The organism is Fictibacillus sp. KU28468 (assembly GCF_026153615.1).
Lineage (GTDB): Bacteria > Bacillota > Bacilli > Bacillales > Fictibacillaceae > Fictibacillus_C > Fictibacillus_C marinisediminis.
Genome location: NZ_CP110666.1, coordinates 172,268 through 402,953, shown reverse-complemented (window position 1 = coordinate 402,953; position 230,686 = coordinate 172,268). Strand labels below are relative to the sequence as shown.

Genomic DNA, 230,686 nt, shown 5'->3' with positions numbered 1-230,686 from the left:
GGCATTTTTTAATTGAATGATCTTAATGAATCAAGAAGTCCAACAGCCAGTCCCCCAATGGCAGCAGAGCCTAAAATAATGAGAACAAGCGGCCATTTGACACTTATTCTACATCAGCCGTTGACTACCGCAAAAACGGCGATCAACACAGCGAACAGCAAACCAAAAAGCAAGTAACCTTGTGCTTTCATATTCTTTAGTCCTTTCTGTGTCCAGTGATGGGATAGACGATGGTATTCAATAAGGCGCCAATGATGATGATCATGGCGGACAAGTAAAACCAAAGCATCAGAACGACAATTCCGCCGAGTTGGCCATAGAGCGCCGAATAGTTGTTTCCCCTGACATAAGCGGCAAATCCCATGGAAACGAGCTGCCAGCCGATCATGGAAAAAAAGGCGCCCGGAATCACTTTCGTCACGTTCAGCTTCACGTTCGGTGCAAAATAATAGAGTCCGATGAAGAATAGAAATAAGAAGAGACTGCCTAATCCCCATTGCATGAAAATCCATAATTTATGATAGCCATCTAATGAAAAAACATCGTTTAAATAATGCTTCATCAGCTGTTCAATGATCGGAACGAAAACGGAGAACAAGATTGCGATCATAAAGCCAATCGTAAGTACAATTCCTTCTAGTATTAGTTTTATAAAACTTTCTTTCACCTCAATGGCATAGGCATCATTCAATACACGTTTGATACATTGAAAACCCATGGAAGAGAGCCATAAGGTGAAAATCAAACTGAATGACAGCAGATTTCCCTGCTGGTTCGTAACGGTGTACGTCAGGGTCTTCTCGATCAAGTGATACGTATTTTCAGGAGCGTATGGTTTTGCTAGTTCCAAGATGTTTTCTTCTTGTATGGGCATGTAGGACAATAAAGAATAAATCACCAATAAAAACGGAAACACAGACATCAAAAAGTAATAGGCCATCTGGGCAGACAAATCATATACTCTCAGCGTAAAAAAGCGGTTAGCGAGCTTCTTTAGAATATCAGCAGCTGTCATAATAGCCCCCTTTCTTTTCGGCCTTCAAGTCATTCAGCCATTATACATTTCATAGAAAAAAATGCAAATGGAAGGCAGCCCCACTTCTGCATTCCTCTGGTGGACATGGTACAAAGGATATGTGGCTTCTCACAGTTTTAGAAGCCTTTTTCATTAAAATGGTGCCAGGCACCGTGATTACACAACTGTGTAAACGCGGTGCCTGACACCATTATGTAAACCATCTTTATGTTAACTCCTGATGCACTTCATGAGCTGCATTCACAGCGGATTCAATTGAGCCCTGCATCCAGCCGTGAGTTTTGGTCGCATGTTCTCCCGCAAAATGAAGCCTGCCTTCTGGAGTGGAAATGGCATCTCCGAATTCCTGCTCCTGAAACGGCTTAAACATTGTGAAAGCCCCGCCTGCATATGGATTGTTCGTCCAGCAATAGGAAACGCCCGTCGTAAACTCCCTGTACACTTGAGATCCGTGTAAAAAGGAGAGACACTTCAGCGTTTCATAGATCCTCGTCTGGTTCGGCAGGCAGCTCCAAAGATTGGAATCATCTTCCCATGTATAGCTTCCGAGCACCACTCCTGACTGGATTCCATCCGGATAGTGGCTCGGATAATATGTAAACCGGGATGCCTGGTCAGATATCGCCTTTCCTCCCCGCAAACCTTCTTCTTCCCAGAATCGCCGTTTAAATTGCAGACCTACTTTTGTTGAAGGCACATAATGGAGCTCCCGAATCGCTCGTCTTTTATAGTAGGAAAGTGACTGCTCGGGCTCAATCTGTACAAAATTCAGAACGGAAAAAGGTAAGGTGATAATTGCCCGGTCAGCTTCAAAGACTTCTGTTTCTCTGCTTGTCGGATGTTCGGTGTACAGTTTTACTGTTTTTGGGCCCTGTACAATTCTCGTCAATCTTTTTTCCATCAGCAGCCGGTCACCGAGGCGCGGCACAAAAGCTTTCGGAAGCTGGTCATTTCCTCCAGTAATCTCAAACCACTTCATCTCCCGGTTAATAAATATAAGCAGGATGTCTCGCAACGTTTCCAGAAAAGAAAGCTCAGGAAATCCTTCCAGTGACAGAAGGACCTTGATTTTATCCACCGCACCTGAAGATAAAGACCTGCCGAAGGGGTTATGTTTCAGGAAACCATCTACCGAATAGTTTCCGAAGCGTTTGATGATGATGGGCCAATGCCGTTCAGGATCCTCGTTCACATAATCCACGAGCGGCTGAATGGCATATCTTAAAAGGGTTTCTGCCGTTCTTCCTTTCTCATGCGCTGCAACCGGGAAGCCAAGCAGATCGGGATTCTTATCATAAATACCAGAACGTACTTTTCTTCCATTAATATAAAATAAATCATCCGGCAGTGCGTTAACAAATCGGTTATACGGCAGTTTGAATTTATGGAGGTATTCAAACACCAACTTGTGATTTTCAGGTATCCTCATAGCCCCTGCCTCAAAATGGTGCCCTTCTGAAAATGGTGATCGGACGGAGTAAATTCGTCCTCCAACCCGCTGGGAGGCCTCCAGGATACGTACATCATGGCCAGCATCCAGGAGCAGCGTCCCTGCTACCAGCCCTGCTATTCCAGCCCCGGCCACTATTATTTTCTTTGGGGCTGCAGCAGGTTCCAGTCCCTTCCTGATCACGTTCAGCATTTCATCTTCTGATAGGATTCTTCTTACCATACGAAGCCCTCCAACCCTCGAACTTATTCCCAATATATTCCTCATGCGGAAAGAAAATTAATTTTAATATAACAATAAACTTAAAGCCCTCTACTAGAATCCCAGGGCATAGGGACTGTTCTTATTCTAGAGTAAAGCCCGATTACGGTTCATAGACCAATAGGCTGTTTCCTATATAAAAATAAAAATCCCGCATCTGCGATTGACTCGCAGTTGCGGGATTTAGTTATTCGGTGTTTTGATTATGGTGCCAGGCACCTCTTTTACACACATGTCAAAACGCGGTGCCTGGCACCATCAAGTAGAGTGGCACCATTATGTAAACTCCTATACAGGCAGTTCCAGCGACACCGTTGTTCCCTTTCCCACCTCTGAATGAACTTCCAGCGTCCCGCCTACAGCCCGTGCTCTTTCTTCCATGCTGAACAAACCGACACCGGGTTCATCATATTCAGCATCGAACCCTCGGCCATTATCGCTCACATTCACATGGACACTCCCATCCGTATCCGTGCCCTGAATGGATACCGCCGCTTCAGTTACACCTGCGTATTTCCGCACATTCGTTAGCGCCTCCTGAATAACCCGGTAAATGGTCGTTTCTTTTTCAATGCCCAGCCTTCCGAAAAGCGAGCAATCAAACTTCACGTCAATCCCATAGTTTTCACCGAAACGAGACAAAAATGAACGAATGGCAGGAACAAGTCCAAGATCGTCCAGAACGGACGGGCGCAATTCCCAGGAAATATCGCGCACTTCTTCAATCAGTTCTGATGCCTCCTGCTGCATTTGCTCCAGCAGTGGATGCTCCTTTTCCGAACGCATCCGGTTGATCGTAATCAAGTGACTGTACAAATTTTGCCCGATGCCGTCATGCAAATTCCGCGACAGACGCTTCCGTTCTTCCTCCTGTACGTCCAGCAAGCGGGTCATCATATGCTGAAGCTCCTTCTCCACCCGCTTTTTATCAGTAATCTCAGAACGGATGGCCAAGTACTGATAGGGTCTTCCGCTTTCTTCAAGAAAGGGGACGATAGTCGTGTCCACCCAGTAATAGGATCCATCCTTTGCCCGGTTTTTCACTTCACCACGCCATACCTTGCCGCTTGAAATGGTTGACCAAAGGTTCTGCATGAACGCCTTAGGATGATAGCCCGAGTTGATCAGACGGTGATCCCGGCCCACCAGTTCCTCCCTCGGATACTGGGACACGCTGCAAAACTTATCATTCACGTAGGTGATGATTCCCCTGCGGTTGGTAATCGCCACGATCGCTGACTCGTCCAGTGCAAATTTAAAGTCGGCCAATTCCTTTTCGCGGGCATAAGTGCCAGCAGTATCCTCTGCCTCAATCTTAATATCTTGAAGGAGCAGCAAAGAATACGTCGTACCATCCAGCTCAAATGAACTCTTTCTTATAAAAAGAGGAAATTCACGGCCGCTCTTTTCTTTCCCAAAGCAGGGGACCAATTTCTCCTCTTCCAGCTTCTCGATGTTCAAGACAGGAACCAGTTCTTCAATCTTAACCTCATTTAAACTCGGCCATCCAAATCTATCTCGAGCCGCTTCATTCATTGACTTAACTGCACCGGAGGAATCAATGATTATCTGTCCGTTCCTCCCTTTATCCTTTTGGTCCACTTTCATCCCCTCTTTTCAAAAGAGCTATTTATACCCTAGGAGTCCTTTTTTCAGAGCATATTCAACCAGTTCTGGCCTGGTTTTCAATTTAAGTTTCTCCATTAGATGGCCTTTATGGGTCTCCACCGTCTTCACACTGATAACCAGCTGTTCACCGATTTCTTTATTAGAATAGCCTTTGGCGATTAAGGTCAATACTTCCTTTTCACGGTCTGACAGCAACCTGTAGGTATCCGTTGTTCCCTGTTTCACATGATTTAAATATTCTTCCATAAGGCGTTTGGTAGCCGACGGATTCAAATAAGCATTTCCATAATAGACACTCTGGATGGCTGCCATGAGTTCTTCGTGCGGTGCACTTTTCAAAATACATCCTGAAGCACCTGCCTGAATCGCCTGAAATAAATATTCCTCATCGTTGTGCATCGTTAAAATCAGGATGGCACAGTCAGGAAGCTGCTTCTTTAACTCAGAGGTCGCCGACAGCCCATCTTTGCCATGGGGCATGCTCAAATCCATGATGACGACATCCGGCTTGAGTTCCAGTGCTTTTTGAATCCCTTCGTTACCTTCCGATGCCTCCCCGGCTACATCGAAATCCGGATGAGCGTTCAGCAGCATCATGAGCCCCTGCCGCACCACCGCATGATCATCCACAAGCAGAATCTTAATCAAGGTAGGTCCCTCCTTCCTCTTTTCATCACATTTCTTCTAGTTTACCATTTTCGGTTTTGGTTTGGTGCCAGGCACCGGCTTTTGACATATGTCAAAATGCGGTGCCTGGCACCAAACAATTCTCCACCAAACCCCTCCACCAAACAATCCAATTGTTAGCCGCATTAATATTTGGGTTGGGTAAAGAGGATTTTGTTTCTTAAGCAAAGAATTTAGTAGGATAGAAAAATAATTTCAGTATAAGAACCCAAACGAACACCACTACTTCCCTGATTTCAACTTAATCGATACAGTAGATGCTTACCCTTTTCATCACAGCCATTGTTGCGCTTACGATCGGAAACATGCCATTCTGCACGGAAATTTTTTTTAAAAAAAGGGGAGGTTCAATAAGTGGTGATCGAAAAACAGCTCTATGCGTTTATGCTAGACCATTCACATCACATGGCGGAAGATTGGCTTCAAAGCAGAGCCACAGAAGAATATTATATTTATTCGCTTAACGCTTCAAGAGAGATTGGAAGTACGCTTCGAAAACAGCATATTAAATTCACCACTATGCTCGCTGACTGCATGATGAGTGGGCACGATCCTTATCCGTGGGCCAAAGAACTCGCCCAACAAAGGAAGAGTGCTGGCGTTCCGCTTATTAAAATTCTTCAGAATTTCAACCGCTGCCGAGAGATTTCCTGGCGGTATATCCAGCAGTTTGCCGATTCTTATGCCGAAGACGTCCGCACCTCTCACATCGGTGCGTGGAGTTTACAGTTTAACCGTGCTTTTGACCGTGTGATTGAAGTTTTCACCAGCCATTATCACCAATTCGACGATGGCGTAACATTCGAGCATCGAAACATGATCCAGACGGGTGTCCCCGTTATCCCCATTACTGGGAACATTGGAATTTTGCCGCTAGTCGGTGAATTGGATACATTTCGGGCCACTTTCATTCAGGAGCAGACACTAAACAAGGCAAGCAGCCTGAAGCTTCAGTATTTGATCATTGATCTGTCCGGTGTCTATACTCTCGACACCACGGTAGCCGATGAGCTCTTTACGGTCATAAAGCAGCTGTCCTTGCTCGGCATCAAAGCAATCATATCTGGTATTCGACCGGAGATTGCACAAACCAGTATCAAGCTTGGTTTGAATTTCTCGGATATCTTAACGTTTGGAAGTCTTAAAGTCGCCTTGGCCCATTTACTTGAACCTAAGAAAAAAGTGAAGATTTAGGTTAACTGAATTTGAATTGCCACAGAGTCTTCTATTCATTTAATCTTAGTCATTCAAAGTTCACAGCCTGTCTTTTAAAATGCTTCTTCATGGACTATGGAAGATTACAATAAAGCAAAGTTTAGGGTAGTTAATAGACTTTTTTTACCTCTGAATAGTACGTTGCCTCAATCCCCTATCGCCGAGCTTTCCTGCACACACGATACCTATACTTTTAATTCCCAATGTTTCGAGATCACTAAGTTTTTTCTGCCAACACACAAAAAACCGAATCATGGCCTTTTTAAAAGCATCTTAGATTCGGGGTTACAAACACTTTTCTTATTTTAATATAATTCTTCCCTGAACATCTGTCTTTTTCTCAACTTATGCTTTGGCCACAAATAAAAGGGCCGTAATTGATGAAAAAGCTTTTTTCTAAATTAAACCAAACAACCTTCTCTATTTTATTTATGGGAAAAATAACAAATATTATTTTACATAAATAGCAATGAAGAAAAAAAGTAATTTAGAGGTCCCTGTTCTATACCCCTTATACCTTCCACCCCAATTCGTTAATGTAATAGTTTAATAGTTTTTTATAGTTTTCACCGTACTTCTCGTCCAATTCCTTGCTGAAGTCCTGTTCGATCTGCTGCATGATCAGGTCATGGTAGAAGCCATTTTTAAGCATCTCAATTACAGCTGGATGATCTGTCTCTGCCGAAGACGGTTTGAGTGTCCCGCCAAAGCTCCCTATAAAAGCTGTTTTTGAATCGCATAGAAGAGAGAATTTACGTTCATCTGTATGCCATTGATCATCTCTTTGGCGGACGATCACATTTTCCAGGGGTATGCTTGTTTCTCCAATCGATATGAGCACAACCGTTACTCCCCGTTTTTCTGCGTCGAGCAGTACGTCTTCCATCCATGAAAGGTCCTCTGCCCAGATTTCAGCTACAATCGATGTTTCCGCATTGGCGATCACTCTGCGGAGTGCAAGATCAAGTCCCCTGTTTCCCTGCCAATTATAAAAGGCGGGTGCAGGCTGCGGAGGAGTCTTCAATTCTTGGATAAGCACTTTGGACGTTTGCTCAAATTCTGTTTGAAAAAGACGCACCCAATCCTCGATTGGCACGGCATTGTATCGAACCGAATCTCCTTCCTTGCTTCGGCATGCCCCTTTTTCCGCGAGAGACCTTAGCGCGGAATAAACATTTGCCCGTGACACTGCTACCCTTTTCGCCACTTCATAGCCTGTCAGTTCAGGTTCTTCGTGCAATGTGATATAGCATTTAGCCTCGAGTTCCGTCATTCCTAGCTTTTTCAATAGATCAATCATTATTTTCCCTCCGATTATTTCGGTGCCAGGCACCGAAGTAGTGTTTCTTAAAACTACTAAAGAGGAGTATTTTATAATACTACTTAATTTTATTCTACTTTATGATAGCCGAATATTCCATTATTTTTCATCTTCCTGTTGAATTATTGCCACAAATTTTAACGTTCGGTGTGTGCCTGGAGGATTTGCAATCGGATCTTAGTGATGGCGAGCCTTATGAAGGCAAAGAGCAGATACACGAGCGCGTGATCAAGATGAGTAGCCTTGCAGAAAAGGCACCAGCACAGGTTACTTCCTATAAACTTAGTCCCCGTACGCTCATTGTTGTCCGAGAAGGAGTTTTAGTTGCCATCGAAAAGCAATTGATCAGATGAGACGCTGATGGTATCCAACCTACAGCTGGAAAAGGCCTCTTGCAGCAATTTGACGACTATGTTTCTATATTGAATGCAGATATCCTGGATATTTTTGTGGACTGGGACTTCGAACTGGATAACAGTGTGATTACATTCATTTTAAAAGAATAACGTGCGGCAGTAATGAATTGGACAATGTGTGTCAAACATGAGCCGAACGAAGAGTGAAGGGCAGTCCTTTTCTTTTCGGCTCTTTTTGCGTCCCGAAAGAGCTAATCGGACTAGCAAGCTATAACAAAGGGGTTTTGTCGATATTGCTGACAAACACGAGATTTTGTTGTTTATGAAAGAGCTCCGTCGAGTGCTTCAAGATTACAGCAGATGCAAGAAAGGGTTTTTCAGAAAAATATCGGAGAGGACATCCTGTTTTTAAGCACCATTGATTATGAGGAGCAGCATAGCCATCAGATGAAACTAGCGAGCCGGACCTGTTTTTTAGAACGGGATGGTTAGTGGCAGGAAATCGGGAGGAGACCACGAATACTATATTAGGAATAAAAGAGGCTTCCTGTTTGAAATGATCTGAAATGTCATCATAAGACTAAAATATTTAGGTGGAACTCGATGGATAAATCGAAAGCAGAAAAGGATTTAAGCAGTTATATCGGAAGAATTCTTAGAGATCATTTTGGAAGAGGACCTGGCTCTGTTTTTGTCACATTGTCCAAACCCTATGTGACGATGTACTTTACAGAATTTCTTTCGCCCACTGAACGGTCGCTGCTTAACACCAACCAGGCAGCTTTTATCCAAAAGATACGAGATATGCTGATGGAGCAGTTCATTGGGGAAATTACGGATTACCTTAAAATGCAGCTCGGAATGGATATTCAGGAGTTTTATTATGATTGGAACCTGGACACTCAGACAGGGATTTTTGTGGCTGTCAGTAAGGACTCACCGGACAACCTATTAGCCGGTGCTTATAAAAACCAGGAGCAGATTCATACGGAGATCGACCGGATGAGCTTTGAGGCGGAAAAGAGCCCCGAGGGAATTTCGTCCTACCTGCTGAATGCCAGAACGCTGATTATTTTCCGCGACAAAATTTTGGTGAATATTGAAAAAGAATTGATCGCTCTGGGGGCCGATGAAACACTCCGAATCGCAAAGCGGAGGCTGGAAAGAAGGCTGCTGGGTGAACATACGCCACAGCTGGAGAAGCTTCTAGGCACCACGATTGCTGACTATTTTATTGACTGGGATTTTGAGCTTGACCGGAGCGCTGCGATATTAATATTAGAACCAATTTCATAAGGGCAGCAACAAGCTAGGCATGGAACTAGATGTAAGCCAAAAGGAAGGGCGTCACAGCCCTCTTTTTGGCATTTTTTTATGATGTGCAGCAAAGGGGATGGTACGTATGCTACATGATCACCACATAGGAAATTTAACAGGAAAACAAAGGGTAATGCGCTATGCTTGATACCATCATTGTCAATATTCACTCAGAACAGGATATCGTGGATGCAAGACAGCATGGGAAACGACTCTCCAAAAAGCTGAAATTCTCAACGATCAACCAGATTCGGATTACTACGGCTGTCTCAGAACTTGCCAGAAATATTTATTTATACGCAGGAAAGGGCAAAATAACGTTTGAATTCCTTTTTAAACAGCAGAAATCCGGCATTAAAATCATTGCTTCTGATCAAGGGCCCGGGATTAAAGAGGTTCGAAGAGTGCTGGAAGACGGCTACTCTACTTCAGGGGGTCTTGGAATGGGGCTGCCTGGGGTAAAACGGCTGATGGATGAATTTATCATCGATTCACACGACGGTGCTGGCACGACCATCACTGCCGTAAAATGGGTGCAATGACGGTGAAAATCCAAGGTGTGTGATGGATCTGCGCCTTATTTTGACAAATGTTTGTCATTTGCTTCAACTCAGTTGACTACCGGCTCCGTATACCCCATGATGTCAAGTGTGAGTATATATTACTAAAGGAGCTTTTCTATGGATAAAGCCTTTAAAGGAATGGCCGTCTTTACAAGTGTCATCATGTTCTTATTAATGATCGCCGGAACTCTTGTGACTGACACAGACTCCGGCATGGGATGCGGAAGTGACTGGCCGCTGTGTAATGGTAAATTTATTCCCGAATATACCGTTGCAACGATGATCGAATATACGCATCGTCTGATCACCGGTTTTGCAGGGATTGTTGTTATTATTTTCTCGATTTGGGCATGGCGCCGTTACCGCGGCATCCGTGAAGTGAAAGGTCTTGCCATTCTCGGAATCAGCTTTATCATCGTTGAATCCATCATTGGTGCAGCAGCTGTTTTATGGCCGCAATCGGCTGAGGTTCTTGCGATGCATTTCGGATTTTCTCTGTTAGCCTTTACAGGTGTAGTTCTCTTGAGTGTGTTTGTCGTCCAAAAGGACAGGTCCCATTTGCTCGTTAAAAGCGCCGTATCGAAGCGTTTTAAGTGGTTTGCCTGGATTACGGTCGCTTATGCGTATCTTGATATCTATTCCGGTGCGTACTTGCGCCACGTAAAAGCAAGCCTGGCGTGTACTGATTTTCCTGGCTGCTATCCCGGCAATTTCTTGCCGCTGGCCGGCCTGCCGGGTATTCACTACCTTCACCGTATGGCAGCTGTCGTACTGTTCTGTCTTGTACTTGGATTGTTTATCTACTCCTGCAGGCATTTGCGCGGCAACCGGCCGGATCTTTATTACGCATCACTTACCGCGTTTATTTTAACACTCTTACAGGGTGTCAGCGGCGTGCTCGTCGTTCTGACCCGCTTGAACATTTTTGCTACATTGTCTCATTCAGCGTTAATCACTCTGCTGTTTGCGGTGCTGTTCTATGTTGCATTGCAGACGAGGAAGAAACCTGAATAATGAAGAAAAACGGTCCAGGACGAGAAGCCTGGGCCGTTTTTTTATGTTGCTTGTACTTAGCCAGATGAAAATGATTGCGTCGAAACGAGTCAATTCATGTCGAAAGGAATCCAATCGATAATAAAAATGCCCTTTTCGATAATAAATCCGTGCTTTCGATAATAACAATAGAATATCGATAATAAAAGCCTTGGACAGTGGATGGACAAGATAAATAAGCTGAAAATCCTCCTAAACATGCAGTAAAAAGGCTTCCTACACCTCACAAAAGCCGAAATGCCACGGTTTTAAGCGTATGTAGAACTATTTACTTATTTATTCATCAAAAACACTTCAAATCTTTCAAAAAAAGCTAAAAAACGCTGCATATGAGAAGAGCAAAATAAAAGGGGCTGTCCAAGAAGTCTGGTCCCGCAGGAGTCTCGCACCTTCCACTTCAATCAACTTTTCATTGAAGCCAAAAAGGAGCTGCTGAAGGTCAATTTTCGACTTTCAGGACAGTCCCACTTAACTTTATTTCACATGCAAAAACTTCACGCAGACCGGATAAGGAACGAACGCATCCGATTGCAGGAGCGCCAGTTTGCCTGTATTTTCGTCTCTTGAGAAAAGAACAAGGTTGCCGGATTCCTGATTGGAAGCCACGATAAATTTTCCGGAAGGATCGAGCATGAAATCACGCGGCCAGTCGCCTTCTGTCGGCGTGCGGTCGACAAATGATAATTCGCCTGACTCCTCTTTCACGCTGAAGATTGCGATGCTGTTGTGTCCGCGGTTACCTGCGTAAACAAAACGGCCGTCGGCAGAAACATGAATCGCACTGCCTTGATTGTTTTCCGTGAAATCTTCAGGGAGAGTGGAAATCGACTGAAGGATAGAAAAGCTGCCGTCTTCTTCGTTGTATGCCAATACAATGACTTCTGAACTGAACTCGGTCATAAGGTAAGCTATTTTGCCGTTCGGATGGAACTCGAGATGCCTCGGACCGCTCCCAGGCTTCACAGACAGGCTGCTCACCTCTTTTAGCTCTCCGTTATAGAGCTGATATGTGATGAGCTTGTCGATTCCAAGATCAACGACAGCTGCATATTTTTCATCCGGAGTAAAACCTGCATAGTGGGTGTGAGGCTTTTCCTGTCTTTCATCGGGGCCAGAACCTTCATGCTGGATAACGGAAGTTGCAGGGTGCACGCCTTTTCCTTGTTCGACCGCCAAACGCTCAACCGTTCCTCTGTGATAGTTCGCCGTCAGCACGTTGCGGTTTTCACGGTCCACACTGACATGGCAAGGAGAAGCTCCCTCTGTCAGCTGGCTGTTCAGCAGTGTCAGCCCTCTTGATTCATTGGTGATCGAGTAAGCAGCAACGCCTCCCATATCTCCGTCCTTTTTTACGGCATAAAGGTATTGATTGTCTTCACTGATCGTTAAGTATGTAGGATTCCCTAGTTGAGCTGCTGCTTTAATATCTGTAATTCTGCCTTCTTCTGTATCGAGCGTAAAAGAGTAGATACCTTTGCTTTCACCTTTAGTATAGGTTCCGATATAGCCTGAGTACTTTGTCATCGTAATGATCTCCTCTCTAAAATTCTGATTTCTTAAATTCTAACACAAGCAGTCACAAAGAAACCTGTTCGAACCCTTATTGTTCGCGCAAAAAAAGCATGATATTCATTCCGAATACCATGCTTGAAGGTTTTATTCGACTGCTTCCTCTGCTAACTTGGCGGTGCCAGGCACCGCGTTTTGACATATGTCAAAAGAGGGTGCCTGGCACCAAAACATTAGTTTTTCAGAAAGAAGCACAGCGCCCTTGGCAGATCGTCCTTCCAGAAGATCCAGCGGTGCTCTTCGTCTTCCACATGATAATCAAGGGAAAGCTCTTTCTCCCCAAACACCTTCATCATGCTTTTGTTGCCGTCATAAATATGGGCGATTTCCCCGGTAACCGGCGACTTAAAGTTATTCTCCCGCTCACCGACGACCTGATAGATCTTCCAGTCCGACTGCTGGATCTGACGCCGTGCATCCTCCGCCATCTCTTCATCAAATGCGGCAGACTGAAGCATGAGGTGCGACCAGATCTCCGGTTTTTTCATGGCGAGGTAAAGTGAGATGACTCCGGCAAGCGAATCCCCGAGTGATCCCATTTTGACCACGTTCATATTGATGGCCTTCAGCTTTTTCTGCACGTCCGGCAGCACTTCGTTATAAAAGAATTCGGTAAACGCCTCAAAGAGCTCGCCGTTCGGATGATACACCTCTCTGCGCTGTGAGGGAGATCCCGGGCTGACCGTTACCATGACTAGGTTCTTGGCGAGTTCAGGCTTTTCCTCCAGCAGTTTTTCAAACGTTTCCTGGAGTCCTCCAAGCTTCATGTAATAATATCCGTCCTGCACGAAGAGGAGCTGCACATCCCCCTCCTGAAGCTGATCAGAAAACAGCCACTTCACTTCAATTTCACGGTTCAACTGGCTGCTGTGCATCCGGTTTTCATTGATTAATAGACTAATGGGTAACCCTCCTGACTAACTGCTCTTTTATCCATGTTTTATCATAGCATGAAAGGGCCACGCAGTTAAATTGCCCTATGAAAAACAATTCAGGACAGGCAACAATGAGTTTTTTGAAAAAAGTGGTGAAAAATTCGCTGTTTCTTGTTTTACAGACAGGATGGAAAAACACCCTAATTCATCATAAAATTCGCGGCTGAGAGCGGAAATGGGTTCCGAGCCCATAAATTATCGAAAACGGCGCTTTTATTATCGATTCACTCCATTCCTTCTTCAAACATAGAAAAACAGCCGCACTTAACTGTAAACACGGCTGTCTTTCGAACTATTCTCCTGCTCCCTCAACGGCTTTTTCTTTTTTAATAAAAAAGGTAAGTACAATTCCAATGAGAGAAAGAACAGAAATGACCATAAAGGCAATGTTCGCGCCATACATATCCGGATGAGCAATGTCAGGGAGATGCTTGGCCGTTTCTTCGGTCGTCGTCATCACCGTAACAAGGATCGCTGTACCAACAGATGCAGCAATCATCCTCATCGTAATATCCATGGCCGCTCCATGAGGAATGAGCCGTTTGGGCAGCTGATTTAAACCTGCGGTAGCTGCTGGCATCATGACCATGGACAAGCCGAACATGCGGACTCCATACAATACTGTGATATACGTAAACGATGTCGCCGGCCCTAGAAAGGAGAAGGCAAATGATGACACCGTTATGATGGTTAAGCCGGTTAGCGCCAGCCATTTCGCTCCGATCCGATCAAAAATCCTGCCAGTAATCGGTGACATCAGACCGGTGATCAAGGCACCTGGCAGCAGGGCCAGACCTGCTTCGAACGCAGTGAAATCCCTCATGTTCTGCATAAACAGCGGAATGATTGTTTCCGCTCCGATCAATCCCATAAAGGTGATCATTCCAATGGAAACAGTGATCGGAAATATACCTTTAGTGAAGACACGGAACTCAAGCATCGGATGTTTCAAGCGCAGCTGCCTTGTAATAAACAGCACGAGTGCTGCTGCACCCGCCAAGAGGGAGATCACCGTACTCTTCGCCGTCCATCCGTAATTGCCCGCGCACGTAAATCCATACAGCAGACCTCCAAAACCAACCGAAGACAAAACGATGGAGAGGACATCCACTTTCGGTTTCGTCACTTCTGTCACGTTTTTCAAAGAAAAATAGGCGATCAAAATATCAATAAGTGCGATCGGCAAGATGATAAAAAACAGAACTCTCCATGAATAATGAGAGGTTACCCAGCCTGATAAAGCGGGACCGATCGCTGGTGCAAAGGATATGACGAGACCGATTAATCCCATGGCTGCGCCGCGCTTATGCACAGGGAAAATCATTAAAAATACAGTTTGCATCAGCGGAAGCATGACCCCTGCACCGCTCGACTGGATAACCCTCCCCAGCAGCAATGTCTCAAAATTAGGGGCAAATCCAGCCACTAATGTACCAAAAGCAAATATGCTCATGGCGGTGATAAAAAGCTGCCTCGTTGAAAAGCGTTCCAATAAAAAAGCACTGACAGGAATCATGATCCCGTTCACAAGCATGAACACGGTTGTGAGCCATTGGGCACTGTTTGCTGTAATGTGCATTTCTTTCATAACCGGCGGTATCGCTGTGATCATGAGCGTTTGGTTCAGTATAGCGATAAAAGATCCTGCGAGCAGGAGCGCTACGATGGTAGACTGTTTATAACTTGATGTTTCCATTCCTTTTTTGAGCCTCATTCCCTTTTATAGTTATTATTGTCTTCATCTTATCTTAAACGTTTACGTAAAGCTATTGAGCCGACTTTCTTTTTTGTGGTGCCAGGCACCGGCTTTTGACATATGTCAAAAAGCGGTGCCTGGCACCCTCAAACGTCCGAACAAAAAACCACCCTGCTTTGCCGCCAGGCGGAACAGGGTGGTTTTCACTTCGTCTGTCTTAATTCACTGTCACTTTCACGGCTTTGCTTTCGCGTTTAGCGGCATCCGTCACGGTTACGTAAAGGACAGTGCCTTTCTTTTGTTTCTTGATGCTGGCTTTAAAGGTTCCTTTTGCGCTTACTTTTGTTGAAGAGATGACCTTTTTGGCTTTGTCTTTCACTTTGATCGTTCCGTTGGCTACTGCTTGGCCCGTTACTGCGGTGGATTTCGTCGTTACTTTGTCCACTTTTGGCATATCAGGAGCCGGAGCTTTTCCTACCACTGCTTTCAGGGCTGTTTTTTCAGATCCTGAAGTGTTGGCAATCTCAACGTGGAGCACTTGGCCTGCTTTTTGAACCGGAATTTTAACGGCAAACGTTCCTAACGCGGGTACCGTTGTTTTTCCAAGCACTTTCTTGCCGTTCTTCACGGTAACTTTAGAGCCTTTCGCTGCGATGCCGGATAGGGTGTTCAGATTATCAAGAACCGGGTTCACCTTTGCGTTGAGTTTAACCGCACTAAGTGCACTGAACGCATCCAGTCTTCCCCATCCTGATGCTTCATCATAGCCTGGAACCGGTTTTGGTCCTTCTTCATATTGGTCATCCGGCTTATCGACTTCGCCAAAGGCAATGTCATCCGCACTCTGTGTTAGAACTCTTTCAATATCTTTTGCTTTTAAGCGCGGGTTCTCAGACAGCAAGAGCCCTGCAACCGCTGCAACGTGCGGTGTGGCCATGGACGTTCCTGACATATACGTGACGTTTCCGTTAGGCACAAGACTTGGAATGTTGGAGCCGGGTGCTACGAGATCAAGTCCTTTGCCATAGTTGGAATAGTCGGTCACAACATCCATATCATTTGTTGCGCCAACACCGATCGCGTATTTTGAAGAACCCGGATAGCCGACCATGGAATCGCCGTCGTTTCCAGTCGCTGCAACAATGGTCGCACCTTTGTCAGAAGCATATTTCATCGCATATTCAAGCACACGGCTGTATTCGCCGCCAAGGCTAAGGTTGATGACCTTTGCCCCTTTATCTGCCGCGTATTTAATTCCTTTTGCGATCTGTTCGGTATCCCCGGAGCCAGAAGCGTCAAGAACTTTGACCGGAAGAATTTGTGCGTTCGGGTTGATTCCTGCCATGGAGTAGCCATTGTCTGCGGCTGCAGCGATGATGCCGGACACGTGAGTACCGTGGCCCATGTCATCCAATGGAGCCTCACCAGATGTGACAAAATTTTTCCCGAGGTCAGCACGTACTTTGTCTTTCAAATCAGCGAGGGTATAATCTACCCCGGTATCAACAACCGCGATCAGTGTGCTGTTCAGGTTTGATTGATCTGCGAGCTTTTTCATCGGTTCAAAATTGATGTCTGCTCCTGCAGCACCTTCATTTTTTCCTGTATTCTTCAGTGACCATTGATCGTTGTACTGAACATCATTGGACATGGAGTGATAATGCTGAACAGGTTCAACAAATTCTACGCCCGGCAGCTTCGCAAGCTTTTCCGCTGCTGCTTTTACTGACGCTGCTCCACTTTTTGATGTGGCGCTGTATTTGCCTGAATCATCTGCTCCATCCACGTTCACCACATACATGCTGCCAAGAATTTTATCTTCGGATTTGAATGCCGATTTTGCAGCTGATTCGATGCCATAGGTTTGAAGCTTGTTGTTTATTGACTTGCTGGTATAGCCGTCTTTCATTTTAACAATAAGCTTGCTGGACATTTCTTTCGTGCTTTGCGGAACGAGTTCTGCTTTTCCTAAAAGATCAGAAAGTCTCTCGCCTGCAAGCGAAGAAACGCCTACCTGCTTGCCGATTTTTTCGATATCGTCCTTATAAGCATCAGGAGAGGCTTTCAGCACAATATCATAAAGTTCCTTGATCGAGTTCTGGTCTTTGCTGGAGAGGACATACGTGCTTTGTGCACCGTTCTCTGCCAATTCATTAAATAAAGGTTTTAGAGCTACTAGATTGTTGTACACATCTTGGCGAAGATCCTTGCTGAACACCATCTTTACTACGAGGAATGGTGCGGTATTGTAATAGAGGGAGGAAAGAGATCTGCCTTCCTCTGTCTTTGACAGCAAGCCGTCACGCAGCTGGCGAAGCTGTGTTAAAAGCGCTTTTCCAGATTTCTGCTGGCCGGTACTCATTTCTACCGGGCATTCTTCTTCCCCGGCTGACTCAACGGATGGCGGAAGTTTTTCGCCTTTATAGCCGAGCGTGTAATTTGCTTTTTTCGGCTCAGCAGAAGCCGGTGGATCCTCAGGTGTTTCGGTATCTTCACCGAGGTATTCCACCTTTATGTAATAAGGTCCCTGCCATGCATACGGCACGTCCAGTTTTACTGGTTTATCAGGTGTTTCGGTCGTTGTAAAGCCGCGATACATGCTAAATGTTTCATCATTTCCTGCTTTTTCTATGCTTGGATATACGGAAATGTTTAAATTTGCATCACTAGTTAATGAGATTCGCATATGAGAATCTTTTTGAATATCCTCTTGATTCGGTGTAATCTTGTACCATTGTGTTTGTTCAGGCTGGTCGAACGTTCCATCCACCGTTTGATCCTTTTCGAGCGGTGCCGCTTTTTCAAGGGACGAGCCGCCTTCTGCCTTCGCTACACGTGCTGCCGCTGGTGAAAACATGCCTGCGATCAGCGCAAATATGAGCAATAAGGCTGTCATACTCGATGTCTTTCTCATTCTCATTCCGATGCCTCCTTGGGTTATGGTCAAAAAAAGAAAAGGGCCTGTTTCGCCCATAACGCTATTTAAACACATTCAGCAGATTAATAGGTAAAATCTTCTAAAATTAGCAGAAAAACATTCTATCGGCCTACGTAAACGGATTCAGTTACCGTAAAATGGTAATTATTTCCTACTCTGTTACCAAAACTAGCAAACCATATTTTTTATAAAAATTTACAATTCTCGTCATTGGGGATCTGCTCAATCCCCTTTCATTGATTTTTATGGGAAAATTTGCTTTAGTTAAATAAAGAATCATAACAAGAATGACGGAAGATCCGCCAAAGAAAGGAAACGATCCTCTTGTTTATTACGTTAACCATGCTCGTCATCGGACTGATCTGCGGTTTTGTCGGCGTCGGCGGAGCAGGTTTTATCATCGCTATATTGGTGCTTTTTCATATTCCCATCCATACAGCGCTCGGCACATCGCTTGCCGCCATGGCCTTTACAACACTGTCAGGAGCCTACAGCCATTTGAGGGAAGGAAACATATCGCTCAAGGCCGGCGTTTGGACAGGCGGATTTGGAGCCATTGCTGCTTTCTTCGGTTCCAGGCTGTCCTCCCTCATCCCCAGTGAACATCTGCATTATTTGACAGCTGGCATGCTGTTCCTGTCAGCAATCTTGTTTATTTTGCGTTTCTTTATGATGAAGCGCAAAGTGGAGGAAGTCATCGATGAAACACTCGGCTACCCTACCTTGCTGGTAAAAGCGCTTCTGCTCGGTATGACAACCGGACTTTTATCCGGAGCGTTCGGCATCGGTTCTGCCCCGTTCATTCAGATTGGGCTCATGCTGCTGTTCGGCCTGTCCATCCGCCAATCGATCGGAACAACGATGCTCGTTATTCTGCCGATCGCGGCTGGCGGCGGGTTTGGGTACATTATGGAAGGCTATCTTGATTTAATGCTGCTGTTTCAGGTGCTGGCCGGTACGATGGCTGGTGCTTACCTTGGCGCCAAACTGACGAAGTTTGCTCCGAAACCCGTGCTGAAGACTGCAATGGTTGCCACGCCGGTGGTCGCTGCGCTGCTGATTTTGTTTGAGTAGCGTGGTTTATGGGGAAACGAAGTGCCGTAGAGGGCTTTTTTGAAGCGTTTTGCTTCAATTAAGCGCTCTTTTTTTGATTAGCATTCGTAAAAAGCATGCGAAACAGGGAGATAACGTAGTGGATCTAGAAAGCCTTCGTGAGTTTTTTTCAGGAATACACGCCGGTTGGGTTAAAATACGCGCGAATCTTCCCGTTTTACGATCCAATCTTCCCTAAATACACGCCAATCTAAAAAATAGAGTGCTGCTCGCACTCTATTTTTTATTTTAAAGGATTGCAATGCTTCATCGCTCCAACGCGAAGGGATATTTCTGAAATGCTGTTAACGCGATTGTGATTCCTAGAGGTTAGCGCCAGATTTCACCCCTGAAATAAAGCTCCATGACGATTTATTATCGAAAACCTCCATTTTATTATCGATCCGTTTATACGCGACACCATCCGACAAGTTTTGACACATTCATTTCCGCAGCAACCTATCACCCAACCCCACAAAAAAAGAGGCGGCCCTCAAGGAACCCCCTCTTTCTTCTTCTATATTAACTTGCTGACATCGAGATAGCCTTTTCCTTGCGTATTCCCCGGCAATCCCCAGTCTTCAGCGCTATTAAGCAGCTTTTCTTTTACTTCGTCAGGCGTCAGTTCCGGATTTTGCTGGAGAACGAGCGCTGCCACACCCGCACAGATCGGTGTTGCCATGGAAGTGCCGGAAAGTGAGAAGTAATTCTCGGCTACACGGCTGCTCTTAGAAACCTTGTCCAAGTAAGAACCCGGCGAACGCAGTGAAACAATATTGACGCCCGGGGTCAGAAGGTCTGGCTTTGTTATTCCGTCAATCGTAGGACCTCTGCTGGAAAAATCGGCAGGAATATCATCCGTGCGTTCAATCGTATTTTGATCGTCCATCGCGCCGACCGTAATGACTTTCGGGCTGATTCCTGGACTGGAAATCGTTTTTTCATCTGGTCCTTCGTTGCCGGCAGCGATACAGACAACGATCCCTTGTTTCCAGGCTTCTTCTACTATTTTTACAACAGGATCTTCAGCAGCCGGCTGAGTCGCCTGGCTTCCAAGCGACATGGAGATAATTCTAATCCCATACTTCTCTTTATTATCAATGCACCATTGCACACCCGCAATAACGGTGGACAAAGAACCAGAGCCCGTCTTATTCAGCACTTTTACACCGACAATGTTTGCTTCCGGCGCAGGTCCCTTGTATTTTCCATCTGACAAATAGCCGTTTCCTGCTGCATCCCCCGCACAGTGTGTACCATGCCCGTTATCATCATAGGTTTCTGTTTTCTGGTTGACTAAATCTTTGAACGCTACAATACGTTCTTTTAGGTCGGCATGAGGATAGACTCCCGTATCAACAACCGCAATCGCCACGCCTTTTCCGGTAACTCCGGATGAGTTCAGGACATCCGCCCGAATGGAGGGTGAAGCCTTGTCCAGCAAAGCTTTAACTTCGCGGTCATGGTGTATTTTCTTAATATGAGTGCAATTATTTAAAAGTTCCTCTATCACATTGGCAGTTAATGTCGCAGAGCAAAAAGGAATACTCGTGAACTGATGATGGACGGCACACTTACGATTGCCTGAAACCGTCTGATGAACTTGTTCCAGTCCTAAAGAACATGCGTCACCCTCTTCATAAAACTCAATAATCACCGGCAGTTTATTTCTCTTTTTCAATCGATTTTCCAGCATGGTATGAAGAAAACAGGGAATTTTTTGAAACGGCCGATATAAATTTACGAGCTGTAAACGCATTGACCGGTCCAGCTTATTGGCATGCTGGCGAACCATTTTTATCATAGAAAAACCAAACACCGTTTTTCCCCCTTTGTTTAGAAGTTGTACTATTCTATGAAAACTGCCAGAAAGGGAAACGGTGTTTGTCCATGCTTTTACAAGATTGTCGAAAATGATAGAATCGCCCTTATGTAAGTAGAGCGCCAGACGGGACTTTGTCCCATCCATAAGCTTAGCGGTGATGACAAGCCCTCAAGGGTTATCTCAGCAACAGTATGAATTTCAATAAAAAGGACAGCTCCTTGGAAGAGCTGCCTCAATTATGCTTGTTATCTACTTCTTAGAAGGTGCCTTATCCTTCGGTCCATGCCCGAGCCCGCGCAGAATCTGAAGAAGGATATAGATCCCGCGGTTGATCTCAGGGTCGCGCAGTGCTTTCAGCAATCCGAAGAACCCTACATTTTTGACAACCGGCACCTCTGTACCTTCTTCTTTCTCTTTTCTCGTGTACCGAGCCGTAAGATGGTCGATGCCTTCAAGGTCAAGCATGCCGAGCAATTCTATTAATCGGGTGGCATTATGCAGGATGGTAGAATTCGGTTTTTGATTGGCTTCATACGCAATGTTCCCCATGATGTGCTGCTGTTGGGAGATCATCGCGTTCAGCATGGACATGTTGCCGGTCTCATGCAGCAAAGAGGAGAATCGGATCGTCTCCAGCATCGCCTCCTTATTGTCAGACAAGGCATCCAGCAGTTCGTTCAGATTGTCTTCTCGTATTTTTTCCTTTGGTATCTCCATGCGTTTAATGTCCTTGATCCGCTCAGCCATCTTGTCTAACCTCCTTGCTTCCAGGGTAAATATAGTCTTTTCGATCCCACTTCTTCTGGACGTTCACGCCCGGCTGGGGATTGCGGTGCCCGCGTCTGTAATTGAACAGAGGCAGCGGCGAATCGCCCTTCTTCTCCAGTACTTCCACTTTTGCCGGAATCTCTTTGTAAGCCGGGGTGTTCGTATCTTTATCCGTATCGTTGTTCGTTAAATAGTTGATGGCGCTCTTGCCGTTGTCATTAAGCGGCAGGTACATCTCGTTTCCGAACACTTCAGGGGAAACATGCACACGGGCTACCGTTTCACCTGAAGGGTTTTCCATCCGAATGGTCGAGCCTTCTTCCATTCCATATTTTTCAGCGGCTTCTTCAGATACAGCGATCCATGAGTTCGGCACTTTCTTGCGGATGCCTTCTGTATGGTACGTCATGTTGCCTTCATGAAAATGCTCGAGGATCCGGCCGTTATTAATATGAAAGTTATGTTCTTCCGTCGTACGATAATGGTGGACGAATTCCAAAGGATGCAGTCTTGCCTTTCCGTCATCAAAATGAAAACCTTCCGTATAAAGAAGCGGTGTATCCGATCCATCCTCACTGACCGGCCATTGCAGGCTCTTGAATCCTTCGAGGCGTTCGTAGCTTACACCTGCAAACATAGGCACGAGGCTTGCTGCTTCCGCCATGATGTCGGCAGGAGAAGAATAGTTCCAGTCAAAGCCCATTTCTTTTGCTATCTCACAATAGATTTCCCAGTCCGGCTTGGATTCGCCAAGCGGGCTTAACGCCGGGTACAAGCGCTGAATCCTTCGTTCTGTATTCGTAAACGTCCCTTCTTTTTCAAGGCTTGGAGAGGCTGGCAGAACAACATCCGCGTACTGTGCGGTATTCGTTAAAAACATTTCCTGTACGACGAAAAAGTCCAGCTTCTCAAAAGCATTGGTCACATAGTTGATATTGGAATCAACGACACCCATATCCTCGCCGGTCACGTACAGGGCTTTGAGCTTGCCGTCATGTATGCCCTGCACCATCTCATGGTTGTCCATTCCTTTTTCTCTTGGCAGGTCGACGCCCCATGCTTTTTCAAACTTCGCCATCACTTCATCATCCGTTACCTTCTGATAACCCGGGAGTGTGTCAGGCATGCTTCCAAAATCACTCGCACCCTGCACATTGTTGTGGCCGCGCAGCGGATAGGCTCCGGTTCCCGGACGGCCATAGTTGCCTGTCACTAGCAAAAGATTGGAGATGGCGGTCGATGTATCAGAACCGATTTGGTGCTGGGTCACGCCCATCGCCCAGCAGATGCATGTTTTATCTGAATCGGCGATTGCTTCTGCCGTTTGGATCAGAACCTCCTTAGAGATCCCGGTGATTTCTTCCGCCATTCCAAGGGTAAAAGGCTGCAGGCTTTCTAAATATTCTGCATAACCGTTCACCTTTCCAGATAAAAATTCTTTATCATGCCATCCCTGGTCGATGATGTATTTCGTGACCGCGGAAAGCCATACGAGGTCTGTCCCAGGATTCGGATGAATGTAAAGATCGGCCCGCTCCGCCATCTCATGCTTGCGAAGATCGGCTACGATCAGCTTCTGGCCGAACAATTTATGTGAACGCTTGATTTTAGAAGCAAGTACGGGATGGGCTTCTGCTGTATTGGAGCCGATTATGATGACAAGCTCCGCGTTTTCAAGGTCCTTCATGGAACCGGCGTCACCGCCATAGCCGACGGTCCTTTGAAGACCCATCGTAGCTGGAGACTGGCAGTAGCGTGAGCAATTGTCAATGTTATTCGTGCCGATGACCTGTCGGGCCAGCTTTTGGATCAGGTAGGATTCCTCGTTCGTCGCTTTGGAAGAAGCAATGAAAGCCAGCGCATCCGGTCCGTGTTTTTCTTTGATCTCTTTAAACTTTTCCGTGATCAGACTGATCGCTTCGTCCCATTCGACTTCTTTAAAATATTCTCCGTCACGGACGAGCGGCCGGGTCAGGCGGGCCTCACTGTTGATATGGCCCCAGCCGAATTTCCCTTTGATGCAAGAGGAGATGCCGTTGGCCGGAGCTTCCTCTACCGGTTCGATTTTCAGGATCTCCCGGTCTTTTGTCCACACCTCAAAGCTGCAGCCTACTCCGCAGTAAGTACAAACGGTCTTCGTTTTTTCGATCCGGTCTTCCCTCATCTTCGCTTCAGAGTCTGAAACGGCGAACAGCGGGCCAAAACCAGTCTCCGCCTCCTTTGTCACTTCGATCATGGAACGCAGATAATCAGGACGGATATCCGTCAGAAAACCCGCTTGCCCCTGCATGCTGTTCTCCATTAAGGCGTTGCACGGACAGACCGTGACACATTGTCCGCAGCTGACACAGGAGGATTCCTCAATCGGTACATTGTCATCCCAAATAACCCTCGGCTGCATGAGATCCCAGTCAATCGAAAGGGTTTCATTGACCTCAACCGTCTGGCACACCTCCACACATCTACCGCACAGGATACACTGATCTGGGTCATACCGGTAAAACTGTCCGTGGTCTATGTCATATTCCTTCGGCTTAAATTCCTTAATCTGATGCTCGAGGCCCATATCTTTGACCGTGTTATGAAGGGTGCAATCTCCATTATTATTGTCACAGACCGTACAATACAGTTCATGGTTCTCCAGAATATTATCCATTGCATTGAACTGTGCTTCTTTCACCTCAGGAGTGCTCGTCCTGATGTCCATCCCTTCCTCCAAAAACGTCCCGCAGCCTCTTTTTACCTCGCCGTTTACAAGTACGGCACACGTATCGCACGTTTCGATGCTTCCCAGGCTTTCATGGTAGCAGACGTGAGGAATTTCAATGTTCTTATCAAGCAGGAGCTGAAGAACCGTCTGTCCTTGATCTGCCTCGTACTGCTCTCCGTTTACAATGGCTGAAACCTCTTTTTTCATGAAACTCCTCCTTTTTTGTATAGCTTTTGTGGCTTTTGAGAGCAGTGGATTTCCGTTTTGGGTGGCTCGCTTTTACCGGCATATACGCCTACTTTCGCGGGGGCGTGCGGTAAGCCCCACGGCGCAAGCGCCTTTGGGTCTTACCTGTCACGCTCGTCCCGCTGGAGTTTCGCACCCTTCACTACAATCCACTTGGCATTGAAGACTATCACGTAAGTACATTTTTGTTCCTGAAAACAGTGAATCACTGTTTCGGGATGCTCGCTTTTTACAGGGTTACAAAACTTTTATCATGAAATTATAAAATGTAAATAACTAACCTAGTGAATTAAATTGCAGTAAATGCAAAGGAAAATGATAAGCCAGATGGTTCACCTCACTCTTCCCGGATTGGTTAGTCTGCACCTATCCTTGTTTCAATTCCCTCATTAACGAACGCGATAAACTATTTAAACGTAAAAATTATGATAATTAACGTCAATGTAAGAGTTCAACGTTTTATTCTGGGCAAAGAGGGGATTAAACACATAAAAGAAAGTTTACATATGGGCAGCTGCCTGCCACTCTTTGCTGCATCTAAGATCCCGTCTCCATTCAGCGGAAAGGAGTTCCTATGAAAAAAATTTTGTGTTTGTTCAGCAGTTGCTGCCTTCTTTTTATATCAGGCTGTTCCTCGATCGATGTGCTGAATCCGAAAGGCAGCCAGGGAAACGAACAACTCTCCTTAATTAAGCTGAGCATTTATATTATGATGATCGTCATTTTTGTCGTTGTTGCTCTCTTCATCTGGTTTGTCTATAAGTACAGAGCAAGGCCAGGCCATCAACCCTTACCCCGCCAGGAAAACCGCAATAAAAAACTGGAGATCACGTGGACCGTGCTTCCATTCATCCTCCTCTTCATACTTGCCGTTCCAATGGTGAAGAGTGTATTTGGTGAAGCACAGAAAGACAATTCTGACGCCATGAAAATAAAGGTAACGGCCAGCGAATTCTGGTGGAAATTCGAATACCCGGGAGTGGGTGTCATCACCTCTCAGGAGCTCCACCTTCCAAAGGATCAAGGCGTGGTCCTCGAACTTCATTCCAAGGATGTCATCCATTCGTTCTGGGTGCCGCAGCTTGGCGGCAAGCAGGACCTCATTCCCGGACGGACAAACAAACTCGCCATCACACCAGAGAAAATCGGCACCTATCAAGGGAAGTGTGCAGAATTTTGCGGGACCGGCCATTCTTACATGCGGTTTACCGTTAAAGTGGACAGCAAACAAGATTATGAAAAATGGCTGGATCACATGAAAAAAGACCAAAGCAGCGGCCAAAAGCTCAGTGCTGACGAGACTGAAGGCAGAAAGCTCTTTGGTAAGAACTGTTTAAGCTGCCATGCAACAAGCGGATTAATCCGTGCTGACAAAAAAGGCCCCAACCTGGCCGACTTTGGTGACCGGGATCATGTGGCAGGAGTGTTAAAAAATACTCCGCCAAATCTCAAACAGTGGCTGAAGGATCCTGAAAAAGTAAAACCAGGCTCACATATGCCGAAACCTGAAGGGCTCAGCGAACACGACTACACAGCGCTTTCCCACTATCTGCAGACACTCAGAAAATGAGTCATCCAGTAACGAAGGGGGTCCAACATGTCGATACCGTTTTTCAACACACACATCAAACTCGCTTCTGATATTATTGCGGCAGACCTTTCAATCATCGTCATGATGATCGCAGCACTTGTTTTTCTTACCGTCGCGAAAAAATGGAAAGCCCTCTGGATGTTGATTCGGACAACCGATCATCGTAAAATCGGGATTCTGTATATCGCTTTTGGTTTTCTATTTTTCCTGCGCGCCGGCCTTGATGCCATGCTCATGCGAACCCAGCTCGCTTTTCCGGACTTCCATTTCTGGGTCTTTCATGGCGAAAAGTACAATCAAGTCATGACGACCCATGGTACGCTCATGATCTTTTTTGTCGCCATGCCTTTTCTGATCGGATTGATGAACATCGCTGTTCCACTGCAGATCGGGACACGGGATATGGCGTTCCCTTTCTTTAATTCCCTAAGCATGTGGCTGTTCGTAATAGGCGGTGTTCTCATTAATTTGAGCTTTGTTTTGGGAGGTGCCCCTTCCGCTGGCTGGACTTCGTACGTCCCCCTTGCCGTCGATAAGGATATTGCCGGAAATGGAACAGCCTTTTATGCAATGGGCTTGCAGGTCTCGGGAATTGGAACGATCATGACGGCCATCAATTTAATCGTCACGATCCTGAAGAACAGGGCACCCGGCATGGGTTTCATGAAGATTCCTCTGTTCACGTGGTCCGCTCTCATTACCTCGATTCTCATTCTTTTGGCTTTTCCCGCATTAAGCGCCGCCCTGATCATCCTTATTTTTGATAATCAGTTCGGAACTCAAGCTTATGACGGAGGAAGCGGAAGCCCTTTACTTTGGCAGCACTTGTTCTGGGCGTTCGGCCACCCGGAGGTCTATATTGTCATTCTGCCGGCATTCGGTATTTTTTCAGAGGTGATCGCCACCTTTTCTTCCAAACGAATCTTCGGCTATTCCTCCATGGTCTTATCCATGCTCGTCATCGGCTTTTTAAGCTTTATGGTCTGGATTCATCACATGTTTACGGTAGGGCTTGGACCGCTCGCCAATGTCGTGTTTGGGATCACCTCCATGCTGATCGCCGTTCCAACGGGGATTAAAATCTTTAACTGGCTGTTCACCCTAAGGGGAGGCTCGATCCGCTTTTCGACGGCCATGCTGTTTTCTCTCGCCTTCATTCCATCCTTTGTTATTGGGGGCGTAACTGGGGTCATGCAGGCTGTCGTTCCTGCCGACTATCAATATCATGATTCCTATTTTGTCGTTGCCCACCTTCATTACGTGATGATCGCAGGCACGATATTCGGGGCCTTTTCAGGATTCTATTACTGGTGGCCCAAAATGTTCGGTTACATTTTGGATGAAAAGATCGGCAAATGGCAGGCCTGGACCTTTATCATCGGCTTTCATGTCACCTTCTTTCCGATGCACATTTCAGGCTTGAAGGGCATGCCGCGAAGAACTTTTACCTACCTGCCCGAAGACGGCTTGTTTGAGCTCAATTTCATCAGTACGATGGGCGCCTACTTAATGGGCATCAGTGTGCTGCTTTTTGCCTGGAATCTTTTCTTCAGTTACCGAAAGAAAGAGAAAAAAGGGGTTGCTGATCCATGGAACGGCCGGACGCTGGAGTGGGCAGTTTCCTCGCCTTCCTCCCACATGCGCTGGCCGCGTGCCCCGCTCGTCCGGGATCTTGAAGCCTTCTGGCATGAAAAAGAACGGGGAGATGGAACGCTGATTCCTTCTGCGAAAGAAGAGAGTCAAATTTTTGTAGAGAAACCGACCATCTTGCCTGTCCTTCTCAGCGGCGGTTTTTTCACCCTTTCATTCGGGCTTATTTTTGAAGTTCTGTGGATTGCAGTCATTGGAGCGGTGGGAATTCTCTTGCTGATGGGCTGGCGGTCGATTTCTTTTGAGCGGAACATCAAGCTTTACACAAGCAAACAGCTGGAGAAAGCCATCAGAAAGGAGGAAGGTTAAATGGGTATGGAGACGACGGTGCAGGAGACGGCCGAAAGTGTTGTTGAACATCATTCCCAAAGAAAGACAGCGATGTTTCTTTTCATTTGTGCGGAAGCCGTTGTCTTCGGCTGTTTGTTTGCAGCCTATTTTGTCATGCTGCATCACCAGGGTAACGGGCCAGGTCCTAATGAGTTCTTTCATTTTAAAAAAATCATCCTTCCCACTGTCCTGCTCGTGTCCAGCAGCCTGACCTGGTACTTTGCCGATGAAACACTGCGGATGAAAGAAAAGGGAAAAGCGATGGTGTTTGCAGCCATTACTGCCGCGCTCGCTCTCGGGTTCCTTAGTTTAGAAGTGTTGGAGTTTCTGCAGAATGTGAGTGACGGAAACACGCTGTCTCGAAGTCCATTCGTGTCCTCCTATTACCTGCTGGTCGGACTGCACGGCTGCCACGTCCTGTTTGGAGTCTTGTGGATGGGTCTCCTGCTGATGCATGTGAAGACAAAAGGTGATACCGAAGCGAACCGAGGCCGCTTTGCTTCGTTTGGGATCTACTGGCATTTCGTCGATTCTGTTTGGGTGTTTATTTTCATTCTGCTTTATGGATTAGGGGAGATTTTGTAAAAAAAAGCCCGGCCCACTGCGAAAAAGCGGGTCGGGCTTTTGTTCATTTCGTTGTTTATTGAGGGTTGAGGAAGCAAGTGAGAGGTTTACTGGCGAGAATGAGAAAATTACTGGCCAAACCGGAATTATGGTAAACTAGCGGTCGGCCTTTGTCACTCTATCCCTCGCAATCACTCAAAACAGCACTTTACCTGGTTATCGCAGAATAATTTTTTTCAATCTCAGTAAGCTCGACTCTCCTGCCTTCTTTATGAGAGAGTGCAGCCGCCTCGTTCACTAGCGTCAAATTACGAATGTCCTCTTTGGTTATGGGAGGAGCCGTATTGTTCGTAATCGCGGCCACCCATTGCTCCATCGCTGAAGGCAATGCTTTTGGCAGCTGATCGGACATGATGACGCCTTCTTTTTCCACACGGTCGCTGATCAGCTCTCTCGGTTCGCGGTTCTCGATCAGCAGTGTGCCTTCGGTTCCGTAAAGCTCGAGCTGATCCGGGCATCCGTAGGAAAGGAATCCGGTCTCAATGGTTCCGAGCGCGCCTGATTCAAACTCAACGATGACAACTGCATTGTCATCTACGTCATGGCGGTTGGTCTGCTGCAGGCGTGCCGTCACCGCTTTTACTTTTCCGCCTAAGCGGTTGGAAAGATAGATCGGATGCGCCCCGAGATCGATGAGTGCCCCGCCGCCTGCCTCTTCTTTGTTGAAAAATTGCCCAGGCAGCCAGCCATGCTGGCTTTCTTCTGTCGGAACAGCACCATGGTGGGCCACTCTGCAGCGTACCGACGTCAGATTCCCGAGACAGCCCTCGTCCAATATTTTTTGCGCGTAAAGGTAGAAGCGTTCGGTAAGCCTCGGCAAGGAAACCATCAGCTGAACGCCTGCCTCCTCCACCGCTGAAAAGATTTCATCGCACTCTTTCACTGTCGGAGCCAGCACTTTTTCCGTAAAAATGTGCTTGCCATGCCTTGCAGCAGCAGTGATGATCTCGGTATGAGCGGTCGTTGGCGTCGTCACAATGACCCCCTGCAAGGAAGGATTGGAGAGCACTTTTTCCAGCTCGGTTTCAAAAGGCACACCAAGTTCTTGAGCCCACTGTTCGCCCCGTTCGCTGTTTTCATCCCAAACGACGCTGATGTTGATGTCCTTGTTCTCGCTTGCTTCCTTCGCGTAATCCTTCGCATGAACATGCCATTTGCTTAATAGTGCCACATTGATCATCTATTCCAGCTCCCTTTTATGTATGGATTAGTATAAGACCCTTATTTCCCGATAAAGCAGTCTTGAAAACTTGGCGGCCATTTTTACCGGTCGATTTCCTTCAGCCACTTCTCCACTTTTACGAAAAGGAGGATGATAAACAGGAGCATCACTCCCATTGTGGTAAACACCCCTGCCAGCTCGTTTTTGATCAGCAGGCTGAGTACTCCGCCGATGACAGCCATCGCTGCACCGTATTTCATCATAAGACCCGCACTGTATGTATTGGCCTCGTTCCAGAGCTTCTCATTTTTCATGGAACGGAACGTGCGATAGCCGTACAGTGGATTGATTTTGGCCGGCGGCTTCACTTTCATGATAATTCCAGCTAAAACAAAGATTACACCAATCAGAAGACTGAACAGCAGGTTGGCCATCATCATCTTCTCCCCTTTTCTTTTTCCCTAAAAATACCATATGTTCATCAATAATGCTTCTTTTTTTTTGCTTGTTGTTTGAGCGTAGGGGTGATGGGTCGCTAGTTTACGTAATCCAGTTTTGGCGGGTAAATCTGTCGTTTCAGCGGGTAAACACTGCAAAACGGCGGGTAAACCCATATTTCCCACCCGATAAGAAAGGATGACGCCCTTAATTTGTATATGCAAATGAAAGGGGATGGATGACCGTGACCGAAGAAGAACAAGTACTGATGCATTGTTTATATTTTACTGCCAGCCGTTTTGCACGGAACATTACAAAGCTGGCCGAAAAAACGCTGGACGGCGGAGATCTCGCTCCCTCTTATTTGTACATGATCATGATTGTGAAATTTAACCCGGAGATCACCCAGAAAGAGCTGTGCAGCAAGCTGTCGATCGCTCCATCCACAAGCACGAGGTTTATCGATAAGCTCGAAAAACAAATGCTCGTAAACAGAAAGGTTGACGGCAAAGAAACGCATATTTCGCTGACGGAAGAAGGGGAAAAGGTCTACGATCGTTTCCGCACTTCGTTAAAAGAGATGTTTGCCAGCTATTCTGAAGTGCTGGGCAAAGACTTCAGCCTGGATTTAAGCAAAAGGCTTCACGATGCGAGCAACAAACTCGAAGAATTGCATTAAAAATTTTTACCTGTTCATTTGTATATACAAATATTTTTCAAGGAGGTTGGATGGATGACTAAAAAGGTGGGCGGCGGGCTGGCGCTTGATCCATACGCGGATTATGCCTCTCTGGCCTTTGGAAAAGCGGGGATCCGAAACCTGGCGTACAGCCTAAGCCAAGAATTAAGTGATAAAGGCATCTATGTTGGAACCTTGACGGTTAAAGGGTTTGTTAAAAAAGGAACACCGTTTTCACCAGAACATATCGCAGCTACTTTTTACACGATGAACCAAGAGCGCTCTGAGACAGAAGTCGCTTTTGAAGGAAAATAAAAAAACCCCAGGGGGAAATCAAATGAAAACTTTAGTTATTGCCGCTCACCCAAATATGGAAGGATCACTTGTAAACAAAACATGGATGAATCGTCTTCGTGACGAAGAGGAGGTAACAGTTCATGAATTATATGCTGCCTATCCAGATGGAAAGATTGACATGGAGCGTGAACAAGAGCTTTTGCTGGCGCATGACCGCATCGTCTTCCAATTCCCGCTCTACTGGTACAGCAGCCCTGCTTTATTAAAAGAATGGCAGGATGTTGTGTTGACTTACGGATGGGCTTACGGCGCTGAAGGCACTAAATTGCACGGCAAGGAATTCATGCTTGCGATCTCAACCGGCGGACCGGAAGAAGCGTATCAAGCAGGAGGCTACAACAACTACAGCCTTAGTGAACTGCTGAAGCCGTTCCAGGCGACTGCCAACCTGACTGGCATGCGTTACCTGCCTGCTTTCAAAGTACAGGGCGTCCGCATGTTAAATGAAGCGAAAGTGAAAGAAAGCGCTGAAGCGTTGGCAGCTCAAATTAAAACCCAGTTTTAATAGTATAAAAAAATGGAGATTTCTTCTTGCAGAAAGAAATCTCCATTTTTTTATATTCATTTTTTGGTGCCAGGCACCGCTTTTTCGTTTTTTTAGTTTGCCTTTTGATTTTTACTTTTATTCTTATTTTTAAAATACGCCACTATGAAGACAATGATAGGGAAAATGTATTGAAAAGGAAGATGCAATAGGAGCGGAACGATCCCGATTCCTTCTTTAATATGCTCAGAATAGTTGCTTGCCATTGTCATGGAAATGAACAGGACAACAAGTCCGAGCGGATAACTCAGCCTGGAAGCCGGTTTTACGTTGAAGAGGTTCGCTGTCCCTATTACAGCCACGTACAAAAAGAGACTTATCTTAAAAAACCCTCCTACGACTAAAGCAATCATGAAATAGACGTCCAGGCGCTCCAAAAAATCAGCGACATGGATGGTTTGGATGGTGCTCAGCAAAGGGAATTGAGACAGTGCTGTAAGACTCACACCAAGGATGCTGATATTGAACATCATGACCAGAGCCAACGACAGCCCACTGACCACAGTGGCAAGCACAGTGGCGTTCCTCAGCTTTTTGGCATCCTCCACATAAGGAATAATCATCGTAAACACAAGGAGTTCTCCAAAGGGAAAATACAGGGACTCTTTTAGGGTGGTTTTAATAATCGGCTTCCAGCCGTTTTCTAGCACAGGCTGCAGGTTGTGGATATCAATTACTCCAGAGAATAATACGAGGATCACACCAGATCCTGCCAACAAATAAATGAAGACCAAAAAGAGTTCTCCTGTTCTCCCCAATACTTCAATTCCTTTTGAGACGGTATAGATAATGACCAGGATCATTAAGGTGTTGGTGATAAAAAGGGGTGTTTCAAAGTAAGCAAATGTCAGCAGCATGGTGCCAAAATCCCGCAAGACCCTTCCCGCGATATAAAGGTTATACAGCATGTACAAATAGGCAATCGGACGCCCGATTCCTTTGCCTACAACCTTTTGAAGGTATTCTGTCGGCAGCATGTCCGGGTAAAAACAATACAGCCGGTAACAGATGAAAAAAAGCCCTAATCCCCCAAGCATCCCAAGCAGGATAACGATCCACGCATCCTGCTTGGCTTCGATCCCCACCGCTACAAGCAGGGCACTGCCCAGCTCAAATAATAGAATGAGGGCAAACAGCTGATATGGTGTTATTCTTGCTTTTTCCATTGCTTTGCCCCCTTCTTTTTATTTCTCATCTGTGAGATAAGAATTGTTCCTCAGAGATGTTTGGCGAACGAAGGCATGGACCTTCACCTTAATGTTTGCTTTCGAAAAATAGTCCTCCTCCCATTTTCCCGAAATCCTTTTCCATGTGTCAGGCTGCGAACGATGGACCGTATCCCCGAAGCCGAATATATCGGTTTTTTTATGTTGTGCCTCTTTTATGGCGCTTCTAATCTCTGCAGCGATCTCCTTTTCAAAACCTTTCTGCAATTGTGCGATCACATGAGGGTCTTTAAGATTAACAGGCACATCCGTTTCCCCTATATTTCCTTCGGTTTGTACACTGACAGTAAGCTGTGTACTTCCTTTCTTAACAGAAGAAGAAATCTTCGTGTTCTGCCGGAGTACTTCAAAAGCAATCGCTTCCTTCCTCCCCTTTTTGTTGATATTAACTTCTGTTTTTTGAGTTTTGTTCATCACCCAGACGGCTCCTTTGGCTTTCCTCCCATAGAGCCAGCCCTTAAGCTTTCCGCCTTTAAATAAAGCTAGGCCATCAATTTGGGGAGCTGCCTGGGGTGTTGACTGCGTGATGTTCTCAACGCGTTTTCCGATCGCACTAGAACCCTTTAAATAAAACCCGCTGATGACGGGCTGTTTTCCATCATCCATTAAATCTTTTATCACATCCAATAAGGTTACATTGATCGCCTGCCCCCATACTCTTTCGGAGAACCTCAACAGTTTGATCACTTTGTTCGCTGGAACTTTATCGATGGCTGTCAGTGTTTTTACAATATCACTTGCCTTTGCCTTATGAGCGATCACGATGGTCGCTGTATTCCGGAACGTCGCATCCCTGTCAAAGGCATCCAGGATTGGATTCAACCCTTTTTTCTTCGCCAATTCGTCACTGACGACCAGCAGATTCGCATGGGCATAATAGAGGTTTCTCGAAACTTTGGTAGACATGCGGCGGCTGATCTCATCCATATTATTCCCTGTTGTCGAATACACGGAGACGGCATTGCCGCTGCCTCCACCCCCCCCTTGGAACCCTCCTGTCACATTGCCTGGATTAACAAATTGAAAGGTGCCTAAATATCTTCCTTTTTCATCAAGATCAATGCCAACCGCAGAGACGAGGGCCAGATCGTTCAGCTCTTTTTTGCTCCAGCAGCCTGAAAGCAATGAAAGCAGCAGTCCCACTGTGATAAAAACGATCATGCTACGTCTCATTTTGATCACCTTCATTTTCTGTAACCAGAATCCGTCTCTGTTCCGGCTCCGGTTTGCTCATATTGTCTCCATCACGCTGCTGGTTGGGTCCGCTGATGTAGGCCGGCCGTTTCGTTCCCGTCCACATGGGAGCCCGGATAAACGTGTCTCCCACTTCAGCAGGGATAAGCGGGGCAAGAGGTGACATGTAAGGAACGCCGAAAGATCTCAGACTGCATAAGTGAACGACCAGCATGATAAAAACTAAAAGCATGCCATAAAAACCAAAGGTAGCGGCACTGATCATAAAAATAAAGCGAAGCAGACGGGCCGATATCGCGATCGCAATGGACGGAGTGGCAAAACTGGCGATCGCGGTAATTGCTACGATAATGACCATGGCAGGCGATACGACTCCCGCCTGAACCGCTGCCTGTCCGATAACAAGGGCACCGACGATGGAGATGGCAGACCCGATCGCTTTAGGCATTCGGATTCCCGCTTCCCTCAGGATCTCAAACGTAACTTCCATGATGAGTGCTTCCACAAAACTCGGGAAAGGAACGGCTTCCCGCTGTGCGGCGATGGCAATCAAAAGCTGAGTCGGAATCATCTCCTGATGGAAGGTCGTTGCTGCAATATAGGTCGCTGGTCCGATGAGCGAGATAAAAAAGACCAGAACCCGCAATAATCTTATAGCGGTGGAGATGTAAAAACGTTCGGTGTAATCTTCAATCGACTGAAAAAACTGCACAAATACGGCAGGTCCGAGAAGAACGAACGGTGTTCCGTTAACGAAGACTGCAAAGCGCCCTTCCAATAGATTGCCCGCAACCGTATCCGGACGTTCGGAATAGTACAGGGTAGGAAATGCTGTAATGGATTGGTCTTCAATGAGCTGTTCGATATACCCGGACTCCAGAACTCCATCGATATCGATTTTATTAAGCCGTTTACGAAGCTCAACAATTACCTCATCCTTCGCTATTCCTTTGATATACATGATGGTGACGCTGGTTTTGGTCACTTTTCCAATTTTCATGGATTCGGTCCAGAGCAGGGGATTCTGAATCAGTCTTCGGACCATGGATATGTTCGTTTCGATATATTCTGTGAATCCTTCTCTCGAACCTCGGATCGCCCGCTGTGTACTCGGTTCTTCAATGGAACGTTTTTCTCCGCCTTCTGTAGATGCCCGTACAGCTGAAGAAAAGCCGTCGACAAAAATAATCGTGTCCCCCGCCATGAGAGATTCGAACAAAACAGTCCAATCATCGACTTGGGCTATGTTTCCAAGCGGCACGATTTCTTCCACCATGGCGGCCAGATTTTTTTGATCGGAATCATAAGCACCGGGTTTCAGTATCGATTCGATCAAAAGGTCCTGAATGATCTGCTGGTCCGTTATCCCTTTCACATAAACAATGGCCGTTCTGGCGCGGAACAGGGGAGAATGGTTAAACGTTCGAATGATAATCTCACTGCTGTTCCCTGTCTGTGTTTTAATGATTTCAATATTCTCTTCTAGAACTGGCGAAATGGGAGAAGATGTTTGCTTTTTTTGCTTCTCTTTCTCTTGAGAAGGTTTATTTTTTTGAAGTGGTTTCTTTTTGAAAAAAGAAGGCATAAGAAGCAAAACCTTTCTACGTGATTTTCTTTTAGGTTTTCCCTGGCTCCTCTTCCTTATTCTGTCCTCTCTTAATGGATAGCGTTCATTTTGGAGATACTAGGGGTGGAGTGTGATGGAACGATGAAAATCCTGGGTATTACCCTATCGATGTTTATACTGTTGACGTGTTTCTCTCTGACTTTGGATATCTACGAAGGATTTGATATGAGAACAGCGATCCTCAATGCCTTGTCTTCTTTCAAAGTAATGGAACTCATAGAAATCTGTGTTGTGATGTTATTGATTGCTATATTTTTTGCCCAATCGGTCTTCCAGCTGTTCACAAAGTTCAAAAGCCAAAGGAGATCATAGAGCAATAAAAAAACGGTGCCAGGCACTCGCTTTTGACACATGTCAAAAAGCGGTGCCTGGCACCGTTTCACCGTTCTAGGTTAACTGTATATTCTTCAGAGCTTCTTTTCTGCTTAGTGGCTGGAGTTCCGTAGAGTTCACAAAATCGATGACGAAATCGGGGTTGGTCTTGGCATATTCCCTCAATGCCCAGCCGATCGCTTTGCGGATAAAGAACTCTTTGTTCTCCTTATGCTGCTCAATGACGTATTTTAAGATGTCTTCATTCGTATCTTTTTTATAGCCTAGCTGATAAAGAATCGCAGTCCGGTTCAGCCACATGTTCGGTGAATGAATCCATTTCTCCACCAATTCCTGTTCCCGATGCTTGAACGTTTGTATGTAATGTCCCATATGGTGCTTGGCGATATGATCCACTGTATCCCACCACGACTTTTCGGTGATCGTGTTCTCTAATGCCTTAAGATCGTCTTCCTGCATGCCCTTCTTCAGCTTGTCCACAAAAAACATGCCCATGTACTGCATTTCCCGTTCTCTGTAGTTCCAGCATTTTTTCGTCACTTCCGGGATGCTCATCTCAGGCAGCCCGTACATTTTCACATGATTCTTCATAACCTCTTTCATGATCGGTGACTTCAAGCCGTAAAAGGTAAATTTATTCTTCATGTAAGACTGCATCTTTACCGCATCGGCCGGATTCTGCCTGCTTCGTATTTCTTCATGCAAGGTTTCAAGGTACGTCATCGTCATCTCCGTTAACCCCCTCAACAGTAGTTCCCTAAATTATAACAGAACGGTGCCAGAAAAGGTGCCAGGCACCAGCTTTTGACATATGTCAAAACGCGGTGCCTGTCACCCTCCATTAACTCAACCTCTTCCTTCTTCCCACAAATTTCTTTATAGGAGCAACTTTAAACGGGTTTCCTTAAGAACCTTAATTTTGAAAAATCTGGTTGCTTTCTTTCTCCTTCTTCTTTATAATCACTAAAAAACAACACATTTTCGATGAGGAAGAGAGTAATCCTGCATGCAGAGAAAAGCGAGTCAGGGACGGTGAAAGCCTGGCGGATGCTGTACGATGAACCGCACTTCTGAGGAGCCAGCCTGAACCAGTAATCCGTAGGGCGGCCGGGGAGAACCCCGTTATCAACGCCAAAGCAGGTTCTTTTTTGAACAATAAGAGTGGTACCGCGGGTCATAAATCCCGTCTCTAAAATTTTTTAGAGACGGGATTTTTTTATTTTTCCATAAAAATGATTACAAGAGGTGGTCGAACACTATGTCGGAGCTCAAAAAGGAATTTGCCCAACTTATCTCACATCAGCTTAAGGATGTGCCAGGTACAGAAGATATTGAAAAGCTGATCGAAATACCGAAGCACTCGGTGCAAGGAGATATCGCCTTCCCTTGTTTCACTCTTGCAAAAACGCTAAAAAAAGCGCCCCAGCTCATCGCGTCCGAACTCGCATCCAAAATCAGCTCCCCGCTTTTTGAAAAAGTGGAAGCACAAGGTCCCTACATGAACGGCTTTTATAAAAGAGAAATGGTCAGCAAGGAGATCGTCACAGACATTCTTGAACAAGGCAGCCATTACGGATCAGCCAAACAGGGCAGCGGAGAACACATTACGATCGACCTCTCCTCTCCGAACATCGCCAAGCCTTTTTCCATGGGGCACCTCCGCTCGGCCGTCATCGGAAACGCAATCGCCAACATTACCGAAAAATGCGGCTACAAGCCTGTCCGCATCAACCATATCGGTGACTGGGGAACACAATTCGGGAAGCTGATCGTGGCTTACAAGCGATGGGGCAGCGAGGATACGGTGAAGGAGAATCCGATCAAAGAGCTTCTCAGCCTTTATGTGAAATTTCATAAGGAAGCTGAAACACAGCCTGCCCTTGAGGATGAAGCGCGATACTGGTTTAAAAAGCTCGAGGAAAAAGACGAGGAAGCGACAGCCCTTTGGAAATGGTTCCGTGAAGAATCCCTCAAGGAATTTTCAAAAATCTACTCGCTGCTGGATATTGAGTTTGATTCGTACAATGGCGAAGCATTTTATAACGATAAGATGGAAAATACGGTGACTCTATTAAAAGAAAAAGGGCTGCTTACGGAATCTGACGGTGCGGAGGTTGTCCGCCTTGATGAGTTCAACCTCCCGCCCTGCCTCATTAAGAAGTCGGACGGCGCTACCATCTATGCGACCCGGGACCTGACGGCAGCCCTCTATCGCCAGGAAACCTATCATTTTGCAAAAAACTTGTATGTCGTCGGACACGAGCAAAGCCTGCATTTCCAGCAACTCATCCTTGTTCTTAAAAAGATGGGCTATCAGTGGGCCGAGGAGATGATCCATATCCCGTTCGGCTTCATTTTAAAAGGCGGGAAAAAAATGTCGACCCGAAAAGGCAAAGTCGTACTTTTAGAAGAAGTCATCCAAGAAGCGATTACGCTAGCCAGACAAAATATCGAGCTGAAGAACCCTGGCCTTTCCAACAAAGAGAAAGTGGCTGAACAGATCGGTGTTGGTTCTATTATCTTTCACGATCTGAAGAACGAAAGACTGAACAATATAGAGTTTTCACTTAAAGATATGCTGAAATTCGAAGGGGAAACAGGTCTGTATGTTCAGTATGCACACGCACGGGCCTGTTCGATCTTACGAAAGGCCGGAAATGTGAGCGAAATGAACACCGGACTGCAAGACGACTACAGCTGGGAGCTGGTAAAAACACTTATGGGGTTTCCCAATGTCATTCAAAAAAGTCTCAGACTCTATGAACCTTCCCAGATTGCCAAGTACTTGATCGACGTGGCTCAGGAGTTTAATGCATTTTACAGCCACATTAGAGTGCTTGAGGAGGATGAAACCCTCGCAAGCCGTGTCTCACTCGTCAATGCCGTAACCATCGTACTAAAAGAAGGTTTGCGCCTCCTCGGCATTAAAGCCCCTGAAGAAATGTAACGCTTAAAATCTCTCTTATTCTCCCAAGATAAGAGAGATTTTTTATTTTATATAAATATTCTGAAAAAAACCCTTGCATAAATGAACATAAAGTAACATAATTGAACAAAAGATAATGATAAGGATGAACAGAATGCTCCCGTTAGAACGAAAACTAGAAATCTTAAAACGAACCGATAAAGAAGGAAAAGTTCAAATTGAACAGCTGGTTGAAGAACTGAACGTTTCTGGTATGACGATCCGAAGGGATCTGGCCCAGTTAGAAAAGGAAGGGAAAGTCATCCGGACCCACGGAGGGGCTGTTGCAGTCAATCCGCTCATCCCGGAGACCCCCTATCAAAACAAATCGATGACCAGGGTGAACCAAAAACACCTGATCGCCAAGTATGCGGCTAGCCTGATTCCGGAGGGGGCACAGATTCTATTAGACTCCGGGACAACCACTCTGGAGATTGCCAAAGTGATCAAAAACAGAGACGACTTAACAATTGTGACCAACGATCTGAAGATTGCCGCTGAACTGATCGAAAGTCCATCGGAGATCATCTGTACGGGCGGCACCCTGCAAAGAGGAATTGGTTCGTTCGTGGGCCCTCATGCGCAGGACCTGCTTAATCAGATCCGAGTCGACCTTTTATTCATGGGCACGCACGCTATCAATCTTGAAAAAGGGCTGACCGCTCCAACAATGGAAAAAGCCTTGATTAAGAGATTGATGGCTGACGCAGCCACTACAACTTGGGTCGTAGCAGACTCTCAAAAGTTCAACAAAAGCTCTTTTTCACAAGTATGTTCTCTGGAAAAGATAGAAGGCATCATTACCGATGCAGAGTTAACCCCTGAAGATACGGTGCGATATGGAGAAATAACCTCCATATATACCGTAAAAGAAAACGAGGTGAGTCATGGATGAGAATTGCAGTGATCGCCGATGATCTGACAGGCGCCAACGCGACGGGAGTACTTCTGACCAAACAAGGTATATCAACAGCAACCATCCTGCATGGCTTCTCCCCTCAAACGGCCTATAACTATGACGCGATCTGCATTGACACTGACAGCCGCTACACCCCGAAGCACGTAGCGTACAAACGAGTTTCAGATATTATCGGCAGCCTGTCGGGACAGGGCGTAGAGCTCTTTTGCAAACGCATCGACAGTACAGGCCGAGGAAATATTGGCGGTGAAATCGATGCCTGCCTGGATGCTTTGGGAGAAGATTCCGTTGCCGTCGTTATGCCGTCCTACCCTGTGTCTGGACGAACGACCGTTGGAGGCTATCTGCTTGTGAACGGCACGCCAGTCCAGGAAACCGACGTGGCTAAGGATCCGCAAGCACCGCTGAACGAGTCGCACGTTCCTTCCATTATTAGCAGACAATGCACCAAGCCTGTGGCCACCCTGGAGATGAATGAAGTCCTGAAAGGATCGTTCCAGCTCACTTCCTGCCTTCAGGAAAAAATCAGCGATGGCAGCCGGGTCATCGTAGCAGATGCCGTGAATGAAGAACAGATAGAAGCTGTCGCCAAAGCGATGGCGGCTCTGGATGTGAAGTTCGTTCCTGTCGATCCGGGACCGCTGACTGCCGCTTATGTAAAGGAAAAATACAGCGGTTCCCCCTTCACACCGAAGATTTTGCTCACGATCGGCAGCTGTACGTCGGTAACCGGAAAGCAGATTCATCATCTGGCTGAAACCCTGCCGCTGCATACCGTCTATATCGATCCTTTAAAACTGGCAAGGGATGAGAATGGAGAAAGAGACGCAGAAATTGTAAGAGGAATGAACGAAGGGCTGCGGCTGCTGGAGGAACAAGCAGTTGTGCTGGTTACGACTTTCCAGGAGGATGCCCCGCTGCTTGATCTTCAGGCAATTGCCAAAGAGCAGCACACAACCGAAGCATCACTTGCCAGAAGGATTACAGACGGCCTTGCCATCATCAGCCAGAGAATCATCCAAAAAAGCAGAACGAGCATCAGCGGATGTTTTTCAAGCGGAGGAGATGTGACCGCTTCAATATGCGCCGCCGGTAAAACCCATGGCATTCAGCTGCTTGACGAGGTGTTTCCTCTAGCTGCCTACGGAAGGTTTATCGGCGGCTACCTCGACGGTCTGCCTGTCGTAACAAAAGGCGGCCTGGTAGGCAGTGAATCTGCGATTACAGAATCCGTTTTGTTTTTACAGCGGCAGCTCACAAAAAAGACAAATGAAAAGGAGATATTATCATGACACAACCTACTTCTAAACCAATCATTGCCATTCCTATGGGGGATCCTGCTGGAATCGGACCTGAAATCAGTGTTAAGGCACTCGCTAAAAAGGAAATCTATGACCTTTGCCGCCCTGTTCTGATCGGGACAGCCTCCGTTGTTGAACAGGCGATGACCTTTGCTGGTGTTTCTCTTGGGCTGAATCCCATCAATGACCCCGCAGAAGGAAAATATGAATTCGGAACAATCGATATCGTTAATCTTGAGAATGTGGATATCAGCCAGCTGAAGATCGGAAAGGTTCAGGCGATGTGCGGCCAAGCCGCTTTTGACTATATTGAAAAAAGCATTGCCTTTGCCAACAATGGGCAGGTTGACGCCATTGCCACCACACCGATCAATAAAGAATCCCTGAAAGCCGCAGAAGTGCCGTATATCGGACATACCGAAATGCTTGCCGGCCTAACGGGTGTAGACGATCCGCTAACCATGTTTGAAGTGCGTTCATTGCGGATTTTCTTCCTGACACGACACTTATCACTGAAGGATGCGATCGGCCAGATTACTGCTGACCGTGTGCATGATTATTTAGTCCGCTGTGACGAAGCACTAAAGCGTCTGGGAATTGAAAGCAGAAAAATGGCGGTAGCCGGCCTGAATCCTCACAGCGGTGAGCATGGACTGTTCGGCTCGGAAGAACTGGATGAGATCGGCCCGGGGATTGAGCGTGCGAAGCAGCAAGGCATCAATGCATTTGGCCCTGTCCCTGCAGATTCTGTTTTCCATCAGGCACTTCACGGAAAATATGATGCAGTGCTCTCCCTTTATCATGATCAGGGGCATATCGCCGCTAAGATGACCGATTTTGAACGTACGATCTCCATCACCAATGGCTTGCCGTTCCTACGTACATCAGTCGACCACGGCACAGCGTTTGACATTGCAGGCCAAGGGATCGCGGGCTCTGTCAGCATGGAGGAAGCAATCAAGCTGGCTGCTCAATATTCTGTCCATTTCCGTACACTGAAGGTCTGATTTTAGAAAAACGAGAGAGGAATCACCGCCTCTCTCTTCTTTCAAGAAGGCTGTTTTCTAAAAGATTGTTGCTTAGGGAACTTTTTTGTAAAGAATCTTCATTTGACAAGTTGATTAAAGTGTAAGGTGCGAGACTCCTACGGGAGAAGCGGGACAGGTGAGACCCGCAGGCGCTTGCGCCGAGGGGCTCACCGCCCGCCCCGTGGAAAGCGAGCAGCCTGAAACGGAGATCAACCACTTCAAGAGCAACAAAAGTTGCAAAACAGCCTTCAACAAAGAAAAATGTAAACGGTTTCTTTTTCAACAATTTTAAAAACAGGAGGGGTTACGATGGCTTCAGCAAAATGGGGTAAGATCATCCCGGTCGCATTTATCATGTACATGCTCGCATATATGGACAGAATCAATATTGGTGTCCTGATGCCTTATATTCAAAAAGATTTGGACATTTCCTCGTCAGCCGCCGGGGATATTGCCGGAATTTTCTTTGTCGGTTATTTGATCCTGCAGATTCCCGGAGGCATTTTGGCCACGAAATGGTCAGCGAAAAAGTTTATCTTCATTCTCATGATCCTGTGGGGCCTTGCCGCGATGGCAACAGGCTTTGTTCAGACAGAAGGCCAGCTGAAATTCGTCCGTTTTCTTTTAGGAGTTGCGGAAGGCGGAGTCTGGCCGGCTGTGCTTGTCCTGCTCGCCAACTGGTTTACCCTTAAAGAACGAGCAAGAGCCAATGCGTTCTGGATGGCTTGCCTGCCTGTATCCGCCATGCTGATGGCTCCCCTGTCAGGCCTTTTGCTTAAACATTTCGACTGGAAGACGGTTCTGATCTTGGAAGGTGTACCACCGCTGATCTGGGCGTTCGTCTGGTATGCCATGGTCAAAGATAAGCCTTCTGATGCCAAATGGATGAGTGACCAGGAACGGAACGAGCTGACGGCTGAACTACAAAACGAACAAAAAGGCGCCGTAAAATCATCCGGATACGGTGCAGCGTTTAAGAACATGACCGTATGGGGACTCGTCGTTATGTATTTCTTCTGGATGACCGGCTTCTACGGATACACCTTGTGGGTACCGAGCGTGGTAAGCACATTTACGAAAGACTCTGCAGTCATGGGCTGGCTGACGGCGATTCCGTTTACCTTTGCACTGGTAGGAATGGTCCTTAACTCTTATTGGTCCGACCGGCGCATGAACCGGGTGCAGCACGTGGTCATTCCTTTGCTGATTGGTGCTGCTGCGATGGTAGCAGGGCAATTTGTGGAATCACCCGCCCTTCAGATGATCTTGTTATCCATTACGGCGATTGGTGTCTATGCGCCGTACGGACCGCTTTGGGCGATTCCTACAGCGATCATACCTGCAGGCATTGTCGGTGCGGCTCTCGGCCTGCAAAACGCCATCGGCAACCTCGGCGGCTATAATGGCCCAAAATTTGTCGGGCTTTTTAAAGACTTAACAGGCAGCTTCCATGCCGGATTCTATTTCCTGGCTGCTTCACTCGTACTTGCTGCCATCATCACACTTATTCTGGGACGGTCCATCCAGGCCAGCCAGAAGGCTTCATCAAACAAGCCAAAAATCAATAAAATCTCGTAGCATTTCAAGGCTGGTTTCTTACGGGCGGTCCACCGCTCCCGAGGAACCGGCCATTTTTTCGTTCATTTATGTAAAAAGGCCTTCAAAAAAAGAAAAATTGAAATTTACTAAAATCTTTTGCATTTACCCTTGAAAAAAAATATTTAAGCATGTTATTATCGAATAATGAATTCGACACTAGATTCGACATCAATCGACATGAAGTAAATATTCATAATATTCTTATTCGGAGGTTTTTTTCGTGTCAACTAAAGCTCAGTCTTCACATACATTGGTTATCGGCCTCATGTTATTTGCTCTTTTTTTTGGAGCAGGCAACTTAATCTTTCCAGCAATGCTCGGACAAACTGCAGGAACCAACGTCTGGATTGCGACAGCCGGTTTCTTGATTACTGGAGTCGGTGTACCGCTGCTCGGTGTTTTTGCTTTCGGAATTTCCGGCAGCGACGACCTCCGGGCGATGGGAAATCGTGTACACCCTTGGTTCAGTGCTCTTTATAGTTTTGTTCTTTATTTAGCAATCGGTCCTCTTTTTGCTTTGCCAAGAGCAGGAAGTGTTTCTTTTGAGATTGGTGTTAAGCCCTTTTTGCCAGAGAACAGCGGTCATTTGCCGCTTCTCATCTTCACGGTCGTCTTTTTCAGTATCACATGTGCCCTTTCACTTAATCCTTCAAAGATCGTTGATATCGTAGGTAAGATTTTAACGCCGCTTAAGCTTTCGTTCATCGGAGTGTTAGTAGCCGCTGCCTTCATTCATCCGATCGGCCCGATTCAGGCGCCTGCGAAAGAGTTTGTTCAAAACTCCTTCTTTAAAGGATTTCAGGAAGGTTACCTGACGATGGACACATTGGCTGCCTTCGTTTTTGGTATTATCATCATCAATGCCATCAAAGAAAAAAGAGGCAGCGATAAAAAAGTCATCGCAAGAACTTGTGCAAAGGCAGCTACCATTGCAGCTGCTGTATTGGCGATCGTGTACACTTCCCTATCGTACATGGGAGCTTCCAGTGTTTCTGAACTTGGCCATTTAGGCAATGGCGGAGAAGTTTTATCAGCTGTAGCCAATTACTATTTCGGCTCTCTCGGGAATGTATTTCTAGGACTCATGATCACAGTAGCATGTCTGACAACCAGTGTTGGATTAGTTACAGCATGTTCCGCTTATTTTCACAGTGTTTTTCCGAAAATCTCATACAAAGCATTGGCTGTTATTCTTTCCTCTTTCAGTGCATTAACAGCAAATCTCGGATTGAACGAGCTGATCGCCATCTCAGTTCCTGTGCTGACAGCGATCTATCCGCTGGCCATCATGCTTATTTTCTTAAGCTTCGCCCACAACCTCTTTAAAGGGCGCTCAGAAGTGTATCAAGGAAGCTTGCTGTTTACCTTTATCGTTAGTCTATTTGATGGATTAAATGCAGCTAACCTATCGATAGATGGTGTGAATTCCTTTTTCTCAAACATCCTCCCTCTTTATGACACAGGGCTTGGATGGATTCTGCCGGCAATTGTTGGAGCTCTCCTGGGCTATGCTGTTAGTCTTGTGAGATCGAATGGTACGGTTCTTCATTCTCATAAAGAAGAAAAGTTTCATAATCAAATTAGATATAAAAAAGCTGAATGAGCAATCTCATTCAGCTTTTTTGTGTTCCTTTCACCGGTCGGGTGCATCTTCAACATAATCAGAGGTCGTAAAAGCCCCGGCTGGAGGTGTCTGATTCTGCTGGGATGATTGCCCGCTCCCGCCGTTTAAATAGGCATTCGTTGAAGCTACCCATGTTCCATATTCACCCGCAAGCATAGATGTCGGCTTCATGTAAAGACGCCCGTTGATCAGATAATGGCGTGTGGTAATCGAGGGGTCGTCATAAATGAACAGATTGCCTGAAAAGGTGGCATAAGGTGAATCAAAAGAGATCTGTCTTGTATTTTCGGTCCAATATCCCTGAATTGGAACCGGAACTCCCCGAAAATTGAGGGTGCCCATTATTTTATTGTTTTCTATGGAATTGAGGACGACTGTTCCCCAGATGAGCGGCCTGCCGCCGACATCCGCACTGATTCCCCATCTCGATGGAACTGGTAAGGTTATCATTGCTGCTTGCTCCCCCTTTATGTTTAAGAAATTCAGCTTTCTTGCCAGTATATGTGCGGCCTGGGGGAATGGCTCACCAACTGAATTGTGTATTACTTCTGACTGGTCAGCAGCTCTCCTGAACCCATGATGACGCTGCAGCCGCCAATTTTAACTTCCTCATACTCCTTTTCTTTGCGAACTGTAATATCAATGATGCTTGGTCTTCCCATTTCAAATCCCTGTTCACTTCGAATACGATAAACTCCTTGTTGATTCTGGGCAATGTTCGTATGCTCAACAATATAGGCACCCAATGGGCCGCTCGCTGCCCCTGTCGCAGGATCTTCAGGTATCCCCATCGCCGGTGCAAACATCCGGCTGTGTACAGTGGAATCCTTCATTTCGGTTTCCGCTGTAAACGCGAAAATGTGTTTCGTGGAAGGGTTTTGGCTAAAATACTTTTCCCAAATGTCTGTCCGGAAGCTGATTCTTTTCATCGCATCAAGGGAACGAACAGGGATAAATAAGAATGGCACTGCGGTTGATACCGTGCGGATTGGCAGCTCACCCGTCACATCTTCCGGGGAAAGAGAAAGCAATTTTGCTGCCAATGCTCTGTCTTCAAAATATTCCCCGAATAGTGGCATCGGCTGATTCATTTCAACGTTTAATACACGTCCATTCTCCATATAAACCGTAACAGGAATATCTCCAGCACCTTCTTCAAAAATCCACTCATTCTTACCTTCAGAAGCCTCAAGCAAGCCCTTATGAGCCATCACATAGCCTGCGCCAAGGGTCGGGTGTCCAGCCATCGGGAGCTCCACATCCGGTGTGAAAATGCGCAGCTTTTTATCGTTTGCAGGATTGCTTGGAGACTGAACAAATACCGTTTCCGATAGATTCAGTTCTCTCGCTATTTTTTGCATCATTTCTGTCGTTAAGTCGGTATCATCCTGAAATACAGCCAGTTGATTTCCGCTGAAAGGCTGGTCGGTAAATACGTCTACAAGCGTATACATTAAAGGTTTCATCTTTTTCCTCCTCAAGTGTTCTTGCTCTCATCATATGATGGCAGTTAACATTAATCAAATGAATGTTTATAATATAAATCATGAAAAATATTAATGCGTTGAGGTGTGAACGGTATGACATTGCTTCAGTATGAGGTTTTAAAAATGGTTGTAGAGACAGAAAGTTTTACAAGAGCAGGAGAAAAGCTGGGGCTTACCCAATCGGCGGTCAGCCATGCTATCCGGGGATTAGAAACAGAACTGGAATTAACGCTGATGAACAGAGGGCGCAGCGGCATAACGTTAACGAACGAAGGAAAAAGGATGATGGAATATATCCAGGAGATTCTGGATTTGTCAGAACGAATGAAACAAGAAGCAGGTCTGCTGAACGGTTTAAAAATCGGAACAATCCGCATCGGTACATTTCCAAGTGTATCGGCTAGTCTTTTGCCTTCTATCTTAAAGCAGTTTCATCAAGCCTTTCCGGGGATTCAAACAGAAATATACGAAGGGGGATACGAGGAAATCAAACAAATGATCACTTCAGGAAAGATTGATATCGGTTTTCTGACGTCTTCAACCTCAGAGAGCCTTGCTTTTATCCCGCTTATGGAGGATCACCTTTATATCCTCCTCCCTGACAGCCACAAACTGAAAAGGAGGAAAAGGATCAGTATCCATGAAATCAGCGATGAACCTTTTATCATGCCCAAAGCAGGCTGTGATGAGTTGATCAAGGGGCTTTTTAAAGAGAACAAAATCCTGCCCCAGATATTTTGCGAAATTGCAGATAACCAAACGATTATGGCTATGGTGGCAAAGGAGTTGGGAGTAAGCATTGTCCCTGAACTGGTTTTGCAGGGCGATACAAGAAAAAATGTTGCTGCAGTCACTATGAAAGAAAACTGTTACCGGACGATCGGCTTAGCCGTCAACTCTCTCGAACGGTGTTCTCCGGCTGCAGAAGCTTTTATTGAACTGGCAAAAAAATCATTCATAAAAAACTGAGTTTTTACTGTGATTCATGAAGCAATTTTTTAATGACCTGGACAGGATCATGCATCATTTATTGCAGCCGTAAGCTCTCCGGCGAAGGAGAGCTTATTTTGCTGCGATCAAGTTTTGCACGGCACTATCCAGAGATTGATCCGCCTGGAGCAAGCATTCTTTTTCGTTTTGAAGGGTCTTTTCCATATTGAAAAGATCTTCCTCACGCTCCGCAGTCATCCGCTTTACTTCGTCCGGATTAGGTCCGCCCTGAATCTTGCGGCGTTTGACGAATTCACGTGGACAGACGATTCCCTTCCATTCTTCTTCTGTCAAGGCTGCAGGATAGATGCCGCTGATCCATTCGTTCGCTGCTTCCACCTCAATTTCGTTCAATTCTTTTCCCGCTGATGTACACTGTTTCGCAACGGCGCTCGCGATCTGGTGCGCTTTTCGGAACGGGACACCTTTATCTCGAGCCAGCACATCTGAAAGTTCTGTTATCGTGATGCATGATTGGTGCGCACGCTTGCCGATCTTTTCTGTATCGACCTCCATCGTCCGGATGACGGCATGCATGAGCTGCAATACCCGTGATGCCTTCTCATAGCTTCGATACAGATGAGGCTGCAGGTCGTCTTCCGTGTCCACGATGTCTCCAAACGGTGTATTATGAATCATCTGGATGGCTGACATCGCTTCACCGGCTGCTGAACTGGCAAGGGATCTGGAATGTTCGATCGACACTGGATTCCGCTTTTGCGGCATGATGCTGCTGATCTGTACGTATGGATCGGCAACACGGATGACCCCGAATTCCCGGGTCGCCTGAAGAAGCAGGTCCTGGATCCAGCGGCCGGCGTTGATCATGAGCGTCATGACTGCTGTCGCCGTCTCAAGCAAATAGTCTCCGCCAGCAATGGCATCATAGGAGTTCTCTACAATACTACCGAACCCTAAAAGTTCTCGGACCCGGTCGCGGCTGATCGGAAAGCTTGTCGTGGAAAGGGCAGCGGCGCCCAGAGGTGAACGGTTGACTCCTTCATACGCGGACCATAGGCGATGGATGTCCCTTATGACGACATCATAGATGGCCAGCAGATAGTGGCCGAGCGTAGTCGGCTGAGCCGGCTGTGTATGGGTATAGGCGGTCATGACCGTCTCGGCGTGTTCCTTCGCCTGCTCCAGGAGGGCGTCGCCGAGCAAGAGTGTGTTTTGAATGAGGATAAGTATATGATTCCTCAGAACAAGGCGGTACATCGCCACTCCCATATCATTACGGCTCCTCGCGATATGGACCTTTCCGGCAAGGTCTCCACCGATTTCCTCTGCAAGCCGGCTTTCCATCATAAAAAATAAATCTTCATAAAGAGGATCATAATCCAGCTTGCGGAAATCGATCTGCCGCACCTTTTCCACACCGGCAAGAATGGTCCCCGCTTCATCCCTCGCCAAAATATTCTGCTCGGCCAGCATGACCACATGCGCCCTGTGAATCGCGAACATTTCCGCAAACAAATAATCCCGCTGATCATTAAAAACGTGCCTCAGGAGATATTCCTCATAGGTCTTGCCGGGGAACGAGCTGCCATCTTCGTGGATGAATTCATCCCTAGTTTTCACTTTTTTTCCTCCTTGTTTTAAAGAGAGAGCGTTCGATCAAAGTTGATACACTATCTTATGAAGCAGAAGAATGATGGGTTATGAAGACAAAAGCACCTCCCGCATGTAAACAAGCAGGAGGTGCTGAATTTCTATCTATGCTATGGCCTCTTCGGAGCCAATTCCACTGCCTGGCGGAGGGCTTCGGTCATGCTTTTTTCATCGGCAATACCTTTACCTGCAATGTCGAACGCGGTTCCGTGGTCCACGCTCGTCCTAATAATAGGCAATCCGACTGTGATATTTACGCCTGCATCCAGTCCCAGTACTTTGACCGGTCCATGGCCCTGATCGTGATACATGGCGACGACAATATCAAAATCACCGCGGACCGTGCGGAAAAATAGTGTATCAGCAGGAAGGGGACCAACGACATTAACGCCTTCTTTTTGTGCTCTTTGCACCCCCGGTATTACTTTCTCTTCTTCCTCACCGTATCCGAACAGACCGTTTTCCCCAGCATGCGGATTAATTCCGCAGACTGCGATCTTTGGCGACTCAATTCCTGATTTCTTCAACGTCTCATCTGCAAGTTTAATAACACGATAGACCCGCTCAGGATTAATCATTTTTACGGCATCAATGATACCGACATGAGTGGTAACATGAATGACTTTTAAGTTAGGAGCCGAAAGCATCATGGAAAACTCAACTGTTCCCGTCAGCTCGGCCAATATTTCAGTATGGCCCGGGTACTTATGTCCACCTTTATGCAATGCTTCTTTGTTTAAAGGCGCAGTACAAATCGCATCAATCTTTCCTTTATTCGCAAGGTCAATCGCCTTGCTTAAATATTCAAAAGCGGCATGACCAGCAATAGGCGAAACCTGCCCAACCGGCAGATCTTCAGGGACCAGGTTCAAATCCAGACAATACACCGTACCATGTGTAAAATTCAAGTTTTCAAGTTCGTCTTCCGTAATCGTTTGAACTGTAAGGTGGCTATTCACATAGCTCTTTGCCCGCTCAAGAATTCGGGTGTCGCCAATGACAAACGGACGAGATAATTCATAGATTTCTGTGCTTGCAAGGCTTTTCAGAATGATCTCCGGACCCACACCGGCAGCATCTCCCATTGTAATTCCGACCATACTTTTATTTTGATTCATGCTCTAACACCTCTCCTGTCATATGTTTCAACGCATGGACTAAAGAATTTTCATTGCCGAATCCGCCGGCCTTTGTAACCGTCCAGTACCGGCGTTTTTCATCACTTGCTATTCCTAACGGAAGCCCTGGCTCCACCTCAGACCACAGTTCCATTTGGGACAACCCAACCTCTGAACAGACCGCCTTGGCCGTATCTCCGCCTGTAAGCACCAATCCTTCAATAGAAGGCACCCCATTAAGCAAAGAACGCGCGATGATGCCAAGCTCTCTTGAAATCATTTCCCCGACCTGATTTTTATGCAAGCCCAAGTCCCTGCCAAGCTCCTGAGCTGCTGAACGGTTTTCATCTGAGCCATCTACATAAAGGACAATATGGCGTTTTTCTGGAACCTTTTTTATTTTTTCGATCAGGCTCTGCAGATCATAGGTCTTTCTGATAAGTTCTGACGGATCCATTTCCAACATCAGGGAGTCAGGCATTATACCAACCTTCCCTAGCTGTCCTTTTGTCGCTTGTGATAAGCTCGCCGACACAGTAAGAGTCTGGCTCACATTAACCTTTTCCTTTAAACCCTTTGGTCGGGCCGCTAGACCAAGAACAGCTGGAAGGTACTCGATCAGGCCAGCTGATCCTGCCCACACGGTTTTTTTATTTAATGCAGAAAAAACATAAGCCGCTTTCTCCAAATGCTTGTCCGTTTCAGCATCACAGACAAACCAGGATACCCCCTCATCCAGGGACTCTAAAATTTTGGCCAAAACCTCTTCTTTCGAACGTGATAACAGAACACTGTTCACGACGAAGATTTTATGATGAGCATACTTCTCGAGCAAAGCAGGGATATGGCTCTCCGTGACCGGTGTTTTCGGATCTTTGCCAAACTCGGTCGTTTCCACAGGCCGGCCGTCAACATATTGGGTGCCATTAATCGTCTGTCTGTTTAACTTTGGATACGCGGGAGAAATAACAAGCATTTCCGGCTTGAACACCTCATATACCGCTGCCAGTTCTGAACCGATATTGCCGCGAAGAGTAGAATCTATTTTTTTATAAACATGTACTTCATCCCGTTCCTTCACGTGGGAAGCCGCTTGTAAGATACGCTTGCAGGCTTCTTTTTCACCAAGAGCTCTGCTGTCAGTATCATATATTGCCACATCTGCTTCAGCATCCGGTGATTGGGAAAGATCCAGCCAAACGATTGAACGGAAGCCCTGTTTGGATAATTGGACACCCGAATCGTTGGCGCCTGTCAGGTCATCGGCAAGAATAAATAATTGCATTGATGAAAACTCCTTTATGAATGAATGACTTCCAGTACTTTTTTTAAAATTCTAAAAATTACTACCCCTAGTATAGCGTATTTTTCAAGCTAACTTAGCCGCGGCAAAATGAAAAGATCAGACAAAGGAAAAACTGGATTTTCCCATTCATCTCATTCAAACTTTATGAAATAGACGAAAGAGGAGTAGGGGGTTTGAAGGGGCAGGTAGTTTACATAATTAGAGTTTGGACAGTATTTGTGCGACTTTGGACAGTAAATCGGTTGGTTTGGACAGTATTTACCCTTTTTTGGACAGTAAAAGTGGATATCTGGACAGTAAATGAATTTGACAGGCATATTTCCCCGTCACTTTCCCCCTTCTCAGGCCAAAACCACAACAAAAAAGCGTTCAGAACATGGAAAGTAACGTTCTGAACGCAAAAACAAAGCATTTTTACTCCAATTCATCACCAAAAGGACCAGAAAAGACGGGGAAGAAAATGGTGCCAGGCACCGGGATTACACAAGTGTGTAATTCGGGTGCCTGGCACCATTATAGTTAACTAGCCTTCAACTAACACAAGGGATTTGTCGTCGTAGTTGCGTTCGATGTGCTTCTCGCCCCATGCACACAGAGAATCGAGGATCTCCTGAAGGGACCAGCCGTAATCGGTAAGATAGTACTCCACTTTCGGCGGGATCTGCTGGTAGATCTTGCGTTCGATCACACCGTCTGCTTCCAGTTCGCGAAGCTGCTGAGTCAGCATCTTTTGTGTGATTCCAGGCATGGAACGCTTCAGTTCACTCGTTCTTTTTGTTCCTTTTGTAAGGTGGCAAAGAATAACGACCTTCCACTTGCCCCCGATCACTTCCAATGCTGCTTCAACCGGAATGTTATATTTCTTCATCTGCCTTCCTCCTCTTACAGTTACTTTTTTATACTATAGTTCAAAACGAACCCTATGATCGATATTAAACCGTATAAGACTTCTCGTATCATACCATAGGATTGCTTCTGTTTCAATGCCTCCTGTATAGGCACCTTTAAGTACCTATAGCACCACCGGGTTCCTAGCGTACCCAGAAGTGGCTGTGGTACTTGAAAGTGCGTACTTCTCAATACTTCCGCTATGCTCCATAATAACCCTAGTCAGCCGCACAGAACATTGGGCCCCTGTGCGATGGATAGGATATGCTGGCCACACTCATTTCTATCATGTTGAAGGGGGATTTATTATGGTTTCAAATACTGTTTCACATAAAACCCAGCCATCAGAGAAAAAAGGAACGTTTGCGCTGCTCGCGCTTGCGATTAGTGCTTTCGGAATTGGTACAACAGAATTTGTCCCAGTTGGCCTGCTTTCTTCTTTGGCTGATGACTTAAATGTTTCAATTACACTTGCTGGATTGCTCATTTCCGGTTATGCACTCGGTGTTGCATTCGGTGCTCCCATTCTGACTGCAGTTACCAGCCGTTTAAACCGGAAAACACTTTTGCTTCTTCTTATGATTGTATTTATTGCTGGAAACACGGCGGCCTCGTTAAGCCACAGCTTTGCTTTATTGCTAGCAGCCCGTGTCATTACTGCTTTTTCACATGGCGTATTCTTTTCAATCGGATCGACCATTGCAGCTGATCTTGTCCCGGAAAATAAAAGGGCAAGTGCCATTGCTATCATGTTTACAGGTCTTACCGTAGCGACGGTAACCGGCGTGCCGCTCGGAACCTTTATCGGCCAGACATTCGGCTGGAGATCAACTTTTGCTGCCGTTGCCTTGCTTGGTGTCATCGCCTTTATCGCTAGTCTATTTTTGATTCCTAACAATTTAAAAAGTGCTTCAAAAGCTTCTTTCAGTGATCAATTCAAGCTGATCACCAACGGAAGACTGCTTCTTGCGTTTTCTATTACAGCGCTTGGCTACGGCGGAACATTTGTAGCCTTTACATTCTTGGCACCTATTTTAGAAAAAATTACAGGCTATCATCCTAAATCAGTAAGTATCATTCTGCTTGTATACGGGGTGGCAATCGCCATCGGAAATACGATTGGAGGAAAAGCAGCAAACAAGAATCCAATCCGTGCCTTGCTTTGGATGTTTGTTATCCAGGCCATCGTAATGTTTGTTCTTTTCTTTACCGCTCCTCTAAAAGTGGCCGGTACAGTAACGATCGTCATCATGGGACTGTTTGCGTTCATGAATGTGCCTGGCTTGCAGGTATATGTTGTGCAACTGGCTGAAAAATATGTTCCATCTGCTGTTGATGTAGCTTCTGCCATCAACATTGCAGCGTTTAATGTCGGGATCGCAATCGGTGCCTACGTCGGCGGACTTGTCGTCGATTCCATCGGCTTGATTCATACGCCATGGGTTGGCGGACTGATGGTCGTCGGTGCTGTCCTGCTCTCTGCATGGAGCGGAGCGTTGGAACGAAAAACAGTGAAGAGATAAGGAAAGGAGGGGTGCCTGGTGCACTCCTCCTTTTTGTATATATTGGTCAGTGCTGAGATGTCGATAGTTTACATAACATTCTTTTCGCGGGTATTTTGCTTATTTTGGCGGGTAAACTGTTCATTTTCGCTGGTAAATCTCATGCCGTTCTGCCCGGCTTCTAAGCTTCAATAGCGCTTGCTTTCTCCATGATTTTACGGCGTGTATGCTCACTCCCTCTTCCTCTGCAATTTCGGCTTCCTTCATCTGGAGGAAGATCTTTTTAACCACCCATTTCCGCTGGTTCAGGGTCAGATCTGACAGATACATCTCCAATACTTCATTTTCAAGGGGAAGAACACCCCCTTCAAAAGGTATGGTTTCTGTAAGCTCCAGGCTGAACCCGACATGAACGGCTTTATATTTGGCTTCCTTTTTTAGTTGCTCGAGCATTTTTCCTCTAACCGTTCGATAGGCAAATGGACCAAAGTCTCCTTTATTTTGGTCAAACCGTTTGAATGCTTCCCAAAGACCAATAAGTCCTACTTGGTAATACTCATCGTAACGCCCGGTAACACCAAGGGACTGGATTTGTGATTTAATCAAGGGATCGAACTGAAGAGAGAGATTTTCGAAACTGGTTTTCATCTTATTTCATCCTTTAAAAAAGACACGTGCCTTACGTTTTATTCCGCCGGTAATCTAAACATAAAGCTCCGTTTTCATGCTGTCATATGATCAAAAGGGCAAAACCGTACGGGTAAAAGGGATGAAAATGATGTTTTCGAGAGGGGTATTGGAGGTTTTCAAAAGGTCATGATTTGGGGTTTGGTTATTTTCATTTATTTTTTATAGAGATGCCTCTTTTTTCACGGAACTTACTATTTATAGGTGAAAGGAGGTGATGGACATGGCAACCACAGCAATCCAGGATACACAGCTTCGCATGGTGTTTGATGCAGGGATGGATGGCGATAAGCAGCTGTACAAAAACAAAAATTTTTCCAACGTAAAAACCTCTGCTTCGGCTGATCAGCTTTATGCGGTAGCAAACGCTCTTTCCCCTCTTCAGCAGCTGCCTTTAATCTCTGTTGAACGCAATGACTCACACAGCATTTATGCGTAAAAGACTATGAAAAACCAGGCATGATTCTATGGAAAGGAGGATACTAATATGGCTAAAACGTTGGAATTGCAGTTCCTTAACGAACAGGACAAAACGGTGACGATTTCCCTTGATGCTCCGAAAGAACCAGTGGATCCGGCCGCTGTCAAAGCCGCCATGGATACCATCATCGCCCAGAACATCTTCGTTTCGAACGGCGGAGATTATGTGAAGAAGAAGGGCGCCCGCGTCACGGACCGCACTTCAAGCGATATCGTTCTTCCATAACACCGCAGTATGAACAAACCCCAATCGGCCGTCTTGCTGGTTGGGGTAGCCTGCTTATAGGAGGTTAATAAAATGGAATCGTGGCTCTCTTTCGTAAGCGATGTTGGCTTTCCAGTGGCGGTGACGCTGTATCTTCTGCACCGGATCGAAGGCAAATTGGATACACTGAACCACTCCATCCTGTCCCTGGCCGAACGGGTGCAAAGATAGCACAAAAAAAGCCTTGTCCTCCTGATATGGGGAGCAAGGCTTTTAATTATTGCTGAAGAGTTTTGGCAAGGGCAATTGCACCGCACAATCCGGCATTGTCGCCCAGTCCCGGCGGTACGATAAAGTCTTGAATGTTTTCCTCGGTAAGCTGCGGATGCTGTACATAGCCTTTGAGCGTATCCAGCACTTTTTTGCGGATGAGAGGGAAAATCTGTTCCTGCTTCATCACGCCTCCGCCAAGAACCATCTTCTTCGGAGAAAGAATAAGAATGTAGTTTACAAGAGCCTGGGAGAGATAGTGGGCCTGATATTCCCAGACTTTTTCTTTGCCTGCAAGCTCGATGCCCTTCTGGCCCCATCTCTTTTCAAGAGCCGGCCCTGCCGCCATTCCTTCCAAACAGTCTTTGTGGTACGGACAGCTACCTTCAAAATGATCTTCGGGATGGCGTCTGACTAAGATGTGTCCCATCTCGGGGTGAGTCAAACCGTGAAGCAGCTTGCTCTCTGTGATGGCGCCGACTCCAATGCCCGTTCCGACGGTCATGTAAATGCAGGAGTCCAAGCCTTTCGCTGCTCCCCATTCCAGTTCACCGAGCGCCGCTGCGTTCACATCCGTATCAAAAGCCACCGGAACGTGAATGTGCTTCTGAATTTCTCCAACCAGGTCGTACTGTGCCCAATGCGGTTTTGGAGTACTTGTGATGTAGCCATATGTTTCGCTGTTCTTGTCCAGGTCAACAGGTCCGAACGATCCGATGCCCATCGCTCTGATCTCTTTATCGCGGAAAAAATCAACAACCTGGCCGACCGTTTCTTCCGGTGTGGTTGTCGGTATGCTGATTCGCTCAAAAACCTCTCCGTTTTCATCACCGATACCGCAAATAAACTTCGTGCCTCCCGCCTCTATCGCTCCGAGTCTCATGCCATTTCCTCCTATTATTAGTGCCATCTTATTGGTGCCAGGCACCGCTTTTTGACATTTATGTAAGAGAGGGTGCCAGGCACCGGCCGTTACACACTTGTGTAATGGCGGTGCCTGACACCCTGTTAATTCTTAGCTGCTGTGTGATGTTATGAAAGATGCGTTTCCTTTAAGAGAGAATTTCTTTACGGTAGATGGAACGATGAAATGGTCTCCCTTCTTGAACGAAGATGTCCCATTTTGCGTCTCGATCTCCCCTTCTCCGTCAAGAACGCTGACTAGAAGATACATAGGGTTCTCCAGGTCCAGTGCTGTGCCGTTCAATGCCCAGTGGTAAACAGTAAAATAGGATTCTTTGATCAGTTTTTTCACTGTCAGATCTCCCTGTTTGTTTTCAACGGGCTGGAAGTGGGCGTCCTCATGGGGAATCATCGCCACTTCAATTGATTGCTTAATATGAAGATCTCTTGTGTTGCCTTGAGCGTCTTTACGGTCATAATCGTAAACTCTGTATGTTACGTCAGAGCTCTGCTGGGTTTCAAGGATCATCGTCCCTGCCCCGATGGCATGGATGGTGCCATTCGGAACATACACGAAGTCACCCGGCTGTATTTTTATTTTACGGAGAAGCTTGTCCCACTGCCCGTTGTCTACCATCGCCTGAAACTCATCCTTGGATTTTGCATGATGGCCGTAAACGAGCTCGGATCCTTCCTCGCAATCTATGATATACCAGCATTCGGTTTTTCCAAACGCCTCATGCTCTACTCGCTGTGCATATTCATCATCTGGATGCACCTGAACAGAAAGATCTGTTTTTGCATCCAAAATTTTAACGAGCAGCGGAAAGTCGTCACCTTCCTGACCGGCAAAAAGCCCCCTGTGTTTTTGCCACGCCTCGTCCAGTGTCAAACCTTTAAGCGGACCATTCAATATAGTGCTTGGACCGTTCGTATGAGCAGAAATCCCCCAGCATTCACCCGTCGTCTCTGACGGAATCTGATAGCCGAAAGTGTCTCTTAGCTTTGTTCCTCCCCATATTCGGTCTTTAAATACCGGCTGCAAAAAAATCGGTTCCGCGTACATACCAACATCCCCTCATAGTTTCATCCAATACAATAGATACAGCTTCTATTTTACATTATTCCTGGGGGATAGTGAAACGTAGAGAGGAGGATTATCTATGGAAAATAAACACATTGCTGCTTAGTATTGATAGAGGGTCACCCGCGGCCATACAGCAGTCCAATCTTTCTTTCGCAAGCGTTGTTCGTAAATGGCGTAAAACTCCCTTGATTCTTTAAAAAGTTGGGTAGGCCTCACTTCCATGGCAAGCACATCTTCCATTCCGCAGGGAGCTGTTATAAGGAGCCGATCCTGTTCGTCCAGTTTCGCTCCCAGAGCCGTTGGCGTTTCAGGGAATTTAGAAATAGCGTCCTCTGAAGAAACGTACGGCTGCAGATTATTGATCACATGCATCCTCGCCTGGTTTTTCACGGACCAGGGAACTTCCGGCATATGCATTCTTAGCCTATCCTCGAGTATTTTTTCTTCACTTTCTTTCGGATGTTTCGGGTCAAAATAAATGACATCCACATCTTGAAGGGGTGTCTTTTTTTCAAATCCATGAAGTGCATCCCAAATCGCTGAACGGATCGCTCCCGCACATACCCACCAATCGGGCAGCTGCAGCAACTTGACCGCTTTTAATATCTCCATCAACCATGGATCATTTTCAAGGAAACGCTCGACATCTTTCTGATTTCTAAGGCTCATCATTTCTCTCCTTTTTAGACATGAATAAAGCAGCCGCAGTTTTGGCTCCGATGCTTTATTTCACTTGAGTTATCGTCAGTTTATAGCTTTGTGTACTCCAATGATTGTTTTCTTCGTAAATTTGCAGATAGGATGTTCCAGGCAACACGGTATACGTAAAGGACTCAGTGCCGTTCAATCCTCTGTCGTTTGTCCTTCTGGCATCAGAAGGCTCTCCCATAATGATATGATCCATCCAGACTGTGCCGTCCATTCCGGAAACTCCGCTCAGTTCCACCTTTACCGTCATTTTTTTGCTTGAGGAAAATTTAAACCAGTCACTGTCCATCGGCATATGATAGCGGTCGCTGTATGTCTTGCCCAGCTTGATAGATTTTGCCTTCCCCCTGCTGTTGCCTACGTCTGCTATGATTTTTGAAAGCTTATCAGAGAGCGCTCTGTCAGCTCTTGCCCTTCCATAGCCAGCAACGATGTTCCAATAATCTTTATAAGCAGGCAGCCTGGTTGCATTTTTTTCTAGCAAATATTCGATTTGACAGGGCGAATAATCGGGATGCTTGCTTAATAGAAGTGAAGCCACTCCACTTACTGCAGGGGCAGAGAATGACGTCCCGTTAACCGATTCAAACGAGCCAGTTCGATTAGTGGTCCAGATATTCTCTCCCGGCGCGGAAAGATCAAGCCGCGGTCCATAGTTCGAAAAATCGGAGACACGATCTTTTTCATTGGTAGATCCAACCGCTAGTACTTCTGGGTAGGCAGCGGGATAACTGACCTTCATATGCTCGTTTCCTGACGCCGCAACCACTAGGATCCCTTTGGAGTATGCGGTTAAAATCATTTCATATACAAACTGGCTGTAATTTGTGCTCCCCATGCTGATGTTGATGATATCCGGCTTTTGGCTGATGGCGTACTTCAGCCCATCTAAAAAGTCAAACAGTGTTGCTCCTGCTGTGTTGCCGATTCTAATTGGCAGTATCTTTGCGTAAGGGTTGATGCCTGCCACTCCGGTAAGATTGTTGCTTTTGGCAGCAATGACACCGGACACCTTGGTGCCGTGGCCGACCCTATCCATTGGGTCAGCATCTTTTTCGTATGTATCGTAGCCTTTCAATGTCTGTCCTTTCAGATCGGGATGCCTATAGTTTACGCCTGAATCCAAAACAGCGACGGTCACTTTTGAACGTTTTTTTGCTGCATTAAGGTTGTCCCAGGCCCGCGGCACCCCCATTCTTGGCAGTGACCATTGTCTGGAATAGAGCTTGTCATTCGGCTTAGAAAATGCTGTGAAAGTAAAGTTCGGTTCAGCGGCTTCTACCAATGGAGAATTGCGAATCCTGTCCAGTGCAGCCATATCGTTAGCTGTATGCGGCAGCTCGATCGTATATATATTTTCCTTCTGCAAGTTGGCAGATGTGTTCTTGATTCTGTAGCTTTTCGCAAGCGCAGCAGCAAACTGTCTATTTTTTAATTTAACGATAATCTGGCGGTCGTGAATGCCGGTTGTTTCATTGTCTGCAGCTGACAGAAAGGCGGAAGTCCTGTTTTCCTTTGAAAATGAACTGAGTTTGCGGTCCAGCATTTCCTGGTCATACGCTTCAGCAGAGAATGAAAAAAGCAGCAATAACAATACTGCCAGCAGGACCGTTGCCAGCGTCTTCTTTAACTTATTTTTCATTGCCCCTCCGTGCAAAAATATGTAAATTCATCTATAATTTTACCTTATTTTAGCAATGTAGCAAGAGGCAATGGCGGTGCCTGGCACCTCTCCCTCTTAGCTCTTATATGTTTTGCTTCCCCAATAAAAGATGCTGTGCCCGTTCCATCTGATTCTCTCAGCCTTCCCGTTGTATCGTTGTTCGTAATGAAGATGCGCTCCTGTAGAACCTCCCGTGCTTCCAACCGCTCCAATCTTTTGGCCCTGCGTAACCTTCTTTCCGACAGAAACATTTATGGCACTCAAATGCCCGTATAAAGTCTTCCATCCTCCGCCATGATCAATAACAATATATCTTCCATAACTGCGCTTTCCTAGATTTTTAACTTTAACTACTTTTCCCGCAGCTGAAGCGATCACCGTATCTCCCTCATCATACAAACGGTTTAGATCAACCGCATTTTGAGGGTTATGGTTCATTCTCGTTTGCCCGATCCAAACTTGTCCTGCTGGAAACGGTATCCGGAAAACCGGTGAAGCGTCTACCTTCTTAAATGGGGTTTCGAGCAAAACAGCAGCCGTAACAAGCGGAATGATAAAGAAAAACATTAGTTTTACTTTTGGCATCTGTTTGGATTCTCCTTTTCAAGTTAATGGGGTGTAATTCACTATGTAATTGGAATATCTTCTTTTAGGGTGCAGTAAAATCCAAAAATTACTGATGGGAAAAATGTGTAAAAAAAAATGGTGCCAGGCACCGTGCATTACACACTTGTGTAATGGAGGTGCCTGACACCAAAATATTCACCAAAATACTTAGATGATTCCTTGTTTTACCAAGGATGATTGAGGGTTGTTTTTTGAAACTAAACTCAAAAGAATGTACGCCGCAAGCGAAAGAACGACCGGCAGGACTACAGTATGCATTCCCCACAAATTAGGGGCAAAGGTATCCAGAAGGATGTAGGAAAGCACACCTGTAACGATGGACCCCACTGCACCTGCTGCATTTCCTCTCCTCCAATAAAGACCGAGGACGACAGGCCATATGAAAGCTGCTTCCAATCCTCCGAAAGAAAACAGGTTCAGCCAAATCAGCAAATCTGGAGGATTCAGAGCCATGATGAATACCAGAATTCCGATGATGGCAGTCACTGAAAAACTAAGCCGTTTAACCGATTGCTGGCTGGCTTCCGGTTTGATGTAATTAATATAGATATCCTTAACAATCGATGAGCTTACGATCAGCAGGATGGCGTTCACCGTCGACATGACAGCCGCAAGCGGTGCTGCGAGCACGATACCCGCAAGCCACCCTGGCAATACTTTCAGTGCGAGCATCGGCATCACCTTATCACCGATTTCCACCCCTGGTATGACAACTCTTGCAAACACTCCGGTCAAATGCATCCCAAGCATGATAAATCCGACGACAAACGTCCCGATGATCATGGCCTGATGCATCGCTTTTGAATTCCTATAGGACATGGCCCGGACAGAGATCTGCGGCAGGCCAACCACTCCAACCCCTACAAGCAGCCAGAATGAGGAAACATACAGCGGCGTCAAAGACTTGTCTGCTCCATACGGTGAGATCAAGTTCGGATTTTCGGCAGCAAGCGTTGAAATGATATGAGGAACTCCTCCGCCAGCTATAATGGTTCCCGCGAGTATAACGAGCGTGCCGATAAACATGACGATTCCCATTAAGGTATCCGTGATTACGACTGCACGAAAGCCGCCAGCTATGACATAAACAAGAACGGAAAACGAAAAAATCAGCAGTGCCACAGGGTAGGAAACACCAGTGAATGACTCGATGAGCCGGCCGCCGCCTACCCACTGCGCAGCCGTTGCAGAAAACAAGAAGATGCTGATGCTTGCCGCGGAAAAAATAACGACCCACTTGTTTTCATAGCGTGCTTTTAGAAAATCAATAAGCGTGACTGCGTCGATCTTCCTGGCGACAATCGCAAACTTTTTCCCCAGAACAGCAAGGGTAAAATATCCGGTCACAAGCTGCGCCATCGCCAGCAGCACCCAGCCAAGGCCGAGCTTATACGCGATGCCGGGCCCGCCAATAAAGCTGCTCGCACTTCCGTAAGTCGCTACCATCGTAAGGGCTAGAACGAAGCCCCCGAGGTGCCTGCCTCCCAGGAAATAGTCCTGTAAAAACCCCGAACCACTCTGTACCTGGCGGGAGGTATAGATTCCGACGACAAACATTCCGATCAAAAAGGCAAGTAAAGGAATGACCACTTCCCAGTTCATCGCTGCTCCTCCTTTAGGTTCTGCCGTTCAGGTTCACCTTCAAAAGGGACGTCTTTGAAGAAAAATTTGACCATGATGTATACCAAAATAGAAAACACAATAAAACCGGCGACACAACTGTAGAAGAACCATGCCGGCAAACCCCATATATAGTGATACTCCTTAACCGGTTTCCCGCCAAGCCCGTAGGCAAATGCGTACCACCAGATAAAGTTCAGAACCGCTAGCCCGATGCCCATCAGCGCTTCCCGATTGGATATTTTAAATCGCGGATCCATCTCAACAGCTCCTTTCAGAATCCGTCAGTTTTTGTAGATCAATGTGTCTATTATGCCATAAAATACTGTCATTATCTCGGTGGTGTCTTGTACGTGGTTTCTATGTGCACTTTGTGGTGCCCTCTTTGTGGTGCCAGGCACCACGTTTTGACACTTGTGTAAGAGCGGTGCCTGGCACCAAAAAGGCCCCAAAAATAAAACAGCCTAGCTATTCGGAGCTACGCCGTTCGTATTCCTTATTTGATCGGCTCGATTGGGCCGCGCAGTTCCCCGCCCGGACTAAACTCCGAATAAACATTCACATAAGCATTTCCTTCGATGATCTCTTCCACAAGCCTAGACAAGGGCATTCCTTGAAGTGGTCCAATTAAATCATTACTGGTTATGCTCCCTGTTACAATCCCTGTATTTAAGCTGATGCCAGGTTTTATAGAGCCAAGAAGATAAGCGGTAACGGGACCGTTTTTCCCTGGTTGTCCTAAATGAATGCGCGCTTGAGTTAACTTCCTTAAATTATTAACCTGAAGCCTATAGTGCAGCTTGGTTCCATTGGAGCTTAGGACAAATTCTGTGGTGCCTGATGCCCGGGTGCCAACAGGGGGAACTACATGGTCGCCTTTTAACCTGCATAAAAAATTTTTCAACAACAATCCAACCACTCCTTTCCGATAGCTATTGACAGTATATTCAGGAAAGGAAAATAAGCTTGTTTATTCATCTAGAATTTTCAAAAAATAATTTTTATCGAGGTCAAATCGGTTGGTGGATTCTTGCGCATTTCCCGGGACATTTTTTTACAAAAACAAACAAAGGAATGTGATTCTTCACTTTTCTCGTAAAAACTCTGTAAAAACTATCAAAATTGTCAAAAAATATACTATATATTGAGAAAATTAAATAGACACTGTCCTATATCTAGTATAAAATGGGAATATATAGTGATAGTGACCTGGACGTGAAGTTATAAAACATTTTTCTGTATAGGGGGAATGGATATGACTCATCAAAATATAATAAAATTAAAACTTGAGATCGATGCCATCCGCTTAACTATGTACGTAATGAGCACCCGCGTAAACAACCTTGCAGACCCGCTTCTTGTACAGTTAAGCCAGCTGCTAGACCAAAAACTAAACGAATTGAATCAATGTGCATAAAGCTGTCACCCTATTTGGGGACAGCTTTTTTAGTTGGGTGCCTTTAGTGGGTGCCAGGCACCGCGTTTTGACACTTGTGTAACTGCAGTGCCTGGCACCCACTACGAATGCTAGTCTATGAACCGTTTACGTATGTCCGGTGTGGGGATCATGCAGTGGTCCTTTTTGCCGAACCATCTGTAACGGTTCTTGGCAATCCAGGAATATAGCCCATCGCGTAGCGGCTTAGGGATAACAACAAGAATATAGGCCGCACTCCACAAGCCCCCGAGATCTCTCGCAATCTCAAGAGCTGCCGTTGATCTTTGATAGATAAGGCCCTTTTTTATATAAACGAGACTTTCAAAATCTTGTACAGGAAGAAGGAATTCACAGAGCAGCCCCTGGCCGGCATCCGATTGCAGGGAGCCAAATGAAATTCGCCCCTTCTTATCCTGTCTGATCAAAAAATGAACGATTCCGTTGCAAAAATTGCAGACGCCATCAAACAGCAAAATTGAGCCTTCCCTTTGTTTATCCCTCATGCTTGCCCCTCCCCTTCCTTACTTAAGATTCAAACCGTTACTTAAAACCAGCTCGTATGGACGTTCGCCTTTTGTATTTAGTAATTCACGCGCATGCCCTTCACCACAAGGGGAACAAAAATGAAGCTCGCAGCCCTCCAGTTCCAGTACAGCACATTCCGCCTGAAGGCCTTCATTGGTATATCCGGTGCCTGTGGACAATCCCAGCCAGTCCTGCCAGAGCGAGGATGTTTTCTGTGCATCCTCTACAATGATGGACAAATGATTCATTTTCAAATCCCCTGCCGGATGGCTGCCGATGATACCTTTCTGCCGAAGGTCCGTTTCCCGATCTTTGTCCGGCTGCAGCCAATCTATGAAAAACGGAGGCAGCAGTTTATCTTCGCTATCATGATTGGTTATGAAAAGCAGCTTCCAGCCTAGAATGCTTCCATCCTGTCGTTTGCGGCTTCCTGGAAGCAGCCTTGTCTCTAGCCCTTTCTTCTCCAGCTGCACCTTTACCTCTTCTATTCGATTGGTGCGAATCGCAAACTGGCCTGGTCCCTTTTTTTCAGGCAAATCGCGCAGAAGCTGGCCGATCAAAGGGTTTTCCTTCGCCTGCTGGGCAATCTGCCCATTTTCAACAGCTAAAAACTCTACATAACTCAAGCCAAAATAGCAGAGTGCATTGAAGGTTCCCCAATTTTTATGGCTCCCGCCCTGAGAAGCGTAGAGACCTTGTTTTTTTAAAGCATCAATATGATTATTCAGTTTTTTATCGGTAAAGTACACAAGATGGTCAAACGCGAATGCCATGTTAACTCCTCCCGAAACTTTTATCTACTCTAAAATTACCAAAGTTGAAGGCAAAAGGAAAAAAATTGGTGCCAGGCACCGCGATTACACACATGTGTAAAGACGGTGCCTGGCACCAATTAAGGCACCAATCGAACCAATTAAAGGAATTTACGCGGTCTGCTCATTACCTGCTTTTTTGCTGACAGCAAGCGGACGTGTAAGGGCACTGACGATGAGAAGGACGATGATGTTGACCAGCAAGGCGACGATGCCGATGTTCAAATCTTTGACTGCTTGGGGGAGCATAGGCAGCAAGATTGCGAGCGTTGTTCCTTTGATAGAAACATAGGCCACAACGGCTACACCGCAGGCAATGCCGGCAAACGCTCCCTGCTTGGTCACGAAGGGCTTTTTCGCCAGACTGAACAGCAGCGCCGGGAACAGCTGGGTAACGAGGCTGTATCCCATCAGCAGCAGCGTAACGATGGTATCTCCGCCTTTAAAGGTGAAGAAAACGGCGATGAGCGCCATGACCGGCACAAGGTATTTTGCCAGCTTGGCCACTTGCTTGTCCGTTGCAGAAGGTGACACGACTTTATAAACATTTTTCGCAAAAAGGGTAGAAGCCGCCATGAGTAGCAGCGAACCTGGAACCAAAGCGGTAAGCAGTCCGGCCGCTCCGATCAATCCAATAACCCACGGATCAAACGTCTGGACAGCAAGCTTGAACAGTGAAAGGTCGCCATCTGGCCCTTTCAATCCAGGAACTTTTAAGATGGCGGCAAACCCGACAAACATGACGAAAAGCAAGATGAGAGAATACAGCGGCATGAAGACTGCATTTTTGCGGAACACTTTTGCATTTTTCGCGGTAAAAGAGGAGGCAAACGTATGCGGCCACATATAAAACCCAAGTGCCGTCAATAGAACGGTAGAGATAAACCAGCTTACGCTCATACCTTCGCTCGGCAAAGCAAGAAAGCCCGGCCTTGCGGCTTCGATGGATTCAAACATGGGCTGAAAACCGCCGTAATGGTGGAGGGGAAGATATATTCCAAGAAACAGTACGATCGCTAAAATCATGAAATCTTTTAAAACGGCCGTCCAGGCTGAACCGTGGATGCCAGAGATCATAACGTACACCGTCACGGTAATTACACCGATCCACACCGCGGCAACCGGCGAGATTTTTCCATATGAGGCTTCTGATACGATGATTCCCAACCCTTTCAGCTGCAGCACCAGATACGGAATCATAGCGACGATGCCGACAAGGGACACAAATACACCGAGGTAGGGACTTTTGTATTTGCTGACGAAAAAATCAGACTGTGACACGAGTTTGTTTTCATTGGCGTATTTCCAGATTGCGGGAAGCAAAAAGTAGGAAATGACATAGGCAAGTGCGCCGTATGCCAGGATGTATAATGACGGGCCGCCTTTTCCATACGCCCAGCCGCTTCCGCCAAGAAACGTAAACGTTGTGTAGATTTCTCCTGCCATTAAAAGGAACACGAACATCGTACCAAAACCCCGTCCCCCGACGCTCCATTGCTCGAGGTCCATATCTTTTCCCCGTTTGGCACGGACTCCAAGGTACAAGGACAGAATTAAAAACAATGCGAGTATGATCAGTGATGTGTTCATTTAGTGCTCCTCCTTGTTCACCGGATCTATTTTGTAAATAAGAGCCATCAAGGCGGCTGTAATCAAGACCCAAAGCAGGATCCAAAACATGAGGAACGGCATACCCAGTACATAAGGTTCAACCTTGTTGGCAAAAACCAGCCCTCCAAACATCCCGATAAACGGCAATACTGCAATCCAATGAATCAGTTTCATGCGCCAGCCTCCTCTTCGTTTCTGTACAGCATTTTTTCGGCAGCCCGAACAAACATGGCGACCCCTTGCTCTAACGCATCTTCATCAATGGTAAAACGGGCGTGGTGATGCGGGTAGGTAATTCCTTTCGCCTTGTTGCCCGCGCCGGTAAAAAAGAAGCAGCCGTCCGCTTTTTGAAGGAAAGCAGAAAAATCTTCGGCGACCATATTCGGTTTCATCAATTCAACTTGCTCAGCTCCGTATAGTTCTTCAGCTGTCTCGTGAAGGAAGCGCGTTACTTCATCCTGGTTGATCACTGCCCGGTACCCATTCTCGTAGCGGAACTCATAAGCTGCTCCATGAGCGTTGGTTATTCCTTTGATGACCTGCTCCATCAGCTTGGGTGCCTGTTCCCTGACCGCAGGGTTAAAGCTTCTGACCGTCCCGCAAATCTCCACAGAGCCAGGGATGACATTATGTGTCGTCCCGCCTGTAAACTTTGTAACAGAAAGAACAAGCTGCTCCAGCGGATCGGTGTTTCGTGAAACAATGTGCTGAAGGTTGGTCACGACCTGTGAGGCGATTGCAATGCTGTCGATCGTTTGATGCGGAAGCGCTGCATGGCCCCCTTTTCCGTGAACGGTCAGAAAAAACGTATCCGGTGCTGCCATCATAGGCCCATAAACAATCCCGATTTTCCCTACTTCAAGCGGTGACCAAAGATGGGTCCCAATTACAGCGTCTACACCGTCCATCACGCCTGCCTGTACCATCTCCTCGGCGCCGCCAGGGTAAAGTTCCTCTGCATGCTGAAAAATAAAACGGATTTCGCCATGAAGCCCGTCCTTTTTCTGAGATAAAATTTTAGCCGCTCCAAGCAGCATGGCGGTATGCCCGTCGTGGCCGCACGCATGCATGACACCAGGCTTTCGGGATACAAAATCAAAATCGTTTTCTTCCATAATCGGAAGTGCGTCAATATCCGCACGAATGGCAAGCACACGGCCCGGTTCATTGCCTGTCAGTGTTGCCATTACACTGTTCTTCGTTGGACGGGAAAGTTCAAGATTTCCAAACGATTGAAGCATCTGGTAAATAAATTGGGACGTCTGTTCTTCGCTGAATGACAGTTCCGGATACATGTGAAGATGCCTGCGCCACTTCACAACCTGATCTTTTACCCGCTGACTCTCTTTTACTGCTGTTAACGTTCTCATGATTCTCCCCCACCTTCCAATCGATATGAAGGCCATTATATAAGAAGATTAATAGTTTGAAAAGAATAAATATACGGATTTTTCTGATATTTGAACCCGTTCTCATGGTAGGGATGTACTAAGGCGGTGCCAGGCACCTCGATTACACAAGCATGTAACGGCCGGTGCCTGGCACCCACCGCCCCGTTTAATAATTATGATGTTTAGGGAAGATGATAAGAAAAAGGAGGCTGAGGATAATGGATGCGAAACGAGAAAACAACGGCGGACAAAATGACCTGCAACAGCAGGATCTCAGCAGTAATGAGGATTTTTCCCAAGACGAAGTATATGGGGAATTAGAATTTTCCGATCAGGCAGTCATCAGCGGTATCGTACATCATCTAGTACATCCTGGAGAAGCAGAAGAAGACTGCGAAGAAGAAACCACATAAAAAATGGTGCCAGGCACGCAAATTACACACTTGTGTAACCGCGGTGCCTGGCACCATGCATTTGGTACGATGTATTTATTTTCTATGACCTCACATCACGCTTCTGGAAGACGGCGAACGTGATCACAAGGAAGACCGCCGTATAGGCTGCGAGCATGCCCAGGGAGAAGGAAAGTGACATACCTTTAACGAGCTGCATCCCTTCATCAAGATATTGGGTCAAATCCATGTTGGGAAACAGCGTGTATTTTGCCCATGACTTTCCGCTGAATATGGTTGTAAGAATGTTACCGGCAAACATAACGAACATGGAAACACCAATCGCCACAGAGCTGCTGTAAAACAGTGTGGAAATCATGAAGGCTAATGCAACAAGCACGGTGAACTCGATGAATTCCAGCCCCATGTTCGCCAATACATAATGGGAGATCGATTTTTCTTGGACTACCCCATCGACATTCGTCAAATACGGCTGGTCCATTCCGCCAAACCCATAGAATACACTGCCGATCAGCCATGTGGATACGATAAGAACGATCCACAATAAGAAGGCGAATCCAAGGGTAGCCAGAAGTTTGGAGAGCAGGATCTTCCAACGGCTGTATGGCCGGATCAGCAGCATTTTTACGGTACCCTTCGCAAATTCGGTTGCCACAATGTCACTCGCTACTACAATAACAAACAATCCCAATAACGAGGACAGCGGCGAAAAATCTTTCATAAACTTCCAGCTTGTTGTTTCATAAGGAGAGATATCATGCTTGATGGCGTATTGATTCTGTTTATACTCCGTTTCCAATGACTCCCTGAACATTTTGGGCGTTTTATCCTTTTTAGCCTGAGCAATTTCCTTTTTCAGTTCTTTATTCTGTTCCGTCAGCTCTTGCTTCCATTTTGCTTTTACCGACTCGTCTTCTGTAACCTTGCCGTAGATCGCCACGCCCAAAACGATAAGTATGGGAAGTGCAATAAACACCCAAGTTCTTACCCTGCTGAAAATTTTAACCCATTCATTAGTGACCAGTGACAGAAACTTCATTTAGATCTCCTCCTTTCCCCGTCATTTCAAGGAACCTTTCTTCAAGCGTTTTCTTCTTCAGCTGAATGCTGTATACCATAAATCCTGCCATGACGAGCCTTTTATTGATATCACCGATCGCATCCGGCTGCTGGATCTGTAAAACGAGTTCATTCTCTTCCACCACAACCTGGATATCCGGAAGCTGTTCATGAAGAATCTCTTTCGCTTTTAAAAGATCGCCATCCACTTTGAAATGTACGGTGGCGTCTGCCTGATCGGTAACGTTGGTTACGTTATCTATCCGAACGAGTTTTCCGTGCTGAATCACAGCGACACGGTCACATATCAGTTCCATCTCCGCTAAAATATGGCTGGAAACGATGACTGAAGTCCCTTGATCAGCAAGCGCTCGCAAATAATTTCGCAAATCATGCATCCCTTGAGGATCAAGCCCGTTCGTCGGTTCGTCCAGAATTAGAAGTGAGGGATTGTGCAAAAGAGCCTGGGCTACACCGAGCCGCTGCCTCATGCCGAGCGAGTAGGTTTTAACCTTTTTATGAATGGCATACTCCATTTCCACCAGCTTCACGACCTCATCGATTCGTTCTTTCGTCACTCCTGGCATGATGCGTGCATATTGCATCAGGTTTTTGTAGCCTGTCAAATAGTCATACATTTGCGGATTTTCTACAATGGCCCCGATCTGTTCCATCGCTTTTTCATAGTTCTTGCGGATATCCAGGCCGTTCACCAGGATTTCTCCTTCTGTCATCGAAATCAAACCGACGATCATACGGATCGTTGTCGTTTTCCCCGCTCCGTTCGGTCCGAGCAGTCCAAAGATTTCCCCCTTTTGAACACTGAACAAAAGATTGTCTACTATATTTTTGCCTTTGATCCGTTTCGTTACCTGTTTTAATTCCAGCGTATGTACCGTTTCCATAATTCCTCCTGTCCCCTGTTTCATCATTTCAGAATTTTTATTTCCGTTTCCAAATAATAACATATCGCACTCTATTTTACGGGTCAATCTCGTTAATAAAGGTGCCAGGCACGCAAATTACACAAGAGTGTAATTGCGGTGCCTGGCACCTTTTTACTGGATCAAAAGAAAAGAACCTAATGATTGCAGCCTGACGTCTCCTTTGAACGTTTCACCTGTCATGGCGTCCTTCCAGGTGCCCTTTGGCAAGGAGACCCGGTGGCTTGCTGTCGTTGAATGGTTCAACAAACATAAGAACTTGCTGCCGGCCTCTCCATCACGTATTACCATTTCAACATCGTCCGGCAGTTCGATCGTCTGTACGCCAGCCTGAGCAAAAATGTCTCTGTACAGCCGCACAAGAAAATAATCTTCTACCGCTGTACCGATATAATACACGTTGCCTTTTCCGTACTTGTTCTTCGTGATCGCAGGTGTACCTTCATAGAAAGCATCCCTGTAGACGGCGAGGACCTCGGCCGATTTCGGCTCGATCAAGTCACACCACACTGTGGCCGGCGACATGATGTCCATGATGTTCCCCGCTATTCCCGTTACACGTGTCTGCTGGCCGTTTTGAAGGGATTCGTACTCATGGACTTCGATGCCCGCAAGCTCTCCAAGTTCTCCGGGAAGCGTCATTTCCGTAACCGCATTGTTCGGCTCTTTCACGCCTGCCCGATAGGAAAGCACCACCGTTCCGCCATCTGCCGCATACTTCTTCAGTTTTTCCGTAAATACCGGATTGGTTAAAAAGTAAACGGGAACGATGACCGTTTTCAGCCCGTCAAGGCTGCTCTCCGGAGAGACCATATCAGTAGCCGCGTTCAAACGGTAAGCACCGGAATAGAAACGAAGCATCTCCTGCTTATGAGTAAACGCATCACTCTGCGGCTGGATTCGCCAAGCCCAGGCATTTTCCACATCGTAATACACGCCGACTTCTGCTTTATATTTAGTGGCGATCCACTCATCTCCGAATATTTTCAGAGCATTGAATACTTCTTTCACCTCTTCAAACTTTCGCCTCGGCTTACCGTCGTGATCCAAGATTCCATGGCAGAATTCTTCGGTTCCGAAACGGGCGGCGCGCCACCTGAAATAGACGATCGCCTCCGCTCCCCGTGCAATAGCCTGGTACGTCCAAAGCTTGATGTGCCCTGAACGAGGCAGGTAGCCGATATGGCTCCATCCCTGTGCCCCGGATAGCTCCTCAAGCACCCAATAGCCTTTTCCGTCCTTTGTTGAACGGCAAAGATCATGTTGCTGGGCAATCGCGGCAGGCGGAATCGGTTCAGGTAGACCGCCCCAGACCGGGTAGTTGTCAAAGGATATGAAGTCGAGGTCCTTCGCGATATCCCGCTGTTTTAGGGCAAGTTCGGTAAAGACAAAATTATGGGTGATAAACTGCTGATCTGAAATATGCTCTCTTAAAATATCAGCCTGCAGCTTGTTGTACGCTGTATAGCTGTCTGCGCAAAACCGGTCAAAATCAAGCAGCAGACCCGGATTATGTTCCTGAAATACTTTCCGGGGAACAGGGATCTGCTCCCACGCCGTATAGGTTTGGCTCCAGAAGACCGTACCCCATGCTTCATTTAATGCCTCCAGGCTGCCGTATTTTTTGCTGAGCCATTCCTGAAACGCCATGCGGTCTTCATCACCATAGCTGCGGTCCGATTTTTCATGGCCATACTCGTTATCCGTCTGCCAGCCGATGACATCAGGATGCTGGCCATATTTCTCGGCCAGTTTACGGACAATTTTTCGGGTGAATTTCTGATAGGTCTTGCTGTTCACCGTATAATGCCGGCGAGCACCGAAAGAAATCTTTACACCGTTCTCATCAACCGGCAAAATTTCAGGATACTGATGCGCCATCCATGCAGGAGGAGCCGCTGTCGGCGTACCGAGGATGATTTTTATCCCGTTTTCTGTAAGCAGATCAATCGCTTCATCAAAAAGGGAAAAATCGTACACTCCTTCTTCCGGCTCCATCAGCTGCCAGCCGAATTCGGCGATTCGCACCACATTAACTCCAAGCTCCTTCATCAGTCTTACATCTTCAGGCCATCTGGATTTTGGCCACTGTTCCGGATAATAATCTACTCCTATAAACATGCCGCTCACTCCTTTGTCTCTCTATTCTTTCACCGAACCGTGCAAAATACCAGAGATAAGCGGTTTTTAAAGCAGAAGTAAGAAAATCAAGATCGGTGAAGTAAGTATGGGACATTCGAACGCTTCTTCAGTATCTTTCTTATCTAATGAGGATATCCGGCCGTCGCAGTGTTTGTCCTCCGAATGTTACTTCAAGGTAGGGCCATCCCCTGGTTTCGGTCAAAATTTCAGCTTTATTTTGTTGAATGAGGACGGTGTCTTCTGATTTCACACCGGGCAGCGAAGGATTCCATGTGAATACCATGTTTTCCTTCACCTCAGTTTCTGATTCCATTGTTGCGATAAACTCTCTGGAGTCATATCCAGTTGGCCCTCCTTGATGGAGGAGTTTCCAGTCTTCCGGATGGCCCTCTTCCACGTACTGCTGTATCCCTTTTTTGAACACTTCACCAACCGTTGTACCAGGTTTAGTAGCGGTTATAAAAGCCGCATCAATACGAGCGAGTTTTTCTTTATGATCAGACAGTTCCTGAGACAGCGGCCCGAAATGTACAACCCTTGTCAGGTTGGCGACAAGCCCCTCACGCTCACCGCAAATCACCAGCAGCCCATGCTTTTTCAGTTTCTTAGAAGTAGGAACCGGGTGGCGGTAGGAATAGATGCGTTCATCTGTAGCAACAAGCAAAACTTGAAGCCTGATCCCCTTGGATATCGCCTGTTCTGCCACCATCCCGGCAATTTCATGTTCCGTCTGCCCAGGCTCCATCTTCCGGCAAACCGATTCAAGTGACCACGCCGTATCCTGGCACAGCTTGCGGTAACGCTCCACTTCTTGTTCATCCAATATGGATCGAACACGTTTCAGTTCCTCCGTCATGTCGGCATAGTCTTTAAACGGCGTATCCGTCCCCATCCTTTTCCCTTTTCCAAGTTCAGAGATCAAATGATCAGAGCCTTTAAACCACTCATCCGTCACCACTTTAACTTCATGAGAAAAATGGGAGAGTTCTTCTTCCTTTATGCGCCGTTCTTCCATCTTGGTCGTCACCACATAGATCTCATCTTCAAAAATCACAAGATCTGCAACACCTTCCGTGATTCCAAGCACGATCTGGTTCTGGCGGCCGCTTGTTACCCATGAAAAATGGTTCCGTTTTCTCAGCAGTATTCCGTCCAGATGGTTTTCTTTCATGATGTTTCTGATCTTACCTAGAGCCATTGTCCGGACCTCCATCGGCATAACCGTTTGGATGATGGAGATGCCAGTTCCAGGCGTGTTCTACCATTTCATGGACATCAGGATATTTTGGAACCCAGCCCAGTTCATCCTTTGCTTTTTGAGAAGAAGCGATAAGAATCGCAGGATCGCCTGCTCTTCGCGGAGAAGAAACAGCTTCGATGGTTCGGCCTGTAACCGTTCTGCATGTATCGATCACCTGCTTAACCGAGAACCCCTTACCGTTGCCAAGGTTGTATACGCCGCTCTCTCCAGTTCTCTTTAATTTTTCGAGAGCCAGGCAGTGAGCGTCAGCCAGATCCATCACATGGATGTAATCCCGGACACAAGTACCGTCTTCTGTCGCATAGTCCTCTCCGAATACAGAGATATGCGGCCGTTTTCCAAGGGCGGCTTCAAGAATGATCGGAATCAGGTGAGATTCTGGTGTATGATCTTCTCCAATTCCTCCTTTTGGATCGGCGCCTGCCGCATTAAAATACCGGAGAGCGACTGCTTTCAGCCCATAAGCCTGATCTGCCCAATGAAGAAGTCTTTCAATGGCCAGCTTCGTTTCTCCATAAGGATTAGTTGGAAGCGTCCGGTCGCTTTCCTGAATAGGGATGGTCTCAGGTTCCCCATAGACAGCGGCAGTAGAGGAGAAGACAATGTTTTTCACGCCATTTTTCACCATGCGGTCGACCAGATTCAATGAACCCGCCACGTTGTTCTGGTAATAAGAAATCGGATCTGCAACACTCTCACCTACAAGAGAGTTGGCCGCAAAATGTATAACTGCTTCAATGTCATTTTCTGAAAAAACATTATCCAGCAAGGCGCTGTCATGCAGATCTCCTTCATAGAACGGAACATCCTTCAGCACAGCCTCCCGATGCCCTTTTTGCAGGTTATCCAACACGATGACTTCTTCGCCTTTTTCACGCAGACACAATACGGTATGGCTGCCGATATAGCCTGCTCCTCCGGTTACCAATATGGCCATTATCTCTTCACCTCTTTGATTTCTTTTACACCGTCTCCAATTTCACAAACATAAAAGTCAGGCGATAAACCCGTTTGTTGTTTGTAGTTTGCTGCCACGTTCTGTTTGAATGCTTCTACCTGTCCGTCTTCCACGATGGAAATGGTGCAGCCGCCAAAACCAGCGCCGGTCATTCTCGTACCTATGCAGCCGGGCTGCTGCCCCTGAATGTCAAACAGTGCGTCAAGCTCCAGTCCGGTCACCTCATAATCGTCACGCAATGAAACATGGGACTCCTTCATATACAGGCCAAACGCAAGTAAATCTCTATTTTCGAGTGCTGCTACGGCTTTTTGAACACGATCATCTTCAGTAACTACATGTCGGACACGCTTTTTAATCGTTTCATCAGCCAGATGGGCTTCCATTTTCTTAAACTGAAGAGGGCGAAGGTCACCGAGTGCATTAACACTCTCTATATGCCTTTGGATGATTTCCAGCCCTTGTTCACACTGTGCTCTTCGTTCATTGTACTTGGAGTCTGCAAGCCCTCTTCTTTTATTTGTGTTTGTGATGATAAGCTTGTATCCTTCGATTTCAAGAGGAATCAATTCAAACTCATGACTCTGGCAATCTAGAAAAACAGCATGGTCTTTCTTTCCGAATCCGACCGCAAACTGATCCATAATTCCGCTGTTTACACCGATAAACTGATTTTCCATCCGCTGGCACAGCTTGGCGAGCTCCAGCATGGGCAGTTCCTCTTTTTCCAATACTGAAAAACCAAGCGCACTGGCCATGCCAATCGATGCAGAAGAAGAAAGGCCAGCACCATTCGGAATATTACCCGTGTATAAAACATCAGCCCCTGAGAGCTGGATACCCAGCTTCTGCAATTGCTGCAGGATACCTTTCGGATAATTTGCCCAATCGTCAGCCTTATTATAGACAATGGGCTGTTTTGTATCGATTGAAACCTCCAATGGGAAGTTCTCACTCTTCAAACGGTAGACACCATCGTTTCGCTGGCGAATGGCCATATAGGTTCCAATCGTTAATGCAGCTGGAAATACAAAACCGCCGTTGTAGTCGGTATGTTCCCCAATTAAATTTACGCGTCCGGGTGCAAAGAAAAGTCGTACGCTGTCGTTATTTCCCGGAAAATATTCTTGAAATCGTTTCACCCATTGGTTGTCCACGGCTTATTCCCCCTTACTTTCACTGTAACGCTTGATACATTTGCGCAGGATTTCTGCATTTTCTTCCACTTTGGTTGGATTAGCTGCTGCCCATCCTCCTGTTTCAGAGGAGGAATTAAATTTTAATTTGTCGTTAGCACGAAGCGGAGGATAGAACTCGATGTGAAACCGATAAAAATCCTTATACGGCTCATTAGAGTTCGATGGACGCTGATGCATGACCATCATGTAAGGAAACAGCTTGTCATAGATTTTATCCATACCTCCGACAAGATCTTGAAGCATATCCCCCAGTTCCGTTCTTTCTTCCTCCGTGAATTCGGTCAGTGCAATCTTCGCTTCTTTGCTGACAATGTAAGCTCCGTACGGATAGTCCGTAAAGAACGGAATGAACGCAATAAAATGCTCACTTTCCAATAGGACACGCTCCCCGAACCGCTTTTCCTCGGCTACCATATCATCAAACATGTTCCGTTGGTTTTCTTCAAAATACTCTTTGCATGCTTCCAGCTCCGTTTTTACTTTTAACGGAATAAAAGGGTAAGCATATACCTGTCCATGCGGGTGAGGCATTGTAACCCCAACTTCCTCTCCGCGGTTTTCAAAGATCATGACATACTCATGATTCGGATCCTGATCCAGTTTGACGAATGTATCCGTCCAAAGGTTCATCAGCTTTTTCATATGATCTTTGGACAAATCAGGAATCGTGTCATAGTGGCCCGGTGAATACAGCACCACTTCGCACTTTCCATACGCTTCTTTCGTCTGATACAACCCGCCTCCTACTCCATCTGGTTTTGGAGGGTTTGGTGAAAGAACAGGGAAATCGTTGTGATACAGATGCACCTCATAGTTATCGGGAACTTTCCCGGATCCCGGGCAGAACGGACAAAAGTCTTTCGGCATATGCGGTCTGTTTTGCCGGCTGGCAGCCACCATCGTCCAGTCTTTTAATAAAGGATTATATCTTAGCTCAGCCATACAAGCGCCTCCTGTCTTCTCTTTTTATTAATTTAATTAAATAAGTAGAGGGGTAAAAAAGGGAGAAGTGCCCCCCTTTACTTGTTGATCTTACGGTTTTCATTCTTATTGTTCTGAAAAGCTTCTTTTAAAGACATTTTTCCTTCATCCGTACACCGGCTTGTTTTTAAAGTATTCGTTGTTCTCCTTAAAATAAGGGACCTCTACAATCTAGCCAGCTTTCTGCACGGGTGTTCATCGCCTATACAGATTTTCCTGATTGAAGATCGCTGAATCAGAGCCCGCGATCCTGAACAGCCGGCAAGCATTCGGGTCAGCAATGCCATATATTGCTGCGGGCTTTCTTTTCAACAGGTTTTGTAAACGCCTTCCATGATCGTTAAAAGATACTTTGTTAAATTAAATTATTAAGTTTTAATTAGATTAACACACACTCTATTATTTGCATACTCCCATCTTAATGCTAGTCTTCTCTATCCGTATAATTGGAGATTTCAATTAAGTTTTCGTCCGGATCTCGAATATAGACAGAGTTAATCCTGCCCGCCGCCCCTGTTCGCGGTACAGGTCCCTCAATAACCGGCACTCCTTTTTGATCAAAGTGAGCGAGTAGGGAAGTTAAAGGAAATTCAGTGATAAAGCAGAGGTCTGCTGAACCTGGAGTTGGGGCGTGTGCTTTTGGTTCAAATTCTTTGCCTGCTTGGTGAAGGTTAATTTTCTGGCTGCCGAATTTGAGTGCTTTTCGGTTTTTTTGAAAAGTAATGATCTCCATTCCTAATACATCATTGTAAAAATCACACGTTCTATCAATATCTTTTACGGTTAGAACAAAGTGATCCAAGCTGTTAATCTTCAATTCACTTCCTCCTTTTTGTCCCGGAATCAGGCAGTTTAAAGATATATAAATTTTATCCTATTCTATCGGTTATCGACAGCTTGATGGCTTCTTTTCAGAGGACAAAAATAACGGTATACTATATATTAATTAATTAAATTAACTTGAGGTGTTTTCATGCAACGCGGCACGTTTCAATTGATGAAGTCGTTAAACCGGAACATAATACTGAATAAAATCCGTCTGGATGGACCCATTTCACGTGCACAGATCGCCAAAGATACGAAGTTGACGCCGCCTACAGTCAGTTCTATCGTAAAAGAGCTGATCGACTCGGGAATGATTAAAGAAAGTGAGCAAGGCGAGTCCAAGGGAGGGCGGAAGCCGACCATGCTGATCATTAATGCCGATAGCTTCTATGTTATCGGACTGGATGTAGGCCCTAAGGACATTAAGACCATCCTGACTGATTTGAACGGCAAGGTGCTTGAGTTTTATGAAAAGGTTCTTTTCAGTCCGCTTTCGAATCATGAGCTGCTCGATATCATGAAAGCAGAGATTCAGCAGATTATGGAGCAGTATGGTGAGGAAGAAGAGAAAGTGATCGGCATCGGCGTAGGGATGCATGGTGTAGTGGATGTGGAGCAGGGCATTTCCCTTTATGCACCAAACCTGAATCTGAGAAATATCCCGATAAAAGAGGAACTAGAGGTCAGATTCAGCCGTACGGTTAAGGTGGAAAATGATGCAAAGGCACTTGCTCTTGGCGAAGTTTGGTTTGGAAATGGAAACGGTGCGGACAGTGTGGTTGCGGTCAACGTAGGGACCGGCATAGGAGCCGGGATTGTGATAGATGGAAAACTGTTTCATGGCGAAAACTTTATTGCCGGAGAAATTGGACACATGACGATTGACATCGGCGGAAAGCAATGCAGCTGCGGCAACTACGGATGTCTTCAAACACTTGCAGCTGGCCCTGCAATAGCTGAAAAAGCGCAAAAAGAGGTAGCGATTGGAAGAGAAAGCATCTTACGGGAGATGGCCGATCATGATTTAGAGAAAATCGATGGGAAAATGGTTTACGAAGCAGCACTCCAGGGAGATGAGCTGAGTGTTCAAGTCTTGAAATCAACCGGGATCTATCTTGGGATCGGGCTGACAAACTTGATCCACCTCATGAATCCTAAGCGGATTATTATTGGCGGAGGAGTATCCAATGCAGGAGATTTACTGATGGACAGCTTGAAGGAAACGGTTCAAAAGAAGGCGCTGACCGAAGCCGCAAAACATACCGACATCAGACTGTCTAAGCTTGGAAACAAAGCGACGGCGATCGGTGCCGTTTCTCTATTGCTTGTTGAATTGTTTTCGGTGAAATAAGAAAAGCTCCAGGGCGCTGGAGCTAAACATTAAAAAAGGTGCCAGGCACCCTGAAGGAATCAGGGACCTGGCGCCTTTTTATGTTATTTCTTTGTGATGATTACATTCTTCTCAACCGTGTTTCCGCCAAGGTCTGTCAGTTCAAGATGAACGGTATTTTTACCTTTTTTCAGGGAAACCTTTTGGCTGATTTTCTTCGTTAATGCTCTCTTTGCAAACGGCTCTTTAAAGTAATGGCGGTATGCCGCATTGTCGTTTACGAAGAAGCGCATCTCATCATAGTTGTCCGCAAGCGTAATTTTAAGTGTTGCTGTTTTCGTTTTGCTTGACACTGTTTTCGGTGCATCTACTTTAATCGTTGGAAGAGTGGAGTCGACAATCACCTGGCGGCTGAAAGCTACTCGGTTTCCGGCTTTATCAATCGCTTCAACCTTGAACGATTGGATGTTATCAGAAGTATAGGTAATCTTCTTGCTGAAATCGTACTGCTGTTTTGGTGCATTCCATACAAGCTTTGCAGGTTTGCCGTCGATCATGAGTGATTTCAGTCCAGAATCATCCGTCACATGTCCGGTTACAGTCACTGTTTTGGAAGAAGTGACGCTTAACGCTTCAGGTGTATCCACAGTGACACTCGGTACGCTTGTATCTTTCCCGCTCATGTTTACATTCTTCTTAACTGAGTTTCCTGCATAGTCATAGGCCGCAAGAACGACTTTTGCACGACTAGGAAGGTCATTCAGCTTATATTCGCTGGCGGAAGCATCAAGCGGCTTGGAAAGAACGCTTTTTCCGTTAACGAGTACATCATAGTAGGCTACGCCTGTTCCTTGGTCACCAGCTGTCCAGGAAAGCGTGCTCTGATCCGCGTTCCATTTTGTAGTAACAGCAGGATCCTTCGTATCGACATACACAGGGAACAACACTTTTTGCCATTTTGCTTTTGGATAGTCAACCACTGAGCTTACTTGGTAGTAGTACAATCCGTCTTTCACTTTGGAACCATTGACCGTTCCGTCCCAGGCAGCTTCCGTAACTGGAGTATACCCAGGTTCAGAACCCTGGTCATAATAGTTCTTCACGACATCTTCTTGTGTATCCAATTTGCGAAGTGATGTTTTGTTTCGGTCAAGGATGGAGTATTCCACTTTTTTCGCGTTTCTTAGGAAAGAAAGCACCGGGAATGCTTCATCATAAAGCCCATCTCCATCCGGAGAGAAGGAAACTTTATCTTTTAACACATTATGCGATGCATCGCTTCCAAGGAACTCAAAATCATCGTTCACTTCTGCAGCCAGACCTGTTACTCCGTAGAACGTGTTCTCATCGTATACAGGAGCGTCAATGATTGGCGCTTTGTCCCATTTGCCATGGAAACCAACGTATGGAACGCTTAGCTCAGGATATTTGTTGCCTGCATCTATTAATCTTACAAAACCTTCTACAAAGAAGCCGTTTTTGAAGATTTTGTCGAGCGGCATGTCATTCGCCCAGTCTACGGTATCTTTTAAATCGACCGTAACATTTACAGTTGCTGTGCTTTTCGCTTTGATCGCAATACTGCTCGCTTTCTTAGAACCAGAAGTGAAAGAAATCGGGAACGTTCCTCTATTCGGATCCTCTGAATCTCTTGTTCCATTTTTAAAGATTCCATCTGCTTCAAGCAGGTTCATGCCTTGAAGTGCAAGGTCTGTTTGAACATTGCCCGCAAGCTTGTACGTTACGTCTTTGGAGCTGTAGTTTTTAAGATTTAAAGTAAAGGTGAATTTATCGCCTACTTCTTTTACGGCTGCTTTTCCTTCACCTGATTTTGCTTCTGTTACAACCACTGGAGTTTTCATTGCCGCATGAAGGTCCATTAATCCTGCACCCTCAAGGCGTGGAGAATAGTAGTTTCCAGTTTGGCTCTCTGTATTGAACAAGCCATGATCGGCTTGCGGTCTTGATGTGTTCATTAAGATGTTTTTGGCGAGTTTAACGCGGGTTGCCCCTTTAACTTTGAAATCTTTGTCCACTCTTTCCATCACGAGAGCAGCACCGCCGGCAACATGCGGAGCAGCCATGGACGTTCCGCTCATGACGCCGTATTGGTTATTGTTGAGCGTTGAATAGATTTTACCGCCTGGAGCCGTGATTTCCGGTTTAAAGTCAAGGTTCGGTGTTACGCCCCACGAACTGAAATCAGACATTTTCCCTGCATTTGGATTGGAGGCAGAAATCGCTTTACCGTCAAAGATGACTTCCAGCTTCTTGCCTTCTTTTGCCATGGCTTCGAGCTTGTTGCCGTCAGCAATGCTTAACGTCACAAGAGGAATCGTCGGCTTGTCGAGAGCCATATTGACGTAGTCGCCGTGGTCCACTCTGCCTCGGATAATGACGCCTGCTGCCCCTTGTTTTTCAGCTTCATGCTGAATCATTGAATAGTTGAAGCTTCCGTTTCGGACAACGAAGACCACTTTGTCCTTCACATCTTTGCCTGTATAGTTAGGCGAGCTGCCGTCACCGACATAAACGACTTCCATCTTATCTTTATCAAACGTGTCGATCGGATTTGGAGATTCCTGCTTTTGGTAAGCAATGTATCCCATATCTGCTCCGTCTACTTTTAAGTTCATGCCTTCAAGTGTAAGCTTTGTGTTTTCAAGTGAAGCGACTTGAAGAGCCTGTCCGATCAATCCAGGGGATCCAACAACTCCTGTATCCGGATTAGACGGGTAAGGGCTGCCTGCACCATATCCCGAGTAAGCAGAGTTACCGGCAGAAATGGCGCAAAGAATACCGTTGTTTGTTGCGTTCTCGATAGCTTTTTCCTCAGGATCATCATGCTGAACGAAACCAGCTGTCGATCCAAGGCTCATGTTGATCACATCAGCGCCGAGTGAAATCGCATCGTCGATCGCTTTAATATAAATATCACTGAACGTGGACGGCATTCCAGGATCGTTTCCGAATACTTTAAGCGCCAAAAGCTGTGCTTCAGGAGCTACACCTTTAATTCCGCCATTGTCTTCGTCCCCGTTAGCTCCGACAATCCCAGAAACGTGCATGCCATGCATGGAAGCACCAGGGCCAAGATCGCGGATTTCTTTGTCGTGGTCCGCATAGTTGTATCCATAAGGTACTTTTTCTGTAAAGTAGTTGCCTTTTAGCCCTTTGGAGTCCTTAAGGCTGTTCACTTTTCCGGGAGTCAGCTTCACCTTTGTATCAGGGCTGAGCACCATGTCTCTGTGGGAGGGATCGATGCCTGTGTCAATAACAGCCACGACGGTTCCTTCGCCTTTATATCCATAGTCCTGCCATGTTTCTTTAGCATGGACGATATCCTTGCTGTACAGCATGTTCGGCTTGTCCCCTTTGATTGATTCGGGACGCTTATATTCATGCGCAATATGTACATCTTTCACACCATCAAGTTTTTCAATATCTTTAATATCACCATATTTGACCTCACCGCTGAAGCCGTTTAGAACGGTTGTAAAGCTTTCCTTATACGATACCGGGATGTCTTCCTTCGCGATGTCTTCTTTCACTTCTTTTTGTTCACTGGCCAGTTTTTTGGTAAGCTCCGTTTTTTCGCTTGTGCTCAAAGCACTGTAGCGCTTGTTTTGAGCCTGTGCGTACTGAATCGCTGGTTTTTGATCAAGTTCGACGACCACGCGAACCTTATCGTTTTTGCCGTATTTCTCTTCCTGAGGCAGTTTTTTCAGATCAAGGCCTAGAGGCTTTGTTCCCGCTGCCTTGCTATGAGACGGCAGATTCCCCTGAGCATATGCCAGGTTGGAAAACGTCATGATAAATGCTGTCATCAACGCAATCCGTTTCTTCATCCAGTTTCCCCTTTTCCGTGGTTGTATTTTTTCTGGGTGAATGATCTTGTTGCTTTAAAAAACTAAAAATTTCCATAATTTTAGTTTAATTCCATTATTCAGAAATCGCAATTTATATTTATTTTTTTTGATTTCTTTTTTTGGGTGCCAGGCACCGTGCGTTACATACTTGTGTAATAGCGGTGCCTGGCACCTCATATGCTTGTATGAATGGAAACGGGGAGGGATGGACAGCATGGATTCGTTGACGATGGCCGTTGTGGGAGTGATTTGCTTTCTTGTTTTTACTGGTTTGGTGGGATACGCCCAGACAGGATACCGCCTGAAGATGTGGATCAGAGAACTTCAGGAGCTTGAATCACAGGGAACTGCACAGCCGCGGTCCCGCTGGATACAGCGTGTTTGTTCGGATTACAGGCAGTATCATCTATCAGGAGTCTCCTCATTGAATTCACAGGCGCTGATTGAAAAGCACCTTTTCCAGGAACGCATTCCTCTTCTTGGACTGATGCGCGTTCCTGTTGGAAATATCCAAAAGGTTCTGCAGCAGCTGCCGGCTTTTACGATTATTCTCGGTGTGCTCGGCACCTTTATCGGCCTTACTCTATCTCTTCTGTCCATGCAGGATACGCTGTTCAGGCTCGGAAGTTCTGCCTCTGGCCCGAATATGACCATGAACTCCATCATCTCATCCTTAACTGCTCCTTTTGAGGGAATGAGCGTTGCTTTTATAACAAGTATCGCAGGTATAGGAGGGGCCCTTATCCTCAATATTCTCCAGACAGGCTTTCTGACCAGGGGATCTTCTCTTACGTACCTGCAGGGCAAGGTGATGTCGGACTGTGAAGTTTACCTGGACCATGCCTTCAACTGTCTTCTTTTACAGGAAAAGCCGCAGGATTCCGCTGAACGGCTGCTTGATCGCCTTGCAGCCAAAGTTGAGGAGAGCTTCCAAAAAAGTGTGGGCCATTTCGGAGCCTCTATGACAGAATTTACAGCTGGATTAAAAACCGCCATGGAAGACGTAAAAGGAATCTATGAAGCACAGCGTCTTCACAGTGAATCGTTTGCGGCTTCTGCATCAACTCTTGAACAGTTCGGCCTGCAGTTCCATAAAACGATTGAAAAACAAGATTCCATGCATAAAGCAGTCGACCAAAGCATTTCGGTGCTGGCCGCCCAGATCAAATCATTTGAACAGCAGCTGCAAAAAAGCACGGAACGCCAGAATGCAGGGCAGCAAACATTTGAGCTCCTGATCCAGCGTTCCGATAAAGTGCTGGCTGAATCACAGCGCCGCTCAGAAGAATTCGCCGGAAACATGGCACGCGCCCTTCAGGAACAGCTTCAGCACTACGCTAATCAGCATGATGCACTGGAGAGCAGGCTGGGACAGAAACAGGAGGAATGGTACTACCGCTATTCCGAAAAACAAGGAGAATACGGCAGAGCTGCCGCTGACTTCGCGTCCTCTGTCCAGCAGCTTGAAAAGGGCTTCTTTAATGCCGTTGAACATATGAAGCGTGACTTTGTCGAGCAGATCCGGAATGTGCTGGAGCGAGAACGGCAGCTCAGCCAGCAATCCGGTCCGCAGCGAGGCGATGATATGAGAGAACTTGCCCGTACCCTTGAGAACCTTTTCCATGGGCTTTCCCGGGATTTTACGAGCAGCAACCGCACCCTTGGCGACATGTATCATCTTCTTCAGCGCATGTATCAGACGGCTATGGATAATCAGACCGTCTATGACTCCCGTGACCGGGACAATGAGTCAAGGCTTATCAGTTCGCATGAAATTAAAAGGCGGTGATGAACCGTGCGCGCCCGGAAAAACGTTTTTGCAGAACAGCACCAGGAAGAAATCTACTGGCCCAGCTTTACGGACATGATGGCCATGATGGTGCTCATCATGATTTTCATTGCCATACTCGCATACGTCCAAAGTATTTATAACGCCTATGATCAGTCACAGATCAAACAAGAACTGCATCAGGTAGCGGATGTAAAAAAACACATCTCGGACCTGATTGAAAAACAGCTTGAACAGAATGTAGGAAAAGATAAAGTTGTACGCGGCCCGAACAATACGATCTCTGTAGAAGGAAACATATTATTTGATACGGGGAGCGCCGAGGTCAGTGCACAGGGCAAGAAGGTACTGAACCCTTTGGCTGATGCACTCGCCGCCATCATCGACGAGAAGGATATGAGTAAATATCTATATATTATCCTGGTGGAGGGACATACCGATTCGGTACCGTATGACAACTGGTCCCTTTCCACAGAGCGGGCAGTTGCGGTTGTAAAATATCTCGCCAAAGCCAATCCGAAACTTGCACGCCTGCCATATGCCCAGTATCTGGCCGCCACAGGATACAGCGAATACAAGCCAATCGCCAAAGGAAGCTCAGCAGCAGCTCTGCAAAAAAATCGCCGGATCTCCTTTCAAATCATTTTAGATGATGATAAATGGCAGAATAAGCTGAAGGATATTGTTAATCAGCAGTAACTGAGTCAATCGGAAGTCTTTAAGGGAATTGCTATCGACTCGTGCTTGCCTGAACCCGTTTACTTGCGGTTCGACAAGACTTACTTGCAAAACACATCATTTTCATAAAAAACGCACTCGCCCAGCAAAAAAAATGAAGGGAACGCTTATCCCTTCGTTTTTTCTGTGTTCAGCATGAGCTGGTAAAAGTGAACATCCTGCCACTCATCAAATTTGTAGCCTACTTCTTTAAAGTTGCCGACAAATTCGAAGCCAAACTTTTTATGCAGTTTTACACTCGCTTCGTTTCCGCCCGTAATGCTGCTGATTACGGTATGGCAGCCAAGATCAGCCGCCCTTTTCAGAATATCCTCCATTAAGGCATTGCCGATCCCTTGGCCGCGGAATTCAGAAGATATGTATAATGATAATTCAGTTGTGCGGCAATAGGCCGCTTTATCTCTGAACGGGCTAAGACAGCAGTATCCCGCCACTTTGCCGTCCAGTTTCGCAACAATCAGCGGAAAGTCGCCGCCGTATTTTTCAAACCAAACCTTTCGTTCTTCAAGTGTCTGCTCTTCCAGATCAAATGTAGCCGTCAGCGTTTTTATCGCATCATTATAGATGTCCAAGATAGCTGGCAAATCGCGAAGAAGTGCCTCTCTTATATTCACCATGGTATTCCTCCTCATGACTGTTATCTTGATGGTCTATGTTTACTGTACCAGAGTTTTTCCGAGAACGACAAAACAAAGACGAAGGGAAATGATTCCTCCCTTCGCCGTATTTCCCTATTTTTTTGAACGTTCTGATGAGATCAGAAAAGCTTCCAATATATAACGCTTTGGAGCGGCACCAATATAATTGAACGGATAGCACGTACTGACCGTTAACACCGCGCGCGGTTTTGGAACGATCACGGTGCGGTCATCTTTGTCCACGATTCGAACCTTCCTTACTTTATACGTAAAGGTTCCGGCTGATGTCGTCACTTCAAGTTTGTCGCCTTTTCCTACTTTTCCGAGGCTGCGAAACACAGTGTCACGGTGGCCGGAAAGAACAGAGTTGTCCTTTTCACCAGGAAGAACGCTGTCTTTAAAATGGCCGACTCCTTTTTCCAGTTCATCTTCATTCGTTCCATGATAGATTGGCAGTTTCGCTTCCAATTTCGGAATGTAAAGGGTGCCCATCTTTTCTCCAATCGCTGGACGTTTGGCATACAGTGGCGCTTCACGTTTTTCCTCGTTTGTTTTTGCCGGCTTTTTCACAGGTTCGTGCAATGCTTTTGAATCCACTTTTTCACCGGCAAAATAACCACGTGTGTAACTAATGATATTCTTCGAAAACATTCCCAGGCCGAGAAGAATGATCACAATCGAAAAAGAAAGAAGAACAGCCTTTTGGGGCCGTCTTCCTCCTTCTTGGCGTCTGGTTGCCATTACGACATCCTTGCTCTTCTATATAGGAATAGCCCTGCTCCGGCAATTGCTAAGCCAGCAAGTGCGCCGTCAAGATTGTTGGAATCCGTCTTAGGCAATTTGCCGCCATTCACGGTTCTTGGCTTTTTAGCGACTGGTGCTGACAATTTTACTTCTTTTTTAATCGTTTGGGTAACGGTGTCTACTTTCGCTGGGACGGTTTTAACATCGTCTGACGTGATCTTCAAGTCCGCAAGCATTTTTCCGTTCAGATCAAACAGTTGGATCAAAAGATAATCTCCGTCCAATACTTTCATCTGCATCAGCTCTCCTGCAGATACCGGGGTTTTCTTTCCGCCGTCCACAATGAAAAAGTTCGCTTTCATTTGGAAAATGGACATGAGCTCTTCAAAAGCGTTCCCGACTTCCTGGATCTGTGCTTTCGTCGGCTTTTCCGGATCGATGCTCATCATGCGCTCAGCAATGGATTCCAGTCTTTTTTCTGTATCTGGGGAGTTTAGATCTTTCTCGATGGACATGAGGTGGTCCTGCAGGTTTTGAATCTCAGCCGGAGTCAAATCTACTTCTGCCAGAGCCCCTTGAATCTCTTTTTCAATCTCCTTCATATCAGGCATTTCTTCATCAGGTGCCTGCAGGTCTGAAACCGCAAAGTACAGGTCATCTACATAAATATAGTCCTCGATGGCTTCTCCGTTCTTTGCTAAAAGATCCTTAAGCTGCTGCTCGTTCAAATCTAAATCAGTATAGATCTCATCAAGATTGCTGTTGTCGCTCTTGATGACAGCCCCAAGCGTTTCTTTCAGTTCATTGATGTCCTCAAAATCTGACAGCTTCATCCCCGCATAATCGGACAGATAGTTTTGGTAATCCTCTTTGCTAATTTCATAGCCGCGTTCATTGCTGATTTGTGCGAGATAGGCTGTAAGATCAGCATCCTTTATCCCTGCTGCAAACGCGTTTGCAGGCACAAAATAAAAGGCTATGAGAACAGCCAGCAAGCTTAATAGAATCTTTTTCATTCTTTCCTCCTAAAATGTGTTAGTTTTCCTTATATCAGTATAAATTATTACAATATAATTACATGTGACTTTTTTACTATTTATGAGAATAAAAAATGGAAGATTTACTCACTTCTCGCGAAAAAAGGCAAAAAAAAAGGCCGCCTCTTTAGGAAGCGGGGGACAAAAAGATATATAAAAAAGGGGGTACTTCTATCATTCCCGAAATCTCTTTTTTTATCCCTCATTTTTATAAAAGTTTTATAGTTTTTTTTATGTCTCCAAAAACAAAAAATCGGGTATGACTAGTAAGAAGGCATAAATGAAAGGAGAATGCACATTGCGTTACTTTATTAACATGAAGAGAGAATTTAAGGATGAATTCGGCAAGGTGTATAGCAGGGAGGATGAAGATGAGATCGAGCTCATGAATCAGCTTGATACGATGGATATTGGAAAGCCTTATATTTTTCCGAAAAACGCTGTAGCTGAAATTACGAAAGAAGAATATGACCGGCTGACATCAGCAATCCATGAAGGAGTAGAAGGAGCTGACGCCCGGGAAGAGATTCTCTCAAAATACTCCAGAGACTGACCGCTTACGTGAAGCGGTTTTTTTATTGTTCTTTTTTAAAGGCCTTTCTAAAAGGCTTTGGGAAAAGAGCCTTCATTGATCAGTTGATTGGAGTGCCTGGTGCGAGACTCCTCGAAAATGAATTTCACATTTTCTTCGTGCGATATAACGCTGCCGAAGCCTTCCTTGTCCTGCGGGAGCATCGGGACAGGTGGAGACCCACAGGCGCCATGCGCCGAGGAGGTAGGCGCTTGCGCCGGTAAGGCTCACCGCACGCCCCGCGAAAGTAGGCGTTTATGCCGGTAAAAGCGAGCATCCTGAACCAGAAATCAACCCCTCCTAAGAGCAACAATGGTTACAAACAGCCTTTTTTTAAGAACCCTCATAACGGACTATTGTGCAGCGGATATCCTTGGTTCCATCAGGGTGAGTTCCTGAATGGCAGCACGTTCCCAGGCGCCAAAGCCGTGGAAACGTTGGCAATATCCTCTCGGGAGAAGCCAGCGCCTCCTTACGGCCTGATGAGTACGCGGACCGACGCTATCATGAAGCCTTGGCCGAAGTTCCGAAACTGGCCGGAGAAAGCGAAATTGGAGCCAAGCAGCGCCAGATGTCCTATCAGTTCATCACCCGCTTCCTTCCGTTCATGCTCGACCGCAAGGACCGCATGAGCATGGCTGTCGGATTTGAGGTCCGTGTTCCGTTCTGTGACTACCGCTTAGTGGAATATCTCTGGAATGTGCCATGGGAAGTGAAAAGCGTCGACAACATCGAAAAAGGAATCCTGCGCCGTGCGTTAAAAGGCTATCTTCCTGACGATGTGAGAAACCGACGCAAGTGCGCCTACCCGACAGCACAGGATCCGGTTTATTTCGGAGCTATCAAAAATGGGCTTATGGACATTGTGGAAGACGGCAACGCACCTCTTCGTCCACTGATTGATACGGGCAAAATAAGAGCGGTCGCTGAGGGAAAAACCGGCATCAGCGAAGACCAGGCGACCAACTGATGGAATATCTGATTCACGTCAGCACATGGCTCAAAGATTATCACATCAAGCTTGTCTAAAACCGGTTTAACGGTGCCTGGCACCAGAAAGGTCAAACCGGTGCCAGGCACCGTAATATGTAAAAGCACACCCCGGCGGGTGTGCTTTTCTCATGATTTATTGATCAGATGATTGAGAATCAGTGCTTGTTTCTTGATCCTGATCAGCCCCATCTGTACTTGTTTGATCCGCTTGTTTTTCATCATCTACTTTTTGTTCTGTGCCTGTGCCGCTTTCCTTTTTCTCGGTGTCGCTGTTGTTGCAAGCTGTCATTAACATAATCGCCATAAGAGAAGCCCCAATTTTCATTAAGAAACTTTTATTCATCCCATCGTTCTCCCTTCGATTAGTTCAGATTAAAACCGCTCCGCTTCACCATGTACCAGCGGCTCTATCCACACTATAGCAGGAAAACATCCCATTTAGTCGCGATTTACCAATACCTTACATAGCCTTTACAGTGCCTTAAAAAAAGAAAATGGTGCCAGGCACCGGCTTTTGACATATGTCAAAAAGCGGTGCCTGGCACCATCAATTACAGAAACTACCTTCCAACAGCAAATGTGATTTCAGCGTCCATTGCGAGCTCGCCGTCCACTTTTGCCGTTACTTTCCCTTTTCCGATTCCTCGGCGAATTTGAAGCAGCTCCACTTCCATCAACAATGTGTCTCCCGGTCTTACCTGGCGCTTCCATCTTACTTTGTCTGCACCGGCAAACATGGCGATCTTTCCTTTGTATTCATCCAAAGACAAGAGCGCCACCGCTCCGGTTTGGGCACAAGCTTCTAAGGTTAATACGCCTGGGAAAATATTATAATCAGGAAAATGCCCATTAAATACTTCCTCGTTGGCCGTAATATTTTTCTTTCCGACCGCACGTTTTCCCGGCTCGAGCTCTTCAATTGTATCAAGAAGCAAAAATGGATAACGGTGGGGGATGATTTCTTTGATCTGTTCAATGTTTAGTTTCATACCGAGATACTCCTTTTCTTTCTGGTTTACGGTTCTATTGTTTCTATGTATCTCTGCACATTATACATGATAGAAAAAGGTTAATCCAATAGGCCGAGAGGAAGAGAACGGTTACCGCTCTTCCAGTCAAAATAAAAAGAGAGCCTCAGCTCCCTTGTCTCTTCACATCATTCTATTCGCTATACTACTTATCTTTGTTCACCAAATCAGAGATATGCGTCCATGTCTCTTTCTTGAACACATCCCCTGCTTTGCCATCGCCTACAACTGAATAGCCAATCACAGATCCAACTACAAGGCAGATCACCATTAAAACAACAATTACAATCAGACGGAGCCAGATCGGAAAACGGCGTCTTTTTGACTTCCCGGTCTTTTGCTCTTTCTTTTTGTTTTCAAGCGATTTTGGATTCTTTTCTTTAACCGCTTCCTCTTGCTTCATCACTGCCATTTTATTTTTACGGTATTCTTCCCTGCTGAGCTCGTTCGCCATTTTTCATCACCTGTTAACGAATTCCGTTGACAAGCCCCATCATTTGGTCAGCCATCGTAATGGTGCGTGCGTTGAACTGGTAGGATCGCTGCATATTGATGATATCCGTCATTTCATTTCCTGTATTTACGTTGGACATCTCAAGGGCACCCTGCTGCATATTAACGCTAGCCGGATTTGCCGCCCGAACCACTTGATTTTCATTTACACCAGCCGGAATTCTAAAATTGTGCCCCACCGCTTTAAGCAGCTGGGGATGGACGACATCAACGAGTGCCATTCTGCCGCTGTTGACGACCCTTCCATTACTTAACGTTACCGAAATATTCCCGTTTTGTCCAATAGAAATTTCTTTGTATCCGGCAGGAATACGAATCGGCCCTTTATCACCCATCACCGCACTGCCGTCAGAGGTAACGAGTTCAAGGTCACCCTTCCCTCCTCCTGGCTTTAAATAAAACGCACCATCACGTGTGTATTCCGTTACAGTTTTTCCATCGGTGTCCTTTTTCTGGACCTGGAAAAAGAGCTCAGGGCTCAATAGGGCGATGTCCAGCGGGCGTTCTGTCGTCTTGATCGCCCCCATCTCCAGGCTGACTGCCGTAGAGCTGACTCTCGCACCGCTTCCTGCACGAATTCCCACAGGGGTAAGGCGGCCAACTTCATTCTTGCTATCAAATTTATTATTGATCTGCTGAAAAAGAAGGTCAGAAAATTGAACATTTCTTCGCTTAAAGCCATTAGTATTGCTGTTTGCCATATTGTTGGCCGTTGTATCGAGTTTCTGCTGCAGCTGTCCCATGGTCACTGAAGCGTTAATCATAGATGTATTCAATGTCTGGCCCTCCTTATCCGATCTTTCCTACTTCATTCGCTGCTTTTTCCATGCTTCGGTCATAAGCCTGAAGCACTTTTTGATTGGCTTCAAATGAACGGTAAGCTTCCATCATATCTGTCATGGATTGTTCAGCATCTACATTGGAACGTTCAACAAAACCTTGTTTTACTTGATAGGCGACCTGCGGATTTGCTGTGGCAGAGCCCGGTTTCTGAGTGCCTTGAAGCTTCAATAAGCCGTTGTCCTCTTTCACCAGATCCATCGGGTTCGTAATCAGTGCCACTCCCAATCTGCCTGCATTACGGCCGTGATCAAGAATGACGCCCTCTCCGTTTACAGTGAAATTTTCATCAGAGACAGTGATACTTTTTCCGTTTGTATCCAAAACATAGTTCCCGTCCGCTGTAACCAGATTGTTTTTGGCATCTACGGCGAAATGGCCGTTCCGTGTATAGCGTGTTTCACCTGCGGCGGTTTCCACCATATAGAATAAAGACCCTGGCTTGCCCGTTTTTTTATCGATTGGAACGGAACCCTGCACGAGAGCAAGATCGGTGTTCACACCACTTTCCTGCATATCTCCCTGAACAAAGTTCGGAATGGCTTCCTGCATGTAGACCCCTGTCGCCAGCTGGCCGCTCTGTTTTTGGCCTGGAATGGTTAATGGCGTTTTCCCGTTTGAGTCCATTCTTTCTAACAGCATGGAAGGAAACGTCCTAAGCGATGACTGATCTGCCTTATAGCCCGGTGTGTTGATATTGGCAATGTTGTTGCTCAGCATTTCCTGGCGCCGCTGCTGAGCAATCATTCCGGCAGCTGCAGTATAAAATCCTCTTAGCACAGTGGTTCCCCCTCTTTTTCGCACACTTCTTCTTGTCTTTATTATCGGCAAATACTTTTGGATGTTTATGCTCGAACAAAAAAAAAAGACCCGCTTTTTTATGAAAAGCAGGTCTTGGAATTACGCTTTATCTTATTTTCCGTTTTGGAAGCTTATCAATGTGTTCAAGCATTAGGCCGGTACCGTTTGCTACAGCCTTCATCGGTTCCTCCGCTATAAAAATAGGAACCTTAAGCTCCTCGGCGAACAGCTGGTCAATACCATGGAGCAATGCCCCTCCGCCCGTTAAGATGATCCCTCGGTCAATGATATCCGCAGAAAGCTCAGGAGGCGTTTTTTCCAGAACGCTTCTTGCTGCATGGACCATCATCATGACCGGCTCAAGCAAAGCTTGTGTGATTTCTTCTGAATGGATGGTAACCGATCGCGGTAGGCCTGTTACCATGTCACGCCCGCGAATATCCATCTCCTCATTTCGGGCACCAGGGAAGACGGTGGCCACGTTCAATTTAATGTTTTCTGATGTTCGTTCTCCGATCAACAGCTTATATTCTTTCTTGATGTAGTTTAGGATTTCACTGTCAAGCTTGTCCCCACCCATCTTAATAGAAGAAGCCGTAACAATATCGCCCATGGATAATACAGCAACGTCTGTTGTTCCGCCGCCGATATCTACTACCATGTTGCCGCTCGGCTGGAAGATATCCATACCTGCTCCAACAGCTGCCACTTTCGGTTCTTCTTCCAGATAAATCGCTTTTCCTCCGCATTTTTCAGCGGCTTCCCGAATCGCTTTTTGTTCAACAGAGGTAATGTTTGCAGGGGTGCAGATCAGAATTCTCGGTTTGGTAAACATACCCTTTACATTTATTTTATTAATAAAATGTCTTAACATCTGCTCTGTTACTTCAAAATCAGCGATTACTCCATCTTTTAACGGACGGATCGCCACGATATTGCCTGGAGTACGTCCCACCATCCTGCGGGCTTCTTCACCTACAGCAAGCGCTTTCCCCGTGTTTGTGTCAATCGCCACAACAGATGGCTCATCCAATACAATTCCTTTTCCTTTAACGTAAATCAGTACATTGGCCGTACCGAGGTCAATACCAACATCCCTTGAAAACATTCATATATCCTCCCTGTATGTTCCGCAACGCTTTACAAAAATCGTCAATTTTCGAATTTCTATCCAATAAAACATTCTATCATAAGTTTTGTTGAACCGGGAAAAAATATGTTAACTTTTTTGTATATTTTCGTGAACGCACAACAGCGGCATGCATTTTATGCACGCCGTGTGAAGTGGTGTATCTTATTGTACGACTTCCTCTGCACCCTTTTTGTACTTTACCCGTGTCGCTTCACCACCCCGTAGATGTCTGATAGACTTATGGTACTCTAAAATTTCTTTCACATTGTTCGCCAAATCCGGGTTGATTTCAGGTAATCGTTCCGTTAGATCTTTATGAACGGTGCTTTTCGAGACACCAAATTCTTTTGCGATCATACGCACTGTTTTTCTTGTCTCCACGATATACCTTCCTATCTTGATGGTTCGTTCTTTGATGTAATCGTGCACACCACTCGCCTCCCCAAATTGGATGTGAGAGATGCGATAGAGACTTCTATGTTCAAGCTACGCGACCTGTCCTTGTGTGTCGTCTCCATGAAGTCAGAGTGTCCCGTCCCCTTTTCACCGCAGCCATACTACGTCTTCTCACCGCTCACCCTCAAAAGAATTGTAGGTTTTGTAACATCTTATTAAGACGAACGTACTTATATGCCAAAATCTCAAGAAGGACAAGGGAAAAAAGAAAAGCTGAAGGACCTGGTTAGGCCCGACAAGCGCTGGAACTCTCCTAAAGGAGCACGTGTTTTGTGATCATGCTGTGCATTACTTGCGGTTTGGCAAGGTTTACTTGCGAAATTGAGGACTTTACTTGCAAAGCACATCATTTTCATAAGTAGCCCACAGGAAACACTACTTTCCCCCAAAAAAAGCAGCCCGCACATCGCGGGCTGCTTTCTCAATTTGTTCAGTTATCGTTTGCAGATGACTGTTTAGAGTTTTCGCTGGTTGAAGAAGATTCTTTTTCTTTGTTTTTCTTAGGAGCAGTACTGCTGTCCTGAACACTGTCAGATTTTCCTTTTTCAACTGAAGCTTTCTCTTCCTTATTGCTCGCTTGTTCTTCCTTATCCACCAGCTTCTCAATTTGGGAAGCCGATTGGTTCCATGCAGATACAGGATCGACTGCGATTCCATCTTTGCGGATTTCAAAGTGAGCATGAATTTTTGCGTCCTTGTCATACAGGTTCTGGCCGGCTGTACCGACAACTTCACCTTGGTTTACTCTGTCGCCTTCTTTCACTTTTACAGAGGCTAAAGAAGAGTAGTGTGTAACAAGGCCGTTCGTATGCTCAACTTCAACAACGTAGCCAAGCTCTGGATCTTTTACTGATTTTGTAACATTACCACTCATGGCAGCAGTGACATCAAATGTTTTTCCGCTCTCAGCAGCAAGGTCAATTCCTTTATTTTGGTAGTAGATATTATTATAAAATACGAGAGCAGCTTCTTGTTCTTTAGCAGATGCATCAGGATCAAAGAATTCTTTTTTAATCGCTACGCTGTTTGGATCCTTTGCCGGCATCTTGAATACTTCTTTAGAAACACTTACCGGAACGGCTTTATTATGGTTGTCAAAAGCACTGTTCGGTGTATCCTTAGAGTTAGAAGCATCGTTTTGATACCACAAGACGGAAGCTAATACTACTGCGGCAAAAGCGAGATAGACTGCCGGATATACCCAGCGTTTTTTCATAAACCTGCCCACTTTCCTGCTTTTTAGCGGAACTGTTTTTTGGGATTGTTTTTCTTCATCTTTCATTTTTATCATCACCTCAGCAATCATTCTGAACAGGATTCAGAAAATATATACTTTGGTATGAAAAAAATTGGGATATTATTTTTCGACAAAGACTTGAATACTATGCATGATTCCCAAAACTTTATTTTTCCCCGCAGGATTAGGAAGGGTGTTAAACACAAAAGACCCGGCTTTTTCGCCGGGTCTGGAAAGGTTACTGCTTTGCGGTGGAACGGCCAGGATCAGGCTTGTATTCTGAAATGGCCACTCCTTTGTAATAGTATTTTACAATTTGCTTGTAGTTCTTGCCGGCCTTCGCCATGCCGTTCGCTCCATACTGGCTCATCCCCACTCCATGGCCGAAGCCTTTCGTCACTGCAATCACTTCTTGTTTCTTTTTCGTCAGCGTAAAATCGGCTGAGCGAAGACCCAGTTTCTCACGGATCTCTTTGCCCTTAAAGCTTTTTCCGTCAATGGTCATACGGGCGATCCGGTTTCCTGCGGTTTTCTTTGTTACCGTGCCCACTTCTCCGTCCTTTTGAATTACGACCCCCAGCCTTCTCTCAACATCCAGCAAAGAGATCTCCTGTTTCTGGACGAATTTAGGAGTGTTTTGATCCCACGGGCTTTTTACGCTTTTTAGATAAGGATATTTCGTTCCCCAATATTCCTCGCTGTTTTCGGTATAACCATTGCTTGTTGAAAAGAAACTCGCAAAGATCGGTTTCCCGTCGTACGTTAAAATCTTTCCTTTCGTCTCTGCTACCGCTTTGGTGATCTTCTTCATCTTTTCTGGATATTCGTCTCCCCACAGCTTCTTCAATTCATCATCATTTTTGTAGACCTGATGAAGAATGGAATCCGTCACAGCCGCCCCGCCTGGAAGGTTTCCCCCTTGAGCGCTGTCCAAAAGCCTGGCGATGTACGTTCTGGCTGTTAACGCTTGAGCCTTTAACGCCTCAAGTTTAAAGTCAGCGGGCATTTCAGAAGCGACCACTCCTTTGACGTACTCCTCGAGCGCGACCTTTTCCACCTTTTTCTCAGCTGTGCGGTAGACGGGTACAGCAAGTGTCGATGCTAGACTCGGTATGGCAGCTCGTTTGATTTCCTTCGGCTTTGTCTCTAGCAAAAAGGATGATTTGGAAGAGTAGGGAAGCACGAGCAAAGCCGGAAGAAGGACGGTGACCACAACAAAGACAGAGATGAAGAAGGTAATCGGCTTCATTTTCATGAACATTCGGCCTGGCCTCCACTGAATTGATTAGTCTTTACAATTTATGGAGGGAGACAAACTATTAGAACTTGTTTTTCCTTTCAATCTCAGTTCTACTTTTCAATCTCATAGAAAAAACCCTGCTATCACTAGCAGGGTTTTGCTTTTTTAATAGACGCCAACTGCATCAAACGACTTGTTGACCGAGTTGACTTCCGCAGAGCCTGATCCATACAGATCAGCTGCCGCTTGAACGAGCGCAGCTCTCGCTTGGCTGAACGTGGCGTTCGACGTGAGATAAACCGTGTTGGCACGGTAATAAATCGCTCCAAGCTTGCTGTTGCCGATGCCAGTAACCGTTACGCCGTAATGGGTTCCTCCAACTGCAAGCAGATAAGCCTGCTTATTGATGATGCCGCTGTTCGTATGGACACCCCCATTGTCACTCGTTCCAGTATAACGTTTGGAATAGTGGTCTGGATCGCCATATTTCGCAGGATCGCTCATCGAACGAAGAGCATCATTCGGTGTATTCGGTGTGTAGATGTCTTCTCCGATTTCATAATCCGGATTACGGTTGTCATAATACTCGACAAGCGTTCCAAAGATATCAGAAATAGCTTCGTTTAATGCACCTGATTCATTTTGGTACACCAGATTGGAGCTGCGTTCCGTAACCGCGTGGGTTAATTCATGCCCTATTACATCCAGGCCGCCGGATAACGGAATAAAAGTAGTTCCGTCACCATCTCCGTAAACCATTTGCGTCCCGTTCCAGAAGGCGTTGTTATAGTTGCGGCTGTAATGGACAGTCGATTTTAGTGCTCCGCCTTTATTATCAAAGGAGTTGCGTCCAAATACGTTTTTGTAGTAATCATACGTCACTCCGGCATAGTAATGAGCGTCTACCGCTGCACCGTCGTATGCGGCATTATATGTGTTATCAGTATCCGCCCATAATGAACCAGGAAGGGATTGGCGGTTCTTTCCGTCATATGTAAAGATCCCGCTTCCTCTCGTATTATCCTGCAAGTAGTAGGTTGAGCCTGATAATAAAGTTCTCAACGTTTTTGAGTCACCAAGCACACCCTTTCCTGTTCCGGTTGCATTGGTTCCGGTTAAGGTTCCTCCTGGTTTGGAAGCAGCCTGCCCACCATTTGCTTCGTCAAGGTTATTATACTTGTTCACAATCTTTCCTGTAGCTGCTTCAACAAAATAGTTATAATTCCCCGGCTTTGGAGACAGGAAGTTTAAATTTACAAGATAGGCATAAACAGCTTTTTCACCTGATGTGTAGACAACAAGATCGGCTGTCGGCGCCTTTTCATAATCGGGGGTATATCCAAGATCTTTAACTGCCTTGGCGATTGCCTTCTTAGCAGAGATTTTCTTAGTATTTTTCAAGCTGCTCTTTTGATCAAGGTTCGGTACAGTTGAACCTGAAACCACTGTCAAAACTCCGTCTCTGTCAACATGAGCTACCTGAGTAGAACCCCATACAGGAACTCCCTTATATACTTGCTGCAGGCGCAAAACAGTGAAACCTAGCTTGTCCTTTTGCTGAGATTGAACAGCAAAAGAATCTTCCGCTTTTTGTGACCCAAAATTATATGCACTCTTATGCTGGTTTAAGTAACCAAGAACAACAGCTTCGGCATTATGTCCAGAGGCTTTCGTCAAATTTCCAGAAACAAATTCAGGTGTACCTTTTTGTTCGCTTATCTTGTAATTGGACAGCACATTTTTTGGTGCTGCTAAAGAACTTGCCGGTGTAAGAGCCGATGCTGCCAAACCAAATGATAATCCCAATGCCAGAGCCTTTTTTTTCATCAATCATATCCCCTTTGTCATGTATAGAATGGCCTTGCTTGATTTAATAGTACACGAATTATATTTAATTTCAAACTATTCTAAAAATTTTGAATATATACTCCCAGTCTTTCTTCACTTTCTATATCAACTAGGTCATTTCCCTTACTTTTTAATAGCGGAATTCTTATGCTCTTCTTACTATCCTTTCAAACCTGCAATAAAAAAAGCTCCCTGCAATCTGCAGGAAGCTTTCTTTAAACTATAAATTAAGCAAGATTAGATTTTAATGATACCGATGATTTCTCTTCTGCTGGAGCGGCTGTTGATTCTTCGTTAACACGCTCGATGTCAGCTCCAAGATCATGAAGTTTTTCAGTAAATTTCACATAGCCGCGGTCGATATGTTTAAGCTCAGTTACACGCGTATAACCGTCAGCTACAAGGCCGGCAAGGACCAGTGCTGCTCCCGCTCGCAAATCAGTTGCTGCAACCTCGGCTCCCTGTAATGATACAGGTCCGTTGATTACGGCAGAGCGGCCTTCGATTTTAATATCTCCGTTCATGCGGCGGAATTCCTCAACATGCATAAAACGGTTTTCAAACACAGTTTCTGTAATGACACTTGTACCGTTTGCCCGAAGAAGCAATGCCATCATCTGAGACTGCAAATCTGTCGGGAAGCCCGGATGCGGCATAGTTTTAATATCAACTGGTTTTAATTCTTTCGGGCCAATGACACGAAGACCAGTTTCCTCATCTTTAACGGTAACACCCATTTCTTCCATTTTTGCGATTAATGGGCGAAGGTGCTCGGCAATCGCGCCTTCAACAAAAACGTCTCCGCCAGTAATAGCTGCAGCAACCATGTAAGTACCTGCTTCAATGCGGTCAGGAACCACAGCGTGCTCCGAACCTGAAAGCTCTTCAACACCTTCGATACGGATTGTACCAGTACCTGCGCCTACTACTTTTCCTCCCATGGAGTTGATGTAGTTTGCAAGGCAAACAATCTCAGGCTCTTTGGCTGCATTTTCAATAATGGTTGTTCCTTCAGCAAGGGCAGCAGCCGTAATAATGTTTTCTGTTGCTCCTACACTTGGGAAGTCCAAATAAATTTTTGCACCTTTAAGGCGGCCATCTATGCTGGCTTCAATAAATCCATTCCCGATTTTAACAGTGGCACCCATGGCTTCAAAGCCTTTCAAGTGCTGATCGATCGGACGTGATCCAATTGCACAACCGCCAGGAAGTGCGATTCTCGCTAATCCTACGCGTGCAAGCAAAGGTCCCATTACCAAGAAGGATGCACGCATTTTACGAACATATTCAAATGGCGCTTCTGTTTTTAAAGCTCCTGAAGCATCCACTTGGATCTCGCCATTCTCAAATTTAACTTCAATATTTAAATAACGCAGTACCTCGTTAATCGTATATACATCAGCAAGGGTCGGCACATCTTTAATCGTGCTTGTGCCTTTACTGGCTAAAATGGATGCTGCGATGACAGGCAGTACGGCATTCTTTGCTCCTTCAACTTTAACAGAGCCTTCTAACCGCCTACCACCACGGACAATGATTTTTTCCAACGAAATTCCCCTCCGCGTCCAATTTCTATATTAATATTCAGACGTAATTATTGGTGTTCCAATTGTGACGGCCGTTTGGCCGCCCATTCCTTGATTTCTAATTGCAATCTGCAGATTCATAGCTTTGTGAGCTGTATTAATTTTCTCATCCCAATGCTTAGTATATGCCGAGATTGATACAAACGTCTCTTCCTTCAGTTCTTCGACAGGAACAGCGGAGAACGTTGTCATGAGCTCAAGTGCTTGTTTATTCAAACCAACGTCCATTGTATCACTATGTACCCCTGTGATACAAGAAAAAGTTGAAGTTTTTCCTTCAAAATAGGTAGCGACCCTACTCTGAAACGATCGCGCAAAATGCTGAAATTGATTTTTATTCCAGCCCTTTCCTTTGACCGCATAAACAAGATACGTTGCAAGCTTTTCTTTTTGGGGGTATCCCACCAGCGTAAGGCGCTCTTTTATGCTCCCTGCTTGAGAATATCGCACCCCAGTAATTTTTAAATGTTCTTGCGCATTCATATTGTTCCATTTATAACCTTTAGCTGCATTCTTTAATAATGCTACTTTTTGTCGATACCCATTTAGATCGGAAGTAAAACCTACACTTCCTTTAGTATAAAGCGACCATTTTTTCACAATAATACCTTGCTCGTCCATCGCTTGTTTCATGTCCGAAATTTTGCTTATATTTGCTGCTTCTCTTGCCAGCACACTCTCATAAGAATGAACCAATAATATAATAGCAAAAAACAAAACAATACTCTTTTTCATTTTATTCCACCCGTCCTCTCCTCTATTTCTCATTCTTGCCAGAGGACGGTCCATTATTCATGGAAGTTGCAGTCATATTCCGACAGAAACTTCACCCTATTTACTTTGTTCAACAGTGAACAATCTTTTGCTGCATTTTGAGCTGAGACGGTTAGTAGGTTTGTGTTAATTAAAATAAATATTTAAGCTGTGTGGAATAATTCAAATACGTGAGAAAGAAGCTGCTTACGAGGCTGGCAACAGCGATCGTTACTAAGACGAATAAAACACGTGCTTGGATCACTTTGCCCTTTTTGATGTACGAGTCAAATTTTATTGCCTGCATGGCCCACCATGTGATGACGAGAAAAAGCAGGTGAACGAGGATATGAAGCAGCGCTTGCTGCCCGGCTTGTTCAAACAACTGGGTTCCTCCTTGCCGCAAGGCCTTATCGGCCAAGTGCTTACTTAACACCATCATGATAACATACACCAATAGAAAGTAGCATAAACTGAATTTTACCATAAAGGAACAGACAAAAGGCCTATTTTCAATCATGTTCCCAATTTTGACATATCTTTAAAATCCAAGGGATTTCCCAAATAAAAAGGGGCTGTCCTGAAAGTCGAAAATTGACCTTCAGGCAGCTCCTTTGACGTGAAAAATCTTCAATGAAAAGTAGATTGGAGTGCAAGGTGCGAGACTCCTGCGGGACTAGCGTGACAGGTGAGACTCCCGCAGGCGCTTGCGCCAAGAGGCTCACCGCACGCCCCGCGGAAAGCGAGCAGCCTGGAGCGGAGATCAACAGCTACCAGACTTCTTGGACAGCCCCCTTATTTTTGCCCTAATGTCTGGAAAAAATCTGTAAGATGAAATTCATTATAAAAGAAATGGAGGGCGGTTCCCGGGAAGATACCGAAGAACATGGTTGCCGCTGCACATAAAGCCGTTACAAACAGGAGGCCCTTCTTATGCTGGATCGCCCGCTCTTCCTGCCCTGAGCGAAAAAACATCTGGCCAATAATGTTGAAATAATAGAAGTAAGAGACAACCGTGGCGGCCATTAGAATCCCTGCCAATATGTAATGTCCAGGGTTGGTTCCAAGGGCATTCATAAAGATTCCGAATTTCCCCGCAAAGCCTGCTGTAGCCGGAATGCCCGCCAATGACAGAATAAAGATGGTCATGGCGAAAGCAAGCCAGGGAGAACGCTTATATAAGCCGGCAAAGCCCGATATATCATTCGTCCCGCTCGCTGCTGTTACTTCCTGAATGACAGCAAAAGCACCAATATTCATAAACAGATAGGCAAGAAGATAAAACCATGTTGTTTCAAACAGCAAAGCCGAGACGGAAACGAACGGAACGAGAATATAGCCAGCCTGCGCAACCGACGAATAAGCGAAAAGCCGTTTAATGTTCCGCTGCCGGAGGGCGATCACATTGCCGGCAATCATGGTCGCTCCAGCGAGAACAGCGAGATACGGCTGAACTTGAAGAAGCAGCGGATCTCCTTTAATGCCGGGTGCTGAACTAAAGCACATGAGAAAAAACCGCAGGATGATGGCAAATCCGGCTGTTTTCGAGACCACGCTTAAAAAGGCGGTAACAGGAAGCGGTGAGCCTTGATACACATCGGGTGCCCACATATGAAACGGAGCAGAGGCGATTTTGAAAGTTAACCCTGCAAATGTGATAAAAAAAGCAAATACGAGTAAAAACTGATTCTGAAGGATGCTCGTATCTCTCAATGCTGCACCTACTGCATACAGGTTTGTTTCCCCAGTCAACCCAAATACATAGCTCATCCCAAACATTGTGATGGCCGTTGAAATCCCGCCTGTTACTACATATTTAAAAGCAGCCTCATTCGACTCCAACTTTCTTTTTCTCATACCCGCCATAACATAGGAGGAAAGAGAAAGGAGCTCCAGGCCAATAAACAGGGTGATCATGTCCCCGCTCGAAGCCATAAACATGGCCCCAAGGAGAGCAGTGAGCAGCAGATAGTAGAATTCCCCACGGTACTCTTCTTCTTCACCCATCCGGTAGTCATAAGCTAAAACTAAAATCAGCCCTGTTCCCAGAAGCAGGATCTGCTTAAACGCCTTCGAGAAGGAGTCAAGCCGGTACATATCATGAAAAAGTGATGCTCCTTCATGTCCAAATTGCATATATAAAAAAATGAAAGCCGCTGCTATTCCTGCAATGGCCAATATCCCGAGAGGACGGCGGCTTCGCGTTCGGGGCATAAACAAGTCCAGCAAAGACAGGATAATAGCTGTTCCCAAGATGGCAAATTCAGGCGCCATGATTCCCCAGTTCATTGAAGTTAACGTGTGAAGATCCATCTGGCTACCCCCTTAAGCCTAACAAGATTGTGTCTAAAACCGTGCGTAATGATTCACTCAGCATTCCTGGATAGATTCCAATAAAGAGCACCAAAGCCAAAAGAACAAAAGCTGGCACCCTCTCTCGGAGCGTCAAGTCATAAAAGCCGCTATGGGCGTCCTTTGGAGGCCCGAAGGTTACAGAAAGAACAGCCCGCAAAATATAAACCGCAGTTAATACGATACCGAGAGCCCCCACTGCAGCGATAACCGGCATGACCTTGAAGAGTCCGAGAAAGGCCAGAAACTCACTGATAAATCCGGACATGCCAGGAAGTCCCAGCGACGCAAGCCCTCCGGCAAGCAGGATGCCTGCAGTGACCGGCATGGCGCCTGCAAGACCACTGTAGTCCTTAAGGTTGGAAGAACCGGTCCGTTCATACAGCACCCCGATCAAGAAGAACAGCAGGGCAGAGATCAATCCGTGGGAAATTAGCTGAAAGACCGCTCCCTTTACTCCTGCTTCATTCAGTGCCGAAAAACCGATCAATACGATCCCCATGTGGGAGACGGAAGAATAGGCCAGTACTTTTTTTAAATCCGTCTGTACGATGGCAAGAAAGGCACCATACAGAAGGTTGATGACACCCAATACTGCTATCCATACTGCCATCCGTTTGAATTCAGACGGGAAAAATCCGATACCGAACGTGAAGAGTCCGTATGCTCCGATCTTTAAAAGAATTCCCGAGTGAATCATAACAACGGAAGGCGGTGCCTGTACGTGCACACGCAGCATCCACGTGTGAAGAGGAACAATCGGCAGTTTGATTCCAAAAGCCACAAACAGAGCAATCAGGATGGACATACGGAACGTGCCGCCGAGAGCAGGATCGGTATGCCCGCCGAGTATTTTCGCCAGTTCTCCATAGTTTAGCGTTCCTGTTCTCATAAAGAGTGCAACGAATACAATGAGCAGAATGGCAGAACCGATTCCGTTATAGATCAAGAAACTGTAAGCAGCCTTTTCCCTGTCTGCATAACCCCAGCGGCCGATCAGGAAAAACATCGGGATAAGCGTCAACTCAAAGAAAATAAAGAAGAGAAAGAGATTTTGAGAAGCGAATACCCCAAGCATACCGAGCTCTAATATCAAAAAGAAGATGAAATAGCTTTTCCAGTCCTTCTTGATCGTCCAGGAACCAATAGCAGCCAGTACAGAAATAACAGCGGTTAACAGCAGGAGAACAAGAGACAGGCCGTTGACGCCTACTTCATAGTCGATAGCAAAAGATAAGCCTGCTCCAACCTGATCCATTTTATAAGAGATCCAGTTACCTTGTTCAGCAAGCTGGATCCCTGAAGCTGAGCGATCAAAGGTAACTGCAGCAATGATGGCAAGAAGCAGGGGCAGCAGCGTGCCCAACAGGCCTGCAAGTTTTAAGGCCTTTTCATTTTTGGATGGCATTACACTCAAAGCAGCAATTCCGGCCAGCGGGGAAAACAATAGGATGGATATCAGATGGCTCATGAGAAATACCCCCCTGCAACAGCAAAGAATAATAGGATGATAACGAGTCCCGCAACAGCGACGGCACCAAATCTCTGAACCTGGCCATCGTGCATGGAGGAACCTCTTTTACCGAGCCATTGAACGAGGCCTGCCGTTCCGTTCACAGCTGTTTCAACGAGATACCGGTCAACATAGCTCCAAAAATAACTGAACAGCGTTGTGCCTTTAACGACTGTAGCATCATAAGCTTCATCCACGTAATACTTGCGGTAAATAAGCGTGCTGAGAGACGGAAGAGAACGAGACAGCCAGTTTCTTGACAGTGTTTTTTTACCGTACATAAGGTAGGCCAGAAAGATTCCCGCCAAGGATACGATCGTGGCAAGGATCGGAATCCATACCGGTCCATGTTCTCCTTCTGCAGCAATGCGGACAGGGCCGTGGCTTAAATAATGAGCTAAAAACGCACCAAACCAGGGGGTATTTAAATAGCCTGCCACGACAGCCAGAAAACCTAGAACCAGCATGGGAAAAAGCATGGATACATCGGATTCTTTCACCTTTTCATGCGCTTGGCCTGAATTCCCTGCGAACACCATAAAAAACAGGCGGAACATATAAAAAGCGGTAAAAAAAGCAGCGAGGAGAGCGAGGATAAACAATCCGTAGCGGCCGTCCCCGTAAGTGGCCATTAAAATTTCATCTTTACTGAAGAAACCGGATAAGAGCGGAAATCCGGAAATGGACAGTGCTCCTATTAAAAATAAAGGAGCCGTAAATTTCAGCTTCCTCCAAAGGCCGCCCATCTCTTCAATATTTTGAGTATGTACGGCATGAATAACACTGCCTGCTGCCAGGAACAGCAGTGCTTTAAAGAAAGCATGTGTCATCAGATGGAAAATCCCTGCTGTATAGCCGCCTGAGCCAAGGGCTAGCATCATGTAGCCAAGCTGGCTCACGGTGGAATACGCCAGTACCCGTTTGATATCTTTCTGCATCAGGCCGACGGATGCGGCGAATATTGCGGTAATTCCGCCGACAACGGCTACAGTTGTCATGGCTGCGGACGATGCTTCAAAGAGCGGGTACATGGAAGCCACAAGATAAACACCTGCTGCGACCATCGTTGCCGCATGGATAAGGGCGGAGACTGGCGTCGGGCCCTCCATAGCATCTGGGAGCCACGTATGAAGCGGGAGCTGCCCGGATTTCCCGACGGCGCCCACAAAGATCAGAATGGCCGTCAGTGTTATCATTTCTGAGGAAATATGGTGACTGGCAGCTGCTTTGAAGATTTCATCGTATTCAAAGCTCCCCGTCTGCCAGTATAAAAGAATAATCCCGATGAAGAGCCCAACGTCCCCGATACGCGTCATGATGAAGGCCTTCTTCGCAGCCGCCTTGGCTTCGGGTTTAAAATAATAGTATCCGATGAGGAGAAACGATCCTAAGCCGACCAGTTCCCAGAAAATATACACCTGAAGCAGGTTAGGAGACAAGACGAGCCCCAGCATCGCAAACGTAAACAAACCAAGATAGGCATAAAAGACAGGAAAACGGCCATCCCCATGCATATAGCTCTTCGAATACACATGCACGAGAAAGCTTACAAGCGTTACGATGACGAGCATCAACGCATTCAGCGGATTGATTTCATATCCCATCGTTACAGCATGTTTGCCGATATACAGCCATACTCCTTCTGCCTTGTATGACTCCCCTCCCCATTGGCTGGCCATGACAATCACTGCCATGATCAATGAGATGAAGGTGCATCCAATACCGGCGTAGGCAGAAGCTTCTTTTAGTTTTTTTCCAAAAAGTAAAAGAAGGATGAAGGATAGCAGCGGTAACAGTGGTATCAGCCAGGCATTCTGCATCATCTTTTCCAACCCCTTTTTAGCGCTTCATAATATCCATTTCATCCACATTGACGGTCTTGCGGTTTCGGTATAGTGCCATAAGAATGGCGAGCCCAACCGCCGCTTCAGCAGCCGCAACGGTGATGGTAAACAGAGAAAAGATCTGTCCGGTCAGGCCGGGCTTCGCTCCGTATTTCGCAAATGCAACAAGGTTAATATTCACTGCGTTCAGCATCAGTTCGATGGAAATAAGAACAATAACAGCGTTTCTTTTTGTCAGCGCTCCAAACAGCCCGATGCAAAACAGGATGAGGGCCAGTACGAGATAAACAGACAAAGGAATGCTGCTCATTTTTTAGCCTCCTCTTCTCCGTCCCTTTTTGCCAGCACGATCGCCCCGATTAATGCCACCAATAGAAGAACAGAAGTCAGCTCAAACGGAATGATGTATTTCGAGTAAAGTTCTACACCAATTTTTTTCGTATTTTCAATGTGAAGGCCAGCAGCCGGTGCTCCCAGGCTCAGGCGGTTGATTCCAAAAAACATGATCAGGAAAAAGACAGCAACCCCTGCTCCTGACAATAGAACGGTCAATTTCGGCATTTTTGTTTCCGTGTCCTTTTCGTGGCGTGTCAGCATGATTCCGAACAGCATGATGATTGTGATGGCGCCCGAGTAGATAAGGACCTGAACAGCAGCCACAAACTCAGCAGACAGCGTGATGTAGATTCCTGCTATAGCAAGGAATGTAAAGACAAGCGCAACGACCATATGAACGACATTCGACAGGTTGATCATCAGCACCCCGCCCCCAATGGCCGTTAAGGCAAGGACAAAAAAAGCAATCATCTCTCCCGTCATGCTTTATTCTCCTTCCTCACATTGTTGTCGTTCTCATCGAGCCAAGCCAGATCCTTAAACAGTTCATCACGGCTGTACTCCGCCAGTTCGAAATTGCTGGTCATGACGATTGCTTCTGTCGGGCAAACCTCTGTACACAGGTCACATAGAATACAGATTTCAAAATTAATGTCGTACGTGTCAATGATCTTTCCCTTTTTCCCCGGATCGGGATGGGGCTTTCCTGTCAGCTGAATGCAGTCTGTCGGGCAGATATTCGCACACTGGTTGCAGACAATGCACTTTTCAGGGTAGAATTTCTGGATTCCGCGAAAACGGTCAGGCATCTGAAGGGGAACGTCCGGATATTGGGTCGTAACATTCTGCTTCGTCAAATTGCTGAGCGTATATTTCAAGCCTTTCGCAAGACCTTTCACCTCACACCACTCCTTTTTTGCAGTCTAGTAAACTCGCATTGCGGGCAAGAGCGAAAACAAGTCCGCTGCACTTATCTTAAAAATATTTCTTTTACGACGGCACTGACAAAAATGTTGAGTAAAGCAACCGGCAAAAGAACCTTCCAGGCAAACTCCATGAGCTGATCAGCCCTTAAGCGCGGCATTGTTCCCCTGATCCAGATCATAAAGAAGACGATCAGGCTGAACTTCAAAGCAAACCAGATGATGCCCGGAATGAAGCCTAAAAACGGAATGGGTTTCCATCCGCCAAGGAACAGCACAGTCGTTAGTGACGCCATTGCAAATAGATACACATATTCCGTAAGCATGAAGAAGGCCCAGCGAAATCCTGAATACTCTACGTGATAGCCGGCAACCAATTCGGATTCTGCTTCCGGCAAGTCAAACGGTGTACGGTTCAGCTCAGCTATAGAGGAAATCAAAAATACAATAAAGCCAAGCGGCGATAAAAAAATATAAGCTACTTTTTCCTGGCCTTCTACAATGTCTGTCAGGTTAAGGCTTCCGCTGAATAAGATGACACCGATCACGGAGATGACTAGCGGAATCTCATACGATATCATCTGTGCCGCAGATCTCATCCCCCCAAGGAGCGAGTATTTATTGTTGGAAGCCCAGCCGGCCATCAAGATCCCAACCGTAGTAATACCTGATATTGCTATGTAATACAATAGGCCGATGCTAAGGTCGGAAAACTTCAGATGATCAGAAAAAGGGATGGCCGCTAACACCATGAAAGCTGGAGCAAAAGCGAGAACCGGCGCCAAAATAAAAAGCGGTTTATCGGCCAGCTTTGGAATGGTGTCTTCCTTGAGCAATAGCTTCAGTACGTCGGCAACGGTCTGCAGAAGGCCAAAGCGTCCACCGACCCGGTTCGGCCCTGGACGGAGCTGCATGAATCCGAGCACTTTTCGTTCCGCCAATATGGCATACGTTACAAATCCGAGAACAATAACCAGCAGGCAGGCTCCTAAACCAAAAAAGACAGCCGCGTGGATCCAGCCTGGAGGCGAGGATAACAAATGATTGATCATCAACCGTCCACCTCCCCTAAGACAATGTCGATTCCGCCGAGTATGGTAATCAGGTTTGAGATGTTTTCACCGACAAGAAGTTTGGGCAAGATCTGCAGATTGTAAAAGGAAGGTCTTCTGAATTTTAAACGGTAAGGCTCCTTTTTCCCCTCCGAAGCGATGTAGCAGCCGATCTCCCCGCGCGGCGACTCAATCCGAACGAAGGCTTCTCCTTTTGGCGGCTTGATGATCTTCGGCACCTTCGCCATGATCTCTCCGTTTTCAGGAAACTGTTCCACCGCCTGCCCGACGATCTTTAAGGATTCTTCGATTTCCGCCATCCGGCACTGATAGCGGGCCCAGGCATCTCCGCTGTTGTATGCGGGGACATCAAACGTGAACCGGTCATAGATGGAGTAAGGTTCGTCTTTTCTCAAATCCCAGCTGATCCCCGTACAGCGCAGGTTGGCGCCGCTTAACGAGTAATCAAGAGCCTCCTCCTTCGTATAAAAACCAACGCCTTTTACACGATTCAAAAAGATTTCATTTCCGGTTACAAGATCGTGATATCCTGAAAGCTGCTCCCGCATGTAAGGAACAAACTCTCTAATCTTCTGGATCCAGCCTTCTGGAGCATCCCACTTCACTCCTCCGATCCTCATATAATTGAAAGTCAGGCGTGCCCCTGATATTTCGTTTAACATTCCGATAATAGCTTCTCTCTCCCTGAAGGCATAGAGAAACGGGCTCATTGCTCCTATATCCAGGAGGTACGTTCCAAACCAGACTAAATGGCTCGCGATCCGTCCAAGCTCCATCACGAGAATACGGAGATATTCCGCCCGTTCAGGAATTTCAATGTTCATCATCGTTTCAACTGCATGGCAGATGACATAATTGTTCGTCATTGCAGCAAGATAGTCCATACGGTCTGTGTACGGAATGATCTGTGTGTATTGAAGGTTTTCAGCGAGCTTTTCAGTCCCGCGATGCAGATATCCAATGACCGGCTGGGCTTCGATAATGGTTTCTCCGTCAATTTTCAGCACGATCCGGAACACCCCATGTGTACTCGGATGCTGAGGACCGACATTCAGCAGCATTTCTTCGGTGCGGATCACCGGCTACACCTCCACATCATACGGTTCATAATCTTTGCGGAGCGGATGGCCCACCCAATCATCAGGCATCATAATCCTCGTTAAGTTCGGATGCCCGGTAAAGGTGATTCCCAGCAGGTCGAAGGCTTCTCTTTCCGGCCAGTCAGCCCCCGCCCAAAGGGGAGCTAATGAGTCAATGACTGCTTCTTCTCTATTGATTCTTACTTTTAATGCAACTGGACTGCGATGTGTGTAGGAATAAAAATGATTGTAGACCTCTAGGTGAGTTTCAAAATCTGTGGCGTGAAGTTCTGACAAATAATCAAAACGAAGTTCATCGTGGTGTTTAAGAAGTTCGGCAATTTTAAAATATGTATCCGGTTTGGCAACAAGGGTCGGAGCATCCTTGGAAAGCGGATTGATGTAGCTGTCTTCAAGCACATCTTCCCCCAATGTCTTCTTGATCACGCTGACATAACGGTCAAGAAGCGGTTGTAACGGAGATGGCTTTTGTTCTTCAGCTGGCACCTCTGTCTTGGCTGTGGCTGCTTTGGCTCTTGCAGTTGCGGCTGCAGCGGCTTTTGCTTTAGCTGCTGCCTTTGCTTTTTCGTCGTCCGCTGGATTAGATGAGTCTGCTGATCCATCTCTTGCTGATCTTGCTTTGGCGGCTGCGGCAGCTTTTGCCTTTGCGGCTGCAGCGGCTTTTGCTTTAGCAGCTGCCTTTGCTTTTTCGTCGTCCGCTGGATTAGATGAGTCTGCTGATCCATCTCTTGCTGCTCTTGCTTTGGCGGCTGCGGCAGCTTTTGCCTTTGCGGCTGCAGCGGCTTTTGCTTTAGCAGCTGCCTTTGCTTTTTCATCAGCCAAAGGATCCTCCAGAGTGCTTGATGTTTCTTCTTTTTGTCTTAAAGCTTTTTGCTTTGCTAGTTCAGCAGCTTTCGCTTTAGCTTCTGCGACAGCTTTTTTCTTTTGTTCCTCAATGCTTAGTTCCTGGGCGGGACCACCGCTCTCCTCTTTTTTCTCGAGAGCTCTTTGTCTGGCAAGCTCCAGGGCTTTCGCTTTTGCTTCAGCAGCTGCCTGTTTTTTTAGTTCTTCCTTTGATAACGGCTCGCTGGATTCAGGGGATTTTCCATCATTTTCGTTTGGCATGTCTTACATCACCTTCTTCCCAGTCTTCGCTTCGTAACGGATCTTCTCCTGCAATTTATTGATTCCATAAATGAGTGCTGCAGGATTTGGCGGACATCCGGGAATATAAACATCAACGGGAACGATCTGATCCACTCCCTTAACGACGGCATAAGACTTGATATAGGGTCCACCGGCTGTTGCGCAGGAACCCATGGCAATGACCCATTTGGGCTCAGGCATTTGTTCGTACAGCCGTTTAAGGACTGGAGCCATCTTTTTCGTCACCGTCCCGGATACGATCATGACATCGGATTGCCGTGGCGAGGTCCGAAATATACTGCCAAAACGGTCAAGGTCATAGTGGGATGACCCTGTTCCCATCATTTCGATGGCACAGCAGGCAAGGCCGAATGTAAGCGGCCAGAGCGAATTGCTCCTTGCCCACGCTTTAATCTGTTCTAAAGTGGTTAAAAAGATATTGCGTTCAAGCTCTGCTTTTTCTTCAGGTGAAATATCCGACAGCTTCAGATCCATTTCAGCACCTTCTTCTTCCAAGCGTATAAGAGGCCAAGAGCGAGCATTACAATAAATATCCCCATCTCAATGAGGGCAAAGGCCCCAAGATGGTCATAGGCGACAGCCCATGGATATAAAAACACAGTTTCAACATCAAAGATGACAAACATGAGGGCGAACAAATAGTATCTTACGTTAAATTGGATCCAGCTTTGATGAAAGGGTTCAATTCCGCTCTCATATGTGGTCGATTTCTCTTTAGTCGGTTTATATGGGCGGAGCAGGCGTCCTGCCGTTAATGCCCCAACCGGCAAAAGAATTCCCAATGCGAGAAAGACGGTTACAACAAGGTAATTGTTTTGGTAAACATGTGTTAAATCCATCCATTACCTCCCTAATCATCAGAATTTTTTAAACATTATGTAATCGTATTCATTATAGCAAATTCCAAAATTTGTGTCGACATTCGGGGGGAGGAGCTGCGGGCTCATTGCTATACTCCTATTATATGAGCTTGTTCGGGGGATAGAATGAAGGTGTTTGTAGGAAAAGAGACTGGAATGGGTTTGCCCATTCCTTGTCTCTGCGCTGATAGATGGATTTTAGAGGGTCTCTTTTAGCAGCAGTATGCTTTCAAATAACAAGCTTTGCCTGGCTGACTGATTTCTTTACAATTAGTAAAAAAGAGGAGGGTGTTTATGAGTGCCAGAAAGGAAGCCGAGCTGGAGTGGGCGAAACAGAAATATGATGTGATGGCGAAGGGCTACCAGCATTACAGCAGGATTAGAGATTCGTTTCGGGAGGCAAAAGAGGAAGAAGATTATGATAAAATTCTCGAAGAATTGGGAGGGATGGAGAAATTTCCGTATTCCAGAAAAGCCTTTCTTAATACGGCCGAGCATGTTTGGGGGTATTTTAAAAAGTCGGCCGCACTTGAAGAAAAGAACCGATTCTTTGATCTGCTTACCCAATGCCAGTCACTTCCGAATGGGTTTCTGCTTTCTCAGCCTGAATCGGCAAAGCTATTGAGCTATATTAAACAAACCTTGCTTGTTTCTTATCCTAACCCTTATTTAGAGCAATCCGCGTTATTGAAAAAGGTGCCAGGCACCGCTCTTTGACATATGTCAAAAGAGGGTGCCTGGCACCTAAGATATAAAGTAGTTAGATCGCTTCTGTGCTGTAGCTCATTTGGCGTTCGAGTTCTTCAGTGTGCTGCAAAGTTTGTTCTGGTGTCCAGTTTAAGTGTTTCGCCATCAAGGCAATTCCTTTTTCTTTCCATTGGCGTACGTAAGCAATGTCAAAGTACATCGCGCTTGTACGGCGGATAAAGTAGTCAGCTGGTGTTGTTGCCATCTCTTCGTCCATAGCGTAGATCAATGTTGCATAGACTTGGATCGGCAGTTTATTAAGGTCGGCTTCTTTCTGGCCGTCCCGGATGATTTCAAACAGACGGTCCACGTTGGAACCGTATTTTTTCACAAGCTGTTCTGCATCGTCCTTGCTTAATCCAAGGTTGAGGCCCTCAGAAACTTTTTGACGGATATATTCAGGGTAGTGGCTGCTTCCGCCTACGTTACCGCCAGATAATACAAGGTGTTTCGTATTGCTGGTGTCGTACTTGATTCCCACTTCTTTCTCAAGCTGGCCAGCAACGATGTCCGCCACTTTTTCCGCCATTTTACGATATCCGGTTAATTTACCGCCGGCAATCGTAATCAATCCTGAAGGCGAGAAGAACACTTCGTCTTTTCTGGAAATCTCAGAAGGATCTTTTCCATCTTCATGAATCAATGGACGCAATCCGGCCCAGGAAGATTCAATGTCTTTTTCTGTGATCTTCACATCAGGGAACATGAAATTGATCGCTTTTACTACATAATCAACATCATCATGTGTAATTCTTGGGTTCTTCAAATCACCTTTGTAATCGGTGTCTGTTGTACCGACATACGCTTTTCCTTCACGCGGAATCGCAAACACCATTCTTCCGTCCGGTGTGTCAAAATAAACCGCTTGGCGGAGCGGGAAACGTTCCCCATCGATTACAAGGTGGATCCCTTTTGTATGGTGAATCCTTTTTCCTTTTTTGGACTTATCAATATCGCGCAGTTCATCAACCCAAGGTCCGGCTGCGTTAACAATTTTTTTGGCAAAGATTTCATGCACTTTTCCAGAAAGTGTGTCTTCCGCTTTTACACCAAGAAGTTTGCCGTCCTTGTCGTAGATGAAGTCTATCACTTTAATATAATTGACAGCCTTGCCTCCGCGATAGACCGCTTCTTTCATAATTTCAAGAGTTAGACGAGCATCATCTGTTTTATATTCCACATAATAACCGCCGCCTAGAATGTCTTTCTTTTTCAATAATGGCTCACGGTTCAATGTTTCTTCTTTGTTTAGCATGGATCGGCGTTCTTTTCGTTTTACACCTGCCAAAAAGTCATAAACCTTAAGACCGATGGAAGTAGAAAATTTGCCGAATGTCCCTTTTTTGTACATTGGAAGAAGCATCCACTCCGGTGTCGTTACATGGGGTGCATTCTCATAAACGATTGCACGCTCTTTACCTACTTCTGCAACCAGGCCGACTTCGAACTGTTTTAAGTAGCGAAGTCCGCCATGGACAAGCTTAGTAGAACGGCTGGATGTACCTCCTGCGAAGTCCTGCATTTCCAAAACGCCTGCTTTCATCCCGCGAGTCGTGGCATCAAGTAGAATTCCTGCTCCTGTCACTCCGCCTCCAATCACTAATAAATCCAGGGAAGCAGTTTTTATATCCTCTATATATTGTTCTCTTTTATTGCTTGAAAATTGATTATTATCCATATCACGCCGCTCCTTCTTTTATCCCTCAATGTTATTCTTTTCCTAAAACACTCAAATTAAAGCGTATATTTTTGTCGAGAGAACAAAAAAGAGACCACAATACCCCTGAACCTATCTCAGGGTATTGTGGTCTCTCCGTAGCTCCGACCGTTATTAACTTAATGTTATCATAACAAGTTATGATGAAGTTTGCAAATGGTGCGCTCGAATTTTTTTTAGGCTGTATTCGTAACCTTTGTTGCTCTTGATAGTAGTTGATTTCCGTTCCAGGATGCTCGCTTTTACCGGCGTAAACGCCTACTTTCGCGGGGCGTGCGCTGAACCCCTCGGCGCAAGCGCCTGCGGGTTTCACCTGTCACGCTTGTCCCGCAGGACAAGGAAGGCTTCGGCAGCGTTATATCGCACGAAGAAAATGTGACGTTCATTTTCGAGGAGTCTCGCACCTTGCACTACAATCAACTTGTCAAAGAAGGCACTTTACAAAAATGTTCCCAAAGCAAAAATCTTTTAGAAACCACCCCTTATTTAAAAACTCGTGCTGCTTCAACGGCTTTTTTCCAGCCTTTGTATAGATCTTCGCGTTCTTTTTCTTCCATGGCGTTGTCAAAATCTTTTTCTACTTTCCATTTATCTGCAATGGCTTCACGGCCGCTCCAGAATCCTGTAGCAAGGCCCGCGAGATAAGCCGCACCTAAAGCCGTAGTTTCATTGATTTCCGGACGCTCCACCGGAACTCCAAGAATATCGGACTGGAATTGCATGAGGAAGTTGTTTTTCACCGCGCCGCCGTCCACGCGAAGCTTTTTCAGTTCAATGCCAGAATCAGCTTCCATGGCTGTCAAAACATCACGAGTCTGGTAAGCAAGGGACTCCAGCGTAGCACGCACAAAGTGTTCTTTTTTCGTTCCTCGCGTCAAGCCGAACACAGCTCCTCGTGCTTCACTGTCCCAATATGGCGTTCCGAGCCCAACGAAAGCCGGTACAACATACACTCCATCAGATGACGTAACACGCTCTGCAAGTTCTTCACTTTCAGGAGAAGTACGGATTAGCTGCAGGCCGTCTCGAAGCCATTGAACTGCTGAACCCGCTACAAAAATACTGCCTTCAAGCGCGTACTGTACCTTTCCGTCAATTCCCCAAGCAAGTGTAGTTAATAGCCCATGCTCAGATCTGACGGCCTTTTCTCCAGTATTCATGAGCATAAAGCAGCCGGTGCCGTACGTATTCTTCGCCATGCCTGTTTCAAAGCATGCTTGGCCGAAAAGTGCAGCCTGCTGGTCGCCGGCAATCCCTGCAATTGGAATGCTTTCACCGAAGAAGTGATAATCGATCGTTTGGCCGTAGACTTCTGAAGAAGATTTTACTTCAGGAAGCATGGATGCCGGAACGTCAAGGATATCAAGCAGGTCTTCATCCCATTTCAAATCGTAGATGTTATACATCAAGGTTCTTGAAGCGTTCGAGTAATCGGTAACGTGTGCTTGTCCCCCAGTCATTTTCCACAATAACCACGTATCAATCGTTCCGAAAAGAAGGTCGCCCTTTTCTGCCTTTTCACGTGCACCTTCCACGTTATCCAAGATCCATTTTACTTTTGTACCTGAAAAATACGCATCGATCAGCAGGCCTGTCCTGTCTCTGAATAGATCATTGTGTCCCTGCGCCTTTAGTTCTTCACAGATATCTGCCGTCTGTCTTGATTGCCAAACAATCGCATTGTAAACAGGCTTCCCGGTATTTTTGTCCCATACTACAGCTGTTTCACGCTGATTTGTAATCCCGATCGCCGCTATTTCTTTTGGAGAAGTGTTCGTTCCTTCCAGTACTTGGGCAACAACCGCAAGTATGCTTCCCCAGATCTCCTGGGCGTTATGTTCAACCCAGCCCGGCTTGGGGAAATGCTGTGTGAATTCCTTTTGTGCAACAGATACAACTTCGCCTTCTTTGTTAAAAAGAATTGCGCGTGAACTTGTTGTTCCTTGATCCAGTGCTAAAACATATTTCTTATCCATAGAAATAGCTCTCCTTTACAAATGAACTGGTTTTTATGCATTCTAATGTGTCTTTTGTGTGTTAGTTCTTTATTCTCTCACCGTGTCTGAGCCCTTGTGTACCGCTCTTGCCGGCAAGATGAGCCGCTGCAAATATCAATGCTGATAATACGGTCCAGCTCCAAAAGAAAGCGGTTACCTTGCCTTCAAACAATGCTTGATAAAGGAGTGCGCCAAATACTCCGCCTAAAATCGGGCCGACAACAGGAATCCAGGCATACTTCCAGTTAGATCCTCCCTTGCCGCTGATCGGCAAAAAGAAATGTGCCAGTCTCGGCCCAAGGTCACGTGCCGGGTTAATCGCATATCCGGTAGGTCCTCCGAGAGATAATCCAATCGCTACAATCAGGAAACCGACGATCAAAGGATTTAATCCTTCTGTAAATTTATTCGCTCCAATAGACAAAAGTCCTACCAGTAAAACAGCTGTTCCAATAAACTCACTTAAAAGATTCGATAATGTATGTGGAATTGCAGGGTCCGTAGAAAAAACGCCAAGTTTCACAGCTGGATCCTCTGTCTGTTCCCAGTGAGGCAGAAATTGAAAATAAACAATAATTCCGCCCAGGAAACCACCGAGCATCTGTGCAGCAATATACCCTGGAACCTGTGACCAGCTAAAGTCTCCAATTGCAGCCAATCCTAACGTAACCGCTGGATTTAAATGTGCCCCGCTGAACTTACCCACAGCGTATACAGCCATCGATACAGCAAGACCCCAGCCAAGACCCACAACAATCCACCCTCCGCCTTCTGCCTTGGATTTCTTTAAGCTAACATTGGCAACAACGCCGCCACCAAAAATAATTAAGATCATTGTTCCGATAATTTCTCCGAGTATCGGTGACATCCTTCAACACTCCTTTCCAAATTAGACAAGAGAATGGAAAATTTCTCTTAGCCTGCCCCATTAATGACATTTGGTGAAAAAAAAAGACCAGCAAAAATATCCCTTAAGTTATTGTAAGGGCTTTCGCTGATCTCCGATTCTCCATCAAATTATTAACTTGTCTAATATTTAATCACATCCTGAAAACGCTGTCAATGGGTAAGGATATGGAAAATTCATGCATCAGCTTTACCAGAGTTCCTTATCGGAAGTGGTCACCGCCACTGCCCCCCCTTGGATCGCCAGATCGATCTCTTCTTTTGTCCGGATCAATCCGCCTGCAAACACAGGAATACCCGTTTTTTCATGAACTTCTTTGATGATGTTCGGCATCAATCCAGGCAAGACTTCGATAAAATCAGGCTGTGTCTTCCCGATAATTTTATAGCTTGTTTCCAGTGCGATGGAATCAAGCAAAAATAACCGCTGTATGGCGGTTACACCTTTCTTTTTTGCCGTCGCAATGACATTTGACCGTGTTGAAATGATGCCAGCCGGCTTGATTTCCTGGCAGATAAATTCCGCAGCATATTCATCTGCTTTTAAACCATTGATCAAATCCGCATGGACAAATAGCTTTTTATTGGCCTGGCCGGCAATTTTCACCATACTTTTCAACTGAGCAATGTGACTGTCGAGAATGACGATGTATGTATACTCGCTGTTCAGTAACTGCTCAAGTTCCTTCCATTTGCGAACAGCCGGTAATATGGTTTGGTTTCTAAAGCTCATTTGTTTTTCCTCCAACATGCGGGTTTCCCTTATTATATACTTTTTCGTAAAAAAAAAGAAAAAGTTGCCAGGATTCTTCCTATAGTCACCCGAAATATCCCTTCTTGTGCAAAAAAAGCCTCCCTGGCCAAAGCCAGGGAGGCTTCTTACTTTATTTATCTGCGGCTCGCGAGCTCAATACGGTTGACCGCACGCCGAAGAGCAAGCTCTGCTCTTTTATGGTCGATATCATCTTGATTTGTTGCTGCCAGACGGCGCTCAGCACGCTCTTTAGCCGCTTGAGCACGTTCCATTTCAATCTCGCTTGCTAGTTCTGCAGATTGAGCAAGAACCGTTACTTTTTCAGGCCGGACTTCGATAAATCCACCGCTAACGGCCACATAAAGTGTTTTTCCATCCTGGTGCACACGAACTGCACTGATGGTTAAAGGAGCAACCAACGGAATATGTCCAGGCAAGACACCAAGCTCTCCGCTTTTTGCTTTTGCACTGACCATTTCTGCCGTTCCTTCAAACACGGGACCATCAGGGGTGACTACACTTACTTCTAACGTTTTCATTTCGTCTTACCCCCTTATAGGTTTAGACCATTGTCTTTGCTTTTTCAATAACATCTTCAATAGAACCTACAAGACGGAATGCATCTTCCGGAAGGTCGTCGTGCTTGCCTTCAAGGATCTCTTTGAATCCTTTGATGGTTTCTTTAACTGGAACATAAGATCCTTTTTGTCCGGTAAACTGCTCAGCAACGTGGAAGTTTTGAGATAAGAAGAATTGGATACGGCGTGCACGCTGTACAATCAATTTATCTTCTTCAGATAACTCGTCCATACCAAGGATCGCGATAATATCTTGTAATTCTTTATAGCGCTGCAATGTTTGCTGAACTTGGCGTGCTACATTGTAGTGTTCTTCTCCAACAACTTCAGGAGTAAGCCCACGTGAAGTAGAGGCCAATGGATCTACCGCAGGGTAGATACCCATGGCAGTCAATTTACGCTCAAGGTTAGTTGTTGCATCCAAGTGGGCAAACGCGGTTGCCGGAGCCGGGTCAGTATAGTCATCCGCAGGTACGTAGATCGCCTGGATGGATGTTACGGAACCTTTTTTCGTGGATGTAATACGCTCTTGCAATTGGCCCATTTCTGTTGCAAGTGTAGGCTGGTAACCTACCGCTGATGGCATACGGCCAAGAAGGGCAGATACTTCAGAACCTGCTTGCGTGAAACGGAAAATGTTGTCAACGAAGAACAGTACATCCTGGCCTTCTTCGTCACGGAAATATTCAGCCATAGTCAACCCGGAAAGTGCTACACGCGCACGTGCTCCAGGAGGCTCATTCATCTGGCCGAATACCATTGCTGTTTTCTTGATAACACCAGAATCGGTCATTTCGTGGAAAAGGTCATTACCTTCACGAGTACGTTCACCAACACCAGCAAATACGGAAAGACCGCCATGCTCTTGAGCGATGTTGTTGATCAATTCCTGGATAAGTACGGTTTTACCTACACCCGCACCTCCGAAAAGACCGATCTTACCACCCTTAACATAAGGAGCGATAAGGTCAACGACTTTAATACCAGTTTCAAGGATTTCAGTGCGTGTTGTAAGGTTTTCGAAAGTAGGTGCTCCGCGGTGAATCGGATCACGGCGAACATCAGCAGGAACCGGCTCTCCAAGGTCAATGTGGTCGCCAAGCACGTTAAATACGCGGCCAAGTGTCACGTTTCCTACAGGAACGGAGATCGGTTTGCCTGTATCATTGATTGCCATTCCACGTACAAGACCGTCAGTAGAATCCATCGCGATTGTACGGACGGTGTTGTCGCCAAGGTGAAGGGCTACTTCTAGAGTTAATTGAACGCCTTCAGCGTCAACAGTTAATGCATTCAAAAGTTCCGGAAGACTGCTGTCGAACTTTACATCAACAACAGGTCCGAGAATCTGAGTTATATAACCTTTATTCATCGTTTCCCCTCCTAACTTCTGGCACAAGTTTGTGCCGTGCATGCCTGAATGAGGCATAAAAAATCTATTCGAGTGCCGCAACCCCGCCGACAATCTCGGTAATTTCCTGAGTGATGGCCGCCTGGCGCTCACGGTTGTACGTAAGCGTAAACTGGCCGATCAATTCGTTCGCATTATCAGTTGCATTTCTCATTGCTGTCATACGAGAAGCATGCTCTGCTGCTTTAGCGTCCAATAACGCTCCGTAGATCAAGCTTTCAGCATACTGTGGAAGCAAGACTTCAAGAATTTCTTCTTCAGAAGGCTCGTACTCGTAGGAAGCAGTTGATGTGCTCGCTCCATCAAAGTCAGTCAGCGGAAGGACTTTCTTTTCCGTTAGTTCTGACTGGATGGCACTGACGAAATGATTATAGTACATGTAAAGCTCGTCGAATGTTTCGTTAGCATACAGATTGACTGCTTTGCTCGCGATCGCTTTAATGTCTGCAAAAGATGGCTGGTCAGCCAGACCGGTAATGCTGTCCAAGACCGGCATGCTGCGGCTCTTAAAGAAGTTAAGGCCTACCTTACCCACAACGATGATCGCATATTCATCAGGAGACTGATGGCGCTCTTTAATCGTACGGAAAACGTGACGAAGAACGTTGGAGTTATAGGCACCTGCCAAACCGCGGTCTGCTGTGATGACAAAATATCCCGTCTTTTTCACAGGGCGGCTCAAAAGCATAGGATGGCGTGCACTCTTGCTTCCTGAAGCAATGCTGGAAACGACCTCCTGGATTTTATCCATATAAGGAACAAATCGTTTGGCGTTTTGCTCAGCACGGTTCAAGGCAGCAGCGGATACCATCTCCATTGCTTTTGTAATCTGCTTTGTCTTTTTTGTTGCATCGATTCTAGCTTTTATATCTCGTAATGCCACTCGTATTCACCACCTTTTATTTAAGCTGGTTGCAGGATGCATGGGTGCATCCTGCGCAGTTATCTATTGAAAAACATATCGTTACTGTTAGCACTGGATCTGGCTTCAGTGCTCAGGCTCTCGAGGTCGCTTCACTCTCACTCCTCAACACAAAAAGCGTGTTGCTGTGTGAGAGTTCCAGCGCTTGTCGGCCCTAAGCGAGCACTTCAGCTTTTCTTATGCAAATACTTTTTTAAACGCTTTGATCGCGTTGTCCAGATCGTCGCCTTCTGGAAGTTTTCCAGTCGTTTTGATTTGGTCAAGAACGTCTTTAGTGTTTGTTTCCATGTATGCATGAAGCTCTTCTTCAAAGCGAGTTACATCCTCAACAGCTACATCGTCAAGATATCCTCTTGTTAATGCAAAAAGGCTGGCAACTTGAAGTTCTACGCGAAGCGGTTTGTGAAGTCCTTGTTTAAGTACTTCTACTGTACGCGCACCACGGTTAAGTTTCGCTTGAGTCGCTTTGTCCAGATCCGAACCGAACTGAGCAAATGCTTCAAGCTCACGGAAAGATGCAAGGTCAAGACGAAGGGTACCGGATACTTTGCTCATCGCTTTAATTTGAGCTGATCCCCCTACACGGGATACAGAGATACCTGCGTTAATCGCCGGACGTACACCAGAGAAGAACAGGTCAGACTGCAAGAAGATCTGTCCGTCTGTAATGGAGATAACGTTTGTCGGGATATAAGCAGATACGTCACTCGCTTGTGTTTCGATGAAAGGAAGTGCGGTAATAGAACCTCCGCCTAATTCATCGTTTAATTTCGCAGCACGCTCTAAAAGGCGTGAGTGAAGGTAGAAAACATCCCCTGGATAAGCTTCGCGGCCTGGAGGACGGCGAAGAAGCAAGGAAAGCTCACGGTATGCTGCTGCCTGTTTTGAAAGGTCATCATAAACGATCAATACGTGTTTTCCGTCCCACATGAACTCTTCAGCCATGGATACACCGGCATACGGCGCCAAGAAAAGAAGAGGTGCAGGCTGGGAAGCACCAGCAGAAACAACGATCGTGTAATCGAGAGCACCATGTTCGCGAAGAGTTTCAACAACACCAGCAACGGTGGACTCCTTTTGTCCGATCGCAACATAGATACAAATCATGTCCTGATCTTTTTGGTTGATGATCGTATCGATGGCTACAGCTGTTTTACCCGTTTGGCGGTCACCGATGATCAGCTCACGCTGTCCGCGTCCGATTGGAACGAGGGCATCGATCGCTTTGATTCCTGTTTGAAGCGGCTCATGTACAGACTTACGAGCCATTACTCCAGGAGCTTTTTGCTCGATCGGGCGTGTTTTCACTGTTTCTACCGGCCCTTTACCATCAATAGGAAGGCCAAGCGGGTTAACAACACGTCCTAAAAGCTCCGGTCCTACAGGAACTTCCATGATGCGTCCTGTACGTTTAACCTCGTCTCCTTCACGGATCTCCTGGTAAGGCCCAAGGATGATGATACCGACGTTGTTTTCTTCAAGGTTCTGGGCCATACCCATAACACCGTTAGAAAATTCAACAAGCTCACCAGCCATAACATTATCCAATCCATGCGCACGGGCAATACCGTCACCGACTTGAATAACTGTACCGACATCGTTAACTTCGATTTCAGACTGATAGTTTTCAATCTGTTTTTTTATTAAAGCACTGATTTCTTCAGCTTTAATGCTCATGAATTTCACCCCTATCTTTTTAGCCTTGCGTAGCGGCTAATTGACGTTCAATACGCTCTAGTTTCCCGCGGACACTTCCGTCAAAAATACGGTTGCCGATGCGGATTCTTACGCCCCCCACGAGGCTTTGGTCAATAATATTTTCAATGCGCAGCCGCTGCTTGCCCACTCGTTTCGCGAACGTTTCCTCAAGCTGGCGTTTTTCATCTTCAGATAACAAGCGTACAGAGTAAACAGTTGCATCAGCAATGCCGCGCGATTCATTTGCTAATCCAATGAATTGGCTGGCCATCTCAGTGATCAAACCTTGGCGGTTGCGGTCGATGAGCAAGAAAACTGTGTTCAGGACCGGTTCTGAAATGTCCGTGCCAATGCTTTCTTTTACGATTTGTTTTTTCTGCTGTACAGAAATTTTCGGGTGGTTTAAAATCTTTTCGATATCATGGTTTTGTTCCATGATGCTTTTAACGAGGCGAAGCTCAGCTTCTGCCTTATCAAGATTCTCTTGCCCTACTACTTCAAAAAGCGCTGATGCGTAACGTTTTGCAATTACAGTAAGATCTTTGCTCATCTAGCTTCGCCTGCCTCTTGAAGATAATCCTGGATTAACTTCTCCTGGCTGCGCTCATCTAGTTCTTTCGCAATGACTTTAGAAGCAATCATAACGGATAGAGAAGCGACTTCATTACGGAGAGTAGCCACAGCTTTTTCTCTTTCACTGGCAATGTCAGCAAGTGCTTCTTCTTTCACACGGTTGGCTTCGCCGCGGGCAGCCTGAATGATGGCTTCTCCTTGGACTTCACCTTGTTTTTTCGAATTTTCAATGATAGCTCTTGCTTCCTCACGCGCTTGTTTTAATTCTTGAATTTGTGCAGCGAGATGCTGTTCCGCTTCTTTGCGGTTTGTTTCTGCTGCTTCGATTTCATTTGTTATATAAGATTGACGCTCTTTCATGATGCCCATTAACGGACCCCATGCATACTTGCGTAACAAGAGCATTAAGATTATGAATGCTAGTAACTGGAAGAGAATATCTCCGCCGTTAACACCACCGGTTGCAGCACCTAAAATTAAGGATTGCACGGTATTTCCTCCCTTCAATAGGTCATACATAAGGAATGGCGAAGAAAAGTTCCAGTTTTGAAACATGCTTCGCCATTATTGAGATCTTTTTAAATCTTGCTGTTATTACTTCCCAAGAACGATAAATGCAATAACAACACCGATGATAGGAAGTGCTTCAACTAACGCAACCCCGATAAACATTGTTGTTTGAAGCGTACCGCGCAGTTCTGGTTGACGAGCAACCCCCTCAACTGTACGTCCTACGATAAGACCGTTACCAATACCTGCACCTAGTGCTGCTAGACCGATTGCAATTGCTGCTGCAATAAGATTCATTTTTGTATTACTCCCTTCTATTCCCCTGTAAATTTTATTTTTTTGTTCCCGGCTATTTGGCCGGAAACGGAAATTATATTAATTAATGGTCATCAGCCACTTTATGGGCTAAATAAACCATTGTTAACATGGTAAAGATAAATGCCTGGATAGCACCTACGAATACCGAGAACCCTTGCCATACAATCAATGGGAAGATTCCCAGAATACCAGCAAAGATACCTTGGTGTGAGAGACCCACGAGAAGGCCGAGAAGAATTTCACCGGCATAGATGTTACCGTAAAGCCGAAGACCCAGCGTAAGTGTGTTTGCGAATTCTTCAATCAGCTTTAATGGGAAGAAAAGCTTGAATGGTTTGAAGAATTCTGAACCATATGCTTTAGCACCCTTTAACTTCACTCCATAATAATGGCTTAAAACCACTACCATAACAGCGAGTGTCAATGTGATCGTCGGGTCTGCTGTCGGGGACTTCCACCATAATTCATGGCCAAAGGCTACCGCAAACGGCAGTCCCAGCATATTGGAGACAAAAATATACATAAGCAGCGTGAGCCCTAAAGTAAGAAAGCGTCCGCCGGTATGCCAATCCATAGTGCTATTAATGATTCCTTTTACAAAGTCCACTACCCATTCGAGGAAGTTTTGCATTCCGCCCGGTCTCATGGACAAGGCACGGGTAGCCAGTACAGCAATCAGGAAAACAATAAGTGATGAAACTGTAATCATCAATACGTTAGACAGGTTAAATTGCAAACCCATAAACGTATGTATCGGAGCTTCGTGTTCCACCTGTGTTCACCTCTTTTCCTTTGGAGTACGTATGGTTTTAGTTAGTGAATCTATTAACATGATAATATAGACCGTCATCAATCCAATTACCACACTTAACAAATTGAAGAATTGCGGGAATCTCATGGCAATTAGCGCCGCGAGACCTCCCATGAGAAGTCTTGATAATGAGCCCATTGTCCTGACTTTCTGCTGGTTAATGACTGCTTGTCCGAGCCGCTCGATACTGGAGTACATACTCCAGAGATTAAATAGACTGAACAGGGTGCCGAATGATAAACCGAGGAAGATGGATTTGCAGGACGTTACTCCGTATCCGAGGACAAAAAAAGAGAGCATAAAGAGTGTATACTTTATGTATCTTCTGTAGGTCATGGTGTACTCGGTCATTTGCGTTCTTCTCCTGATTGGTTGGATAATAAACGGATCATGCCATAAACGCCGGCTCCAAGCCCTAGAAACAAGCCAATGATGAGGAACAAAGGACTTGTTCCCGTGAAGCGATCCAGCCACATACCGCCGAAAAGTCCAAGCAATATACCTCCAACTAGTGTTGACAATATACCTGACATTAATGCCATTGCTTTATAAGGCCGTTTCCCGGTGCTCATCGCATGGACTCCTTCCGAAATATAAGCAAGAGTTCAAAATATTAGGAAACGCGCTAGTCTCCTAGTATGAAAACCTTACCATATTCCCTTTGTAAGAATACAATAGCGGTACCCCGGTGTCAACGCAATTAGGGGTTAAATATCATATAAATTGTGGAAAATCTGTCACAATTCCTATATGTTTATTCAAATGCTCTATAATATTGCTTTTCCCTAGGAAAATCCCCGTATATTACACAATATTAAATGTTCATTTATGTATAAAATTCAGGTTTTTGCAGACACTTTTGAGTGATATCGAATCACGAGGAGGCTATCACTTGAAACTTACTAAAACAGGATTTTTATTTGCTTTCTTTTTGATGATTTTAGGGGCATGCATGAACAATGCAAACGACCGGAAAAATAATGTGGAACCCCATCAGACCGGTTACTACGAAGACCAGAACCGGAACAACAGGGTCAACATATCAACCGAGCCCATGCGGCAGGATTACGCAAAGTGGGGGAAAATCGCTCTTGAACGGACAAAAGAGAAGTATCCAAACAGCGCGATCAGCGACTATCAGTACGATACTCGCCGCGTCAATGCTGACGGAACCGTCATTGATTTCTTTGACTTCATCGTAACCGAGAACAATGTAGAAAAAGACATTAAAGTAAAAGTTCTCCATAACCCGGACAACGGAAACCTCATTTCCGTAGCGTTTGAGGAGATTAGTTGATTGGATTTTAGTAAGGAACGCTCCGTTTCTGTTCATTCCGGGATGCCCGGGGTGAGTGGAGGGGCGTTTTTAATTTTTGCGGGCAAGTTGATGGATTTATTAGGGGATTTTCTTTAAAAATCAGTCAAAAGGAGTTTAGTTGCTGTATTTTTAGCTCGAATTGCATGAAGGAGCTCTATAAGGGGGGGAAATCCAGCTTCAAATAAAAAAATCAGTCAAAATAGAGGAAGGCTAGGGTGACCTGGATTTTTATTATCGAATTCCTGATTTTATTATCGAAAATCTCTTTTTATTATTGAAAACGTTGATATATTATCGAAACGTCCACATTTTTTATCGAACCGTTTATCCACGACACATTTTGACACGATTCGCTACATTTATTCCCCCTTCCATCATTTCGCCCACAAAAAAAGAAGCATCGGAGACTTCCGCCGGTGCTTCTTCAACTTCGCTTATTTTGTTCCGAAAAGACGATCCCCTGCATCACCAAGACCAGGAACGATATAGCCGTGGTCATTGAGTTTCTCATCAAGGGCTGCCAAATAGATGTCCACTTCAGGATGGTCTTTGTTGATCAATTCGATTCCTTCAGGAGCAGCAACGAGACACATCAACTTAATGTTTTTCGCACCGCGGTTCTTCAGGGAAGTAATAGCTGCAGCGGCTGAACCGCCAGTTGCCAGCATCGGATCGATCACAATAAAGTCGCGCTCTTCCACATCGGATGGAAGCTTAACGTAGTATTCAACTGGCAAAAGTGTTTCCGGGTCGCGATATAGACCTACATGCCCAACTTTCGCTGCTGGAATCAATTTTAAGATGCCATCTACCATTCCAAGACCAGCACGGAGAATCGGTACAAGTCCCAGCTTTTTCCCGGCAATTACTTTCATTTGCGCTTCAGCTACAGGAGTTTGAATGGTTACCTCCTCAAGCGGAAGATCCCGCGTGATTTCAAAAGCCATCAATCCCGCTACTTCATCCACAAGCTCACGAAATTCCTTTGTTCCTGTTTCAATGTCACGAATATGTGTTAATTTATGCTGTATCAATGGATGATCCAGAACAAAAACATTACCCATCCTGCTACCTCTCCTTTTTCACAACGGGCTTGTCCACCCGAGCTTTTTCTTTGCACATAACCTCTTCCGCATTTTACAGAAAAAAAGGAGCCACTTCAAGGATTAAAAAGCTTCCAATTCGAAAAACATGAGGCTGCCCAATATGGCTATAACACTGAAAGGTGCTGTCTATCTGGAAGTAGTTCGTTCCAGGCTGCTCGCTTTCCGCGGGGCGTGCGCTGAACCCCTCGGCGGGTTTCACCTTTCACGCGCGTCCCGCTGGAGTCTCACACCTTACACTCCAATCAACTTGTCAATGGAGATTGTTTTGCAAGTAATGACTCCACAATCAAAATTTTTTTAAAAGGAGCTGCCAGAAGGTCCGTTTATGACTTTCTGGCAGCTCCTGCGGCAAGACGGTTATCCTTTTTGCTCAATATGATCATGCTCACTGTAATGATCACAAAGGCTGTGAAGGCGAGCATCGGGATCGTAATAAAGCCCAGCCAGTTGATATAATCCTGCGAACAAGGCACACCTGATGTGCATACTTCAAATTCCTGCAATGCCGGAATCTTTTGCAGTGCGATGTGATAGCCTGACACAAATATACCTAAAACAGAGAGAGGCAGCACATAACGGGCAATTCTGCTGTCCTGATGGTAGAAAGCCACACCGAGAAATACGGCGAGCGGGTACATCAGGATCCTCTGGTACCAGCAAAACGTACACGGAACGTAATGCATGACCTCACTGAAGTAAAGTGAGCCGATGACCGCGATGATGGCCGTCAGCCAGCTCAGCAACAAAGGCTTGTTCATCTTACTTCTTCCCTTTCGCTGCTTCTTCTACTTGTTTCTTAAAGTCTCCGTACGTGCTTCCTGTAAACCTTTTGCCGTTTACAAAGAGTGTCGGAGTAGAGTCCACGTTTAGCTTGCTTACGAGTGCCTCATCCTTCTTTACGTCCTCATCATGATTCGAGCTGCCGAAAGCCTTTTTCACTTTGGCCGCATCTTTTTCAGACGTCGCTTCTGCCAGCGTCTTCACCAGGAAGTCCTCTTTAAAGATATCCCGGTGTTCGTCTTTTGGGTCTGCGGGCTGCTTTTTATATAAGAGCTCGTGGAACTTCCAAAAGCTGTCGTTGCCTAGTTCCGCATACACGGTTTCCGCAAACTGTGCCGATCGCCTTGAATCTACGTTGATGAACGGGTAGTTGATAAAATAAAACTTTATTTTTCCTGTTTTAATCAGGTCTTTATCAACTTCAGGGAAAAATGACATGTTGAAATTTTTGCAGATCGGGCATTTATAATCCCCAAATTCAATAACCTTCACATCAGCAGATTGATCACCTAAGTAAGGCTGCCCTTTATAATCAATCGAGACATTTTGATTCGAGTCTTTCCCCTTGTCCCCCGGATTGCCCACAAATAAGATGACAATGATACCTAACGCAATAATACCGATCATCCAGAAAATCCAGCTTGATGATTTCTGGTTCTTGTTTCGAACATAGTTCTTCGTCTGAGATTTTGCCTTGCTCTTTCCTTTTGGTTTTTGTTTAGCCATCTTTTCACCTCTACTACCTTAAATTTATATACTAACTATTCAATCACAGATCAATTCTCCTTAAGAGTATACAAGTTTTCTGCAATTTACAAATGAACATTCTCTTAACTTTACGGAATTTAAGCGAGGTGTGATTGAACCGCCAGCTATCACCTCCCGCCTTTGAGGTAAAAGACTTGGGGGCTATTCTAAAAGATTGTTGCTTTGGGAACATTTAGTTGATTTGAGTGCAAGGTGCGAGACTCCTCGAAAATGAATTTCACATTTTCTTCGTGCGATATAACGCCGCCGAAGCCTTCCTTGTCCTGCGGGGGTAGCGTGACAGGTAAGACCCAAAGGCGCTTGCGCCGTGGGGCTTAACGCACGCCCCGGTAAAAGCGAGCATCCTGAAACGGAAATCAACCACTCCTAAGGAGCAACAAAGGTTACGAAACAGCCAACTACAAAAAAAGACGCCTTTAAGGGCGCCTTTTTCTTTCATCTCTTTTCTTACTCGTACAGCTTATACTTCCCGGCAAGAGCAGCTACACGCTCGCTTGCTTCCTTCAATGCTTCTTCACCATCAGGATTTTTAACAACAAGCGCGATCAGGGATGCAATTTCATCCATGTCTTCAAGTCCGAAGCCACGGGATGTAACAGCAGCAGTACCGATACGGATTCCGCTTGTTACAAACGGGCTTTCAGTATCGAATGGAATCGTGTTTTTGTTTACGGTAATACCGACATCATCCAATGCTTTTTCAGCAATCTTGCCCGTAATGCCGAGCTTGCTTACGTCAATCAGGATCAAATGATTGTCTGTGCCATCGGACACAAGCGTGATTCCTTCTTTTTTAAGAGAATCAGCCAGCCTTTTTGCGTTATCAATGATTTGTCCGGCATACGTTTTAAAGTCTTCGCTTAATGCTTCGCCAAATGCGACAGCTTTAGCTGCAATGACATGCATAAGGGGTCCACCCTGGATTCCAGGGAAAATGGATTTATCAATTTTCTTGGCAAACTCTTCTTTACAGAAAATCATTCCGCCGCGAGGGCCGCGCAATGTTTTATGCGTAGTTGTTGTTACAAAATCAGCGTAAGGAACCGGATTCTCATGAAGCCCCGCTGCCACAAGCCCAGCGATATGCGCCATGTCTACCATGAGATACGCTCCTGCTTCATCGGCAATCTCACGGAACTTTTTGAAATCAATAGCTCTTGGATAGGCACTCGCACCAGCCACGATCACTTTCGGCTTATGCTCAAGCGCTTTTTGGCGGACATCCTCATAGTTGATGAGATGAGTTTCTTTGTCCACCCCGTACTCAACAAAATTGTACAAAACGCCGGAAAAGTTAACTGGGCTTCCGTGAGTCAAATGCCCTCCGTGTGATAGATTCATTCCGAGGACAGTGTCACCTGGCTCCAATACGGTAAAATACACAGCCATATTCGCCTGTGCACCGGAATGAGGCTGAACGTTGACATGTTCCGCTCCAAAGATTTTCTTGGCACGGTCTCTTGCTAAATCCTCAGCTACGTCAACATATTCGCATCCTCCGTAATAACGGCGTCCAGGATATCCTTCCGCGTACTTGTTGGTCAGTACGGATCCTTGAGCCTCCATTACCGCCTGACTTACAAAGTTTTCTGATGCAATAAGCTCAATCTTATTCCGCTGACGGCCTAGTTCATCCTGTATAGCAGCAAAAACTTCTTGATCTTGAACAGCTAGCTTTTCCAAGTGTGCGCATCCCCTTCGTGTAAAAGTCCTTAATTCAAACCCATTGTAACATAGCCTTCCGGGGATTTGTTACGTCTCTTTTAATTTAAAAAAGAGTAGGCGCTTCCATTTTTTCAGGTAAGTAGGAGCTGTCCAATAAGCCGTTAGCAAGCATAGAAACAGGATGTCTATCTGGCAGCAGTTAATTTCCGTTCCAGGCTGCTCGCTTTCCGCGGGGCGTGCGCTGAACCCCTCGGCGCTTGCGCCTGCGGGTTTCACCTGTCACGCTCATCCCGCCGGAGTCTAGCACCTTCCACTCCAATCAACTAATCAAAGAAGATGCCTTTCTAAACAAAGGAGCTGCCAGAAGGTCAATTTACTATGACTTTCTGGACAGCTCCTCCTTACGGTTATTTTTCCAGCCTTTTTCTTTGGAAATCGGCAATCTGTTTATACTCATCCTCCAGGCTCCGTGAGACGGATAGGAAGATGGACATCAGATCCTGATACGTATCGACGTTTTCAGGGTTTGGCTTGTGCTGATACGTGCTGCCGACCATCTCGGATACAATGGAGAAATCATCAATTTCTTCTAATGCATACAATCCAAGGATGACCGCCCCGAGACAAGAGCTTTCGAAACTCTCAGGAATCGTCACATCTTGATTGAAGATGTCAGCCATCATCTGCCGCCAAAGAGCAGAACGGGCAAACCCGCCAGTCGCCTGCACCCCTTTTGGAATCCCGATTAATTCCTGAAGAGCGAGCAAGACACTGTAAAGGTTGAAAATAACTCCTTCGAGCACCGCCCGGATCATATGCTCTTTTTTATGGTAGAGAGCAAGCCCAAAGAATGAGCCGCGCGCATTGGCGTTCCAGAGCGGCGCTCGTTCCCCTGCCATGTACGGGTGAAATAAAAGCCCGTCGGCTCCGGGAGAGACCTTTTTTGCGATCTCAGTCAGCATCTCGTAAGGATCGACTCCCAGGCGCTTTGCTGTTTCTGCTTCAGCGGCACCGAACTGGTCTCTGACCCATCGGAACGTCATGCCGCCGTTGTTTACAGGTCCCCCGATCACCCAATGTTTATCTGTCAGCGCATAACAGAACGTCCGGCCTTTCTGGTCGGTGATCGGCCTGTCACTGACCGTACGGATGGCACCGCTTGTCCCGATCGTAACGGCAACAACACCCGGTTCAATCGCGTTAACACCAAGGTTGGAAAGCACGCCGTCACTGGCTCCGATAATAAACGGAGTTTCCGTGCGTAAGCCCAGTTTCTCGGCAAGTTCAGGCGCAAGCCCTTTTACAACATGGGTAGTCGGAACAAGCGTGGAAAGTTTTTCACTCGTAATGCCGGCAATGCTCAATGCTTCCTCATCCCATTCCAGCTTTTCAAGGTTCATCATTCCTGTTGATGATGCGATGGAATAGTCGATAAGAAACTCTCCGAAAAGCTTGTAAAACACATACTCTTTGATCCCGATGAACTTATGTGCAAGCGTATAGGCTTCATTCAGTTCATGCTTCATCCAGAGAAGCTTTGACAGCGGCGACATCGGGTGGATCGGTGTACCTGTTCTTAAGTAAACTTCATGGCCGTTCAGATCTTCCTTAATTTTTTCTGCATAGGAAGCACTTCTGTTATCCGCCCACGTGATACTCTTCGTCAGTGCATTCCCCTTGGCATCCACTGCAATGACACTGTGCATTGCTGAACTGAATGAGATCAGCTCCAGATCATCCGGAGAAACGAGACTCTCTGCCATATTTTGTTTAATACAGGTAAATACGGCTCTCAAAATTTCTTCCGGTTCCTGCTCTGCAGTAGACGGCGTTGGACTTAACAGCGGATAGCCCACTGTATGCTGAGAAATGACAGCTCCTTTTCGGTCAAATATCACTGCTTTCGTACTCGTTGTCCCGATGTCCACACCCATCAAGTACTTTTTTGAATCCATACCTACCATCCTTTCCGATCTTACACTTGCCTGTCTATAGCTTAGTATGTAACGAAGTCTGTTTGAAATTACATAATAAAAAGAGAGGGGCTGTCCAAGAAGTCTGTAAGCTGTTGATTTCCGTTCCAGGCTGCTCGCTTTCCGCGGGGCGTGCGGTGAGCCTCTTGGTGCAAGCACCGGCGGGGAGTCTCACCTGTCACGCTAGTCCCGCAGGAGTCTCGCATCTTCCACTTCAATTAACTTTTCATTGAAGATTTTTCAAGCCAAAAAGGGGCTGCCTGAAGGTCAATTTTCGACTTTCTGGACAGCCCCCCTTTGCTTGAAATTATTTTTTTACCACTGCATGCCCGCCGAATTCATTGCGAAGAGCAGCTACTACCTTGCCTGTGAACGTATCGTCCTCAAGTGAACGGTAGCGCATCATGAGGGAAAGGGCGATAACCGGTGCTGGAACTTGAAGGTCCAGTGCAGCTTCCACTGTCCATTTTCCTTCTCCAGAAGAGTTCATCACACCTTTAATGCCTTCAAGCTTAGGATCTTTGGAGAATGCGTTCTGAGTCAGCTCCATGAGCCAAGATCGGACAACTGAACCGTGGTTCCACATTTTCGCAACGGCTTCATAGTCATAATCAAACTGGCTTTTCTCAAGAACTTCGAATCCTTCAGCGATCGCCTGCATCATACCGTACTCGATGCCGTTGTGAACCATTTTTAAGAAATGTCCGCTTCCGACTTTTCCTGTATAGAGGTAGCCGTTTTCCACGGAAAGATCTTTGAAAATCGGTTCGATGATTTCAAATACTTCAGGTTCTGCACCAATCATTGTACAAGCACCGTTTCGTGCTCCGTCAGTGCCCCCGCTTGTCCCTACATCGACAAAGTGAAGCTCTTTTTCTTTTAACTCTTCTGCACGCCGCAGTGTATCTTTATAGTTGGAGTTTCCGCCGTCGATCACAATATCTCCAGGCTCCAATACGTTTTTCAGTTCAGCAAGAACATCTTCCGTTATGTTTCCCGCAGGTACCATCATCCAAACCACACGCGGTGTGCTTAGACCGCTGACTAGTTCTTTGATCGATTCAACGCCTGTTGCTCCATCGTTCGTAATATTTTTCACCTGTTCTTTGTTCACGTCTGTCGCTACTACCTCGTGGTTGTGGTCGAGCAGATTAAGAACAAGATTGTAACCCATTTTACCAAGGCCGATCATTCCGATTTGCATATATAAATGCCCCTTTCAAATAAACCATGATTACGGTTTGTGAAAATTTTTTTCTTCCATCGCTATTATATACTAAAAATTTTTCCGTTTACAAGAAAATAAATTTCATATTATGATAGAGCCAAACGTCACGGTACAAGAAAGGAAGAACGAACATGGCAGCTTCAAACTGTTTATCCAAAATTCGCTCTTCTTATGGCATATTAAGCGAAAAAGAAAAAAAGATTGCCGACTTTATATTGGAGGATCCTCAAAATATCATCCACTCGAGCATTAATGAAGTGGCTGATCATTTGGAGGTAGCGGATGCGACGGTCTTCCGGTTTTGTAAAAGGCTGGGCTTCAAGGGATTTCAAGCATTAAAAATTGCACTTGCCTCTGATATTGTCGGCCCGCTTCAGGATATCCATGAGACCATATTAGAAAGCGACACACCTGCCCAGATCGCCCAAAAAGTATTTCAATCCAACATCGGCACACTCGAAGATACCCGGCAGATGCTGGATGAAAAAAGTTTTCAGGCGTCTGTCGATTGCCTGCTCGCCGCTCAAAAGATCGAATTCTACGGAAACGGCGGATCAGGCATCATCGCTATGGACGCTCATCATAAATTTATCCGTACCGGCAAACCAAGCATCGCTTATACCGATACGCACTTTCAGCTAATGTCTGCCTCCCAGCTGACGGAGCGGGATGTGGCTCTCTTTATCTCCCATTCCGGAACAAATAAGGATTTGCTGCACGTCATGAGGGTGGCGAAAGAGAACGGCTGCCGCACCATCTCGCTTACCGATTATGCAAAGTCTCCGCTCAGTGAGAAGGCTGATATCTCCCTGCATACGATCTCGAGGGAGACTGAATTCCGGTCTGAAGCACTCTCTTCCCGGATTGCACAGCTCAGTATTATCGATGCACTCTATGTGAATGTGATGATGGCCGGCAAGGAAGAAGCAAAAAAATCGCTGCAGCGCATGCGGTCGGCGATTTCGGAGAAGAAGTTCTAACAAGAAACTGCAGAGGGGAAGATTTACTTGCGGAATTGATACTTTTACTTGCGGTTCGACATGGTTTACTTACGGAATCTCTGCGTTTACTTGCGAAAATCGCCCACTTACTTGCAAAAATGCTTCAAAGACTTGCAAAACCCAGCATTTTCATAAGAAACCACCCTCTCCAGCACAAAAAAAACCGCCATTCTACAGGCGGTTTTTTTCTTTATCTATTAAAAGCAGCGGATGTCTTCCTTGGATGGATATACAGCACGCTCTCCGCCAATCAGCTTTGGCCTTGTTTTGGCGAGGGTAACGTGGGCTTCCCCGATGCTTTTTACTTCCGTTCTTACGGGTACAGCAACATGTTTCAGATGCATGCCGATAAAGGTATCCCCGATATCAATTCCGGCATCTGCTTTAATGTATTCGACGACGACTGGATCATTTAGATGATGGAAGGCATAGGTGGCGAGTGCGCCGCCTGCCGAACGCGCAGGCACAACCCGGACTTCTTCATATCGAAGCCTGTCAGCGATCTCACGCTCCATCACAAGTGCTCTGTTCAAATGCTCACAGCATTGAAAGGCAAGAGCGACCTGACTTTCTTCCTGAAAGGTTTTAACCCCGTTATAAAGAGCTTGAGCCGCTTCCATCGTTCCGGAAGTGCCAATTTTCCCTCCGGTTACTTCACTCGTACTGGCCCCTACGACCAGCAGCTGTCCAGGCTTTAACTGGGCTTGTTTTTGTAAATCAGATAGTGCATGAAAGACCTGCTTCTCAACAGTTTGCAGCTGGTCACTCATTGGTTGAATCGTCCCTTCTTTTGAGGTGAGAATCAGCGTCCAGCCTCTTCTGTCACCCTTTCGTTGCGGTACTTCCGCCTATTTTGCACCCTGCGCTTCATAATCAGAAATTTTTCCGACTCGTTTGCTGTGGCGGCCGCCTTCATATTCTGTCGTCAGCCATACCTTTGCAATTTCCAAAGCCAGTCCAGGTCCGATGACCCGTTCACCCATCGCCAGCACGTTGCTGTCATTGTGCAGGCGTGTTGCTTTGGCGCTGAACAAATCGTGCACAAGGGCACAGCGGATTCCTTTTACTTTGTTTGCCGCTATACTCATACCTATTCCCGTACCGCAGATTAATATGCCCCGATCAGCCTCTCCGCTTGCCACCATTTCCGCTACGGGAATGGCGTAATCCGGATAATCTACCGAGGTGCTGCATTCACAGCCCATATCTTTTACATCCATGCCCATCTCCTGCATCATGCTCACAATTTCCTGACGAAGCTCTACTCCTGCATGGTCTGAACCAATCGCTACTCTCATCTGATCCTCCTGTATATTTCCGTATTCTACTTCAATTTTAAATTGAATTTTACATTGTTTCAACCGATTAAACCGGTGATAACGGAAATATGAAGAGGCCATCTCTGTTTAAATCTTTTTTATGAGTTTTTCAATGAGGCTTTCAAGCTCGGCTCTCGTCTCGCGATAAAGATCGATACTTCCGCCAAACGGGTCAATGATGTCCAAGGAAGGCAAGCTGTTTTCCAGCGAGATAATTTTTTCTTTGAAAGGCTGAATATCAGCTTCAAATTTCTCCTGAACCGCTTGCTTGTCATTAGTATCGGCCTGATCCCATTTATTTTTATAGAAAGCTCTTATTGTTTCAATTTCAGCATACGCCTGATGAAGCTCTGAAAGCTGCTTTTCATAGTCATCGTTCTGATAGATGTATTCTTTAAGTGTATATGCTTTCTCCACAGCCTCCGGATATTGATGACAAACCGTATGTTTATGGCTTTCTGTCATCGTCAGGACAAGGTCGGCCCAACGGACAAGTGTTTCAGTCAAGGGTTTGGATTCATGTTTGAATGGGATGCCTTTTTCCGACATCGCCGTCACCGCATGGGTACTCGCCCCTGCCCCCTCTGCGGCAAAGACGCCAGCTGACCTTACTTCAACTTTTCCTTTTCCCAAGTATTTAAGCAATGCAGCCGCCATCGGACTTCGGCACGTATTTCCTGTACAGACAAATAAGATCTTTTTCATGATTTCCCACCCTCAGCTTCAATGACTTTATTTACAAGTATAAAAAAAGATTGGCTCAGTGCCAATCGTTCATTTATTGTTTCAACATTATAAGGGAAGCAGGAGCTTGATCCCAAAAGCAAGCAGAATCAATCCGCCGAGCGCTTCACTGTAGGATCCTAGCCACTTTTGAACTTTTCTGCCCATCATCAGACCTCCCCATGTCAACAGCATGCTCATGATTCCGAACATGAATATGGTAAGAAACGTACGGGCTCCGTAAATTCCCAGACTTAGTCCAACAGAGAAACTATCCAGGCTGGCGCTCACAGCAAAAAGCAGCAGACCAAACCCGACAGGATTCACAAACGGCTCATTCTCAGGCTTGAATGAAGAATGGATCATCTGCAAACCAAGAAGGAGCAGCAAGCAACCGCCGATGATGACTGCAATGCCCCCAAAGTGAGAAGAAATCTGCTTGCCAAGCAATAGTCCTGCAAGAGGCATCCCAATATGAAACAGTCCGATGACTACTCCTATTTTCACAATCTGCCTCAGCCTTAATTGCAGCATTCCCATGCCGATCCCAATAGAAAAAGCATCCATACCAAGAGCAAAAGACATGAGCCACAGCGTCAGCCATTCACCGATTGTTACGACGTCCATTTACTTTCCCCCTAACTCCGCTAGTACAACCTTATGCACGTCCGCCATTGATTAGAATCGGCGTTTCCGTTCCTCGAAAAAACCAAATATAAAGCAATTTTCGACATAAGCAGGGATATGGGTTTGTTTAACGTAAATAAAGGTTATAGAAAAACGGGAAGAATCGGAGGGGAAATTTTCATGGCTGAAGACGGGAAATCGATTCATCCGGCAGTTGCTGAATCAAAAAAGAAAGCACACCGTATGGAGATTACAAAACAGCAGAGCATGACGTTCAAGTTTATTAAATCAGACGAAACTTTCGTGATGACCGAGTGCAGCGGTGAACTCTCTGACTCAATGGGCTATAAAGAAGAATGGGTGATCGGAAAGACGCCTGAAGAAATTTTTCCGAAAGAGCTCGCCGCCTTTAAAATGGATTGTTACGAACGGGCCTGGAAGGGAGAGCATATTACATATGAAGCTCAACTGAACAATGTCCCATTCCTCGTATCGTTAAATCCGGTCTTTGAAAATGGAAAAGTCGTCGAGGTGCGGGGCTTAAGCATCGATCTGATCCATAGGGTTATGATGGAGAGGCAGCTGGAAGAAAGTGAGCAAAGGTTCCGCTCGCTGATCGAGCATAACATCGATGCACTATTTTCCCTTGATTCCCAAGGGAAGTTTACGACCGTCAATCCGGCTGCAGAACATCTTACCGGCTACACGGGGAAAGAACTGCTCAGCATGACCTTTCATCCCCTGCTGATGGAAGAACATCTGGAAAAATCTGTCCAAGATTTTGAGGAGGCCCTTAAGGGCACTCCAAAAACATACGATATGAAGATGAAAAGAAAAGATGGAGAAATTCGGTTTGTAAATCTGACCATCACACCGATTATCGTAAGCGATGACGTACTGGGACTGTATTGTATTGGAAAGGATATTACGGAAAAGAAGAAGCAGGAAGCCGAACTGAGGGAAACAAAAGAAACACTGGAGTCGCTGTTTACTCATTCCGCAGACATGATCGCCATCTATGATTTCGATAAACAAACGATCAAGCTGAACCCCGCTTTTGAAAAAACGTTCGGGTGGACAGAGGAAGAATTAAGGGACTGCAGAAGCCCGATTTTCCCTATTGTCCTTGATCAATATTTACAGGAATCACTGGAGATGATCCAGACGGTGAAAAAGGGAATTCCCATTATAGGCCACGAGATGATTTGTCAGCGCAAAGATGGATCCCTGCTGAACTCGAGTGTCACGCTGTTTCCCATATTTGATCAAAACGGCCGAGTACACGCATTCTCGGGTATTTCACGTGATATCACTGAAAAAAAAACGACAGGAAAAAGCCTTGCGTGAGAGCGAAGAAAAATACCGCATCATTGCCGAAAATACGATGGATTTAATCGCAACATCCGACAGGCAGGGGAAGATCACATACTCCTCACCTTCCAGCAAGATGATTTTAGGTGTGGATCCTGCAGATCATCTAGGAAAAAATGCAATTGATTTCCTGCATGAAGATGACAAAAAACGGGTAACTCTCCTCATGCGCCGCATGGTCCAATCGAGACAGCCTGTAAAATATGAAGCTCGCTGGAAACATAACGATGGTTCCTATGTTGTATTGGAAACAAACGCAACACCAGTCATCAATGAAAAAGGCCATGTGGAAAGCGTCGTGGTTGTATCCAGAGATCTCACCGAGCGGAAAAAAACAGAAGAAATGCTTAGAAAATCCGATAAGCTTTCTGTTCTGGGCCAGCTGGCTGCTGGTGCCGCCCATGAGATCCGCAACCCTTTAACCTCTATAAAAGGGTTCTTGCAGCTGCTTGAATCGAAAGCAGAGAAAGACTATGAGTACTATGAAATCATGCTCTCTGAAATTGACAGGATTAATTCCATTGTCAGCGAATTTATGGTCTTGGCCAAGCCGCAGGTTATGAATCTCGTGCCTACCAACATCACTGAACTGATGCGCCATGTCATCTCACTGATTGAAACACAGGCCATATTGATGAACGTGCAGATTTATTTTAAAGCAGAAGACGATCTGCCTGTAATCTCCAGTGTGGACAACCAGCTTAAACAGGTATTTATCAATCTGCTGAAAAATGCGATAGAAGCGATGCCAGATGGCGGAAACGTGTTTATTTCCATTGAACGGAAAGAGAACGATCTGGTGGTGTCGTTTGCGGATGAAGGGTGCGGAATTCCTTCTGATAAGCTCCCTTCACTCGGTGAACCCTTTTATACAACAAAAGAGAAAGGGACAGGGCTCGGCCTTATGGTCTGCTATAAGATTATTGAGGACCATGGCGGGAGGATCCACGTGAAGAGCGAGCTGGGACAAGGCAGCACCTTTAAAGTGGTGCTTCCCATGCTCTCGATCGATCAGGAGGGCGCCTCTTTATTGTCTGACCATAAATAAACAGGACAGCCAGCTGTCCTGTTCTTTTTTGCTCTATTCTTTAATGATCTGTCCGCCTGCCGATTTCTCAAGCCTGTTCATAATGGCTGCACCTACGCCCTTTTTCGGGAACACTTCTCCATAAATGATATCCACATCACTCTCGTTAAACGCCCGCAAAGCATCGTACAGATGATGTGCGACACTTTCCAGCTTTTCACGTGACCCGCACGGAATAATCGTATCTGCCTGATAAAAGGATGCATTTTCTTCTGAAGTGAGAACACCGATTTTTCGCCCTGCTTCTTTTTGCTTGTCCACAAGCTCCTGCAAAAACGCAGGAGAGCCATCCACAAGATAGAGTGGAGCATCCGGCGCATAATGCGTGTATTTCATGCCCGGAGATTTCGGTGCTTCCTTCTCATTGAGGAGTCCAGGATCCATGGGTGTTTCACCCGCCGCCTCTTCAAGCTGCTCTTTCGTGACTCCTCCCGGGCGAAGGATGACAAGTGTTTCGGCCGTGCAGTCGACCACTGTGGATTCCACACCGACCCCTGTTGCCCCTCCGTCCAGAATACCAGGGATTCTACCTTTTAAATCCTCATAAACATGCTGGGCAGTCGTTGGAGAAGGCCTTCCAGAGACATTGGCGCTGGGAGCCGCCAGCGGAAGACCGCATTCCTTGATCAGTTTCATGGCAACGGGATGATCAGGCATACGAACAGCCACTGTGGATAACCCCGCTGTCACCCGGCCGGCCACATCCTCTCCCTTGGGCAGAACCAGTGTCAGGGGACCCGGCCAGAACGCATCCATCAGTTTTTTTGCACGTTCCGGGATGGAAGCAACAATCCCCTCAAGCTGTTCAGTCCTTGCGATATGAACGATCAGCGGATTATCACTCGGTCTTCCCTTTGCCCGGAAAATTTTCTCGATGGCTTCATCACTGAGCGCGTTTCCTCCAAGTCCATATACTGTTTCTGTGGGGAACGCCACCACTTCATTTTTCTTTATCCACAAGGAAGCTTGCGTAATTTGTGGATATTCTTTTTCTTCATCCATTTTTTTATCCACAGACCATACTTCGGTTTTATACTCTGTCATGTGAAAAATCCTTTCAAACCGCCCAATCTGTGTTCTAACGCTCATTTCGCACATCATCCACAAGTTATACACAAACGCTCCAGAAATGTGTATAACTTGTGGATAATCATTTGTCATTCAAGGTGCAGTACAGGAGTACAACATCTTTTTCAGCTGTTTTCTTGTAGTGGGCGGTATTCTCAATATGGGAAGGAGTTCCTTTTTCGGCTACCGGCTGAAACGATAAAGGCTCAAAAAGGTGAACAGCTTTCGTAAGCAGATACAGGGTTTCCACTCCTTTTTCCTTACAGTATAGCAAAATTCTTTGAATCAATCGCAGAAATAGTTGTTCATTCGAATATTCTTTCTTGATGACGAAGGAACGCAGCAGCCCGTCCTGGCCAACTCTTTCCAGGCCCACTGTTCCGATCGTATCTCCTTCATCATTTTCCACAACCAGATAGTTCTCGATTCCCTCTCTGATCCCGTCCGTTCCGAGACCAGCCTGCCTTACCAGGTCACCGAGACTTCCTGCTTCATGCGGCATAGCCGCCCGTAAACGAATTGTCATGGTGTTCACCCCTCTAGCATTTTTTATAAAAGTCTATGAAACAACCATGAAAGTTATGCAGGGCTTTTAAGAGAAAAGACTCCCGATCTTATCAGCGATGGAGGTAAATAAGTCTGCCAGAAAGAATTTAACTTCTATTTTTTCTTCCTCAGGCTTTTGAACAACAGGTGCGTCCTGAGCTGGTCCTGAGGCTACTTCCTTTACACCCTTCTGATCCGCTTTAACGGCGTCTCCGTTTTCAAAATCAAGGAAACATAGAGGCGGAAACAATACACACCACCAATTGGCTCCTTTCCCTTTACCAAGTGTAATGAGGACCGCTTCATACTTTCCAGCAGGGTAGACATTATTTCCGTACATTTTTGTCGGGAAGGCGACATGATTGTTGAATTGAACTTTGTAGGGAATGCTGAGCCCGGCATCTTTCAAATAGGACTTTACCACGTTTTCAACTTCAGGCAAATGTTTTCGGATCACTTTTTCGGCCTGATCATGTGAATCCAGGCCACCCACCCAGGTTGTGATCTGTTCGTTCACTTTATCCCGAATTCTTCTTTTCAGTGCCTGATCTTTTTCCGCATCACTGTTTGCCAGAATCCGTAGCCTGATGGCATCACTCGGAATTTTAGCAGAGGCATTCATGGTGGCATCGGCCACCTTCGTTTGGGTTTCAAAAAACAGCAGCATCGCGATCAGCGATAGGAATAGTATAGTCATTAGCGATTTTTTTGATCTTTTCATGTTTAAAACTCCCCTTTCCTTTTCTATCCTCATTGTGGCCACGGAAAGGAGGAATCATACTATGAATCTAGTAAACAAATACAGGGAAAATATGACAGAAACCGGCTGTGAAACAACGGACTTTGTCACAAATTTATTAAACATATCAAAAAGGTCACATAATTCCTCTGCAATGTAGTGGGTCTGCTATAGTAAGGACATCCCTATCACCCCCTTTTTCATGTAGATAATGAAAAAACAAAGAGCCTCCCGCTGCTGGCGGGAGGCTCTTTTTGTCTTATTGCACGGTTGCTGCATTCAATGAATCAAGCTGCTGCTGCAAAAATTTCGCAAGCTCCAGCATGCCATATTTTCCGGCAGCCGCTTCAGCATCAGAGTTGTAATTGGTGTTCGTATTGATATCATACGTATAGATCGTGCCGTCTTTATCTTTTATAAATTCGATCCCGGCAACATGAATCTTGTTGTCTGCCAGAACCCTCATATAGTTTTCAATGATTGACTCATTGAAGTCCTCCTGAATTTGAAACTTCGGCTTGGCTGGCGTTTCCTCTCCTGCAGGACAAAACAGGTCACCGATCTGGCAGGCGTCTGCCGGACAGAGTTCAAAGCCTTCTGAGGTATCCACCCGAACCGCATAAACAAACTTGCCGCCGACAAATTCGCAGCGTGTAATATAAGATTCCGGCGATTCAATATAATCCTGTATCAATGTGATGCCATCCACCGGCTCTTCGAAATCAGGGCCGAGCACATACTCTTTCAATCCTTGGTATGAATGGAAAAGCTGAACACCAAGGCCTTTTCCCGCCCGGTTATGCTTTGTAATAAACGGTTTGCCGCTGAACTGCTCAGCTGCCTGCAAAATTTGGTCCTTGCCAACAGCCGCAATGGTTTTGGGCGTCTTCACCCCATGCGCCTCAAGCTCTAAATATTGAACGACCTTACTCACCTCAAGCTGAAGGGCGCGGCTGCCATTCAGCACTTTTCGGCCATGTGCTTCCAGCCAGGCAATGACACCGGCAGCAAGTTCCGGTGCATAACGGTGTCCTCTTGTATGTGAGGAAGCACTCATGCGGCTGTAAAAAATGCCCTCGGGCGGGGCTTCTGCCAGATTAACCGTTCCCTGATCGAGATGCCATGCCTCATAAGGCACTTGCAGCTCATCCAGCCTCTTTGTGAGATGATCTGTCCATTCATCGTTCTCATGTATGATATATACTTTTTTCATGGTCATCCTCCTTATTTCGCATATTCTTTCCGATAGCTCTCTACCAAAGGCATCACCTGTTTTGAGAAACGTTCCATCTCTTCTAACTGAGGGGAGAATTGCAGTAAAAGGAGTCCGAGGCCGGCTTCTTCATATGCTGCAATCCGCTCCGCAATCTGTTCAGGTGTACCGATCAGATTCGGCCTCAGCCCCCGGTTGGAAACAGAGTAGTCGTACAGCTGAATCTGCTGTTCAAGCTGCGACTTGCTCGTAAAATCTTTAAACCCAGCATATGCGCTGGACTCTTTTACATCTGTAATCCTCTGCAGTTCCGCTTGGGCTTCTTCTTCAGTATCCCGGCAGATCACATAGGCCGCCATGCCGAACGAAGATAAAGGTTCTTTCCCTGTTTGCCCGCGGCGGTTCTTCATGTCATTGATCTTAACGGCGACTTCTTCGACAGTGCCGCCATGCATGACGTAGGCGTCACAGGAGGAAGAGATAACCTGTTTACCCCTTTCACTTTCTCCGCCAGCATACAAAATGGGATTTGGCCGCTGAACAGGTTTAGGGAAAAGTTTCGTATCGCTAAACTGATAAAACTTGCCGGAATAATTGAAGGTTTCTTCTGTCCACAGCCCCTTTAGAACATCAAGAAACTCTTGCGTACGCTCATATCTTTCGTCGTGGGCAGTAAAAATGCCGCCATACTGCTTCGCTTCCTCTTCCCACCAGGCGGAGACGACATTAAGTGTAAACCTCCCGCCGCTCATTTGGTCGATGTTCGCCGTCATTTTCGCCGTTACAGCAGGATTATGGAATCCCGGCCTTACCGCTGTCATAATTTCTATTTTCTCCGTTACGGCCGCGAGACCCGCTGCCGTTGTCCAAGCCTCCAAAGAGTCCTGCTCCGGCCCTTTTATATCATTTAAATACAGTTCCGCGATCAGCGTCGTGTCAAACCCCCACTTTTCCGCGGACTGAATAACCTTCTTCGCATAATCAAACGTCGGCGGCATGTTCTCATCTTCCACATTTCTCAGCCATCCACCAAAGATCGGCAACCAAAATCCAAATCTCATCTACCTTTTTCTCCCCTCTGCTATAAGCAAAACATACTGCCGCCGAGAGAGACCCTCTAAGTCTATCCCATCAGCGCGGAGGAGCGGTCGCGACAAAGTCGAGACCCCCCGACCTACCAAAATAGCCCACAAAAAAAACTCCCTCTCAGATAAGAGGAAGTTTTAGACCGTTCCATCTTATCTTCCAGGATCTACTCCTGCTGGATTTAGCACCTTCTAAAAATAGGTTGCCGGGTTTCATAGGGCCAGTCCCTCCACCGCTCTGGATAAGATTTATTTAATTAATAGTAATCCTACAATAGAAGTAGGTATTTCGTCAATTTTTAGGATGTGAGAATAGATGATATTGAGTTGCGTTTGACTGGCAAATAAGTCTGAAAATTAAGTTCGGATCAATTATTGCTTGTTTCGCTCAATTATTCTCCATTCGGCTCAATTCAGCGCCAGTTTCGTTCAATTCCGTTCTTCCGGCCACAAAAAAAAAAGGGGCTGTCCAAGAAGTCTGTAACCTGTTGATTTCCGTTCCAGGCTGCTCGCTTTTACCGGCGTAAACGCCTACTTTCGCAGGGCGTGCGGTGAGCCTTACCGGCGTGAACGCCTACTTTTTGGTGCAAGCACCGGCGGGAGTCTCACCTGTCACGCTAGTCCCGCAGGACAAGGAAGGCTCCGGCAGCTTTTTATCGCACGAAGAAAATGTGAAGTTCATTTTCGAGGAGTCTCGCATCTTCCACTTCAATTAACTTTTCATTGAAGATTTTTCAAGCCAAAAAGGGGCTGCCTGAAGGTCAATTTTCGACTTTCTGGACAGCCCCCACCTTTTCTGCTTATTTAAAGCCAATCTCCGCGATAACCATCCGTTCTTTTTGGCTGATATCCTTTACTACCGAAACAACCGACCCAGGGAACGTGACCCTGAGCATTTCAGCCACGGTCTGGCCCTGATCATGGCCGACTTCAAAGGCAACAATGCTTTGTGGGTTCAGAACGAGGGGCAGCTCTTCCATAAACCTTCTGTAAAATACGTAGCCGTCCTCACCGCCGCTAAGTGCACGGAAAGGCTCTTGATCCTTAACGATCGTCTCAAGCTCCATTATTTCACGGTCAGGAATGTAAGGAGGATTCGACACAACGATATCTGTTTTTTCTCCGCCCTCGATCAGAGGCTGAAGGAGGTCTCCATGAATAAAACGAACAGATGCCTCAAGGTCTTCAGCATTTTTCTTTGCGACTTCCAGGGATTCCTCAGCAATATCGATCGTGGTTACCGAAAAACGAGAATTCTCCAGTGCCAGCGTAATGGCAATGGCACCGCTCCCCGTCCCGACATCGACTGTCTGGATCTTTTCTATGCCAGGGAACCTCATCATGGAGCGATGAAGCACTTCATATACGAGCTCTTCTGTTTCCGGCCGAGGAATGAGCACCTCTTTATTCACCGAAAAGCGTCTTCCGTAAAACTCTTCAAACCCAATAATGTATTGGACAGGCACTCCATCGCCATGCTTTTGTACAGCTGCTTCAAATGCCTCTTGCTGCTTTGGAAGAAGCTCTTCATCCAAACCAAGAAGCAGCTCCGTCCGGCTCAGATCGCCAAGTACATGACGAAGCAGAAGCTCCCCGGCTTGAGGTTCCCGTCTCTTTTTCGTTAAAAAAGATGAAGCCCAGTTCAGGGCTTCATGCCGTTTCATCGCTTTCATCTTATGCTTCCGTCTGGGCCTTCATTTTGCTTGTCTGGTCTTCTGTAATTAATGCTTCAATGAATTCGTCCAGCTTGCCGAGCAAAATTTGATCCAGTTTTTGAAGAGTCAGGCCGATGCGATGGTCCGTTACACGGTTTTGCGGGAAGTTGTACGTACGGATCCGTTCTGAACGGTCACCGGTACCCACTGCAGATTTACGGTTTTCATCGTATTCTTTTTGTTTTTCCTGCTGAATTTTATCATAAACACGTGCGCGAAGAACCTTCATCGCTTTTTCCTTGTTTTTGATCTGTGATTTTTCATCCTGACAGGAAACAACGGTTCCAGTTGGAATATGCGTCAGACGAACAGCGGATTGAGTCGTGTTAACCGATTGTCCGCCCGGTCCGCTTGACGTAAACGTGTCTACACGGACGTCCTTATCATGAATTTCAACTTCCACTTCTTCTGCTTCAGGAAGGATCGCTACTGTCGCTGTAGACGTATGGATACGACCGCCGGACTCAGTAGCAGGAACACGCTGTACGCGGTGTGCTCCGTTTTCATACTTCAGCTTGGAGTATGCCCCGTTGCCGTTGATCAAGAAGATGATCTCTTTGTAGCCGCCAAGCTCGGTGTAGCTTGCTTCGATTACTTCTGTTTTCCAGCCTTGCACCTCGGCATAGCGGCTGTACATTTTGTAAAGGTCGCCTGCAAATAGGGCGGCTTCGTCACCGCCTGCTGCTCCGCGTACCTCGACGATTACGTTCTTATCATCGTTCGGGTCTTTTGGAAGAAGCAAGATTTTCAGCTGCTGAATGTACTCTTCAATCTTATCTTCAAGCTCGGAAACTTCCTCTTTCACCATGGCGGTCATCTCGGCATCAAGCTTTTCTTCGAGCATTGCTTTTGCTTCGTCGAGCCCTTCTTTTGCTTCTTTATACTCGCGGTAAACCGCTACTGTATCTTGAAGAGAAGACTGTTCTTTGGAGTATTCCCTTAATTTATTCGTATCGCTAATGACTTCTGGGTCACTTAATAGATCATTTAATTTATTGTATCGGGCTTCTATCGTTTCTAAACGTTCTAACACGCTTTTCACCTCATTTTAATGGCATAACATTCTAATTATAATACAGGGGAGGTCACCCGTCAAAAGCCTTCAGACTGTGTTTTGACGGTTTGAAGGCAAAAAGAAATCCCCGGAGCTACAGGTACTGCCCGGGGAGAGCGTCTAATCTCTTTTTCATAGCTGAGCGCCAGCCTTCTGCCAGTTCATTCAGACCGGCAAGCATGGTAAGCCCTTCTCTGTTTTCCTTGTCTATGTATGTCATTCTGTTAACAAATTCGACAGAGATCCCGGCTCGATGTTTTTCTTCAATAACAAGCTTGTCTCCCGGGCTGACAGTGCCTTCTTCCAGTACGCGCAAGTAATAGCCGGAGAAACTGGTATCATGAATATATTTGACCATCAACGGCTGTTTGAGTTTGGCAGCCACCTTAAAACAAGGCTGGCGCGGCTGGCTCACCTGGACCAGTGCCTCCCCAAGCCGGAAGATGTCACCGATAAAGACCTCTTTTTCGGTAAGGCCTTCAACGGTAAGATTCTCACCGAAAGATGGTACGTCCAGAGAGATTCCCAGCCCTTTCTCCCAATACGCATAATGATCATGAGAATAGACACAGACTGCTTTATCCGGACCGCCATGGTGCACGGTGTCCGCCTGTATATCTCCTTCAAATTGAAGATTTGACAAGAATAATGGACTACGGGACGGCTTTTTATTGATCGCCGAGCTTATGTCTTTTCCCTGCCACGAAAGAACATCTGCCTTTCCAGTATTCAAAGCTATAATGGATCCTTCCACAACTGCACCCCCGCTCTTTCTTTTATCGTACTCTATAGGGATGCGCCGGGCAAAGGTTTTTAATACATGGATGTATGGTTTTTCAGCGCTTCGTAATCCAGTCGCTGCTGATTCATGCGGATGGCCTTTGTCAGTTCTTCAATCACGACTTTTTCATCGGTTATAATATTGAAAACAAAGGGAATGGTTGCAAAGTGGCCAAAAAATTGGGTACACCCTTTGTGCCGTATGTCGTGCTGCGTATCAGTAACCGGATTGACTTTCACAATAAAATTTCCCATGGATTCATAGATAGGATCCAGCGGCTTCTCTTTCAACTTTTTGATAAGTGTGGTGATCGGAACAGGATGGTCGTTCCAGTCCGTTCCGTTCGATAAGATATCCAGCATTTTCTACACCTCTCTATTATGATTGTTCGACAGCGCCGGCAGGTTCTTGTTGGTACAGATAGTGTTGAAAGAAAAAAAGGATACGGTGCAAGAATAGCGAACACCCATTTAAAGATGACTAAAAGAAAACGAAGGGGAATACTATAGAAGAACAGAAAGGGGATAGAGTATGAACTATTGTATTATCGGCGGAGATGCGGCCGGGATGAGTGCTGCGATGCAAATCGTCCGCAACGATCCGGAGGCCAGCATCACCATTTTTGAAAAAGGGGGCATCTATTCTTACGGCCAATGCGGACTCCCCTATGTAGTGAGCGGACTCATTCCATCTTCTGAAGAACTTATTGCCCGCGATGTAACCACCTTCAGGGAGAAGTATGGAATGGACGCCAGAACCTATCATGAAGTGACCCGGGTTGATCCAGGGGAAAAGACCATTTACGGCATACATACAAAAACGAATGAGGAATTTGTTTTTTCATATGACAAGCTTCTGATTGCAACGGGGGTCAGCCCTGTCATGCCGCAATGGGAAGGAAGGCACCTGCCAGGCATCCATGTTGTGAAAACGATTCCTGACGTTGAGAAAATCAAGAAGGACCTTGATCCTTCCATCCAGGACGTCACCATTATCGGCGGAGGCTATATCGGGCTTGAGATGGCAGAAAATCTTAGGCTTTTAGGGAAAAGGGTAAGGATTATCCAAAGAGGGCCCCAGCTAGGCGCCATCTTTGATTCCGATATGGCAGAACTGATCCATGAAGAAGCCCAAAAACATGACATAGAGGTTTGTTTGAATGAAGAAGTTCAGCGGTTTAAGGGAGATGACCGGGTTCAATTCGTAAAGACGAACAAACGGGACTATCCAACGGACATGGTCATCGTATCTGTTGGTGTAAAGCCAAATACATCATTGATCGAAGATACGGAGATCCGGCTTCACGAGAGCGGAGCCATCCTTGTCAACCGGTACATGGGGACCAATGTGAAAGATGTCTATGCTGCTGGAGATTGCGCGAGCCATTACCACCTGATCAAAGAAATGGATGATCATATTCCTCTTGGCACAACAGCGAACAAGCAAGGCCGGATTGCAGGCCTGAACATGTCAGGAAAGAGGCAGACGTTCAAAGGAATTGTCGGCTCCTCCATCATTAAGTTCATGGACCTTTCTCTTGGAAAAACAGGAATATCCGAGAAAGAAGCGGAAAAGCTCCATTTTCCGGTTGAAACAGTAATGACGCGTGCAAAAGACATTGCCGGCTATTTTCCTGGAGTTGAACCGCTGCACGTCAAAATCATATTCGACGCCAACAACCAGCGCATTCTGGGCGGGCAGTTTATCGGCAAGCATGGGGTGGACAAAAGAGTGGATGTTTTGGCCACAGCCATGTTTCACAAAATGGACCTGCACGAACTCGAGGATTTGGATCTTTGCTATGCTCCTCCATATAACGGGGTATGGGATCCGATTCAGCAGGCTGCGAGAAGAGCCAAAAAATAAAACGGCATTTGTCTGTGCGGGAAGCACGGACATTTGCCGTTTTTTCACCTTCTGCTGTCGACTTTAACTGAAAACTTATAGCGTGGAACGGCCTGCTCTGCTGCTGATTTAATGTCTCGGCGCATCTTCTCTTTTTTACGGTCAGATACACTTGAAGGCACGTTTAAATGAATATGTGCATAGTTTCCATTGATGGTCACCATCTGAGGGTTAATGCCCGTCTGGCTGACGACCGCCTCACGAATTTTGTCCTGATCATCAGAGATATCAAATCGGGCTGTATTCAATTTCTGATAGTCATTGGGATTCTTATTCGTTTCAGAACTATAGTTGAACTTTGGGTTGTTTTTTGTCACATGGTAATTAATAATCCCATGTCCCCACATGTTGTCTTTCATATTCTTGGCTGATTCATTCGCCGTCGGTTCAAAATGATCTTTAGACGTCGGAGAACATGCCGTCAGCAGTAAAGCAAGGATAAGGAAAACTCCTGTATTTTTCACAGAAAACACCTCCCGTAATCTTAGGGTTTGTGTTAAGCCTAAAAAAATACAGACAAAAAAAGGATGAATCTCCATGAGGTGCCTGGCACCTTAAAGAGAATCATCCTTCATTTATTCTGATTGTTCTGCTAAGCTTGCGAGCAGATTATTCGGCTTTCCCGGCACTTCATGACAATGGCGGCAGCGTGGTTCATATGATTCTGATGCACCTACCAAAATAATGGGATCATCATAAGAAGCCGGTTTTCCGTTGATCAGCCTTTGTGTACGGCTGGCCGGTGATCCGCATACCATGCAGATCGCGTGCAGCTTCGTTACACTTTCAGCAAGCGCCATAAGCTTTGGCATCGGGCCAAATGGTTCGCCTCTGAAATCCTGGTCAAGTCCTGCAACTATTACCCGAATTCCATGGTCGGCTAATTCCTGAACGACAGAAATGACATCCTCATCAAAGAACTGAATTTCATCTATGGCTACCACTTCAGTGTCAGGAGAAACACTTTTCAGGATATCAACTGATTTTTCGACCGGTCGGGCAATGACTGCGGTACCGTTATGAGAAACCACTGACTCTTCACTGTAACGGTTGTCGATCAGTGGTTTAAAAACTTGAACTTCAAGCTTTCCATATTTCGCCCGGCGCACCCTGCGTATCAATTCTTCTGATTTTCCTGAAAACATGCTTCCACAAATGACTTCTACCCAGCCATTCTGCTTCATTACGTACATGTTTCTGTTCCCCTTCCCATGCATGGTATTTACATATATTATGTACTCATCTATTTAGCTGAACGCCTTATAACGAGGCGGCAAATTTCTCTTTATTTACAAAAAAAAGGAGCAAGAAGTTCTCTTGCCCCTTACAACTTGCAGCATATTACTTAAGATTGTATTTCTTTTTGAAACGGTCAACACGTCCGCCGACATCTGTAAACTTCTGACGCCCAGTATAGAAAGGGTGTGTATCGGAACTAACATCCACTTTGATGACAGGATAAGTATTTCCATCTTCCCATTCAATGGTTTCGCTAGAAGACATTGTAGAGCCGGATAAGAACTTATAACCGCTGCTCGCATCAACAAATACAACTTTATTATAAGTCGGATGTAAATTTGGTTTCATTTCGTTCTCAACTCCTTCTGCCCTGAATCCTGAGGACCCAGAGTTAAAATAAGCACATAGCAGTAGTATAACAGGGTGCTGTTCATTTTGCAACAGCATTCCCTTTATATTCTTCAGGAATTCGACAATGATTTTACGCGCTTGTTCGTGCCTGATTTCTCAGCCTCAAACATCGCGAAGAAATCCTCATTGTTGGTTGTTTTTCGTAAACGCTTCATGAACGTATCTACGAAATCATACGAATCATCCATTGTTTTTCGGATGGCCCATAACGATTCAAGGTGATCCTTCTGGATAAGCATTTCTTCTTTTCTCGTACCTGATCGGCGAATATCGATTGCAGGGAAGATTCGTCGTTCAGCAAGCTTACGGTCAAGGTGCAGCTCCATGTTGCCTGTCCCTTTGAACTCTTCATAGATCACATCATCCATCCGAGAGCCCGTCTCAACCAAAGCCGTTGCCAAAATCGTTAAGCTCCCGCCTTCTTCAATGTTTCGGGCAGCCCCGAAAAAGCGCTTCGGACGATGGAAAGCAGCCGGGTCAATCCCGCCGGATAATGTACGTCCGCTTGGAGGAATGACAAGGTTGTACGCACGGGCAAGACGTGTAATGCTATCCAACAGGATAACAACATCTTTTTTATGTTCCACAAGGCGCATTGCACGTTCTAATACGAGCTCTGCAACTTTAATGTGGTTTTCCGGTACCTCGTCAAACGTAGAGCTGACGACATCGCCTTTAACGGACCGCTCAATATCTGTTACTTCTTCCGGACGCTCGTCGATCAGCAGGACAATCAGTTCAGTATCAGGATGGTTAGTCGAAATGCTGTGTGCGACCTCCTTTAAAAGACTGGTCTTACCAGCTTTAGGAGGCGCGACAATCAATCCGCGCTGACCGAAGCCAACCGGTGCAATCATGTCCATGATACGGGTTGAAAGGTTCGTGCGCTCGGTTTCAAGCACCATTTTCTTTTCAGGATAAAGAGCCGTTAATGCAGGGAAGTGAACACGTTCTTTTGCTGTGTCTGGATCCTCGCCGTTTACCGCTTCAACCTGAAGCAATCCATAATAACGTTCATTTTCCTTTGGAGGACGGACTTTACCGGAAACCTTGTCCCCGTTTCTTAGATCAAACCTGCGGATCTGCGAGGCTGAAATATAAATATCCTGGGAACTTGGAGAGTAGTTGATCGGACGCAAAAATCCAAAGCCTTCATTCGGAATAACTTCGAGAATCCCTTCCATAAATGAATATCCATCCTGTTCAGCCTGTGCTTTAAGAATGGAAAACATCAATTCTCTTTTCGTTAATTTCCCATAATAAGGAACTCTATATTGTCTTGCAAGTTCATATAATTCTTTTAATTTTTTTGTTTCTAATTCAGATAATACTAAGCCCATAATGACACCACACTTTATTCTATTTTCTAAACACTGTGTTTTCTGTTTTAATCGTTTTTTATGAAAGAACAGGGCAACAGAAATGAAGGGTTGGAAGGATACTATTGAAGTAAGTAAACCAGAAGTGGAAATTTCATATTATAAATAAACAGTACTTCATATTTTAACCACAAATTGCGGGTTTAATCAAGTCATAGATAAAGACAGGATGAAAAAAGTAAAAATCCGGACGCTTCCTCTTCCGAACAAATGATGCAGAAGAGATAGGCGCCGGACTATATAAAAAGGACTATGGTCTAATGACAAGATCAGGTTTCTTTTTCAGACTGTGGCGCCCATCGATAAATCGAACGGTACCTGACTTTGCGCGCATGACGACAGAGTGCGTTGTACCGATCGTCCCTTTAAACTGGACACCTTTTAAGAGTTCTCCGTCTGTTACACCTGTTGCAGCAAAAATCGCATCATCGCCTTTGACGAGATCTTCCATACGGAGGACTTTATTAATGTCGGTGATCCCCATTCTGCGGCATCGTTCTAATTCTGAGTCATTTTGGGGAAGCAATTTACCTTGTATTTCTCCACCAAGGCACTTTAAAGCTACTGCGGCAATGACACCTTCAGGAGCTCCTCCTGATCCAAATAAGATATCCACGCCTGTTCCTTCAAATGCTGTATTAATGGCTGCAGCCACATCACCATCAGAAATCAGCTTAATTCTTGCACCAGCTTCTCTGATCTCCTGGATGACTTTCTCATGTCTTGGGCGGTTAAGGACGATGGCAACAAGGTCCTCAATGTCCTTATTACGAGCTTTGGCAACGGCTCTTAGGTTGTCGATGGTTGGTGCATCGATGTCGATCTGGCCTACCGCTTCTGGACCTACGGCAATTTTATCCATATACATATCCGGTGCATGCAGAAGGTTTCCGTGGTCCGCCACAGCCAAAACAGCTAAAGCATTCCAAGTTCCGGAAGCCACAATGTTCGTTCCTTCGAGAGGATCTACCGCTACATCTACACGCGGGCCATAGCCTGTTCCCAGCTTTTCACCAATATAAAGCATAGGAGCCTCATCCATTTCTCCCTCGCCAATGACGACCGTTCCCTTCATCGGGACAGTATCAAAAACATCGCGCATGGCAGTTGTTGCTGCATCATCTGCTTCATCCTTTACGCCCCGGCCCATCCAACGGGCTGAAGCAAGTGCTGCGGCTTCTGTAACACGTACTAGTTCCATTGATAAACTACGTTCCATTGAAATAACTTCCCCCTTCTAGAAAAACGCTTACAAAAATTAGAAATGCTGAAGTGGCCGTTATGGTCCGACTAGCACTGGAGGTCTTGAGCATAAAACGTTCTTTGTTTTCTGCTCAAGAACGAAGTGGCCAAGGATGAAAAGAGAGGTTCCTTTTCAGCCATCGAGGACCAGGACACTGAAGCTGGATCATATTGAAAAGCTGAGACGCCTGTCGAAAGCGCCTATTTCTCGATCTCTTCCATTTCCTCGACATCAAGGTTTTCACGCCAGATTTTCGCGCCAAGCCCCAACAGTTTATCAACAAGTGATTCGTAGCCGCGATCAATATGTTCAAGACCTGAAACCTCTGTGATACCTTCTGACATAAGACCGGCAACCACAAGAGCCGCTCCTGCACGGAGATCACTGGCTTTTACTTTGGCACCCTCAAGGCGGGCCTGTCCATTAATTATGGCAGATCGGCCTTCTACCTTCACGTTGGCACCCATTCTTCTCAACTCATCAATATGCTTAAATCGTGCAGAATAAATGGTATCCGTTACGATACTCGTTCCTTCCGCTTTCGTGAGCAATGAAGTGAACGGCTGCTGAAGATCCGTAGGAAAACCAGGATAAACCAGAGTCTTAATATCTACACTTTTTAACGGATTTCCGCTGTTATGAATAAGGACTTGATCATCTTTTGTTTCTATATGAACGCCCATTTCCCGGAGCTTGGCAATCAATGACTCTAAATGAAGCGGAATAACATTATCTATTAGTACTTGCTGGCCTACCGCTGCTGCCAATATCATGTAGGTACCTGCTTCGATTCGGTCTGGAATGATAGAGTGGCGGCATCCGTGAAGATGGTCTACTCCATCGATTCGGATCACATCTGTACCTGCACCTTTAATTTTTGCTCCCATACTCGTAAGAAGAGTGGCAACATCAATAATTTCAGGCTCTTTTGCCGCGTTTTCAATGATGGTTTGGCCCTTGGCTCTAACCGCAGCAAGCATAATGTTAATTGTCGCGCCGACACTCACTACGTCTAAATAGATTCGTGCGCCGATGAGCTCATCTGCACGTAGGTAGATGGCTCCTTGCTCATTGGTAACTTTTGCACCTAATGCCTCAAATCCTTTAATATGCTGATCAATAGGCCTTGGGCCAAGATTACAGCCTCCCGGAAGACCGATGACTGCTTTTTTGAAACGGCCAAGCATAGCACCCATGAGGTAATAAGAGGCTCTAAGTTTCTTAACCTTTCCGTTGGGAAGCGGCATAGCAATCATTTTTTCCGGATTAACAGTCAATGAATTATTTTCATCCAATTCGGCTTCTCCGCCGATTTCTTCCAACAAATCTCTTAACAAACGTACATCTGATATATTAGGCAGCTGATCTATGATGACTTGGGATTCTGCAAGAATGGTAGCAGGGATTAATGCAACCGCACTGTTCTTGGCTCCGCTAATATGAACGGTTCCTTCAAGGGGATAACCCCCTTCAATCATAAGCTTCTGTTCCATGGTTTGCTCCCTTCTGCATCAAGCGGTTAACTCCAGTCGTTGTTGCTTGTAGTATTCTCAACAACTGGAATATCATGCTAATATTTTGGTTTTTTATGGTAATCTATTTCGTAACCTTTGTTGCTCTTGGGAGTGGTTGATTTCCGCTTCAGGGTGCTCGCTTTTACCGGCGTAAACGCCTACTTTCGCGGGGCGTGCGCTGAGCCCCTCGGCACATGCGTCTGCGTGTCTCACCTGTCACGCTTCCCCCGAAGGAGTCTCGCACCTTGCACTCCAATCAACTTGTCATTGAAGCCTCTTTACAAGAAGGTTCCAAAGCAACAATCTTTTAGAAAAGAACCTATGATAAGAAAACTGTGTTTGTTATGGTAAAAACCAAAAACAAGCACCACGGGAGGTGGTGCTTGGATAGGTTATAGTATCTTCTAGCCGCGGTTTTTAACAGCTTCCCAATCGCTTAAGAAACGCTCAATCCCTTGGTCAGTTAATGGGTGGCTCACGAGGCCCTTGATGACCTTGAGCGGAATCGTTGCAATGTGTGCTCCACGAAGGGCTGCTTCTGTTACGTGCACCGGATGGCGGACAGAAGCTGCGATGATTTGGGCAGGAAGTTCGTGGATCGCAAAGATTTCAGCGATTTGCGAAATCAATCCTAAACCATCTTGTCCGATGTCATCGAGTCTTCCAAGGAATGGTGATACATAAGTAGCACCCGCTCTTGCAGCCAATAACGCCTGGTTGGCATTAAAGATCAATGTAACATTGGTTTTAATGTTCATTTCACTAAACGCCTTTACTGCTTTTAAGCCTTCTGTAGTCATCGGAACTTTAACCGTAATGTTCGGTGCGATAGCAGCAAGCACTTTTCCTTCTTCAATCATTTCTTCCGCTTTTAATGAAATAACTTCGGCACTAACAGAACCAGGAACAAGAGCAGCGATCTCACGAATGCGGTCATGAAAATCAACGCCTTCTTTTGCCACTAAAGTTGGGTTTGTTGTAACCCCTGATAAGATGCCAAGCTCATGTGCTTCGCGGATTTCGTCAATATTTGCAGTATCAATAAAAAATTTCATTATTCATTCACTCCTATATTAAAGTGGTTGTACAGACACGATGTCTAAATTCCCTTTTAGTCTTTTCCACACAACAACTTTCATACCCGAAATTAGTAACCCTTTTTTTACATCTTCATTGTAAATGAAACCGCCTATAATGTATAGGCGGTTTCATGCAGAGAAATAAAAACGGCATGAGCCGTTTTTATTTTCATATCATTCTTACGCCTTGTTTGAAGAACCGAACTCGCGCATTTTACCTTGAACTGTTTCCTGGATTGCATCACGGGCAGCAGTAAGGTATTTACGTGGATCGTATTTATCTGGGTTGGCAGCAATAAATTCTTTTACTGCATTGAAAGACGCAATTTGGTTTTCAGTGTTTACGTTGATTTTAGCTGTACCTAGAGAGATTGCTTTTTGGATATCGTGTGTAGGAATTCCTGTTCCGCCATGAAGTACAAGAGGAACACCAGTTAATTCATTTACTTCTTTCATGCGGTCAAAGCCAAGGTTCGGCTCACCTTTGTAAGGTCCGTGCACGCTTCCTAGTGCAGGAGCAAAGCAATCTACACCTGTTTCGCGTACAAGCTGATCACATTCAGAAGGAATAGCGTATGCTGCTTCAGCATCATCAACTACAAGATCATCTTCCTGTCCGCCGATACGGCCTAGTTCAGCTTCAACTGACACACCGTGGAAGTGAGCAAGTTCTACAACTTTTTTCGTTAATGCAATGTTTTCCTCAAGCGGGAAATGAGATCCGTCAATCATAACGGAAGTGAAACCGGCATGGATTGCTTCAGCACATTTTTGGTAGCTGGAGCCATGATCCAAGTGGATCGCAACCGGTACAGTTACTTTATATTCTTCGATTAATTCTTTAACCATGCTGGCGACAAGTTTAAAACCACCCATGTAACGAGCAGCGCCTTCTGAAACGCCAAGAATTACCGGAGATTTTTCTTCCTGAGCAGCTTTGAGAATCGCTTGGGTAAATTCAAGGTTATTAATGTTGAATTGACCGACAGCATATCCCTCCGCTTTTCCTTTTTCGAGCATTTCTTTCATTGACACTAAAGGCATGTTTCATGTCCTCCCTTTACTATTGGCACAAAAAAACGAAAAAAGAATCATCTTCAATCTTTTTCCGAAAATGCCATATGTTAAACATTAGTTAGTCTTTTTTCAAACCTATTATAGCATACCAATAGCGCTTGAAAACCGCAATAAATCAGGCTTTTTGCGTGCAAGCGCTACCAATGCCGATATGTCAATGATTTGTAGAATTTTTTCTTATCCTGCGCTAATTGGTAATTCTTTCCTCACCGCTGCGCGAATTTCGTCAATGTCGAACGGTTTCGCAAAATGGGTGATGGCCCCGAGCTTTATCGCTTCATGGATCATATCCAATTCGCCATAAGCGGTCATGATGATGACTTGAATGGAGGAATTCATTTTTTTGACATGGCGTAAAATTTCCAGTCCGTCCATCCCTGGAATTTTCATATCCAAAATCACAAGATCCGGTGTTTCCTCTTCAACGATCGAAAGAGCCTGCACGCCGTTTGCAGCCTGAAACGTCTGATACCCCTCTTTTTGAAAAATCTCATTTAAAAGAATCCGAATTCCGTATTGGTCATCCACAATCAATATTTTACTCAACCTGCTCACCTCTGACATAATTTTTTCGATCAAATCCATATTCTAACTAATTCTGTGAATCCTGTCGTTTTCCTGCTGCTTCGAGTGAAATAAAAAAAACAATGCGTTATACTAAACCAAACTACCGAAACGAAGAGGAGATCTTATGTTAAAGATATTTTCCACCCAGCTTAATGGGATTTTTTCTAAAATCCAGCAGGATAATGAATTTGCCTTTGAAGACGCAGCCAGGCTCTTAGCGCAGACTGTTCTATCGAATGGCACTGTCTATTTTACAGGAAAAGATGAGATGGAGGCAGTGTGTGCTGAAGGAATCCATGGACAAGAGGCTTTTTCCAATGCTAAGCGGCTTAACGCTTCAGAGGTCAGCGGCTTAACAAGTGTAGACACTGTAATCGCATCTGCCCGGTTTCATTGCGATCAGCAAACACTCGCCCTATTGCAGGAAATAAAGCAAAACACGGATGCAAACCTCATTTTCCTTGCTTCACAAATCGAAAAAGAGGAAGAAACGATACCCTATTGTGATGCTTTTATTGATTTAAAGGTAAAAAAAGGACTTGTTCCAGCTGAAAACGGGGAACGAGTAGGAATTCCTTCTGCCATGGCAGGTTTATTTGCCTATCATGCCTTGTTTTTAACGGCAAAAGAGATACTTGAAGAGTACGAAGATTGATTTACTGGCGGGGATGCAGGATTTACTGTCCAAAAAGCGTAAAATACGAGCAAAAATTTAAATTTACTGTCCAAAATCGCATATTTACTGTCCAAACCGCCATTATGTAACCTAATTACCTTACCAAAAAAAATTTAAAAACAATGAAGGAATATGTCAATATTTGCCGAATTCTCTGTAATAAGGAGGGACGAACGTCCTAATCCTTATCCAGCCCCTTAATAATCTCAACCTTCCTTCGAGCAAGCAAAAGCCTCCTTCATAAGCCCCTTCTTACAAAGTGCCTACAGCCAAGGTCTGCAGCAAGTCAGAGCGCATTCAGCAAAGCTTGGCCCTATATTCGTCCACTGCCCTGCGGTCGCCCCCCTCTCAAACCGTACGCGGAGAACTAATTAGGGCCGGTAATGCTGAGTTTCAACAGGCAAAATTAATCTAAACATCATAAAAAACCCGGCTGAAATCAGCCGGGTTTTCTGTTTGCTATGTCCAGTTTCAGCGCAAAGTGCGCTTACGCTTTTCTTATTAGTTTTTCATTTGCAGAGCAGCTCCGATAAATTCACGGAATAGAGGCTGCGGACGGGTCGGGCGCGAGATAAACTCTGGATGGAATTGAGAAGCGACAAACCAAGGGTGATCTTTAAGTTCGATAATTTCGACTAAACGGCCATCAGGGCTGGTTCCCGAAAATACAAAACCTTCCTTCTCCATTTGGTCACGATATTCGTTATTGAACTCGTAACGGTGGCGGTGGCGCTCATAAACCACTTCATCCTGATAAGCATCATATGCTTTGGATCCTTCGTTAAGCTTACATGGATAAAGCCCTAGACGAAGTGTACCGCCAAGGTCTTCCACATCTTTTTGCTCAGGAAGCAAATCGATAATCGGATACTCGGTGGACGGAAGAAGTTCTGTGGAATGTGCACCATCCATGCCCAGCACATTTCGCGCAAATTCAACAGATGCCAGCTGCATGCCAAGGCAGATTCCGAGGTAAGGAACTTTGTTCTCGCGGGCATACTGGATCGTGAGGATTTTCCCTTCCACACCACGGTCTCCGAAACCGCCGGGAACAAGGATTCCATCTGCATCCTTCAGTGTTTCAGCCACATTTTCTTTTGTTACATCTTCAGAGTTGATCCATTGGATATCAATATCCGCATCATGGTGATATCCTGCATGGCGCAAGGATTCAACCACTGAAATATAGGCATCCTGAAGTGCTACGTATTTTCCGACCAATGCGATTTTTGCTTTTCCTGACAAGTTCAGTACGCGGTCGATCAAGCCTTTCCATTCACCCATGTCAGCTTCTTTGCAGTCCAATTTTAAGTGGTCGCAAACGATCTGATCCATATTTTGTTCTTGAAGGTCGATCGGTACACGGTACAGAGTATCTGCGTCACGTGCTTCAATGACCGCTTTTGGATCAATATCACAGAAGAGGCCGATTTTTTCTTTCATATCGTCAGAGACTGGCATTTCCGTTCGAACGACGATGATGTTTGGCTGAATTCCAAGGCTTCGAAGTTCTTTTACGCTGTGCTGTGTCGGTTTTGTTTTCAACTCACCGGCAGCTTTAATGTAAGGAATAAGTGTACAGTGGATATACATCACATTTTCCGAACCAACATCACTCTTGATCTGGCGAATGGCTTCAAGAAATGGCAAACTTTCAATATCCCCTACTGTTCCCCCGATTTCAGTGATGACTACATCAGCGTTAGTCTCACGGCCTGCGCGGAATACACGCTCTTTAATTTCATTGGTGACGTGAGGAATAACCTGTACTGTGCCACCCAAATACTCTCCTCTTCTTTCTTTGCGGAGAACAGTAGAGTAGATCTTACCTGTTGTAACAGAACTGAATTTATTTAGGTTAATATCAATGAAACGCTCATAGTGTCCAAGGTCGAGGTCTGTTTCAGCGCCGTCATCTGTTACGAAAACTTCACCGTGCTGATAAGGACTCATCGTTCCCGGATCCACGTTAATATAAGGATCGAACTTTTGGGTAGTTACCTTAACGCCTCTGTTTTTTAACAATCGGCCCAAGGAAGCTGCAGTAATCCCTTTTCCAAGAGACGAAACCACTCCCCCTGTTACAAAAATATACTTTGCCATTCTTTATTCCCCCTCTGGATTTCACAATTAAGTATACCCCTCTGCTTCTGTTTCAAGCAGAAAGAACAATATGGTATAAGAAGCTTAAAATAAAAAAAAAACAAAAGTGACTCCTCCCCAATAAAGGGGGCACTTTTGTTTTTATCCGCAAAAAATTATTTATATATACGTTTAGCCCAAAAATGATTTTATCGGCTTTCCAATCGAATGTCAAGGACTAGAAAGAAATTTGCAAAAGTAAGAAATAACAGGAAAAGCGGATGCGTCCTGCTAAAGTCCGACAAGTGCTGGAACTTTTACACAGCAACACGCTCTTTGTGTTAAGGAGTAAGAGTGAAGCGACCAAAGACGAAATTATATTTTAAATTTCGTCCTGCGAGGACTTATGACGAAATGGTGTTTCATATTTCGTCCTGGACGCTGAGCTAGACATTATAAAACCCGGCGGGCGCTGTTTTCAGGCTCCACCGGGCAGAATATCCCATATGTGTTACTTGTCTTCTTTATCTTCGTTTTCAACCTCGTATAATTCCTCTTCAGCTGCTTCGTCTTCTTCGTCTTCGATATCTTCATCCAGCTCTTCTTCGCTGTCTTCAAATTCGTCGAAGTCTTCGTCCAATTCCTCTTCGTCCTCTTCGTCATCGTCGTCACTGCTGCTCGCTTTCGCAAACTCATCTTCAACATCGAGAGCATCGAAGTCTTCTTCATCAAAGTCTTCTTCGAACTCGTCAAAATCTTCATCTTCAGCGACAACCTTTTTGCGTTTCGTTGGCTTGTTCGTGTTCCCAAGCTCTTCTTCACTGCTCTCAATCGGATACCAAGCTTTAAGACCCCACTTGTTGTCACCGAGAGAAACAAAACGGCCGTCGATGTTCATGTCTGTATAAAAATGTGATAGACGGCGTTCGACTGCAGCATCAGATAATCCCTTCATATCTTTAATACGCTGAACTAGTTCATAAAAAGGAACTGTTTGTTTTTCTTCTTTTAAAATTTCAAAAGCGATCTCAACCATGGCCATTTCCACGATGTCATCTTTTGAATAAGATTTGATTAAACTCAAGTTGGCACTTCCTTTCAAATCAATAAATCTATTTATGTCATAGATGCACAAGTTTTGTTCTAGAAGAATTATACTCTTCATTATAAACAAATCTTCCAAGGATATGCTAGATGAATGACATCTTTTTTTTAAAAATCACCTCACTGCACGGGTGCCAGGCACCATCAATTAACTCAAAAGGTGCCTGGCACCCCCCAAATAGACTAATTGCTACGTAGCATGAAACTTTGGTTCTCTAGCCAAATTCGGCTGGATCGCCATGTTTTTATTCAACGAGCAACTAGTTTTGTTTATTTGGGTGTCAGACACCTTTGGGTTAACTTCGGGTGCCTGACACCCGTTCGATGATGCCTTTAGTGATGTTTTTGCAACATTGAGTAAGCTAAAAATAGAAAAAGAGGGTTAACCCTCTTTTTCTATTTTTTGTTTTTACATATTTCTACGGTATTTGCCGCCCACTTCATATAAAGCAGATGTGATTTGGCCAAGGCTTGCTACTCTGACGGTCTTCATCAGTTCTTCAAAAATGTTCCCGCCGTTCAAGGCTGTTTCCTGAAGTTTGCGCAGTGCTTGAACCGATTGTTCAACATGCCTGTTTTTGAAATCATTGAGGCTGGCGATCTGCTGTTCCTTCTCTTCCTTCGTTGCCCGTGCCAGCTGCATGTTAAATTCTTCATCTTTTGGAGGATTGGGATTCAGGTACGTATTGACACCGATGATCGGCAGCTCTCCATTATGCTTTTTCATCTCATAATACATGGACTCTTCCTGTATCTTTCCTCGCTGATACTGTGTTTCCATCGAGCCTAAGACACCGCCCCTTGCATTCAGCCTTTCAAATTCCTGAAGGACTGCTTCTTCTACAAGGTCAGTCAGCTCTTCAATAATAAAGGATCCTTGAAGTGAATTTTCATTGCGGGCGAGACCCATTTCCTTCGTAATAATAAGCTGGATGGCCATCGCTCGGCGAACAGATTCCTCTGTCGGTGTCGTGATTGCTTCATCATAGGAATTGGTATGCAAAGAATTACAGTTATCATAAAGTGCCATCAACGCTTGCAGGGTCGTACGGATGTCGTTAAAATCGATCTCTTGCGCATGAAGCGATCTTCCAGACGTTTGAACATGATACTTCAGCTTCTGGCTTCGCTCATTTGCACCATATTTATTTTTCATTACTGTTGCCCAGATTCTTCGTGCGACCCGGCCTATCACCGCGTATTCCGGATCTAAACCATTACTGAAAAAGAACGATAGATTTGGTGCGAAATCGTCAATGTTCATACCTCGGCTTAAGTAATATTCCACATAGGTGAACCCATTCGCCAACGTAAACGCCAGCTGTGTGATCGGGTTAGCGCCGGCTTCTGCAATGTGATAGCCGGAGATCGAAACAGAATAGTAGTTACGCACATTATGGTCGATAAAATATTGCTGGATATCGCCCATCATGCGAAGAGCGAATTCAGTTGAGAAGATACATGTATTCTGCCCTTGATCTTCCTTCAATATGTCTGCCTGAACCGTTCCGCGTACACTAGCCAGTGTCTTGGCGGCAATCTCCTTGTACTCGTCTTCATTCGGACGGCGGCCATTTTCCTGCTCAAATTGTTGAAGCTGCTGATCAATCGCTGTGTTCATGAACATGGCGAGAATGATTGGCGCTGGACCATTAATCGTCATTGAAACAGAGGTGCTTGGCGCAATCAGATCGAAGCCGTCATAAAGCTTTTTCATATCTTCCAGCGTACAGATGCTGACGCCGCTTTCTCCGACTTTTCCATAAATATCCGGACGATAATCAGGATCCTCGCCGTACAGGGTAACGGAGTCAAAGGCTGTGCTTAAGCGCTTGGCATCATCGTCTTTTGAAAGATAGTGGAAGCGTCGGTTCGTTCGTTCCGGCGTTCCTTCTCCTGCAAACTGGCGCTTCGGATCTTCACCCTTTCGCTTAAACGGGAAAACTCCCGCCGTATAAGGGAAGGCGCCCGGCAAATTTTCCTTCATCACCCATTTTAGGATCTCTCCCCAGTCTTCAAACTTCGGAAGTGACACTTTGGGTATGTTTAAACCTGAAAGACTTTTGGTTGTAAGCTCTGTGACAATCTCTTTGTCTCTGATTTTTGTCACAAACTCCATGCCGCTGTACTGCTCTCTCAGCTTCGGCCAGTTGTCGAGTGTTTTCTTGGAGTACGGAAGAAGCTTCTCCTCTACTAGGTCTCTTGCTTCTTCTAAGGTGGAAACAACTTCACCATTGACGTTGATCTCTTGGATGGTTTCGATCGAACCTTTGAGCTGATAGCTTTTTCTTGCGTACTTCACTTGTTCATTCATGGTCTTGTAGTAATCTCTCATTGTATAGACAAGGTCATTCAAATACTGGCTTCGCTCACCCGGGATGATCACATTCTTTTTTGCAACGGTTTCTTCAGCCAGAGGCTTGAGCTGCCAGCCTAATGAACATTTATCATTTAAGGTATGGATCAATGCGCGGAACAGGGTATTCGTTCCTTCGTCATTAAACTGGCTCGCAATGGTTCCATATACGGGCATACCATCCAATTCTTTTTCAAACCATTGGCGTGAGCGCTGATATTGCTTCCTTACGTCCCTTAGAGCATCTTCTGAACCTTTACGCTCGTATTTATTGATCGCGATAAGGTCAGCATAGTCGATCATGTCAATCTTCTCCAGCTGTGAAGGTGCTCCAAACTCGCTCGTCATGACATACATGGAGACATCAGAAATATCTACAATTCCAGCATCTCCCTGGCCAATCCCGCTCGTCTCGACGATGACCAGATCATATCCTGCTGCCCTTACAACTGAAAGAGCATCACGAATAGCCGCAGAAAGCTCTGACCGTGAACCGCGTGTTGCGAGACTGCGCATGTATACGCGAGGATTGTAAATGGAATTCATACGGATGCGGTCGCCAAGCAAGGCTCCGCCTGTTTTTTGCTTTGTAGGGTCGATGGAAAGGATGGCTACCGTCTTATCTTCAAATTCATTCACGTAACGGCGCACAAGCTCATCGGTTAAGGAGCTTTTCCCTGCTCCGCCCGTTCCCGTAATACCCAGTACAGGCACGTTTTGCTGCGAGCTTTTCACCTGTTGAAGCACCTGCTCAGCAGTGGCTGCCGTTTCCTTTGGAGCGAACTCCCCGTTCTCTGCTACAGTGATCAGGCGGGCGACCGCACGGCTTTCCTTTTCAGGAAGCTTCTCAAGTTCGTCTGTCAGTTCTGTAACGGTCTGAAAATCGCACTCCTGCAGCATAAAATTGATCATACCCTGCAGTCCGTTGATCCTGCCGTCTTCAGGAGAGAAGAGGCGGGTTACGCCGTAGCTGTGCAGTTCCCTTATTTCCGGCGGAATAATAACGCCTCCGCCTCCGCCAAATACTTTAATATGGCTTGCTCCCCGTTCCTTTAACAAGTCGATCATGTACTTGAAGTATTCAACATGGCCGCCTTGATAGGAAGATATAGCGATCCCCTGAGCATCTTCCTGAATGGCTGCACTCACAACCTCGTCTACTGAACGGTTATGCCCGAGATGGATGACCTCAGCGCCGCTTGACTGCAAAATACGCCTCATAATGTTAATAGACGCATCATGTCCGTCAAATAGACTGGAAGCGGTTACAAAACGGATATGGTTCTTCGGCTGGTACACTTTCGGATTACTCATTTTCCCTTCTCCTCTCAAACAACATAATTACCTGGTTCGCCTGTAAGGCTGCGGTTTAAAACGCCATATAAAAGCAGATTGGTCTGCATGTTCGTATACTCTTCTAATGTATATTCTTTTCTGAGGCTCCAGCGGCGGAAGGTCCACATTTGGCCGTGAACTAAAATGTTATGGGCCAGAAGCTTAACTTCTTCCTCATTCAGATCCAGTTCACCCTGTTCCACCGTCCGTTTCAGGAGCTCCTCAAAAATGGCTGTCATCTCCAGCTCTTTTTTCAGCACATACGGCAAGGCTTCCCGTGACAGTGATTTGGCTTCCTGATACATGACAAGCACTTCATCCTGCATTTCATCGACTACATTAAAATAAACCGCAATCGCTTTTTTTACATGTTCAATGCTGCCCTCTGTCAGGGAGATCTGTTCATGGAGCTTTTCTTTTACCCCTTCATAAATACTGTCACAGACCAGGTATAGGATGTCTTCCTTTGAACGGATATACTCGTACAGCGTTCCGATGCTGAACCCGGAAGCCTTTGCGATTTCACGGGTTGTTGTTCGGTGAAAGCCGTTTTCCTTAAACAGGTTAACCGCTGCCTTTACCATTTCTCCGCGCCTTTTCTGGATAAGCTTTTCATCTTTTACAAGCGAGGGTACTTCCTTTCTTCCCAAAGCAATCACTCTTTTCTGTCCTGGTTTTTCTCCCAATCCTCGAGGATTTTCTCTGCAGCCGAATACGGATCAAGCTGCCCCTTCTGCACATCGGGAAGCCATGAATATCCGTTGCTTTCCTCTCTCATAAGAAGGGTTCTCATCAGCTCGTAGTGCACGACTTCTATGACTTCCTGTTTCAGGCTGCGGACCCGCCGCTCTTCTCCCTCACCACTTTCATCAAGGTAATGGCGGTGGGCACTCAGCTGATCCCATACCTCCTGGAGCCCTTTGTTCTGAACAGAGATTGTCTGAACGATCGGCGGACGGTATGGTGCATCATGTTTCACAAGATCAAGCATTGCTTCAATTTCAGACAAAAGCTTTGGCACACCGGGAAAATCCGCTTTATTGACGATGAACAAGTCGGCAATCTCCATGATTCCTGCTTTGAAAACTTGAACCACATCACCGCTTCCCGGATTTAATACAACGGCAATGCTGTCGGCAATTTTCATAATATCAAGCTCGGACTGGCCAACCCCCACCGTTTCGATGAGGATCACGTCAAAACCATAAGCATCCATCAGCCGAACGGTTTCCTTTGTTGTCCTGGCAAGACCGCCAAGGCTTCCCCTTGTTCCCATGCTGCGGATGAAAACATCTGGATCTGTAAAGTGTTCACTCATTCTCACTCGGTCACCAAGAATAGCGCCGCCGCTAAACGGGCTGGTCGGATCAACCGCCACCACACCGATCCTCATGCCCTTGCTGCGCAAAAAGGTGATCAGCCGGTTGACGAGGGAGCTCTTGCCTGCACCAGGGGAACCGGTAAGGCCCACATAATGAGCCTTTTTCTGAAGAGAATGAATGTCCTTTAACAGTTCAAGCTTTTCGGGGTGATCGTTCTCAACATAGGAAATGGCTCTCGCAAGCGCTCGTTCATCTTTGTTTTTTATGCGTTCGGCCAAAGGGTGCATTTCGTCCTCCTTAATCTTTCAGAAGCATTTTGGAAATAACCAGTCGCTGTATTTCCTGTGTTCCTTCATAGATTTGAGTAATTTTCGCATCGCGCATATACCGTTCAACAGGATACTCTTTTGTATACCCGTATCCGCCGAATACTTGCACGGCATCCGTCGTTACTTCCATGGCGATGTCACCGGCAAACAGTTTGGACATCGCGGATTCTTTTCCATATGGGAGGCCTTCGCTTTCACGCCACGCTGCTTGATAGGTTAGCAGTCTTGCAGCCTCTACTTTTGTGGCCATATCGGCTAATTTAAACCCGATTCCCTGATTTTGTCCGATGGATTTTCCAAACTGTTTTCTTTCTTTGGCATAGGTTACAGCAGCATCCAACGCACCTTGCGCGATTCCGACAGCCTGCGCCGCGATCCCGTTCCGTCCGCCATCAAGTGTCATCATGGCGATCTTAAAGCCTTCTCCCTCTTTGCCGAGCATGTTCTCTGCAGGAACCCTGCAGTCTTCCATAATGAGCTCCAATGTCGGTGAAGAACGGATCCCGAGTTTTTTCTCTTTCTTACCGAAGGAGAAGCCCGGTGTTCCTTTTTCGATGATGAATGCGGAAATGCCGCGGTGTGCTGCAGATTGGTCTGTCATCGCAAACACCACATAAATTTCAGCTTCGCCAGCATTTGTGATAAAGATTTTAGAACCATTGATAATGTAATCATCGCCGTCTTTTCTGGCTGTTGTTTTCATATTGGAGGCGTCAGATCCTGAGCCTGGTTCTGTCAGGCCATAGGCTCCCATTTTTTGCCCTTCTGCCATCGGACGAAGGAACTTCTGTTTTTGCTCTTCTGAACCAAATTTAAAGATCGGCCAGCCAGCAAGTGAAGTATGCGCTGATAGTGTTACCCCAGTTGAAGCACAGACACGGGAAAGCTCTTCAACCGCAATGACATACCCAAGATAGTCCCCGCCGATTCCGCCGTATTCTTCCGGCCAAGGGATCCCTGCCAGGCCAAGCTCTGCCATCTTGTCGAAAAGGGCACGGTCAAACCGCTCTTCTTCATCCCTCTCTGCAGCTGTCGGCTCTACTTCCTTTTTTGCAAAATCACGCACCATTTTACGGATCATTTCGTGTTCTTCAGATAGTTGAAATTGCATGTTCTTTTGCCTCCCAGTTTAATCTTGTAATAAGTGCTTGCTCAGCACGATACGTTGAATTTCACTCGTTCCTTCATAGATCTCACAAACTTTGGCATCCCTGAACAGACGCTCTACCGGGTACTCTTTCGTATAGCCGTATCCCCCGTGTACCTGAATAGCGTCGATCGCCACCTTCATCGCCGTCTGTGAAGCGATCAGCTTTGCCATCGAAGCCTCTTTTTTGCACGGAATGCCCAGGGTACGAAGGTTAGCAGCACGGTAGGTCAGAAGTTTGGCCGCCTCTACTTTTGTTGCCATGTCCGCAAGCATGAACCCAAGTCCCTGCTGGGCACCGATCGGCTTTCCGAATTGTTTGCGGCTTTTAGCGTATTCCAGGGAATGCTGAAGACCTGCTTCGGCAATCCCGAGTGATTGTGCTGCAATGCCAATTCTGCCGGCTTCAAGGTTGCTTAATGCGATTTTGAAGCCTTCCCCTTCAGTCCCGAGCAGGTTTTCTTCTGGAATTTCCGCCTGGTCGAAGATAATCTCGCACGTATTCGAACCGTTCAGCCCCATCTTCTTCTCTTTTTTTCCGATCGAAAAGCCTGGTGAGCCTTTCTCTACGATAAAAGCTGAAATTCCCTTTGTTCCCGCTTCAGGGTTTGTCGAAGCAAAAACGATATACGTATCTGCCGCACCCGCATTGGTGATAAAGATTTTAGATCCGTTCAGAATGTACTTATCGCCCTTTTTTACGGCTTTTGTTTTGAGGGCTGCTGCATCAGAACCCGCGCCCGGTTCCGTTAAAGCGAAAGCACCTAAATATTCACCGCTTGCGAGCTTTGGAATAAACCGCTGCTTTTGCTCTTCATTTCCAAAATGATAAATCGGATTGGTTCCAACGCTTGTATGAACAGAAAGAATGACACCAACCGTTGCACTCACCTTCGACAATTCATGAATAGCAATAATATACGAGGTGTAGTCCATCCCTGCACCGCCGTATTCCTCGGGTATGGGAATCCCCATAAGGCCCAGTCCAGCCATCTTTTTTACAACTTCTGTTGGAAACTGATCATTTTCATCCATCATATCCACGATGGGTTCAATTTCTTTCTGTGCAAAATCGCGCACCATTTTTTGCATCATGAGCTGTTCTTCTGTAAACGTGAGATTCACGTTTTATTCCCCCTGTCCAAGCATTCCTGCATCAGCTGTAGGTGTAAAACCCTTTACCTGATTTCTTTCCGAGCCAGCCAGCTTTCACATATTTGCGAAGAAGCGGGCAAGGCCGGTATTTGTCATCTCCAAAGCCTTCCTGGAGTGTTTCCATAATGTATAGACATGTATCAAGACCGATAAAATCTGCCAAGGTCAGCGGCCCCATCGGATGATTCATTCCCAGTTTCATAATTTCATCGATAGCTTCCGGTTCAGCCACTCCTTCATAGAGTGCAAAAATAGCCTCATTGATCATCGGCATCAGGATCCTGTTGGAAATAAAGCCAGGAAAATCATTAACCTCAACAGGCACCTTGCCTACCTGTTTCGTCACGGTCTCAATGACGTTATATACCTCGTCACTTGTTTGCAGTCCGCGGATGATTTCAACGAGTTTCATCACCGGGACCGGATTCATAAAATGCATGCCGATCACACGTTCCGGCCTTTTCGTTACAGCTGCAATCTCAGTAATAGGAAGGGAAGAGGTGTTACTCGCCAAAATGGCATGTTCCGGCGCCATCTCATCAAGCATCTTAAACATCTGGGTTTTGACCTCCATATTTTCTACCACTGCTTCAATGACCAGGTCTGCATCTGCTGCGTTTTGAATGCTCGTTGAAGGGTGGAGGCGTTCTAAAACAGCCTCTCTTTCTTCGGCTGCCATTCTTCCCTTTTCCACCTGGCGAGAGAGTTGCCGTGAAATAGAATCCAGTCCTTTTTGTACAAATTCTTCTTTAAGATCGTGGAGAAAAACCTTGTAATTTGCCATTGCACATACTTGAGCGATACCTGAGCCCATTTGTCCGGCTCCGATTACCATGATGGTCTTGACGTTCATTCTGATTCCCCCTTTGTTTATTTCACTTCAATAAGAACTGCATCACCCTGGCCGCCGCCTGAGCAGATGGATGCGATTCCCAGTCCTCCGCCGCGTCTTTTCAGTTCATGAATCAATGAAACAATGATTCTCGCTCCGCTTGCTCCGATCGGATGCCCTAAGGCTACCGCTCCGCCGTTTACGTTTACTTTTTCCAGATCAAGGTTCGCAAGCTCTGCACTTGCCAGCGCCACTGCTGCAAAAGCTTCGTTAATTTCAAAAAGGTCGATTTCTTCGAGCGTTTTTCCTGTTTTTTTCAACAGTTCGTTAATGACAAGGCCCGGTGTTTTTGGAAAATCCTTTGCGTCAAGAGCGATTGCAGCAGCCCCGAGAATGGCAGCCATCACTTCTTTTCCTTCTTTTTGCGCCCGTTCTTCTGACATAAGAACAAGAGCTGCTGCACCGTCGTTAACTCCAGGAGCGTTCCCGGCTGTAATGGTTCCTTCCTGAGAAAAGACCGGCCCAAGTTTAGCCAAACGCTCAGCAGTCGTATCTTTTCTTGGTGCTTCATCTGCTGTTACAGAAACAGGCTCTCCTTTTCGCTGTGGCACCTCTACAGAGACAATCTCTTCAGCAAATGTTCCATTCTCGGTTGCAGAAACGGCTCTTTGATGGCTCCTGAATGCCCACTCATCCTGTTTCTCACGCGAAATTTCAAGCTCTTGCGCCACTTGGTTTCCGTACGTCCCCATGTGAACGCCAGTAAAAGAACACGTAAGCCCGTCATGTGTCATCAAGTCCTTCACCTGGCCGTCTCCCATACGGTAGCCCCAGCGAGCTTTTGGAAGAATGTAAGGTGTATTGCTCATTGATTCCATACCGCCGGCTACAATGACCTCTTCATCACCAGCACGGATAATCTGATCCGCCAAGGTTACGCTCCTCATTCCGGAAGCACACACTTTATTGATGGTCTCGGTCTTAACTTCCCAAGGCAATCCCGCTTTCTTGGCAGCCTGGCGAGAAGGGATCTGTCCCTGTCCGCCCTGCAGCACACAGCCCATGATCAGTTCATCTACTTGGTCTGCTCTGACATCCGCTCTTTGCAGCGCTTCCTTAATCGCTGCTGCACCTAGATCAGATGCAGATAATGTGCTTAATGATCCGCCAAACTTACCGATCGGTGTACGTACACCGCTGACAATGACTGTTTTACCCATGAGAATCCTCTCCTTTTGTAAAAAGTAAAGTTTTTTCCTTTAATCTTCGATGCTCTTTGTAGAAATTGATTTCCGTTTCAGGACACTCGCTTTCCACGGGGCGGGCGGTGAGCCAACTTGGCGCAAGCGCCTACTTTGTCTCACCTGTCCCGCTCGTCCCGTAGGAGTCTCGTACCTTCCACTACAATCAATCCTCAATGAAGACTATTTTATGCAACCATTTTTCAGAAAGCAGTTCATAATTAAAACGCTTACAAATTCCCCCGAGCGAACGCTCGGTCAACGAAGATTCATGGGTTAACCTGCTGCCTTTTGACAGCAGGTTAACCAAAACATTATTGCACGAGTTCTTTTTCTTTTGCTGAACCAAACAAGGAACGCTCAAGGATTTCAACGACATCCAAGGTTTGAACCTTGTCTTCTACTTCCTTCGCTTTTGTTCCATCGCTCAGCATCGTTAAGCAATATGGACATCCGCTTCCGATCATCGTTGGATTCACTTCAAGCGCCTGCTCCGTTCTCGCAACGTTGACGCGCTGACCGGCTTTTTCTTCCATCCACATCATCCCGCCGCCGGCACCGCAGCACATGCCATTTTGGCGATTGCGGTTCATCTCAACAAGCTTCACCCCAGGGATCGCTTTTAAAATCTCACGAGGCGGTTCATAAACCTCGTTATAACGTCCCAGATAGCAAGAATCGTGGTAAGTGATGACTTCATCCACTTCAAATTTCGGTGTGATGCGTCCTTCCTTGATCCAATCTGCCAGCAGCTCTGTATGGTGATAGACCTCACCTTCATAGCCAAACTCCGGATACTCGTTTTTAAAGGAATTATAGGCATGCGGGTCAATCGTAATAATCTTCTTCACATTATGTTTTTCAAATAACGCGATATTGCTGTTGCAAATTTCCTGGAACAGGAACTCGTTTCCGATTCGTCGAGGCGTATCTCCGGAGTTCTTTTCCTTGTTTCCAAGGATGGCAAACTTGACGCCAGCTTCATTCATGATTTTTGCAAAAGCAAGTGCGATTTTCTGGCTTCGGTTGTCGTAAGCGCCCATCGAGCTAACCCAGAACAAGTATTCAAATTCTTCTCCGGCTTTCTCCATTTCTTTTACTGTAGGAACCGAAACGTCTTCGCGAAGCTCTCGCCAGTTTTCTCTTTCTTTCTTGGAAATTCCCCAAGGGTTTCCTTGCTTCTCGATATTTTGGATGGCCCGTTTGGAATCTGCGTCCATCTTTCCTTCTGTAAGGACAAGATAGCGGCGCATGTCGATGATTTTATCCACGTGCTCATTCATGACCGGACATTGATCCTCACAGTTTCGGCAAGTGGTACATGCCCAGATCTCTTCTTCCGTCATGACTTCGCCGATCAGTTCAATATTATATTCAAACTTTAACGCGGAGCTTCCGTCTGTCGCAGCAGCCATTTCTTTGGCGCCCTGTCCTTTTCCTGCGGCTTCAAAAGCAATCTGGTTGCCTTTTGTATTCGCGAAAGCAAAGGAAGGCATCCAAGGCGTGCGTGAAGTAACCGCCGCTCCTTTTTCAGTGAGGTGATCCCTTATTTTAATTATCATATCCATCGGTGAAAGCATTTTGCCTGTACCTGTGGCCGGACAAACATTTGTACAGCGTCCGCATTCTACACAAGCATACAGATCGACAAGCTGCTTTTGGTTGAAGTCTTCCACTTTACCGACGCCGAAAACTTCTTGTGTCTCATCTTCAAAATTGATGGAAGAAAGTTTTCCTACTTTATCCTTCCTTCCCAGCCAAACATTCAGCGGGCCCGCGATCAAATGAGCATGCTTGGACTGCGGCACATAGACAAGGAACGTGAGAAGGAACAGCAGATGAAGCCACCATGCGATAAAGAATATGGTGACGACTGCAGCTTCCGGGAGCCCGCCCAGGATATAAGCGAGGCCTGAAGCAATCGGTGCCGTCCATTCAAGTTCCTGGTTATGCCAAAGGATTTCCATGGCGTTGCCAAGAAGGACGGAAAGCATTAATCCGCCAATGAACAGTAATACAAGTCCTGCTTTAAATCCCCGTTTAAGGCGTACCAACTTTTCGACATATCTGCGGTAAAACGCCCAAACGACAGCCACAAGTATGAGGAAAGTTACGATTTCCTGAAAAAATGTGAACCCGGGATAAAGCGGTCCGAGCGGGAGGTGAGACCCAGGGGCAAGCCCTTTCCATATAAAATCAATCGCACCAAATTGGACAAGAAGGAATCCATAGAAAAACAACACATGAATGATCCCGCTCTTTTTATCTTTTAAAAGCTTCTTCTGACCGAATACATTGACAAGCACAGCTTTAATCCGTTCCTGCACGGTATGGTCAAATTCGACTTTTTTACCCATTTTGATGAATTCATACCGCGTTTTTACCACATATGCAAACAAATAGATGGCGTAAGCGGTTACAAGAATAAAGGCAATCCAGTTCAAAATCAGTAAACCGTTCATCAATTATGCTCCCTTCATCTTTGTCTGTTGCTTTCCCTTTTCCTATATATACCTTAAATAACTATTCAAAAAGGGGAGAATTTTCTGAAACCATTATAACATAAAAAATATAACTGAATGAGCATTCAGTCAATAATATTCAAAAAAATTTTTTCGGGTGCCTGACACCGATGATTCTCTTGATTCTTGGAGATACTAATCAGACCTATTTCCACAAGAAAGGAGTACCGCCATGGCCATCGTATACAGTATTTTAATCCTCCTGCTTGCAGCCGTTATAATAGCAGTGTTTATTTGGCTCGATTTTCAATTAGGCAAGAAAAATGTTGCGAAAAAGGAGCTGGAAGATCCTGCTGTCTGTACGGGGGAAGCGGTTCTCATCACGACCGGTACGGATTTTTTCGATACGTTGTTTGAGGAAATAGAACAAGCCAAACATCATTTACATATTCAATTTTATATTTTCAATGAGGACTGCATCGGCAAAGAGATGACATCTCTTCTGAAAAGAAAGGCGAGAGAAGGAGTAGCTGTCCGTTTGCTCGTCGATTATATGGGCAGTTTTTTCCTAAAAAAGAAAGCCATACATGAAATGAAGCTGGCAGGGGTTCAATTTGCCTATAGCTTTAAGCCCGAATTTCCTTACTTCTTTTATAAACTGAACCGTAGAAACCATCGGAAAATAACGATTATTGACGGAAAAAAAGGATTTACCGGGGGATTCAATGTAGGAGACGAATATTTAGGAAGGGATCCGAAGCTTGGGGATTGGCGCGATTATCATTTACAGCTGGATGGCCCTGTAATCCATTCCTTGCAGCACCAATTTCTTCTCGATTGGGAGGAGGCTTCATGTGAAAAGTTAAGCGGGAATTCTTATTTTCCGGAACTTGAAGAGGGGCCTCAGACTTTTACAGCCCTTTTCTCATCCAAACAGATCTATTCGTTCTTCTTGCAGCGAATTGAACAGGCCCAAACCCGAATCTTTATCGGCTCACCCTATTTTATACCGGATGCCAGCCTGCAGAGAGCTCTCCTTCGTGCACTGAAACGCGGTGTGGAGGTAATCTTGCTTGTCCCGATGAAATCCGATCATCCGCTCGTAAAAGAAGCTTCCTATCCGTACCTGAGGGAACTGTTAAAAGCCGGATGCCGTGTCGACCAGTATTATGAAGGTTTTTTCCATGCGAAAGTTTTTATGGTCGATGAAAAAATCTGCGATATTGGCACAACAAATTTCGATCTGCGAAGCATGTTTACCAATTCAGAAGTAAACTGCATTTTCCATGATCCCGAATTGATTAAAGTGACGCTGAAGGCCATTGAAGCAGACTTAGCCCGTTCCGAAACCCTGCAAGTCACGGCTTTGGACACGCTCTCGCTCTGGACAAAAACAAAAATTCAGATCTCACGGGTTCTTTTACCTTTTTTATAAGTTTTGTTTAAGTTATGCTTAAACGGTGAATGTACGAGTATGACTTGACTTCAAAGGGGCTGCTGCAATGATTGTATCTTTTGGTTTTGTTTCCACCGCTCTTACCCTTTTCGATTCATCACCGTCAAAAACGATGACTTTTGCCACTTGGTCAAAGCTTGAAAAAGAGGAACGGGAACAGCGACTAATTTCCATTACAAAAACAAATTTAAAAAATGCACTGCGAATCATTCACTACAACATCGCTTCTCAATTTCCTTTATATCGCATGTCTTCCTCGATCGTTCCGCTGGCGACTCACCCTGACGTCGAATGGGAGTATTTAAAGCATACTGCTGAGGAGTTTCGTGCGGTTGGGGACCTTGTGAAAGCCCACGGCCTCCGTGTGAGTCTGCATCCAAACCAGTTTACCCTGTTTACAAGCGCCAAGGAGCATATTACGGATAATGCTGTGAAAGACATGGAATACCATTACGCCATGCTCCAGGCGATGGGTCTTGAAAAGGAAGCACGGATCAACATCCATGTTGGCGGTACTTATGGGGATAAAGAATCTTCCATAGCACGTTTCCATGAAAATATTAACAAACTGCCTGCTCCCGTTAAACAGGCCATGACACTTGAAAATGACGATAAAACCTATACGACTGAAGAAACGCTGGACATATGTGAAGCTGAAGGGATACCCATGATGTTTGATTACCATCATCACCTGGCCAACCCCAGTTCCGTTCCGCTGGAAGTACTTCTTCCCCGTTTTATTGCGACATGGCAAGGCACCGGGCGGCCGCCTAAAGTCCATCTATCTTCACCAAAAACAGAAAAGGCCTACCGAAGCCATCATGACTTCGTAAGCCTCGACTATGTGATGCCTTTCTTTAAAATGATCAAGCCATTTACGGATGAGCTGGATGTGATGATCGAAGCAAAACAGAAGGATATCGCCCTCATTCGATTGATTGGTGAACTCGCCAAGGTAAGGGGAATCAAACGGATGAGCGGAGGCACCTTGATCATCTGACGGACTCGGCCCAATGAGTCAGTGCGTGGTTAAAGAATCTGTACTGTTTAACCGGGATCTGATGGAATGCTCCCGGAACGATGATGGTATCGGTATGCGGTACGAGTCTTTGATAAATCTCCTGATAGGGTAAAAAATAAAAGGACCGGGAACCGTAGAACAATAACAGTGGTACTTGGATCTCTGGCAAGGATTCCGTGCAGCTATACTTCATACTTTCCTCATAAAAACGTCGCCAGATCATCTGGCTGCCTTTTTTGCATTCCTCTGCAATTTCTTGCCTGTCCTCTCCATCCACTTTATGGGACCAAGCCAAACCGTTTATTAAAAAGAGAGGATAATGTGCAGCAAGATGGATCCCGAGCCTGAATTCTTTTTCTAAAAACCAGGACGCTACTTGCGGAAAACCTCCGCTTAACACGAGAGCCCGCACCCTCTCAGGGTAGCGCAGAACAAAATCCTGAGCCACCGTACCTCCCGCAGAATAACCGCACAGGATAGCCTTCTCGATTTCCAGTTTATCCAGCAAAGCAAGCAGGTCATCACTCAGTGTTCCAATCCTGAACGAGTCCTCCCTGCACAGCGTGTTGCCATGTCCCCGCATATCGTATGTAATCACTTTGAAATTCTGGTTTAGCCCTTCATGCTGATACTTAAAAATACGGGAAGTCAGTGCTGGAGGGTGGATAAAAACAAGAGGAAGACCTGACCCCGATTCTCTGTAAGATGTATGCACATCTCTTGCTGCCATACAAACCACCCCTTTTTATTCATGGCTTCATAAAAAGCGAAAATGCCCAAAGATAGATCTTGTATCCCAGGTAAATCCCAACGATTCCGGCAATGCCCGATAAGGCTGGCGGAGCAGGAATCGGCAGCTTAAGCATGGCAAAAACAATGCCTACAGCTGCACCTGTAATCAGTGCTAAAATAACCAGCTTCATTCTGCATTCCTCCCTCCGTTTATGGTCTCCAGTGATACGCTGTTTATCCCCCAGAAAAGCGCAAGCGCCTGGCCGCTTGCGCTGGACATAAAAAAAAGGGGCTGTCCAGAAAGTCGGAAATTGACCTTCAGGCAGCCCCTTTTTGGCTTGAAAAATCTTCAATGAAAAGTTAATTGAAGTGGAAGATGCGAGACTCCTCGAAAATGAACTTCACATTTTCTTCGTGCGATATAATGCTGCCGGAGCCTTCCTTGTCCTGCGGGACTAGCGTGACAATGAGACTCCCGCCGGTGCTTGCACCAAAAAGTAGGCGTTCACGCCGGTAAGGCTCACCGCACGCCCCGCGAAAGTAGGAGCTCGCGCCGGTAAAAGCGAGCAGCCTGGAACGGAAATCAACAGCTTACAGACTTCTTGGACAGCCCCTTTTCCTCTATTTACATTCGGTCAGGTGCGGAAACACCCACAACCTTCAAAGCGTTTTCAATCGTGATTTGAGTGGCCTTCATCAACGCATAGCGAGCGGTTGATTTTTCTTTATTTTCAGCATCGAGCACTCGCTCAGCATTGTAGAAGCTGTGCAGTGCAGATGCCAGTTCAAATACATAGTTCGTGATGCGGTGAGTGAGCATCTTATCAGCAGCTTCATCAATCGCAGCCGGGAATTCGCCGAGCTTTTTCAGCAGCTCAACCTCTTTTTCAGAGGAGACGTGAGAAAGGTCAAGCTCTCCGTCGCAGGACAAGCCCATCTCCGCACCCTGGCGCAGCATGCTGCATACTCGGGCATGTGCGTACTGCACATAGAATACCGGATTCTCGTTTGATTTTGAAACCGCTAAGTCCATATCAAAATCAAGATGAGTGTCAGAGCTTCTCATCGCGAAGAAGTAACGAGTTGCATCTATGCCTACTTCTTCCATTAGATCTTTCAGGGTTACAGCTTTTCCCGTACGTTTGCTCATCTTTACTTTTTCCCCGTTTTGGAACAAGGAAACAAGCTGGATAATTAAAACATCGAGCTGTTCACGATCATAGCCAAGCGCCTGGATGGCCGCCTTCATTCGAGGAATATAACCATGGTGATCTGCTCCCCAAATGTTGATCAGCTTCTCAAATCCTCGGTCAAGCTTATCCTGGTGATAAGAGATATCCGGTGTCAGATACGTATACGACCCGTCATTCTTAATCAGAACACGGTCTTTATCATCGCCAAAGTCCGTTGTCCGGAACCAAGTAGCGCCTTCTTCTTCATAGACAACCCCTGCATCTTTCAGTTTCGAGAGGGCCTTGTCGATCTTTCCGGATTCGTAAAGGGACGTTTCAGAATACCATACATCAAAATTAACCCGGAATTCAGCCAGATCGATTTTGATTTTCTCAAGTTCCTTCTCAAGGCCGTATTGTCGGAAGAAGTTGAAACGCTCTTTTTCATCAGCTGCAGCCCATTTGTCTCCGTACTCTTCAGCGAGGTCTTTTCCGAATTCAATAATATCTTTACCGAAGTATCCGTCCTGCGGCATTTCCTTTTCTTGCCCAAGTGCCTGAAAGTATCGTGCTTCAATGGAATAAGCAAGGTTATTAATCTGGTTTCCCGCATCATTAATATAATATTCACGGGAGACTTCATATCCTGCACGATCAAGGATGTTGCAAAGAGAATCACCAACTGCTGCTCCGCGCGCATGTCCAAGGTGAAGATTTCCTGTCGGATTCGCTGATACAAACTCAACCTGAACCTTCTTTCCACCGCCAAATTCTGTTCTTCCGTAATCTTCTCCTGCTTTAAGAATAGCTGGAATTAAGTCTGTTAAATACGCATTATCCATGTAAAAGTTTATGAATCCCGGACCTGCAATTTCAAGCTTACTGATGGATGCCTTACTTTTATCAAAATGATTCAGAATTTCTTCTGCAATCACTTTTGGTGCTTTCTTGGCAATACGAGCGAGCTGCATCGCCATATTGGTCGCGTAGTCCCCGTGCGACTTATCCTTTGGAATCTCAAGAACCACTTCTGGAAGCTGTTCTCTTTCTGCCAATCCTGCCTTAATTACCGCTTCTTCAACCTCTTGTTTTAAATGTAGCTTTACCTGGTCTACAACGTTCATGACTTTGCCTCCTGAAAATTGATCTTTATCGAATAATTGCCTGTGTCTTCTCCCTGCAGTACAAGTCCATACTTCAAGAGCAAATCGCCTTCTTTGCTCTGCTGGTTCCATCGGAAATTCATTTGATGTGTGGTTGTTTCCATCCATAGCTGGCCATATGGGGTATCGTACATCCCCTGTGTTGTCTGCCCGATCAAAAACTTCTGGCGCATGGCCACACTGCCGCTCCTTAAGATGACTATGCCCTCATGGTTCATTTTAATTACATTGTTGACTGAACCGGCGCCCTCTATAACTTCCGTATATTTGAGAAACGTACTATCCCCTTTGCGGTAAAGGGTTCCTTCCGCTTCGCCTTTATGTACATCTTTCTCCTTTGCATGCTGAATGACGGTTTCCATTTTTAAATTGACCGATATTACAGCGTCTTGTCCTTCCATGTCGGATCCGTCCTTTTTATCATTTCTATTAAAATACAGAAGCACTGATCTGTTCTGTATGCCAATCTCATATGATTATTGATTATAACTCAACTATTATAAAGGATTCTTCCCTATTTCTTCAACCTTACCCTCAAACAAAGAAAAACGCACTTCTCCTTCTGGAAGTGCGTCATGCGATTGGAAGGATGATTTTAACAGCTGTACCTCTGCCGGAATCGCTTTCTATATTGATTTGACCGAAATGCTCCTGGATGATTTTATAGCTCGTCATTAATCCGAGCCCGGTTCCCTTCTCTTTTGTCGAATAGAACGGCTCACCCAGTTTCTTTAGGCTTTCAGGCGGGATTCCGCATCCCTGATCCTGAATAATAATTTCAATGTTTCTGCCTTTGCGCTCACTGTCGATGTGGATGATTCCTCCATCCGGCATCGCTTCAATCGCATTTTTCACTAAGTTAATAAACACCTGCTTCAGTTCATTTTCCACACAGTTAATAAGAGGAAGATTTTCCTCCAAATCACAAACGATATGGACATTGTGAACAAGAGCCTGGCGGTCAAGCAGGTCCACGACGTAATGAATGAGCTCTTTGATGCCCTTCTTTTCGACCGTCTTGGATTGAGGTTTGGCAAGGATCAGCAGTTCCGTGATGATTTGCTCAATCCGGTTCAGCTCATCCAGCATAATGCCATAATATTTCTCGCAGTCCACGATTCCTTTGGATTGAAAAAGCTGAATAAAACCCTTCAGTGCGGTAAGCGGATTCCGGATTTCGTGAGCTACCGAAGCCGCAAGCTGGCCTACAATCGAAAGTTTATCAGACTTGCGAAGCAGTTCTTCCGCTTCCAGCCGTTCCGATATATCCCGTGTAACAGCGATAATTTCAATGACTTCACCGGTTAATTCATCCTTAATTCCCCGGCAGGTCGCTTCAACACAGTGGTATTCGCCTTTTTTGCTCTTCAGCCTGAATTGGAAGTTGCTGATTTCGCTTCCCTTTAACAGTTGTTCATGTACCTTCAGCGATCGCCTAATATCACTTGGATGAAAGAGATCAAAGGCTTTTTTGGACAGCAATTCCTGAGGGGTATATCCGAGCAGCTGTTCGCATGCAGGTGAAACGTAGAGCATTTCTCCCTCCACATTATGAGTGGAGATTATATCTGTAGAGTTTTCGGCCAATAGCCTGTATCTCGATTCGCTTTCCTGCAATTTTTCATGGGACAATACCTGGTCTGTGATTTCCCGCCCGAAAACGAGCAAGTTTTTCCGAACGCCTTCCTCATCAAAGACTGGAATCTTGTATACATCAAAAATCCTGGCGCCTGAGGCCGTCGGAATCTTTTCTACACAACGCTGAAGTTTGCCTTCTTGCCAAACCCCTTCATCGGTTTCAATACAATAATCAAAAACCGGTTTGAAATAAGGAACTAACTGAGCAAGATCAGCATCGGTTTTTCCGATAAAATCTGTATGCGGGTAACCAAATATATCACCCGAAAATTTATTGGCGTAAACAAATTTCCCATATCCGTCCTTAATCCCGATAAAGTCAGGCACAATATTAGTTAGGGTAACCAATAGATCTTCCTGAAAATTTTCAATAGCTCCTGAGTTAACTTCCTCAACATCTGTGTTTTCAGTTACAGGCTTGAGAATACAGACTTGATATGCTTCATCTGTTCCCAGATCATCTATACTCACATCCACAATCATCGAATCATGCATATCTCCAGACAATACAGCCTGCTGTTTGTTTCGTTTTATATTCAAGTCTGGAAGGAGGCTTGAGATGGGTATGCCTTTCAGCTCCGCCTGTGCCCGGCCTGTCATTTTTTCTGCGGCTGAATTGATCTCCTGTATAGAAAAATCCTTGTTTAGAAGTATGATGGCATCCGACAGCTGATGCATAAAAGGCATCGTAGACCTTGTAAGCTTATTTCCCATTCCCCTCGCTCCTTTCTGCTTTTGCATTCATTTACCTTAATAACTATATCAAAATAGACACAATTTTGTAACTTTTTTCGACACAAAAAAACTAAAACCTACAAAAGGCTTTAGTCCTTTGTTTACACTATTATTTTTTGTTGACCCAGCCGAGGAGAATTTCCCGAAGGAATTTACTCGCAGCGATCGGCGTCTGTTCAGAAGGGTCATAGATCGGAGCTACTTCAACCAGGTCAGCACCAATCACGTTGATGTCAGACTCGGAGATTAAGTGAATCGCTTCCAGCAATTCTTTGGATGTGATTCCACCTGCTTCCGCTGTTCCCGTACCCGGTGCATGAGCAGGATCAAGAACGTCAATGTCAATCGTCACGTAGACATTGCGGCCGGCAAGCGCAGGAAGTACCTTTTTCAAAGGTTCAGCCACATCGAACTTATGCATATGCATGCCGGATTCTTTGGCAAATTGGAATTCCTCTCTCATTCCGGAACGAATACCGAAAGAGTAGACGTTTTCCGCTCCGATCAAACCGCACGCCTTGCGAATAGGAGTGGAGTGGGAAAGCGGCTCTCCCTCATACTGCTCCCGAAGATCAGCATGGGCATCGATATGGATGATGGCAAAATCATCATACTTTTTCTTCAATGCCTTAAAAATCGGCCAAGATACGAGATGCTCCCCGCCCATGCCAAGTGGAAACTTGCCGGCGTCAAGCAATGTTGCAACATATTCTTCGATAAGATCAAGGCTGCGCTGCGGATTTCCGAACGGAAGCGGAATGTCACCTGCGTCAAAATAATTTACTTCTTCAAGGTGCTTGTCCGCGTATGGGCTGTATTCCTCAAGCCCCAAAGACACTTCACGGATTCTTGCAGGGCCGAATCGTGAACCCGGGCGGAACGATACCGTCCAGTCCATCGGCATTCCGTAGAGGACCGCATCTGCATTATCATAATCCTGTTTGCTTAAAATAAATACATTTCCAGAATAGGCTTCGTCAAATCGCATGATTTTGCTGCCCCTTTCTCTTTCTGTGTGGCTTCAGCTCCGGCTTTCAGACCATTTTGGCAATTTACTTGCGAGAATGATGGGTTTACTTGCGAAACTGCCGGCTTTACTTGCAAAACTGGTAAGTTTACTTGCAGAAATCGGTCTTTTACTTGCGAAAAAGGAGACTTTACTTGCGAAACGCCTCATTTTTCATAATCGCTGAAGTTCGGCTTCAGCCTTACTTGATCAGATCTCCTACAAACTTCGGCAATGCGAAGGCTGCTTTTTGAAGATCTTTTGTCCAGTATTTCGTTTCGATGTCATGGAAACGCTCTTCGTTCACTTCCAATGGATCGTATTGTTTTGAACCGATCGTGAATGTCCAGAGCCCGCTTGGGTACGTCGGAATGTTCGCCGTATAAAGACGGGTGATCGGGAAGATTTCGCTCACGTCTTTAAATACTTTTGAGATCAATTCAGGTGTAAACCAAGGGTTGTCTGTTTGAGCAACGAAAATACCGTCCTCTTTCAGCGCTTTTGAGATACCTTCATAAAAACCTTTTTCAAATAATTTCGCAGCAGGCCCTACAGGCTCAGTAGAGTCAACCATGATCACATCATACTTGTTCTCGCTTGTTGCGATGTGCATGAAGCCGTCATCCACTTTTACTTCCACGCGCGGGTTATCAAGCTCACCTGCGATGTCAGGAAGGTATTGCTTTGAATACTCAATAACCTTGCCATCGATTTCAACCAATGTTGCTTTTTCTACGGAAGGGTGCTTCAGTACTTCACGGATGACACCGCCGTCTCCTCCGCCGACAACAAGAACCTGGGTTGGGTTCGGGTGAGTAAACAAAGGTACGTGTGCTACCATTTCATGATAAACAAACTCGTCCTTTTGCGTGGTCATGACCATACCGTCAAGCACTAGCATGTTTCCGAATTCTTCTGTTTCTACCATATCAAGCTTTTGGAATTCTGTTTGCTCCGTCACATATGTGCGTTTAATTTTCGCAGTAATCCCAAAGTTTTTCGTCTGTTTTTCCGTGAACCATAATTCCACGTTCATCACTCCTCTATTTGAAATGCCAGGCATCGTTGTTCTTTTAACAAACATAACGATTATAGCATTTACCCTTTTGTTATTCCACACGCAATTTCGGTTAAACCTTACACCAGGGAGCTGACGATCTACGGTTTTGCTGAAACTGAGACAACACCGCTTTCAAACGGCTTGATTAAAGCGTACAAAGCTGCGGTATACGGCAGCTCCAGCATGCTTTGTTCCGCCAGCCTTAGTGCGCCTCCCTGCAAATGATCAACCTCAAGAAACAGGCTCTTGCGTCTGTCCTGATGCATGGAAGAAGTAGCTTCGTAAGGAAGGCTTTCAATTCGTTCCATTGTCTCCTCAATGTCCTGTTCTTCCAGTCCGACTTGAAAAGTATTGGCAAGGTTCTTCATTTCCGTCAGCACGGAACGGAACAGCTGAAGTGTCTCCTCTTGTTCTCGTATTCTTCCAATTGGCAGGTTGGCTGCCGTTGTTACTCCTGAGAAAGCCGTAATGAACATATATTTTTGCCAGAGACTTTTAATAATGTCAGGACTCAGTGCAGCATTCATCCTGCTTTTTTCCATTATTTGATAAAGGGATTCACACATTTCCTGCTGTGAAGAAACTAGCGCACCAAAAACAATGTCATGCTGCCCGCTCGTATGTATCACATGCCCTTTCTCGTCCAGGGTGGCAATGATAAAAGCCAAGCCGCCGAGCACAGCATCCTCTCCAAGCTCGTCCTGAAGCTTATAAATATGTTCGATCCCATTCAGCAGAGGAAGGACTCGAGCTCCCTGTCCAACAAGAAGTTTCAGGAAAGGAAGCGCCTGTTCAAGATGATAGCCTTTTAAAGATAGCAAAACAAGATCACAGGAGCCCGCCTCATCCGGATGAAGAATCAGCTTTGGTTCATCCAGCTCGTAATCTCCTGCCACACTATGGATAAACAGGCCCTGCTCCTCGATCTCTCTCTTTCTTCTTTCCCGTACTAAAAAGGAGACCTCGTGGCCCGCCTCAAGCCACCTTCCCCCAAAATAGACTCCTAAGGCGCCTGCACCAAACACAACAACCTTCATCTTCTCACCTTGCCTTCTATTATATTCGGAAATTTCTCTCTTTTTATAGTACCGCAAAGTAAATGGATACCCAAATGAAAAAGGGTTTCCATAGCCGCCTTTTTTCCTATCTTTTTTTACATTGAATGTTATCTCGGGGCAGATGGTATAATGAGAAGACAATAGTATAGGTTCCTTAGGGTGGTCGGCGCACTCCTATAAGCTAAAAGCTCAACCAATCGTGTAAAGGCTTTACGCGAAAGGGGGTGATGCCTCTGACGATATTTGAAGCGCTTATGTTTGCGGTCGCTTTTGCGTCCCTTATCGTTTCTGTTTTATCGCATAAAAAATAGACCGCCCTTCAGCCCCAACTCAAGGAAACGGTCTATTTTTCTGACTTTGCTTTGAATCATAGCCGATCCCCCTGGGGAGAGCCGACTATTGAGAGCCGCTGGCCAGCATGCCAGCGGTCTTATTTTATTACGTTTCTGCCTTTATCATACCATCATTATAAAAATTTGTCAGTGAAAGCCTCATTAAAGCCGCTTCAAAAGATTTTCTGCACTTTGCTTCGCTTCATACATCACTTTTTCTTCATCCATCGTCAGCAGTTCCCGATTTTTCATAACAATCTTCCCATCGATCATAACGGAATCTACATCCTGTCCGGCAGCGGCATACACAAGCAGAGAGGCATCATGATGTGCCGGCAGCAGATGCGGCTGGTTCATGTTAAGAAACAGCAGATCCGCTTTTTTGCCAGGTTCAATACTTCCTGTTTCCCGGCCGATCCCAAGAATTTCAGCACAGTTCTGCGTTGCCATGGTCAATACTTCATGAGCGGATAGGGCAGAAGCATCCTCATGAAGCAATTTTTGCATCCACGCTGCTGCCTTCATTTCCATAAACATGTCCAGCGTGCTCGCACTTCCCGGACCGTCTGTTCCCAGCCCTACATTAAGCCCGCGTTTTTTCAGCTCGACCACATTGCTTGTTCCGCACCCGAGCTTGGCGTTGCTCACCGGATTGTGAATGATGCCGCCCTTAACCGATTCCAGAATGGAAAGGTCTTCTTCCGTAAAGTGAACGCCGTGCGCAAGAACAACCCTTGTATCTTCAAAAAATCCAGCCGCCTGCAAGTATTGCACCGGGCTCATGCCGTGCCGTTCCTGAATCATCACCCGCTCATCCGAGGTCTCTGCAAGGTGGGTGTGCAGCGGCACATCCAGTTCTTTTGCCAGCTTTACAGCGTCACTCAAGAAATCCGGCGGGCACATGTATGGTGAATGCGGGGCAACCATTGCCGTGATCCGACCTTCAGCGCTTCCGTGCCATCGCTCCACAAGCTGGCGTGATTCCTCGATACGGTCACTGTAGTTGGAGTCCATCGCGATCATCCCTCTTGCCAACGAGGCACGTATTCCGGTCTCCTGCACCGCTTTTGCAATCGTGTCCATATCTATGTACATATCGGCATAGGCCGTCGTACCGCTTTTGATCATTTCCGCCATGGACAGCATGGCTCCCCAGTAGCGGTCTTCACTCGTCATCTTCATCTCTGCCGGCAGCATCTTTTTATTGAGCCAATCCATTAATGGCAGATCATCACTGTAGCAGCGCAACAAGGACATCGGTGTATGCTGGTGCCCGTTGATGAGGCCTGGCATGATAAGAAAGTTCTTCACATCCCACACTTCATGATCGCTGTACAGGTGCTCCAGTCTCCCTATCTCTTTGATCGTATTTCCTTCTATTAATATATCATCCTGCTTCGCCGTCCAGGTTCCATTCATTTCATTAAGATATCGTGCATTTTTTAAAATCAACGCCATAACCCTCCCGTTTCGTCCTTCTGTATGGGACAAGTATAACATTTCCCTCTCTCCCTACGTTTAGAAGATGCCTTATCCTCCCATACTAGTTAATGAAAAGCTTATTTTAAAAATATTGAGCATGGTCACTATTGGCACAGAGCTCCCTTGACAAATTGATTGGAGTGCAAGGTGCGAGACTCCTCGAAAATGAATTTCACATTTTCTTCGTGCGATATAACGCTGCCGCAGCCTTCCTTGTCCTGCGAATGAGCGTGACAATTGAGACTCCCGCAGGCGCTTGCGCCAAAAAGTAGGCGTTTACGCCGGTAAGGCTCAACGCACGCCCTGCGAAAGTAGGCGTTTACGCCGGTAAAAGCGAGCAGCCTGAAACGGAAATCAACCGCTCCAAAGTGCATCAATGGTTATGCAAACATTTAGTGAAAAAATGAAGGAGGGTATAGGCATGTCCTGGATCAAGCGCTGGAAGGAGTACACTGCACTACAAAAAGCAAAAGCAATCGGCAAACTGGCCGCCTTTATGGGCGGAGGAATGGCTGTATGCCTTCTCGGCGTGCTGCTGCTGGCCAAACTGATGGGCCCTCCTCCTTTGCTCGTTCCGCAGACGACTGTCATCCATGCCCGGGATGGAGAAGAGATTGGCGAAATCAATAATTCCGGTGAGAAGCGTTTTTGGGTTCCATTGGATAAAATGAGTCCTGCCCTTATACAGGCGACTATCGCCATAGAAGATAAGAATTTCTATCATCATCACGGTTTCGATCTAAAACGAATCGCAGCCGCTCTGCTGGCAGACATCAGAGCCGGAGCAAAGGTTCAGGGAGCGAGCACCATCTCCCAGCAGTTTGCGAGGAATCTCTTTTTAACTCATGATAAAACGTGGTTTCGAAAAGCGATGGAAGCCTTATACACGATAAGGCTGGAGATGAATTATTCAAAAAATGATATTCTCGAAGGTTATTTAAATACCATCTATTACGGCCACGGAACATATGGCATACAATCCGCTTCTGCTTATTATTTCGGCAAAGATTCAAGCCATCTCAACGTTTCCGAAGCCTCCATGCTGGCAGGCATACCAAAAGGGCCAGCCTATTATTCTCCTCTCTATCATGAAGAACGGGCAAAAGAGCGGCAGTCCATCATCTTAAGAGCAATGGAGAAAAACCAGTTCTTGTCTAAGAAGGAAGCAGCGGCTGCAGCTGCAGCTCCGCTTACGATCGTGAGCGAAAAAGAAGAACAAAAGCCAAAAATCGCGCCTTACTTTCAGGCTGAGGTTATGAAGACACTGAAGAACAAGCTAAAAATCGACCCGAAGCTGGTAGAGCTTGGCGGACTTCACATCTACACGACCCTGGATGTTTCCATGCAGAAAGCCGCCGAAAAGGAGATTGAGGAACGAATCGATCAAAATTCCTCCATTCAGACCGCTCTTGTCTCCATGGATCCGAGGAACGGAGACGTTAAAGCACTCGTCGGAGGCCGGAGTTTTGCAGAAAGTCCATTTGACAGGGCCGTCCAGGCAAAACGTGCGCCAGGTTCAACCTTTAAGCCATTCTTGTACTATACAGCGTTAAAAAACGGCTATACGCCATCCACTGCCATTAAGAGTGAACCGACCTCGTTTGCGATGGGGGACGGGCAAAAGGATTATGAGCCAAAGAACTACAACAACCTGTATGCCTATGATTTCATCACTCTCTCTGAAGCTCTGGCGCTATCCGATAATATTTATGCGGTCAAGACCAACCTTTATCTCGGGCCGAAAAAACTTGTCAAAGCAGCGCGCCAGTTCGGGATCAAGAGCCCTTTATCCAGTGTTCCTTCCTTAGCTCTCGGAACAAAAGGGGTAAGCGTCATGGAGATGACGAACGCCTATAACCTATTCGCGAACGGAGGCAAAAGGGTTGAACCGGTTTTCATTAAGAAAATCACCGACAGCAAAGGGAACGTTATTTATGAGCATCAATATAAGAAGAAACAGGTTCTCGACAAACGGGCCGCTTTCGTTATGACCGACTTGATGAAAGGGATGTTTGATGAAAAGCTGAACGACTACACGAAGGTCACCGGCTCAAGCATTGATCAGTACTTGACCCGTCCGGCTGCTGGAAAATCCGGCTCCACACCGACCGACAGCTGGATGGTCGGCTTTACACCGCAGCTCACAACAGGCGTCTGGATCGGCTATGACCAGGGAAAAGAGATCAACCGGATCAACGATGGGAGCTATTCCAAAAAAATCTGGGTCCATTACATGGAAGACGCCTTAAAAAATGAGCCAGCAACTGCCTTTAAGAAGCCAAAAGGCGTCGTCAGTGTGATGGTCAATCCAAAAAACGGAAAACTTGCTACAGAAAATTGCCCAGTGAAGCGGCGTACGTATTATATAGAAGGAACAGAGCCAACAGAATACTGCCACGAGCATGCGGGGGACCGCCCGCTGGATGACAGCGGACTCGATCAGAAGAGAAAAGGGTGGTTTCAGAAGGTCTTTCCTTGGTGGCATTAATTTAATGAGGATAAAAGGATCCGCTCTCAGGTGTTTTAGGGCGGATCATTTGGTTTACTTGCGGAATTGATGCTATTACTTGCGCTTCGACAAAGATTACTTGCGACTTTCCGTGCGTTACTTGCGAAAATGCCCGAATTACTTGCGATTCGACACATTTTACTTGCAAAACGCATCATTTTCAAAGGCTCTTTTCTAATAGATTGTTGCTTTGGAACATTTTTGTAAAGAGTCTTCATTGACAAGTTGATTGGAGTGCAAGGTGCGAGACTCCTCGAAAATGAATTTCACATTTTCTTCGTGCGATATAACGCTGCCCAAGCCTTCCTTGTCCTGCGGGACTGGCGGGACAGGTGAGACCCGCAGGGCCTCGCAGAGAAAGTAGGCGCTGGCGCCGGTAAGGCTCATCGCACGCCCCGCGAAAGTAGGCGTTTACGCCGGTTAAAGCGAGCAGCCTGAAACGGAAATCAACCATTCCCAAGAGCAACAAAGGTTACGAAAACAGCCTTTTCAAAAAAGCGCTCGAACAAAAACCTCGACAAAATAAACAGCCCGGGTGCTCCAAAGCTCCCGGGCTGTTTATTGTCCTAGCAACATTGTGTGTGCAATGCTAGTTTCAGTTTACTGTATTCCACGGAATTGTCACAAGTTTTTTAGAAAATGTTCAAAAAAGGTTCATAACTCTTCCAATTTTATGGCAATAATTTCCTTACTCCTTCTGGAGAACGGTTAAACGTGCCTTCATCATGGTTTTTCAAAAACTCTCCCAGCAGCACTTTTGATTTTTCATCCATGTCGTCGATGATAACATGGCCTTTTAATGATTTATCCATTCGGTTCACGTGCTCAGGCAGGCTTTTATAGCCTCGCCGTGCTTCTGCATCAATCTGCATTTCACATGCAGTCACACCGTAATAGAAAGGCCCTTCTTCATTTCGGTTAATCGTAACCCAGACGAGCCAGTACAACCTTGGATTTGGAGTATTGGCTCGGTCAGGCGTAAATTTAATACGCTTTTCTATATCACTGCGGGCATGCATCGCACCCATGTCCACATAGGCATCACCATCAACAGGGTCTACGATGACAGGCGTCATATGGTCAAGGCTTAACGCTCCTACTCCGTAACCGCCATGGCCGTCTGTAGAGTCACCGCTTAAAATCGTGAATCCCATGCCTTTTTTGTTTTTATTCTGATCTGATCCGAAAATATCCTTCATGATAAACCTCCCGACATCACTTCAATTCTATCTCTATTTTACCACAACTCTCAGCGATTTAAGACTGCAATGCCTTTTACTCTCGTATCATATGAAGATAAAGAGGTAACAATACAAAGGGAAAACGTGTTTAAATAGATTGCATCACATCCTAAAAACGAATATTATAATTAAGTATTCAAAAAAACGTTCGTATTTATTGGAGGTACACCCATGTTTTCATCATTCTTTAGACTAAAAGAACGCGGAACTAACGTAAGAACCGAAGTCATTTCAGGGATTACAACCTTTTTAACGATGGTCTACATCGTTGTCGTCAACCCTATTGTTCTTCACTCTGCCGGGGTTCCTTTTAATACAGTTTTCATAGCAACCATTATCGCTACGGTTGTTGGAACGCTCTGGATGGCACTGTTCGCCAACTTGCCAATCGCCATCGCGCCGGGAATGGGGCTCAATGCCTATTTCGCTTTTTCAGTCGTCGGCAACCATACCAATATCTCGTATCAAACCGCTTTTGGCGCTGTGTTCGTAGCTGGTATTATCTTTGTCATTCTATCATTGACACCTTTTCGCGAAAAATTAATCGAGGCGATTCCCGCCAACTTAAAATACGGCATCACCGCTGGAATTGGATTGTTTATTGCCTTTATCGGGATGCGTTTGACGGGGATCATCACCGCTCATAAAGAAAACCTTGTCGCTTTGGGAGACCTTCATTCTCATTCCGTTATGCTTGCGCTCGCCGGCTTGGCTATTACGCTCATCTTAATGGCTTTGAATGTGAACGGTGCACTATTCTTTGGAATGATCATCACCGGAATTATTGCGTACTTTACCGGACAATTAAAATTTAACGGCATCGTCTCTATTCCAGAGATGCCAAAATCGATCTTCATTTTCGGAGACCCGATGACCGCTTTTGCTGACGTCATTCATTACGGACTATTTGCCGTTGTCTTCTCCTTCCTGCTCGTCACCATTTTTGACACAACTGGAACGATGGTCGGTGTCGCCGAGCAAGCCGGATTAATGAAAAATAATAAAATGCCAAAGGCCCGCGAAGCTTTGCTTGCGGATTCTGTAGCAACTACAGTTGGGGCAGCTCTTGGAACAAGTCCGACAAGCGCTTATATTGAATCTTCTTCTGGTGTAGCAGCCGGAGGACGTACAGGCCTTACATCTGTTACAGTTGCCGTTCTGTTTATCGTATCTGCCTTTTTCTCGCCGCTGGTGGGGGCCATATCCGGCCTTTCAGCGATAACAGCTCCGACGTTGATCATTGTCGGCAGCCTGATGCTTGGCGCTTTAGGAAAGATCAAATGGGATGAGCTGGACGAAGCGTTCCCTGCTTTTATTATCATTTTGACCATGCCGCTGACATCAAGCATCGCAACAGGGATTGCTTTCGGGTTCATCTCCTACCCGCTTTTAAAAATTGCCCGCGGCAAATGGCGTGAAGTACCGTTTCTCGTGTATTTGTTTGCAGTATTGTTTTTCTATCAGCTCGCCTTCTTGCCTCATTAATAAAAAAGTTCTTTAAAGCATATTGCTGGTATGCATTCAGCTGAGCATTACTATGCGAGGCCCAATATGATAGAAAATCAAAAATACGCTATACATGGAGTTTTCTCCAAAATGATATAAAAAAGGGGAAAGAAGCCAGCTGATCACCATTCAGCTGGCTTCTTTGAGTATATATAGATTTATTTAATTGATATTCAGTTTTCCTTGTGCGGTTTGACTTGCGCTATTGCCGTAGTCATCTTTTACTTTGACTTCCACGGCTGCTCCTCTGACTTTTATGTTAGAGGTATTTGTAAAGAATGGGTATTACTGCGTGGTATTCCTAATGTAAAAAGGGTGAATTGCCTTTAATAGTTTACAAAATACTAAATTATTCAAAGGATTTATTTGTTTTATTTGGAAAAAATTTCTTTATAGTCGAAAAGACTCAGCCCCTCAATCTTTTAGATGCAGTTAAACTATTTTACCGGCTATTTAGTCATTCACACACGTACCAAACCATAACAGTGACAATTATCACAGTTCCATTCTTCTGTTTTATCCCACATAAAAAAGCTGATCTGCCGCCGTTCATATTTCAGGCATAATCAGCTTTTGGGGCTTAAAATATAGAGTTTCCTGAGGAAGCAGGCTTTTCATTTTTTCGTTCAAATCCAACCATTGTGATGGCTTGCTGCAGGCTTCCGCATACAGAAACTCCCTCAAAACTAACACCTAAAGAGACAACAGTCTGAGCAATTTCAGGGCGAATCCCTGTTAACACTACTTTAACCCCAAGCAGTTTCAATGAGTTGATGACTTGAAACAAATTATGAGCAACCATGGTATCGATGATCGCTACTCCTGAGAGATCAATCATCAATTGTTCCACTTGAAGTTCTGTGCAGCGGGTCAGCGTTTGCTCCATGATCATCTGGGACCGGTGTGTGTCAATCTCCCCAATAATCGGAAGCACGGCAATTCCCTTCGCCAGAGGTACGACCGGAACCGAAAGTTCAAGGATCGAAAGCTGGGCGACCTCCATCTTTTTACGGTTATGCCGGACGAAGGCGATGCTATAGCTATAGATGCACCGGTCTAGCAACGTGTCAATAATGGATGTAATTTGTATGAACTCTTTCCTCGAAAGATCAACTTTCTCGGCTTCCTCATCAATGATATGCAGCATAGCCTGGCGAAAAAAACGCAGGCCATCCAGCGATTCATCCAACGGAATATCCTCCAGAACAGCAATTTCTCCTGCTTTTTCTCCCCATTTCGTAATTTTTTGAAAGGAAGTATCATAGTCTGATACCAGCGCTTCTCCCAAATAGAAAAGAAACTGTTCATATAATTGCTTACTTTCTTCTTCTGTAATCGTCCTCAGCTTCCGATCCATCATTTTCTTGATGGATTCGGGGTTCTCCTTCATCTGAAGATAGGCTGATCTCTCGGTTATCTTTTGGATCTGCTCTACAATTCTCTCACTGATGAGCTGAATCTTCTTTTTGTTCATATGTTCTCCCAGTAACCATTAGAATACTTTTATTTTACAAGAATCTATTATATTTACAACCAGTATTTTACATAGGCATTGAGAATAAACATTAATCAGAGCGCCCGAAGAGGTATACTTACTGAACAATACAGTTTTCAAGCTGGCTGATAAACGTATAACCCTCCTGAATTTCTGCATCGCTGTATTTTTGTTTTGCCTTTAATGTCTGAATCTTGACTTTAACTTCGTCTGCCGGCAAATGCGAAAAAAATAAAATGGTAGAAACAAGTTCGAGAAATCGTGAGGACTGTTCATTCATGGACCTTACGCATTCCCCAAGTTTCGGTATCTTCTTTCCATAGCTAGTCAAAAAGTCTTCTCCCTCATTATTGAGAGAATAGCGGTATTGGGAATAGCCGCTGACTTTTTCTTTGATTTCATGCACATAGCCCAGGTTGCACAGTTCTTCGACGCGCAGCGTTAATTCTTCTGAATAAGGGCCGTAAAAGTGAAACTCATATTTTTCCTGAAAAGGGAAGTTCAGCTTTTTAGCGATATAAATCATCTTCTGCAGCTTTTTTCGACCGATGACTTCCCCGGCCTCCTTAATGACCGTTATGACCTTTAAATGATCATCAAACACAGTATTTCCCCCTTAGCATAAAACCTGTTAATCCTTTTTCAGTATGTGTTTTATCTTTTGTTTCAGCTTATTGTCATCTATCTTTTCAATAAGATCAGCTGGATAGTAGAGCTTATGGTCTGTTCTTCTTTTCCCTGAAATCGCTTCTACTACATCTGATTCTCTTGAAAGTTCACGGATTTCGCCATTCGCTTTTAAAAGGTTGATAGGCAGCCTTTCCTCTTTTTCCCCTGGTCTGTAAAAGTCGTACGGCAAATCAGAGGAGGAGTCAATAACAAGATAGTATTTCGGGTCGATGCCCGCTTCCTCAAAATAACCTGACAGGCGCAGAACCTCTGAAACAGAAACCATCTCCGTGTATTTAAAAAGCTTCCGGTCCAAAAAGCGGCGGCAGAGGTCACGCAAGATTCGGTCTTCCTCGCCCATCCAAACTTGGAAATAATACTGCATGACTCCCTCATCCAGCTTTATGTAGTCCTCTAATGTAATTTCCCCGTCGAACAGTGAGCGGAAATGCGTTAAATCCTGCTTAAATTGATAGCCCCCCTGATAGAGGTCCTTTGCCCGGTGAAGGATTTTGCTCAAAATCACTTCGGCGCTTCTCGTTACCGGGTGAAAATACACCTGCCAATACATCTGGTATCGGCTCATAATATAATCTTCAACAGCATGCATGCCGCTTGCTTTAATAACGGCTCCGTCTTCCATCGGGCGCATGACCCGGAGGATTCGCTCGAGATCGAAGTTTCCGTAGCTTACGCCTGTGAAATAGGCATCGCGCAGGAGATAATCCATCCGATCAGCATCTATCTGGCTGGAGATCAAACTGACGACCAGCTTGTCATGATAGGTCTTTTCGATGACTTCTGCTACTTTTCTGGGGAATTCTTCTCCTTGCAAGCGGAGAACCTCATTCACTTCCGTATCGCCTAAAAGAATATCCCTTGTATAATCTTCATGATCCACACCGAACACTTTCTCGAATGAGTGGGAAAAAGGTCCATGTCCAATGTCATGCAGCAGTGCAGCACAAAGAACCAGCATCCGTTCGTCTTCGTTCCAGTGCGGCCTGTTTTGAAAAATTTCAACGATCCGTCTTGTAATCTCGTATACGCCAAGAGAGTGGCTGAAACGGCTGTGTTCAGCTCCATGAAACGTCAAATAGGTAGTACCCAGCTGGCGAATCCGTCGAAGGCGCTGAAATTCACGCGTGCCTATCAGCCGCCAGATCAGCTCGTCCCTTACATGGATGTAACGGTGAACCGGATCTTTAAACACCTTTTCTTCATTCAACTGACCCATTTCTTTCGCCATATCGTAATAAATGCTCCTTCAGCCGCAATTAGTTTATGTTTATAGTTCTGCTAAAAAAAGAAAATCCCTTCCCATGCTTGTGTTCGCCAGAAGGATTGTCCTATTTGCTGTATGATTATTTTCATTGTGAAGTATACCCTATTTTACGCGGTTTTGAATCATGAAACAACAAACAAAACGAGCAGTTTTCGACAGCTGAATATCTTCTATCGCTGCCATGCTTTCTTTTTCTCATGGAATCAAAAAAAGCTGTATTCGTAACCGTTGTTGCTCTTGAAAGTAGTTGATTTCCGTTTCTGGATGCTCGCTTTCCACGGGGCGTGCGCTGAGCCCCTCGGCGCATACGCCTACTTGGTCTCACCTGTCACGCATGTCCCGTAGGAGTCTCGCACCTTCCACTCCAATCAACTTGTCAATGAAGTGTACTATACAGAAATGTTCTCAAAGCAACAATCTTTTAGAAAAGAACAAAAAAAAGAGGAGACCCGCGGGTCCATCCTCTCTTTTACTGCGTATCAACGACCTGGCTGTCTTTTTCCTCCTGCCGGTAGGCGTCGACCAATAATAAAATGGCTGAAATAATATGCATGATCATGCCGACAAACGGGATCCATGCGATGCAGGAAGTCACGATGCCGAGAATGCTTCCGTGCCTTGCTCTCCCTTCTTTCGCTGAAAAGACGAGAGTAGCAATATGGAGGGCAAGCGCAATAGCAAGCGGGGTCCACAGAAAGGAAACCACGATGGTTCCTCCTACAAAAGGAATGCCCAGGAGCGCTTCAAATCCTCCTGAAACCCACTTTAACGTCCTGGATAGGTTCTTATTCAACAGATCTCCTCCTTTTGTCCTTTTCTCTTCCATTCACTATACCTATGCTTACGTAAATACATTCCAAAAAGTTGCAATTATTTTTCCGGCATGGAAGCTCTGCGGCCTGTTGCGTTATACTAGTAAAGAATGATAGAAGCAGGAGGTTGACTCGTGGATCACACACAACAAAACCAGAACAGTCAGGCTTGGAATGAAAAGTCTTACGAAGCCTGGACCCATCGATTTGGCGAGCCGGCGAAAGCCGCTGCTAAAATAAAAAAAGACCCGGTAAAGCGGCTGAGTCCGCTTGAATCCTATATAGGAGATGTGAAAGGAAAAAAAGTCTGCAATCTTCTTGGATCCCATGGCAGCAAAGCGGTTGCTTTGGCACTGCTTGGTGCAGAAGCAACCGTCATCGACCTTTCGGAACCGAATGAACGCTACGCTAAAGAGCTTGCCCGTGAGGCCGGCGTCCCGCTTCGCTATATCAAGAGCGATGTTCTTGAGCTGCCGGAGGAAGAACTTTCAGGAGAATATGATCTTGTTTTTACAGAGAACGGAATTCTTCATTATTTTACAGATCTGGTGCCTTTCTTTACGTCGGTATACCGCTTGCTTAAACAGGGTGGAAGGTTCGTCCTGCAAGATTTCCATCCGATCTCAACCAAGCTGATTACCTCACAGGGAAAAAGCCAGTCTGCCAGAAAACACAAGGTGAGCGGAGACTATTTCAGTACGGCTCTGGAAACGGTGGATGTATCGTATTCCAAGTTTCTTCCTGAGCTCCAATATGCGACAGAAGAGGAAAGAAAGCCATTTCAAGTATCCATCCGCAAGTGGACACTTGGTGAAATCATTACTGCGGTCGGAGCGTCCGGCCTGTTTATTACAGGGCTGAAAGAAGAGCCGCATCCTGGTGATTTTGACCAGGGTATTCCTAAATCCTTCATCATTGAAGCGGAGAAGCGTGATTAGTATGAACGCTTCATTGTTATTTCAGCCAAAATGGCGCATCATCGACCAGTCAAGCCTCGGTCCGTCTTTTGATGCCCTGCAGTCTTTTGCAATGGATGATACGCTCTGCACATCGATTGGGGCTGGAGAGTCTTCTCCAACTGTCCGTACTTGGGTACATCATGACACCATTGTCCTCGGCATCCAGGATACACGTCTTCCGCATCTGAACGAAGGCATACAGTATTTAAAATCAAGGGGATACCGGGTGATCGTCCGCAATTCGGGCGGTCTTGCTGTGGTGCTTGATGAAGGCGTATTGAATATTTCCATCATCCTTCCCGAAAAGGACAGCAGTATCGAGATCAACAAGGGATATGACACGATGGTCGAACTCATCCAAAAAATGCTGAGCCCGTATGGTGTTGCTTTCGAAGCAAGAGAGATCACCGGCTCGTATTGTCCGGGAAGCTATGATTTAAGCGTGGATGGAAAGAAGTTTGCAGGCATCTCACAGCGGCGGATCCGCAATGGGGCGGCCGTGCAGATCTACTTATGTGTCAACGGGAGCGGTTCCGGGAGAGCAGAAGCAATCCGGGAGTTTTACCGTCATGGTCTTCAGGGAGAACCCACGAAATTCAGCTATCCCGAAATACGGCCAGACGTGATGGCCTCACTGTCAGAGTTGACCGGAACAGAGCTGTCTGTCAGCGATTTGATGACTCGACTCCTCTTTGTTTTAAAAGAAGAAAGCAGCCACCTCGTTTCATCCCCTCTGTCCGTAAGTGAGATTCAATTACACGATTACAACTATCAGCGGGTATGGGAACGAAATGAAAAAGCACTGGAGATTTAATCTCTCAGTGCTTTTTTCCATACAGCAGGGCGCTTACGCTTTTTTTTTATAGCGCCTGCATGGCCGTAATGAGGGCAAGCTTGTAAACATCTTCCTCGTTGCATCCGCGGGAAAGATCGTTCACCGGCATGTTAAGACCTTGCAGGATCGGTCCGATCGCTTCATAGCCGCCGAGGCGCTGAACCATCTTGTATCCGATATTTCCTGTTTCAAGGCCTGGGAAGATAAAGACGTTCGCTTCACCTTTCAAAGGAGAATTTGGTGCTTTTTTCTGTGCAACCGATGAAACAAACGCTGCATCGAACTGAAGTTCACCGTCAAAAGGGAAATCAGGGTTCATTCCGTTCAAAAGCTCAGTCGCGTCTACTACTTTTTCAGTTTCAGCTGATTTAGCTGATCCTTTTGTTGAAAAGCTTAAAAGCGCCACTTTTGGGTCAATGCCGAAGACTCTTGCTGTATGTGCGCTCACTAATGCAGACTCAGCAAGGTCAGCGCTAGATGGTGCGATATTGATGGCACAATCAGCAAAAACATATTTTTCTTCGTCTTTTACCATGATAAAAGCGCCGGATGTCTTTTTAATACCTTCTTTTGTTTTGATGATCTGCAGGGCAGGGCGAACAGTATCAGCTGTGGAATGAGCAGCTCCGCTCACAAGTCCATGGGCTTTTCCTGTATAGACCAGCATGGTGCCGAAGTAGTTTTCATCCAAAAGAATTTGGCGTGCCTGTTCTTCTGTAGCTTTGCCTTTGCGGCGTTCTACGAAAGAAGCAACAAGGCTGTCGAATTCAGGATAATGCTTAGGATCGATTAACTCGATGTCGCCAAGGCTGACTCCAATTTCATTTGCTCTTGAAGTGATTTCTTGTTTATTTCCAACCAAAATCGGTTTAAGGACGTTTTCTTCAGCCAATCTGGCTGCTGCAGTAAGAATGCGTTCGTCGGTGCCTTCGGGGAACACAATCCTGGGATTCTGCTGTTGCACTTTTTCTTTTAAATCTTTAAATAAATCGCTCATGCGAGGTCCTCCTCTTCGGGTTCATTCCATACTAGGGTACTCTTTTTTGCGCCTGTTTTAAACCTATTCCCTGAATTGAAAGCGCCTGTGCTAAGAAGTTGTTATTTTTAGAAAAATGGAAAATACAAAAAGGATAATTATGTAATCCGTTTGAATCTTTTTAAAAGACAATACGTATATCTTATTATCAATTTCAAGGAGGATGTCCAATATGTCTTTTATGAACAAAATGCTGGCCAGTGTTGGAATAGGAGCAGCGACCATTGATACGATTTTAACCAAAAACAGGTTCATTCCCGGAGAGGAAGTAAGCGGCACCGTGCAGATTACTGGCGGAAAAGCAGCACAGCCGATCGACTCGATTTCGATTTTCCTGATGACCGAATACATAAGAGAATCCGATGATAAGAAATACAGGGAACAATCAGCTGTAGCCCGCCACCGTGTATCTGATTCCTTAATCATACAGCCCGGGGAAATGAAAAAGATTCCTTTCTCGTTTCGTATTCCCTTTGATGTTCCGCTGAGCATCGGACATACACCGGTGTGGCTGAAGACCGGGGCTGATATTAAAAATGCAGTTGACCCGTCAGACAAAGATTACATTACCGTAAATCCAGGGCCACTTGTCAGAAGAGCGATGGAAGCAATTGAAGGACTGGACTTTGTGCTGCGTCAAACGACTTGTGAAGCTGCTTCACGCTATATAAGCGGCCGACTGCCGTTTATTCAGGAATTTGAATATGTGCCAACCGGCATGTTCAGGGGTAAACTGGATGAACTTGAAGCGGTATTCCTGAGTGACGGCAGTTCCTTGGAGATCATTTTGGAAATAGATAAAAAAGCAAGAGGGCTGTTCGGCATGCTTGAGGAAGCGATGGATATGGATGAAAAGCATGTCCGGCTGGCCTTTACAGAAAGGGAGCTTCAGGACACATCTATTCTTAGCAGTAAAATCACCGCTGCCATTCAGCGTTTTGCGTGATCTCTACTTAAAGCTCTCCCTGTCTGTCCCGAACAGCGGGGTTTTTTTTTATTCAAGCGGATGTGGTATATTGGATAGGAGTGAAATTATCATTATGTCCAAGGAGTGACAATACATGAGTGAAGCTGCACAAACCCTTGAAGGCTGGTACTGTCTCCATGATTTCCGTAAGATGGACTGGGTATCCTGGAAAGCGATTTCAAGTGATGAACGCGAAGCTGCCATTAAAGAATTTATGACGTTTTTGGAAAAGTGGGAAGGGGTCGAGGCCTGCAAGGAAGGCAGCCATGCCCTTTATTCGATCGTCGGCCAAAAAGCAGATTTCATGCTGATGCTGCTGCGTCCAACGATGGAAGATCTTAATGAAATCGAGAACGCATTCAACAAAACAGCATTTGCTCAATACACGATTCCTGCCTATTCCTATGTTTCTGTCGTTGAATTAAGCAACTATAATCCATCCAATGATGTAGATCCCGAAACAGATCCCATGATTCAGGGCCGCCTAAAGCCGGAACTTCCGAAATGGAAATATGTTTGTTTCTATCCGATGGACAAGCGCCGTGAAGGAAACGATAACTGGTACATGGTGCCGATGGAAGAACGCAAGAAAATGATGTACAGCCATGGCATGATCGGCCGCAGCTATGCAGGCAAGGTCAAACAAATCATTACCGGCTCTGTCGGATTCGATGACTGGGAGTGGGGAGTTACACTCTTTGCCAATGACGTTCTTCAATTCAAAAAACTCGTCTATGAAATGAGATTCGATGAAGTAAGTGCACGCTATGGTGAATTCGGTTCTTTCTATGTCGGTAACCAACTGATAAAAGAAGCCGTACCTGGATTTCTGCACGTATAAGGAAAAGCGGAAGCGCCCTGCTAAGGCCCTCGAGGCCGCTGAAGCTGGACATCCCATCCCAGAAAGCTGGTTCTCATGAGAACCAGCTTTTTTTGGTCTAACAGGCGGCATGTTTACATATGATGAAATGTAGTTTTCCGGGCTTCTTCAGCATTCTATTAAACGTTATAGAACTTATACCGGTCCGCGTGTTTAAAAACCTTTTTACAAGGGGGATGCAAGTATGACAAATTACAGGCAAACACAAGGCCAGCAAACAGGTGGAGGCATGCCGCCCTACTATGGCAGTATGCCTCAATCAGGCCAGATGGGAATGGGTCAGATGGGCCAGATGCCGCAGGGACAGCAAGGACAGGGAGGTTATACAGGACCTGGGATGATGCCAGAGATGGGGATGCCGCCTCAAGGGCTCGGTGCAGCCTACGGACAGCACCCTACTGATATTGCCGCACCCGGACAGCTGCCGCTTGAACAATCTTATATTGAAAATATCCTGCGGTTAAACAAAGGAAAAGTAGCGACAGTTTATCAAACATTTGAAGGCAGTGATAAGTGGAATTCAAAAGTATTCAGGGGAGTTATCGAGGCTGCAGGCCGTGACCATATTATCCTGAGTGACCCCCAGACTGGAAAACGCTTTCTCCTTCTAATGGTCTTCGTCAATTACATTACGTTTGATGAAGAAATCGAATACACCTATCCTTTTGGCGGTTCCCAGGGAAGCCAGCAGCAACAGCAGAGCCAGAGCCCAGGACAGGGGCAAGGGCAATCACAGTCCCAAGGTCAGCCGATGTCAACCTACAGCCCGAGGTAAACCAATACAAAAAGAGCTTTGTCTAAGCAAAGCTCTTTTTCTTTGGCTCTTTTCTAAAAAAATGTCGCTTTGGAAAATTTTTGTAAATAACCTTCATTGCTAAGTTGATTGGAGTGCAAGGTGCGAGACTGAGGCTAGGATTAACGGGACGGGTGAGACACGCGGAAAGAGAGCACCCTGGAACGGAAATCAGCCACTCCCAAGGAGCAACAAAGGTTACGAAAACAGCCATTTCTTTTTACAGCCCTTTTACGGCTGCGATAATGAATAGCACCCAGCCTGCAATAAATGCCACTCCGCCAAACGGGGTGATGATGCCGAGCTTTGAAATACCGGTTGTGCTTAATGCGTACAAGCTGCCGGAGAACAGGATAATTCCAATGAACATCAGCCAGCCTGACCAATGCAGCGCTCCTGAGTTTGTCAGTTTTCCCGCGAGAAGCCCGACGATTAAGAGTCCGATGGCGTGATACATATGATACTGAACACCCGTTTTATAGACTTCGATCATACGCTCTGATAGTTTTCCTTCCAGACCATGGGCACCGAAAGCTCCCAGCATGACCGCCAGTGCAGCATTCACGGCACCCAAGATTAAAAACAGCTTCATTTCCAATCCACTCCTCTAGTTTTCTTTTATCATACCAGAAAGTAAAGGTGGTTATGAAACATCCGATTTTTTCAGTTCCTCTTTTTCTTTTAGCCTTTGACCGTATTGCTCCAGCTTTTTTTCAAGCTCCTCTTTATCAACCAGTTCATCCCGCAGATCTTTTATTACAGCTTCCAAGCTTTGTATCCTTTTTTCAAACTGCAGCATCAAATAGCCAGCCAGTAAAACCGGAAAGCCCACATTCCCAAGGAGATTTACTAGCCCTAGCCAATCATTAGCTGTATTCATTCAAGATCTCCCTCACTTTTACTGTATATTTTTACGAACGTTTGTTCGTAAAAATAGTATAAACCCGAACAGTAAAATTTACCATCATACATTCTACCGTTTTTAAAAACATGCCTTAAGACCTAGTAAATAAAAAAAATAAAAGGCTTCTGGGAAGTTCTGCTTCCCAAAAGCCTTAAGCTTGTTTATTATGCATTCGTTGTCTTTGCCTGATCGTCAGCCACGTCTTTTACAAAAAAGGAGAAGACGAGGAGGACGCTTAAGAATAGTATGGGAAGATTGAACCCTGATCAGTGCCGTCATATTTCTGCTTCTTTTCAACTTTTTCACTTCCCCTGTTCCGGATAAGAATCATGTCTCAAGCACCACTTTTCCCGAAAATGGAGAAATTAAATCCAGAAGACATCCGCCGTTCACCAAATGGCTTTCCAGGCGGCGAGACTTCCTTCATAATGAAGAAAAAGGAGAGGAAAGGGTGAGCGTTTTGAAAAGAACATGGTGGAAAGAAGCTGTCGTCTATCAGGTCTACTGGCGCAGTTTTTTCGATACAGACGGAGATGGCTACGGCGATCTGGAAGGCGTCATTCAAAAAATGGACTATATTAAAAAACTTGGGGCAGATGTAATCTGGCTTAATCCAATCTATGAATCTCCCGATTTGGACAACGGCTATGACATCTCAGACTACCGATTAGTCATGAAGAAAGCAGGAACGATGGAGACGTGGGAGAGATTGCTTAACGAAGCTCACAGCAGAGGACTGAAACTCATCATGGACCTTGTTGTGAACCATACCTCCAATCAGCATCCATGGTTCATCGAGTCGCGTTCATCAAAGGATAACCCGAAGAGAGACTGGTACATCTGGAAGGATGCGGTAAACGGCCGGGAACCGAACAATTGGCGCTCTTATTTTTCTCCTTCTGTATGGGAACTTGATGAAAAAACAGATCAATATTATATGCACTCTTTTGCCGTTCAGCAGCCGGATTTGAATTGGGAAAACCCTGAAGTAAGAGAAGAGATCTACAGCATGATGAAATTTTGGCTTGATAAAGGAATAGATGGATTCCGTATGGACGTAATCAACCTTCTGGCAAAGCAAAAAGGTTTTCCGGATTCTGACCATCCTGAGAACATTGATTACCTAGGAAATAACCCTGGCATTCATGACTATCTGCAAGAAATGAATGAAAAAGTACTGCGCCACTATGATGCAATGACGGTCGGAGAGATTCCGTTCGTTACACCCGAAGATGGCTTAAAGTATGTCGGCGAAGACCGGCATGAGCTGAACACATTGTTTCACTTTCAAGTAGCTGACGACATGCCCTCCTGGGACATGCTCCGCTACAAGGAAATTCAGCAAACATGGTACGATGGCCTGCATGGGAAAGGGTGGAACTCTCAATTCCTGAACAATCATGATCATACCCGGCAAGTGACACGCTACGGAAACGACAAAGAATACCGAATCGAATCAGCTAAATTACTTGCCGCCATGGTTCATACACTGCCGGGAATGCCTTATATATTTCAAGGTGAAGAAATCGGTATGACCGGTGTAAGGTTTGATACGATCGGTGAATATCATGATATCGCGATGAAAAATAAATATGAGGAAGAAACGAGCAAAGGCAGGGATCCTCAGGAAGTGCTGCATGAGCTTCAGCCGTTAAGCCGCGATAATTCCAGGACTCCTATGCAATGGAACTCATCAGAGAATGCCGGCTTTAGTGAAGGAAAACCCTGGCTTAATATGAACCCTAATTATAAAGAGATCAATGTTGAAAACGCTCTGAATGATCCCAATTCCGTTTTTTATTTCTATCAGAAGCTGATTTCTTTGCGAAAAGAACACGATGTGATGGTTTATGGCGACTATAAGGATTTGTCAGAGGGTGATGCAAACCTGTACATCTACAGCAGAAGCCTTAACGGTGTGACATGGCTGATCATGCTGAATCACAGCGATGAGACCAGCTCATTCTCTCTTCCAGCATCCCTAACTGTGAACGAAGATAATCTGATTCTCGGAAACTATACGGCGATCAGCGGCCAAAACGTTCTGCAGCCTCATGAAGCAAGAATATATCAACTATAAAAAAAACAGGCTTCATCCGTTAAGGATAAGCCTGTTTTTCTGTTGTCTAGAAATCAAAAATGGAATCGCTGTTGCCCTCTTCTTCGTCGTCCATCTTCTTATTCTGTTTAGGCAGTGTGCCTGTAAATCCAGGTGGAGCAGAAATAGGGGAGGGCGGCACCCACTGGCTGTCTTCTCTGGTGCTGTCAGAATCCAGCATGAGATCGCAGAGTGTCTTAATGGCGGCCGCGTTCTCCTTTATTTTTGGCGAACTCTCCGGGAGCTGCTTTAGTTCTGTCACATGCTTTTCCATCAACGTAATGATATGGCGAACGGAAATACTCATGATTTGCTCTCCTTCCGATAAACCTTCTTTGCTGTACTTATAGTAACACATTTTTCCTCCACGAAAAAAAGACAGTCTTAAAGAGACTGCCCGACATACTCCGCACATTTATTATTGAAATTCACAATGATTCACGGTGATCCAGGCCGTGAAACCCTATGAATTATCCGTTTTAATAGACTTTTGGATCTGCCAGCAGAATACCTTTCCCGTTCATCGATCTCTTTAAGTATTACTAAGTAGTATTTTGCCATCCTTAATAATATCATTTACCCTCTCCCCTCGATTTAAATTTTCCAATACCGAATTGGTTAAGAAGTATCTATCCACTTCACTTTACGGCGTACTTGTTTATAGTTGTTGATTGGTTTGAAGAGCGGACGTTCTTTCTTTTTCACCGCTTTAGCCAGCAGGTTCGCAACCCGGTATTTCTGCTCTTTCACAAGAACGGCTTGCTCCACCCTGGTGATCATCAAGGAAACCGCCTTCTGAAACATCACATTCACCGTAAATAGAATAATGGCTATTAAATACACAGATTGTTCCATATCCGTACATCCCCCTTTTTAATAGTAAATCTATTTTAATGGATTGCCAGCCTTGCTTTGGGCCTGTCCCCCTTTCTTCCTGACATGATGCTTTAACAACTTACTATCATATGTTCTTGATAGCTTGATTATACGGAGTGGAAAAGGAAATGTTTGTCACAATGTGCTTCGTTTGCTTGTTTTTTTCCTACATATCTTTGCGTTGTCCAACAAAAAACGAACCATTCCTGAAAGAGTTATCCCTTCAGACAATATTTCAGCCTGTTTTTTTATCGATAACACGCTTGTTTCGTCTAATTAAAACTTTTGAAATTTGATTTTTGAGGATATTTCGATAAAATAGTAAAAAAGAGTTCTATAGAAGGGAAGATCAACATGGCAATTTTGAATGAAATTTTAGAGTACAATGAAAAGTTCGTGGAAAATAAAGAATATAAAAAATATCAGACAGGGAAGTTTCCAGAAAAAAAGCTTGTTATTATTTCCTGTATGGATACGAGGCTGACGGAGCTGCTTCCACAGGCCATGAATATAAAAAACGGGGATGTTAAAATTATTAAAACGGCTGGCGCTATTATCGCCCATCCTTTTGGCAGTGTTATGCGAAGCATCCTTGTCGCCATCTATGCACTAAAGGCATCAGAGGTCTGTGTCATCGGCCATCACGATTGCGGAATGAGTGCCCTTGATCCTGCTGATTTTATTGGAAAAATGAAAGAACAGGGAATAAAAGAAGAAACACTCAACACCCTAAAATACTCCGGCATGGATTTCAATCAATGGCTGAGAGGGTTCGATAACGTAGAAGATGCTGTAAAAGGCAGCGTAAGCATGGTGAAGCACCACCCGCTGCTTCCTGAGACAGTCAGCGTCCACGGCCTCGTCATTGATCCGGAAACCGGAAAGCTCGATGTTGTCGTTGATGGGTATACGAACGTACCCAAAGAGCAAAGTTAATATAGCGTATTAGAGGAACGGAAAAATAAAGAACGCACCATTATCATTTTAACGGTGCGAAATTTAAGGTCAGGAGCTTATTTTCGTAGAAGATAAGCTTCTCTTTTTTTAATCCAAGGCTCTGCCTGGGCTTATGCTAATTGTTTCACGACTTCTTTGGCAACGCTGATTGTGGATTGCGGGTTTTGGCCAGTGATTAACTTTCCTGCAATTTCAAAGTGATCTGACCAGTTAGGGCCCGCAACCAAGCTTGATCCAAGTTCACGTAATCGGGTTTCCAAAAGAAATGGCATAAATCCATCAAGTGTCGTTTCTCTTTCTTCTTCATCTGTAAATGCTGTAACAGTTTTGCCTGCGTATTAATAAAAAAATTTATGGATTAAAAGTTTCCTGAACGATAAAAAGCTCCTAAACGCTGCAGTTAATACAGGTTTAGGAGCTTTATTTTGATATTTCCGGCAGTTTAACCGAAAAGATTGTCCCTTTATTCGGTTCACTTGTTACAGTTACCTCTCCGTTATGCTGTTCTATAATTTTAAAGCTTACCATCAGCCCGAGCCCGGTTCCCGTATCTTTTGTTGTAAAGAATGGTTCCCCCAGCTTTTTCAGCTGATCCTTTTCGAGGCCATGTCCTTCATCTTTTACTTCAATAATTGCGTAGCCTTCACTTGTCCGTTTGACCGATACCTCAACCTTGCTTCCTTGTACGGATGCTTCCACAGCGTTTTTAATCAGATTGATGAAAACTTGTTTCAAGGAGTTGGAATCACCTCTGATCAGGCAGCCCACATCTTGAATCCCGCAAATTATAGAAATATTAGAGAGGCTGGCATATGCCTCCATCAGCAGTAAGGTTTCTTTTACAAGCCCAGACAAATCGACTTCCTCAAACGTAAACTGCTTCACTTTCGCCAGCTGCATGTATTCCTCTAAAATCTGGTTCATTCTGTTAATCTCAGCCAGCATGATATTCGTGTATTCATCCGATATGTGTTCCTCCCGCATGAACTGCACAAATCCCGACAAAATGGCCAGCGGATTCCGAATCTCGTGAGCTACACCTGCAGCCAGCTGACCAATGACCGAGAGCTTTTCAGATTGGACGATCAGTTCTTCTGTCCGCTTCGTTTCTGTTATGTCCCTGTAAATCCCAGCTATTGCTTTAATCGTGCCGTCAGGTTTGCGTATCGGGGAAAAGGTGACGGAGACCGGAAACAGCTCTTCTGTTTTCTTTTGGTTGACCATTTCATACCCTGCAACTGCTTCTCCTTTTATGATCCTTTGAAACACTTCCCGAATCAGCTGTTTTTGTGTGAATGGAATATGCTGAAACGGCTTTTTCAAGATTTCTTCTTCCTTCCAACCATAAAGCTCAATGAAAGCCCGGTTCACCGCGAGAACATCACTTTTCAGATTCTGAACGAGGATAGCGTCTGCTGTCTGCGAGAAGATGGAATGGAAATATTCTTTCGATTCCAGCAGCTGGCTTGCTGTATGCCTTTCCCTGTTCTCAGACCTCATCCGGAGACTTTCCGTAAACTGAGTAGATAGAACGAAAAAGAGGGTTGAAAAAACAAGAAGCAGAAGGATAAAGACAAGATCAAAATCTTCAACCGAGGAAAACAGCTCCCGTTCCGCAAAAAAGAAATATGATGACATGGCCACCGCCAGGACACCCGCATAAATTATAACTTTATATTGGCTGTAGATCATACTCAGCAGCAGACAGAACCATATGTACAAATAGTTGACCAACACGGGCTGGAACGTTATCAAACAGAACAGAAACCCGAAAACACCTGTGACGGTGAGATACATCGAAAAAACAGGAGTGCGGTTTCGGACAGCAAAGAAGGTAATAAACCCTCCGATGCCTAAGCCTAACGGCAGCATGAACGAAACGATATCACGGTCGAATATAAAATCAAAGAGAATATCAACGGCAAAGAAACCCCATAGCATTTTATAAAGGAGCGTATTTCTTTTTTTAATTACATTCAATTGATCTGGATGAAAACCGTTCACCATTCCGGCTCCTTTGTTCTAGAAATTACTCCATCAACTGGATTATATCACAAATAAAGGAACTGCCCCCGAAACAAAAGACCAGCTTAAGGCCCGCAATATGTACGGAAGCCTTAAGCTGGTCTGAATTCAACTTTTTACTTGTTCAGTTTCGTAATTCTGCCTTCTGTTTTAGGATCAACTGTACCTTTTGCTTTGATGTATTTTACAAGTGCTTCAAGGTCCACTATGTCGATAGAAGGGTTCTTGCCGTTCTTTAAGGTCGTATATCCGTCTCCGCCGCCTGCCATAAAGTTATTAACGGTTACAGAATAGGTTTTTGCAGGGTCAACAGCGGTTCCATCAGGAAGCGTAATGCTCACGATGCGGTCACCAGCAGGCTGTGAATCATCATAGGTGAACTTAAGCCCTGCAATCTGCAGTATCTTCGCACGTGTTGGATCTGCCCATTGCTCGTTCAAAAGGCTTTTTACTTGGGCACCTGTAAGATCCATTTTCACAAGATCATTACCGAAAGGCTGTACTGTAAAAGCTTCCTTCCAGGTAATTTCTCCTGCATCAATATCTGCACGCACGCCGCCCGGATTCATGAAGGCAAAATCTGTGCCGGTCTGCGCTTTCATGGAATCAGCGATCAGGTTCCCCATTGGGGATTCTCCGTCTGCATTGATGTCCTTAGTAATATAGTTAGGTGTTGTACCAATCTTTTCATTTAAAATGGGAGCAACGTCCGTTACATATTTGTCAACAAATGCTTTGATTTCAGGATCCGGAGCGATATTGCCGCGGTCAACAGTTACGACTTCAGCGCTCTTTTTCACGATATCCTGTGTTTTAGGATCGATGACAAGATCTACATCAGAGAACGCGGTTCCAGAAGAATAGGATTGTACGAGAAGCTTGTTGTCGACTACTGCATTCGTAAGCGCATGGTTGTGCCCGCCGAACATAACATCAACTTCATCGTCAACTTTGTTCGCCATATCCACGAGTTCGCCTGTTGCATTCTGTCCGTCAGCTGTAGAGTTCGCCGGATTGTGGGCAAGCACGACGATGGACTTAATTCCTTTTGCTTCGAGTTCTTTTGCATATTTGTTGATGGCTTCTGTCTCATCGGTAAATTCAACACCTTCTACGCCGCTTGGGATAACGATGCTAGGCGTGTCAGAGAGAACAACACCGATGATGCCAATTTTTGCTCCGCCCACTTCTTTGATCACATAAGGATCAAGAAGCGGTTTGTTTGTGCTCTTGTCAATCACATTGGCTGCCACATAAGGGAAGCTCGCCCCTTCAAACTTTCCGTACTTTGCTTCTGTTTTCGGATGGCTTCCACCGTGGATCAGACGCAGCATTTCTTTTACGCCCTCATCAAACTCATGATTTCCAATCGTTGCAGCATCAAAGCCCAGTTTGTTCAAAAAGCGGATCGTAGGCTCGTCCTGAAGCAAAGCTGATACCGGAGAACTAGCTCCTACTGCATCACCCGCATGAAGCAAAAGCGTATTCGGGTTCGTTGCTTCACGCTGTTTTAAGTAGGCTGCAAGATATTCAGCACCGCCTGCGTTGATCTTCGAGTTGTACGTATCAAGCTGGCCGTGGAAATCATTGATGCCTAAAAGCTGCACATTAATGTTCTCAAGCTTTTTAAGTTTATACGAATATTTCGCAAAGCCTTCTGCTGCAGGGCCGACATATTTAATGGCTCCATCTGCCGGTATTGCCTTTTGAGCGTCAGGTGTAGATTCAAAGGTTACATTCGGTTCACCTGCTACAGAAGCAAACTTCCAGTTTTGATCTGCAGAAGGATCAATCGTGCCGCGTTCACGAATATAGTCGATGATGACTTGACGGTTTTCATCCGGATACAGGTTGACTGCCGTTTTATTTTTCACACCCGGGAACAGTCCATTTGCACGGTAATTATTCGTCGCAACGATAAATTCCTGGTTATTGTCGATTGGCTTGCCGTTGTATTGAAGATTTTTAATACGGCTGGAATCAGCATTGATCACATTTCCGTCTTTATCATATTTCGCCGGCTGTGTCACATCGACGTCATAGGTAACGCCATCGATCACATCAAAGTTATACGTCGGGAAATCATTGTTCACAAGCGCCTGCTCTTCTTTTTTGGACGGATCAATCTTGTTGAACTGCCCAGCTGACATCTCGAGCCATTCTTTTACATCAGAGCCTTTCACTTTAACAGTCGCTACTGTGTTCGGATACAGATAAAGGTCAGAGACGTTCTTAATCGCGATGGTGCCTTTCGGAATATTGGTGTAGTAGTTCGCACCGTTTCTTCCCCCTGCTTTAAATGGAGCCCCTGCAGATAATACTGGCAGACCTTCATCCTTTGTGCCTTTTAATTGCTTTTCAACGTACCATTTTTGTGCGTTCGTAACGATTTGAATGGATGGGTCATCTTGGACAATTGCGAAGTAGCTGTTGATATCAGCACTTGTTTGTCCTACCGGCTGGCGGACATAGGCAATGGTGCCTTGATGGTCTTTTTTGATCGCTTTAATGATGCTTTCGTCAGTTTTGGCGAGACTTTTCTTGTTTACTTTGTCATAAACCGCTCTTAATTGAGTCTTTGCCTTGTCGATAGACCATTTTCCTTTGACTTTCACAAGGCCAAGGTCCATTACGCCAAGCTGGTTGCCCCAGTTTCCTGGCATGATGACCGGCTTCCCGTTAATCGTTCCGTTCTTTTCATCAACACCCGGAAGGTTTGCGAAATCGCCAGGGAATGTTTTGTGATTGTGTCCGGAAATAATCGCATCGATGCCTTTGACTTTTGTCAGGTCGTAGGCGGCATCCTCTTCCATCTGTTTGCGGTCTGCATCACCGATTCCGGAGTGCGCCAGAGCAACAATGATGTCAGCCCCATCTTTTTTCATTCTAGGAATATAGGATTTTACCGTATCGACGATATCCTTTGTGATGACTTTTCCATCAAGGTTGGATTTATCCCACATTGTAATTTGAGGAGTAACGGCGCCGATTACACCGACTTTAATGACTTGTTTATGTCCTTTTGCATCAATGACTTTCTTTTTAATAATTTTATAAGGTTTGAAATAGTTCTTGTCGTTGTAAGGGTTTCTATCATGATCATCTTTAAAGACATTGGAATTCACGTACGGGAAAGGAGCATCATCCAATACCTCCTGAAGGTAATCCAGGCCATAGTTGAATTCATGGTTTCCTACAGTTGCGGCATCGTATTTTAATAGTTTCATCGCTTTGAAGACCGGATGCATTTCTCCGTTTTCAAGCTTGTCCACTTTCGCTTTGTAGTCACCGAGCGGGTTACCTTGAATCAAGTCCCCGTTATCAAAAAGAAGGGTGTTCTTAGATTCGCTTCTCGCTTTTTTAATGAGGGTTGCCGTTTTTGCCAAACCGAACTCCTCTGTTTCTGCGTCTTTATAATAATCATAATTTGCGATATGAGTGTGGATATCGGTAGTGCCCAGAATCCTAAGCTGAACGGATTCTGTTTTGCTCTGCTTCTGCGGTTCAGCTGCTGCTTTTACTGAATCCATAGTGATTGGTGAAGCAAGTACGGCTAATGCCATTGTTGATGCCAGAAAAGAACGTCCCATTGAAGTAAAGGACTTTTTCCCCATACGTATCCCCCTAAAATCATTCAGTTATTTTATTGCCAATCTAATTATATATTTTGAAAATAAAAATAAAAGCCTTTATTCGTAAAATAAAGGTAAATATTTTAAAATTATGTAAAAATAGTTATAAAGACCCGTTTAAATACAAAAAAAGCTGCCGGAACAGTTTCCGGCAGCTTTTTGTTTAATGAATTTATTGAAAATTGACTGGTTCTTGTTTTTCACTTATAGGCGAAAACTCATACCCTTGTTTCTTTAGGACACCAAGCAATTCTGGCAGTTCTTTGGCTGTCAGCTCTTTATCATGCATCAGAATAACGGGATCATGATGGTTCTTTTCCACTTGTTCCACTTGCTGCAACGTTTTATTGACCCAGCTGTCATCCTTGCTTCCCCAGTCAACACTGTCTACGTTCCAATCCCACATGATAAACCCGTCACGTTTAAGCGCCTCAACATACTCAGGTTTCATATACGGCACACTTCCATAAGGAACACGAACGAGGTTCGAATGGATCCCAGTCAGGTTTTCCAGCGTCTGGCGGCACGTTTTCATTTCACCCGTAACCGTTGTTTCACTATGATAAAACGCATCTTTATCATGTGTCACCCCGTGGCAGCCAACTGAGTTTTGGATGTACGCCAGGCGCATCGTTTCGATTGGATATTGCTCCATATGCGGCGCGAGCATAAAAAAAGTCGCCGAAGCGCCATAGTCATTTAAATCCTTCATAAGCTGTCCCGTCGTTTCTGACGGACCGTCATCAAAGGTTAAATACACTTTTTTGTGTTCGGTTTGCTGTTCTGCGTGAGCTCTGTTTTCATCCATGGGCATCGCCATAATGGCCAAATACAACAATACAAGCGAGCCTATCGTTTTCATTGCCATTTTCAAACCTATCCCTCCAAACGATTTTACATCCTTACAAGCTATTCGGTGGATAGGATTCCTTTGCCGGGATATCAATGGCTTTCAAGCAAAATTGATTCTTTTGAAGGGTGTCAAATGGAACCGGTTTTTGAATAGATCCGGAATTTCTTCATAAAAAAGGATGCTTCAGCGTGGAAGCATCCCTTCTGTCAGGCTGATCGCCTTCCCTTTATTAATTTAAAGACAATAATCACGATGGCCGCAATCAGAAGAATATGAATGATACCACCAGCAATCTTAAAAATAAGCCCCAATAGCCATAGTACGATTAATATACCGATAATTGTCCAGATCATTTGGGTATCTTCCTTTCTTTTTTCATTACGCTTTATTTTCCCCAAAAGTAATCGGTATAAAACGCTCAGATTCATTTTTCCATGTTTACAAAATACAAAAAGCGTGTACATAACAAGTGTATTCAATTCGAGAGGGAGGAATTTGATCATGGCTGTTAAACCATTAGTACGAGAATTTTCTACGGAACAAGAAGTAATTTCTGCGGTCAACGAGCTTGAAACACGGGGAATTGACCACGATGACATCTACGTCCTCGCACACGAAAGAGACGACACGCGTTACATCGCAGATGCAGCAGATGCCAACACCATTGGGACGGCAGAAGAAGGACTAGGAACTGCCATTAAAAATCTCTTCCAAAAACGCGGTGATGAACTCCGCAATAAACTTGAAGAAGTCGGGTTAAGTCCCATTGAAGCGGAGCAGTACGAAAGAAAACTCGATGAAGGTAAAGTCCTTGTACTTGTTAAAGGCGATAACAACCTAGACACTTGGTTGTAAAGTTAAAATATAGGAAAGGGGACAGGGCTCACTCGTCGTGAAGCCTGTCCCTTTTTTGCATTCCTTGCGGCGGAGATTGGAAATGAATGCGTCGAATCGCGTCATTTTATGTCGAGTATAAACCGATTGAACATAAAAATTCTCGAACCTGATTTTTCAGTACTTCCATATGATTGGCTCATTATTTGCAAAAGGGGCTGTCCAAGAAGTCTGTAAGCTGTTGATTTCCGTTCCAGGCTGCTCGCTTTTACCTGCGCGAGCTCCTACTTTCGCGGGGCGTGCGGTGAGCCTTACCGGCGTGAACGCCTACTTTTTGGTGCAAGCACCGGCGGGAGTCTCACCTGTCACGCTAGTCCCGCAGGACAAGGAAGGCTCCGGCAGCTTTTTATCGCACGAAGAAAATGTGAAGTTCATTTTCGAGGAGTCTCGCATCTTCCACTTCAATTAACTTTTCATTGAAGATTTTTCAAGCCAAAAAGGGGCTGCCTGAAGGTCAATTTTCGACTTTCTGGACAGCCCCCTTCTTATGACACTGAAGAACTGATGGTCAGATGCTTTTTTATAAACGTTATTGCTGTATGATTAAAAATATCAGGCTGATCGACGTTGCAAACGTGGCCGCAATCCTTTATGGCCACAAGGCTTGAGTACTTTTTCTGTCCGATGAATGCCCGAATGGCTGGCAGAAACATATAGTCTTCCTCCCCCATGATATAAAGGGTAGGAATGGGCAGCTCTCTTTCCCTCATCGTCCGCAGGAAGGGGTTCACCCTCTGTGTCAGCTGAAACCACCGTTTGAATTCCTTTTGGCACAATTTTTTCGCTTCCCGGATGAATAGCGACCTTGACGTTTCATGCCGCTTGTTCGGCATGATCACCCATGCAAAGAGCCGATACAGCCACATGAAGGGGATAAAGGCTTTGACAGCATTCCCCAATGTGATCAGAAGGCGGGAGCGGAAATTAAGTCTCATCACTGCCCCGCCGAGCGTCATCGAACGGACACGGCAAGGCGCCATCTCGGCGATCGTCTGGATCAGGATCGTTCCGAGCGATATTCCCACAAAATGAGCGCACGGAATGTCCAGATGATCCATCACTTCAAGTACATCCTTACTGATATCCTCAAACGAATAGTTGCGAAGAAGAAAGCGGTCGGACTTGGAGCGTCCGTGCCCTCTTAAGTCGACTAGAAGAACGTTGAATTCCTGCTTGAATTCCCGGATTTGTTTATACCAGATAGAAGAGCTTCCGCCGGCACCATGAACGAAGATTACCCATTCATAGCCGCTGCCCTTTTCATACGTTTTATAATGAAGCAAGCGATATTCCTCCATAGGTTGTGGCTGCTGTTTTAAGTTAAGCTCATTGTAGCACAGGCATTGCCGCAGTTGGCCCGTTATAATTTTACAGAGTTTTGTCAAAACTGAAAACAGCGATATAATGTTAGTATAATAGAGTGATAGATACATAAAGGAGGCTGAAAAAATGAGTAAAGAAAGCTCATTTGACATCGTTTCTAAGGTAGATTTGTCAGAAGTGGATAACGCGATCAATATCGCCATGAAGGAAATTAAAAACCGCTATGACTTTAAAGGCAGCAAAAGTGACATTTCATTGGATAAAGGCAATGAGGAGCTTACGCTGATCTCTGATGATGAATACAAAATGGAGCAGCTGAAGGACGTCTTGATCAGCAAATTGATTAAACGGGATGTCCCGATTAAAAACCTGGATTATTCTAAAATTGAGCAGGCTTCAGGCGGTACAGTTCGCCAGCGTGCCAAGCTCGTCCAGGGCATCGACAAAGAAAACGCAAAAAAAATCAACACCATCATTAAAAATTCAGGCGTGAAAGTGAAAAGCCAGGTGCAGGATGATCAAGTTCGCGTGTCCGGCAAAAACCGTGATGATCTTCAGCAGATTATCGCTGCCATTCGCCAGGCCGACTTGCCGATTGAAGTACAATTTATCAATTACCGATAAAAGCTGAGAGATAAAAGCATGCGCCTGTCCAGATGATCCGGGGCAGGCGTTTTTGTTTGGGGTTGGGGTGGTTTCGCGGATAATCCCTGAAATGAATGCGTCGAATCCGGTCGATTGGTGTCGAGTATAAACCGTTCGATAAAAAAAGACTGCTTTTCAATAATAAATTGGTATTTTCAATAATAAAAAAAGATTTTCGATAATAAAATCCCTCTGACTACATCTACAGAGAAAATAAGCTCCATCCGGCGGCCAAAAAGGGCTGATAAAACTTCAGAAAGCTGGAAAACTCACTGCTTGACACCCTATTAAAGCCTTTTTACTCAAAAACTTTCTCAATTCAACCTGAAATCTTCTTTTTTAGAGAAATGTTTTATTTATCATGGAACACACCCATTCCCGGGTTTTTCTATGCTTGTTTTAAGCATCAGTATGCGAGGCCCATTATGATAGAAAATCAACATTATGCTTTAAAAAAGACTAGATTAAAAAAACAGCTGGCCGCCAGCCAGAATCGGTTCGTTTTTTATGCTTTCCACCGGAAAAATGAAGGTCCAGGGCATGCTGGTTTCAGCTTCCAGCACGATTTGCGGGATGGTAAAGACCGATTCTGCAATGGTCCTTCCCTCCTCTTTATAGGTAAGTTGTTTTTTTTCAACAGTAAATCTATCTTGTTTAAAATTATGAAAAACACCGGTAACGAGCAGCTCTCCTTTATAATTCAAAGCCGTTCGGATCATGGAAAAAGAAATCTCCTGTCCTGCAGGGATGGATGTTTCTCTAAAGACTTTTTCTATCGTTTCCCGATCCTGATCGGCGACCGCTTTATCCCATGAGTTTTCGTACACTAAACGCTGCATGATAACACATCCTTTTTGATGTTGCTTTCCGTATCATATCATATTTTTTTCCTTTAAACCGCCAACCCCAGCTTAAAAAAACGCCCGGGGCAGCCCCCAGGCGTCTAAGCTTTCACGTTTCTCCAGATGTTTACCGCAAACAGCACGATACCCAATGCAGTGATGGTCGCGCCGATCGCGATAAACGTCTCTGCCTGTTCATGGCCGTACACATAAAAGGACAGCGACAGCAGCATGACCGGCAAGCCGATGTTATGCAGCCAAAAATGAATCTTCCCAAGCCTGCTTGCAGCGGCTTCAGGAAACAAATGATAGATGATGCCGGCGAGTGTGAGCGCAGTCCAGCCAAGCAGGTTAACGTGAGCATGCACACTCTTCAGTTGAAAACCGTGGGAGATCGACATAAACATCCCCAGTCCGACTCCCAGTACAAAATACAGTGCAGAAATCTTAATTAATCGTATTCCCATTGCACACCTCCCTTACTAAAAGAGTATGTACCCAGGAAAATAGTCATGACATTCTTCCTTGAAAATTATTGCTTCAATCGTTTGTAAAGCGCGTGAGTGCCGCTGTTTTCCTCGCCCATCTCAGCAAGTTCCTCGTATAAATCTTTAGCCAGCTTCAACCCTGGAGTCAAAAGGCCCATTTCCTCCGCTGATTCGAGGGCAATCTTCATATCTTTTATAAAATGCTTCACGTAGAAGCCTGGTTCAAAGTTTCCTTTGATGATGCGCGGCGCCAAATTTGAAAGCGACCAGCTGCCCGCTGCACCTGATTCAATGCTTTTCAATACATTAGACGTATCCAGTCCAGCTTTTTCAGCGTAAATAATCGCTTCGCACACACCGATCATACCTGAAGCGATCGCGATCTGATTGCACATTTTAGTATGCTGTCCGGCCCCGGCTTTTCCTTGATAGACAATGTTTTGGCCCATCAGCTGCAGAATGGGAAGAACAGCTTCGAAGTCTTCCTTCTCTCCACCGGCCATAATGGACAGCCTTGCTTCACGCGCTCCCACGTCTCCGCCAGATACTGGTGCATCAAGTGCATGAAGTCCAAGCTCTTTTGCTGTACTGGAGATTTTTTCAGCCAGCCGCGGGCTCGAGGTCGTCATATCCATCACATACGAACCTTTTGCTGCATTTTCCAGGATACCGTTTTCTCCAAAATAGACCTCTTCCACATCCGACGGATAGCCGACCATCGTGACCACCACTTGTGAAGCCTGTGCCACTTCAGCAACCGTGCTCTTCCATTCAGCCCCTTGGCTCAGCAGCTCTTCTGCCTTCTCTCGTGTTCTCGTATAAATATGTACGGAATGCCCTGCTTTTAATAGATGAGCAGCCATGCTTTTTCCCATTACGCCGGTTCCAATAAATCCAATTGACTTCTTTTCACTCATGATTGTGTCCTCCTTCTTTATCTTTGTTTCTCATTATAGAGAAATCAAAAGTAACATACTAATGATTTTATTTTTGCTGTGGTGGCCCTCTATCAGGTAAGGTAGATTTAGATATGAAAACGAAGGCGGGATGAACCATGAAACTATTGTTGTTAGGATCTACCGGAAGGGTGGGCAGCGGTGTCTTAGAAAAGGCGTTAAACGATGGCCATAAAGTGCACGTACTCGCAAGACATCCAGAAAAACTCGCGGTGTACCATGAGAACCTAACGATTCATACGGGAGATGCCACCGTATACGCGGACCTTGAAAAAGCGATGGAAGGCTGCGAGTCTGTCATCAGTGCGTTAGGAACGGATGGGGGTACCGTGCTGACGGATTCCATTCCAATTGTTATACAGGCGATGATGGACCGGGAAATCAAGCGGCTGATCACGGTCGGAACGGCTGGTATTCTTGAAAGCCGTACAGAGCCTGGATTACTTCGCTATCAATCAAGCGAATCGAGACGGAGGCTGACAAGGGCAGCTGAAGAACATCACCGCGCTTACCTTGCCATGAAGCAATCACCTCTTCAGTGGACGGTCGTTTGTCCGACCTATTTGCCTGACGGGCCAGAGACAGGAAACTACCGGGTGGAAAAGGATTACCTCCCTATGGACGGAACACAAATCAGCACAGGAGACACGGCTGACTTTGTATACAAGCAGCTGTCCTCCAACGACTTTTCCCAAAGCCGTGTGGGGATTGCTTATTAGAAAGAATGCGGAAGCGCCCTGCCAAGGTCTGATAAAGAAGACACGCTTCATGTTCTTTATGAAGCAATGTCGCACTTATGCCCTGTGGATACAAGCGCTGGAGTTAGACATTACATCAAAAAAGCAGCCCGTCAGATAAACTGAACGGGCTGTAATTTATGCTTATTCTTCTGTTTCCTCATAATACTGAAGTTCCTTTTCGAGGATGGTATCGACCTCGAGCTCTGTCAGGTTTGTTTTTCTTGCGAGATGGTCAATGAGCTCGTCCATATCCACATCTGCATTCTGCATTTCAAAGTAACGCCCTTCCTCCTTTAAAACGAGACGGATCTTTTCTTCCTCGTAGGATGTCTTTTCTTTGATATACTGCACGGCATTCTCAATTTTTTGTTCAATGCTCAAACTGTTTTCCTCCTTTTATGGTCATTTCTTATTACTACCCGTTTGCGGAAAAGCTATTCGGTTCTTTTTATGTATAGAAAAAAGCAGGAGAGTTCCTGCTTTTTAATAATACGGTGAAATCATTAAGTAAACAATAACCCCCGTCAAACTGACATACAGCCATATAGGCATTGTCCAGCGGGCAATCTTTTTATGCTTTTCCACCTGCATGTTCAATCCGCGGGCAAGTGTGAACAGCGCGAGAGGAACAATAAGCGCGGCCAAAATAATATGTGTGATCAAAATAAAGAAATAGATGTACTTTAACGGGCCGTCTCCGCCATATTTAGTAGATTCGGCAAGATAGTGATACGTAACATAAGAAAGCAAGAACAGAGCAGTCGTCGTAAATGCTGCAAAGATAAAACGCTTGTGCAGCTTGATGTTTTTTCTAAGGATAAAAAATAGCGCCGCCAAAAGGAACACAAAGGTAAAGCTGTTAAAAATCGCGTTCAGACGGGGGAGAAGATGAACATCAAACGACACCTTGCCATTGTAAGCCGGTAAGAAAAACAAAATGACAACAAGAACATTGATCGCTATCGAAAGCCCAATGACAACAGGCGTATAATTTCTCTGCTTGACGGTAGAGTTTGATTGATCGCTCATGGACTGGTCTCCTTCATAATCTTCTTTTTTCGTTTCCTATTCTACCATTGTAGACAACAAACCTGAAGCTAACTCCCCCTGGAAATCACCAATTACAGCCATCTGTCAAAAAAACTACAAATTTAAGCGCAGTTAAAAACCCCCTGAAATCATCAGAGGGCTGGAAGTCTTATGATCTATGCTTTTTGCAAAAACTTTGTGTCATCGATCTGCGCTTCCCATTTTCCAATTTCATCCATCACGGATTTAACGCAGCCCTCTTCAAACGGCGAAACAAGACCGGCGATGTTCACCAGCTCAGTAAATGGAAGACTTCCTCCACGGCCGCACAGTTCAAGGTAATCCTGCCATGCTGCCTTATGATTCTCCCGTGAACGTTTCCAGAACTGAAGCGCGCAAACTTGAGCGAGTGTGTAGTCAATGTAATAGAACGGCGTGCGGTAGATGTGGGTCTGCATCTGCCAGAAGCCTCCTTCTTCTAAGAACTCAATGCCGTCAAAATCACGGTGCGGCAAATATTTCTCCTCCAGTCGGCGCCACTCTTGTTTTCTCTCATTCGGTGACGCATCAGGATTCTCGTAAACAAAATGCTGAAACTCATCGACAGCCACACCGTAAGGGATAAATTTAACTGCTGCGGCCAAATGGTCATAAAGATAGCGCTCTGTATCTTCCCCGAAGAACTGCTCCATCCAAGGATACGTAATCAGCTCCATGCTCATGGAGTGAATCTCGCAAGCTTCCAAGGTTGGAAATTGGTATTCAGGCACTTCATAGCCTCTGCTCGTATACACCTGGAAGGCATGTCCCGCTTCATGAAGCAGTACCCGGATATCGCCCTGTGAGCCGTTAAAGTTTGTGAAAATGAATGGTGACTGGTACTCACTGATATACGTACAGTAGCCCCCAGGCGCCTTGCCTTCCTTCGCGATCAGGTCAAGCAGCTCATTTTCAACCATAAAGGTGTAAAACTCATCCGTTTCCGGTGACAGCTCTTTGAAAATTTTGGCTCCCTGCTCAACAATCCAATCCGCATCACCTCTTGGTTTTGGATTTCCCTGCGGAAAACTGAAAGATTCATCATAGAATTTAAGGCTGTCCACCCCAATGCGCGCCTTTTGTTTCTCCCTTAGAGACGTGCAGAACGGAACGATATGCTCTTTGACTTGATCACGGAATTTTTTTACCATGTTCTTGTCATAATCCGTTCGGTTCAGACGGTTGTAAGCGAGCTCTACAAAGCTTGGGAAGCCGAGTTTTTTAGCGATCGAAGTACGGAGCTTCACCAGCTCATCATATTGTCTGTCCAGTTCTTCCTTATGGTCATTAAAGAAGCCGAACTGCGCTTCCACGGCTTGTTTTCGGATGGCGCGATCCGGTGATTGGGTAAACGGAATGAGCTGTGCCAGTGTTCTTTTTTCACCTTGGAAATCAATTTTTGCGGAAGACAGCAGCTTTACATACTGGCTTTTCAGTTTGTTTTCCAGTTTAAGGTCTTCGACGACTTCCGGTGAATACGTTTTTAGCTCTGCATCCGCAAGGTTAAACAGATGCTTGCCCCACTTGTTTTCCAGTTCTTTTCTATACTTGGAATGGACGATCGCTTGGAAGAACTCGCTTACCATCCCTTGATAGACTGGAGTGTTTTCATCCATAAAATCGTGCTCTTCTTTATAAAAAGGGTCTTCTGTATTTGATGTATACCTGATATGTACAATATTTTGCATCGTTTCGAAATGGTTTCGGATGGATACAAGCTCTGCCATTACCCCGTCTTGCTCATTGAAAGAAGCTGCGTGCTCAAAGCTTTCCAATTTTTGTTTAAACTCTTCTTGAAGCTGTTCCATATTGGGACGTTTATAAGTAAACTCACTGAATTTCATGTGATCTTCTCCTCTCTTTCACCTGCTGTATTCTACACAGCCGCTTCTTTTCCTTTTTTGAATGGAAGGCTGTTTTGTAACCTTTGTTGCTCCCTGAGAGTGGTTGATTTCCGTTTCAGGATGCTCGCTTTCCGCGGGGCGTGCGCTGAACCCCTCGGCGCTTGCGCCTGCGGGTTTCACCTGTCACGCGCATCCCGCTGGAGTCTCGCACCTTGCACTCCAATCAACTTGTCAATGAGGCTCTTTTACAAAAATGTTCCCAAGGCAACAATCTTTTAGAAAAGCTTGAATGAAAAGACTAGGGTTTAGGCCAAAATGTGTTTTATTATAGAGATAACAGTCAACTAACAGGAGCGTATCGTATGAATTCTAATCCTTATTCAGATAATCCGTTTAAAGGCACATTCGGCAGCCTTGAAAACCTTGCAGATACGATCAGCGAAGTCCTTCATTGCCCTGTAACGATCGAAGACGCCAATCATCGGCTTCTGGCCTACAGCACCCATGAAAACAGCACGGATCCTGCACGCATTGCAACCATTATCGGCCGCCGTGTGCCTGAGAAAGTCATTAACAGCCTTTGGAAAGATGGGGTTATCCCAGGACTTCAGGCCAGTGATGAACCTCTTCGTGTATCCTCCATCTCCAAAGTCGGCCTGGGTGACCGTGTCGCCGTTTCCATTCGAAAAAATGAAGAGATCCTCGGCTACATCTGGGTTCTTGAAGTGGACCGACATCTATCTGATGAGGATTTGGAGCTTTTGAAGAAGGCCGCACAGGCGGCCAAGAACCAGCTGCTTCAGCTCTACACTGGTTCGAGAAGAAAGCAGGAAAGCCTTCAGGAATTTTTCTGGAAGCTGCTGACCGGCCACAGCAGTAATGAGGAAGCCATTCAGGATAGCCTGCGGGACCTTGGAATCTTGCCCAGTTCTTCTGTCTCCGTACTGATCTTTCAGTTCCCTGAGGAGATTGATGCGGGGTTCGAGAAAAATGTAAGCTACATCACTTCTGTCAATCAGAGCGTTAAAGCTCAACTGACAGCAGTAGATGAAAATCAAATGATTTTGCTCGTCACCTCTGCACTTAAAGAACCGCTTAGTGAAATTCTACAAGAGTTTATTCTTTCTTTTACTCAGCAAATGAAGGAGCGTTTTGGAGTAGATGGCATTACAGCGGGGTTTGGCGGGGTCTACAGCTCGTACCATCTTACAGAAAAAAGCTACATGGAAGCACTGCAGGTCCTTAAAATAAAAAACCGCTTTAAAGAAGGAGCATCCGATCTTTTTGGCTATGAAAATTTAGGTGTTTATCAGTTCCTTGATGTCATTCACCAGAAGCAGTCCGCGAGCCGCTACAGAAATCCAGCGCTTGATAAATTGCTGGAATACGACCGGCTCCATAAGACCGATCTGTACAACACGTTGGATACGTACCTGTCTGCCGGTTCCAATACACATCTTACAGCCAGTCTGCTCCATATTCATCTCAACACACTGACCTATCGGCTGAAACGAATTGCCGAAATCGGGCAGATCGACTATAGGAATACGAACCAGAAAACGATGCTTTATTTGGATTTGAAGATTCAGCAGCTTTTTTATTGAAGAGCATTTGTGAAATTTCACAAACGGTCTTCTTTTTTTTCTCTTTTCCTCACAAAGAAATTTAAAGAGGAAAGGATTATACTGTAGGCACAGTAATAATGAAAACGCCATCATTTATGGCGCCAGGAGGTTTTTACAATGATTATTGGTGTACCTACAGAGATTAAAAACAACGAGAACCGTGTTGCTTTAACGCCGGCGGGTGTAGTTACTTTAATAAAAGCTGGACATGAAGTATTAGTAGAAACAAACGCGGGAGAAGGAAGCGGATTCCCTAACGAAGAATACGCTTCAGCCGGCGCAAACATGTTCGACAGCGCTGCGGACGTTTGGGCTAAAGCAGACATGATCATGAAGGTTAAAGAACCTCTTGCTTCTGAATATAATTACTTCCGTCCTGGATTGATTCTTTTCACATACCTTCACCTTGCAGCTGAGCCAGAGTTGACGGCAGTTCTTACAGAGAAAGGTGTAACAGCGATCGCTTATGAAACTGTTGAGCAAAACCGTACGCTTCCATTGTTGACTCCAATGAGTGAAGTAGCAGGACGCATGTCTGCACAAATCGGTGCTCAATTCCTTGAAAAACCAAAAGGCGGAAAAGGTATCCTTCTAGGTGGTGTACCAGGAGTTAAGCGCGGAAAAGTAACCGTAATCGGCGGCGGTGTTGTTGGAACAAACGCTGCAAAAGTAGCAGCAGGACTTGGTGCTGACGTGACCATCATCGACTTAAGCCCAGACCGTCTTCGCCAATTGGAAGACATCTTCGGAAAAAGCGTACAAACGCTGATGTCCAGCCCAATGAACATCGCGGACGCAGTAGCAGAATCTGACCTTGTAATCGGTGCTGTTCTTATTCCTGGTGCTAAAGCACCAAAGCTAGTTACAGAAGATATGGTTAAATCCATGACTCCTGGATCTGTTATCGTAGACGTAGCGATCGACCAAGGCGGTATTTTCGAAACGGTTGACCACATTACAACACATGACAACCCAACTTACGAAAAACACGGCGTTGTTCACTATGCAGTTGCTAACATGCCTGGTGCGGTTCCACGTACATCTACTATCGCATTGACGAACGCAACCGTTCCTTTCGCTCTTCAAATTGCAAACAAAGGTGTAACAGAAGCCGTATTGTCCAACCCTGCATTAAAATTGGGCCTTAACGCAGCCGGCGGGCATATCACTTACGAAGCAGTTGCTAAAGATCTCGGGCTTGAGTATGTTCCTGCAGAATCTGCACTTGAAAAAGCTTTTCAAGCCATCTAATTTATAAAAGCTATTAGCACTTTCCTCTCTTCTTTAAGAGGGGAGGGTGCTTTTTTTATGTCTACTCAATGGAGAGATACTTCCGCTTTTCTTTATTTCCCGGTAAATAATTTGTCGAACGAGCACCAATGTACATGCTTTCTTTTCCACTTTCTCCTATAATTTTACTTTACGAAAAAATAAATACACCGCGGTTCGAGAACTCCCGCTGTAACAAAACTAGGAGGTTATTGGCGTGTTTAACGTTTATTACGGTATTTTATTTGCTGCCGTGAACTTTATATTATTCTTAATCTGTTACCGTCTGTTCGGCCGTAATGGTTTATATGTATGGGTTGGAGCAGCTACCATCCTGGTGAACATCCAAGTGGTAAAAACGATTGAGATGTTCGGTCTAGTGATGACACTTGGTAATACTATGTATTCCACAAGATTCCTTTCTACGACTTATTAAATGAAAAGTACGGTCAGGAAGAAGCGAAGAAAGCCGTTTGGTTTGGCTTTTTCACGCTCATCATGACGACTGTAATCATGCAGATGGTCTTGTTGTTTGAACCCGCTCAAAGCGATATTGCCCAAAAGCCGATGGAAGCACTGTTCCGACAGGGGTCTATGAATGGAACGTATGGTTTGAGATTTTCATTACGACCTACCTGCTAAAATTTATCATTTCTGCTGCATCCACACCTGTTATTTATCTTGCAAAAAGCTTTAAATTCAAGGAAGAATCTAAAAGCGAAGCCTGATCATCAGGCTTCGCTTTTTAGTGGCTGCTGCTTATTTTCTCATTTCTTTAATCATAGAATCCAACACTGCATTTCTTTCGGCAAGCTTTTGATTGACCTGCTTCTGAATGAGCAGCATTTGATCAAAATGGGTTTCAATTTTTGCTTTGTCTTTCGCTTTGATTGCTGCCTTAAGATTTTTCTTTTCCGTCTTGGCCTTATCGCGGAGAGCCTTCATCTCGTGACAGATCTTTTTCATTGCCTGATGGTTCTGATTTTGGTGCCAGGCACCGGGCTTTTCATTCCCCGTATGCAGTCTGAGGATCGTATCCTTTTTTAACAGCGCTTCCTGCTTAAGTTCGTAATACTGGATTTTCAATCGGTTTTTCTCGTGAAGCTTGTCTTTGTAAGGGGCAAGCTCTTTCCACATATGGTCTCTATGCATGTGGTGTTTTGGCTGTTTTCCACTGTTTCCTTCTGCGTTTGCATGTACCAGTCCTGTGAAAAGCCCGATGCTTAAACAGAGTACTGTGGCTAAAATCATCACACGTTTCATGATGTTCATTCCTCCTTTGATTGGTGATACATCATTAGTGTGAGCAGCTTACAAGAAAATATAGGAAAAACATTATGTAATTTTTTTCATAAGTGATAGTCCTATAGATGGCGCAGCACACGATTGACCGTTTCACGGCGCAGGCCGACAAACTGGCCGATCTCCTCCTGTGTCAGCACATCTTTTACCGACATATCCGGAAAATATTGCTGAAACCAGTTTTGCAGCAAATCCACCCGTTCTTTTGTGGCGACAGCGGTCAGCTGGTCGATGCGCTGCTGCATCATTCGAAGCTTTGTTTGCAGCAGCAATGCCACTTCCCGGTACTTTTCCGGGTTCTCCGAGAGCTCCCTGTACCACTCTTTTTCAGGAATCACTTCTACTTCGGCCGGAAGAAGAGCCATAGCCGTCCCATGATAATCTTTTTCGCTGATTAGCGAGTGGTGCGGGATTACTTCTCCAGGCACGATCAAATTCAGCAGTGAAGCGGTTCCATCTTCATGTACACGGACCACTTTAATGAGCCCGCTTTTCAGTTCAAAGAGCGGACCTCTTTCTCCCTGACGAAACAATATTTCCCCTTTATGTAAAAACACGACGTGTTCCACCTCTTTGCATATGTCTCATTCAACTATAACATGCCGACAAAGGCGGAAAAAGGAGATCCTATAAGTTTAATAATCTCTTCCTTTTCCGGAATCGGATATTTCAAGCAGGTCACCGGGATAGGGCTCAAACCAGCTTTGGCGGAGTATTTCTTCGTCTTCAAAACGGTATGCCCATGATTTAAGCAGTGCCATCACGCTCGAAAACGGCTCTTTTTTCTCCGCTACTTTATCTGTAAGCTCCAGAAAGTATGATTTTTCTTTGTCGTTTAAGAAACGTTCAAATGCTTTTGCCATTTCCTTTGCAGCATTTATGCTGGAATCATAGCGTGCCGTCCTCAAAAAAAGGCGGCGCAGCCCCTTTTCATACAATGAAAACAATTCCTCTGGCTGTTCTTTATTTTTCAAAATGCGCGTCAGAACCTTTTGTGTCGGGCGGCTGTAGGCAAGAAACAAATACTTGTTTACTTCATGAAAGTCCGTCAGCCTTTGTAGAGACTCTTCTTTTTTCAGTTCCCTGTAGGCAGCCAGCAAGAATATTTTTGTGAAAAAACGTTCCCTGATCAGGAAGTTATTGAGGCGCCCCTCGTCTTCTACGGCTAAATGGGGATACAGCTCAAGCACTTTGCCGCCAAAAAGGCCGCTGCTTGAGCCGATGGCCGGACCTTTCTCTGTTGAGGTATACAGCTTTACTTCTTTCAATCCACAGGAAGGCGAACGGCTTTTTAAAATAAAACCATCGATATGCTGAAGAGACTGGAGGTAAGCATCTGAAAACTTTTCCATATCGGCAGTAACGTCTTTGTCCGTTTTAGGCTGCATGAGGCGCTGTTCCCCATTTTGAAGAACGATTCTGATCGTCTCTCTCGGTGTTCCGAGTCCGATTTCAACTTCGGGACATACCGGCAGAAAGTCAACATGCCTCATTAGTTTGCGGATGGTTGGATGATGGATTACGTCACCGTTATAACGGCAATGATCAAATTCTAAACACTGGCTGACAACAAGCTTTGGCTTTGCGAACACTCCCATTGCAATTCTCCTTTTTACAAATCTCATAAGAGCATTGTTTCCCAATCAAAAAAACCTCATTCTAAAAGTAGAATGAGGTTCCTTCAGCACGGTTAGATCGAATAGGTTAGGAAGTTGCCTTGTTTCCCGCCCATTTTTTCATAAAAACGCTGTGCTCTTTTGTTGTCATCTGCCGTTTCCCACAGCATGGATGCATAGCCGTTCTTTACTGAATACTCTTTGCAGGCATTGAACAATCCTTCAGCTACAGCTGTTCCCCTGCTGTCCTCGGCCACATACAGATCGTTCATAACCGTGATTTCTGCCGCCCGGGTCGTGCTGTATGTAAAATAAAGCGTCGCAAAGCCTTTAAGCTCTCTGCCATGTTCTGCGACAAACTGAATGCCTCTCTCTCTTTTTAAAAGCACACTGATCAGCGCATTCAGCTTTTCATCTTCCGGATGAGGGCTATTGTAGAAATCTACAATATATTCAAGCATGAGCGACCGCAGCTGTGCAGTATCTTCTTGCTGTGCGGTTCGAATACGTACTGACATTTTCATTCCCCTTTTCATTTCTGATTAAAAGCGAGCTCCGTATACCTGCCGATCTCTTCATAGCCGATATCACTGTAAATTTTGCTGGAAGAAGGGTTGGCCTCATCGGTATAAATCGTACAGAACTTCCTGCCGGATTGAAGGAGTTCCCTGCTAAGACCTGCAACGCATGATTTGGCAAAGCCTTTTCTCCGATGCTCTGGAGGGGTGTACACCATATTGACCGTCATCCCGTTCTTTGTAGGCCTCGTAATTGCCGCCATACTGACAGGCTGATCAGAGTCCCAAATATAGACTCTCTTTTCCTGAATCTTTTGGCGGGCTGTTTGCATCGCCTCCTGCTCTGTCAACAGCGATCGGGTCTCACTTCCCATTTCATACAGCCATTTTCCTGCGAGCTCGCTGTCTTTCAGGCTGGCCTGCCGCATTCTTCCCAGAGTAGGTGTGAAGGCTGTTAACCGCTCAAGCCGGTACAGCATCATTCTCATGGAAATTCGGTGGCTGTTCCCCGTTTCTCTCAGCCACATTTCTGCAAAAGCACGCGCAAGTTTTGCAGGTGCCGTAAGCTTCGATATTCCCCAGTCTTGCATGGCTAGCTTCTTGATCAAGAGGGGAAGTGCTTCTTCTTTGCCGAAAATAAGCAAAGGACGAGGAGGGTTCATAAAGGCAGTAAGCAGGATATCACCGCCTTCTCTTATACAGCATAAAAAAGGGGGATTGCTGCTTGATGCCTTAACCTCCATATGAGCAAGACAGCTGGACGTTATCAATTCCGCTGCTGCTTCATGCTTCATCAAAAATGATTCAGCGCTTTTATAAAAGTCTTTGATCTCACTGAATTGCTCCAGCTCCATATTCTCACCGCCATAAATTCATTTTGCCAATCTCCTTTATTAAGTTTCTATGAACACGAAGGGTAAACCTGCTTTTGTACAACGATCACCCG

General features: G+C 45.6%; 223 protein-coding genes, 3 pseudogenes and 1 riboswitch (1 of these 227 only partly in view). Of the genes and pseudogenes, 59 read left to right on the top strand and 167 right to left on the bottom strand.

The window, feature by feature from the left end:
- Nucleotides 1–20 carry the final stretch of a hypothetical protein gene (locus OKX00_RS02050; RefSeq protein WP_265409204.1) on the top strand. The gene continues 532 nt to the left of window position 1, outside the view, so the window shows 20 of its 552 coding nt (coding positions 533–552); its start codon lies beyond the left edge, outside the window; it ends in the stop codon at nt 18–20.
- Between the two features lie 176 nt (nt 21–196).
- Here OKX00_RS02050 and OKX00_RS02045 read toward each other — a convergent pair whose 3' ends face one another.
- The 4 genes from OKX00_RS02045 to OKX00_RS02030 all read right to left on the bottom strand — a co-directional run bounded on the left by OKX00_RS02045 (nt 197) and on the right by OKX00_RS02030 (nt 5,024).
- Nucleotides 197–1,015, bottom strand: coding sequence for a YihY/virulence factor BrkB family protein (locus tag OKX00_RS02045; RefSeq protein WP_265409203.1), 819 nt, complete (start codon nt 1,013–1,015; stop codon nt 197–199).
- 226 nt (nt 1,016–1,241) lie between these two features.
- Nucleotides 1,242–2,708: a flavin monoamine oxidase family protein gene (locus OKX00_RS02040; protein ID WP_265409202.1), complete on the bottom strand. Its 1,467-nt coding sequence runs from the start codon at nt 2,706–2,708 to the stop codon at nt 1,242–1,244.
- A 327-nt stretch (nt 2,709–3,035) separates the two neighbouring features.
- Nucleotides 3,036–4,355 carry a PAS domain-containing sensor histidine kinase gene (locus OKX00_RS02035; protein WP_416054287.1) on the bottom strand — a complete coding sequence of 440 codons (1,320 nt, stop codon included), beginning with the start codon at nt 4,353–4,355 and terminating at the stop codon, nt 3,036–3,038.
- An 18-nt stretch (nt 4,356–4,373) separates the two neighbouring features.
- Nucleotides 4,374–5,024: a response regulator transcription factor gene (locus tag OKX00_RS02030; RefSeq protein WP_322114339.1), complete on the bottom strand. Its 651-nt coding sequence runs from the start codon at nt 5,022–5,024 to the stop codon at nt 4,374–4,376.
- 393 nt (nt 5,025–5,417) lie between these two features.
- Here OKX00_RS02030 and OKX00_RS02025 point away from each other — a divergent pair, with 393 nt between their 5' ends.
- Nucleotides 5,418–6,257 (top strand): STAS domain-containing protein, encoded by an 840-nt coding sequence (locus tag OKX00_RS02025; protein WP_265409199.1) that lies wholly within the window; start codon nt 5,418–5,420, stop codon nt 6,255–6,257.
- Between the two features lie 532 nt (nt 6,258–6,789).
- Here OKX00_RS02025 and OKX00_RS02020 read toward each other — a convergent pair.
- Nucleotides 6,790–7,578 (bottom strand): TrmB family transcriptional regulator, encoded by a 789-nt coding sequence (locus OKX00_RS02020; RefSeq protein ID WP_053356591.1) that lies wholly within the window; start codon nt 7,576–7,578, stop codon nt 6,790–6,792.
- Between the two features lie 185 nt (nt 7,579–7,763).
- Between OKX00_RS02020 and OKX00_RS02015 the strand changes: the two genes are divergently transcribed.
- The 4 genes from OKX00_RS02015 (at nt 7,764) to OKX00_RS02000 (ending at nt 10,849) form a co-directional block, all read left to right on the top strand.
- Complete coding sequence (locus OKX00_RS02015) at nt 7,764–7,952, top strand: hypothetical protein (RefSeq protein ID WP_265409198.1); 189 nt, start codon at nt 7,764–7,766, stop codon at nt 7,950–7,952.
- A gap of 606 nt (nt 7,953–8,558) precedes the next feature.
- Entirely contained in the window at nt 8,559–9,251 is a 693-nt protein-coding gene (locus OKX00_RS02010) for a Na-translocating system protein MpsC family protein (protein ID WP_265409197.1), read from the top strand.
- A 161-nt stretch (nt 9,252–9,412) separates the two neighbouring features.
- Nucleotides 9,413–9,814, top strand: a complete 402-nt coding sequence (locus tag OKX00_RS02005) for an anti-sigma regulatory factor (protein WP_265409196.1) — start codon at nt 9,413–9,415, stop codon at nt 9,812–9,814.
- A gap of 138 nt (nt 9,815–9,952) precedes the next feature.
- A complete protein-coding gene (locus OKX00_RS02000) occupies nt 9,953–10,849 on the top strand; it encodes a COX15/CtaA family protein (RefSeq protein ID WP_265409195.1) in 897 nt (298 codons plus the stop codon).
- 513 nt (nt 10,850–11,362) lie between these two features.
- Here OKX00_RS02000 and OKX00_RS01995 read toward each other — a convergent pair.
- The 4 genes from OKX00_RS01995 to OKX00_RS01980 all read right to left on the bottom strand — a co-directional run bounded on the left by OKX00_RS01995 (nt 11,363) and on the right by OKX00_RS01980 (nt 18,008).
- The gene (locus OKX00_RS01995; RefSeq protein ID WP_265409194.1) at nt 11,363–12,412 is read right to left on the bottom strand and encodes a lactonase family protein; all 1,050 of its coding nucleotides are present in this window, start codon (nt 12,410–12,412) and stop codon (nt 11,363–11,365) included.
- Between the two features lie 218 nt (nt 12,413–12,630).
- Nucleotides 12,631–13,332 (bottom strand): alpha/beta hydrolase, encoded by a 702-nt coding sequence (locus OKX00_RS01990; protein ID WP_265409193.1) that lies wholly within the window; start codon nt 13,330–13,332, stop codon nt 12,631–12,633.
- Nucleotides 13,333–13,684: 352 nt separating this feature from the next.
- The gene (locus OKX00_RS01985; protein WP_265409192.1) at nt 13,685–15,088 is read right to left on the bottom strand and encodes an MDR family MFS transporter; all 1,404 of its coding nucleotides are present in this window, start codon (nt 15,086–15,088) and stop codon (nt 13,685–13,687) included.
- A 217-nt stretch (nt 15,089–15,305) separates the two neighbouring features.
- On the bottom strand, nt 15,306–18,008 hold the full coding sequence (locus OKX00_RS01980) for a S8 family peptidase (protein WP_265409191.1): 2,703 nt from the start codon (nt 18,006–18,008) through the stop codon (nt 15,306–15,308).
- 342 nt (nt 18,009–18,350) lie between these two features.
- Here OKX00_RS01980 and OKX00_RS01975 point away from each other — a divergent pair, with 342 nt between their 5' ends.
- A complete protein-coding gene (locus OKX00_RS01975) occupies nt 18,351–19,100 on the top strand; it encodes a sulfite exporter TauE/SafE family protein (protein ID WP_062237137.1) in 750 nt (249 codons plus the stop codon).
- Between the two features lie 535 nt (nt 19,101–19,635).
- On the opposite strand, the gene OKX00_RS01970 is transcribed toward OKX00_RS01975, so the two are convergent.
- The 3 genes from OKX00_RS01970 to fdhF form a co-directional block, all read right to left on the bottom strand.
- Nucleotides 19,636–20,937 (bottom strand): S8 family peptidase, encoded by a 1,302-nt coding sequence (locus tag OKX00_RS01970; RefSeq protein WP_265409190.1) that lies wholly within the window; start codon nt 20,935–20,937, stop codon nt 19,636–19,638.
- Nucleotides 20,938–21,192: 255 nt separating this feature from the next.
- On the bottom strand, nt 21,193–21,690 hold the full coding sequence (locus tag OKX00_RS01965; protein WP_062237135.1) for a helical membrane plugin domain-containing protein: 498 nt from the start codon (nt 21,688–21,690) through the stop codon (nt 21,193–21,195).
- The gene (gene fdhF, locus OKX00_RS01960; RefSeq protein ID WP_265409189.1) at nt 21,683–24,628 is read right to left on the bottom strand and encodes a formate dehydrogenase subunit alpha; all 2,946 of its coding nucleotides are present in this window, start codon (nt 24,626–24,628) and stop codon (nt 21,683–21,685) included. Before fdhF ends, OKX00_RS01965 begins: the two co-directional genes overlap by 8 nt.
- A gap of 613 nt (nt 24,629–25,241) precedes the next feature.
- Here fdhF and coxB point away from each other — a divergent pair.
- From coxB to OKX00_RS01945, 3 genes are read left to right on the top strand one after another with little or no spacing between them, the layout of a single operon-like run.
- Nucleotides 25,242–26,237: a cytochrome c oxidase subunit II gene (gene coxB / locus OKX00_RS01955; protein ID WP_265409188.1), complete on the top strand. Its 996-nt coding sequence runs from the start codon at nt 25,242–25,244 to the stop codon at nt 26,235–26,237.
- A gap of 27 nt (nt 26,238–26,264) precedes the next feature.
- On the top strand, nt 26,265–28,217 hold the full coding sequence (locus tag OKX00_RS01950) for a cytochrome c oxidase subunit I (protein WP_265409187.1): 1,953 nt from the start codon (nt 26,265–26,267) through the stop codon (nt 28,215–28,217).
- Nucleotides 28,218–28,823: a cytochrome c oxidase subunit 3 gene (locus OKX00_RS01945; RefSeq protein WP_265409186.1), complete on the top strand. Its 606-nt coding sequence runs from the start codon at nt 28,218–28,220 to the stop codon at nt 28,821–28,823.
- 187 nt (nt 28,824–29,010) lie between these two features.
- Here the strand turns inward: OKX00_RS01945 and OKX00_RS01940 are convergent, their stop codons facing one another.
- Both OKX00_RS01940 and OKX00_RS01935 read right to left on the bottom strand, forming a co-directional pair.
- Nucleotides 29,011–30,042, bottom strand: coding sequence for a Gfo/Idh/MocA family protein (locus OKX00_RS01940; RefSeq protein ID WP_265409185.1), 1,032 nt, complete (start codon nt 30,040–30,042; stop codon nt 29,011–29,013).
- An 83-nt stretch (nt 30,043–30,125) separates the two neighbouring features.
- The gene (locus OKX00_RS01935) at nt 30,126–30,464 is read right to left on the bottom strand and encodes an SdpI family protein (protein ID WP_082316093.1); all 339 of its coding nucleotides are present in this window, start codon (nt 30,462–30,464) and stop codon (nt 30,126–30,128) included.
- A gap of 236 nt (nt 30,465–30,700) precedes the next feature.
- Between OKX00_RS01935 and OKX00_RS01930 the strand changes: the two genes are divergently transcribed.
- The 3 genes from OKX00_RS01930 to OKX00_RS01920 are packed head-to-tail and all read left to right on the top strand — an operon-like array spanning nt 30,701 to nt 32,003.
- Entirely contained in the window at nt 30,701–31,141 is a 441-nt protein-coding gene (locus tag OKX00_RS01930; RefSeq protein ID WP_265409184.1) for a MarR family winged helix-turn-helix transcriptional regulator, read from the top strand.
- 54 nt (nt 31,142–31,195) lie between these two features.
- The gene (locus OKX00_RS01925; RefSeq protein WP_265409183.1) at nt 31,196–31,456 is read left to right on the top strand and encodes a Rossmann-fold NAD(P)-binding domain-containing protein; all 261 of its coding nucleotides are present in this window, start codon (nt 31,196–31,198) and stop codon (nt 31,454–31,456) included.
- A 22-nt stretch (nt 31,457–31,478) separates the two neighbouring features.
- The gene (locus OKX00_RS01920) at nt 31,479–32,003 is read left to right on the top strand and encodes an NAD(P)H-dependent oxidoreductase (RefSeq protein ID WP_265409182.1); all 525 of its coding nucleotides are present in this window, start codon (nt 31,479–31,481) and stop codon (nt 32,001–32,003) included.
- Nucleotides 32,004–32,095: 92 nt separating this feature from the next.
- Here OKX00_RS01920 and OKX00_RS01915 read toward each other — a convergent pair whose 3' ends face one another.
- From OKX00_RS01915 to OKX00_RS01900, 4 genes are all read right to left on the bottom strand, one after another.
- Entirely contained in the window at nt 32,096–33,208 is a 1,113-nt protein-coding gene (locus OKX00_RS01915) for a GerAB/ArcD/ProY family transporter (RefSeq protein ID WP_265409181.1), read from the bottom strand.
- 18 nt (nt 33,209–33,226) lie between these two features.
- Complete coding sequence (locus OKX00_RS01910; RefSeq protein ID WP_265409180.1) at nt 33,227–34,441, bottom strand: Ger(x)C family spore germination protein; 1,215 nt, start codon at nt 34,439–34,441, stop codon at nt 33,227–33,229.
- The gene (locus OKX00_RS01905; protein WP_265409179.1) at nt 34,431–36,047 is read right to left on the bottom strand and encodes a spore germination protein; all 1,617 of its coding nucleotides are present in this window, start codon (nt 36,045–36,047) and stop codon (nt 34,431–34,433) included. The genes OKX00_RS01910 and OKX00_RS01905 overlap by 11 nt, the downstream gene beginning before the upstream one ends.
- A 429-nt stretch (nt 36,048–36,476) precedes the next feature.
- A complete protein-coding gene (locus tag OKX00_RS01900) occupies nt 36,477–37,151 on the bottom strand; it encodes a DNA alkylation repair protein (RefSeq protein WP_265409178.1) in 675 nt (224 codons plus the stop codon).
- Nucleotides 37,152–37,680: 529 nt separating this feature from the next.
- Between OKX00_RS01900 and argS (OKX00_RS01895) the strand changes: the two genes are divergently transcribed.
- The 6 genes from argS (OKX00_RS01895) to brnQ all read left to right on the top strand — a co-directional run bounded on the left by argS (OKX00_RS01895) (nt 37,681) and on the right by brnQ (nt 45,837).
- Nucleotides 37,681–39,369 (top strand): arginine--tRNA ligase, encoded by a 1,689-nt coding sequence (gene argS / locus OKX00_RS01895; protein ID WP_265409177.1) that lies wholly within the window; start codon nt 37,681–37,683, stop codon nt 39,367–39,369.
- A 133-nt stretch (nt 39,370–39,502) separates the two neighbouring features.
- On the top strand, nt 39,503–40,282 hold the full coding sequence (locus OKX00_RS01890; RefSeq protein WP_062238502.1) for a DeoR/GlpR family DNA-binding transcription regulator: 780 nt from the start codon (nt 39,503–39,505) through the stop codon (nt 40,280–40,282).
- Complete coding sequence (locus tag OKX00_RS01885; RefSeq protein ID WP_265409176.1) at nt 40,279–41,598, top strand: four-carbon acid sugar kinase family protein; 1,320 nt, start codon at nt 40,279–40,281, stop codon at nt 41,596–41,598. Before OKX00_RS01890 ends, OKX00_RS01885 begins: the two co-directional genes overlap by 4 nt.
- Nucleotides 41,595–42,614 carry a 4-hydroxythreonine-4-phosphate dehydrogenase PdxA gene (gene pdxA / locus OKX00_RS01880; protein WP_053356558.1) on the top strand — a complete coding sequence of 340 codons (1,020 nt, stop codon included), beginning with the start codon at nt 41,595–41,597 and terminating at the stop codon, nt 42,612–42,614. Before OKX00_RS01885 ends, pdxA (OKX00_RS01880) begins: the two co-directional genes overlap by 4 nt.
- 330 nt (nt 42,615–42,944) lie before the next feature.
- Nucleotides 42,945–44,213 carry an MFS transporter gene (locus tag OKX00_RS01875; RefSeq protein WP_265409175.1) on the top strand — a complete coding sequence of 423 codons (1,269 nt, stop codon included), beginning with the start codon at nt 42,945–42,947 and terminating at the stop codon, nt 44,211–44,213.
- Between the two features lie 241 nt (nt 44,214–44,454).
- Nucleotides 44,455–45,837, top strand: coding sequence for a branched-chain amino acid transport system II carrier protein (gene brnQ / locus OKX00_RS01870; RefSeq protein WP_416054285.1), 1,383 nt, complete (start codon nt 44,455–44,457; stop codon nt 45,835–45,837).
- Between the two features lie 30 nt (nt 45,838–45,867).
- Here the strand turns inward: brnQ and OKX00_RS01865 are convergent, their stop codons facing one another.
- Nucleotides 45,868–46,308, bottom strand: a complete 441-nt coding sequence (locus OKX00_RS01865) for a hypothetical protein (RefSeq protein WP_062238455.1) — start codon at nt 46,306–46,308, stop codon at nt 45,868–45,870.
- A gap of 92 nt (nt 46,309–46,400) precedes the next feature.
- Nucleotides 46,401–47,324: a PhzF family phenazine biosynthesis protein gene (locus OKX00_RS01860; RefSeq protein WP_265409174.1), complete on the bottom strand. Its 924-nt coding sequence runs from the start codon at nt 47,322–47,324 to the stop codon at nt 46,401–46,403.
- A gap of 114 nt (nt 47,325–47,438) precedes the next feature.
- Here OKX00_RS01860 and OKX00_RS01855 point away from each other — a divergent pair, with 114 nt between their 5' ends.
- Complete coding sequence (locus OKX00_RS01855; protein WP_265409173.1) at nt 47,439–48,314, top strand: LysR family transcriptional regulator; 876 nt, start codon at nt 47,439–47,441, stop codon at nt 48,312–48,314.
- Nucleotides 48,315–48,407: 93 nt separating this feature from the next.
- On the opposite strand, the gene argH is transcribed toward OKX00_RS01855, so the two are convergent.
- The 4 genes from argH to OKX00_RS01835 form a co-directional block, all read right to left on the bottom strand.
- Nucleotides 48,408–49,916 carry an argininosuccinate lyase gene (gene argH / locus OKX00_RS01850; protein WP_265409172.1) on the bottom strand — a complete coding sequence of 503 codons (1,509 nt, stop codon included), beginning with the start codon at nt 49,914–49,916 and terminating at the stop codon, nt 48,408–48,410.
- Between the two features lie 140 nt (nt 49,917–50,056).
- The gene (pdxA, locus tag OKX00_RS01845; protein ID WP_265409171.1) at nt 50,057–51,064 is read right to left on the bottom strand and encodes a 4-hydroxythreonine-4-phosphate dehydrogenase PdxA; all 1,008 of its coding nucleotides are present in this window, start codon (nt 51,062–51,064) and stop codon (nt 50,057–50,059) included.
- Complete coding sequence (locus OKX00_RS01840) at nt 51,051–52,349, bottom strand: four-carbon acid sugar kinase family protein (RefSeq protein ID WP_265409170.1); 1,299 nt, start codon at nt 52,347–52,349, stop codon at nt 51,051–51,053. The genes pdxA (OKX00_RS01845) and OKX00_RS01840 overlap by 14 nt, the downstream gene beginning before the upstream one ends.
- Nucleotides 52,350–52,893: 544 nt before the next feature.
- The gene (locus OKX00_RS01835; protein WP_053356546.1) at nt 52,894–53,238 is read right to left on the bottom strand and encodes a winged helix-turn-helix transcriptional regulator; all 345 of its coding nucleotides are present in this window, start codon (nt 53,236–53,238) and stop codon (nt 52,894–52,896) included.
- A gap of 328 nt (nt 53,239–53,566) precedes the next feature.
- Between OKX00_RS01835 and OKX00_RS01830 the strand changes: the two genes are divergently transcribed.
- Nucleotides 53,567–54,781: an MFS transporter gene (locus OKX00_RS01830; RefSeq protein ID WP_265409169.1), complete on the top strand. Its 1,215-nt coding sequence runs from the start codon at nt 53,567–53,569 to the stop codon at nt 54,779–54,781.
- A 120-nt stretch (nt 54,782–54,901) separates the two neighbouring features.
- Here OKX00_RS01830 and OKX00_RS01825 read toward each other — a convergent pair whose 3' ends face one another.
- On the bottom strand, nt 54,902–55,408 hold the full coding sequence (locus tag OKX00_RS01825) for a sigma-70 family RNA polymerase sigma factor (protein WP_256225033.1): 507 nt from the start codon (nt 55,406–55,408) through the stop codon (nt 54,902–54,904).
- A gap of 262 nt (nt 55,409–55,670) precedes the next feature.
- Between OKX00_RS01825 and OKX00_RS01820 the strand changes: the two genes are divergently transcribed.
- The 3 genes from OKX00_RS01820 to OKX00_RS01810 all read left to right on the top strand — a co-directional run bounded on the left by OKX00_RS01820 (nt 55,671) and on the right by OKX00_RS01810 (nt 56,363).
- On the top strand, nt 55,671–55,886 hold the full coding sequence (locus OKX00_RS01820) for a DUF1659 domain-containing protein (RefSeq protein WP_053356541.1): 216 nt from the start codon (nt 55,671–55,673) through the stop codon (nt 55,884–55,886).
- A 48-nt stretch (nt 55,887–55,934) separates the two neighbouring features.
- The gene (locus OKX00_RS01815) at nt 55,935–56,153 is read left to right on the top strand and encodes a DUF2922 domain-containing protein (protein WP_053356540.1); all 219 of its coding nucleotides are present in this window, start codon (nt 55,935–55,937) and stop codon (nt 56,151–56,153) included.
- Between the two features lie 72 nt (nt 56,154–56,225).
- Nucleotides 56,226–56,363 carry a YvrJ family protein gene (locus OKX00_RS01810; protein ID WP_265409168.1) on the top strand — a complete coding sequence of 46 codons (138 nt, stop codon included), beginning with the start codon at nt 56,226–56,228 and terminating at the stop codon, nt 56,361–56,363.
- A 46-nt stretch (nt 56,364–56,409) separates the two neighbouring features.
- Here OKX00_RS01810 and OKX00_RS01805 read toward each other — a convergent pair whose 3' ends face one another.
- The 8 genes from OKX00_RS01805 to OKX00_RS01770 form a co-directional block, all read right to left on the bottom strand.
- Nucleotides 56,410–57,285, bottom strand: coding sequence for an ROK family protein (locus OKX00_RS01805; RefSeq protein WP_265409167.1), 876 nt, complete (start codon nt 57,283–57,285; stop codon nt 56,410–56,412).
- A 132-nt stretch (nt 57,286–57,417) separates the two neighbouring features.
- On the bottom strand, nt 57,418–58,371 hold the full coding sequence (manA, locus tag OKX00_RS01800; protein WP_265409166.1) for a mannose-6-phosphate isomerase, class I: 954 nt from the start codon (nt 58,369–58,371) through the stop codon (nt 57,418–57,420).
- 120 nt (nt 58,372–58,491) lie between these two features.
- Nucleotides 58,492–59,061 (bottom strand): nucleotidyltransferase family protein, encoded by a 570-nt coding sequence (locus OKX00_RS01795; protein WP_265409165.1) that lies wholly within the window; start codon nt 59,059–59,061, stop codon nt 58,492–58,494.
- 55 nt (nt 59,062–59,116) lie between these two features.
- Nucleotides 59,117–60,742: a S8 family peptidase gene (locus tag OKX00_RS01790; RefSeq protein WP_265409164.1), complete on the bottom strand. Its 1,626-nt coding sequence runs from the start codon at nt 60,740–60,742 to the stop codon at nt 59,117–59,119.
- A 96-nt stretch (nt 60,743–60,838) separates the two neighbouring features.
- Nucleotides 60,839–61,348, bottom strand: coding sequence for a M23 family metallopeptidase (locus OKX00_RS01785; RefSeq protein ID WP_265409163.1), 510 nt, complete (start codon nt 61,346–61,348; stop codon nt 60,839–60,841).
- 189 nt (nt 61,349–61,537) lie between these two features.
- Nucleotides 61,538–62,992, bottom strand: coding sequence for a sodium/pantothenate symporter (panF, locus tag OKX00_RS01780; protein WP_265409162.1), 1,455 nt, complete (start codon nt 62,990–62,992; stop codon nt 61,538–61,540).
- Nucleotides 62,989–63,270, bottom strand: coding sequence for a YhdT family protein (locus tag OKX00_RS01775; RefSeq protein WP_062238416.1), 282 nt, complete (start codon nt 63,268–63,270; stop codon nt 62,989–62,991). Before OKX00_RS01775 ends, panF begins: the two co-directional genes overlap by 4 nt.
- A 236-nt stretch (nt 63,271–63,506) precedes the next feature.
- On the bottom strand, nt 63,507–63,920 hold the full coding sequence (locus tag OKX00_RS01770; protein ID WP_053356531.1) for a CHRD domain-containing protein: 414 nt from the start codon (nt 63,918–63,920) through the stop codon (nt 63,507–63,509).
- Nucleotides 63,921–64,265: 345 nt separating this feature from the next.
- Between OKX00_RS01770 and OKX00_RS01765 the strand changes: the two genes are divergently transcribed.
- Nucleotides 64,266–64,427, top strand: a complete 162-nt coding sequence (locus OKX00_RS01765) for a Spo0E family sporulation regulatory protein-aspartic acid phosphatase (RefSeq protein WP_175501972.1) — start codon at nt 64,266–64,268, stop codon at nt 64,425–64,427.
- 110 nt (nt 64,428–64,537) lie between these two features.
- Here OKX00_RS01765 and OKX00_RS01760 read toward each other — a convergent pair whose 3' ends face one another.
- The 5 genes from OKX00_RS01760 to OKX00_RS01740 all read right to left on the bottom strand — a co-directional run bounded on the left by OKX00_RS01760 (nt 64,538) and on the right by OKX00_RS01740 (nt 68,766).
- The gene (locus OKX00_RS01760) at nt 64,538–64,951 is read right to left on the bottom strand and encodes a thiol-disulfide oxidoreductase DCC family protein (protein ID WP_265409161.1); all 414 of its coding nucleotides are present in this window, start codon (nt 64,949–64,951) and stop codon (nt 64,538–64,540) included.
- Between the two features lie 18 nt (nt 64,952–64,969).
- Nucleotides 64,970–65,746 (bottom strand): VOC family protein, encoded by a 777-nt coding sequence (locus tag OKX00_RS01755; protein ID WP_265409159.1) that lies wholly within the window; start codon nt 65,744–65,746, stop codon nt 64,970–64,972.
- A 150-nt stretch (nt 65,747–65,896) separates the two neighbouring features.
- Nucleotides 65,897–67,375: a sodium:solute symporter family protein gene (locus tag OKX00_RS01750; protein ID WP_265409158.1), complete on the bottom strand. Its 1,479-nt coding sequence runs from the start codon at nt 67,373–67,375 to the stop codon at nt 65,897–65,899.
- Nucleotides 67,376–67,570, bottom strand: a complete 195-nt coding sequence (locus OKX00_RS01745; RefSeq protein WP_053356525.1) for a DUF3311 domain-containing protein — start codon at nt 67,568–67,570, stop codon at nt 67,376–67,378.
- Entirely contained in the window at nt 67,567–68,766 is a 1,200-nt protein-coding gene (locus OKX00_RS01740; RefSeq protein WP_265409157.1) for a M20 family metallopeptidase, read from the bottom strand. The genes OKX00_RS01745 and OKX00_RS01740 overlap by 4 nt, the downstream gene beginning before the upstream one ends.
- A 239-nt stretch (nt 68,767–69,005) precedes the next feature.
- Between OKX00_RS01740 and OKX00_RS01735 the strand changes: the two genes are divergently transcribed.
- A complete protein-coding gene (locus tag OKX00_RS01735; RefSeq protein ID WP_265409156.1) occupies nt 69,006–69,200 on the top strand; it encodes a hypothetical protein in 195 nt (64 codons plus the stop codon).
- Between the two features lie 82 nt (nt 69,201–69,282).
- On the opposite strand, the gene OKX00_RS01730 is transcribed toward OKX00_RS01735, so the two are convergent.
- The 8 genes from OKX00_RS01730 to OKX00_RS01695 form a co-directional block, all read right to left on the bottom strand.
- Complete coding sequence (locus tag OKX00_RS01730; protein ID WP_265409155.1) at nt 69,283–70,239, bottom strand: ABC transporter permease; 957 nt, start codon at nt 70,237–70,239, stop codon at nt 69,283–69,285.
- The gene (locus OKX00_RS01725) at nt 70,214–71,164 is read right to left on the bottom strand and encodes an ABC transporter ATP-binding protein (protein WP_265409154.1); all 951 of its coding nucleotides are present in this window, start codon (nt 71,162–71,164) and stop codon (nt 70,214–70,216) included. Before OKX00_RS01725 ends, OKX00_RS01730 begins: the two co-directional genes overlap by 26 nt.
- A 153-nt stretch (nt 71,165–71,317) precedes the next feature.
- Nucleotides 71,318–73,324, bottom strand: coding sequence for a beta-galactosidase (locus OKX00_RS01720; RefSeq protein ID WP_265409153.1), 2,007 nt, complete (start codon nt 73,322–73,324; stop codon nt 71,318–71,320).
- Nucleotides 73,325–73,463: 139 nt separating this feature from the next.
- Nucleotides 73,464–74,543 carry a M24 family metallopeptidase gene (locus tag OKX00_RS01715; RefSeq protein ID WP_265409152.1) on the bottom strand — a complete coding sequence of 360 codons (1,080 nt, stop codon included), beginning with the start codon at nt 74,541–74,543 and terminating at the stop codon, nt 73,464–73,466.
- Complete coding sequence (gene galE, locus OKX00_RS01710; protein WP_265409151.1) at nt 74,530–75,543, bottom strand: UDP-glucose 4-epimerase GalE; 1,014 nt, start codon at nt 75,541–75,543, stop codon at nt 74,530–74,532. Before galE ends, OKX00_RS01715 begins: the two co-directional genes overlap by 14 nt.
- Complete coding sequence (locus OKX00_RS01705) at nt 75,543–76,721, bottom strand: galactokinase (protein WP_265409150.1); 1,179 nt, start codon at nt 76,719–76,721, stop codon at nt 75,543–75,545. Before OKX00_RS01705 ends, galE begins: the two co-directional genes overlap by 1 nt.
- Nucleotides 76,722–76,724: 3 nt before the next feature.
- Nucleotides 76,725–77,705 carry a galactose-1-phosphate uridylyltransferase gene (galT, locus tag OKX00_RS01700; protein WP_265409149.1) on the bottom strand — a complete coding sequence of 327 codons (981 nt, stop codon included), beginning with the start codon at nt 77,703–77,705 and terminating at the stop codon, nt 76,725–76,727.
- Nucleotides 77,706–78,168: 463 nt separating this feature from the next.
- On the bottom strand, nt 78,169–78,561 hold the full coding sequence (locus OKX00_RS01695; protein WP_265409148.1) for a VOC family protein: 393 nt from the start codon (nt 78,559–78,561) through the stop codon (nt 78,169–78,171).
- A 156-nt stretch (nt 78,562–78,717) separates the two neighbouring features.
- Here OKX00_RS01695 and OKX00_RS01690 point away from each other — a divergent pair, with 156 nt between their 5' ends.
- Nucleotides 78,718–79,920, top strand: coding sequence for an ROK family transcriptional regulator (locus OKX00_RS01690; protein WP_265409147.1), 1,203 nt, complete (start codon nt 78,718–78,720; stop codon nt 79,918–79,920).
- An 83-nt stretch (nt 79,921–80,003) separates the two neighbouring features.
- Here OKX00_RS01690 and OKX00_RS01685 read toward each other — a convergent pair whose 3' ends face one another.
- On the bottom strand, nt 80,004–83,747 hold the full coding sequence (locus OKX00_RS01685; RefSeq protein WP_265409146.1) for a S8 family serine peptidase: 3,744 nt from the start codon (nt 83,745–83,747) through the stop codon (nt 80,004–80,006).
- A gap of 235 nt (nt 83,748–83,982) precedes the next feature.
- Between OKX00_RS01685 and OKX00_RS01680 the strand changes: the two genes are divergently transcribed.
- Nucleotides 83,983–85,557, top strand: coding sequence for a hypothetical protein (locus OKX00_RS01680; RefSeq protein WP_265409145.1), 1,575 nt, complete (start codon nt 83,983–83,985; stop codon nt 85,555–85,557).
- A gap of 6 nt (nt 85,558–85,563) precedes the next feature.
- Nucleotides 85,564–86,256 (top strand): OmpA/MotB family protein, encoded by a 693-nt coding sequence (locus OKX00_RS01675; RefSeq protein WP_062238375.1) that lies wholly within the window; start codon nt 85,564–85,566, stop codon nt 86,254–86,256.
- Between the two features lie 146 nt (nt 86,257–86,402).
- On the opposite strand, the gene OKX00_RS01670 is transcribed toward OKX00_RS01675, so the two are convergent.
- The 3 genes from OKX00_RS01670 to OKX00_RS01660 form a co-directional block, all read right to left on the bottom strand.
- Entirely contained in the window at nt 86,403–86,912 is a 510-nt protein-coding gene (locus OKX00_RS01670) for a GNAT family N-acetyltransferase (RefSeq protein WP_265409144.1), read from the bottom strand.
- Nucleotides 86,913–87,026: 114 nt separating this feature from the next.
- The gene (locus OKX00_RS01665) at nt 87,027–87,674 is read right to left on the bottom strand and encodes a class D sortase (protein WP_265409143.1); all 648 of its coding nucleotides are present in this window, start codon (nt 87,672–87,674) and stop codon (nt 87,027–87,029) included.
- Nucleotides 87,674–88,693: a processed acidic surface protein gene (locus OKX00_RS01660; RefSeq protein WP_265409142.1), complete on the bottom strand. Its 1,020-nt coding sequence runs from the start codon at nt 88,691–88,693 to the stop codon at nt 87,674–87,676. Before OKX00_RS01660 ends, OKX00_RS01665 begins: the two co-directional genes overlap by 1 nt.
- Nucleotides 88,694–88,994: 301 nt before the next feature.
- Between OKX00_RS01660 and OKX00_RS01655 the strand changes: the two genes are divergently transcribed.
- The gene (locus OKX00_RS01655; RefSeq protein WP_265409141.1) at nt 88,995–89,267 is read left to right on the top strand and encodes a hypothetical protein; all 273 of its coding nucleotides are present in this window, start codon (nt 88,995–88,997) and stop codon (nt 89,265–89,267) included.
- A 502-nt stretch (nt 89,268–89,769) separates the two neighbouring features.
- Nucleotides 89,770–90,255: pseudogene (locus OKX00_RS01650) on the top strand (asparagine synthase C-terminal domain-containing protein); the annotation flags it as partial.
- Between the two features lie 156 nt (nt 90,256–90,411).
- On the opposite strand, the gene OKX00_RS01645 reads toward OKX00_RS01650, so the two are convergent.
- The 25 genes from OKX00_RS01645 to OKX00_RS01525 form a co-directional block, all read right to left on the bottom strand.
- Nucleotides 90,412–90,621, bottom strand: a complete 210-nt coding sequence (locus tag OKX00_RS01645) for a hypothetical protein (RefSeq protein WP_265409140.1) — start codon at nt 90,619–90,621, stop codon at nt 90,412–90,414.
- A gap of 217 nt (nt 90,622–90,838) precedes the next feature.
- Nucleotides 90,839–91,267: a 3-hydroxyacyl-ACP dehydratase FabZ gene (fabZ, locus tag OKX00_RS01640; protein WP_265409139.1), complete on the bottom strand. Its 429-nt coding sequence runs from the start codon at nt 91,265–91,267 to the stop codon at nt 90,839–90,841.
- A 184-nt stretch (nt 91,268–91,451) separates the two neighbouring features.
- Nucleotides 91,452–91,760, bottom strand: a complete 309-nt coding sequence (locus OKX00_RS01635; protein ID WP_265409138.1) for a DNA-directed RNA polymerase subunit beta — start codon at nt 91,758–91,760, stop codon at nt 91,452–91,454.
- 13 nt (nt 91,761–91,773) lie between these two features.
- Nucleotides 91,774–92,595: a flagellar hook-basal body protein gene (locus tag OKX00_RS01630; RefSeq protein WP_053356503.1), complete on the bottom strand. Its 822-nt coding sequence runs from the start codon at nt 92,593–92,595 to the stop codon at nt 91,774–91,776.
- 13 nt (nt 92,596–92,608) lie between these two features.
- Nucleotides 92,609–93,439 carry a flagellar hook-basal body protein gene (locus OKX00_RS01625; protein WP_265409137.1) on the bottom strand — a complete coding sequence of 277 codons (831 nt, stop codon included), beginning with the start codon at nt 93,437–93,439 and terminating at the stop codon, nt 92,609–92,611.
- Between the two features lie 127 nt (nt 93,440–93,566).
- Nucleotides 93,567–94,568 (bottom strand): rod shape-determining protein, encoded by a 1,002-nt coding sequence (locus tag OKX00_RS01620; protein WP_062238359.1) that lies wholly within the window; start codon nt 94,566–94,568, stop codon nt 93,567–93,569.
- Nucleotides 94,569–94,754: 186 nt separating this feature from the next.
- Nucleotides 94,755–95,021: a sporulation transcriptional regulator SpoIIID gene (spoIIID, locus tag OKX00_RS01615; RefSeq protein ID WP_026677325.1), complete on the bottom strand. Its 267-nt coding sequence runs from the start codon at nt 95,019–95,021 to the stop codon at nt 94,755–94,757.
- Between the two features lie 457 nt (nt 95,022–95,478).
- Nucleotides 95,479–96,330 (bottom strand): stage II sporulation protein SpoIIQ, encoded by an 852-nt coding sequence (locus tag OKX00_RS01610; RefSeq protein ID WP_265409136.1) that lies wholly within the window; start codon nt 96,328–96,330, stop codon nt 95,479–95,481.
- A 193-nt stretch (nt 96,331–96,523) separates the two neighbouring features.
- Nucleotides 96,524–97,546, bottom strand: coding sequence for a stage II sporulation protein D (gene spoIID / locus OKX00_RS01605; RefSeq protein WP_265409135.1), 1,023 nt, complete (start codon nt 97,544–97,546; stop codon nt 96,524–96,526).
- Between the two features lie 144 nt (nt 97,547–97,690).
- A complete protein-coding gene (locus OKX00_RS01600) occupies nt 97,691–99,352 on the bottom strand; it encodes a M4 family metallopeptidase (protein WP_265409134.1) in 1,662 nt (553 codons plus the stop codon).
- Between the two features lie 248 nt (nt 99,353–99,600).
- Nucleotides 99,601–100,920 carry a UDP-N-acetylglucosamine 1-carboxyvinyltransferase gene (gene murA / locus OKX00_RS01595; protein WP_062238349.1) on the bottom strand — a complete coding sequence of 440 codons (1,320 nt, stop codon included), beginning with the start codon at nt 100,918–100,920 and terminating at the stop codon, nt 99,601–99,603.
- A gap of 30 nt (nt 100,921–100,950) precedes the next feature.
- A complete protein-coding gene (locus OKX00_RS01590) occupies nt 100,951–101,694 on the bottom strand; it encodes a YwmB family TATA-box binding protein (RefSeq protein ID WP_265409133.1) in 744 nt (247 codons plus the stop codon).
- Nucleotides 101,695–101,863: 169 nt separating this feature from the next.
- A complete protein-coding gene (locus tag OKX00_RS01585; protein WP_062238345.1) occupies nt 101,864–102,097 on the bottom strand; it encodes a DUF1146 family protein in 234 nt (77 codons plus the stop codon).
- A 127-nt stretch (nt 102,098–102,224) separates the two neighbouring features.
- Nucleotides 102,225–102,479 carry a hypothetical protein gene (locus OKX00_RS01580; RefSeq protein WP_265409132.1) on the bottom strand — a complete coding sequence of 85 codons (255 nt, stop codon included), beginning with the start codon at nt 102,477–102,479 and terminating at the stop codon, nt 102,225–102,227.
- Between the two features lie 28 nt (nt 102,480–102,507).
- A complete protein-coding gene (gene nuoN / locus OKX00_RS01575; RefSeq protein ID WP_265409131.1) occupies nt 102,508–104,025 on the bottom strand; it encodes an NADH-quinone oxidoreductase subunit NuoN in 1,518 nt (505 codons plus the stop codon).
- Between the two features lie 4 nt (nt 104,026–104,029).
- Nucleotides 104,030–105,535, bottom strand: a complete 1,506-nt coding sequence (locus tag OKX00_RS01570; protein WP_265409130.1) for a complex I subunit 4 family protein — start codon at nt 105,533–105,535, stop codon at nt 104,030–104,032.
- The gene (nuoL, locus tag OKX00_RS01565) at nt 105,532–107,400 is read right to left on the bottom strand and encodes an NADH-quinone oxidoreductase subunit L (protein WP_265409129.1); all 1,869 of its coding nucleotides are present in this window, start codon (nt 107,398–107,400) and stop codon (nt 105,532–105,534) included. Before nuoL ends, OKX00_RS01570 begins: the two co-directional genes overlap by 4 nt.
- 16 nt (nt 107,401–107,416) lie before the next feature.
- The gene (nuoK, locus tag OKX00_RS01560) at nt 107,417–107,731 is read right to left on the bottom strand and encodes an NADH-quinone oxidoreductase subunit NuoK (RefSeq protein ID WP_053356491.1); all 315 of its coding nucleotides are present in this window, start codon (nt 107,729–107,731) and stop codon (nt 107,417–107,419) included.
- Entirely contained in the window at nt 107,728–108,240 is a 513-nt protein-coding gene (locus tag OKX00_RS01555) for an NADH-quinone oxidoreductase subunit J (protein WP_265409128.1), read from the bottom strand. Before OKX00_RS01555 ends, nuoK begins: the two co-directional genes overlap by 4 nt.
- A complete protein-coding gene (gene nuoI, locus OKX00_RS01550; protein ID WP_062238335.1) occupies nt 108,237–108,656 on the bottom strand; it encodes an NADH-quinone oxidoreductase subunit NuoI in 420 nt (139 codons plus the stop codon). Before nuoI ends, OKX00_RS01555 begins: the two co-directional genes overlap by 4 nt.
- 71 nt (nt 108,657–108,727) lie before the next feature.
- Nucleotides 108,728–109,732 carry an NADH-quinone oxidoreductase subunit NuoH gene (nuoH, locus tag OKX00_RS01545; protein ID WP_053356488.1) on the bottom strand — a complete coding sequence of 335 codons (1,005 nt, stop codon included), beginning with the start codon at nt 109,730–109,732 and terminating at the stop codon, nt 108,728–108,730.
- On the bottom strand, nt 109,732–110,832 hold the full coding sequence (locus OKX00_RS01540; RefSeq protein WP_265409127.1) for an NADH-quinone oxidoreductase subunit D: 1,101 nt from the start codon (nt 110,830–110,832) through the stop codon (nt 109,732–109,734). The genes nuoH and OKX00_RS01540 overlap by 1 nt, the downstream gene beginning before the upstream one ends.
- A gap of 3 nt (nt 110,833–110,835) precedes the next feature.
- Nucleotides 110,836–111,957 (bottom strand): NADH-quinone oxidoreductase subunit C, encoded by a 1,122-nt coding sequence (locus OKX00_RS01535; RefSeq protein WP_265409126.1) that lies wholly within the window; start codon nt 111,955–111,957, stop codon nt 110,836–110,838.
- Between the two features lie 3 nt (nt 111,958–111,960).
- Entirely contained in the window at nt 111,961–112,473 is a 513-nt protein-coding gene (locus OKX00_RS01530) for a NuoB/complex I 20 kDa subunit family protein (RefSeq protein ID WP_053356485.1), read from the bottom strand.
- Nucleotides 112,464–112,838: an NADH-quinone oxidoreductase subunit A gene (locus OKX00_RS01525; protein WP_053356484.1), complete on the bottom strand. Its 375-nt coding sequence runs from the start codon at nt 112,836–112,838 to the stop codon at nt 112,464–112,466. The genes OKX00_RS01530 and OKX00_RS01525 overlap by 10 nt, the downstream gene beginning before the upstream one ends.
- A gap of 315 nt (nt 112,839–113,153) precedes the next feature.
- Between OKX00_RS01525 and OKX00_RS01520 the strand changes: the two genes are divergently transcribed.
- Nucleotides 113,154–113,576, top strand: coding sequence for a DUF1722 domain-containing protein (locus OKX00_RS01520; RefSeq protein WP_265409125.1), 423 nt, complete (start codon nt 113,154–113,156; stop codon nt 113,574–113,576).
- 43 nt (nt 113,577–113,619) lie between these two features.
- Here the strand turns inward: OKX00_RS01520 and OKX00_RS01515 are convergent, their stop codons facing one another.
- The 14 genes from OKX00_RS01515 to OKX00_RS01450 all read right to left on the bottom strand — a co-directional run bounded on the left by OKX00_RS01515 (nt 113,620) and on the right by OKX00_RS01450 (nt 126,373).
- Entirely contained in the window at nt 113,620–115,284 is a 1,665-nt protein-coding gene (locus OKX00_RS01515) for a glycerol-3-phosphate dehydrogenase/oxidase (protein WP_265409124.1), read from the bottom strand.
- Between the two features lie 521 nt (nt 115,285–115,805).
- Nucleotides 115,806–117,299, bottom strand: coding sequence for a glycerol kinase GlpK (gene glpK, locus OKX00_RS01510; protein ID WP_265409123.1), 1,494 nt, complete (start codon nt 117,297–117,299; stop codon nt 115,806–115,808).
- Between the two features lie 61 nt (nt 117,300–117,360).
- Complete coding sequence (locus OKX00_RS01505; protein WP_091009338.1) at nt 117,361–118,188, bottom strand: MIP/aquaporin family protein; 828 nt, start codon at nt 118,186–118,188, stop codon at nt 117,361–117,363.
- A gap of 228 nt (nt 118,189–118,416) precedes the next feature.
- Complete coding sequence (locus OKX00_RS01500) at nt 118,417–118,959, bottom strand: glycerol-3-phosphate responsive antiterminator (protein WP_053356479.1); 543 nt, start codon at nt 118,957–118,959, stop codon at nt 118,417–118,419.
- Nucleotides 118,960–119,114: 155 nt separating this feature from the next.
- Nucleotides 119,115–119,519, bottom strand: coding sequence for a F0F1 ATP synthase subunit epsilon (locus tag OKX00_RS01495; RefSeq protein ID WP_053356478.1), 405 nt, complete (start codon nt 119,517–119,519; stop codon nt 119,115–119,117).
- Nucleotides 119,520–119,541: 22 nt separating this feature from the next.
- Entirely contained in the window at nt 119,542–120,930 is a 1,389-nt protein-coding gene (gene atpD / locus OKX00_RS01490; RefSeq protein WP_053356477.1) for a F0F1 ATP synthase subunit beta, read from the bottom strand.
- Nucleotides 120,931–120,994: 64 nt separating this feature from the next.
- The gene (atpG, locus tag OKX00_RS01485; RefSeq protein WP_091009334.1) at nt 120,995–121,858 is read right to left on the bottom strand and encodes an ATP synthase F1 subunit gamma; all 864 of its coding nucleotides are present in this window, start codon (nt 121,856–121,858) and stop codon (nt 120,995–120,997) included.
- Between the two features lie 210 nt (nt 121,859–122,068).
- On the bottom strand, nt 122,069–123,568 hold the full coding sequence (gene atpA / locus OKX00_RS01480) for a F0F1 ATP synthase subunit alpha (RefSeq protein WP_053356476.1): 1,500 nt from the start codon (nt 123,566–123,568) through the stop codon (nt 122,069–122,071).
- 19 nt (nt 123,569–123,587) lie between these two features.
- Nucleotides 123,588–124,139, bottom strand: coding sequence for a F0F1 ATP synthase subunit delta (locus tag OKX00_RS01475; RefSeq protein WP_265409122.1), 552 nt, complete (start codon nt 124,137–124,139; stop codon nt 123,588–123,590).
- Complete coding sequence (gene atpF, locus OKX00_RS01470) at nt 124,136–124,681, bottom strand: F0F1 ATP synthase subunit B (protein WP_062238493.1); 546 nt, start codon at nt 124,679–124,681, stop codon at nt 124,136–124,138. Before atpF ends, OKX00_RS01475 begins: the two co-directional genes overlap by 4 nt.
- Before the next feature lie 75 nt (nt 124,682–124,756).
- On the bottom strand, nt 124,757–124,969 hold the full coding sequence (gene atpE, locus OKX00_RS01465; protein WP_061973519.1) for a F0F1 ATP synthase subunit C: 213 nt from the start codon (nt 124,967–124,969) through the stop codon (nt 124,757–124,759).
- A gap of 82 nt (nt 124,970–125,051) precedes the next feature.
- Nucleotides 125,052–125,762: a F0F1 ATP synthase subunit A gene (gene atpB / locus OKX00_RS01460; protein ID WP_062238317.1), complete on the bottom strand. Its 711-nt coding sequence runs from the start codon at nt 125,760–125,762 to the stop codon at nt 125,052–125,054.
- 6 nt (nt 125,763–125,768) lie between these two features.
- Nucleotides 125,769–126,152 (bottom strand): ATP synthase subunit I, encoded by a 384-nt coding sequence (locus OKX00_RS01455; RefSeq protein ID WP_265409121.1) that lies wholly within the window; start codon nt 126,150–126,152, stop codon nt 125,769–125,771.
- Nucleotides 126,149–126,373, bottom strand: a complete 225-nt coding sequence (locus OKX00_RS01450) for an AtpZ/AtpI family protein (RefSeq protein ID WP_248254407.1) — start codon at nt 126,371–126,373, stop codon at nt 126,149–126,151. Before OKX00_RS01450 ends, OKX00_RS01455 begins: the two co-directional genes overlap by 4 nt.
- Nucleotides 126,374–126,693: 320 nt before the next feature.
- Here OKX00_RS01450 and OKX00_RS01445 point away from each other — a divergent pair, with 320 nt between their 5' ends.
- The gene (locus OKX00_RS01445) at nt 126,694–127,098 is read left to right on the top strand and encodes a DUF3889 domain-containing protein (RefSeq protein WP_265409120.1); all 405 of its coding nucleotides are present in this window, start codon (nt 126,694–126,696) and stop codon (nt 127,096–127,098) included.
- Between the two features lie 455 nt (nt 127,099–127,553).
- Here the strand turns inward: OKX00_RS01445 and upp are convergent, their stop codons facing one another.
- On the bottom strand, nt 127,554–128,183 hold the full coding sequence (gene upp / locus OKX00_RS01440) for a uracil phosphoribosyltransferase (protein ID WP_265409119.1): 630 nt from the start codon (nt 128,181–128,183) through the stop codon (nt 127,554–127,556).
- Nucleotides 128,184–128,325: 142 nt separating this feature from the next.
- On the opposite strand from upp, the gene OKX00_RS01435 reads away from it, so the two are divergent.
- Nucleotides 128,326–128,526 (top strand): hypothetical protein, encoded by a 201-nt coding sequence (locus tag OKX00_RS01435; RefSeq protein WP_265409118.1) that lies wholly within the window; start codon nt 128,326–128,328, stop codon nt 128,524–128,526.
- A gap of 22 nt (nt 128,527–128,548) precedes the next feature.
- On the opposite strand, the gene OKX00_RS01430 is transcribed toward OKX00_RS01435, so the two are convergent.
- The 4 genes from OKX00_RS01430 to gntK form a co-directional block, all read right to left on the bottom strand.
- Complete coding sequence (locus tag OKX00_RS01430; protein WP_265409117.1) at nt 128,549–128,983, bottom strand: disulfide oxidoreductase; 435 nt, start codon at nt 128,981–128,983, stop codon at nt 128,549–128,551.
- A 1-nt stretch (nt 128,984) separates the two neighbouring features.
- Nucleotides 128,985–129,731 (bottom strand): DsbA family protein, encoded by a 747-nt coding sequence (locus OKX00_RS01425; RefSeq protein WP_265409116.1) that lies wholly within the window; start codon nt 129,729–129,731, stop codon nt 128,985–128,987.
- 489 nt (nt 129,732–130,220) lie between these two features.
- Nucleotides 130,221–131,456: a serine hydroxymethyltransferase gene (glyA, locus tag OKX00_RS01420; protein WP_265409115.1), complete on the bottom strand. Its 1,236-nt coding sequence runs from the start codon at nt 131,454–131,456 to the stop codon at nt 130,221–130,223.
- A 389-nt stretch (nt 131,457–131,845) separates the two neighbouring features.
- Nucleotides 131,846–133,393, bottom strand: a complete 1,548-nt coding sequence (gene gntK / locus OKX00_RS01415; RefSeq protein WP_265409114.1) for a gluconokinase — start codon at nt 133,391–133,393, stop codon at nt 131,846–131,848.
- Nucleotides 133,394–133,506: 113 nt separating this feature from the next.
- On the opposite strand from gntK, the gene OKX00_RS01410 reads away from it, so the two are divergent.
- Entirely contained in the window at nt 133,507–133,644 is a 138-nt protein-coding gene (locus OKX00_RS01410) for a hypothetical protein (RefSeq protein ID WP_265409113.1), read from the top strand.
- 74 nt (nt 133,645–133,718) lie between these two features.
- On the opposite strand, the gene gnd is transcribed toward OKX00_RS01410, so the two are convergent.
- A complete protein-coding gene (gnd, locus tag OKX00_RS01405; protein ID WP_053356463.1) occupies nt 133,719–134,615 on the bottom strand; it encodes a phosphogluconate dehydrogenase (NAD(+)-dependent, decarboxylating) in 897 nt (298 codons plus the stop codon).
- Between the two features lie 155 nt (nt 134,616–134,770).
- Here gnd and OKX00_RS01400 point away from each other — a divergent pair, with 155 nt between their 5' ends.
- Nucleotides 134,771–135,619, top strand: a complete 849-nt coding sequence (locus tag OKX00_RS01400; protein WP_265409112.1) for a MurR/RpiR family transcriptional regulator — start codon at nt 134,771–134,773, stop codon at nt 135,617–135,619.
- Nucleotides 135,620–135,837: 218 nt separating this feature from the next.
- Here the strand turns inward: OKX00_RS01400 and OKX00_RS01395 are convergent, their stop codons facing one another.
- From OKX00_RS01395 to OKX00_RS01380, 4 genes are all read right to left on the bottom strand, one after another.
- A complete protein-coding gene (locus OKX00_RS01395; protein WP_053356460.1) occupies nt 135,838–136,410 on the bottom strand; it encodes a TIGR01440 family protein in 573 nt (190 codons plus the stop codon).
- A gap of 78 nt (nt 136,411–136,488) precedes the next feature.
- Entirely contained in the window at nt 136,489–136,938 is a 450-nt protein-coding gene (gene rpiB / locus OKX00_RS01390; RefSeq protein ID WP_053356459.1) for a ribose 5-phosphate isomerase B, read from the bottom strand.
- A 108-nt stretch (nt 136,939–137,046) separates the two neighbouring features.
- A complete protein-coding gene (locus tag OKX00_RS01385; protein WP_265409111.1) occupies nt 137,047–137,664 on the bottom strand; it encodes a low molecular weight protein arginine phosphatase in 618 nt (205 codons plus the stop codon).
- A gap of 87 nt (nt 137,665–137,751) precedes the next feature.
- Nucleotides 137,752–138,309 (bottom strand): manganese efflux pump MntP, encoded by a 558-nt coding sequence (locus tag OKX00_RS01380; protein ID WP_062238298.1) that lies wholly within the window; start codon nt 138,307–138,309, stop codon nt 137,752–137,754.
- Between the two features lie 180 nt (nt 138,310–138,489).
- On the opposite strand from OKX00_RS01380, the gene OKX00_RS01375 reads away from it, so the two are divergent.
- Entirely contained in the window at nt 138,490–139,656 is a 1,167-nt protein-coding gene (locus OKX00_RS01375) for a PAS domain S-box protein (protein WP_265409110.1), read from the top strand.
- Entirely contained in the window at nt 139,649–140,728 is a 1,080-nt protein-coding gene (locus tag OKX00_RS01370) for a PAS domain-containing sensor histidine kinase (protein WP_265409109.1), read from the top strand. Before OKX00_RS01375 ends, OKX00_RS01370 begins: the two co-directional genes overlap by 8 nt.
- Nucleotides 140,729–140,761: 33 nt before the next feature.
- Here OKX00_RS01370 and OKX00_RS01365 read toward each other — a convergent pair whose 3' ends face one another.
- The 5 genes from OKX00_RS01365 to OKX00_RS01345 form a co-directional block, all read right to left on the bottom strand.
- Nucleotides 140,762–141,811, bottom strand: a complete 1,050-nt coding sequence (locus OKX00_RS01365) for an L-threonylcarbamoyladenylate synthase (protein ID WP_265409108.1) — start codon at nt 141,809–141,811, stop codon at nt 140,762–140,764.
- A 106-nt stretch (nt 141,812–141,917) separates the two neighbouring features.
- Nucleotides 141,918–142,361, bottom strand: a complete 444-nt coding sequence (locus tag OKX00_RS01360) for a GNAT family N-acetyltransferase (RefSeq protein WP_265409107.1) — start codon at nt 142,359–142,361, stop codon at nt 141,918–141,920.
- A gap of 66 nt (nt 142,362–142,427) precedes the next feature.
- On the bottom strand, nt 142,428–143,102 hold the full coding sequence (gene spoIIR, locus OKX00_RS01355) for a stage II sporulation protein R (RefSeq protein ID WP_265409106.1): 675 nt from the start codon (nt 143,100–143,102) through the stop codon (nt 142,428–142,430).
- A gap of 277 nt (nt 143,103–143,379) precedes the next feature.
- Nucleotides 143,380–144,333 carry an ATP-grasp domain-containing protein gene (locus tag OKX00_RS01350; protein ID WP_265409105.1) on the bottom strand — a complete coding sequence of 318 codons (954 nt, stop codon included), beginning with the start codon at nt 144,331–144,333 and terminating at the stop codon, nt 143,380–143,382.
- 11 nt (nt 144,334–144,344) lie between these two features.
- Complete coding sequence (locus OKX00_RS01345) at nt 144,345–145,394, bottom strand: LLM class flavin-dependent oxidoreductase (RefSeq protein ID WP_265409104.1); 1,050 nt, start codon at nt 145,392–145,394, stop codon at nt 144,345–144,347.
- Nucleotides 145,395–145,568: 174 nt separating this feature from the next.
- Nucleotides 145,569–145,667, bottom strand: a riboswitch (SAM riboswitch).
- A gap of 302 nt (nt 145,668–145,969) precedes the next feature.
- On the opposite strand from OKX00_RS01345, the gene OKX00_RS01340 reads away from it, so the two are divergent.
- Complete coding sequence (locus tag OKX00_RS01340; protein ID WP_156419103.1) at nt 145,970–146,134, top strand: hypothetical protein; 165 nt, start codon at nt 145,970–145,972, stop codon at nt 146,132–146,134.
- An 84-nt stretch (nt 146,135–146,218) separates the two neighbouring features.
- On the opposite strand, the gene prmC is transcribed toward OKX00_RS01340, so the two are convergent.
- The 4 genes from prmC to OKX00_RS01320 all read right to left on the bottom strand — a co-directional run bounded on the left by prmC (nt 146,219) and on the right by OKX00_RS01320 (nt 149,330).
- Nucleotides 146,219–147,082 (bottom strand): peptide chain release factor N(5)-glutamine methyltransferase, encoded by an 864-nt coding sequence (gene prmC / locus OKX00_RS01335; protein ID WP_265410443.1) that lies wholly within the window; start codon nt 147,080–147,082, stop codon nt 146,219–146,221.
- A 10-nt stretch (nt 147,083–147,092) separates the two neighbouring features.
- Complete coding sequence (prfA, locus tag OKX00_RS01330) at nt 147,093–148,166, bottom strand: peptide chain release factor 1 (RefSeq protein ID WP_053356451.1); 1,074 nt, start codon at nt 148,164–148,166, stop codon at nt 147,093–147,095.
- 115 nt (nt 148,167–148,281) lie between these two features.
- The gene (locus tag OKX00_RS01325; RefSeq protein WP_265409103.1) at nt 148,282–148,941 is read right to left on the bottom strand and encodes an MOSC domain-containing protein; all 660 of its coding nucleotides are present in this window, start codon (nt 148,939–148,941) and stop codon (nt 148,282–148,284) included.
- Between the two features lie 59 nt (nt 148,942–149,000).
- On the bottom strand, nt 149,001–149,330 hold the full coding sequence (locus OKX00_RS01320; RefSeq protein ID WP_053356449.1) for a hypothetical protein: 330 nt from the start codon (nt 149,328–149,330) through the stop codon (nt 149,001–149,003).
- Between the two features lie 169 nt (nt 149,331–149,499).
- Between OKX00_RS01320 and OKX00_RS01315 the strand changes: the two genes are divergently transcribed.
- Nucleotides 149,500–150,834 (top strand): FAD-dependent oxidoreductase, encoded by a 1,335-nt coding sequence (locus OKX00_RS01315; protein ID WP_053356448.1) that lies wholly within the window; start codon nt 149,500–149,502, stop codon nt 150,832–150,834.
- A 44-nt stretch (nt 150,835–150,878) separates the two neighbouring features.
- Here OKX00_RS01315 and OKX00_RS01310 read toward each other — a convergent pair whose 3' ends face one another.
- From OKX00_RS01310 to OKX00_RS01270, 9 genes are all read right to left on the bottom strand, one after another.
- Entirely contained in the window at nt 150,879–151,337 is a 459-nt protein-coding gene (locus OKX00_RS01310) for a hypothetical protein (protein WP_053356447.1), read from the bottom strand.
- Nucleotides 151,338–151,448: 111 nt separating this feature from the next.
- On the bottom strand, nt 151,449–152,066 hold the full coding sequence (locus OKX00_RS01305) for a thymidine kinase (RefSeq protein WP_053356446.1): 618 nt from the start codon (nt 152,064–152,066) through the stop codon (nt 151,449–151,451).
- Nucleotides 152,067–152,214: 148 nt separating this feature from the next.
- On the bottom strand, nt 152,215–152,460 hold the full coding sequence (locus tag OKX00_RS01300; protein ID WP_053356445.1) for a type B 50S ribosomal protein L31: 246 nt from the start codon (nt 152,458–152,460) through the stop codon (nt 152,215–152,217).
- A 113-nt stretch (nt 152,461–152,573) separates the two neighbouring features.
- Nucleotides 152,574–153,863, bottom strand: coding sequence for a transcription termination factor Rho (gene rho, locus OKX00_RS01295; protein WP_053356444.1), 1,290 nt, complete (start codon nt 153,861–153,863; stop codon nt 152,574–152,576).
- 289 nt (nt 153,864–154,152) lie between these two features.
- On the bottom strand, nt 154,153–155,121 hold the full coding sequence (gene glpX / locus OKX00_RS01290) for a class II fructose-bisphosphatase (protein WP_053356443.1): 969 nt from the start codon (nt 155,119–155,121) through the stop codon (nt 154,153–154,155).
- A gap of 224 nt (nt 155,122–155,345) precedes the next feature.
- Nucleotides 155,346–156,638, bottom strand: a complete 1,293-nt coding sequence (locus tag OKX00_RS01285; protein ID WP_053356442.1) for a UDP-N-acetylglucosamine 1-carboxyvinyltransferase — start codon at nt 156,636–156,638, stop codon at nt 155,346–155,348.
- A gap of 425 nt (nt 156,639–157,063) precedes the next feature.
- Nucleotides 157,064–157,714: a fructose-6-phosphate aldolase gene (gene fsa / locus OKX00_RS01280; protein ID WP_053356441.1), complete on the bottom strand. Its 651-nt coding sequence runs from the start codon at nt 157,712–157,714 to the stop codon at nt 157,064–157,066.
- A 204-nt stretch (nt 157,715–157,918) separates the two neighbouring features.
- Nucleotides 157,919–158,782, bottom strand: coding sequence for a class II fructose-1,6-bisphosphate aldolase (gene fba, locus OKX00_RS01275; RefSeq protein ID WP_265409102.1), 864 nt, complete (start codon nt 158,780–158,782; stop codon nt 157,919–157,921).
- A gap of 210 nt (nt 158,783–158,992) precedes the next feature.
- The gene (locus OKX00_RS01270; RefSeq protein WP_369795851.1) at nt 158,993–159,361 is read right to left on the bottom strand and encodes a response regulator; all 369 of its coding nucleotides are present in this window, start codon (nt 159,359–159,361) and stop codon (nt 158,993–158,995) included.
- 145 nt (nt 159,362–159,506) lie between these two features.
- Here OKX00_RS01270 and OKX00_RS01265 point away from each other — a divergent pair, with 145 nt between their 5' ends.
- Nucleotides 159,507–160,037, top strand: a complete 531-nt coding sequence (locus OKX00_RS01265) for a DUF2529 family protein (protein ID WP_265409101.1) — start codon at nt 159,507–159,509, stop codon at nt 160,035–160,037.
- Nucleotides 160,038–160,559: 522 nt separating this feature from the next.
- Here the strand turns inward: OKX00_RS01265 and OKX00_RS01260 are convergent.
- From OKX00_RS01260 to OKX00_RS01215, 10 genes are all read right to left on the bottom strand, one after another.
- Nucleotides 160,560–162,161 carry a CTP synthase gene (locus OKX00_RS01260; protein WP_265409100.1) on the bottom strand — a complete coding sequence of 534 codons (1,602 nt, stop codon included), beginning with the start codon at nt 162,159–162,161 and terminating at the stop codon, nt 160,560–160,562.
- 490 nt (nt 162,162–162,651) lie between these two features.
- Entirely contained in the window at nt 162,652–163,224 is a 573-nt protein-coding gene (gene rpoE / locus OKX00_RS01255; protein WP_265409099.1) for a DNA-directed RNA polymerase subunit delta, read from the bottom strand.
- Between the two features lie 429 nt (nt 163,225–163,653).
- Complete coding sequence (gene icmF / locus OKX00_RS01250) at nt 163,654–166,914, bottom strand: fused isobutyryl-CoA mutase/GTPase IcmF (protein ID WP_265409098.1); 3,261 nt, start codon at nt 166,912–166,914, stop codon at nt 163,654–163,656.
- Nucleotides 166,915–166,928: 14 nt separating this feature from the next.
- Entirely contained in the window at nt 166,929–167,585 is a 657-nt protein-coding gene (locus tag OKX00_RS01245; RefSeq protein ID WP_053356435.1) for a TetR/AcrR family transcriptional regulator, read from the bottom strand.
- 5 nt (nt 167,586–167,590) lie between these two features.
- Entirely contained in the window at nt 167,591–168,544 is a 954-nt protein-coding gene (meaB, locus tag OKX00_RS01240) for a methylmalonyl Co-A mutase-associated GTPase MeaB (protein WP_265409097.1), read from the bottom strand.
- A gap of 10 nt (nt 168,545–168,554) precedes the next feature.
- Nucleotides 168,555–169,697, bottom strand: a complete 1,143-nt coding sequence (locus tag OKX00_RS01235; RefSeq protein ID WP_062238266.1) for an acyl-CoA dehydrogenase — start codon at nt 169,695–169,697, stop codon at nt 168,555–168,557.
- Between the two features lie 18 nt (nt 169,698–169,715).
- Complete coding sequence (locus tag OKX00_RS01230; RefSeq protein WP_265409096.1) at nt 169,716–170,858, bottom strand: acyl-CoA dehydrogenase; 1,143 nt, start codon at nt 170,856–170,858, stop codon at nt 169,716–169,718.
- 31 nt (nt 170,859–170,889) lie between these two features.
- A complete protein-coding gene (locus tag OKX00_RS01225; protein ID WP_265409095.1) occupies nt 170,890–171,741 on the bottom strand; it encodes a 3-hydroxybutyryl-CoA dehydrogenase in 852 nt (283 codons plus the stop codon).
- 17 nt (nt 171,742–171,758) lie between these two features.
- Nucleotides 171,759–172,940 (bottom strand): acetyl-CoA C-acetyltransferase, encoded by a 1,182-nt coding sequence (locus OKX00_RS01220; protein WP_053356430.1) that lies wholly within the window; start codon nt 172,938–172,940, stop codon nt 171,759–171,761.
- A gap of 335 nt (nt 172,941–173,275) precedes the next feature.
- Nucleotides 173,276–175,423, bottom strand: coding sequence for a (Fe-S)-binding protein (locus tag OKX00_RS01215; protein ID WP_265409094.1), 2,148 nt, complete (start codon nt 175,421–175,423; stop codon nt 173,276–173,278).
- 232 nt (nt 175,424–175,655) lie between these two features.
- Between OKX00_RS01215 and cls the strand changes: the two genes are divergently transcribed.
- A complete protein-coding gene (gene cls, locus OKX00_RS01210; RefSeq protein ID WP_265409093.1) occupies nt 175,656–176,858 on the top strand; it encodes a cardiolipin synthase in 1,203 nt (400 codons plus the stop codon).
- A 67-nt stretch (nt 176,859–176,925) separates the two neighbouring features.
- A complete protein-coding gene (uvsE, locus tag OKX00_RS01205) occupies nt 176,926–177,879 on the top strand; it encodes a UV DNA damage repair endonuclease UvsE (protein ID WP_265409092.1) in 954 nt (317 codons plus the stop codon).
- On the opposite strand, the gene OKX00_RS01200 is transcribed toward uvsE, so the two are convergent.
- The 11 genes from OKX00_RS01200 to OKX00_RS01150 all read right to left on the bottom strand — a co-directional run bounded on the left by OKX00_RS01200 (nt 177,872) and on the right by OKX00_RS01150 (nt 188,573).
- Complete coding sequence (locus tag OKX00_RS01200; RefSeq protein WP_265409091.1) at nt 177,872–178,630, bottom strand: alpha/beta fold hydrolase; 759 nt, start codon at nt 178,628–178,630, stop codon at nt 177,872–177,874. The genes uvsE and OKX00_RS01200 overlap by 8 nt on opposite strands.
- Nucleotides 178,631–178,649: 19 nt before the next feature.
- Nucleotides 178,650–178,823: a XapX domain-containing protein gene (locus tag OKX00_RS01195; protein ID WP_062238484.1), complete on the bottom strand. Its 174-nt coding sequence runs from the start codon at nt 178,821–178,823 to the stop codon at nt 178,650–178,652.
- 264 nt (nt 178,824–179,087) lie between these two features.
- A complete protein-coding gene (locus tag OKX00_RS01190; protein ID WP_265409090.1) occupies nt 179,088–179,219 on the bottom strand; it encodes a hypothetical protein in 132 nt (43 codons plus the stop codon).
- A 38-nt stretch (nt 179,220–179,257) separates the two neighbouring features.
- Complete coding sequence (gene argS, locus OKX00_RS01185; RefSeq protein ID WP_053356424.1) at nt 179,258–180,928, bottom strand: arginine--tRNA ligase; 1,671 nt, start codon at nt 180,926–180,928, stop codon at nt 179,258–179,260.
- Nucleotides 180,925–181,368 (bottom strand): YwiB family protein, encoded by a 444-nt coding sequence (locus tag OKX00_RS01180; RefSeq protein WP_265409089.1) that lies wholly within the window; start codon nt 181,366–181,368, stop codon nt 180,925–180,927. Before OKX00_RS01180 ends, argS (OKX00_RS01185) begins: the two co-directional genes overlap by 4 nt.
- Before the next feature lie 172 nt (nt 181,369–181,540).
- Nucleotides 181,541–183,319 (bottom strand): PAS domain S-box protein, encoded by a 1,779-nt coding sequence (locus OKX00_RS01175; RefSeq protein ID WP_265409088.1) that lies wholly within the window; start codon nt 183,317–183,319, stop codon nt 181,541–181,543.
- 130 nt (nt 183,320–183,449) lie between these two features.
- Entirely contained in the window at nt 183,450–184,328 is an 879-nt protein-coding gene (gene speB, locus OKX00_RS01170; RefSeq protein WP_265409087.1) for an agmatinase, read from the bottom strand.
- A 220-nt stretch (nt 184,329–184,548) separates the two neighbouring features.
- On the bottom strand, nt 184,549–185,376 hold the full coding sequence (gene speE, locus OKX00_RS01165; RefSeq protein ID WP_265409086.1) for a polyamine aminopropyltransferase: 828 nt from the start codon (nt 185,374–185,376) through the stop codon (nt 184,549–184,551).
- Between the two features lie 128 nt (nt 185,377–185,504).
- Complete coding sequence (locus OKX00_RS01160) at nt 185,505–186,443, bottom strand: ketopantoate reductase family protein (RefSeq protein ID WP_265409085.1); 939 nt, start codon at nt 186,441–186,443, stop codon at nt 185,505–185,507.
- Between the two features lie 515 nt (nt 186,444–186,958).
- The gene (locus OKX00_RS01155; protein ID WP_265409084.1) at nt 186,959–188,254 is read right to left on the bottom strand and encodes an amidohydrolase; all 1,296 of its coding nucleotides are present in this window, start codon (nt 188,252–188,254) and stop codon (nt 186,959–186,961) included.
- Between the two features lie 196 nt (nt 188,255–188,450).
- Nucleotides 188,451–188,573, bottom strand: a complete 123-nt coding sequence (locus OKX00_RS01150) for a hypothetical protein (RefSeq protein ID WP_265409083.1) — start codon at nt 188,571–188,573, stop codon at nt 188,451–188,453.
- A gap of 126 nt (nt 188,574–188,699) precedes the next feature.
- Between OKX00_RS01150 and OKX00_RS01145 the strand changes: the two genes are divergently transcribed.
- Nucleotides 188,700–190,766, top strand: a complete 2,067-nt coding sequence (locus OKX00_RS01145; protein ID WP_265409082.1) for a transglycosylase domain-containing protein — start codon at nt 188,700–188,702, stop codon at nt 190,764–190,766.
- A 195-nt stretch (nt 190,767–190,961) separates the two neighbouring features.
- Here OKX00_RS01145 and OKX00_RS01140 read toward each other — a convergent pair whose 3' ends face one another.
- Nucleotides 190,962–191,174, bottom strand: coding sequence for a hypothetical protein (locus OKX00_RS01140; RefSeq protein ID WP_265409081.1), 213 nt, complete (start codon nt 191,172–191,174; stop codon nt 190,962–190,964).
- Nucleotides 191,175–191,458: 284 nt separating this feature from the next.
- A complete protein-coding gene (locus OKX00_RS01135) occupies nt 191,459–191,986 on the bottom strand; it encodes a YwhD family protein (RefSeq protein ID WP_053356420.1) in 528 nt (175 codons plus the stop codon).
- A gap of 213 nt (nt 191,987–192,199) precedes the next feature.
- Between OKX00_RS01135 and OKX00_RS01130 the strand changes: the two genes are divergently transcribed.
- The gene (locus tag OKX00_RS01130) at nt 192,200–193,513 is read left to right on the top strand and encodes an NCS2 family permease (RefSeq protein WP_265409080.1); all 1,314 of its coding nucleotides are present in this window, start codon (nt 192,200–192,202) and stop codon (nt 193,511–193,513) included.
- Nucleotides 193,514–194,114: 601 nt separating this feature from the next.
- On the opposite strand, the gene OKX00_RS01125 is transcribed toward OKX00_RS01130, so the two are convergent.
- The 4 genes from OKX00_RS01125 to OKX00_RS01110 all read right to left on the bottom strand — a co-directional run bounded on the left by OKX00_RS01125 (nt 194,115) and on the right by OKX00_RS01110 (nt 197,776).
- Nucleotides 194,115–195,008 carry an STAS domain-containing protein gene (locus OKX00_RS01125; RefSeq protein ID WP_265409079.1) on the bottom strand — a complete coding sequence of 298 codons (894 nt, stop codon included), beginning with the start codon at nt 195,006–195,008 and terminating at the stop codon, nt 194,115–194,117.
- A gap of 118 nt (nt 195,009–195,126) precedes the next feature.
- Nucleotides 195,127–195,633 (bottom strand): YwgA family protein, encoded by a 507-nt coding sequence (locus OKX00_RS01120; protein WP_053356416.1) that lies wholly within the window; start codon nt 195,631–195,633, stop codon nt 195,127–195,129.
- Nucleotides 195,634–195,660: 27 nt separating this feature from the next.
- On the bottom strand, nt 195,661–196,947 hold the full coding sequence (locus tag OKX00_RS01115; protein WP_265409078.1) for an HD domain-containing protein: 1,287 nt from the start codon (nt 196,945–196,947) through the stop codon (nt 195,661–195,663).
- Nucleotides 196,948–197,452: 505 nt separating this feature from the next.
- On the bottom strand, nt 197,453–197,776 hold the full coding sequence (locus OKX00_RS01110; RefSeq protein WP_265409077.1) for a hypothetical protein: 324 nt from the start codon (nt 197,774–197,776) through the stop codon (nt 197,453–197,455).
- A gap of 153 nt (nt 197,777–197,929) precedes the next feature.
- Here OKX00_RS01110 and OKX00_RS01105 point away from each other — a divergent pair, with 153 nt between their 5' ends.
- Nucleotides 197,930–198,733, top strand: coding sequence for a class I SAM-dependent methyltransferase (locus tag OKX00_RS01105; protein WP_265409076.1), 804 nt, complete (start codon nt 197,930–197,932; stop codon nt 198,731–198,733).
- Complete coding sequence (locus tag OKX00_RS01100; RefSeq protein ID WP_139223436.1) at nt 198,729–199,568, top strand: octanoyl-[GcvH]:protein N-octanoyltransferase; 840 nt, start codon at nt 198,729–198,731, stop codon at nt 199,566–199,568. Before OKX00_RS01105 ends, OKX00_RS01100 begins: the two co-directional genes overlap by 5 nt.
- Nucleotides 199,569–199,614: 46 nt before the next feature.
- Here OKX00_RS01100 and pta read toward each other — a convergent pair whose 3' ends face one another.
- Complete coding sequence (gene pta / locus OKX00_RS01095; RefSeq protein ID WP_265409075.1) at nt 199,615–200,586, bottom strand: phosphate acetyltransferase; 972 nt, start codon at nt 200,584–200,586, stop codon at nt 199,615–199,617.
- Nucleotides 200,587–200,797: 211 nt separating this feature from the next.
- On the opposite strand from pta, the gene OKX00_RS01090 reads away from it, so the two are divergent.
- From OKX00_RS01090 to gerQ, 3 genes are all read left to right on the top strand, one after another.
- A complete protein-coding gene (locus OKX00_RS01090; RefSeq protein WP_256225145.1) occupies nt 200,798–201,571 on the top strand; it encodes a sporulation protein in 774 nt (257 codons plus the stop codon).
- Between the two features lie 115 nt (nt 201,572–201,686).
- Nucleotides 201,687–202,433 carry a hydrogen peroxide-dependent heme synthase gene (gene hemQ / locus OKX00_RS01085; protein ID WP_265409074.1) on the top strand — a complete coding sequence of 249 codons (747 nt, stop codon included), beginning with the start codon at nt 201,687–201,689 and terminating at the stop codon, nt 202,431–202,433.
- Nucleotides 202,434–202,656: 223 nt separating this feature from the next.
- Nucleotides 202,657–203,247, top strand: coding sequence for a spore coat protein GerQ (gerQ, locus tag OKX00_RS01080; RefSeq protein WP_416054281.1), 591 nt, complete (start codon nt 202,657–202,659; stop codon nt 203,245–203,247).
- A gap of 238 nt (nt 203,248–203,485) precedes the next feature.
- Here the strand turns inward: gerQ and OKX00_RS01075 are convergent, their stop codons facing one another.
- The gene (locus OKX00_RS01075) at nt 203,486–203,857 is read right to left on the bottom strand and encodes a DUF423 domain-containing protein (protein WP_053356409.1); all 372 of its coding nucleotides are present in this window, start codon (nt 203,855–203,857) and stop codon (nt 203,486–203,488) included.
- 51 nt (nt 203,858–203,908) lie between these two features.
- Nucleotides 203,909–204,145 (bottom strand): YvrJ family protein, encoded by a 237-nt coding sequence (locus tag OKX00_RS01070; RefSeq protein ID WP_053356408.1) that lies wholly within the window; start codon nt 204,143–204,145, stop codon nt 203,909–203,911.
- Between the two features lie 484 nt (nt 204,146–204,629).
- On the opposite strand from OKX00_RS01070, the gene OKX00_RS01065 reads away from it, so the two are divergent.
- Nucleotides 204,630–206,249: a glycoside hydrolase family 13 protein gene (locus tag OKX00_RS01065; RefSeq protein WP_265410441.1), complete on the top strand. Its 1,620-nt coding sequence runs from the start codon at nt 204,630–204,632 to the stop codon at nt 206,247–206,249.
- 46 nt (nt 206,250–206,295) lie between these two features.
- On the opposite strand, the gene OKX00_RS01060 is transcribed toward OKX00_RS01065, so the two are convergent.
- Together OKX00_RS01060 and OKX00_RS01055 are read right to left on the bottom strand one after the other, a co-directional pair.
- Complete coding sequence (locus OKX00_RS01060) at nt 206,296–206,574, bottom strand: YwdI family protein (protein ID WP_265409073.1); 279 nt, start codon at nt 206,572–206,574, stop codon at nt 206,296–206,298.
- 311 nt (nt 206,575–206,885) lie between these two features.
- Nucleotides 206,886–207,122: a hypothetical protein gene (locus OKX00_RS01055; RefSeq protein ID WP_265409072.1), complete on the bottom strand. Its 237-nt coding sequence runs from the start codon at nt 207,120–207,122 to the stop codon at nt 206,886–206,888.
- A gap of 375 nt (nt 207,123–207,497) precedes the next feature.
- Between OKX00_RS01055 and OKX00_RS01050 the strand changes: the two genes are divergently transcribed.
- Nucleotides 207,498–208,079 (top strand): beta-class carbonic anhydrase, encoded by a 582-nt coding sequence (locus OKX00_RS01050; protein WP_265409071.1) that lies wholly within the window; start codon nt 207,498–207,500, stop codon nt 208,077–208,079.
- Nucleotides 208,080–208,210: 131 nt separating this feature from the next.
- Here the strand turns inward: OKX00_RS01050 and OKX00_RS01045 are convergent.
- The 5 genes and pseudogenes from OKX00_RS01045 to OKX00_RS01025 form a co-directional block, all read right to left on the bottom strand.
- Nucleotides 208,211–208,432: pseudogene (locus OKX00_RS01045) on the bottom strand (type 1 glutamine amidotransferase domain-containing protein); the annotation flags it as partial.
- An 88-nt stretch (nt 208,433–208,520) separates the two neighbouring features.
- Nucleotides 208,521–210,107: an ATP-binding protein gene (locus OKX00_RS01040; RefSeq protein WP_265409070.1), complete on the bottom strand. Its 1,587-nt coding sequence runs from the start codon at nt 210,105–210,107 to the stop codon at nt 208,521–208,523.
- A 134-nt stretch (nt 210,108–210,241) separates the two neighbouring features.
- Complete coding sequence (locus OKX00_RS01035; protein ID WP_265409069.1) at nt 210,242–213,739, bottom strand: bifunctional 2',3'-cyclic-nucleotide 2'-phosphodiesterase/3'-nucleotidase; 3,498 nt, start codon at nt 213,737–213,739, stop codon at nt 210,242–210,244.
- 190 nt (nt 213,740–213,929) lie between these two features.
- Complete coding sequence (locus OKX00_RS01030) at nt 213,930–214,625, bottom strand: polysaccharide deacetylase family protein (protein ID WP_265410440.1); 696 nt, start codon at nt 214,623–214,625, stop codon at nt 213,930–213,932.
- Nucleotides 214,626–214,816: 191 nt separating this feature from the next.
- A complete protein-coding gene (locus OKX00_RS01025; RefSeq protein WP_248254472.1) occupies nt 214,817–214,963 on the bottom strand; it encodes a lmo0937 family membrane protein in 147 nt (48 codons plus the stop codon).
- Between the two features lie 148 nt (nt 214,964–215,111).
- On the opposite strand from OKX00_RS01025, the gene OKX00_RS01020 reads away from it, so the two are divergent.
- Together OKX00_RS01020 and OKX00_RS01015 are read left to right on the top strand one after the other, a co-directional pair.
- A complete protein-coding gene (locus tag OKX00_RS01020) occupies nt 215,112–215,465 on the top strand; it encodes a YflT domain-containing protein (RefSeq protein ID WP_091009162.1) in 354 nt (117 codons plus the stop codon).
- A 220-nt stretch (nt 215,466–215,685) separates the two neighbouring features.
- Entirely contained in the window at nt 215,686–215,913 is a 228-nt protein-coding gene (locus OKX00_RS01015) for a hypothetical protein (RefSeq protein WP_156419046.1), read from the top strand.
- Between the two features lie 76 nt (nt 215,914–215,989).
- On the opposite strand, the gene OKX00_RS01010 is transcribed toward OKX00_RS01015, so the two are convergent.
- Nucleotides 215,990–216,787: an alpha/beta fold hydrolase gene (locus OKX00_RS01010; protein WP_265409068.1), complete on the bottom strand. Its 798-nt coding sequence runs from the start codon at nt 216,785–216,787 to the stop codon at nt 215,990–215,992.
- A gap of 166 nt (nt 216,788–216,953) precedes the next feature.
- On the opposite strand from OKX00_RS01010, the gene OKX00_RS01005 reads away from it, so the two are divergent.
- Nucleotides 216,954–217,451, top strand: coding sequence for a YajQ family cyclic di-GMP-binding protein (locus OKX00_RS01005; RefSeq protein ID WP_053356398.1), 498 nt, complete (start codon nt 216,954–216,956; stop codon nt 217,449–217,451).
- Between the two features lie 485 nt (nt 217,452–217,936).
- On the opposite strand, the gene OKX00_RS01000 is transcribed toward OKX00_RS01005, so the two are convergent.
- From OKX00_RS01000 to OKX00_RS00990, 3 genes are all read right to left on the bottom strand, one after another.
- Nucleotides 217,937–218,311 (bottom strand): SLAP domain-containing protein, encoded by a 375-nt coding sequence (locus tag OKX00_RS01000; RefSeq protein WP_265409067.1) that lies wholly within the window; start codon nt 218,309–218,311, stop codon nt 217,937–217,939.
- A gap of 104 nt (nt 218,312–218,415) precedes the next feature.
- Nucleotides 218,416–218,781 carry a cytochrome-c oxidase gene (locus OKX00_RS00995; protein ID WP_062238198.1) on the bottom strand — a complete coding sequence of 122 codons (366 nt, stop codon included), beginning with the start codon at nt 218,779–218,781 and terminating at the stop codon, nt 218,416–218,418.
- Between the two features lie 65 nt (nt 218,782–218,846).
- Nucleotides 218,847–219,719, bottom strand: a complete 873-nt coding sequence (locus OKX00_RS00990) for an NAD(P)-dependent oxidoreductase (RefSeq protein WP_265409066.1) — start codon at nt 219,717–219,719, stop codon at nt 218,847–218,849.
- 137 nt (nt 219,720–219,856) lie between these two features.
- Between OKX00_RS00990 and OKX00_RS00985 the strand changes: the two genes are divergently transcribed.
- Nucleotides 219,857–220,477 (top strand): NAD(P)-dependent oxidoreductase, encoded by a 621-nt coding sequence (locus tag OKX00_RS00985; RefSeq protein WP_265409065.1) that lies wholly within the window; start codon nt 219,857–219,859, stop codon nt 220,475–220,477.
- 162 nt (nt 220,478–220,639) lie between these two features.
- On the opposite strand, the gene OKX00_RS00980 is transcribed toward OKX00_RS00985, so the two are convergent.
- The 4 genes from OKX00_RS00980 to OKX00_RS00965 form a co-directional block, all read right to left on the bottom strand.
- A complete protein-coding gene (locus OKX00_RS00980) occupies nt 220,640–220,879 on the bottom strand; it encodes a hypothetical protein (RefSeq protein WP_053356393.1) in 240 nt (79 codons plus the stop codon).
- Between the two features lie 102 nt (nt 220,880–220,981).
- Nucleotides 220,982–221,527, bottom strand: coding sequence for a DUF420 domain-containing protein (locus tag OKX00_RS00975; protein ID WP_053356392.1), 546 nt, complete (start codon nt 221,525–221,527; stop codon nt 220,982–220,984).
- Between the two features lie 176 nt (nt 221,528–221,703).
- A complete protein-coding gene (locus OKX00_RS00970) occupies nt 221,704–223,410 on the bottom strand; it encodes a M3 family oligoendopeptidase (RefSeq protein WP_265409064.1) in 1,707 nt (568 codons plus the stop codon).
- 18 nt (nt 223,411–223,428) lie between these two features.
- Nucleotides 223,429–223,590: a hypothetical protein gene (locus OKX00_RS00965; RefSeq protein WP_265409063.1), complete on the bottom strand. Its 162-nt coding sequence runs from the start codon at nt 223,588–223,590 to the stop codon at nt 223,429–223,431.
- Between the two features lie 182 nt (nt 223,591–223,772).
- Here OKX00_RS00965 and OKX00_RS00960 point away from each other — a divergent pair, with 182 nt between their 5' ends.
- The 3 genes and pseudogenes from OKX00_RS00960 (at nt 223,773) to OKX00_RS00950 (ending at nt 227,032) form a co-directional block, all read left to right on the top strand.
- Nucleotides 223,773–225,014: a PucR family transcriptional regulator gene (locus OKX00_RS00960; protein ID WP_265409062.1), complete on the top strand. Its 1,242-nt coding sequence runs from the start codon at nt 223,773–223,775 to the stop codon at nt 225,012–225,014.
- Nucleotides 225,015–225,152: 138 nt separating this feature from the next.
- On the top strand, nt 225,153–226,286 hold the full coding sequence (gene ald / locus OKX00_RS00955) for an alanine dehydrogenase (protein ID WP_265409061.1): 1,134 nt from the start codon (nt 225,153–225,155) through the stop codon (nt 226,284–226,286).
- Nucleotides 226,287–226,521: 235 nt separating this feature from the next.
- Nucleotides 226,522–227,032 (top strand): annotated as a pseudogene (locus OKX00_RS00950) (queuosine precursor transporter).
- A gap of 31 nt (nt 227,033–227,063) precedes the next feature.
- Here the strand turns inward: OKX00_RS00950 and OKX00_RS00945 are convergent.
- The 5 genes from OKX00_RS00945 to OKX00_RS00925 form a co-directional block, all read right to left on the bottom strand.
- Nucleotides 227,064–227,567, bottom strand: a complete 504-nt coding sequence (locus OKX00_RS00945; protein ID WP_265409060.1) for a hypothetical protein — start codon at nt 227,565–227,567, stop codon at nt 227,064–227,066.
- Nucleotides 227,568–227,668: 101 nt separating this feature from the next.
- Nucleotides 227,669–228,163, bottom strand: coding sequence for a Crp/Fnr family transcriptional regulator (locus OKX00_RS00940; RefSeq protein ID WP_265409059.1), 495 nt, complete (start codon nt 228,161–228,163; stop codon nt 227,669–227,671).
- Between the two features lie 78 nt (nt 228,164–228,241).
- A complete protein-coding gene (locus tag OKX00_RS00935; protein ID WP_265409058.1) occupies nt 228,242–229,204 on the bottom strand; it encodes a YbgA family protein in 963 nt (320 codons plus the stop codon).
- Between the two features lie 92 nt (nt 229,205–229,296).
- Nucleotides 229,297–229,740, bottom strand: coding sequence for a GNAT family N-acetyltransferase (locus OKX00_RS00930; RefSeq protein ID WP_265409057.1), 444 nt, complete (start codon nt 229,738–229,740; stop codon nt 229,297–229,299).
- A gap of 14 nt (nt 229,741–229,754) precedes the next feature.
- Complete coding sequence (locus tag OKX00_RS00925) at nt 229,755–230,594, bottom strand: GNAT family N-acetyltransferase (protein ID WP_265409056.1); 840 nt, start codon at nt 230,592–230,594, stop codon at nt 229,755–229,757.
- Nucleotides 230,595–230,686 lie beyond the last annotated feature (92 nt).

Bases quoted from the DNA above. Each gene is read 5' to 3' on its own strand.
- panF (WP_265409162.1), bottom strand. From the start codon at position 62,992: ATGAACTGGGAAGTGGTCATTCCTTTACTTGCCTTTTTGATCGGAATG.
- OKX00_RS01305 (WP_053356446.1), bottom strand. From the start codon at position 152,066: ATGTACGTAATGAAGCAGAATGGCTGGGTAGAAGTCATTTGTGGAAGC.
- OKX00_RS01620 (WP_062238359.1), bottom strand. From the start codon at position 94,568: ATGTTTTCAAGGGATGTTGGTATTGACCTCGGTACGGCCAATGTACTG.
- OKX00_RS00995 (WP_062238198.1), bottom strand. From the start codon at position 218,781: ATGGGAATACGATTAATTAAGATTTCTGCACTGTATTTTGTACTGGGA.
- OKX00_RS01690 (WP_265409147.1), top strand. From the start codon at position 78,718: ATGCAACGCGGCACGTTTCAATTGATGAAGTCGTTAAACCGGAACATA.
- OKX00_RS00930 (WP_265409057.1), bottom strand. From the start codon at position 229,740: ATGTCAGTACGTATTCGAACCGCACAGCAAGAAGATACTGCACAGCTG.
- OKX00_RS01360 (WP_265409107.1), bottom strand. From the start codon at position 142,361: ATGACAATTCGTTTACGGGCGGCTATGCCGCATGAAGCAGGAAGTCTC.
- OKX00_RS01320 (WP_053356449.1), bottom strand. From the start codon at position 149,330: ATGCTGGATATCTTATCGAACGGAACGGACTGGAACGACCATCCTGTT.
- hemQ (WP_265409074.1), top strand. From the start codon at position 201,687: ATGAGTGAAGCTGCACAAACCCTTGAAGGCTGGTACTGTCTCCATGAT.
- OKX00_RS01920 (WP_265409182.1), top strand. From the start codon at position 31,479: ATGAAAACTTTAGTTATTGCCGCTCACCCAAATATGGAAGGATCACTT.
- argS (WP_053356424.1), bottom strand. From the start codon at position 180,928: ATGAACGTTGTAGACCAGGTAAAGCTACATTTAAAACAAGAGGTTGAA.
- galE (WP_265409151.1), bottom strand. From the start codon at position 75,543: ATGGCCATATTGGTAACCGGAGGAGCAGGCTATATCGGCAGCCATACC.
- OKX00_RS01140 (WP_265409081.1), bottom strand. From the start codon at position 191,174: ATGAGCCTTACCGGCGCCAGCGCCTACTTTCTCTGCGAGGCCCTGCGG.
- OKX00_RS01115 (WP_265409078.1), bottom strand. From the start codon at position 196,947: ATGGCGAAAGAAATGGGTCAGTTGAATGAAGAAAAGGTGTTTAAAGAT.
- OKX00_RS01495 (WP_053356478.1), bottom strand. From the start codon at position 119,519: ATGAAAACGTTAGAAGTAAGTGTAGTCACCCCTGATGGTCCCGTGTTT.
- OKX00_RS01760 (WP_265409161.1), bottom strand. From the start codon at position 64,951: ATGAGGGATAAACAAAGGGAAGGCTCAATTTTGCTGTTTGATGGCGTC.
- atpA (WP_053356476.1), bottom strand. From the start codon at position 123,568: ATGAGCATTAAAGCTGAAGAAATCAGTGCTTTAATAAAAAAACAGATT.
- OKX00_RS01300 (WP_053356445.1), bottom strand. From the start codon at position 152,460: ATGAAACCAAATTTACATCCGACTTATAATAAAGTTGTATTTGTTGAT.
- OKX00_RS01570 (WP_265409130.1), bottom strand. From the start codon at position 105,535: ATGAGCCATCTGATATCCATCCTATTGTTTTCCCCGCTGGCCGGAATT.
- fsa (WP_053356441.1), bottom strand. From the start codon at position 157,714: ATGAAATTTTTTATTGATACTGCAAATATTGACGAAATCCGCGAAGCA.
- OKX00_RS01725 (WP_265409154.1), bottom strand. From the start codon at position 71,164: ATGGAAACGGTACATACGCTGGAATTAAAACAGGTAACGAAACGGATC.
- OKX00_RS01900 (WP_265409178.1), bottom strand. From the start codon at position 37,151: ATGACGATGACGTACCTTGAAACCTTGCATGAAGAAATACGAAGCAGG.
- OKX00_RS01655 (WP_265409141.1), top strand. From the start codon at position 88,995: ATGAAAGGAGAATGCACATTGCGTTACTTTATTAACATGAAGAGAGAA.
- OKX00_RS01720 (WP_265409153.1), bottom strand. From the start codon at position 73,324: ATGTTTATAGGAGTAGATTATTATCCGGAACAGTGGCCAAAATCCAGA.
- spoIIR (WP_265409106.1), bottom strand. From the start codon at position 143,102: ATGAAAAGATCAAAAAAATCGCTAATGACTATACTATTCCTATCGCTG.
- gnd (WP_053356463.1), bottom strand. From the start codon at position 134,615: ATGCAAATCGGAATGATCGGCCTTGGTAAAATGGGTTACAATCTTGTT.
- OKX00_RS01525 (WP_053356484.1), bottom strand. From the start codon at position 112,838: ATGGATTTAACACATGTTTACCAAAACAATTACCTTGTTGTAACCGTC.
- uvsE (WP_265409092.1), top strand. From the start codon at position 176,926: ATGATTGTATCTTTTGGTTTTGTTTCCACCGCTCTTACCCTTTTCGAT.
- fba (WP_265409102.1), bottom strand. From the start codon at position 158,782: ATGCCTTTAGTGTCAATGAAAGAAATGCTCGAAAAAGGAAAAGCGGAG.
- OKX00_RS01610 (WP_265409136.1), bottom strand. From the start codon at position 96,330: ATGAAAGATGAAGAAAAACAATCCCAAAAAACAGTTCCGCTAAAAAGC.
- spoIID (WP_265409135.1), bottom strand. From the start codon at position 97,546: ATGTTCATGAAAATGAAGCCGATTACCTTCTTCATCTCTGTCTTTGTT.
- atpE (WP_061973519.1), bottom strand. From the start codon at position 124,969: ATGAATCTTATTGCAGCAGCAATTGCAATCGGTCTAGCAGCACTAGGT.
- nuoK (WP_053356491.1), bottom strand. From the start codon at position 107,731: ATGAGCAGCATTCCTTTGTCTGTTTATCTCGTACTGGCCCTCATCCTG.
- OKX00_RS00990 (WP_265409066.1), bottom strand. From the start codon at position 219,719: ATGAGTGAAAAGAAGTCAATTGGATTTATTGGAACCGGCGTAATGGGA.
- upp (WP_265409119.1), bottom strand. From the start codon at position 128,183: ATGGGTAATGTTTTTGTTCTGGATCATCCATTGATACAGCATAAATTA.
- OKX00_RS02045 (WP_265409203.1), bottom strand. From the start codon at position 1,015: ATGACAGCTGCTGATATTCTAAAGAAGCTCGCTAACCGCTTTTTTACG.
- OKX00_RS01685 (WP_265409146.1), bottom strand. From the start codon at position 83,747: ATGAAGAAACGGATTGCGTTGATGACAGCATTTATCATGACGTTTTCC.
- OKX00_RS01365 (WP_265409108.1), bottom strand. From the start codon at position 141,811: ATGACAGAGTATAAAACCGAAGTATGGTCTGTGGATAAAAAAATGGAT.
- OKX00_RS00925 (WP_265409056.1), bottom strand. From the start codon at position 230,594: ATGGAGCTGGAGCAATTCAGTGAGATCAAAGACTTTTATAAAAGCGCT.
- OKX00_RS01745 (WP_053356525.1), bottom strand. From the start codon at position 67,570: ATGAAACTGATTCATTGGATTGCAGTATTGCCGTTTATCGGGATGTTT.
- OKX00_RS01790 (WP_265409164.1), bottom strand. From the start codon at position 60,742: ATGAAAAATAAGTTAAAGAAGACGCTGGCAACGGTCCTGCTGGCAGTA.
- OKX00_RS01155 (WP_265409084.1), bottom strand. From the start codon at position 188,254: ATGGCGTTGATTTTAAAAAATGCACGATATCTTAATGAAATGAATGGA.
- OKX00_RS01350 (WP_265409105.1), bottom strand. From the start codon at position 144,333: ATGAAAAAAGTATATATCATACATGAGAACGATGAATGGACAGATCAT.
- OKX00_RS01805 (WP_265409167.1), bottom strand. From the start codon at position 57,285: ATGAGACTCGGAGCGATAGAGGCGGGAGGCACGAAGTTTATTTGCGGT.
- OKX00_RS01005 (WP_053356398.1), top strand. From the start codon at position 216,954: ATGAGTAAAGAAAGCTCATTTGACATCGTTTCTAAGGTAGATTTGTCA.
- OKX00_RS01665 (WP_265409143.1), bottom strand. From the start codon at position 87,674: ATGGCAACCAGACGCCAAGAAGGAGGAAGACGGCCCCAAAAGGCTGTT.
- OKX00_RS01910 (WP_265409180.1), bottom strand. From the start codon at position 34,441: ATGAGACGTAGCATGATCGTTTTTATCACAGTGGGACTGCTGCTTTCA.
- OKX00_RS01500 (WP_053356479.1), bottom strand. From the start codon at position 118,959: ATGAGCTTTAGAAACCAAACCATATTACCGGCTGTTCGCAAATGGAAG.
- OKX00_RS01555 (WP_265409128.1), bottom strand. From the start codon at position 108,240: ATGACGGGAGAGATGATTGCTTTTTTTGTCCTTGCCTTAACGGCCATT.
- atpF (WP_062238493.1), bottom strand. From the start codon at position 124,681: ATGTATGACCTATTGAAGGGAGGAAATACCGTGCAATCCTTAATTTTA.
- OKX00_RS01645 (WP_265409140.1), bottom strand. From the start codon at position 90,621: ATGAATAAAAGTTTCTTAATGAAAATTGGGGCTTCTCTTATGGCGATT.
- OKX00_RS01735 (WP_265409156.1), top strand. From the start codon at position 69,006: ATGGATGCGAAACGAGAAAACAACGGCGGACAAAATGACCTGCAACAG.
- OKX00_RS01175 (WP_265409088.1), bottom strand. From the start codon at position 183,319: ATGGGAAATAAGCTTACAAGGTCTACGATGCCTTTTATGCATCAGCTG.
- OKX00_RS01475 (WP_265409122.1), bottom strand. From the start codon at position 124,139: ATGAGCAAAGATCTTACTGTAATTGCAAAACGTTACGCATCAGCGCTT.
- prmC (WP_265410443.1), bottom strand. From the start codon at position 147,082: ATGAAACGGCATGAAGCCCTGAACTGGGCTTCATCTTTTTTAACGAAA.
- glpK (WP_265409123.1), bottom strand. From the start codon at position 117,299: ATGGATAAGAAATATGTTTTAGCACTGGATCAAGGAACAACAAGTTCA.
- OKX00_RS00935 (WP_265409058.1), bottom strand. From the start codon at position 229,204: ATGGGAGTGTTCGCAAAGCCAAAGCTTGTTGTCAGCCAGTGTTTAGAA.
- OKX00_RS01265 (WP_265409101.1), top strand. From the start codon at position 159,507: ATGTTAAAGATATTTTCCACCCAGCTTAATGGGATTTTTTCTAAAATC.
- OKX00_RS00985 (WP_265409065.1), top strand. From the start codon at position 219,857: ATGAAACTATTGTTGTTAGGATCTACCGGAAGGGTGGGCAGCGGTGTC.
- OKX00_RS01195 (WP_062238484.1), bottom strand. From the start codon at position 178,823: ATGAAGCTGGTTATTTTAGCACTGATTACAGGTGCAGCTGTAGGCATT.
- ald (WP_265409061.1), top strand. From the start codon at position 225,153: ATGATTATTGGTGTACCTACAGAGATTAAAAACAACGAGAACCGTGTT.
- OKX00_RS01220 (WP_053356430.1), bottom strand. From the start codon at position 172,940: ATGGGTAAAACAGTCATTGTCAGCGGTGTACGTACACCGATCGGTAAG.
- OKX00_RS01530 (WP_053356485.1), bottom strand. From the start codon at position 112,473: ATGGATCTGAAGCTGTCGGATATTTCACCTGAAGAAAAAGCAGAGCTT.
- OKX00_RS01980 (WP_265409191.1), bottom strand. From the start codon at position 18,008: ATGAGAATGAGAAAGACATCGAGTATGACAGCCTTATTGCTCATATTT.
- OKX00_RS00970 (WP_265409064.1), bottom strand. From the start codon at position 223,410: ATGAAATTCAGTGAGTTTACTTATAAACGTCCCAATATGGAACAGCTT.
- OKX00_RS01070 (WP_053356408.1), bottom strand. From the start codon at position 204,145: ATGAATACAGCTAATGATTGGCTAGGGCTAGTAAATCTCCTTGGGAAT.
- atpD (WP_053356477.1), bottom strand. From the start codon at position 120,930: ATGAATAAAGGTTATATAACTCAGATTCTCGGACCTGTTGTTGATGTA.
- OKX00_RS01925 (WP_265409183.1), top strand. From the start codon at position 31,196: ATGACTAAAAAGGTGGGCGGCGGGCTGGCGCTTGATCCATACGCGGAT.
- OKX00_RS01315 (WP_053356448.1), top strand. From the start codon at position 149,500: ATGAACTATTGTATTATCGGCGGAGATGCGGCCGGGATGAGTGCTGCG.
- OKX00_RS01855 (WP_265409173.1), top strand. From the start codon at position 47,439: ATGACATTGCTTCAGTATGAGGTTTTAAAAATGGTTGTAGAGACAGAA.
- OKX00_RS01225 (WP_265409095.1), bottom strand. From the start codon at position 171,741: ATGAACGTCAAGACCATCATGGTAATCGGAGCCGGACAAATGGGCTCA.
- OKX00_RS01635 (WP_265409138.1), bottom strand. From the start codon at position 91,760: ATGGCGAACGAGCTCAGCAGGGAAGAATACCGTAAAAATAAAATGGCA.
- OKX00_RS01200 (WP_265409091.1), bottom strand. From the start codon at position 178,630: ATGGCAGCAAGAGATGTGCATACATCTTACAGAGAATCGGGGTCAGGT.
- OKX00_RS01815 (WP_053356540.1), top strand. From the start codon at position 55,935: ATGGCTAAAACGTTGGAATTGCAGTTCCTTAACGAACAGGACAAAACG.
- OKX00_RS01455 (WP_265409121.1), bottom strand. From the start codon at position 126,152: ATGACCGAGTACACCATGACCTACAGAAGATACATAAAGTATACACTC.
- OKX00_RS02000 (WP_265409195.1), top strand. From the start codon at position 9,953: ATGGATAAAGCCTTTAAAGGAATGGCCGTCTTTACAAGTGTCATCATG.
- OKX00_RS01930 (WP_265409184.1), top strand. From the start codon at position 30,701: ATGACCGTGACCGAAGAAGAACAAGTACTGATGCATTGTTTATATTTT.
- OKX00_RS01835 (WP_053356546.1), bottom strand. From the start codon at position 53,238: ATGAAGAAATATAACATTCCGGTTGAAGCAGCATTGGAAGTGATCGGG.
- OKX00_RS01965 (WP_062237135.1), bottom strand. From the start codon at position 21,690: ATGGCTGAGCGGATCAAGGACATTAAACGCATGGAGATACCAAAGGAA.
- OKX00_RS01435 (WP_265409118.1), top strand. From the start codon at position 128,326: ATGGCTATAACACTGAAAGGTGCTGTCTATCTGGAAGTAGTTCGTTCC.
- OKX00_RS01215 (WP_265409094.1), bottom strand. From the start codon at position 175,423: ATGAACGGTTTACTGATTTTGAACTGGATTGCCTTTATTCTTGTAACC.
- OKX00_RS01600 (WP_265409134.1), bottom strand. From the start codon at position 99,352: ATGAAAAAAAAGGCTCTGGCATTGGGATTATCATTTGGTTTGGCAGCA.
- gerQ (WP_416054281.1), top strand. From the start codon at position 202,657: ATGACAAATTACAGGCAAACACAAGGCCAGCAAACAGGTGGAGGCATG.
- OKX00_RS01160 (WP_265409085.1), bottom strand. From the start codon at position 186,443: ATGAAGGTTGTTGTGTTTGGTGCAGGCGCCTTAGGAGTCTATTTTGGG.
- nuoL (WP_265409129.1), bottom strand. From the start codon at position 107,400: ATGATGCAGAATGCCTGGCTGATACCACTGTTACCGCTGCTATCCTTC.
- speB (WP_265409087.1), bottom strand. From the start codon at position 184,328: ATGCGATTTGACGAAGCCTATTCTGGAAATGTATTTATTTTAAGCAAA.
- OKX00_RS00945 (WP_265409060.1), bottom strand. From the start codon at position 227,567: ATGAAACGTGTGATGATTTTAGCCACAGTACTCTGTTTAAGCATCGGG.
- OKX00_RS01590 (WP_265409133.1), bottom strand. From the start codon at position 101,694: ATGAAAAAGAGTATTGTTTTGTTTTTTGCTATTATATTATTGGTTCAT.
- OKX00_RS01035 (WP_265409069.1), bottom strand. From the start codon at position 213,739: ATGGGGAAAAAGTCCTTTACTTCAATGGGACGTTCTTTTCTGGCATCA.
- cls (WP_265409093.1), top strand. From the start codon at position 175,656: ATGGCCATCGTATACAGTATTTTAATCCTCCTGCTTGCAGCCGTTATA.
- OKX00_RS01535 (WP_265409126.1), bottom strand. From the start codon at position 111,957: ATGCCAAACGAAAATGATGGAAAATCCCCTGAATCCAGCGAGCCGTTA.
- OKX00_RS01520 (WP_265409125.1), top strand. From the start codon at position 113,154: ATGAGTGCCAGAAAGGAAGCCGAGCTGGAGTGGGCGAAACAGAAATAT.
- OKX00_RS01000 (WP_265409067.1), bottom strand. From the start codon at position 218,311: ATGCAGCGTTTAGTGTACGAAAACTCATGGGATAAAGCGGTCGCCGAT.
- pdxA (WP_053356558.1), top strand. From the start codon at position 41,595: ATGACACAACCTACTTCTAAACCAATCATTGCCATTCCTATGGGGGAT.
- OKX00_RS01865 (WP_062238455.1), bottom strand. From the start codon at position 46,308: ATGATAACCTTACCAGTTCCATCGAGATGGGGAATCAGTGCGGATGTC.
- OKX00_RS01995 (WP_265409194.1), bottom strand. From the start codon at position 12,412: ATGACAAAGTACTCAGGCTATATCGGAACCTATACTAAAGGTGAAAGC.
- OKX00_RS01680 (WP_265409145.1), top strand. From the start codon at position 83,983: ATGGATTCGTTGACGATGGCCGTTGTGGGAGTGATTTGCTTTCTTGTT.
- OKX00_RS01985 (WP_265409192.1), bottom strand. From the start codon at position 15,088: ATGGAAACATCAAGTTATAAACAGTCTACCATCGTAGCGCTCCTGCTC.
- OKX00_RS01990 (WP_265409193.1), bottom strand. From the start codon at position 13,332: ATGCACAGCAGCCAGTTGAACCGTGAAATTGAAGTGAAGTGGCTGTTT.
- OKX00_RS01395 (WP_053356460.1), bottom strand. From the start codon at position 136,410: ATGAGTGACCAGCTGCAAACTGTTGAGAAGCAGGTCTTTCATGCACTA.
- OKX00_RS01375 (WP_265409110.1), top strand. From the start codon at position 138,490: ATGGCTGAAGACGGGAAATCGATTCATCCGGCAGTTGCTGAATCAAAA.
- OKX00_RS01130 (WP_265409080.1), top strand. From the start codon at position 192,200: ATGTTTTCATCATTCTTTAGACTAAAAGAACGCGGAACTAACGTAAGA.
- OKX00_RS01820 (WP_053356541.1), top strand. From the start codon at position 55,671: ATGGCAACCACAGCAATCCAGGATACACAGCTTCGCATGGTGTTTGAT.
- OKX00_RS01905 (WP_265409179.1), bottom strand. From the start codon at position 36,047: ATGCCTTCTTTTTTCAAAAAGAAACCACTTCAAAAAAATAAACCTTCT.
- OKX00_RS01345 (WP_265409104.1), bottom strand. From the start codon at position 145,394: ATGAGATTTGGATTTTGGTTGCCGATCTTTGGTGGATGGCTGAGAAAT.
- OKX00_RS01505 (WP_091009338.1), bottom strand. From the start codon at position 118,188: ATGTCACCGATACTCGGAGAAATTATCGGAACAATGATCTTAATTATT.
- fabZ (WP_265409139.1), bottom strand. From the start codon at position 91,267: ATGAAACTAAACATTGAACAGATCAAAGAAATCATCCCCCACCGTTAT.
- OKX00_RS01235 (WP_062238266.1), bottom strand. From the start codon at position 169,697: ATGCAATTTCAACTATCTGAAGAACACGAAATGATCCGTAAAATGGTG.
- OKX00_RS01825 (WP_256225033.1), bottom strand. From the start codon at position 55,408: ATGAAAACCAGTTTCGAAAATCTCTCTCTTCAGTTCGATCCCTTGATT.
- OKX00_RS01135 (WP_053356420.1), bottom strand. From the start codon at position 191,986: ATGAAGGATATTTTCGGATCAGATCAGAATAAAAACAAAAAAGGCATG.
- OKX00_RS02010 (WP_265409197.1), top strand. From the start codon at position 8,559: ATGGATAAATCGAAAGCAGAAAAGGATTTAAGCAGTTATATCGGAAGA.
- argS (WP_265409177.1), top strand. From the start codon at position 37,681: ATGTCGGAGCTCAAAAAGGAATTTGCCCAACTTATCTCACATCAGCTT.
- OKX00_RS01860 (WP_265409174.1), bottom strand. From the start codon at position 47,324: ATGAAACCTTTAATGTATACGCTTGTAGACGTATTTACCGACCAGCCT.
- OKX00_RS01050 (WP_265409071.1), top strand. From the start codon at position 207,498: ATGGCAATTTTGAATGAAATTTTAGAGTACAATGAAAAGTTCGTGGAA.
- OKX00_RS00960 (WP_265409062.1), top strand. From the start codon at position 223,773: ATGAATTCTAATCCTTATTCAGATAATCCGTTTAAAGGCACATTCGGC.
- OKX00_RS01730 (WP_265409155.1), bottom strand. From the start codon at position 70,239: ATGAAGTTTCTGTCACTGGTCACTAATGAATGGGTTAAAATTTTCAGC.
- OKX00_RS01755 (WP_265409159.1), bottom strand. From the start codon at position 65,746: ATGGCATTCGCGTTTGACCATCTTGTGTACTTTACCGATAAAAAACTG.
- rho (WP_053356444.1), bottom strand. From the start codon at position 153,863: ATGGGCTTAGTATTATCTGAATTAGAAACAAAAAAATTAAAAGAATTA.
- OKX00_RS01670 (WP_265409144.1), bottom strand. From the start codon at position 86,912: ATGGTGAATATAAGAGAGGCACTTCTTCGCGATTTGCCAGCTATCTTG.
- OKX00_RS01660 (WP_265409142.1), bottom strand. From the start codon at position 88,693: ATGAAAAAGATTCTATTAAGCTTGCTGGCTGTTCTCATAGCCTTTTAT.
- OKX00_RS01890 (WP_062238502.1), top strand. From the start codon at position 39,503: ATGCTCCCGTTAGAACGAAAACTAGAAATCTTAAAACGAACCGATAAA.
- OKX00_RS02035 (WP_416054287.1), bottom strand. From the start codon at position 4,355: ATGAAAGTGGACCAAAAGGATAAAGGGAGGAACGGACAGATAATCATT.
- OKX00_RS01515 (WP_265409124.1), bottom strand. From the start codon at position 115,284: ATGGATAATAATCAATTTTCAAGCAATAAAAGAGAACAATATATAGAG.
- OKX00_RS01775 (WP_062238416.1), bottom strand. From the start codon at position 63,270: ATGGATCCGCGATTTAAAATATCCAATCGGGAAGCGCTGATGGGCATC.
- OKX00_RS01750 (WP_265409158.1), bottom strand. From the start codon at position 67,375: ATGAACACATCACTGATCATACTCGCATTGTTTTTAATTCTGTCCTTG.
- OKX00_RS01765 (WP_175501972.1), top strand. From the start codon at position 64,266: ATGACTCATCAAAATATAATAAAATTAAAACTTGAGATCGATGCCATC.
- galT (WP_265409149.1), bottom strand. From the start codon at position 77,705: ATGGCTGAGCTAAGATATAATCCTTTATTAAAAGACTGGACGATGGTG.
- OKX00_RS01785 (WP_265409163.1), bottom strand. From the start codon at position 61,348: ATGCCAAAAGTAAAACTAATGTTTTTCTTTATCATTCCGCTTGTTACG.
- OKX00_RS01795 (WP_265409165.1), bottom strand. From the start codon at position 59,061: ATGAGCCTTAGAAATCAGAAAGATGTCGAGCGTTTCCTTGAAAATGAT.
- OKX00_RS01030 (WP_265410440.1), bottom strand. From the start codon at position 214,625: ATGGCAATGAAAACGATAGGCTCGCTTGTATTGTTGTATTTGGCCATT.
- OKX00_RS01940 (WP_265409185.1), bottom strand. From the start codon at position 30,042: ATGATCAATGTGGCACTATTAAGCAAATGGCATGTTCATGCGAAGGAT.
- OKX00_RS01180 (WP_265409089.1), bottom strand. From the start codon at position 181,368: ATGGAAGGACAAGACGCTGTAATATCGGTCAATTTAAAAATGGAAACC.
- OKX00_RS02005 (WP_265409196.1), top strand. From the start codon at position 9,413: ATGCTTGATACCATCATTGTCAATATTCACTCAGAACAGGATATCGTG.
- rpiB (WP_053356459.1), bottom strand. From the start codon at position 136,938: ATGAGAGTAGCGATTGGTTCAGACCATGCAGGAGTAGAGCTTCGTCAG.
- OKX00_RS01935 (WP_082316093.1), bottom strand. From the start codon at position 30,464: ATGATGATGGCCAACCTGCTGTTCAGTCTTCTGATTGGTGTAATCTTT.
- glpX (WP_053356443.1), bottom strand. From the start codon at position 155,121: ATGGAACGTAGTTTATCAATGGAACTAGTACGTGTTACAGAAGCCGCA.
- OKX00_RS01425 (WP_265409116.1), bottom strand. From the start codon at position 129,731: ATGGCTAAACAAAAACCAAAAGGAAAGAGCAAGGCAAAATCTCAGACG.
- OKX00_RS01285 (WP_053356442.1), bottom strand. From the start codon at position 156,638: ATGGAACAGAAGCTTATGATTGAAGGGGGTTATCCCCTTGAAGGAACC.
- OKX00_RS01400 (WP_265409112.1), top strand. From the start codon at position 134,771: ATGGCAGCTTCAAACTGTTTATCCAAAATTCGCTCTTCTTATGGCATA.
- OKX00_RS01025 (WP_248254472.1), bottom strand. From the start codon at position 214,963: ATGATCTGGACAATTATCGGTATATTAATCGTACTATGGCTATTGGGG.
- OKX00_RS00975 (WP_053356392.1), bottom strand. From the start codon at position 221,527: ATGAGCGATCAATCAAACTCTACCGTCAAGCAGAGAAATTATACGCCT.
- pdxA (WP_265409171.1), bottom strand. From the start codon at position 51,064: ATGAATCAAAATAAAAGTATGGTCGGAATTACAATGGGAGATGCTGCC.
- OKX00_RS01075 (WP_053356409.1), bottom strand. From the start codon at position 203,857: ATGAAGCTGTTTTTAATCTTGGGTGCCGTGAATGCTGCACTGGCGGTC.
- pta (WP_265409075.1), bottom strand. From the start codon at position 200,586: ATGAGCGATTTATTTAAAGATTTAAAAGAAAAAGTGCAACAGCAGAAT.
- OKX00_RS01950 (WP_265409187.1), top strand. From the start codon at position 26,265: ATGTCGATACCGTTTTTCAACACACACATCAAACTCGCTTCTGATATT.
- meaB (WP_265409097.1), bottom strand. From the start codon at position 168,544: ATGCACCCTTTGGCCGAACGCATAAAAAACAAAGATGAACGAGCGCTT.
- OKX00_RS01840 (WP_265409170.1), bottom strand. From the start codon at position 52,349: ATGCAATTATTTATTCTTGCCGATGACCTGACAGGCGCCAACGATTCG.
- OKX00_RS01055 (WP_265409072.1), bottom strand. From the start codon at position 207,122: ATGGAACAATCTGTGTATTTAATAGCCATTATTCTATTTACGGTGAAT.
- OKX00_RS02020 (WP_053356591.1), bottom strand. From the start codon at position 7,578: ATGATTGATCTATTGAAAAAGCTAGGAATGACGGAACTCGAGGCTAAA.
- OKX00_RS01945 (WP_265409186.1), top strand. From the start codon at position 28,218: ATGGGTATGGAGACGACGGTGCAGGAGACGGCCGAAAGTGTTGTTGAA.
- nuoH (WP_053356488.1), bottom strand. From the start codon at position 109,732: ATGATCAATCATTTGTTATCCTCGCCTCCAGGCTGGATCCACGCGGCT.
- coxB (WP_265409188.1), top strand. From the start codon at position 25,242: ATGAAAAAAATTTTGTGTTTGTTCAGCAGTTGCTGCCTTCTTTTTATA.
- OKX00_RS01740 (WP_265409157.1), bottom strand. From the start codon at position 68,766: ATGAGAACGTTAACAGCAGTAAAAGAGAGTCAGCGGGTAAAAGATCAG.
- OKX00_RS01875 (WP_265409175.1), top strand. From the start codon at position 42,945: ATGGCTTCAGCAAAATGGGGTAAGATCATCCCGGTCGCATTTATCATG.
- OKX00_RS02040 (WP_265409202.1), bottom strand. From the start codon at position 2,708: ATGGTAAGAAGAATCCTATCAGAAGATGAAATGCTGAACGTGATCAGG.
- OKX00_RS01830 (WP_265409169.1), top strand. From the start codon at position 53,567: ATGGTTTCAAATACTGTTTCACATAAAACCCAGCCATCAGAGAAAAAA.
- OKX00_RS01090 (WP_256225145.1), top strand. From the start codon at position 200,798: ATGTCTTTTATGAACAAAATGCTGGCCAGTGTTGGAATAGGAGCAGCG.
- OKX00_RS01145 (WP_265409082.1), top strand. From the start codon at position 188,700: ATGTCCTGGATCAAGCGCTGGAAGGAGTACACTGCACTACAAAAAGCA.
- OKX00_RS01450 (WP_248254407.1), bottom strand. From the start codon at position 126,373: ATGAGCACCGGGAAACGGCCTTATAAAGCAATGGCATTAATGTCAGGT.
- OKX00_RS01125 (WP_265409079.1), bottom strand. From the start codon at position 195,008: ATGAACAAAAAGAAGATTCAGCTCATCAGTGAGAGAATTGTAGAGCAG.
- OKX00_RS01810 (WP_265409168.1), top strand. From the start codon at position 56,226: ATGGAATCGTGGCTCTCTTTCGTAAGCGATGTTGGCTTTCCAGTGGCG.
- icmF (WP_265409098.1), bottom strand. From the start codon at position 166,914: ATGAGTAATCCGAAAGTGTACCAGCCGAAGAACCATATCCGTTTTGTA.
- OKX00_RS01430 (WP_265409117.1), bottom strand. From the start codon at position 128,983: ATGAACAAGCCTTTGTTGCTGAGCTGGCTGACGGCCATCATCGCGGTC.
- OKX00_RS01260 (WP_265409100.1), bottom strand. From the start codon at position 162,161: ATGGCAAAGTATATTTTTGTAACAGGGGGAGTGGTTTCGTCTCTTGGA.
- OKX00_RS01915 (WP_265409181.1), bottom strand. From the start codon at position 33,208: ATGGAAAAAGCAAGAATAACACCATATCAGCTGTTTGCCCTCATTCTA.
- gntK (WP_265409114.1), bottom strand. From the start codon at position 133,393: ATGGATTCAAAAAAGTACTTGATGGGTGTGGACATCGGGACAACGAGT.
- OKX00_RS01040 (WP_265409070.1), bottom strand. From the start codon at position 210,107: ATGGTGAACGGTTTTCATCCAGATCAATTGAATGTAATTAAAAAAAGA.
- fdhF (WP_265409189.1), bottom strand. From the start codon at position 24,628: ATGAAAAAAGAGGTTTCAGCCATTGTAAACGGAGAGCAGTACGAGGCA.
- nuoN (WP_265409131.1), bottom strand. From the start codon at position 104,025: ATGGATCTTCACACGTTAACTTCAATGAACTGGGGAATCATGGCGCCT.
- OKX00_RS01020 (WP_091009162.1), top strand. From the start codon at position 215,112: ATGGCTGTTAAACCATTAGTACGAGAATTTTCTACGGAACAAGAAGTA.
- OKX00_RS01385 (WP_265409111.1), bottom strand. From the start codon at position 137,664: ATGAAAAAGATCTTATTTGTCTGTACAGGAAATACGTGCCGAAGTCCG.
- manA (WP_265409166.1), bottom strand. From the start codon at position 58,371: ATGTACGCGGAACCGATTTTTTTGCAGCCGGTATTTAAAGACCGAATA.
- OKX00_RS01380 (WP_062238298.1), bottom strand. From the start codon at position 138,309: ATGGACGTCGTAACAATCGGTGAATGGCTGACGCTGTGGCTCATGTCT.
- OKX00_RS01060 (WP_265409073.1), bottom strand. From the start codon at position 206,574: ATGAGTATTTCCGTTCGCCATATCATTACGTTGATGGAAAAGCATGTG.
- OKX00_RS01715 (WP_265409152.1), bottom strand. From the start codon at position 74,543: ATGGCTCTAGGTAAGATCAGAAACATCATGAAAGAAAACCATCTGGAC.
- OKX00_RS01885 (WP_265409176.1), top strand. From the start codon at position 40,279: ATGAGAATTGCAGTGATCGCCGATGATCTGACAGGCGCCAACGCGACG.